At 54.6% G+C, this 200,228-nt stretch carries 182 protein-coding genes, 4 tRNA genes and 2 pseudogenes (1 of these 188 cut by a window edge); 87 read left to right on the top strand and 101 right to left on the bottom strand.

What is annotated here, in order from left to right; all coding sequences use genetic code 11:
• Positions 1-57: 57 nt before the first annotated feature.
• Positions 58-189 (top strand): annotated as a pseudogene (locus tag OGW17_RS03320) (hypothetical protein); the annotation flags it as partial.
• A gap of 199 nt (positions 190-388) precedes the next feature.
• Complete coding sequence (locus OGW17_RS03315; RefSeq protein ID WP_071257216.1) at positions 389-883, top strand: REP-associated tyrosine transposase; 495 nt, start codon at positions 389-391, stop codon at positions 881-883.
• 122 nt (positions 884-1,005) lie between these two features.
• On the opposite strand, the gene OGW17_RS03310 is transcribed toward OGW17_RS03315, so the two are convergent.
• Complete coding sequence (locus tag OGW17_RS03310) at positions 1,006-1,893, bottom strand: LysR family transcriptional regulator (protein ID WP_071257218.1); 888 nt, start codon at positions 1,891-1,893, stop codon at positions 1,006-1,008.
• A 103-nt stretch (positions 1,894-1,996) separates the two neighbouring features.
• Between OGW17_RS03310 and OGW17_RS03305 the strand changes: the two genes are divergently transcribed.
• Both OGW17_RS03305 and OGW17_RS03300 read left to right on the top strand, forming a co-directional pair.
• The gene (locus tag OGW17_RS03305; protein ID WP_012134591.1) at positions 1,997-2,407 is read left to right on the top strand and encodes a CidA/LrgA family protein; all 411 of its coding nucleotides are present in this window, start codon (positions 1,997-1,999) and stop codon (positions 2,405-2,407) included.
• Entirely contained in the window at positions 2,400-3,089 is a 690-nt protein-coding gene (locus OGW17_RS03300) for an LrgB family protein (protein WP_012134590.1), read from the top strand. Before OGW17_RS03305 ends, OGW17_RS03300 begins: the two co-directional genes overlap by 8 nt.
• Before the next feature lie 39 nt (positions 3,090-3,128).
• On the opposite strand, the gene actP is transcribed toward OGW17_RS03300, so the two are convergent.
• From actP to acs, 3 genes are all read right to left on the bottom strand, one after another.
• Positions 3,129-4,778 (bottom strand): cation/acetate symporter ActP, encoded by a 1,650-nt coding sequence (gene actP, locus OGW17_RS03295; RefSeq protein ID WP_012134589.1) that lies wholly within the window; start codon positions 4,776-4,778, stop codon positions 3,129-3,131.
• Positions 4,775-5,089 (bottom strand): DUF485 domain-containing protein, encoded by a 315-nt coding sequence (locus OGW17_RS03290; RefSeq protein WP_071257223.1) that lies wholly within the window; start codon positions 5,087-5,089, stop codon positions 4,775-4,777. Before OGW17_RS03290 ends, actP begins: the two co-directional genes overlap by 4 nt.
• A 136-nt stretch (positions 5,090-5,225) precedes the next feature.
• Positions 5,226-7,184, bottom strand: a complete 1,959-nt coding sequence (gene acs, locus OGW17_RS03285) for an acetate--CoA ligase (RefSeq protein ID WP_012134587.1) — start codon at positions 7,182-7,184, stop codon at positions 5,226-5,228.
• 435 nt (positions 7,185-7,619) lie between these two features.
• Between acs and nrfA the strand changes: the two genes are divergently transcribed.
• The 7 genes and pseudogenes from nrfA (at position 7,620) to gltP (ending at position 15,911) form a co-directional block, all read left to right on the top strand.
• Positions 7,620-9,056: an ammonia-forming nitrite reductase cytochrome c552 subunit gene (nrfA, locus tag OGW17_RS03280; protein WP_012134584.1), complete on the top strand. Its 1,437-nt coding sequence runs from the start codon at positions 7,620-7,622 to the stop codon at positions 9,054-9,056.
• A gap of 46 nt (positions 9,057-9,102) precedes the next feature.
• A complete protein-coding gene (gene nrfB / locus OGW17_RS03275; RefSeq protein WP_071257227.1) occupies positions 9,103-9,669 on the top strand; it encodes a cytochrome c nitrite reductase pentaheme subunit in 567 nt (188 codons plus the stop codon).
• Positions 9,666-10,337, top strand: coding sequence for a cytochrome c nitrite reductase Fe-S protein (gene nrfC / locus OGW17_RS03270; protein ID WP_012134582.1), 672 nt, complete (start codon positions 9,666-9,668; stop codon positions 10,335-10,337). Before nrfB ends, nrfC begins: the two co-directional genes overlap by 4 nt.
• Complete coding sequence (gene nrfD / locus OGW17_RS03265; RefSeq protein WP_012134581.1) at positions 10,334-11,290, top strand: cytochrome c nitrite reductase subunit NrfD; 957 nt, start codon at positions 10,334-10,336, stop codon at positions 11,288-11,290. Before nrfC ends, nrfD begins: the two co-directional genes overlap by 4 nt.
• A gap of 18 nt (positions 11,291-11,308) precedes the next feature.
• A pseudogene (gene nrfF, locus OGW17_RS03260) lies at positions 11,309-13,523 on the top strand (heme lyase NrfEFG subunit NrfF).
• Positions 13,520-14,251: a heme lyase NrfEFG subunit NrfG gene (nrfG, locus tag OGW17_RS03255; protein WP_081353146.1), complete on the top strand. Its 732-nt coding sequence runs from the start codon at positions 13,520-13,522 to the stop codon at positions 14,249-14,251. Before nrfF ends, nrfG begins: the two are co-directional and overlap by 4 nt.
• A 346-nt stretch (positions 14,252-14,597) precedes the next feature.
• Positions 14,598-15,911 (top strand): glutamate/aspartate:proton symporter GltP, encoded by a 1,314-nt coding sequence (gene gltP, locus OGW17_RS03250; protein WP_024130825.1) that lies wholly within the window; start codon positions 14,598-14,600, stop codon positions 15,909-15,911.
• 103 nt (positions 15,912-16,014) lie between these two features.
• Here gltP and yjcO read toward each other — a convergent pair whose 3' ends face one another.
• Together yjcO and fdhF are read right to left on the bottom strand one after the other, a co-directional pair.
• Entirely contained in the window at positions 16,015-16,704 is a 690-nt protein-coding gene (gene yjcO, locus OGW17_RS03245) for a Sel1 family TPR-like repeat protein YjcO (protein WP_012134575.1), read from the bottom strand.
• 182 nt (positions 16,705-16,886) lie between these two features.
• Positions 16,887-19,034 (bottom strand): formate dehydrogenase subunit alpha, encoded by a 2,148-nt coding sequence (fdhF, locus tag OGW17_RS03240; protein ID WP_081353147.1) that lies wholly within the window; start codon positions 19,032-19,034, stop codon positions 16,887-16,889.
• A 289-nt stretch (positions 19,035-19,323) separates the two neighbouring features.
• Here fdhF and OGW17_RS03235 point away from each other — a divergent pair, with 289 nt between their 5' ends.
• A complete protein-coding gene (locus OGW17_RS03235; protein WP_012134571.1) occupies positions 19,324-20,055 on the top strand; it encodes a response regulator transcription factor in 732 nt (243 codons plus the stop codon).
• Positions 20,056-20,140: 85 nt separating this feature from the next.
• Here OGW17_RS03235 and OGW17_RS03230 read toward each other — a convergent pair whose 3' ends face one another.
• The 6 genes from OGW17_RS03230 to OGW17_RS03205 form a co-directional block, all read right to left on the bottom strand.
• Positions 20,141-21,136, bottom strand: a complete 996-nt coding sequence (locus tag OGW17_RS03230) for a carbohydrate kinase family protein (RefSeq protein WP_110494792.1) — start codon at positions 21,134-21,136, stop codon at positions 20,141-20,143.
• Positions 21,133-21,993, bottom strand: a complete 861-nt coding sequence (locus OGW17_RS03225) for a ketose 1,6-bisphosphate aldolase (protein ID WP_071257242.1) — start codon at positions 21,991-21,993, stop codon at positions 21,133-21,135. The genes OGW17_RS03230 and OGW17_RS03225 overlap by 4 nt, the downstream gene beginning before the upstream one ends.
• A 14-nt stretch (positions 21,994-22,007) precedes the next feature.
• Positions 22,008-22,688 carry a D-lyxose/D-mannose isomerase gene (locus OGW17_RS03220; RefSeq protein ID WP_071257244.1) on the bottom strand — a complete coding sequence of 227 codons (681 nt, stop codon included), beginning with the start codon at positions 22,686-22,688 and terminating at the stop codon, positions 22,008-22,010.
• 125 nt (positions 22,689-22,813) lie between these two features.
• Entirely contained in the window at positions 22,814-23,755 is a 942-nt protein-coding gene (locus OGW17_RS03215; protein WP_012134567.1) for an ABC transporter substrate-binding protein, read from the bottom strand.
• A gap of 101 nt (positions 23,756-23,856) precedes the next feature.
• Positions 23,857-24,852, bottom strand: a complete 996-nt coding sequence (locus OGW17_RS03210; RefSeq protein WP_049011261.1) for an ABC transporter permease subunit — start codon at positions 24,850-24,852, stop codon at positions 23,857-23,859.
• The gene (locus tag OGW17_RS03205; protein ID WP_058668426.1) at positions 24,849-26,369 is read right to left on the bottom strand and encodes a sugar ABC transporter ATP-binding protein; all 1,521 of its coding nucleotides are present in this window, start codon (positions 26,367-26,369) and stop codon (positions 24,849-24,851) included. Before OGW17_RS03205 ends, OGW17_RS03210 begins: the two co-directional genes overlap by 4 nt.
• A gap of 114 nt (positions 26,370-26,483) precedes the next feature.
• Between OGW17_RS03205 and OGW17_RS03200 the strand changes: the two genes are divergently transcribed.
• Entirely contained in the window at positions 26,484-28,754 is a 2,271-nt protein-coding gene (locus tag OGW17_RS03200) for a hybrid sensor histidine kinase/response regulator (RefSeq protein WP_071257246.1), read from the top strand.
• A 14-nt stretch (positions 28,755-28,768) separates the two neighbouring features.
• On the opposite strand, the gene alsK is transcribed toward OGW17_RS03200, so the two are convergent.
• The 6 genes from alsK to OGW17_RS03170 all read right to left on the bottom strand — a co-directional run bounded on the left by alsK (position 28,769) and on the right by OGW17_RS03170 (position 34,970).
• On the bottom strand, positions 28,769-29,683 hold the full coding sequence (gene alsK, locus OGW17_RS03195; RefSeq protein WP_049011255.1) for an allose kinase: 915 nt from the start codon (positions 29,681-29,683) through the stop codon (positions 28,769-28,771).
• A complete protein-coding gene (alsE, locus tag OGW17_RS03190; protein WP_047459608.1) occupies positions 29,667-30,362 on the bottom strand; it encodes a D-allulose-6-phosphate 3-epimerase in 696 nt (231 codons plus the stop codon). Before alsE ends, alsK begins: the two co-directional genes overlap by 17 nt.
• A gap of 10 nt (positions 30,363-30,372) precedes the next feature.
• Entirely contained in the window at positions 30,373-31,353 is a 981-nt protein-coding gene (gene alsC / locus OGW17_RS03185; RefSeq protein WP_012134559.1) for a D-allose ABC transporter permease, read from the bottom strand.
• Positions 31,332-32,864, bottom strand: a complete 1,533-nt coding sequence (gene alsA, locus OGW17_RS03180; RefSeq protein WP_012134558.1) for a D-allose ABC transporter ATP-binding protein AlsA — start codon at positions 32,862-32,864, stop codon at positions 31,332-31,334. Before alsA ends, alsC begins: the two co-directional genes overlap by 22 nt.
• A gap of 226 nt (positions 32,865-33,090) precedes the next feature.
• The gene (gene alsB / locus OGW17_RS03175; protein ID WP_012134557.1) at positions 33,091-34,026 is read right to left on the bottom strand and encodes a D-allose transporter substrate-binding protein; all 936 of its coding nucleotides are present in this window, start codon (positions 34,024-34,026) and stop codon (positions 33,091-33,093) included.
• 53 nt (positions 34,027-34,079) lie between these two features.
• Positions 34,080-34,970, bottom strand: a complete 891-nt coding sequence (locus tag OGW17_RS03170; protein WP_012134556.1) for a MurR/RpiR family transcriptional regulator — start codon at positions 34,968-34,970, stop codon at positions 34,080-34,082.
• A gap of 359 nt (positions 34,971-35,329) precedes the next feature.
• Here OGW17_RS03170 and rpiB point away from each other — a divergent pair, with 359 nt between their 5' ends.
• The gene (gene rpiB / locus OGW17_RS03165) at positions 35,330-35,779 is read left to right on the top strand and encodes a bifunctional allose-6-phosphate isomerase/ribose-5-phosphate isomerase RpiB (protein ID WP_058668429.1); all 450 of its coding nucleotides are present in this window, start codon (positions 35,330-35,332) and stop codon (positions 35,777-35,779) included.
• 69 nt (positions 35,780-35,848) lie between these two features.
• Positions 35,849-36,181: a DDRRRQL repeat protein YjdP gene (gene yjdP, locus OGW17_RS03160; RefSeq protein WP_071257247.1), complete on the top strand. Its 333-nt coding sequence runs from the start codon at positions 35,849-35,851 to the stop codon at positions 36,179-36,181.
• Positions 36,182-36,236: 55 nt separating this feature from the next.
• On the opposite strand, the gene phnP is transcribed toward yjdP, so the two are convergent.
• The 16 genes from phnP to OGW17_RS03080 form a co-directional block, all read right to left on the bottom strand.
• Positions 36,237-36,995 (bottom strand): phosphonate metabolism protein PhnP, encoded by a 759-nt coding sequence (gene phnP / locus OGW17_RS03155; RefSeq protein ID WP_071257249.1) that lies wholly within the window; start codon positions 36,993-36,995, stop codon positions 36,237-36,239.
• 8 nt (positions 36,996-37,003) lie between these two features.
• Positions 37,004-37,438: an aminoalkylphosphonate N-acetyltransferase gene (gene phnO, locus OGW17_RS03150; RefSeq protein ID WP_012134549.1), complete on the bottom strand. Its 435-nt coding sequence runs from the start codon at positions 37,436-37,438 to the stop codon at positions 37,004-37,006.
• On the bottom strand, positions 37,425-37,979 hold the full coding sequence (phnN, locus tag OGW17_RS03145) for a ribose 1,5-bisphosphokinase (protein ID WP_071257251.1): 555 nt from the start codon (positions 37,977-37,979) through the stop codon (positions 37,425-37,427). The genes phnO and phnN overlap by 14 nt, the downstream gene beginning before the upstream one ends.
• Before the next feature lie 2 nt (positions 37,980-37,981).
• Entirely contained in the window at positions 37,982-39,118 is a 1,137-nt protein-coding gene (gene phnM, locus OGW17_RS03140; protein WP_012134547.1) for an alpha-D-ribose 1-methylphosphonate 5-triphosphate diphosphatase, read from the bottom strand.
• The gene (gene phnL, locus OGW17_RS03135; protein WP_047459594.1) at positions 39,115-39,795 is read right to left on the bottom strand and encodes a phosphonate C-P lyase system protein PhnL; all 681 of its coding nucleotides are present in this window, start codon (positions 39,793-39,795) and stop codon (positions 39,115-39,117) included. Before phnL ends, phnM begins: the two co-directional genes overlap by 4 nt.
• A 123-nt stretch (positions 39,796-39,918) precedes the next feature.
• On the bottom strand, positions 39,919-40,677 hold the full coding sequence (phnK, locus tag OGW17_RS03130) for a phosphonate C-P lyase system protein PhnK (RefSeq protein ID WP_047459591.1): 759 nt from the start codon (positions 40,675-40,677) through the stop codon (positions 39,919-39,921).
• Positions 40,674-41,465, bottom strand: a complete 792-nt coding sequence (gene phnJ / locus OGW17_RS03125) for an alpha-D-ribose 1-methylphosphonate 5-phosphate C-P-lyase PhnJ (RefSeq protein WP_233586378.1) — start codon at positions 41,463-41,465, stop codon at positions 40,674-40,676. The genes phnK and phnJ overlap by 4 nt, the downstream gene beginning before the upstream one ends.
• A gap of 46 nt (positions 41,466-41,511) precedes the next feature.
• Complete coding sequence (locus OGW17_RS03120; RefSeq protein WP_071257254.1) at positions 41,512-42,579, bottom strand: carbon-phosphorus lyase complex subunit; 1,068 nt, start codon at positions 42,577-42,579, stop codon at positions 41,512-41,514.
• Positions 42,579-43,163 carry a phosphonate C-P lyase system protein PhnH gene (gene phnH / locus OGW17_RS03115; protein ID WP_012134542.1) on the bottom strand — a complete coding sequence of 195 codons (585 nt, stop codon included), beginning with the start codon at positions 43,161-43,163 and terminating at the stop codon, positions 42,579-42,581. Before phnH ends, OGW17_RS03120 begins: the two co-directional genes overlap by 1 nt.
• Positions 43,160-43,612 carry a phosphonate C-P lyase system protein PhnG gene (gene phnG, locus OGW17_RS03110; protein ID WP_012134541.1) on the bottom strand — a complete coding sequence of 151 codons (453 nt, stop codon included), beginning with the start codon at positions 43,610-43,612 and terminating at the stop codon, positions 43,160-43,162. The genes phnH and phnG overlap by 4 nt, the downstream gene beginning before the upstream one ends.
• Positions 43,613-43,616: 4 nt before the next feature.
• Complete coding sequence (gene phnF / locus OGW17_RS03105) at positions 43,617-44,342, bottom strand: phosphonate metabolism transcriptional regulator PhnF (RefSeq protein WP_024130818.1); 726 nt, start codon at positions 44,340-44,342, stop codon at positions 43,617-43,619.
• Between the two features lie 20 nt (positions 44,343-44,362).
• Positions 44,363-45,142, bottom strand: coding sequence for a phosphonate ABC transporter, permease protein PhnE (phnE, locus tag OGW17_RS03100; protein WP_012134539.1), 780 nt, complete (start codon positions 45,140-45,142; stop codon positions 44,363-44,365).
• A 104-nt stretch (positions 45,143-45,246) separates the two neighbouring features.
• On the bottom strand, positions 45,247-46,263 hold the full coding sequence (gene phnD / locus OGW17_RS03095; RefSeq protein ID WP_024130817.1) for a phosphonate ABC transporter substrate-binding protein: 1,017 nt from the start codon (positions 46,261-46,263) through the stop codon (positions 45,247-45,249).
• Between the two features lie 23 nt (positions 46,264-46,286).
• Positions 46,287-47,075: a phosphonate ABC transporter ATP-binding protein gene (gene phnC / locus OGW17_RS03090; RefSeq protein WP_012134537.1), complete on the bottom strand. Its 789-nt coding sequence runs from the start codon at positions 47,073-47,075 to the stop codon at positions 46,287-46,289.
• Between the two features lie 132 nt (positions 47,076-47,207).
• Positions 47,208-47,654, bottom strand: coding sequence for a VOC family metalloprotein YjdN (gene yjdN / locus OGW17_RS03085; protein WP_047459584.1), 447 nt, complete (start codon positions 47,652-47,654; stop codon positions 47,208-47,210).
• A 120-nt stretch (positions 47,655-47,774) separates the two neighbouring features.
• A complete protein-coding gene (locus tag OGW17_RS03080; protein WP_003031835.1) occupies positions 47,775-48,110 on the bottom strand; it encodes a zinc ribbon domain-containing protein YjdM in 336 nt (111 codons plus the stop codon).
• A gap of 431 nt (positions 48,111-48,541) precedes the next feature.
• Between OGW17_RS03080 and crfC the strand changes: the two genes are divergently transcribed.
• Positions 48,542-50,896 (top strand): clamp-binding protein CrfC, encoded by a 2,355-nt coding sequence (gene crfC / locus OGW17_RS03075; RefSeq protein WP_071257256.1) that lies wholly within the window; start codon positions 48,542-48,544, stop codon positions 50,894-50,896.
• On the top strand, positions 50,893-51,786 hold the full coding sequence (locus tag OGW17_RS03070; protein ID WP_071257261.1) for a diguanylate cyclase regulator RdcB family protein: 894 nt from the start codon (positions 50,893-50,895) through the stop codon (positions 51,784-51,786). The genes crfC and OGW17_RS03070 overlap by 4 nt, the downstream gene beginning before the upstream one ends.
• Positions 51,787-51,803: 17 nt before the next feature.
• On the opposite strand, the gene kdgT is transcribed toward OGW17_RS03070, so the two are convergent.
• Complete coding sequence (gene kdgT, locus OGW17_RS03065) at positions 51,804-52,802, bottom strand: 2-keto-3-deoxygluconate transporter (RefSeq protein ID WP_071257264.1); 999 nt, start codon at positions 52,800-52,802, stop codon at positions 51,804-51,806.
• A 708-nt stretch (positions 52,803-53,510) separates the two neighbouring features.
• Between kdgT and proP the strand changes: the two genes are divergently transcribed.
• Both proP and pmrR read left to right on the top strand, forming a co-directional pair.
• A complete protein-coding gene (gene proP, locus OGW17_RS03060) occupies positions 53,511-55,013 on the top strand; it encodes a glycine betaine/L-proline transporter ProP (RefSeq protein ID WP_012134526.1) in 1,503 nt (500 codons plus the stop codon).
• A 178-nt stretch (positions 55,014-55,191) separates the two neighbouring features.
• On the top strand, positions 55,192-55,281 hold the full coding sequence (gene pmrR / locus OGW17_RS03055) for an LpxT activity modulator PmrR (RefSeq protein WP_052194426.1): 90 nt from the start codon (positions 55,192-55,194) through the stop codon (positions 55,279-55,281).
• Here the strand turns inward: pmrR and pmrB are convergent.
• The 15 genes from pmrB to uxuA all read right to left on the bottom strand — a co-directional run bounded on the left by pmrB (position 55,275) and on the right by uxuA (position 73,220).
• Complete coding sequence (gene pmrB, locus OGW17_RS03050; protein WP_024130816.1) at positions 55,275-56,360, bottom strand: two-component system sensor histidine kinase PmrB; 1,086 nt, start codon at positions 56,358-56,360, stop codon at positions 55,275-55,277. The two genes, pmrR and pmrB, sit on opposite strands and share 7 nt — an antisense overlap.
• Positions 56,361-57,029, bottom strand: coding sequence for a two-component system response regulator PmrA (gene pmrA, locus OGW17_RS03045; protein ID WP_012134524.1), 669 nt, complete (start codon positions 57,027-57,029; stop codon positions 56,361-56,363). It lies immediately after the preceding gene.
• The gene (eptA, locus tag OGW17_RS03040) at positions 57,026-58,669 is read right to left on the bottom strand and encodes a phosphoethanolamine transferase EptA (protein ID WP_071257267.1); all 1,644 of its coding nucleotides are present in this window, start codon (positions 58,667-58,669) and stop codon (positions 57,026-57,028) included. The genes pmrA and eptA overlap by 4 nt, the downstream gene beginning before the upstream one ends.
• Before the next feature lie 198 nt (positions 58,670-58,867).
• On the bottom strand, positions 58,868-60,514 hold the full coding sequence (gene fumA / locus OGW17_RS03035) for a class I fumarate hydratase FumA (protein WP_071257269.1): 1,647 nt from the start codon (positions 60,512-60,514) through the stop codon (positions 58,868-58,870).
• Between the two features lie 86 nt (positions 60,515-60,600).
• Entirely contained in the window at positions 60,601-61,941 is a 1,341-nt protein-coding gene (gene dcuB, locus OGW17_RS03030) for an anaerobic C4-dicarboxylate transporter DcuB (RefSeq protein ID WP_012134520.1), read from the bottom strand.
• 597 nt (positions 61,942-62,538) lie between these two features.
• Positions 62,539-63,258 (bottom strand): two-component system response regulator DcuR, encoded by a 720-nt coding sequence (dcuR, locus tag OGW17_RS03025; RefSeq protein ID WP_012134518.1) that lies wholly within the window; start codon positions 63,256-63,258, stop codon positions 62,539-62,541.
• Positions 63,255-64,886 (bottom strand): sensor histidine kinase, encoded by a 1,632-nt coding sequence (locus OGW17_RS03020; RefSeq protein ID WP_024130815.1) that lies wholly within the window; start codon positions 64,884-64,886, stop codon positions 63,255-63,257. The genes dcuR and OGW17_RS03020 overlap by 4 nt, the downstream gene beginning before the upstream one ends.
• Positions 64,887-64,995: 109 nt before the next feature.
• A complete protein-coding gene (locus tag OGW17_RS03015) occupies positions 64,996-65,949 on the bottom strand; it encodes a nickel/cobalt transporter (RefSeq protein ID WP_071257272.1) in 954 nt (317 codons plus the stop codon).
• Positions 65,950-66,054: 105 nt separating this feature from the next.
• On the bottom strand, positions 66,055-66,834 hold the full coding sequence (locus OGW17_RS03010; RefSeq protein ID WP_049011926.1) for a heme ABC transporter ATP-binding protein: 780 nt from the start codon (positions 66,832-66,834) through the stop codon (positions 66,055-66,057).
• Positions 66,827-67,819, bottom strand: a complete 993-nt coding sequence (locus tag OGW17_RS03005; RefSeq protein ID WP_071257274.1) for a FecCD family ABC transporter permease — start codon at positions 67,817-67,819, stop codon at positions 66,827-66,829. Before OGW17_RS03005 ends, OGW17_RS03010 begins: the two co-directional genes overlap by 8 nt.
• Positions 67,819-68,640 carry a heme/hemin ABC transporter substrate-binding protein gene (locus tag OGW17_RS03000; RefSeq protein ID WP_071257277.1) on the bottom strand — a complete coding sequence of 274 codons (822 nt, stop codon included), beginning with the start codon at positions 68,638-68,640 and terminating at the stop codon, positions 67,819-67,821. The genes OGW17_RS03005 and OGW17_RS03000 overlap by 1 nt, the downstream gene beginning before the upstream one ends.
• Positions 68,637-69,665 (bottom strand): hematinate-forming heme oxygenase ChuS, encoded by a 1,029-nt coding sequence (gene chuS, locus OGW17_RS02995; protein ID WP_071257280.1) that lies wholly within the window; start codon positions 69,663-69,665, stop codon positions 68,637-68,639. The genes OGW17_RS03000 and chuS overlap by 4 nt, the downstream gene beginning before the upstream one ends.
• 45 nt (positions 69,666-69,710) lie before the next feature.
• Positions 69,711-71,693, bottom strand: coding sequence for a TonB-dependent hemoglobin/transferrin/lactoferrin family receptor (locus OGW17_RS02990; RefSeq protein ID WP_012134511.1), 1,983 nt, complete (start codon positions 71,691-71,693; stop codon positions 69,711-69,713).
• A 75-nt stretch (positions 71,694-71,768) separates the two neighbouring features.
• The gene (gene hemP, locus OGW17_RS02985; protein ID WP_077956852.1) at positions 71,769-72,005 is read right to left on the bottom strand and encodes a hemin uptake protein HemP; all 237 of its coding nucleotides are present in this window, start codon (positions 72,003-72,005) and stop codon (positions 71,769-71,771) included.
• A gap of 150 nt (positions 72,006-72,155) precedes the next feature.
• Complete coding sequence (uxuA, locus tag OGW17_RS02980) at positions 72,156-73,220, bottom strand: mannonate dehydratase (RefSeq protein ID WP_012134508.1); 1,065 nt, start codon at positions 73,218-73,220, stop codon at positions 72,156-72,158.
• Positions 73,221-73,698: 478 nt separating this feature from the next.
• On the opposite strand from uxuA, the gene uxaC reads away from it, so the two are divergent.
• The 7 genes from uxaC to OGW17_RS02945 all read left to right on the top strand — a co-directional run bounded on the left by uxaC (position 73,699) and on the right by OGW17_RS02945 (position 82,924).
• Positions 73,699-75,108: a glucuronate isomerase gene (gene uxaC, locus OGW17_RS02975; protein WP_071257282.1), complete on the top strand. Its 1,410-nt coding sequence runs from the start codon at positions 73,699-73,701 to the stop codon at positions 75,106-75,108.
• 20 nt (positions 75,109-75,128) lie between these two features.
• Positions 75,129-76,673 (top strand): MFS transporter, encoded by a 1,545-nt coding sequence (locus tag OGW17_RS02970; RefSeq protein ID WP_047459551.1) that lies wholly within the window; start codon positions 75,129-75,131, stop codon positions 76,671-76,673.
• Positions 76,674-76,746: 73 nt separating this feature from the next.
• Positions 76,747-78,210, top strand: a complete 1,464-nt coding sequence (locus OGW17_RS02965; RefSeq protein WP_071257285.1) for a mannitol dehydrogenase family protein — start codon at positions 76,747-76,749, stop codon at positions 78,208-78,210.
• Between the two features lie 372 nt (positions 78,211-78,582).
• Entirely contained in the window at positions 78,583-79,626 is a 1,044-nt protein-coding gene (locus OGW17_RS02960) for a TRAP transporter substrate-binding protein (RefSeq protein WP_012134504.1), read from the top strand.
• Positions 79,627-79,702: 76 nt separating this feature from the next.
• Positions 79,703-81,577, top strand: a complete 1,875-nt coding sequence (locus OGW17_RS02955; protein WP_058668440.1) for a TRAP transporter large permease — start codon at positions 79,703-79,705, stop codon at positions 81,575-81,577.
• 117 nt (positions 81,578-81,694) lie between these two features.
• Positions 81,695-82,459: an SDR family NAD(P)-dependent oxidoreductase gene (locus OGW17_RS02950; protein WP_012134502.1), complete on the top strand. Its 765-nt coding sequence runs from the start codon at positions 81,695-81,697 to the stop codon at positions 82,457-82,459.
• Positions 82,460-82,504: 45 nt separating this feature from the next.
• Complete coding sequence (locus OGW17_RS02945; RefSeq protein WP_012134501.1) at positions 82,505-82,924, top strand: RbsD/FucU family protein; 420 nt, start codon at positions 82,505-82,507, stop codon at positions 82,922-82,924.
• Between the two features lie 38 nt (positions 82,925-82,962).
• Here the strand turns inward: OGW17_RS02945 and OGW17_RS02940 are convergent, their stop codons facing one another.
• Positions 82,963-84,030: a LacI family DNA-binding transcriptional regulator gene (locus OGW17_RS02940; RefSeq protein WP_323068200.1), complete on the bottom strand. Its 1,068-nt coding sequence runs from the start codon at positions 84,028-84,030 to the stop codon at positions 82,963-82,965.
• Between the two features lie 341 nt (positions 84,031-84,371).
• On the opposite strand from OGW17_RS02940, the gene OGW17_RS02935 reads away from it, so the two are divergent.
• Positions 84,372-86,579 carry a TonB-dependent receptor gene (locus OGW17_RS02935; RefSeq protein ID WP_071257291.1) on the top strand — a complete coding sequence of 736 codons (2,208 nt, stop codon included), beginning with the start codon at positions 84,372-84,374 and terminating at the stop codon, positions 86,577-86,579.
• A 183-nt stretch (positions 86,580-86,762) separates the two neighbouring features.
• On the opposite strand, the gene OGW17_RS02930 is transcribed toward OGW17_RS02935, so the two are convergent.
• Together OGW17_RS02930 and OGW17_RS02925 are read right to left on the bottom strand one after the other, a co-directional pair.
• Positions 86,763-87,539 (bottom strand): SGNH/GDSL hydrolase family protein, encoded by a 777-nt coding sequence (locus OGW17_RS02930; RefSeq protein ID WP_071257294.1) that lies wholly within the window; start codon positions 87,537-87,539, stop codon positions 86,763-86,765.
• Between the two features lie 10 nt (positions 87,540-87,549).
• Entirely contained in the window at positions 87,550-88,587 is a 1,038-nt protein-coding gene (locus tag OGW17_RS02925; RefSeq protein WP_071257297.1) for a porin, read from the bottom strand.
• A 414-nt stretch (positions 88,588-89,001) separates the two neighbouring features.
• Between OGW17_RS02925 and OGW17_RS02920 the strand changes: the two genes are divergently transcribed.
• Positions 89,002-90,372, top strand: coding sequence for a class-II fumarase/aspartase family protein (locus tag OGW17_RS02920; protein WP_012134493.1), 1,371 nt, complete (start codon positions 89,002-89,004; stop codon positions 90,370-90,372).
• Positions 90,373-90,409: 37 nt separating this feature from the next.
• On the opposite strand, the gene OGW17_RS02915 is transcribed toward OGW17_RS02920, so the two are convergent.
• Positions 90,410-91,303, bottom strand: a complete 894-nt coding sequence (locus OGW17_RS02915; RefSeq protein WP_049010346.1) for a MurR/RpiR family transcriptional regulator — start codon at positions 91,301-91,303, stop codon at positions 90,410-90,412.
• A gap of 347 nt (positions 91,304-91,650) precedes the next feature.
• Between OGW17_RS02915 and dcuC the strand changes: the two genes are divergently transcribed.
• The 3 genes from dcuC (at position 91,651) to OGW17_RS02900 (ending at position 96,994) form a co-directional block, all read left to right on the top strand.
• Complete coding sequence (gene dcuC / locus OGW17_RS02910; protein ID WP_047459531.1) at positions 91,651-93,018, top strand: C4-dicarboxylate transporter DcuC; 1,368 nt, start codon at positions 91,651-91,653, stop codon at positions 93,016-93,018.
• Between the two features lie 26 nt (positions 93,019-93,044).
• Entirely contained in the window at positions 93,045-94,739 is a 1,695-nt protein-coding gene (locus OGW17_RS02905; RefSeq protein ID WP_071257300.1) for an NAD-dependent malic enzyme, read from the top strand.
• 356 nt (positions 94,740-95,095) lie between these two features.
• Positions 95,096-96,994: a methyl-accepting chemotaxis protein gene (locus OGW17_RS02900; RefSeq protein WP_080750339.1), complete on the top strand. Its 1,899-nt coding sequence runs from the start codon at positions 95,096-95,098 to the stop codon at positions 96,992-96,994.
• A gap of 128 nt (positions 96,995-97,122) precedes the next feature.
• Here OGW17_RS02900 and OGW17_RS02895 read toward each other — a convergent pair whose 3' ends face one another.
• The 17 genes from OGW17_RS02895 to aspA form a co-directional block, all read right to left on the bottom strand.
• Positions 97,123-98,556, bottom strand: a complete 1,434-nt coding sequence (locus OGW17_RS02895; protein ID WP_071257302.1) for an EAL domain-containing protein — start codon at positions 98,554-98,556, stop codon at positions 97,123-97,125.
• Between the two features lie 28 nt (positions 98,557-98,584).
• A complete protein-coding gene (locus tag OGW17_RS02890) occupies positions 98,585-99,487 on the bottom strand; it encodes a fimbrial protein (RefSeq protein ID WP_286452139.1) in 903 nt (300 codons plus the stop codon).
• A gap of 16 nt (positions 99,488-99,503) precedes the next feature.
• On the bottom strand, positions 99,504-100,007 hold the full coding sequence (fimG, locus tag OGW17_RS02885) for a type 1 fimbrial minor subunit FimG (RefSeq protein WP_012134486.1): 504 nt from the start codon (positions 100,005-100,007) through the stop codon (positions 99,504-99,506).
• A gap of 12 nt (positions 100,008-100,019) precedes the next feature.
• Positions 100,020-100,550 carry a type 1 fimbrial adaptor subunit FimF gene (fimF, locus tag OGW17_RS02880; protein ID WP_049008429.1) on the bottom strand — a complete coding sequence of 177 codons (531 nt, stop codon included), beginning with the start codon at positions 100,548-100,550 and terminating at the stop codon, positions 100,020-100,022.
• A 10-nt stretch (positions 100,551-100,560) separates the two neighbouring features.
• Positions 100,561-103,185, bottom strand: a complete 2,625-nt coding sequence (locus OGW17_RS02875; RefSeq protein WP_071257305.1) for a fimbrial biogenesis usher protein — start codon at positions 103,183-103,185, stop codon at positions 100,561-100,563.
• Positions 103,186-103,267: 82 nt separating this feature from the next.
• A complete protein-coding gene (locus tag OGW17_RS02870; protein WP_175479740.1) occupies positions 103,268-103,972 on the bottom strand; it encodes a fimbria/pilus periplasmic chaperone in 705 nt (234 codons plus the stop codon).
• Positions 103,973-104,028: 56 nt separating this feature from the next.
• On the bottom strand, positions 104,029-104,568 hold the full coding sequence (fimI, locus tag OGW17_RS02865) for a type 1 fimbrial minor subunit FimI (protein ID WP_012134482.1): 540 nt from the start codon (positions 104,566-104,568) through the stop codon (positions 104,029-104,031).
• A gap of 72 nt (positions 104,569-104,640) precedes the next feature.
• Positions 104,641-105,189, bottom strand: a complete 549-nt coding sequence (gene fimA / locus OGW17_RS02860; protein WP_049008432.1) for a type 1 fimbrial major subunit FimA — start codon at positions 105,187-105,189, stop codon at positions 104,641-104,643.
• 473 nt (positions 105,190-105,662) lie between these two features.
• Entirely contained in the window at positions 105,663-106,301 is a 639-nt protein-coding gene (locus tag OGW17_RS02855) for a tyrosine-type DNA invertase (protein ID WP_012134479.1), read from the bottom strand.
• 404 nt (positions 106,302-106,705) lie between these two features.
• Positions 106,706-107,308: a tyrosine-type DNA invertase gene (locus OGW17_RS02850; RefSeq protein WP_012134478.1), complete on the bottom strand. Its 603-nt coding sequence runs from the start codon at positions 107,306-107,308 to the stop codon at positions 106,706-106,708.
• 672 nt (positions 107,309-107,980) lie between these two features.
• Positions 107,981-108,355 (bottom strand): CDI toxin immunity protein, encoded by a 375-nt coding sequence (locus tag OGW17_RS02845; RefSeq protein ID WP_071257308.1) that lies wholly within the window; start codon positions 108,353-108,355, stop codon positions 107,981-107,983.
• 516 nt (positions 108,356-108,871) lie between these two features.
• A tRNA-Phe gene (locus OGW17_RS02840) sits at positions 108,872-108,947 on the bottom strand.
• A 115-nt stretch (positions 108,948-109,062) separates the two neighbouring features.
• Entirely contained in the window at positions 109,063-109,638 is a 576-nt protein-coding gene (locus OGW17_RS02835) for a transcriptional regulator (RefSeq protein ID WP_024130805.1), read from the bottom strand.
• A gap of 36 nt (positions 109,639-109,674) precedes the next feature.
• Complete coding sequence (locus OGW17_RS02830) at positions 109,675-111,384, bottom strand: protein-disulfide reductase DsbD (RefSeq protein ID WP_114647565.1); 1,710 nt, start codon at positions 111,382-111,384, stop codon at positions 109,675-109,677.
• A complete protein-coding gene (gene cutA / locus OGW17_RS02825) occupies positions 111,360-111,707 on the bottom strand; it encodes a divalent cation tolerance protein CutA (RefSeq protein ID WP_012134473.1) in 348 nt (115 codons plus the stop codon). The genes OGW17_RS02830 and cutA overlap by 25 nt, the downstream gene beginning before the upstream one ends.
• A 121-nt stretch (positions 111,708-111,828) precedes the next feature.
• On the bottom strand, positions 111,829-113,130 hold the full coding sequence (gene dcuA / locus OGW17_RS02820) for an anaerobic C4-dicarboxylate transporter DcuA (RefSeq protein ID WP_012134471.1): 1,302 nt from the start codon (positions 113,128-113,130) through the stop codon (positions 111,829-111,831).
• A 114-nt stretch (positions 113,131-113,244) separates the two neighbouring features.
• Positions 113,245-114,681 carry an aspartate ammonia-lyase gene (gene aspA, locus OGW17_RS02815; RefSeq protein ID WP_024130804.1) on the bottom strand — a complete coding sequence of 479 codons (1,437 nt, stop codon included), beginning with the start codon at positions 114,679-114,681 and terminating at the stop codon, positions 113,245-113,247.
• Between the two features lie 338 nt (positions 114,682-115,019).
• On the opposite strand from aspA, the gene OGW17_RS02810 reads away from it, so the two are divergent.
• Positions 115,020-115,496 (top strand): FxsA family protein, encoded by a 477-nt coding sequence (locus tag OGW17_RS02810; RefSeq protein ID WP_071257314.1) that lies wholly within the window; start codon positions 115,020-115,022, stop codon positions 115,494-115,496.
• An 84-nt stretch (positions 115,497-115,580) separates the two neighbouring features.
• On the opposite strand, the gene yjeH is transcribed toward OGW17_RS02810, so the two are convergent.
• Positions 115,581-116,831, bottom strand: coding sequence for an L-methionine/branched-chain amino acid transporter (gene yjeH, locus OGW17_RS02805; RefSeq protein WP_071257317.1), 1,251 nt, complete (start codon positions 116,829-116,831; stop codon positions 115,581-115,583).
• A 275-nt stretch (positions 116,832-117,106) separates the two neighbouring features.
• Between yjeH and OGW17_RS02800 the strand changes: the two genes are divergently transcribed.
• From OGW17_RS02800 to OGW17_RS02790, 3 genes are all read left to right on the top strand, one after another.
• Positions 117,107-117,400: a co-chaperone GroES gene (locus tag OGW17_RS02800; RefSeq protein ID WP_000027827.1), complete on the top strand. Its 294-nt coding sequence runs from the start codon at positions 117,107-117,109 to the stop codon at positions 117,398-117,400.
• Positions 117,401-117,443: 43 nt separating this feature from the next.
• A complete protein-coding gene (groL, locus tag OGW17_RS02795) occupies positions 117,444-119,090 on the top strand; it encodes a chaperonin GroEL (protein ID WP_012134466.1) in 1,647 nt (548 codons plus the stop codon).
• Positions 119,091-119,349: 259 nt separating this feature from the next.
• On the top strand, positions 119,350-119,703 hold the full coding sequence (locus OGW17_RS02790; RefSeq protein ID WP_071257320.1) for a DUF4156 domain-containing protein: 354 nt from the start codon (positions 119,350-119,352) through the stop codon (positions 119,701-119,703).
• 179 nt (positions 119,704-119,882) lie between these two features.
• Here the strand turns inward: OGW17_RS02790 and OGW17_RS02785 are convergent, their stop codons facing one another.
• Together OGW17_RS02785 and epmB are read right to left on the bottom strand one after the other, a co-directional pair.
• On the bottom strand, positions 119,883-120,746 hold the full coding sequence (locus OGW17_RS02785; RefSeq protein WP_071257322.1) for a YjeJ family protein: 864 nt from the start codon (positions 120,744-120,746) through the stop codon (positions 119,883-119,885).
• Positions 120,747-120,929: 183 nt separating this feature from the next.
• The gene (gene epmB / locus OGW17_RS02780) at positions 120,930-121,958 is read right to left on the bottom strand and encodes an EF-P beta-lysylation protein EpmB (RefSeq protein WP_047459494.1); all 1,029 of its coding nucleotides are present in this window, start codon (positions 121,956-121,958) and stop codon (positions 120,930-120,932) included.
• A gap of 41 nt (positions 121,959-121,999) precedes the next feature.
• On the opposite strand from epmB, the gene efp reads away from it, so the two are divergent.
• The 3 genes from efp to ecnB all read left to right on the top strand — a co-directional run bounded on the left by efp (position 122,000) and on the right by ecnB (position 123,145).
• Positions 122,000-122,566, top strand: coding sequence for an elongation factor P (efp, locus tag OGW17_RS02775; protein WP_012134461.1), 567 nt, complete (start codon positions 122,000-122,002; stop codon positions 122,564-122,566).
• 189 nt (positions 122,567-122,755) lie between these two features.
• Positions 122,756-122,890 carry an entericidin A/B family lipoprotein gene (locus OGW17_RS02770; protein WP_049011509.1) on the top strand — a complete coding sequence of 45 codons (135 nt, stop codon included), beginning with the start codon at positions 122,756-122,758 and terminating at the stop codon, positions 122,888-122,890.
• A gap of 108 nt (positions 122,891-122,998) precedes the next feature.
• Positions 122,999-123,145 (top strand): lipoprotein toxin entericidin B, encoded by a 147-nt coding sequence (gene ecnB, locus OGW17_RS02765; protein WP_024130801.1) that lies wholly within the window; start codon positions 122,999-123,001, stop codon positions 123,143-123,145.
• 30 nt (positions 123,146-123,175) lie between these two features.
• On the opposite strand, the gene OGW17_RS02760 is transcribed toward ecnB, so the two are convergent.
• Entirely contained in the window at positions 123,176-123,775 is a 600-nt protein-coding gene (locus tag OGW17_RS02760; protein ID WP_049011510.1) for a LuxR C-terminal-related transcriptional regulator, read from the bottom strand.
• Between the two features lie 255 nt (positions 123,776-124,030).
• Between OGW17_RS02760 and sugE the strand changes: the two genes are divergently transcribed.
• Complete coding sequence (sugE, locus tag OGW17_RS02755) at positions 124,031-124,348, top strand: quaternary ammonium compound efflux SMR transporter SugE (protein ID WP_012134457.1); 318 nt, start codon at positions 124,031-124,033, stop codon at positions 124,346-124,348.
• Between the two features lie 16 nt (positions 124,349-124,364).
• Here sugE and OGW17_RS02750 read toward each other — a convergent pair whose 3' ends face one another.
• The 5 genes from OGW17_RS02750 to frdA form a co-directional block, all read right to left on the bottom strand.
• On the bottom strand, positions 124,365-124,898 hold the full coding sequence (locus OGW17_RS02750; RefSeq protein ID WP_047459488.1) for a lipocalin family protein: 534 nt from the start codon (positions 124,896-124,898) through the stop codon (positions 124,365-124,367).
• 109 nt (positions 124,899-125,007) lie between these two features.
• Entirely contained in the window at positions 125,008-125,367 is a 360-nt protein-coding gene (frdD, locus tag OGW17_RS02745) for a fumarate reductase subunit FrdD (protein WP_012134455.1), read from the bottom strand.
• Between the two features lie 10 nt (positions 125,368-125,377).
• A complete protein-coding gene (gene frdC / locus OGW17_RS02740; protein WP_012134454.1) occupies positions 125,378-125,773 on the bottom strand; it encodes a fumarate reductase subunit FrdC in 396 nt (131 codons plus the stop codon).
• A gap of 10 nt (positions 125,774-125,783) precedes the next feature.
• Entirely contained in the window at positions 125,784-126,518 is a 735-nt protein-coding gene (gene frdB, locus OGW17_RS02735; protein ID WP_012134453.1) for a fumarate reductase iron-sulfur protein, read from the bottom strand.
• Positions 126,518-128,302, bottom strand: a complete 1,785-nt coding sequence (gene frdA, locus OGW17_RS02730) for a fumarate reductase (quinol) flavoprotein subunit (protein WP_047459485.1) — start codon at positions 128,300-128,302, stop codon at positions 126,518-126,520. Before frdA ends, frdB begins: the two co-directional genes overlap by 1 nt.
• 324 nt (positions 128,303-128,626) lie before the next feature.
• On the opposite strand from frdA, the gene epmA reads away from it, so the two are divergent.
• Both epmA and yjeM read left to right on the top strand, forming a co-directional pair.
• A complete protein-coding gene (gene epmA / locus OGW17_RS02725) occupies positions 128,627-129,604 on the top strand; it encodes an elongation factor P--(R)-beta-lysine ligase (protein WP_012134451.1) in 978 nt (325 codons plus the stop codon).
• Between the two features lie 218 nt (positions 129,605-129,822).
• A complete protein-coding gene (yjeM, locus tag OGW17_RS02720) occupies positions 129,823-131,325 on the top strand; it encodes a glutamate/gamma-aminobutyrate family transporter YjeM (RefSeq protein WP_071257325.1) in 1,503 nt (500 codons plus the stop codon).
• 84 nt (positions 131,326-131,409) lie between these two features.
• Here yjeM and mscM read toward each other — a convergent pair whose 3' ends face one another.
• The 3 genes from mscM to rsgA form a co-directional block, all read right to left on the bottom strand.
• Positions 131,410-134,736 (bottom strand): miniconductance mechanosensitive channel MscM, encoded by a 3,327-nt coding sequence (gene mscM / locus OGW17_RS02715; RefSeq protein ID WP_071257327.1) that lies wholly within the window; start codon positions 134,734-134,736, stop codon positions 131,410-131,412.
• A 16-nt stretch (positions 134,737-134,752) separates the two neighbouring features.
• Positions 134,753-135,721: an archaetidylserine decarboxylase gene (gene asd, locus OGW17_RS02710; protein ID WP_071257330.1), complete on the bottom strand. Its 969-nt coding sequence runs from the start codon at positions 135,719-135,721 to the stop codon at positions 134,753-134,755.
• A 91-nt stretch (positions 135,722-135,812) separates the two neighbouring features.
• Entirely contained in the window at positions 135,813-136,865 is a 1,053-nt protein-coding gene (rsgA, locus tag OGW17_RS02705; RefSeq protein WP_058668459.1) for a small ribosomal subunit biogenesis GTPase RsgA, read from the bottom strand.
• A gap of 106 nt (positions 136,866-136,971) precedes the next feature.
• Between rsgA and orn the strand changes: the two genes are divergently transcribed.
• The 4 genes from orn (at position 136,972) to OGW17_RS02685 (ending at position 138,165) form a co-directional block, all read left to right on the top strand.
• Positions 136,972-137,517 (top strand): oligoribonuclease, encoded by a 546-nt coding sequence (gene orn, locus OGW17_RS02700; RefSeq protein WP_049011514.1) that lies wholly within the window; start codon positions 136,972-136,974, stop codon positions 137,515-137,517.
• Between the two features lie 277 nt (positions 137,518-137,794).
• A tRNA-Gly gene (locus OGW17_RS02695) sits at positions 137,795-137,870 on the top strand.
• Positions 137,871-137,938: 68 nt separating this feature from the next.
• A tRNA-Gly gene (locus OGW17_RS02690) sits at positions 137,939-138,014 on the top strand.
• A 75-nt stretch (positions 138,015-138,089) separates the two neighbouring features.
• A tRNA-Gly gene (locus OGW17_RS02685) sits at positions 138,090-138,165 on the top strand.
• A 269-nt stretch (positions 138,166-138,434) separates the two neighbouring features.
• Here the strand turns inward: OGW17_RS02685 and queG are convergent.
• Positions 138,435-139,574, bottom strand: coding sequence for a tRNA epoxyqueuosine(34) reductase QueG (gene queG / locus OGW17_RS02680; RefSeq protein WP_071257332.1), 1,140 nt, complete (start codon positions 139,572-139,574; stop codon positions 138,435-138,437).
• On the opposite strand from queG, the gene nnr reads away from it, so the two are divergent.
• The 15 genes from nnr (at position 139,573) to OGW17_RS02605 (ending at position 157,186) form a co-directional block, all read left to right on the top strand.
• Entirely contained in the window at positions 139,573-141,120 is a 1,548-nt protein-coding gene (gene nnr, locus OGW17_RS02675; RefSeq protein WP_071257334.1) for a bifunctional ADP-dependent NAD(P)H-hydrate dehydratase/NAD(P)H-hydrate epimerase, read from the top strand. The genes queG and nnr overlap by 2 nt on opposite strands.
• Complete coding sequence (tsaE, locus tag OGW17_RS02670; protein ID WP_012134443.1) at positions 141,092-141,553, top strand: tRNA (adenosine(37)-N6)-threonylcarbamoyltransferase complex ATPase subunit type 1 TsaE; 462 nt, start codon at positions 141,092-141,094, stop codon at positions 141,551-141,553. Before nnr ends, tsaE begins: the two co-directional genes overlap by 29 nt.
• Before the next feature lie 16 nt (positions 141,554-141,569).
• Positions 141,570-142,901, top strand: a complete 1,332-nt coding sequence (gene amiB, locus OGW17_RS02665; RefSeq protein ID WP_071257336.1) for an N-acetylmuramoyl-L-alanine amidase AmiB — start codon at positions 141,570-141,572, stop codon at positions 142,899-142,901.
• Positions 142,902-142,910: 9 nt separating this feature from the next.
• Complete coding sequence (gene mutL, locus OGW17_RS02660; RefSeq protein WP_058668462.1) at positions 142,911-144,770, top strand: DNA mismatch repair endonuclease MutL; 1,860 nt, start codon at positions 142,911-142,913, stop codon at positions 144,768-144,770.
• On the top strand, positions 144,763-145,713 hold the full coding sequence (gene miaA, locus OGW17_RS02655; protein WP_071257338.1) for a tRNA (adenosine(37)-N6)-dimethylallyltransferase MiaA: 951 nt from the start codon (positions 144,763-144,765) through the stop codon (positions 145,711-145,713). The genes mutL and miaA overlap by 8 nt, the downstream gene beginning before the upstream one ends.
• Positions 145,714-145,797: 84 nt before the next feature.
• Complete coding sequence (gene hfq / locus OGW17_RS02650; RefSeq protein ID WP_012134439.1) at positions 145,798-146,106, top strand: RNA chaperone Hfq; 309 nt, start codon at positions 145,798-145,800, stop codon at positions 146,104-146,106.
• 73 nt (positions 146,107-146,179) lie between these two features.
• Entirely contained in the window at positions 146,180-147,460 is a 1,281-nt protein-coding gene (gene hflX / locus OGW17_RS02645) for a ribosome rescue GTPase HflX (RefSeq protein WP_047459460.1), read from the top strand.
• A 92-nt stretch (positions 147,461-147,552) separates the two neighbouring features.
• Entirely contained in the window at positions 147,553-148,809 is a 1,257-nt protein-coding gene (hflK, locus tag OGW17_RS02640) for an FtsH protease activity modulator HflK (protein ID WP_047459458.1), read from the top strand.
• Positions 148,810-148,811: 2 nt separating this feature from the next.
• Complete coding sequence (gene hflC, locus OGW17_RS02635) at positions 148,812-149,816, top strand: protease modulator HflC (protein ID WP_012134436.1); 1,005 nt, start codon at positions 148,812-148,814, stop codon at positions 149,814-149,816.
• 82 nt (positions 149,817-149,898) lie between these two features.
• Positions 149,899-150,096, top strand: coding sequence for a DUF2065 domain-containing protein (locus OGW17_RS02630; protein WP_024130795.1), 198 nt, complete (start codon positions 149,899-149,901; stop codon positions 150,094-150,096).
• A gap of 102 nt (positions 150,097-150,198) precedes the next feature.
• Positions 150,199-151,497, top strand: a complete 1,299-nt coding sequence (gene purA / locus OGW17_RS02625; protein WP_071257340.1) for an adenylosuccinate synthase — start codon at positions 150,199-150,201, stop codon at positions 151,495-151,497.
• Positions 151,498-151,724: 227 nt separating this feature from the next.
• A complete protein-coding gene (nsrR, locus tag OGW17_RS02620; protein ID WP_024130794.1) occupies positions 151,725-152,150 on the top strand; it encodes a nitric oxide-sensing transcriptional repressor NsrR in 426 nt (141 codons plus the stop codon).
• Between the two features lie 38 nt (positions 152,151-152,188).
• Complete coding sequence (gene rnr, locus OGW17_RS02615; RefSeq protein WP_047459451.1) at positions 152,189-154,621, top strand: ribonuclease R; 2,433 nt, start codon at positions 152,189-152,191, stop codon at positions 154,619-154,621.
• Between the two features lie 93 nt (positions 154,622-154,714).
• Positions 154,715-155,446, top strand: coding sequence for a 23S rRNA (guanosine(2251)-2'-O)-methyltransferase RlmB (gene rlmB / locus OGW17_RS02610; RefSeq protein ID WP_012134428.1), 732 nt, complete (start codon positions 154,715-154,717; stop codon positions 155,444-155,446).
• Between the two features lie 117 nt (positions 155,447-155,563).
• Positions 155,564-157,186 (top strand): isovaleryl-CoA dehydrogenase, encoded by a 1,623-nt coding sequence (locus OGW17_RS02605; RefSeq protein ID WP_071257343.1) that lies wholly within the window; start codon positions 155,564-155,566, stop codon positions 157,184-157,186.
• Positions 157,187-157,271: 85 nt separating this feature from the next.
• Here the strand turns inward: OGW17_RS02605 and yjfN are convergent, their stop codons facing one another.
• Positions 157,272-157,547 carry a DUF1471 family protease activator YjfN gene (gene yjfN / locus OGW17_RS02600; RefSeq protein ID WP_012134425.1) on the bottom strand — a complete coding sequence of 92 codons (276 nt, stop codon included), beginning with the start codon at positions 157,545-157,547 and terminating at the stop codon, positions 157,272-157,274.
• A gap of 130 nt (positions 157,548-157,677) precedes the next feature.
• The gene (gene bsmA / locus OGW17_RS02595; protein WP_012134424.1) at positions 157,678-158,007 is read right to left on the bottom strand and encodes a biofilm peroxide resistance protein BsmA; all 330 of its coding nucleotides are present in this window, start codon (positions 158,005-158,007) and stop codon (positions 157,678-157,680) included.
• A gap of 178 nt (positions 158,008-158,185) precedes the next feature.
• Here bsmA and yjfP point away from each other — a divergent pair, with 178 nt between their 5' ends.
• Positions 158,186-158,935: an esterase gene (yjfP, locus tag OGW17_RS02590; RefSeq protein ID WP_071257345.1), complete on the top strand. Its 750-nt coding sequence runs from the start codon at positions 158,186-158,188 to the stop codon at positions 158,933-158,935.
• Here the strand turns inward: yjfP and ulaR are convergent.
• Together ulaR and ulaG are read right to left on the bottom strand one after the other, a co-directional pair.
• The gene (gene ulaR / locus OGW17_RS02585) at positions 158,932-159,687 is read right to left on the bottom strand and encodes an HTH-type transcriptional regulator UlaR (RefSeq protein ID WP_012134422.1); all 756 of its coding nucleotides are present in this window, start codon (positions 159,685-159,687) and stop codon (positions 158,932-158,934) included. The two genes, yjfP and ulaR, sit on opposite strands and share 4 nt — an antisense overlap.
• A gap of 106 nt (positions 159,688-159,793) precedes the next feature.
• On the bottom strand, positions 159,794-160,858 hold the full coding sequence (ulaG, locus tag OGW17_RS02580) for an L-ascorbate 6-phosphate lactonase (protein ID WP_024130791.1): 1,065 nt from the start codon (positions 160,856-160,858) through the stop codon (positions 159,794-159,796).
• A gap of 363 nt (positions 160,859-161,221) precedes the next feature.
• Between ulaG and ulaA the strand changes: the two genes are divergently transcribed.
• The 6 genes from ulaA to OGW17_RS02550 are packed head-to-tail and all read left to right on the top strand — an operon-like array spanning position 161,222 to position 165,631.
• A complete protein-coding gene (ulaA, locus tag OGW17_RS02575; RefSeq protein ID WP_071257347.1) occupies positions 161,222-162,619 on the top strand; it encodes a PTS ascorbate transporter subunit IIC in 1,398 nt (465 codons plus the stop codon).
• A 15-nt stretch (positions 162,620-162,634) separates the two neighbouring features.
• A complete protein-coding gene (gene ulaB / locus OGW17_RS02570) occupies positions 162,635-162,940 on the top strand; it encodes a PTS ascorbate transporter subunit IIB (protein ID WP_024130790.1) in 306 nt (101 codons plus the stop codon).
• Between the two features lie 9 nt (positions 162,941-162,949).
• Entirely contained in the window at positions 162,950-163,417 is a 468-nt protein-coding gene (gene ulaC / locus OGW17_RS02565) for a PTS ascorbate transporter subunit IIA (protein WP_012134416.1), read from the top strand.
• A 13-nt stretch (positions 163,418-163,430) separates the two neighbouring features.
• Positions 163,431-164,081 carry a 3-keto-L-gulonate-6-phosphate decarboxylase UlaD gene (gene ulaD / locus OGW17_RS02560; protein WP_024130789.1) on the top strand — a complete coding sequence of 217 codons (651 nt, stop codon included), beginning with the start codon at positions 163,431-163,433 and terminating at the stop codon, positions 164,079-164,081.
• A 9-nt stretch (positions 164,082-164,090) separates the two neighbouring features.
• On the top strand, positions 164,091-164,945 hold the full coding sequence (locus tag OGW17_RS02555) for an L-ribulose-5-phosphate 3-epimerase (protein ID WP_012134413.1): 855 nt from the start codon (positions 164,091-164,093) through the stop codon (positions 164,943-164,945).
• Positions 164,945-165,631, top strand: coding sequence for an L-ribulose-5-phosphate 4-epimerase (locus OGW17_RS02550; protein ID WP_012134412.1), 687 nt, complete (start codon positions 164,945-164,947; stop codon positions 165,629-165,631). The genes OGW17_RS02555 and OGW17_RS02550 overlap by 1 nt, the downstream gene beginning before the upstream one ends.
• Before the next feature lie 135 nt (positions 165,632-165,766).
• On the opposite strand, the gene yjfY is transcribed toward OGW17_RS02550, so the two are convergent.
• The gene (gene yjfY, locus OGW17_RS02545; RefSeq protein ID WP_024130788.1) at positions 165,767-166,042 is read right to left on the bottom strand and encodes a DUF1471 family protein YjfY; all 276 of its coding nucleotides are present in this window, start codon (positions 166,040-166,042) and stop codon (positions 165,767-165,769) included.
• Positions 166,043-166,375: 333 nt separating this feature from the next.
• Between yjfY and rpsF the strand changes: the two genes are divergently transcribed.
• The 5 genes from rpsF (at position 166,376) to OGW17_RS02520 (ending at position 168,883) form a co-directional block, all read left to right on the top strand.
• Positions 166,376-166,771 carry a 30S ribosomal protein S6 gene (gene rpsF, locus OGW17_RS02540; protein WP_012134408.1) on the top strand — a complete coding sequence of 132 codons (396 nt, stop codon included), beginning with the start codon at positions 166,376-166,378 and terminating at the stop codon, positions 166,769-166,771.
• A 6-nt stretch (positions 166,772-166,777) separates the two neighbouring features.
• A complete protein-coding gene (gene priB, locus OGW17_RS02535) occupies positions 166,778-167,092 on the top strand; it encodes a primosomal replication protein N (RefSeq protein ID WP_012134407.1) in 315 nt (104 codons plus the stop codon).
• Positions 167,093-167,096: 4 nt separating this feature from the next.
• On the top strand, positions 167,097-167,324 hold the full coding sequence (rpsR, locus tag OGW17_RS02530; RefSeq protein ID WP_000135199.1) for a 30S ribosomal protein S18: 228 nt from the start codon (positions 167,097-167,099) through the stop codon (positions 167,322-167,324).
• Positions 167,325-167,365: 41 nt separating this feature from the next.
• A complete protein-coding gene (gene rplI / locus OGW17_RS02525) occupies positions 167,366-167,815 on the top strand; it encodes a 50S ribosomal protein L9 (RefSeq protein ID WP_012134405.1) in 450 nt (149 codons plus the stop codon).
• Positions 167,816-167,953: 138 nt separating this feature from the next.
• On the top strand, positions 167,954-168,883 hold the full coding sequence (locus OGW17_RS02520; protein ID WP_049010943.1) for a DMT family transporter: 930 nt from the start codon (positions 167,954-167,956) through the stop codon (positions 168,881-168,883).
• A gap of 88 nt (positions 168,884-168,971) precedes the next feature.
• Here OGW17_RS02520 and OGW17_RS02515 read toward each other — a convergent pair whose 3' ends face one another.
• Positions 168,972-169,622, bottom strand: coding sequence for an OapA family protein (locus OGW17_RS02515; protein WP_012134403.1), 651 nt, complete (start codon positions 169,620-169,622; stop codon positions 168,972-168,974).
• A 219-nt stretch (positions 169,623-169,841) separates the two neighbouring features.
• Here OGW17_RS02515 and bamJ point away from each other — a divergent pair, with 219 nt between their 5' ends.
• Together bamJ and cycA are read left to right on the top strand one after the other, a co-directional pair.
• The gene (gene bamJ, locus OGW17_RS02510; RefSeq protein WP_024130787.1) at positions 169,842-170,462 is read left to right on the top strand and encodes a BamJ family beta-barrel-assembly machinery protein; all 621 of its coding nucleotides are present in this window, start codon (positions 169,842-169,844) and stop codon (positions 170,460-170,462) included.
• 309 nt (positions 170,463-170,771) lie between these two features.
• The gene (gene cycA, locus OGW17_RS02505) at positions 170,772-172,181 is read left to right on the top strand and encodes a D-serine/D-alanine/glycine transporter (RefSeq protein WP_012134401.1); all 1,410 of its coding nucleotides are present in this window, start codon (positions 170,772-170,774) and stop codon (positions 172,179-172,181) included.
• A gap of 79 nt (positions 172,182-172,260) precedes the next feature.
• Here cycA and ytfE read toward each other — a convergent pair whose 3' ends face one another.
• Complete coding sequence (gene ytfE / locus OGW17_RS02500) at positions 172,261-172,923, bottom strand: iron-sulfur cluster repair protein YtfE (RefSeq protein ID WP_012134400.1); 663 nt, start codon at positions 172,921-172,923, stop codon at positions 172,261-172,263.
• A gap of 245 nt (positions 172,924-173,168) precedes the next feature.
• Here ytfE and OGW17_RS02495 point away from each other — a divergent pair, with 245 nt between their 5' ends.
• On the top strand, positions 173,169-174,722 hold the full coding sequence (locus OGW17_RS02495; RefSeq protein ID WP_071257350.1) for a methyl-accepting chemotaxis protein: 1,554 nt from the start codon (positions 173,169-173,171) through the stop codon (positions 174,720-174,722).
• A 63-nt stretch (positions 174,723-174,785) separates the two neighbouring features.
• On the opposite strand, the gene OGW17_RS02490 is transcribed toward OGW17_RS02495, so the two are convergent.
• From OGW17_RS02490 to OGW17_RS02480, 3 genes are all read right to left on the bottom strand, one after another.
• On the bottom strand, positions 174,786-175,751 hold the full coding sequence (locus OGW17_RS02490; protein ID WP_047459435.1) for a DMT family transporter: 966 nt from the start codon (positions 175,749-175,751) through the stop codon (positions 174,786-174,788).
• 76 nt (positions 175,752-175,827) lie between these two features.
• A complete protein-coding gene (locus OGW17_RS02485; protein WP_047459432.1) occupies positions 175,828-176,652 on the bottom strand; it encodes an AraC family transcriptional regulator in 825 nt (274 codons plus the stop codon).
• An 81-nt stretch (positions 176,653-176,733) separates the two neighbouring features.
• The gene (locus OGW17_RS02480) at positions 176,734-177,582 is read right to left on the bottom strand and encodes an SDR family oxidoreductase (protein WP_071257353.1); all 849 of its coding nucleotides are present in this window, start codon (positions 177,580-177,582) and stop codon (positions 176,734-176,736) included.
• Positions 177,583-177,671: 89 nt separating this feature from the next.
• Here OGW17_RS02480 and OGW17_RS02475 point away from each other — a divergent pair, with 89 nt between their 5' ends.
• On the top strand, positions 177,672-178,052 hold the full coding sequence (locus tag OGW17_RS02475) for a winged helix-turn-helix transcriptional regulator (RefSeq protein WP_012134394.1): 381 nt from the start codon (positions 177,672-177,674) through the stop codon (positions 178,050-178,052).
• 88 nt (positions 178,053-178,140) lie between these two features.
• On the opposite strand, the gene OGW17_RS02470 is transcribed toward OGW17_RS02475, so the two are convergent.
• The gene (locus OGW17_RS02470; protein WP_071257356.1) at positions 178,141-180,084 is read right to left on the bottom strand and encodes a bifunctional 2',3'-cyclic-nucleotide 2'-phosphodiesterase/3'-nucleotidase; all 1,944 of its coding nucleotides are present in this window, start codon (positions 180,082-180,084) and stop codon (positions 178,141-178,143) included.
• Between the two features lie 190 nt (positions 180,085-180,274).
• On the opposite strand from OGW17_RS02470, the gene cysQ reads away from it, so the two are divergent.
• Positions 180,275-181,015, top strand: coding sequence for a 3'(2'),5'-bisphosphate nucleotidase CysQ (gene cysQ, locus OGW17_RS02465; RefSeq protein ID WP_047459424.1), 741 nt, complete (start codon positions 180,275-180,277; stop codon positions 181,013-181,015).
• Here cysQ and OGW17_RS02460 read toward each other — a convergent pair.
• The gene (locus tag OGW17_RS02460; protein WP_071257359.1) at positions 181,012-181,569 is read right to left on the bottom strand and encodes a YtfJ family protein; all 558 of its coding nucleotides are present in this window, start codon (positions 181,567-181,569) and stop codon (positions 181,012-181,014) included. The two genes, cysQ and OGW17_RS02460, sit on opposite strands and share 4 nt — an antisense overlap.
• Positions 181,570-181,894: 325 nt before the next feature.
• On the opposite strand from OGW17_RS02460, the gene OGW17_RS02455 reads away from it, so the two are divergent.
• A complete protein-coding gene (locus OGW17_RS02455) occupies positions 181,895-182,101 on the top strand; it encodes a DUF1107 domain-containing protein (RefSeq protein WP_004857160.1) in 207 nt (68 codons plus the stop codon).
• 81 nt (positions 182,102-182,182) lie between these two features.
• On the opposite strand, the gene paeA is transcribed toward OGW17_RS02455, so the two are convergent.
• Together paeA and msrA are read right to left on the bottom strand one after the other, a co-directional pair.
• Positions 182,183-183,526 carry a polyamine export protein PaeA gene (paeA, locus tag OGW17_RS02450; protein WP_012134390.1) on the bottom strand — a complete coding sequence of 448 codons (1,344 nt, stop codon included), beginning with the start codon at positions 183,524-183,526 and terminating at the stop codon, positions 182,183-182,185.
• A gap of 151 nt (positions 183,527-183,677) precedes the next feature.
• A complete protein-coding gene (gene msrA, locus OGW17_RS02445; RefSeq protein ID WP_024130782.1) occupies positions 183,678-184,316 on the bottom strand; it encodes a peptide-methionine (S)-S-oxide reductase MsrA in 639 nt (212 codons plus the stop codon).
• A 213-nt stretch (positions 184,317-184,529) separates the two neighbouring features.
• Between msrA and tamA the strand changes: the two genes are divergently transcribed.
• The 3 genes from tamA to OGW17_RS02430 are packed head-to-tail and all read left to right on the top strand — an operon-like array spanning position 184,530 to position 190,386.
• Positions 184,530-186,263 (top strand): autotransporter assembly complex protein TamA, encoded by a 1,734-nt coding sequence (tamA, locus tag OGW17_RS02440; RefSeq protein ID WP_012134388.1) that lies wholly within the window; start codon positions 184,530-184,532, stop codon positions 186,261-186,263.
• The gene (gene tamB, locus OGW17_RS02435; protein WP_071257361.1) at positions 186,260-190,039 is read left to right on the top strand and encodes an autotransporter assembly complex protein TamB; all 3,780 of its coding nucleotides are present in this window, start codon (positions 186,260-186,262) and stop codon (positions 190,037-190,039) included. Before tamA ends, tamB begins: the two co-directional genes overlap by 4 nt.
• A 2-nt stretch (positions 190,040-190,041) precedes the next feature.
• A complete protein-coding gene (locus OGW17_RS02430) occupies positions 190,042-190,386 on the top strand; it encodes a gamma-glutamylcyclotransferase family protein (protein ID WP_012134386.1) in 345 nt (114 codons plus the stop codon).
• Positions 190,387-190,567: 181 nt separating this feature from the next.
• Here the strand turns inward: OGW17_RS02430 and ppa are convergent, their stop codons facing one another.
• Positions 190,568-191,098, bottom strand: a complete 531-nt coding sequence (gene ppa, locus OGW17_RS02425; protein ID WP_012134382.1) for an inorganic diphosphatase — start codon at positions 191,096-191,098, stop codon at positions 190,568-190,570.
• 310 nt (positions 191,099-191,408) lie between these two features.
• On the opposite strand from ppa, the gene ytfQ reads away from it, so the two are divergent.
• The 5 genes from ytfQ to OGW17_RS02400 all read left to right on the top strand — a co-directional run bounded on the left by ytfQ (position 191,409) and on the right by OGW17_RS02400 (position 197,208).
• The gene (gene ytfQ / locus OGW17_RS02420) at positions 191,409-192,365 is read left to right on the top strand and encodes a galactofuranose ABC transporter substrate-binding protein YtfQ (protein ID WP_012134381.1); all 957 of its coding nucleotides are present in this window, start codon (positions 191,409-191,411) and stop codon (positions 192,363-192,365) included.
• Between the two features lie 122 nt (positions 192,366-192,487).
• Positions 192,488-193,990, top strand: a complete 1,503-nt coding sequence (ytfR, locus tag OGW17_RS02415; protein WP_058668471.1) for a galactofuranose ABC transporter, ATP-binding protein YtfR — start codon at positions 192,488-192,490, stop codon at positions 193,988-193,990.
• A 13-nt stretch (positions 193,991-194,003) separates the two neighbouring features.
• Positions 194,004-195,026 (top strand): galactofuranose ABC transporter, ATP-binding protein YtfT, encoded by a 1,023-nt coding sequence (gene ytfT / locus OGW17_RS02410; RefSeq protein ID WP_024130780.1) that lies wholly within the window; start codon positions 194,004-194,006, stop codon positions 195,024-195,026.
• Positions 195,013-196,014, top strand: coding sequence for a galactofuranose ABC transporter, permease protein YjfF (gene yjfF / locus OGW17_RS02405; RefSeq protein ID WP_024130779.1), 1,002 nt, complete (start codon positions 195,013-195,015; stop codon positions 196,012-196,014). The genes ytfT and yjfF overlap by 14 nt, the downstream gene beginning before the upstream one ends.
• Before the next feature lie 81 nt (positions 196,015-196,095).
• The gene (locus OGW17_RS02400; RefSeq protein ID WP_080750335.1) at positions 196,096-197,208 is read left to right on the top strand and encodes a methyl-accepting chemotaxis protein; all 1,113 of its coding nucleotides are present in this window, start codon (positions 196,096-196,098) and stop codon (positions 197,206-197,208) included.
• Positions 197,209-197,310: 102 nt separating this feature from the next.
• On the opposite strand, the gene fbp is transcribed toward OGW17_RS02400, so the two are convergent.
• A complete protein-coding gene (gene fbp, locus OGW17_RS02395) occupies positions 197,311-198,309 on the bottom strand; it encodes a class 1 fructose-bisphosphatase (protein ID WP_024130778.1) in 999 nt (332 codons plus the stop codon).
• Between the two features lie 175 nt (positions 198,310-198,484).
• On the opposite strand from fbp, the gene mpl reads away from it, so the two are divergent.
• On the top strand, positions 198,485-199,858 hold the full coding sequence (mpl, locus tag OGW17_RS02390) for a UDP-N-acetylmuramate:L-alanyl-gamma-D-glutamyl-meso-diaminopimelate ligase (RefSeq protein ID WP_024130777.1): 1,374 nt from the start codon (positions 198,485-198,487) through the stop codon (positions 199,856-199,858).
• A 326-nt stretch (positions 199,859-200,184) separates the two neighbouring features.
• On the opposite strand, the gene yjgA is transcribed toward mpl, so the two are convergent.
• Positions 200,185-200,228 carry the final stretch of a ribosome biogenesis factor YjgA gene (yjgA, locus tag OGW17_RS02385; RefSeq protein ID WP_012134373.1) on the bottom strand. 508 nt of this gene lie beyond the right edge of the window, so only the last 44 of its 552 coding nucleotides appear in the window; its start codon lies beyond the right edge, outside the window; the stop codon is at positions 200,185-200,187.

The raw sequence follows: 200,228 nt of genomic DNA, 5'->3' as shown, positions 1-200,228 counted from the left end.
CAACAATTTTGCGAGCCGTTTTCCTGAATTTACCTCTGCTCATTGTTGGCTTTCTCCTTTTCCCTCTACGCTCGGAGAAATGCAGAGTTGTACCACCTGCGCGCGACGCGTGAGATCAGTAACGAAACCCTGCAAAAACTGCTGCATGACCTGGATTTGCTGGAAGCATTGTTGATCGAAAATCAGTAAGCACCCGTATCGCCCGGTGGCGCTTCGCTTACCGGGCCTACAGGGGGTGGAAATTGCCCGGTGGCGCTTTGCTGGCCGGGCCTACAGGGGGCGATATTGCCTGGCGGCGCAACAATTTTGCGAGCCGTTTTCCTGAATTTACCTCTGCTCATTGTTGGCTTTCTCCTTTTCCCTCTACGCTCGGAGAAAAGGAGCCAACATGTCCAACTATCGTCGTTATTACATTAATGGTGGAACGTGGTTTTTCACCGTTAATCTTCAGGATCGTAAAAGCGGTCTTCTTACGTCCCATATCCATGCGCTTCGTCATGCCATCGCCAGCGTTAAACGGCGTAAACCTTTTCATATCAACGCCTGGGTTGTATTACCCGAACATATGCATTGTGTATGGACCCTCCCTGAAAACGAGCACGATTTCTCCTCTCGCTGGCGCGAAATAAAAAAACATTTCTCTAAATCGCTGGGTTTGCGTCAGGTCTGGCAACCTCGATTCTGGGAACACACGATTCGGGATGAATACGATTATCGCCAGCATGTTGATTATAGTTATATCAATCCGGTTAAACATGCCTGGGTTAAACAGGTAAAGGATTGGCCCTTTTCAACATTTCATCGCGATGTTCGCCACGGGATATACCCTGCGGATTGGGCGGGAGAGATTACCGGGCTTAATGTTGGTGAACGCGGTGATTAAATTGCCCGGTGGCGCTTTGCTTACCGGGCCTACAGGGGTGGAAATTGCCCGGTGGCGGGCCTACAAAATGCACTCCCGTAGGCCGGATAAGGCGCTTGCGCCGCCATCCGGCGAGCGAGGTATTATTCCTGCGTTAACCAGAACCCTTCACAACACGTCAACCACGCCCTGGCGCTGTGGGACAAATAAACGCCTTCGCGCCAGATCATGCCCAACTGCCAGCGTAAATCACTCTCCAGCGGGAGCCAGCGCAGGGTTTGTTTATCCAGCCGTTGGCAAATCGGTTCCGGCAAAATCGCAATTCCGACGCCGGCCTGTACCATAGCGGCCAGGAAATCCCACTGACCGCTGCGTACCGCAATACGCGGCTTCACATCATGCTGCTTAAAAAGCCGCATCAACTGGCGATTCAACGCAAAATCTTCGTTGTAGATAAGCAGAGGATGCTCCGCCAGCGCTTCGGGGGAAATCGACTCGCACGCCATCCACTTACCGGAACGCGGCACCAGCACGCATAGCGGGTGGCTGAACAGCGACAAGGTCGTCAGTCCGCTCTCTTCCTCCACCGGCAGCGCGGTCATCGCCACATCCAGCTCGCCGTTCATTACCGCCTGCTGTACCGTCAAACCGCCAAATTCTGCAATCTTCAGTTCCACACCCGGATAACGCTGGCGAAACAGGCTAATCGGCCCGGCCATCAGCATGCCGACCATCGGCGGGATGCCAAGCCGCAGCAGCCCTTTATTGAGATGGTTAATATCGCCCAGCTCCGCTTCCAACTGGCGAAATTCAGCAAGGATCGCCAGGCCGCGCTCGAACACCACGCGCCCGGTATCCGTCAGCAGCAGACGTCGCCCATCGCGGATCAGCAGCGTGCAATTAAGCTCATCTTCCAGATTCTTCAGCATCTTGCTGATGGTGGGCTGAGTGACAAATAACTTCTCCGCTGCGCGGGTGAAACTCTGCTGGCGCACCACCTCGACAAAATAACGCAGCGTTCTGATATCCATGATTATTCCTTAAGACTATGCCTGCAATGAGTTTAATTCATTTCAGTAGCGGACGGGCGCTCTCTATACTGGCGTTCCGTTTTATTTTTCAGGACATTCCCTCATGGCTGTGGCGATAAGCCGCGTTACGCCTGCTGTTATGCAACGACTCCAGATACCGGTTCAGGTACTGCTGTATGCAGGTTTATTTGTTTTTGCTCAATATCTTGTTTCATGGCTACATCTGCCGCTTCCCGCCAATCTGGTTGGGATGGCGCTGATGCTGGCGCTGATTGTCTGTCGGGTGATCCCGCTTAACTGGGTTCGTGCGGGCGCACGCTGGCTGTTGGCGGAGATGCTGTTGTTCTTTGTCCCCGCCGTAGTAGCGGTCGTTAACTATGCGCAACTGCTGTTGATGGACGGCTGGCGCATCTTCGCCGTGATTGCGATCAGCACGCTGATGGTGCTTGGCGCAACCGCATGGGTGGTGGATAACGTGTACCGCTATGAGATGAGCAGGGTAAACCGTGAGTAATTTTCAGCTAAGCGTACTGTGCCTGGTCATCACGCTGGGGATCTATTTCGTCAATAAGCGGCTGTACCGTCGCTTTCGTAAGCTGCCGTTGATGCCGCTGGTGCTCACGCCCGCGCTGTTGGTATTGATACTGGTGTTCGGCCATATCTCCTGGCAGAACTACATTGGCGAATCGCACTGGCTGCTGTGGTTGTTAGGTCCGGCGACCATCGCGTTTGCCGTTCCGGTTTACGATAATCTCGCCATCATTAAACGCCACTGGATGTCGCTGACGGCGGGCGTGGTAACGGCAACCGTGGTGGCGGTTACCAGTTCCGTCTGGCTGGCGCGCCTGTTTACGCTGCCGGATGAGATTCAGCGCAGCCTGGCCGTGCGTTCCGTCACCACGCCATTTGCGCTGGCGGCGGCAGAGCCGCTGGGCGGTCAGCCGGATTTAGTGGCGCTCTTTGTGGTGGTGACCGGCGTGTTCGGGATGGCGGTTGGCGATGCGCTGTTTTTGCGCCTGTCTATTCGTGAAGGAATGGCGAAAGGGGCCGGGTTTGGCGCGGCATCACATGGGGCCGGTACGGCGCGTTCGTATGAACTGGGTCAGCAGGAGGGCGTCGTCGCCAGTCTGGTGATGATGCTGTCCGGTGTGATGATGGTGCTGGCGGCGCCGCTGGTCGCAAAAGTGATGTTCTGATGTTGTCCTCCGACCCGTAGGCCGGAGGAGTGCGCTGAATTAATGCGCGCGGCCTTGCTCAACGCCGTACCCGGTCTGGGAACGGATGAACTGGGCGCGGAACTGCTCACGTTCGCGATTACCTTCCGCAGAATTATCGGTAGCGGAGAAGAACCAGATCCCAATAAAGGCAACGCTGATGGAGAACAGCGCCGGATACTCATACGGGAAGATGGCTTTTTCGTGGCCGAGGATTTGCACCCAAATCGTTGGGCCGAGAACCATCAGCACGACAGCCGTCACCAGACCTAACCAGCCGCCCATCATCGCGCCGCGCGTGGTCAGCTTCGACCAGTACATGGAGAGCAGGATGATTGGGAAGTTGCAGCTCGCCGCGATGGCAAACGCCAGGCCGACCATGAAGGCGATATTCTGGTTTTCAAACAGCACACCCAGAATGATGGCAATCACGCCCAGCACCAGTACGGTAATTTTCGATACCCGCAATTCTTCGCGTTCGGTCGCGCCTTTACGAAACACGTTCGCGTACAGGTCGTGAGATACCGCCGATGCGCCTGCCAGCGTCAGACCGGCCACGACCGCCAGGATCGTTGCGAAGGCTACCGCAGAGATAAAGCCGAGGAACAGGTTGCCGCCTACCGCGTTCGCCAGATGAACCGCCGCCATGTTGTTGCCGCCGATTAACGCGCCTGCGGCATCTTTATACTCCGGGTTCGCGCCGACCAGCATGATCGCGCCAAAGCCGATAATGAAGGTCAGGATGTAGAAATAACCCATAAAGCCAGTGGCGTAGAACACGCTCTTACGCGCTTCGCGGGCATCGCTGACGGTAAAGAAACGCATCAGAATGTGCGGTAAGCCTGCCGTACCGAACATCAGCCCCAGGCCTAATGACAGCGCGGAGATCGGGTCGTTGACCAGACCACCCGGGCTCATAATGGCTGAACCTTTCGGGTGTACCGCCATCGCTTCGGTGAACAGGTTGTTGAAGCTAAAGCCGACGTGCTTCATGACCATGAACGCCATAAAGCTGGCGCCGAACAGCAGCAGTACGGCTTTGATAATCTGTACCCATGTCGTTGCCAGCATGCCGCCGAACAGGACGTACATCATCATCAGAACGCCCACCAGCACCACCGCAATGTGGTAGTTCAGACCGAACAACAGCTCGATCAGTTTACCTGCCCCCACCATCTGGGCGATGAGGTAAAGCGCCACGACCACCAGCGAACCACAGGCAGACAGAATGCGGATCGGCCCCTGTTTCAGTCGGTAAGAGGCGACGTCGGCAAAGGTATAGCGACCCAGGTTACGCAAGCGCTCGGCGATCAGGAACAGAATGATAGGCCAGCCCACCAGGAAGCCAAGGGAGTAGATCAGCCCGTCGTAGCCGGAGGTGAACACCAGAGCGGAAATCCCGAGGAACGACGCGGCGGACATATAGTCGCCGGCGATCGCCAGCCCATTCTGGAAGCCGGTAATATTCCCGCCTGCCGTGTAATAGTCGCTGCGTGAACGAACGCGTTTAGAGGCCCAGTAGGTGATGCCGAGCGTAAACACCACGAAAATCAGGAACATGACGATTGCCTGCCAGTTGGTTGGCTGGCGTTCTACTGCACCGCTAATGGCATCCGCTGCGTTTGCAGCGAAGGGTAGTGTGGCGGCAAGCGCCGTCAGGACTCTCTTCATGATGCTTTAACCTCGTGCAGTACGGCTTTGTTAAGACGGTCGAATTCACCATTCGCCCGCCAGATGTAAATACCGGTCAGGATGAAGGAGATCAGAATGACGCCCACCCCAATTGGAATACCCCGGGTGACATTGGTGCCGGCGTGTAGCGGGGTGCCCAGCCAGCCCGGCGCGAAGGCGATCAGTAAAATAAAGCTGATATAAACCGCCAGCATGATGACCGACAGGATGGTGGCAAACCGTTGCCGTTTTTCGACTAACTCCCTGAAACGCGCACTGTCTTCTATCCGTTGATAAATATTGTCATTCATCACAGAGTCTCCAGAGATAAGGTAGGGGGATTTTTTTATTTTGCCGGATGGCGGCTGAAGCCTTATCGGGCCTACAAGCGATGTTGAACCTGTAGGCCCGATAAGCAGCGCGCCATCGGGCATTTCACGGTTAGGGTTATGAAGGCATTGCGATGGCCTGCTTCTCTTCGAGCAGTTTCTCGACCACGCCAGGATCGGCGAGAGTTGAGGTATCGCCCAGATTGCTGGTATCGCCCGCTGCGATTTTGCGCAAAATACGGCGCATGATTTTGCCGGAACGCGTTTTCGGCAGTGAGTCTGTCCAGTGCAGCACGTCCGGTGTTGCCAGCGGGCCAATTTCTTTACGTACCCAGTTGCGTACTTCGGTATACAGCTCCGGCGACGGATCTTCGCCGTGATTCAGCGTGACATAGGCGTAGATGGCCTGGCCTTTGATGTTGTGCGGAATACCGACCACCGCGGCTTCGGCAATCTTCGGATGCGACACCAGCGCGGATTCAATCTCCGCCGTGCCCAGACGATGGCCGGAAACGTTCAGTACGTCATCGACGCGCCCGGTGATCCAGTAGTAACCATCTTCATCACGACGCGCGCCGTCGCCGCTGAAATACATGTTTTTGAAGGTAGAGAAGTAGGTCTGCTCAAAACGCTCGTGATCGCCGAACAGGGTACGCGCCTGACCCGGCCAGGAGTCGGTAATCACCAGATTGCCTTCGGTCGCCCCTTCCTGCGGGTGGCCTTCGTTATCCACCAGCGCGGGCTGTACGCCAAAGAACGGACGCGTGGCGGAACCGGCTTTCAGTTCAGTCGCGCCGGGCAGCGGCGTGATCATGAATCCACCGGTTTCGGTCTGCCACCAGGTGTCCACTACCGGGCATTTTTCGTTACCGATCTTCTTCCAGTACCATTCCCACGCTTCCGGGTTGATTGGTTCGCCGACGGAACCGAGGATGCGCAGCGAAGAGCGATCGGTGCCTTCAATCGCCTTATCGCCTTCCGCCATCAGAGCGCGAATAGCGGTTGGGGCGGTGTAGAGAATAGTAACCTGGTGCTTATCCACCACCTGCGCCATCCGCGCTGGCGTCGGCCAGTTTGGCACGCCTTCAAACATCAGGGTGGTTGCGCCGCAGGCCAGCGGCCCATACAGCAGGTAGCTGTGCCCGGTCACCCAACCTACGTCTGCGGTGCACCAGTAGATATCGTCCGGGTGATAGTCAAAGACATACTTAAAGGTGGTGGCGGCATAGACCAGATAGCCGCCGGTGGTATGCAGCACGCCTTTTGGCTTGCCGGTTGAACCGGAGGTGTAGAGGATAAACAGTGGGTCTTCCGCATTCATCTCTTCCGGCTGATGGTCAGCGCTGGATTTCTCAATCACGTCGCTCCACCACAGATCGCGGCCTTCATGCCAGTCGACTTTCCCGCCAGTACGTTTTAAAACCACCACATGTTCAACGCTGTTCACATTCGGGTTTTTCAGCGCATCATCGACGTTCTTTTTCAGCGGGATGCCGCGTCCGGCACGCACACCTTCATCGGCGGTGATCACCAGACGTGAGCTGGAGTCGATGATTCGCCCGGCAACCGCTTCCGGCGAGAAGCCGCCGAAGATCACCGAATGCACCGCGCCAATGCGCGCGCAGGCCAGCATCGCCACCGCCGCCTCCGGCACCATCGGCATATAAATAGCCACGACGTCGCCTTTCTTAATGCCCAGCTCCAGCAGCGTATTGGCGAAACGACAAACATCGCGATGCAATTCGCGATATGAAATGTGTTTGCTCTGGGTGGCGTCATCGCCTTCCCAGATGATGGCGGTACGGTCGCCGTTTTCTTGCAGATGGCGGTCAAGGCAGTTTGCCGCCAGGTTCAGCGTGCCATCTTCATACCATTTAATCGACACGTTGCCGGGCGCAAAGGAGGTGTTCTTCACTTTTTTATACGGTGTAATCCAGTCGAGAATCTTTCCCTGTTCACCCCAAAAGGTATCTGGCTCGTTAATAGATTGTTGATATTTCGCCTCATACTGCTCCGGGTTTATCAGACAACGATCCGCAATGTTTGCGGGAATAGCGTGTTTATGTATTTGGCTCATGGCTTTTGTTCTCCTTGTAAGATGTTAATAATATGTCTCACAAAAGTTAAATGTAGGGGCTTTGGCAGTTTTGTTTAGTATTTGCGCGGCAGATCACGCAATAACGGAACTGTGCAAATAAACGGCAAAGTGATTTTTGAAGGAATCTCGCAAAAATGGATTAATACCCGCGATAACATGCAGTTACAGGCGAGTTGTTGAAAAAGTGATCCGCGTCGAATGCTAACGAAAGGAGTAGGTTTAAGGAGGGTGGTATAACTCTAAAGTGGTATTTTACATGCACTTACAATTGATTAAAGACAACATTTTTAATGTGGTTTTTTGTTACACATAGAGGGGAGCAATGTCATGACAGTATTCGTGCGGTTGCTGTTGTGGAAAAACAAAATAAAGAACCGCCATTGAAGGCAATGGCGCAATCTGGATGAGACCTCTATGGCAAGGACAATATTACGCGCACGCCGTTTCTTCAGCCTGATATTACCGTTTTTTTTCATTTCCTCTGTATACGCTGAACAAACGTCCGTTCCCGCAAAGACCGTCACCGTTGAAGCGAAGAATGAAACCTTCGCCCCTCAGCATCCCGATCAATATCTCTCATGGAAAGCGACGTCAGAACAGTCAACGCGTGAAGATGCGCTGGCAGAAGACCCACGTCTGGTGATCCTGTGGGCGGGATACCCCTTCTCGCGTGACTACAATAAGCCGCGCGGGCACGCTTATGCGGTTACCGATGTGCGTGAAACCCTGCGTACCGGCGCACCGAAAAATGCCGAAGATGGCCCATTGCCGATGGCCTGCTGGAGCTGTAAAAGCCCGGATGTGGCGCGTCTGATCCAGAAAGATGGCGAAGACGGCTACTTCCACGGTAAATGGGCGCGCGGCGGCCCGGAAATCGTCAATGCCCTGGGCTGCGCCGACTGCCATAACACCGCCTCAGACGATTTCGCCAAAGGCAAACCGGCGTTAACGCTCTCCCGTCCTTATGCCGAGCGCGCGATGGAAACCATCGGCAAACCGTTTGATAAAGCCAGTCGTTTTGACCAGCAATCTATGGTGTGCGGGCAGTGCCATGTGGAGTACTACTTTGACGGTAAAAACAAAGCCGTCAAATTCCCGTGGGATGAGGGAACAAAAGTCGAGGATATGGAGAAATATTACGACGCCATCGCCTTCTCTGACTGGACAAACCCGCTGTCGAAAACGCCAATGCTGAAAGCGCAGCACCCGGAATATGAAACCTGGAGCGTGGGCATTCACGGCAAGAACAACGTGACCTGTATTGATTGTCACATGCCGAAAGTGCAAAACGCCGAAGGCAAACTCTACACCGACCATAAGATTGGCAACCCGTTTGATAACTTCGCCCAGACCTGCGCCAACTGCCACACCCAGGATAAAGCCTCCCTGCAAAAAGTGGTTGCTGAGCGTAAACAGGCGATTCATGACCTGAAAATCAAGGTTGAAGATCAGTTAGTACACGCGCATTTCGAAGCGAAAGCCGCGTGGGATGCGGGCGCGACAGAAGCGGAAATGAAACCGATTCTGGACGATATCCGTCATGCGCAGTGGCGCTGGGATCTGGCGATTGCCTCGCACGGCATCCATATGCATGCCCCGGATGAAGGTCTGCGTATGCTGGGCGGCGCGATGGATAAAGCGGCGGATGCCCGTACCAAACTGGTGCGTCTGCTGGGCAGTAAAGGCATCACTCATGAAATCCCGCTGCCGGATATCTCCACCAAAGAGAAAGCCCAGAAAGCGATTGGTTTGAACATGCAGCAAATCAACGCCGAGAAGCAGGACTTCATCAAGACGGTGATTCCGCAATGGGAAGATCAGGCGCGTAAAAACGGTCTGTTAAGCCAATAACCCCACATTCCGCCTCGTAAGAGGCGGATAACTCAACGGAGTGAATATGAGCGTATTACGTTCGTTATTAACTGCTGGGGTGCTGGCGTCAGGTCTGTTCTGGAGCCTGTGTGGGATAACCGCTACCCCAACGCCGCAGGGCTCAGAGCAACGCTGGACGGTCACCCAGCAGCGTAATCCAGATGCTGCTTGTCTGGATTGCCACAAGCCGGATACCGAGGGTATGCACGGTAAGCACGCTTCTGTCGTTAACCCGAACAACAAGCTGCCGGTTACGTGCACCAACTGTCACGGTCAGCCATCGCCTAAACACCGCGAAGGGGTGAAAGATGTGATGCGCTTTAACGACCCGATGTATACGGTAGAGCAGCAGAACAGCGTCTGTATGTCCTGCCACCTGCCTGAGCAGCTGCAAAAAGCGTTCTGGCCGCATGATGTCCATGTGACCAAAGTGGCGTGCGCCAGCTGTCACTCGCTGCATCCACAGCAAGATACGATGCAGACGCTCAATGAGAAAGGACGGATTAAGATTTGCGTCGATTGCCACAGCGATCAGCGCACCAATCCGCACTTTAACCCGGCGTCCGTTCCCTTGCTTAAGGAGCATCCATGAGTTGCTCTCGTCGCCAGTTTATCACCCGCGTCGGCGCGCTGGTGGCGGTCAGCGGAACAGCAGGACGCGTGGTGGCGAAAACGTTGAATATCAACGGCGTGCGTTACGGCATGGTGCATGATGAGTCATTATGCATCGGCTGTACCGCCTGTATGGATGCCTGTCGGGAAGTGAACCAGGTGCCGGAGGGTGTGTCGCGTCTGACGATTATCCGCAGCGAGCCGCAGGGGACGTTTCCTGACGTGAAGTATCAATTCTTCCGTCATTCGTGCCAGCACTGCGACCATGCGCCCTGCGTTGACGTTTGCCCGACCGGGGCCTCATTCCGCGATGCCGCCAGCGGTATCGTTGATGTGAACCCGGATCTGTGCGTCGGCTGCCAGTATTGCATTGCGGCGTGTCCTTACCGCGTACGCTTTATCCATCCGGTCAGCAAGACGGCGGATAAGTGCGATTTCTGCCGGAAAACCAACCTGAAAGCGGGTAAGTTGCCCGCCTGCGTCGAGTCCTGCCCGACAAAGGCGCTGACGTTTGGCAACCTGGACGATCCCAACAGCGACATCTCTCGTCTGCTGCGGCAGAAAACCACCTACCGCTACAAGCTGGCGCTGGGTACGAAACCGAAGGTCTACCGCGTTCCCTTTAAATTTGGGGAGGTGAGCCAATGACGCACGCTTCTGCTTTCCATTTTGAATCGCTGGTGTGGGACTGGCCCATCGCCATCTATCTGTTTCTGATTGGTATTTCTGCCGGGTTAGTGACGCTGGCTATTTTGCTGCGCCGCATTCACCCGGAAGCGGGCGGGGCGGACAGCACGCTGCTGCGTACGACGCTGGTGGTGGGGCCGGGGGCAATTATTCTTGGTCTGCTGATCCTGATCTTTCACCTGACGCGTCCGTGGACCTTCTGGAAACTGATGTTCCACTACAGCTTCACGTCGGTGATGTCGATGGGCGTCATGCTGTTCCAGCTCTATATGGTGGTGCTGGTTCTGTGGCTGGCGAAAATCTTTGAAAAAGAGGTGCTTGCCCTGCAACAGCGCTGGTTGCCGCGTCTGGGGATGGTGCAAAAAGCGTTGACGTTGCTGACGCCGTTCCATCGCCTGCTTGAGACGGTAATGCTGGTGCTGGCGGTACTGCTGGGGGCGTATACCGGCTTCCTGCTGTCGGCGCTGAAGTCCTATCCGTTCCTTAATAATCCGATCCTGCCGGTGCTGTTCCTGTTCTCGGGGATCTCTTCCGGGGCGGCGGTGGCGCTGATTGCGATGGCCTTGCGTCATCGCAGCAATCCGCACAGCACTGAAGCGCATTTTGTGCATCGCATGGAAACGCCGGTCGTCTGGCTGGAAATCTTCCTGCTGGCGGCGTTCTTCGTTGGGCTGGCGTTGGGCGATGACGGTAAAATGCGCGCGCTGACTGCGGCGCTGGGCGGCGGATTCTGGACATGGTGGTTCTGGCTTGGCGTCGCGGGGCTGGGGCTGATTGTGCCAATGCTGCTGAAGCCCTGGGCGAATCGTGGTTCGACGTTTCACGGCGTGCTGGCGGTATGCGGCGCCAGCCTGACCGGTGTCCTGCTGCTGCGCTTTTTCATTCTTTATGCGGGACAGCTAACGGTCGCGTGAGCTTAGGCAGGGTGATCTCTGGACGTATTCCTTCCTGAAGCCGGTTTTCTGGCATTACTGCTGAGTCTTGGGGTCAACGTGTTGACCCCACTTGCCACGCTGGTGGGGTTGCGCCAGCGCTGGCAGGGCATCAGACGTCTGGCGATAATCGGCGTCCTGGCGCAATTCGCGCTGTTATTACTGGCGTTCGCTATTCTGGTTTTCTGTTTTCTTACCAGCGATTTTTCGGTTGTCTACGTTGCACAGCATAGCTACAGCCTGCTGCCGTGGGGATTAAAACTGGCGGCGGTGTGGGGCGGTCATGAAGGATCGCTGCTGTTGTGGGTGCTGTTCCTTTCCGGCTGGAGCGCGCTGTTCGCCTGGCGTTGCAAAGGCGAGCGCGATGCGCTCTTTCCGCTAACGCTCTGTATTCTGTCGATGATGACCGCCCTGCTGCTGCTGTTTGTCGTGGTCTGGTCGGACCCGTTTGTGCGTATCTTTCCGCCCGCGATTGAGGGGCGCGATCTCAATCCGATGCTGCAACACCTGGGGCTGATTCTCCATCCACCGCTGCTTTATCTGGGCTATGGCGGCCTGATGGTCGCAGCGGGCGTTGCGCTGGCGTCATTGCTGCGCGGCGGCTTTAGCGCGGCCACCGCCTGGGTCTGCTGGCGCTGGGCGCTCCCCGGCTGGTGCGCGCTGACGCTGGGCATCATTCTCGGGTCGTGGTGGGCGTACTGCGAACTGGGCTGGGGCGGCTGGTGGTTCTGGGACCCGGTGGAAAACGCTTCTTTATTACCCTGGCTTTCCGCCAGCGCGCTACTGCATAGCCTGTTCGTTTCCCGCCGGCGCGGCATCTTTCGCCACTGGTCTTTGCTGCTGGCGATTCTGACGCTGATTTTATCCCTGCTGGGCACGCTGATTGTGCGCTCCGGCATTCTGGTCTCTGTCCATGCCTTTGCGCTGGACAACGTGCGTGCGGTGCCGCTGTTCGCGCTGTTTACGCTCCTGAGCCTGGCCTCGCTCGGGTTGTACGCGTGGCGAGGCCAGCAAGTCCGCCAGAATGCGCGTTTTGGCAGTTGGTCGCGTGAGATGATGATTCTGGCCGCGCTGCTGCTTTTTAGCGCCGTGCTGCTGATTGTGCTTATCGGGACGCTCTATCCGATGATTTACGGCCTGTTCGGCTGGGGGCGACTCTCCGTCGGCGCGCCCTATTTTAATCGCGCCACGCTGCCGTTTGGGCTGCTGATGCTGTTAGTTATCGTACTGGCGACAATCAGAAGCCGGAAAGTGTCTGTGCGTTGTCAGCTTCCGGCGCTACTGGCGCACACCGGCGTATTGGTTGTCGCCGCCGGGATTATTTTCTCCAGCGGCAGTCGGCACGAAATCAGCCTTAATCTGCGCCCCGGAGAGCAGGTGGAACTGGCAGGCTACACGTTTCGTTTTGAACGTCTCGATCTGGAGGCGAAAGGCAATTACACCACTGAGAAAGCGCAGATCGCCATTGAGCAGGATAAACGGCACATCGGGCGCGTCACGCCAGAGCGGCGTTTTTACGCGGCGCGCCGTCAGCAGATGATGGAGCCGGGGATTCGCTGGAATCTGCTGCATGACTGGTATGCGGTGATGGGCGAAAAAACCGGGCAGGATCGCTATGCCATGCGCCTGTATGTCCAGACCGGCGTACGCTGGATCTGGGGCGGAGGGCTGTTGATGATTGCAGGCGCGGCGCTCAGCGGCTGGCGTGGGAGGAAGCGTGATGAGTAAATTAATCAACGCGTTGCCGGATGGCGGCGTACGGGGTGCGCAACACATTGTAGGCCAGATAAGCGCAGCGCCATCCGGCAGAATAGGTTTACTCTTGGCTATCATTTTGTTTTTCATCACCTTTGCAGCGCATGCCCAGGTTGTGGACACCTGGCGCTTTGAAAACGCGCAACAGCAGGAAAAATCACTATTTATTGCCAGCCAGCTGCGCTGCCCGCAGTGCCAGAATCAAAACTTGCTGGAATCCAACGCGCCGGTAGCGGTCAGTATGCGCCATCAGGTCTATACCATGGTGGCGGAAGGTAAAAGCGAAGAGGAAATCACCGCCTGGATGACCGAACGCTACGGTGAGTTCGTCCTCTACAACCCGGCGCTAACCGGGCAAACGTTGCTGCTATGGGCGCTGCCTTTCCTGCTGTTGCTGCTGGTGGGCGTGGCGCTGTGGCGAGTGATAGCGCGTCAGCGTAAAGAGGAGGGGCGTGAATGAGTCTGCATCAGGTGAGCGTACTGCTGCTGCGTCACAGCCAGCGCCAGGCGCAGCAGGCGCTGGCGGGTCAGGACACGGCGCAGCTACAACAGGAATTGCATCATGATTTGGCGGAGCCTGTGGCTTCGGACGCGCCGTCGCGCCCGCTGCCGGTGAAAGCGCTGCTGGCCGTTGCGATCGTCATGGTGATGGCTTGCGTCGGCGGCTATCTGGCGTCGTCAAAATGGCAGGCCGTTCGCCAGGAGCAGCAGCGTCTGGCCGATCCGCTGCGGGCGTTTACCGATGAACCGACGGCGGAAAAGCAGTTACTGACGTTGCAGGCGGCGATTCGCGCAAACCCACAGGACAGCGCGCAGTGGGCGACGCTGGGCGAGTACTACCTCTGGCGTAATGCCTATGACAATGCTCTGCTGGCGTATCAGCAGGCGCTGCGCCTGCGGGGAGAGAACGCGGAGCTCTATTCGGCGCTGGCGACGGTGCGCTATTACCAGTCCGGGCAGCATATGACGCCGGAAACGCGTGAAATGATCGATAAAGCGCTGGCGCTTGATGCTTCGGAAGTCACCGCGTTAATGCTGCTGGCCGCTGATGCGTTTATGCAGGCTGATTATGTGCAGGCCATCGCATTCTGGCAAAAATTACTGGATTTGAACTCGCCAAGGGTTAATCGCGTGCAACTCATTGACGCTATTAATATGGCGAAGTTGTTGCAGAATCGTCAGAAATAATTTTGTTTTTTTGTGATTTGTGTCGTTTTTGCTGTTTAAAAAGTAAGCGAATGAACGGTGGCGTTAAAATAATTCCAGAAAGGTATTATTCGTTTTTGAGGAAATAAAAATCTTTCCATAACAAATAGTTATTCATGATGATCGCGATAAACTCGCGTTATTATGCATAAAATCAGTTAGATGCCCTGTTCTGAAAGGGTTGCGCAGTATGCCATGCAAATGGTACTGATTATGCGCGTTAAAAAACTCCACAAACGAACGCAACACAATTCATACCCTTTCAGTATGTACTGTTCTCATCCTTTTTTGAATGCAGAACGGCGCTTCATTGAGGAAGTCTGTTGTTATGAAAAACTTGAAAATCAGCCTGGCCTGGCAGATTTTGCTGGCCATGGTGCTGGGTATTCTTCTGGGCAGTTATCTGCATTATCACAGCGACAGCCGCGAATGGCTGGTTGCCAACCTGCTGTCACCGGCGGGTGATATCTTTATCCATCTGATCAAAATGATCGTCGTTCCGATTGTTATTTCCACCCTGATTGTCGGTATTGCCGGTGTCGGCGATGCGAAACAGTTAGGACGTATCGGTGCCAAAACCATTATCTATTTCGAAGTGATCACGACCGTCGCCATTATCCTCGGTATTACACTGGCGAACGTGTTTCAACCCGGTTCCGGGATTGATATGTCGCAACTGGCGACCGTGGATATTTCGAAATACCAAAGCACGACGGCAGAAGTACAAAGCCATGCGCACGGTTTGATGGGCACGATTTTGTCACTGGTTCCGACCAATATTGTCGCGTCGATGGCGAAGGGCGACATGCTGCCGATTATCTTCTTCTCGGTGCTGTTTGGCCTGGGTCTGTCTTCCCTGCCTGCGACTCACCGTGAACCGCTGGTCACCGTGTTCCGCTCCATCTCAGAAACCATGTTTAAAGTGACCCACATGGTGATGCGTTACGCGCCGGTCGGGGTGTTTGCGCTGATCGCCGTGACCGTGGCGAACTTTGGTTTTGCGTCGCTGTGGCCGCTGGCGAAACTGGTGCTGCTGGTACACTTCGCGATTCTGTTCTTCGCGCTGGTGGTGTTGGGCATCGTGGCGCGTCTGTGCGGTCTGAGCGTCTGGATTCTGATTCGTATCCTGAAAGATGAACTGATTCTGGCTTACTCCACGGCCAGCTCTGAGAGCGTGCTGCCGCGCATTATCGAGAAGATGGAGGCCTATGGCGCTCCGGCGTCGATCACCAGCTTTGTGGTGCCGACCGGGTACTCCTTCAACCTTGATGGCTCAACGCTGTACCAGAGTATTGCGGCGATCTTTATCGCGCAGCTGTACGGTATCGACCTGTCGCTGTGGCAGGAAATCATACTGGTGCTGACGCTGATGGTCACCTCGAAAGGGATTGCGGGCGTGCCGGGCGTTTCCTTCGTGGTGCTGCTGGCGACGCTGGGTAGCGTGGGCATTCCGCTGGAAGGGCTGGCGTTTATCGCCGGTGTTGACCGTATCCTCGATATGGCGCGTACTGCGCTGAACGTGGTGGGTAATGCGCTGGCGGTGCTGGTTATCGCCAAGTGGGAACACAAGTTTGACCGTAAGAAAGCGCTGGCGTATGAGCGCGAAGTATTGGGCAAATTTGATAAGACCGCGAATCAGTAATTCATGACAGATTGCCGGATGGCGCTACGCTTATCCGGCCTACGGGAAGCTGTGGTCTGTAGGCCGGATAAGGCGCTTGCGCCGCCATCCGGCAATATTACATTCACCCGTTGGTTAACTTATCAAACTCTTCGCAGCCGGTATCAAACCCTTCCGTACAGCTCAGATTCAACCAGTGCAGCGCCTTCTGTTTATTCTTCTCAATAAAGCCCTGTTCGCCGTTTAAGAACAACATTCCGGCCCAGTATTCGGAGTAGCCGGTACGGGAAATGGCGGAACTGCGTTTGAAATACCAGGTCGCCTTATCGTCATCGGCAGGAATGCCCACGCCGTTGGCATAAATCAGCCCGAGCAGCATCTGCGCATCGGCGGCAGAATCGCTCTCCAGGTTTTCTGAGGCGTTTTGCAACAGTGAAATGGCTTTTGGATAGTCAGGCGTCCCCGCCTGGGTGTTGACCAGAATGCGCGCCAGAGTGATTTCTCCGGCTTTGCTGCCCGCTTGTGCCGCCTTTTCGGCCAGCGTTTTAGCCTGCGGATAATCCAGACTGACGGGGTTGGTGATTTTGATTTGCGCCAGCAATGCGCAGGCATCCGCATCACCGTTGTCTGCGGCTTTTTGCGCCCAGTATTCGGCCTTGCTGAGATCGCCGGAACTGAACCAGGTATCGGCAAGGAAATACTGTGCGCGTCGGTCTCCGCCCTCCGCCGCCTTCAGATACTGGCTGCCAGGCTCAGTATCGGTGGCATGGGCAAAGAATGTCATTAAGAACATCAATGCAAGAAGTGGTTTCATTTTGAGTTTTATTTAGGGTACGGAGTAGACAGTATAAAGAGATCGTATGGATAAAAAAACAGCCTCCGGCGGAGGCTGTTGCAAGGAAAATGTCTGATGGCGATGCTCACGCATCTTATCAGGCCGACAGTGGAAACAGGTCGTAGGCCGGATAAGGCATTCTCATGCCGCCATTCGGCAGATTACCCCATTGCGCTTTCGCGCAGACGGGTTTTCAACTTGCTGTATTCATCAATCACATACTGCTCGGCGGCGCGCTGATCGGCGATCGGCTCGACGCGCACGGCGCAGTACTTGTACTCCGGCGTTTTGGTAATCGGGCTTAAGTTCTCCGTCACCAGCTCGTTACAGGCGCCAATCCACCACTGGTAGGTCATGTAAATCGCCCCTTTGTTCGGACGATCGCTGACCTGCGCACGGGTGATAATTTTGCCTTTACGTGAATGAACCCAGACCAGCGCTTCATCTTCAATGCCCAGACGCACGGCGTCGGCCGTGTTGATTTGCGCATAGCCAGGCTCATCCGCCAGCGCCGCCAGCGCGGCACAGTTCCCTGTCATCGAGCGACACGAGTAGTGGCCGACTTCACGCACCGTAGACAGCACCATCGGGTACTCTTCGGTGAGTTTGTCGATCGGCGCGACCCAGTCGCAGGTGAAGAACTGCGCCAGACCGTTCGGGGTGTCGAATTTCTCTTTGAAGAGATAAGACGTCCCCTGATCGGCATCCGACGTGTCGCGGCAAGGCCACTGAATGAAGCCCAGTTCGCCCATCTTCTCGTAAGTCGCCCCGTAAAAATCCGGGCACAGATGACGCAACTCATCCCAGATCTCTTGGGTGTTGTTGTAGTGCATCGGGTAGCCCATACGGGTGGCGATTTCACTGATGATTTGCCAGTCCGTTTTCAGATCCCACTTCGGTTCAACGGCTTTAAAGAAGCGCTGGAAACCACGGTCAGCAGCGGTAAACACCCCTTCATGCTCGCCCCACGACGTAGACGGTAAAATAACATCCGCCGCCGACGCGGTTTTGGTCATAAAGATGTCCTGCACGATGACCAGTTCCAGGTCTTCAAACCCTTTGCGCACCGCAGAGAGTTCCGCATCGGTTTGCAGCGGATCTTCACCCATAATGTACGCCGCGCGAACTTCGCCATGCGCAGCACGGTGTGGCAGTTCGCTGATGCGATAGCCGGTATGCGCTGGCAGGCTTTCCACGCCCCAGGCTTTGGCGAATTTTTCGCGGTTAGCCGGGTCTTTCACGTACTGATAGCCCGGATAGGTATCCGGCAGCGCGCCCATGTCGCATGCGCCCTGAACGTTGTTCTGGCCGCGAACCGGGTTTACGCCCACGCTTGGCTTACCGAGGTTGCCGGTCAGCATGGCGAGACTGGTCAGCGAACGCACGGTTTCCACGCCCTGATAGAACTGGGTCACGCCCATGCCCCACAGGATTGCGGCGCTTTTCGCTTCGGCGTACATACGCGCCGCCTTGCGAATATCGTGCGCGCTCACGCCGGTGATATCCTCAACGGATTCCGGCGTGTAGCCTTCGACAATCTTACGGTACTCTTCAAAGCCTTCAGTACGGGAGGCGACGAACGCCTGGTCGTACAGATTTTCTTCAATAATGACATGACCCATAGCGTTGAGCAGCGCGATATTCGAGCCGTTTCTCAACGCGATGTGGATGTCGGCAATGCGCGCGGTTTCAATTTTACGCGGATCGCAGACGATAATTTTCGCGCCGTTGCGTTTAGCGTTAATCACATGATTCGCCACGATAGGGTGAGAATCCGCCGGGTTATACCCGAAGATGAACACTAAATCGGTGTTATCAATTTCGTTAATCGCATTACTCATTGCGCCGTTACCGACCGACTGGTGCAGACCTGCAACCGATGGGCCGTGTCAGACGCGAGCGCAGCAGTCAACGTTATTGGTACCAATAACGGCGCGCGCGAATTTTTGCATTACATAGTTGGTTTCGTTACCTGTGCCGCGAGACGAACCGGTCGTCTGGATGGCGTCCGGGCCATACTTCGCTTTGATGGCGCTCAGGCGATCGGCGACGTAGTTCAGCGCTTCATCCCAGGAAACGGATTCCAGTTTGCCGCCACGCTGGCGACGAATCATAGGGGTTTTCAGGCGCGGGGTCAGGATCTGGGTATCGTTAATAAAATCCCAGCCATAGTAGCCCTTCAGACACAGAGTACCCTGATTGGTTTTCCCCTGCGCCGCCTCTGCCCGGACGATTTTGCCGTTATCGACTACCAGGTTGATTTTGCAACCTGATGCGCAATACGGGCAAACCGTGACGACTTTTTTCATCGGTCTCGCTCCAGTTAATCAAATCGCGCATACGCGCTGTCGGCCTCATTATGCATCTTTTATGCCATGTTTTTATTGGGGTCTTTCCCTGATATTACGGGTAAAATTTGGTCAAAACCCTGACGAAAAACAGGCTGTCGTCAGTTTTGACGTGACGAACAGGAAAAGCGGTGACGGCCCGGCAGTGTGACCAGGGTTATGTTTCCTGCATCTCCTGCTGCGCAATATCTGTCACTCCGGGCAGAATCAATCACACTCATCTGTAGGGGATGTGAAATGGGGAAGGGTGATGAAACCAGCCATACTGGTCGTGGATGATGACGCGGCGGTCTGCGCATTGTTGCAGGATGTCCTGAACGAGCACGTTTTTGCGGTGACGGTCTGCCATACCGGGCAGGCTGCGCTGGCGTGCGTCGAAACCCAGCCGGAGATTGCGCTGGTGTTGCTGGATATGATGCTGCCCGACACGAACGGTTTGATGGTGTTGCAGCAGGTACAGAAGATCAGGCCTACGCTGCCGGTGGTGATGCTCACGGGGCTGGGGAGCGAGTCGGATGTGGTGGTCGGGCTGGAGATGGGCGCTGATGATTACATCAGCAAACCGTTTAACCCGCGCGTGGTGGTGGCGCGAATGAAAGCTGTACTCCGTCGGGTTGGCGTGCTGATCGCCGAAGGCGGAAGCGTGCAGACGTCCGGCCTCTCTTTCAATGGCTGGCATCTGGATACCGCGCGCTGTCAGTTGCACAATCCGCAGCAGCAGGCGGTGGATCTCACCCAGGGGGAATACAGTTTGCTGCTGGCGCTGGCGCAAAACGCCCGTCGGGTGCTCAGCCGTGAGCAGTTGCTGGAATTAACGCACAGCGACAGCGTTGAGGTGTTTGATCGCACCATTGACGTGTTGATTATGCGTCTGCGCCGCAAAATTGAAATCAATCCGCATCAGCCGACGTTGATCAAAACCCTGCGCGGCCTTGGGTATGTTTTTGCCGCCGATGTGCAGCACCACGATAAAGCCGCGTAATCAGGCGCAGTTGCCGGATGGCGGCGTAAACGCCTTATCCGGCCTACTGTAGGCCTGATAAGCGTAGCGCCATCAGGCAAACTGGCTACAAAAGCGTTCGCAACTCCTCAAGCGTTTTCGCGCCATCAATCGCATTGGCGCACAGCAGGCTGACCCGCGCGCAGGCGTGCGCCAGCTTAATGCTCTCGGCCAGCGGCCATGCTTCGTGGCAGCCATACAAAAAACCGGCGCAGAACGCATCTCCCGCGCCAACGCTACCGACAATCTCCCTCTGCTCCAGCTTTTGCGATGGTATCCAGACGCCAGGTTGATCCGGCGTTTCGCCCCAGGCGCCTTCCGGGCAATGAATCACCACCCGCTGGCGGACGCCTGCATCCAGCAATTCGCGGGCGGCTGCGGCGATGTGCGGAATATGCGGTTCGCCGTTGGGCTGGCGGATCTCCAGACCGCTGAACTCCCCGGCCTCCAGCTCGTTGATCACCAGATAATCCAGATGGCGTAGCGCGGGCAAAACCAGCGGCTGATAGCGCGGATCGCCTTTGCGGGACACCAGATCCAGCGAAGTCTCAAAGCCCTCCTCATGCATCTGCGCCATCAGCCGTGCGCTGCGGGTGCCGTAGTCATCATCCGGCATATCCAGACTGTCGAGCAGCAGCAGATAGCCCAGGTGGAAAATCTTCATCGAGGCATCAAGCTCATCGAACGCGGGCAGATCCAACAGACGGTTAGCGCCGGGGGAGTGGAAAAAGGTGCGCTGCCCGCTGGGATCGGTCATCACCTGCGACATCGACGTGGGGGCAAACGTGGTGCGCTGGACATGCTGGCGATTGACGTGATACTGCTCCAGCATCGCCATAATGTAGTCTCCGTCGGCGTCCTGGCCGATTAATCCCACAGCCTGCAACGGCAGTCCGGTGTGCATCTTTGCCAGCGTCAGCAGGACATTAAGCGGCGCGCCGCCCGTCGAACGTTCGCTATGGGTGATCTCCGCCAGCCAGCCGCGCTCCGGCCACTGTACGATTTGGTGCACATGGTCGACCAGCATATTGCCCGCCGCGATAATGCCTTTACGTTCCATCAGATCTGCCCCGCGCTGCCAAAAATGCGCATCTGTTCCGATACCGTATCGGTAATCGCTTCTTCAATGCCCAGCAGCAGTTCGGCGAACTCATCATACAGCGGCTGGCGGTTAGTCATCCGTGATTCCACCGCCGCCAGCGCAGCCTGCGACATACCGGTGTAGAAATTGATTTTGTGAATGCCCAGCGTAATGGCGCGACGAAAATCCTCATTGCTGATGCCGGAACCGCCGTGCAGCACCAGCGGCAGCGCCGTTTGTTGGCGAATGGCGTCCAGACGCGGGAAATCGAGTTTGGGCTCGCCTTTATATTTGCCGTGAGCGTTGCCGATGGCGACGGCCAGGGCATCAATACCGGTGCGGTCAACAAAATCGCGCGCCAGTTGCGGATCGGTAAACAGCGATTCGTCGGCATGACCATACAGCGCACCGCCCTCATCGCCGCCAACTGCGCCAAGTTCCGCCTCTACCGACACGCCAACGGCGTGGCACATCTTCACCACTTCCCGGGTCTGGCGGATGTTTTCCTCATACTCCAGCGTGGAACCATCAAACATTACCGAGCTGAAGCCCAGACGTAACGCCCGCACCACGGATTCAAAATGCAGCCCGTGGTCGAGGTTAAGCACCACCGGAATATCGTGTCGGGCGGCTTCGAATTTTACCGCTTCGACCAGTGAGTCCAGCGAAACATACTTAAAATGGACTTCGGCAATGTTAATGATAAACGGCGAGCGTTCCTGCCTGGCGGCGGCGAACAGCGCGCGTAAAAAATGGGAATCCAGAACGTTAAACGCCCCCAGCGCATAGCGATGCTTGCGGGCATGGTCGAGTCCATCGGCAAGAGAAATCAACGGCATAATGTGCTCCTTGTTCAGCAGAACAGGCGGTACTCGTTACACAACACCAGTTGCGCCGGTTCATCTTCTTCAATGTCGTTATAGCGGGCGATCGGCTGGAGAAAATGGTTGTCATGGTCATCGTCATTGACGGAAGAAACTTCGCCGACCAGCACGTCGCCAAACCCTTTTTCCGCCCAGAAGCTGTGATACAGGCCCGGCGTCAGGCAAATGCTTTCTCCTGGCGAAAGGCGCAGCTGGCTGCCTGCCGCATGGGTCTGTCGACAGCCGTCTATCACAATAGTGACGTCGGTATTGTCGGTCTGGTCCCGGGAGTCGGCGTTCCACAGCTCAACGATTAAATTACCGCCGCCGCGATTGATAATGTCTTCACGCTTGCGCCAGTGGAAATGCATCGGCGTAACCTGCGCGTCGCGCACATGCATGATTTTTTCCGCGTAGCATTTCTCATAAGGCATGCCTTTGGGCGAGCCGTTGCGCAGGGTAAACAGCGTCAGTCCCTGAGCGGCAAAATCTGTCCCGCCGAACGCGGTAACATCCCAGCCGAGCCTGAGATCGAATATTTCGCTCCAGGCGGCATCAAGCTGACGCCATTGCGATGGGGCAAAGCTGGCGAAAGGCGGCAGGTGGACGTCATGCATGGAAAAGAATTGCCGCGTGTGGCCGAGAATTTCGTTTATTTCGGAGCGTTTCATTGAAAGAATTCTCCTTATTGTGATGTAGCCTTGTAGGCCAGATAAGGCATTTTTGCCGCCATCCGGCATGAGTTTACTGCCTGATGGCGCTGCGCTTATCGGGCCTACGCAGAGGCCGCTTTCCGTTATTTCACCGTCCAGCCCTTGTAGCTGCCGATGTTGTTTTTATCGATCATCGTCACCGGAATCAGTACAGGTTCACCAGGCGCCGGTTTGCCCTGTAGAATGTCATAGCCGATCTCCACCGCTTTTGCCGCCATCACCTGCGGATCTTGTGCGGGGGTCGCCACAAACAGGGAATTTTCACGCTTCAGCGCCTCTTCGCCATCGGGCGAACCATCCACACCGACGATAAAGAACTCATTGCGCTGTGCCTGTTTCGCCGCCAGATCGGCGCCGATCGCCGTCGGATCGTTGATCGCAAATACGCCGTCGATCTTCGGATTCGCAGCCAGCAGGGCGGTCATCACTTCCAGCCCGCCTTCGCGACTGCCTTTGGCGTTCTGGTTCCAGGAGAGCACCTTGATATCCGGGTGGCGTTTGAACTCGGTCTGGCAGCCCTCGACACGGTTCTGCACGGCGGAAACCGGCGGCCCGTTGATGATCACCACATTGCCTTTACCTTTCAGACGATCGGTAATGTATTTACAGGCCATTTCGCCCGCCTGGGTGTTATCAGAGGTGATGGTGGCGTCTGCGCCTTCGGCAGCCACGTCAACCGCGACCACCACGATCCCGGCGTCTTTCGCCCGTTTCACCGCCGGGCCGATCCCTTTTGAATCTGCGGCGTTAAGGATGATCATATCCACCTTCGCGGCAATAAAGTTGTCGATCTGCGAAACCTGCTGACCCAGATCGTAGCCGCTGGAGACCAGCGTCACTTTTACGCCATCACCGGCCAGTTTGCGCGCTTCCAGCTCCGCCCCTTTTGTTATCTGCACGAAGAACGGGTTGGCAAGATCGCCCACCGTCACGCCGATGGATTTCAGTTCTTTGGCCTGTACAAACGGCGATGCGGCCAGTAACGCGCCAGCACAGAGCGCGGTCACTAATGGTTTCAAACGCATACTCTTTTCCTCACGTAGGGTATTGTTGTTATAAGCCTGATGACACTGCGCTTATCCGGCCTGCGAACGGGCAGGCCTGCGCCGCTATCCGGCAAGCTTGTCTATGCACTTTGATGGTGTCGGGTACGGTATTTGTCGATCAGCACCGCTATGATGATCACCGCCCCTTTGATCACCAGTTGCCAGAAGTAAGAGACGCCCATCAGCGTCATGCCGTTATTCAGGGTGGCGATGATCAGCGCGCCCACCAGCGTGCCGGTGATCGTGCCGATCCCGCCGACAAAACTGGTGCCGCCGAGGATCACCGCTGCGATGGCGTCCAGCTCATACCCCATGCCTAAGTTGCCGTTGGCGCTGTAGAGACGCGAGGCGCTCATTACTCCGCCCAGCCCCGACAGCAGGCCGCTCATGCCGTACACAAACAGCAGCACCAGCCACACTTTGATGCCGGTTAAACGCGCCGCCTGCATGTTGCCGCCCACGGCATAAATATGTACGCCCAGCGTGGTGCGGCGCAGAATGAACCAGCACAGCACGATCACCGCGAGGGCGATAACCACCAGCCACGGAATCGGGCCAAGATAGTTATTGCCAATCCACTCGAAGCTGATGTTGGAGTTGATCACCGTGGTGCCGTCTGCCAGCAGGTAGGCCGCGCCGCGCAGCGCCGTATAGGTGCCGAGCGTGACAATAAAGGGCGGCAGCCCGGCGAAGGCCACCAGCGCGCCGTTAACCAGCCCCAGCCCCAGGCCGAGCATCAGCGCCGCCGGAATCGACAGCATGGCGAACTCGGGTATCAGAGAGACCACCATCGCCGCCACGGCGGTGGTGCCGAGAATCGACCCCACGGAGAGGTCGATGCCGCCGGTCAGAATGATGAACGTCATCCCCGCCGCCAGCACGATGTTGATCGACGCCTGGCGGGTGATGTTCAGCAGGTTGCTTTCAGTGAAAAAGTTAGGTGCGATAAAGCCAAATACCGCCACGATCAGCACTAAAATCGGTAAAATACCGACCGTTTGCATCAGATCGCTCATCAACATCTTTTTTGCGGAGGCGGACTTCGCCACCTGCTGGGGAGTGGTTGGGTTATTCATGATTTCACCGCCTCAAGGTGGGAGTCGTTTACGCCGGTCGCCAGCCGCATGATGTTTTCCTGTGTAATGTCCTGGCTGTACAATTCCCCGGCAATGCTGCCTTCATGCATGACGTAGACGCGATCGCTCATGCCGACGATTTCCGGTAATTCACTGGAGATCATCAGGATCGCCACGCCCTTACGCGCCATTTCGTTCATGATGCGATAGATCTCGCTTTTCGCGCCGACATCCACACCGCGCGTCGGTTCGTCCAGAATCAGAATGCGCGGGCCGATGGCGACCCAGCGTGAGATCAGGAGCTTTTGCTGATTGCCGCCGGACAAACCTCCGGCGCGAACCTGAGCATGCGGCACGCGAATGTTGAGTAACTGAATGGCGTCATCGGAGATGCTTTGGGCTTTTTTACGGTTCAGCATCCCCCAGTTGGCGTCGCGCTCCAGCGTCGCCATCGTAATGTTCTCTGCCGCCGCCAGTTCTAAAAACAACCCTTGTTCTTTGCGGTTTTCGGTGAGGTAGCCAATACCGTGCTCAATGGCCTCACGCGGGGAGTGGATCACCACCGGCTCGCCATCCACCTCGATCATCCCGCCGGTGGCTTTACGCACGCCGAAAATCAGGTGCGCCAGTTCGGAACGCCCGGCGCCGACCAGCCCGGCCAGGCCGACGATTTCGCCGGAACGTACCAGCAGGCTGCACGGCTGCACTTTACCGCCGTCGGTAAGGTGATGAACGTTCAGGCGCGGTTTACCGAGCGGGATGTCGCGTTCTTTGTTGAACAGGTCGCTTAACGGACGCCCGACCATCATGCGCACCAGTTCGGACGCGTTGAGTTTGTCGCGGGTGAGGCTGCCCACGTACTGTCCGTCGCGCAGGACGCTGACGCGATCGGACAGCTCATACACCTCCGCCATGCGGTGGCTGATATAGATAACCGCCATCCCTTCATCGCGAAGGCGCATGATCAGCTCAAACAGACGGTGGGTTTCACGAGATGAGAGGGCGGCGGTAGGTTCATCCATCACCAGGATACGGCTGTTGCGATGCAGGGCGCGGGCGATCTCTACCTGCTGCTGTTCGGCGATGGTCAGCCGCATTACCCGATCGCTGGCTTTAAACTGCGCGCCGAGCCGGTCGATGACCTTTTGCGCCTGCAACACCATCTCTTTACGCTGCACGATGCCGCCGCGCGACAGTTCGCTGCCGAGGAAAATATTTTCGGCGACGGTAAGGTTAGGCGCAAGCTGCATCTCCTGATAAATCAGAGTAATGCCTGCGCTCAGGGCATCTTTCGGCCCACGAATATGAAAGGGCTGACCGTCGATCAGAATCTCGCCGCTGGTGGCGGTATATGCACCGGCGAGAATCTTCATCAGGGTGCTTTTACCGGCGCCGTTTTCGCCCATCAGCGCGTGGATTTCACCGGGGTATACCGTCAGATCGACCCCTTTCAGCGCGTAAAATTTGCCAAACGCTTTGGCAATATTGCGCATCTCCAGAACCGGTGTCCTGCTCATGGCGGATCTCCTGCGGGGTTAGCGATATCAGCACTCCATCACAGGAAAGTAAATGCAAAATGTCAGAAGCCGTTCATATTTGTCATATTGCGATTTTTCTTCATGGAGCGTGATATGCCGCAGCACAGACGTCACTTTTTCGCCAGTGCGCGCGGGCGACTGCTGTTTTTTAATCTGCTGGTAGTGGCGGTGACGCTGATGGTGAGCGGCGTGGCGGTGCTGGGTTTTCAGCATGCGAGTCAAATACAGGAGCAGGTGCAGCAGCAAACCGTCGATGACATGACCGGCAGTATGAACCTGGCGCGCGATACGGCGAACGTGGCGACGGCAGCGGTGCGGCTGTCGCAGGTGGTCGGCGCGCTGGAGTACAAGGGCGAAGCGGAGCGGTTGCAGGAGACTCAGCGGGCGCTCAGGCATTCACTCGAACAGCTGGCGACCGCTCCGCTGGCGCAGCAGGAACCGGGGCTGGTGGCCCGCATTATTCAACGCAGCAACGAGTTGCAGACCAGCGTGGCGGGCATGTTGCAGCGCGGGCAGCGGCGGCATCTGGAACGTAATACGCTGCTGAGTTCGCTGTATCAGAATCAGAGTTACCTGCGGCATCTGCAACAGCTTGATGCGGCGCAGGATGCGGCGTTGTTCAGTCAAATGGATCGCCTGATTAGCGCCGCCATCGAAACGCCGACGCCGCGCGCCGTCATTAAACAGCTGGATGGCGTGATGCGCGCCCTGCCTGAGCAACATGCCGATCCGCTGGTGAACGTGATTCTGTCTGACTTTAACCAGGAGTTACGCAAACTTGAACCGCTCTCAGCGGCGCTGGAGCAAAGCGACCTGGCCATCAGCTGGTACATGTTCCACATCAAAGCGCTGGTGGCGATTTTAAACAGCGACATCAATCAGTATGCGGCGCAGGTGGCGATCATCTCAGAACAGCGGGTGGCGCAAAGCCATCAGGAATTGCGCTCCGGCGCGTTGTTTATCATGACCTTCGCCCTGCTGGCGGTGGTGATTACCGGCTTTGCCGGGTGGTATATCTACCGCAACCTCGGTTCTAACCTGACGGCGATTTCGCGCGCCATGACCCGGCTGGCGCACGGCGAATCGGATGTCAGCGTCCCCGCCTTGCAGCGGCGGGACGAGCTGGGGGAACTGGCGCGCGCGTTTAACGTTTTTGCCCGCAATACGGCGTCGCTGGAGCGCACCTCCCGCCTGCTGAAAGAAAAGACCTCCCAGATGGAGATCGACCGAACGGAGCGTCAGGGGCTGGAAGAGGCGCTGCTGCACAGCCAGAAACTGAAAGCGGTAGGGCAACTGACGGGCGGGCTGGCGCATGATTTTAACAACCTGCTGGCGGTGATTATCGGCAGTCTGGAACTGGTCAGCCCCGACTCGCCGGATGCGCCGCGCATTACCCGCGCGCTGAAGGCCGCCGAGCGCGGGGCGCTGCTGACGCAACGCCTGCTGGCGTTCTCCCGTAAACAGTCGCTGCATCCGCACTCGGTGGAACTGAAAACGCTGCTGGAAAACCTGAGCGAACTGATGCGTCACTCGCTACCGGCCACGCTGACGCTGGAGATAGAAGCCCAGTCGCCCGCCTGGGCCGCGTGGATAGACGTCAGTCAACTGGAGAACGCGATCATCAACCTGGTGATGAACGCCCGCGATGCGATGGAAGGGCAGACAGGGACGATCAAAATCCGCACCTGGAACCAGCGGGTTACGCGCAGTGACGGACGTCGTCAGGATATGGTGGCGCTGGAGGTGATCGATCACGGTTGCGGTATGTCGCAGGAGGTGAAGGCGCAGGTGTTCGAGCCGTTCTTCACCACCAAACAGACCGGCAGCGGCAGCGGGCTTGGGTTATCGATGGTTTACGGCTTTGTGCGCCAGTCAGGCGGTCGTGTCGAAATTGAGAGCGCGCCGGGGCAGGGGACGACGGTCAGATTGCAGCTTCCCCGCGCCATCGCGCCTGCGGTGGCAAACCTGGAGCCGGTTGCGGTGCAAAGTACCGCCAGCGACGAGAAACTGGTGCTGGTACTGGAAGATGAGGCGGATGTTCGTCAGACGTTGTGCGAGCAACTGCATCTGCTGGGGTATCTGACGCTGGAGGCCGCCAACGGCGAGCAGGCGATGCAGATGCTGGCGTCATCCGGCGAGATTGATGTTCTTATCAGCGACTTAATGCTGCCAGGCAGCCTGAGCGGCGTGGAGGTGATCAACCATGCCCGCAAGCATTATCCCCGCCTGACGCTGCTGCTTATCAGCGGGCAGGATTTACGCCCGGCGCATAACCCCGCGCTACCGGATGTGGCGCTGCTGCGTAAACCATTTACCCGGGCGCAGCTCGCGCAGGCGCTGCGGGCGGCGCATGTGCAGGCCTGATAAGCGTCGCGATATCACCGCGACGACAGAAAACGGCAGCGCGCCAGCGTTGCCGCGCCCTGCGCACCGTTAAACGCGGAGGACGAGGCGGCAATAAAACGTACGGCCTGATACGGCAATGGTCGGCGCAGGTATTTTTGGATCAGGGTAATTAATTGTTCGCGCGGGAAAGCCTGCATATCCATCACGCCGCCGCCCAAAATCACCGCATCGGGATCGAACAGATTTATGCTGGTGGCAATTGCGCGGGCGGCGCTTTCCAGCAGCGCCTGGACGAATGGCGCTTCTCCGGCGTGGACAAACAGTGCGTCCAGCGCGAAATCCCGTGGCTGTTGTTCGTACCAGCGTTTCAGCGCCAGCCCGGAACAGACCGTTTCGAGGCAACCTGGATTGCCGCAGGCACAGGTCTGCGTCATGTCGCCCTGGGGAATGTGCCCCAGTTCGCCCGCCACGCCATGCGCTCCGGTCCAGGGCGCGCCGTTCATCCACACCGCGAAGCCCATTCCCGTGCCGAGGTAGGCGGCCAGCACCTGCTGCTGTGTGAGATGATTTTCCACGACGTCATACGACAGCTGTAAGTTAACGTCGCGGGAAAACGCGACCGGGCAGCCCAGCGCATCCTCCAGTTTTCCCGCGAGGTCATGCACTTCTTCAGGTTGCAGCGGCAAATTGGGTGTCGAAATGATGGTGCGGTTGTCTTTGCCGACCAGCGCCGGAAATCCCATCACCAGACCACGGCAGCGCGCTTCGTAGCGTGCAATCTGTTCGCTAATCATCTGCGCAATACCGGCCACCACGCCGGGCGCGATCACCTCCGCCGTACGCTGTTTCTCACAGTGCAGAGTCTCACCGCTTGCCGTTTGCAGGCAAAAACGGATATGGGTTGCCCCCATATCCACACCCGCCACAACGCTATGCTGTTTTTGCATGAGGCAGTACCTCGTTTTTCGCCGTCAGGATCTGCGCCGTCATCACTTGCCATGCGTCGTCGATATTCTCTGCGTGGTTAAACAGCCCGGAGGTGCCGACGATAAAGACATCCGCGCCTGCCGCCATCAATTTTTCGTAGGTGGCCTGATTGCAGGAACCATCCACTTCAATTTCGTAATGCAGCCCTTCACGCTCGCGCCAGGCTTTCAGCTCGGCGATTTTATCCAACATTTCCGGGATGAATGGTTGCCCGGCAAAGCCGGGATCGACGGTCATCACCGTCACTTTATCAGCCTTATGGATATAGTATTTCATCGCCTCAACCGGTGTTTCCGGGTTGAGAATCAGGCCCACTTTCATACCGTGGCGGCGGATTTCGTCAATCAGACGGAACGCCTGACCGTTGATGGTTTCCGGGTGCAGCGTGATGAAATCCGCACCGGCACGCGCCAGTTGACCAATATAGTCCTGCGGACGCGTCACCATCAGATGACAATCAAGAGGTTTGCTCGCCAGTTTCTTGACCTGGCTGACGAAGAAGGGGGACAGCGTCAGATTCGGCACAAAGTGGCCATCCATAATATCAATATGAAAATAGTCTGCATGGCTGTCGATAAATTCGATCTGTTCTTTAAACTTCAGCAGATCCATACACATTAAAGAGGGAGAGATTTTCATGATCCATTCCTTACTTACTGATAAGACGGTCAAGGGCGACAGCCGCGATAATTAATCCGCCCATCACCACCAGTTGGTAATAGGTTTGTACCTGCAAAATATTCAGACCGTTGTTGATGGTGCCGATGATTAAGCCGCCAATTACCACCGAGAAGATGCGCCCCTTGCCGCCGAAGAAGCTGGTGCCGCCAATGATGGCGCTGGCGATGGCGTAGGTTTCAAACCCCATTCCGGCTAAGGGTTCTGCGGCGCCGAGTCGCGCAGTAGAAACCACGCCAGCCAGTCCCGCGCAAATGCCGGAGATGATAAACACCACCAGGATGTGAAACTTCACGTCAATCCCGGAATAGAACGCCGAGTTTTTGTTGCCGCCGAGCGCGTAGATGTTGCGCCCAAGCCGCATCCGAGTAGTGAGGAACCAGAGGATCACCGCGACAATCAGCGAGAAGATGACCGGCACGGGAACACCTAACACGCTGGCGGCGAAGAAGTTCACGAAGTCGAATGAGAAGCCGTATACCGAGTTGGCGTCGGAAATCACCAGCGTGATACCACGGAAAATCGCGTTAGTACCAAGGGTGATAATGAACGGATGCAGGCCGGTCCAGTTCACCAGGCAGCCGTTAATCGCTCCCAGCGCACCGCCGACCAGCACGCCGCCAATCAGCGCCGCAAAGAACGGATCGACGCCTGCCAGCATCAGTTTGGCCGTCACCATCCCGGACAGCGCCAGAATCGCCCCGACGGACAGGTCGATACCGGCGACCAGGATGGCAAAAAATTCACCCATGCCGATCAGCACCGTTACCGAACTCTGAACAAAAATCTGGGTGATGTTGTTGGTGGTCAGAAAATATTCTGACGACAGCGAACCGAAGATGGCGACGATAATCGCCAGGATGAAGAAGGTGCCGTATTTATCCCAGAACAGCGCAAAGTTGAACGGTTTCTTCCCGTTCACGTCACCTTTTACTCTTGTGGTAATGCCCATGCCATAATCTCCTCTTCGCTCATGTCATCGCGATTGGTCAGGATTTGCGTCAGTCGTCCTTCGCAGAACACGGCGATGCGGTCGCAGACGGCGATAATTTCAGGAAGTTCAGATGACACCATCAGGATGACTTTTCCGTCGTCCGCCAGCTGGCGCATCACTTTATAAATTTCGGCTTTTGCACCGACGTCGATACCACGGGTCGGCTCGTCGAAAATGATCACCTCCGGGCTACAGCACAACCATTTGGAAATCAGCACCTTCTGCTGGTTTCCGCCGGAGAGTTCGGTGATGTTCTGGTTAACGGAATGACACTTCAGCGCCAGCAGTTCGCGCTGCGCTTCGGCGGTACGCTGCTCGTCGCCTTCGTGGAACAGGCCCATCGCCCCCTTAAAGCCGCCGCTTTTCAGGCTGCGGCCGATCGCCATGTTCTGGGCGATAGAGAAATTGGGGAAGAAGCCGTTATCCCGGCGGCTTTCGGTGATGTAAGCCATCCCTTTTTTCACCGCATCCAGGGGTGAGCGCGGGGAGATGGTTTTCCCGTTCAGACGGATCTCGCCGCTTGCGCGTTTATCGACGCCGAACAGGCAATCCATCAGCTCGGTGCGCCCGGAGCCGACCAGTCCGGCGAAGCCTAAAATTTCGCCCCGGCTGACGCTAAAGGAGATATCGCGAACCTTTTTCTTGTCGCGGCTGGTGACGTTTTTCACCTCGAATACCGTATCGCGCTCGATGTTGCCGGTGCTCTCTTTCATGGCGTTAAAGCGGTTTTGCAGTTCGCGGCCAACCATCAGGCGGACGATATCGTCGTTGCTGACGTCGCTCACCATCCCGCTGCAAACGCTGCTGCCGTCTTTCATCACCGTATAGCGGTCGCAGATGCGGCGAATTTCCGCCAGCTTATGCGAGATGTAGACGATGGCGGTGCCCTCTTTGCGTAGCTGGTTCATGATCAGAAACAGGTAGTCCACCTCTTTATTGGTGAGCGAGGAGGTGGGTTCGTCCATGATGATCACTTTGGCGTTGAGCATCAGCGTCTTGGCGATTTCCAGCATTTGCTTATGGCTGATGGATAAGTTCGCCACCTTTTCGTCTAAATCGACTTTTAAACCGACGCGCAGCAACATCATGGCGGCCCGTACGCGCATCTCTTTCCAGTCAATCATATTGACGCCACAGACTTTTTTCGTCAGATGACGACCAATATATAAATTCTCCAGCACGGTTAATTCATCAATCACGCTGAGTTCCTGATAAATAATGCCGATGCCGAGTTGTGCCGCTAATTTATGATCCAGCTTGTCGTAATTAACGTTATTAATCGTAATGGTGCCTTTGGTCGGTTCATGTATTCCCGACAGAACCTTCATCAACGTTGATTTACCGGCGCCATTTTCTCCTAATAATGCGTGTATTTCATAAGGATAAACCGTTAAATCAACCGATTTTAATGCGTGAACCGGACCAAAGGATTTGCCGATCCCCGCCATCGAGATATATGGCGTGACCATAATTAACCTCTTTTACACTTCATCCTTCAAGCTGTCTCTTTGTTGGCTACCTTCGCTCACCCCAGTCACTTACTTATGTAAGCTCCTGGGGATTTACTCAGTTGCCGCCTCGATGCATCTCGAATAATTTTGTGTAAGAAAAATATTGACTAAATCAGTGCCATTGCCTGATGGCGCTACGCTTATCAGGCCTACGTTCGCGTCGCCATCCGGCTTATTTACGGACTTACTTTGCGACCAGGATGGAATCGACCAGCTTAAATTCCGGCGCTTTATCCAGCGGGATCACGTTGCCTGATTTCGCGGCATCCACCATCAGCCTGAGCCCTGTCGCGCCGATATCCGCAGGGTTCTGAGCGATGGTCGCCGTCATCTGTCCGGCCTCCACCATTTTGCGGGCTTCCGGGATACCGTCTGTACCCACTACCAGCACTTTTCCGCTTTTCCCAGCGTTAGCCACGGCCTGGGCGACGCCCATCGCCATGGTGTCGTTAGCGCAATAAATCGCTTTGATATTCGGGTTGCGTTGCAGCACGTTGGTGGCAACGTCTAACGCTTTGATTCGGTCCCAGTCTGCGGGTTGGCTGGCGACCAACTTGATTTGGCTTGCCTTTTTGAAAGCCTCGGTTGCGCCATTGCGGCGCGCCTCGCCGGAGGCGTTACCGGCTTTACCTTCAATAATGGCGACTTCACCGCCCTCGGCGCCCAGTTTCTCAATAATGAACTCCGCGCCTTTGGCGCCCACGGCGACGTTATCGGTGGTGACAAACCCTTCGACGTTACCGCCCGCTTTTTTCAGGTTATCCATATCGATTTTTTCATCGAGATTGACCAGATAAATCCCTTTCTTCCACGCGCGGGCGACGGGCATCACCAGGTTTACTGAGGATAATGGCGCAAAGGCGATACCTTTGTAATTTTTATTGCTGAGATCTTCGAATAGCTGCAACTGAGACTGAAAGTCGCCTTCCGAAGGCGAGGCAAAAATATCGACGCTGACACCCAGCGTTTTTGCTTCATCTTCAATACCTTTTTTCATATCCACCCAGAATGGATTGGATAATGTTTTTAATACTACGGCATATTCGGCGGCGGCAAATGCGCTGGTGGACAACATTAAGCCCATAGCCGCACCGCTGAAATATTTCAGATATTTATTCATAGCAGTATTCTCAGTGTAGGGTGTTGCTCCCGAAAATGAGAGCAACGAGCATTTTATTTCAGCGCGCCTGGTGAAAAGAAATCAACAATTGCGCCAGTTTTTTGCATATTAATGGTTGCCTGTTCGATATTCAGTTGGGCGACGGAAACAAAAAATGCATCCAGTAGAGTGAGTTGTAATATGCGTGCGGAAGCATTGCGCCCTAATAACGGTGTTTCTGGTGCTGGCGAACAAATAATATAGTCAGCCAATTTGGCGATAGGTGAATGGTAGCTGTGGGTGATACAGATAATTTTGGCACCATTCTTTTTCGCCAGTTCAACTGCGGCTTTTACATCACTGGTGCGCCCGGAATGGGTCACTACCAACACGACATCGCCTTCTTTTAATAGCGATGCGGACATCATCATGATGTGCGCGTCCGGGTAAGTCTGGCAGCGCACGCCGATGCGTAAGAACTTATGCTGTACGTCTGCGCAGATGGCATTCGACCCGCCAGCGCCATACAAATCACGCTGCTTCGCTTGATAAAAGAAGCGTGCGGCGCGATGAATCTCATCCACGTTGACGATTGACTGACCTTCCATAATGGTGCGCAAGGTAATGTTGAATACCTTATTCACCACATCCTGCGGCGCTTCATCAAAGGCCAGTTCGGCAGGCAATACCTGCTCAGACTGAGAAAAATAGTCTTCCAGCGCGCTGCGTAAGTTGCGAAACCCGCTGAATCCCAGCAGTTTCGATACCTTAACAATCATGGCTTCAGATACCGCCAGCGCCTCTGCGACATCTTTAATGGCTGGCGCGCTACTGAGATTACCCGGCTTGAGTAACCACTCGACGATACGGCTCTCGTTCTCCGTCATGCCTTCCTGCTTCATGCGCAGGTAAGGCGCAAGCCCGATGCCGTTTGGAAGCCCTGAATCAAATTCTGACTGACTCATTACGTTCTCTTGTCCTTGAAATGAAGACGCCACTATATCACCACAGCAGGAACAGAAAAGATGCTGACAACTTCACAAAATAGTTAAATTTATAAAGTTTGTCATTTTGTGAATTTAATAACGTTGATAAAAATACGGAATGAAAATAAGTCAATATAAAACAATGAATTATAGTTTTGAGTTGTTCAGGCGCAGCCTGTGTAAGCATCAAGGTCGGGTATTTATCGCTCTTGCTTTGCCGAACGGAGGTGTGTAGAACAGGCCCATACAGCGTCTTTCTGTCGATTTATTGTTCTTTTAAATTCATTTAAATCACAAATATTTTTTATTCGTAAAGTTTGACTAGGGCGAGAATGAGTATGAAAAAGATTGCATTTGGCTGTGATCACGTTGGTTTTATCCTGAAACAGGATATTTTGACGCACTTAACCCAGCGCGGTATTACGGTGATTGATAAGGGAACCTGGTCGTCGGAGCGCACGGATTACCCGCATTATGCCAGCGAGGTGGCACAAGCCGTTGTCTCTGGCGAGGTTGATGGCGGTATTCTGGTGTGTGGCACCGGTGTGGGGATTTCGATAACGGCAAACAAGTTTGCCGGAGTCCGCGCCGTCGTTTGCAGCGAACCCTATTCGGCACAGCTTTCGCGCCAGCATAATGATACCAACGTGCTGGCTTTTGGCTCGCGGGTTGTTGGGCTGGAGCTGGCAAAAATGATCGTGGATGCCTGGCTGGATGCGGGGTTTGAAGGGGGTCGCCATCAAAAGCGCGTGGAGGCGATTATGGCGATAGAACAGCAGGGCAAATGAGATTCCTCCGCTACACGTCGAACAGGCCATTCGCTACCGTGAGGGGAAGATCTCTGCGAGGCTGGTTTTATGAAACGCTATTCTACGCTCATTGCTCTGAGCCTGTTGTCGCTGACGACGCTTCCTGCGCATGCCGATATTGTTGATGACACCATCGGTAATATTCAGCAGGCGATCAATGACGCGTATAAATCTGACAACGGGCGGGATTATGAGGATGACCGCCGTGATGAAGAGTGGCAGCGCCAGATGAGCGACGATCGCCGCAGACAATATGATGACAGACGCCGTCAGTTTGAAGATCGGCGTCGCCAGTTGGACGATCGCCAACGCCAGCTCGATCAAGAACGTCGTCAACTGGAAGATGAAGAGCGCAGAATGGAAGACGAGTACGATCGTTAACCGCGCGACAATCGTAGGCCGGATAAGGCGCAATGCGCCGCCATCCGGCGTAAGGCTACTCCAGCACAATCTCCATCCCGTCATATCCGGCTTCAATACCGCCCGGCAGGGAGTTATCCATCAGCCATACGTCGAACGAGTGGCTGATGTGGGTGAGAATGACCCGTGAGCAGTGAATCACCTCATTGAGCGCGATAACCGTGTTTACATCGCAGTGATTACGCGGCGCTTCCGCGCGTGGCGCGTGACTACAGTCGATGACGATCGTTTGCGGCTGGTTATTCAGCAGAAATTTTACTGTCTTATCCGGCAGCGCTGCGGTGTCCGACAGCCACGCGACGCGGCTGTGCGCAGATTCCAGCAGATAGCCAAACGTCAGTTTTGAATGGTTAAGCGGCAGCGGCGTTACCTGTAATCCCTGGAGATCGAAGACCACAAACGGTTCGACGATATGGCTGAAATCAAGGATGCCGGGATGTTTAAACAGATCGTCGCAGCCCTGTTCATCCGGCGGACCATAAACCGGAATCGCGGCGCCCACGCCCCAGCGCAGGGGGAACAGCCCCTGAACATGATCCATATGATAATGCGTGAGCAGAAACTGCTGAAAAGATCCGGCGGGCCAGCGATCGGTAAGATCGTGCAGGCCCGCATCAAGCAGCGTTACCGCGTCATTGAATTTGACGACGCCGCTACAGGGGCGGCGGCGATACTGCTCCTGTAAGCGTGCCCGACGGCAGGCGAGACAATCGCAGCCGTATGCTGGCACGCCCTGTGCGCCGCCGGTTCCTGTTAGCGTAATCGTCAGGCTCATTAGTCACCTCAAAGCGCTTTGGTAAAACGAAAATGGCTTTGCGCATACCCTTCACGCAGATAAAACCGGTGCGCATCATGGCGTTTCACGCTGGTGGAAAGCTCCGTCATCTCCGCGCCGGCCTGGCGGGCCTCTTCTTCCGCCCATGCCAGCAACCGGCTGCCGACTTTCAGACCTCGCGCCTGCGGCATCACCACCAGTTCCTGGATCTCCCCGATCCAGTTAGCGTGATGCAGGTGGTACTGCATATGCAGGCCGATCATCCCGACTACCTGCCCGTCGCGCAGCGCCAGCTGGTAGCGTATCGTGCGATCCTGCAAATTTGAGGCAAACCCGGCGCGAAAGGCCTGGCGATCGAACTCCGCTTGTTTCAGTTCGCAGATCAGTTGATACACCGCGTCGGTATCGTCCGGCGTGGCCCGGCGTAGTTCACAGACAGGCATGGCTTTTCTCCTGGCGGCCCATTAACGTTAATAAGGTATCGACTGACTGTAGCAAACTTCCGTCATTATTGAGGATATGACAGTTAAAAGGGGCGTAACGGGCCGCGCGCGCCAGGCGAGCGGCAATCTCGGTTTCGCTTTCACGCCCGCGCGCCTGTAGGCGCTGGCGCAAAATATCGGGAGAGACCTGCAAACAGATAGGCAACAGCGCTTTGCCGTAGCGGGTCTGCGCCTGCGGCAGATGGGCGCGTGAGCCGTTAACCACCACGTCAAAACCGGCGTGCAGCCACAGATCGATCTCCACGCCAACGCCATAGTACAGGCCATTAGCGTGCCAGCTCAGCGCCAGTAAATTTTGCCCTGCCCGAGTGAAAAACTCCTGCTCGCTCAGCGCAATATGGTTCTCGTTGCCCGCGTTAGCCGCACGCGTGATATAGCGGTGCGCAACCAGCAACTGCGTATGTTCCCGCTGGCGGAGCGCCGCCAGCAAACTGTCCTTACCGGAGCCGGACGGCCCCATCAGCCAGATCAGTTTTCCCATAGTCAGAACACCCTTTTACCCTGACGCCAGACGTGGTCGATATGAATGTGATCGCCTTTACGGTGCGCCAGCACCAGATCGGCGCGCCTGCCTTCGGCGATGATGCCGCGATCGTCGAGATTCAGCGCGCGCGCCGGGTTGCGTGTCACCAGGCGCATTGCCTGCGGCAGCGTAAATGTGTTGGCCTCGTCGTCCGCCACGCGGAATGCCGCGTCGAGCAGGCTGGCGGGGTAATAGTCGGAGGAGAGGATATCCAGCAACCCCAGTTCTGCCAGCTTATGCGCCGCCACGTTGCCGGAGTGCGAACCGCCGCGCACAATGTTGGGCGCGCCCATCAGTACGTTCATCCCATGCTTGCGTGACGCCTCTGCCGCCTCGAACGTGGTGGGAAATTCGGCGATCACGCTGCCAAGCTGATGCGATTCCAGCACATGATCGGGCGTTGCGTCATCGTGGCTCGCCAGCGCGAGATGACGTTCGCGGCACATCTGCGCGATGGCGGCGCGGTTCGGCTGCGACCAGCGCGCCGCAAGCTGAAGCTGTTCCTCTTCGTAGTGGGCCATCTGCTCATCATTGAGTGAATATTTGCCCTGATAGTATTCACGGTACTTCTCGCGGTTAGCGAACTGGCGCTGACCCGGCGAGTGATCCATCAGCGAGACCAGCGTTACCGGCTCGCGATCCACCAGCTTTTCGAACAGCGGCAGGGTGGTGTGATGGGGCAATTCACAGCGCAGATGCAGACGGTGTTCGGCGCGGTTAACGCCGCGTTTCTGCGTCTCTTCGACGGCATTGATCATCTTTTCCAGATTTTCCAGGCGATCGCCGCCGTCGCGGACATCGCCAATCGCAACGGCATCCAGCACGGTGGTGATACCGCTGGCGACCATCAGCGCGTCGTGGCTGCTCATGGCGGAATGAGCGGGCCAGTCCACCTTCGGGCGCGGGGTGAAGAATTTGTCGAGATTATCGGTATGCAGCTCAATTAAACCCGGCAGCAGCCAGCCGCCTTCGCCATCCAGCGCCTCGGGGTGACGGCTCTGACTTTCCGCAAAGGCGCGGATAATCCCATCCTGCATTTCCAGCGATCCCTGCACCACTTCGTCTTCCAGCACCAGCTTTACGTTGTTGATAATCATGATGTGGTTCCCATCAGATGCAAACGATCCGCTACGCGATCGCGTACGGTTTGATCGTGAAAAATGCCGACAATCGCCGCGCCGCGCGCTTTGGCTTCTTCAATCAGCGCGACCACGGCGGCGCTGTTTTTGGCGTCCAGCGAGGCGGTGGGTTCATCAAGCAGCAGGATCGGGTAATCGACGATAAACCCGCGCGCGATATTCACGCGCTGCTGCTCGCCGCCGGAAAAGGTGGAGGGAGCGAGATGCCATAGCCGTTCCGGGACGTTCAGGCGCGTCAGCAGATTCGCGGCTTTCGCGGCGCACGTTTCGCGGGCGACGCCCAGATCCAGCAGCGGCTGCATCACCACATCCAGCGCGGAGATCCGGGGGATCACGCGCAGAAACTGGCTCACCCAGCCGATCGTCGAGCGACGCACTTCCAGCACCTTGCGCGCCGGGGCCTGCACCAGATCGATCCACTCATCGCTATGACGAATGTGGATGTGCCCTTCGTCCGGCAGATAGTTGGCATATAGCGAGCGCAACAGCGTCGATTTACCGCTCCCGGAGTGGCCGTGCAGCACCACGCATTCACCGTTTTGTACCTCCAGAGAGGCGTTTTGCAGCACCGGCAGGCGCACGCCATTTTGCTGGTGCAACACAAAGGTTTTACTGACGTTTTCTACGCGAATCATTTTGGCCTCTTAATTCTGATTGCCGGATGGCGGCTTCGCCTTATCCGGCCTACAGGTGCGCTTTTTGTAGGCCGGGTAAGCAAAGCGCCACCCGGCAAAACAAAAAATCAGCAAAACAAAAAATCAGTTCTGCAATACCGACGACACCAGCAACTGGGTATAAGGGTGGTGTGGATCGTCGAGCACGCGGTCGGTTAATCCACTTTCCACCACCTGACCCTGCTTCATTACCAGCAGACGATCTGCTAACAGGCGCGCCACGCCCAAATCGTGGGTGACAATCACCACAGCCAGATCCAGTTCCACCACCAGGCCGCGCAGCAGGTCCAGCAGCTTTGCCTGTACGGAAACGTCCAGCCCGCCGGTGGGTTCGTCCATAAACACCAGCTTCGGGTGAGTGACCAGGTTGCGGGCGATCTGCAAACGCTGCTGCATCCCGCCGGAAAAAGTGGTCGGCAGGTCGTCGATGCGCGAGGCCGGAATTTCCACCTCCTCCAGCCAGCGCTTCGCCGTGGCGCGAATTTCACCATAGTGACGCGCGCCGGTGGCCATCAGGCGTTCGCCGATATTGCCGCCCGCCGAGACCTGGCGGCGCAGTCCGTCCATCGGATGCTGATGCACCACGCCCCATTCCGTGCGCAGCAGGCGGCGGCGGTCGGCTTCGCTCATGCCGTACAGCGAACGGTTCTGGTACAAAATGTCGCCGGACTGCGGCGTCAGGCGCGAGGAGATCGATTTCAGCAGGGTGGTTTTGCCGGAACCGGACTCCCCGACAATGCCCAGCACTTCACCAGGCCACAGGTCAAAAGAAACATCGCTGAAGCCTTTGCCCGGCGCGTAGAGATGGGTCAGGTTATTGACTGAAAGCAGCGGTTGCGTCATTTGCTGAGTGCCTCGCTCTGTTGGCGGCAATAATCGGTGTCGGAGCAGACAAACATCCGTTTGCCGGTGTCATCCAGCACCACTTCGTCGAGATAGCTGTGCGTCGAACCGCAGATGGCGCAGGGCTCATCCCAGGTTTGTACGGTGAACGGGTGATCGTCGAAATCGAGGCTTTCCACGTGGGTCCAGGGCGGCACGGCATAGATGCGTTTTTCGCGTCCCGCGCCGAACAGTTGCAGCGCGGGCATCATATTCATCTTCGGGTTGTCGAATTTCGGGATCGGCGACGGGTCCATGACGTAGCGGTCATTGACCTTCACCGGGTAGGCGTAGGTGGTGGCGATATGGCCGAAGCGGGCGATATCTTCGTACAGCTTCACCTGCATGACGCCGTACTCTTCCAGCGCGTGCATGGTGCGGGTTTCGGTTTCGCGCGGTTCGATAAAACGCAGCGGTTCAGGGATCGGCACCTGGAAGATAATGATCTGATCTTCGGTCAACGGCGTTTCCGGGATCCGGTGACGGGTCTGGATCAGCGTCGCGTCTTCGGTGCGTTCGGTGGTGTTCACGCCGGTTACGCGCTTAAAGAAGTTGCGGATCGACACGGCGTTGGTGGTGTCATCCGCCCCCTGGTCGATCACTTTCAGAATGTCCGGCTCGCCAATCACGCTGGCGGTAAGCTGAATGCCGCCCGTTCCCCAGCCGTAGGGCATCGGCATTTCACGCCCGCCGAACGGCACCTGATAACCGGGGATCGCCACCGCTTTTAAAATAGCGCGGCGGATCATGCGCTTGGTTTGCTCGTCGAGATAAGCAAAGTTGTAGCCGGAGAGGTTAGTCGTCACGGGCGGCCTCCTGTTGCAGGCGTTTGAGCAGTTCCAGTTCAGCCTGGAAATCGACGTAGTGGGGGAGTTTGAGGTGCGAAACAAAACCCGCCGCCTCGACGTTATCCGCATGCGCCAGCACGAACTCTTCGTCCTGCGCCGGTCCCGTGACCGTTTCATCGTATTCGGGTGCCTGTAGGGCTCTTTCCACCAGCGCCATCGCCATTGCTTTACGTTCGCTCATGCCAAACACCAGTCCGTAGCCGCGGGTAAAGTGCGGCGCGTCGTTTTCCGGTGCGACAAAACCGTTGACCATTTCGCATTCCGTCATCAGCAGTTCGCCGACGTTCACGGCAAATCCCAGCTCTTCCGGCACCGTTTCCAGCCCGACGTAGCCGCTGCGGATCTCACCGGCAAACGGGTGGTTGCGCCCGTAGCCGCGTTGCGTGGAATACGCCAGCGCCAGCAGATACCCTTCGTCGCCGCGCATCAGCTGTTGCAGGCGTGAGGAGCGCGAACAAGGGTAAACTGGCGGCGTGCGGGTGATGTCATCCGGCATGGCGCCGCTGTCTTCTTCACGCTTCGCCAGCCCCTGGTTCGCCAGCAGAGAAAAAACGTGCGGCGCGGCGTCCTGCATGGCGTCAGCGGTACGCAACGGCGGCGTTTCGCCGTTCGCCAGCAGGGTAAAATCGAGCAGGCGATGGGTGTAATCGTAGGTCGGCCCCAGCAACTGCCCGCCGGGAATATCCTTGTAGACGGCGGAGATACGGCGCTCTAAACGCATCTCTGCGGTGTTCAGCGGCTCACTGACCGCCAGCTTTGCCAGCGTAGTGCGGTACGCGCGCAGCAGGAAGATGGCTTCGATGTTATCGCCGCTGGCCTGTTTTAAGGCGAGCGCGGCCAGTTCACGGTCGGCGATGCCTCCTTCGGTCATCACGCGATCCACGGCCAGGTTCAACTGTTGCTCGATTTGCGCCACGCTCAGCTCGGCGAGGGTGTCGTCGCCCCGGCGTCGGTTTTCCTGCAACGCGTGGGCGTTGGCTATCGCCTTTTCGCCCCCTTTGACGGCTACGTACATCAGCACACCTCCACATGGGTGGTTCGCGGAATCGCCAGCAGTCGCTCGCCGCAGGTGAGGATGAGATCGACCCCCAGCGGGAACGGGTGCGGGCGCTCAGTCAGTTCATGGATGAGGCACTCCGGCAGCTGCGGGGCAATCATGCGTTCTTCGGCGATACCCGCCCCGGTCAGGCGCAGCATACGTCCACCGCTCAGGCTGGCGACCTGGACTATCAGGGTGGCGCTGGTTTCCGGCGCGACGGCGCTTCCGGCGGAAAGGGCGTTTAGCTGCTCGCTGCTGATGCGTTCATCGGCGACGGCAAAGGCGGCCTGCTGCGGCTGTTCAACCAGCGGCGCGCTGGTGTGAAAGCGCAGGTTCTGACTGGCAATGTCGTTGTTGATGGACGGCGCGAGCCATACCGGGGTGTCGCCGTCGACCAGAGTGAGCAATACGCTGGTGGTGGCCAGATTCAGCGGCTGCCAGCCGTGTTTCAGTTGATGCAGGGCGACAATCACCCCCGGCTCGCTCATCGCCTTCAGCAGGCGACGAAAACTCTGTTGCGCGTCCTGAACGGGCAGGGTAAAGGCGGTTTGTAGGGTCATGCGTTATCTCCGCGTACCAGCGTAAAGAAGTCGACCCGGCTGGCGTTTACTTCGGCGCGGCGAGCGGTAATGTGTGCGTCGCGTTCCGCCTCCAGCGGGGCAATTAAGGTTTCCATTAAGGTCTGGAAGTGAGTGTGCTCCTGCAACAGCGCGTCGATGACGGCGCACTGCTCGGCGTGGTGTTTGTTGCGCCCCAGCAGGTAGCTGTAGCCCAGCGTGCCGCTCTTAAGACGCACCACCGCACGGGTCAGCGTGGTATCTCCGGCGAAAAAGCGGTTGCCGGTGCCGCCCATGCGGGCCTGAATCTGCATCAGCCCGGTTTCCGGGGCGCGAATCAGTTCGTATTCCGGCGTGAGTTTCAGCGCCTGCATTTTCACGTTAAGCGCGTCGGCGTTGCTGTAAGCCAGCGCGCGCATCCAGCGCTGGCGAGTGGCGGTATCGAAGTGCATTCCGTCAGTGCTCCATAGTGAATTCGATCATGTCGGCGCGGGTCAGGCTGACGGAGTACTCCGTCGCGTTTTCCTCGCCGTCACGGTGGTTCAGCGTGCGCACGCACAGCAGCGGCGCCATATTGGGAATTTCCAGCACCTTGCTCTCTTTGGCCTGCGCACGGCGGGCGCTGATGCGCGTCTGGGTGCGCTGTAGCGCCAGACCGCACTGCTCGCGCAGGTAGTCATGCAGCGAACCGTGGTTAAAGCCCTGCAACAGCGGCCAGAGGGCGAGGTCGGAAAAGTAATGGTCGATCAGGCACAGGGCGATGCCATTTACCCGGCGCAGGGTGCGCAGGTGGATGACGTTATCGCCCTCTTTGACGCTCAGCGCATCGGCGATGTGGCTGGATGCCGGGCGCAGCACCGCCAGCAGTTTTTCGCTGGTGGGATGACTGCCTTGTTCCAGCAGATTCTGGCTAAAGCGCGCCTGGGCATTGAGCGGGTAATCGAACGGGCGCATCAGCACCAGTACGCCGACGCCCTGGCGACGCTGCACCCAACCGCGCTCCACGAGCTGGTCGATGGCGCGGCGCAGCGTGTGGCGGTTCACCTCATAGCGGGCGGCAAGCTGATGTTCCGCCGGAAGGTAATCGCCGCAGCGGTAATGCTGGCGAAGCTCCTGCTCAAGTCTCGCGGCAATCTCCTGATAGCGCGTTGGGTAACTGGTCGGATGTGTAGACAAGTGCATAGCCATCAATGCCTCGCTAATCAGATAAAGTGCTTACGCAAACGCTGGGAGAGGAAATCCAGCAGGCTGACGGTAATGATGATTAACACCATCAGGGCGCAGGTCTGCGGGAACTGAAAGCCGCGAATCGCTTCCCACAGCGTGACGCCGATGCCGCCTGCGCCCACCATGCCGACCACCGTGGCGGAGCGGACGTTGGACTCAAAACGGTACAGCGAGTAGGAGATGAGCAGCGGCATAACCTGCGGCAGCACGCCGTAGAGGATCTCTTCAATTTTGTTGGCGCCGGTGGCGCGAATGCCTTCAACCGGGCCGGGTTCAATGGCTTCCACCGCTTCAGAAAGCAGCTTAGAGAGCACGCCGGTGGTGTGGATAAACAGCGCCATTACCCCGGCAAACGGCCCGAGACCAACGGCGACCACGAACAGCATGGCGAAAACCATTTCGTTAATCGCGCGGCAGGCGTCCATCAGGCGACGCATCGGCTGGTAAATCCACCACGGCACGAGGTTATCGGCGCACATCAGGCCGCAGGGAATTGACAGAATGACCGCCAGCGCAGTGCCCCAGACGGCGATTTGCAGGGTGACGGCCATTTCGCCCAGATAGTGCTGCCACTGGCTGAAGTCCGGCGGGAAGAAGTCGGCGGCGAAGGTCGCCATGTTGCCGGAATCCTGAATTAGCGTGAGTGGGGCCATTTCGGCGCCCTTCCACGAAACGACCAGGACGGCGAGAAGGATGGCCCAGCTCAGGAGCGAGAACCAGCTACGCTTTGGCGGGGCGACGGTGATGCTTTGCATGTTTAGCTCCGTGCGTCGTTTATTGCCGGATGGCGGCGCAAGCGCCTTATCTGGCCTACAGAACATCGTAGGCCCGGTAAGCGAAGCGCCACCGGGCCTCAGGTTTACTGCACCGCTTTGGTGACGCTGGTCATCGCGCCCAGCGCGGCGGTCAGGCGGTCGAGATCGTCCAGCTGCGCTTTAATCGCGGAGGTTTTGCTGGTTTTTTCGCTCTCGTTCAGCCCTTTGTTGTCCTTCACGCCCTGCATTTCTTTAAACAGCGCCAGCTGGCGAATCGGCACCAGTTGCAGGTCGCTGGAGGGGCGGAATGGCGCCCAGCCCAGGCGTTCCAGCACGGTTTTCTCTTCCGCTGTTTTGCCGTAATTCATAAAGAAGTCGTACACCTTGTCCTTGGTGGTTTCGGAGAGATTTTTACGCCAGACGATCGGATCGCCCGGGATCAGCGGCGACTTCCAGACAACCTTCAGTGCTTTCAGCTTGTCTGGCGCGGAGGTTTTCAGTTTGTCGAGGTTTTCGGTGTTATTGGTTGCGACATCCACCTGCTTGTTGGCGACGGCCAGCGCGTTGGTTTCGTGGCTGGCGTTAACGGTGCGTTTGAAGTCGCTGGCGGAGATGCCGTTTTTGGCGAAGACGTAATAACCGGGGACGAGGAAGCCAGAGGTGGAGTTCGGATCGCCATTGCCGAAGGTGAGATCTTTACGTTTGGCGATCAGATCGTCCAGGTTATTGATCGGGCTGTCTTTGTTGACGATCAGCACGCTCCAGTAGCCCGGCGATCCATCTGCGGCGACGGTCTGGGCAAATACCTGACCGTTAGCGCGATCCACGGCTTCCATCGCCGAGAGGTTGCCGTACCAGGCGATATCCACTTTGTTGAAGCGCATTCCCTGAATGATGCCCGCATAGTCAGGCGCGAAGAAGGCGTTCACTTTGACGCCCAGTTTCTTTTCCATGTCCTTCAGGAACGGGTCCCACTGCGGCTTCAGGTTTTGCTGTGATTCGGTCGAAATAATGCCAAAGTTCAGTGCTTTTTCCTGTTCTTCCGCATGTGCCGGGCTTAACAAGGTGCTGATGCTGAACATGCTGGTGAACGCCAGCGCGGCAACGGCTTTGTAGCTCATTTCCATTCCTCATTGTGGGGATGTTAAGCAGCCTGCGCGTTCTGTTCGACGCGGTTCATGCTGCGGTAGAGATGGTCAAAACGATCGTTATCAAAGTGCTGGCTGCTGCCGTCATAGAACACATGCCCCTGACGCAGCGCCACAATGCGTTCGCAGTAGCGCAGGGCGTAATCCACCTGATGCAGCGTGACGACCACGGTGATGCCGTCGGTCTGGTTAATGTCGCGCAGGGTGTCCATCACAATGCGCGCCGACTCCGGGTCCAGCGAGGCGATCGGCTCATCGGCGAGGATCACTTTCGCCTGCTGCATCAATGCCCTGGCGATAGCAACGCGCTGCTGCTGTCCGCCGGAAAGCGTCGATACGCGCTGATGCGCGAAGTGCGCCATCCCGACGCGGGTCAGCGCCTGTAGTGCGCGCTGCTTCTGCGCCTGGGTGAACCAGCTAAAACAGGTACGCCAGAACGGCGTGCTGCCGAGCGCGCCAATCAGCACGTTCTCCAGTACGGTCAGACGGTTCACGAGGTTGAACTGCTGGAAGATGTAGCCGGTGTGAGCGCGGCTTTTGCGGATGTCCCGCGCCAGTTTGCCTTCACGCTGTACCGTGCGGCCCAGCAGCTCGACATGGCAGCCCGGCGCTTTATCTCCGGTAATCAAACCACTTAAGTGACGTAAAAGGGTGGATTTGCCGGAACCGGAAGGCCCAAGCAGAGCCACCATCTCACCGGAAGAGATGTTCAGATCAACCGCATGCAGCGCCTGATGCTGATTGAACGTTTTGGAGAGTTTCTCGACGCGAATAACCGTTTGCATGATGCGGCCTCCCTAAAAAAGTGGCCCCATCGTGGCGGATTAATGTGACGTTTTAGTTAAGGGATGGTTACTTGACGATGAAGAATTGAAGGGGCTTCGATGACAGCACGGGAGGGCGCGCCTCCCGTCGGTTTACTCTGTCGGCTGCGGCTGTTTTACCACATTGATCATCCACGGTACGCCATATTGATCGGTCACTTTCCCGAAACCGTGCGCCCAGAAGGTTTCCTGCCAGTCCATTTCGATTTGTCCCTGTGCGGCCAGGTTATCAAACCAGCGTTTCCCTTCGGCAACATCCTGCGTGTCGAGCACCAGCGTAAAGCCGGAGTAACTCGCGTTACCCGACGCGACGGCGTCGCTCATCATGATATCGCTGCCTGCAATGCGCACGTTGGCGTGGGCGATGGAGGTATCAGGGAATTGCATGCCTGACGGGCAACCGTCTTCGCTGCCCTGCTCTGGCGGGGGCATTTCACCAAAGGTGATTTTATAGAGGAGTTCCGCGCCTAACGTTTTGTGGTAGTACGCGATAGCGTCGGCACAGTGACCGGCAAAAGAGATGTAGGGACTTAACGGCATAATCGTGACCTCAGGTAAGAGAAGCCAGTTAAGTGTAGTTATCGTAGGCCCGGTAAGCGAAGCGCCACCGGGCAATAAATGCCAGATGGTGGCGTAAACGCCTTACCGGGCCTGGAAAAATCAGTTCTTTTTCACGAACTCAGATTTCAGCTTCATCGGGCCAAAGCCATCGATCTTGCAATCAATGTTGTGGTCGCCTTCAACCAGACGGATGTTCTTCACTTTGGTGCCAATTTTCAGCATGGAAGAACTGCCTTTTACTTTCAGATCCTTAACAACGGTCACGCTGTCGCCGTCTGCCAGCAGGTTGCCGTTGGCATCTTTTACGATCAGCTCGTCGCTGTCCTGTGCCGGTTCTGCGTCGTTCCATTCATGGGCGCATTCCGGGCAGATGAACATGCCGTTATCTTCGTAGGTATATTCGGAGTTGCATTGTGGGCAATGGGGTAATGACATGTCGATTTCCTCAAAAAAGTCAGCAGGGGCAAAAGCGCCCAAAAAATGGCAGATTGCCGAAAAAGGCCGCAATTATACACAAAATCCTTAACGTTGTCGGGACTACTCGCAATTTAAGGATACGACAACCTGTGGCTGAAGGTTGCCGCCAGGGTAAGAAAAATGTCATGACTATTTTTTTAAGGGAAATTGCTACGTTTTACTATTTAAGATAAGGTGAGAGGAACGACCAGACGCGTTATAAATCTTTATCCCTCTTACTTTTACACAGTAAGAGAGACAGGTGTGGTTGATAAAAATATCTCTAATATTAACAATAAGTTATTTTAATAAAATTATTTCCACACGTAATTATAAAAGCCGAAAAGCAAACAAATAAAATCATCCGGCTAAATAAAAGTAATAAAGTTTGCGTTAAGGAAAGATTTTCCATGTACACACAGACAATATATGAATTAAGCCAGGAAGCGGAAAGATTGTTGCTGCTTTCTCTGGAACATCTCCGGTTATTGCAACAACTGCCTGTGGCTTCGCTGGATGGCGTCGCTCAGGAAGATGGGGAAGGGAATGAAAATACCCGGCCTCAGCATGTTAGCGGGCGTGACGTGGAGGCTCAGCACGGCACGCTCAATAATGAGCTACGTAAAATAACGCGCCTGGAGATGGTGCTGGCGATTGTCGGGACGATGAAGGCTGGGAAGTCGACGACAATTAACGCCATTGTCGGAACCGAAGTCCTGCCCAACCGTAATCGGCCGATGACGGCGTTACCGACGCTGATTCGCCATACGCCAGGGCAGAAAGAGCCGGTGCTGCATTTTTCTCACGTCGCGCCGATTGATACGCTCATGCAAACGCTGCAACAGCGTATGCAGGCGTGCGATCGCCAGCATCTGACCCAGGTGCTGGAAATCGATAAAGACATGAATGCGCTGCTCCAGCGAATTGAAAAGGGCGTGGCTTTTGAGCGTCATTACCTGGGCGCGCAGCCCATCTTCCACTGTCTGAAAAGCCTGAACGATCTGGTGCGCTTGTCAAAAGCGCTGGGGGTCGATTTTCCTTTTGCGGCGTATGCCGCGATTGAACATATTCCGGTGATTGAGGTGGAGTTTGTGCATCTGGCGGGGCTGGAGAACTATCCGGGGCAACTGACGCTACTGGATACGCCCGGCCCTAATGAAGCCGGGCAGCCGCACCTGCAAAAGATGCTTAATGAACAGCTGGCGCGCGCTTCTGCCGTACTGGCGGTGATGGATTACACCCAACTGAAATCCATTTCGGATGAAGAGGTGCGCCAGGCCATTGCGGCGGTGGGGAAATCCGTGCCGCTGTACGCACTGGTGAATAAGTTCGATCAGAAAGACCGCAACAGCGACGATGAAGAACAGGTTCGCGCGCTGATTTCCGGCACGCTGATGAATGGCAGCATTACGCCCGGGCAAATTTTTCCGGTCTCTTCCATGTGGGGGTATCTGGCGAACCGTGCGCGTCACGAACTGCGGGTGCACGGGCGGTTGCCGGATCATCAGGAACAGCGCTGGGTGCAGGATTTTGCCGAGGCGGCGCTCGGCAGGCGCTGGCGGAGCGCCGATCTTGATGATATCGAACATATTCGTCATGCCGCCGATCTGCTGTGGGAAGATTCGCTATTTGAACAGCCCGTACAGCGGCTGATTCACGCCGCTTACGCCAACGCCTCACTGTATGCGCTCCGGTCGGCGTCGCATAAGTTATTGAATTACGCACAGCGCGCGCGTGAATATCTGGATTTTCGCTATCACGGGCTGACGGTGGCGCATGACGCGTTGCAGGTCAATATTTCCCGCGTCGAAGAAGATATGCGACAGCTTCAGGTGAGCCAGGATCGCGTGAGCGATGAGGTCGGCCATGAAGTTGAACGGATGATGGAGGCGGCAAACACGTTCCTGAGCCAGCAGCAGGCCGATATTTTGCACCGCATCGCGCCGCTTTTTCGCGAAGAGAGCGTAGTGGCGTGGCTGCCGCGCGATCCCCTTTCCCCTGAGCAGGAGGCGGTGGTCGAGGGCGAAACGCTGGTGCTGCATAACGAAAGGCAGGCGCAGGTCGTTTTAAGCAAAATGCGTGCGTCATGCGAAGCGGTATTACTGGCGGCGCAGGAGAATATTAGCCGCGATCTGGCGCTGCGCTTCGAACAGCTCGAATCGACGCTAAGCCGGGTGTTAAATGACGCGATGCGGCCAATTGAGGCGCGGGTAAAAGACGATCTGAGCCAGGCGGGGTTCCGGGCGCGAATCAGCTTCCCGACGTTTCATGCCAGTATGTTTAACTTCAATACTCAACCGTTGTTTAGCGAGGCGGTCGCTCAGGAGAACCCGCCGGAAGGCGCCGCGCCTCGCGCGGGCGGCGTGCGCGACACCTTTGCGCGCTGGCTGAATCAACCGAACTGGGGATGGAATGATTATGTGGAAGCCAGGACACGCTATGTCATTGATATAACGGCATTGCATAACACTCTGATCCAGCATGTCAGCCATTTCTTCCAACAAATTCATAAAGCTTTAGATGCCCAGGTCGATGTTTCTGTTACGGCAGGTATGGCGACCTTTTTTGCCGATTTTTCGTTGTGTCTGTCGGGATTGCAGGAGAGCTTGCGCGAGAGTCTGGTGACGCGCCAGCAACATGAACCGGTTGTGAACAGACTGAGCCAACAGTTACAGCACAGTATCTCCGCCACCCGGTGGATTCATGAAGATTCCCGCCTGTTACGTGATGATATCCAGACCCTTTTTGCAGCCGAGCACTCATGACGAACGTGTTACTGGAAGGCCCGGGACGGATGCTGGAATGCATCCACCCGAAGTTTATGGTCGATCTGGTTCAGGGAGAAGAGCCGAAGCGACCTGGCGGCAACCTGCAACAGCAGCAGCGTTTTCGCGAACGCCTGACGCAAGAAATTCTGAGCCAGACGCAGCTTCGCGCCTGGGTCATGGCGGGCGTATTCAATGAGCATCTGATGATGCGTCTTAAGCTGGTGGAAAAACTGGCGGGGATGCTCGATCCCGGCCATCTGGCGCTAACGCGCATTTCCCGGCAATTGACCCTTCTGCAACAGACGGAAAGCCCCAGAGGGCAAGCTATTCCTGGCATCACGCAGCAGTTAGCGGCGCTGAGCGACGGGTTTGCCCGGCGCAGCGAACATAAAGAGAAGGCGCTGACCCGGCGTGGATTGACGGTGCAGGCGGGCGAACACAGCGAGCAGATTTTTACCCGCTGGCGCGCCGGAGCCTATGACGGCTGGTCATTGCCGGGGCGCTGTTTTGTCGCGCTGGAGGAGTTGCGCTGGGGGCCGTTTGGCGATGCCTGTCGGTTGGGCAATATGGAAGTGGTCGCGATGCTGAAAGATAATTTGCGCGCGATGGCTACCGATTATCTGGCGCACAGTATTCACGCCGCGCCCACCACGCGTCATTATTACCATCAGTGGCTTCATTCGCCCGCCGTGGTCGGCGCGGGGGAGCACAATGACATGTTGAGCTGGATTGGCGACTGGTGCGATCCCGATAAACATCCGGTGTGCTGGTCAGTGACCCAGCGCTGGCAGACGGTGGCGTTGGGGATGCCAAGGCTGTGTTCGGCACAGCGCCTGGTGGATGCGATGATTGAGGAGATTTTTGCGCCGTCCCCTCTCGTGGGCTGAGAGGGGACGTATGACGTTTAGTGATGGAGGGATTCCGTTGGGTTTGCCTTCGCGTTGCCCGGCGCCGGGACGTTGCCGAAACGTTTTGCATACAGGGCGGTGATAATCGGAACCAGAATCGCCGTCACAATCACGCTGGCGGCAACCAGCGCCGTGGCGGACGCGGCGACGGGTTCAAACGCCGGGTTAATCTGCGCGATGATCACCGGGTTTGCTACCGCAGCGCCTGCCGCAGAGGAGGCCGCGACGCCCGCAGTGCCGTTACCGCCGCCAATGACGCGGTCTGCGATAATCAACGGGATTCCGGTAATAATGATAACCGCGACACCCAGCAGGATGCCCAGCAGGCCGGTATCGACAATCACGCTCAGGTTAATGGTGTTACCCAGCGCAAAGCCGAAGAACGGGATCAGCACTGGTGTGGCTTTGCTGAAGAATGCGCGCAGGTCGTGGTCCAGGTTGCCTAATGTGAAGCCAATCAGGAACGGCAGCACGGCGCCGACAAAGTGATGCGGTTCGAAAGAGGCGAGGCCTGCGGAACCCAGAATCACCATTGTCATCAGCGGGCCAGATTCCAGAGACATCAGGACGAATGCGCCGGACTCTTCTTTGGTGCCGTACTGGTTCATCAGGCTGGCGTACAGGCCGCCGTTGGTCATGTCCATTGCGGAGACGATCGCCAGTACGGACAAACCGGCGAAGAAGCCGGTTTGAATACCGGTATCCGGGATAAACGAGGCGGCAATCATCGCGACCACCCACGCCACGGCTATTTTAGTAATAACCAGCGTACCCGATTTACGTAATACCGTCCCGGTAGCGCGCAAATCAATCGAGGCGCCAATACAGAAGAACCAGACGGCCAGAATCGGCACGGTGCCGCTGATCATGCCTTTTGTAAATGAACCAAAATAGGCGCCGGTATCCGGGGCCAGGGTATTTAAAATTGCGCCGAGCAGCAGAGGGATCAACATCATCCCGCCAGGGATGCGTTCAATCGTGGCTTTAATTTTCATAAAAGTCCTCACATCTTGTCGCGCGGAACTAACGGACAAGTCGATAAATATTATTTGATTTCAATTTGTTATTTCACAAAGAGAACGGCGGGAAACCCTCTTTCTCCCTGCGTGATACATAATCGAATGTGGCATACGTCTGTTTGTCACAATCCTCAGGGATGTTGCGTCGGGTGTTATCTTGCATTCAGTGGAATATTGATTCAATCAAAATAAAACACTGTTTTAGTTATATTCATCACATATTTTGCGTAAAGGCCAGGGAACGCGATGATTATTAAAAATGCTGTAAATTGTTTGTGAAGAGTTATGGCGGATTTTTTGCTAGCAGCATAATAGTGACGGACGTGATATTTCGAAAAGAATAACGAAATCGCCTCTCATTTATTGTCAATAATGCGCTTTGCTGACAATGTAAAAATACAGATAAAAATGCCCTTATTTACGCTCGCTGACGAAACGGCAATATATGTGTGAAGTTGATCACAAATTTAAACACTGGTAGGGTAAAGAGGTCATTAACCGCCCAATCAGGCGTCAACAGGTTCGGTTGTACAGACCTTGACCAGTCAGTGTAAGTAAACCTGCTACGCTTGTTCTACGAGGAATTGTGCCCGCACGATTCCAACGCTCGACGGTGACGTTAGCGCTTTGTGCGCCAATGAATGCAGTATGTAGCGAGACAGGGCTTAGTCTACGAGGACAGCTATGCTGAAAAGGAAAAAAGTAAAACCGATTACGCTTCGCGATGTGACCATTATTGATGATGGTAAACTGCGTAAAGCGATTACCGCAGCCTCGCTGGGTAATGCGATGGAGTGGTTTGATTTTGGTGTTTATGGGTTTGTCGCCTACGCGTTAGGTAAAGTGTTTTTCCCGGGGGCTGACCCCAGCGTGCAGATGATTGCCGCACTTGCCACCTTCTCCGTTCCCTTCCTGATTCGACCGCTTGGCGGCTTATTCTTCGGTATGCTCGGCGATAAATATGGTCGCCAGAAGATTCTTGCCATCACGATTGTGATTATGTCGATCAGTACGTTCTGTATCGGGTTGATTCCCTCTTATGCCTCTATCGGCATCTGGGCGCCGATACTGTTGCTGCTGTGTAAGATGGCGCAGGGCTTCTCGGTCGGCGGCGAATATACCGGCGCGTCGATCTTTGTCGCCGAATACTCGCCAGACCGTAAACGCGGCTTTATGGGAAGCTGGCTGGACTTCGGCTCCATTGCGGGCTTCGTGCTGGGCGCGGGCGTGGTGGTGCTGATCTCCACCGTTGTCGGCGAGGAGAACTTCCTCGACTGGGGCTGGCGTATTCCGTTCTTCATCGCACTGCCGCTAGGGATCATTGGTCTTTATCTGCGCCATGCGCTGGAAGAGACCCCGGCCTTCCAGCAGCATGTGGATAAGCTGGAGCAGGGCGATCGTGAAGGTTTGCAGGAAGGGCCAAAAGTCTCCTTTAAAGAGATTGCAACCAAACACTGGCGCAGCCTGCTGGCGTGTATCGGCCTGGTGATTGCCACCAACGTGACCTACTACATGCTGCTCACCTATATGCCGAGCTACCTGTCGCATAACCTGCACTACTCGGAAGACCACGGCGTGCTGATTATTATCGCCATCATGATCGGGATGCTGTTTGTGCAGCCGGTGATGGGGCTGCTCAGTGACCGTTTCGGTCGCCGTCCGTTTGTGATTATGGGCAGTATCGCGCTGTTTGCGCTGGCTATTCCGGCCTTTATTCTGATCAACAGTAATATTATCGGCCTGATTTTTGCCGGTCTGCTGATGCTGGCGGTGATCCTGAACTGCTTTACCGGGGTGATGGCCTCTTCTCTGCCAGCGATGTTCCCGACGCACATCCGTTACAGCGCGCTGGCGGCGGCGTTTAATATCTCGGTGCTGATTGCGGGTCTGACGCCGACCCTGGCCGCCTGGCTGGTGGAAAGCTCGCAGAACCTGATGATGCCAGCCTATTACCTGATGGTGATTGCGGTCGTCGGTTTTATTACCGGTATTACCATGAAAGAGACCGCCAACCGTCCGCTGAAAGGGGCGACGCCAGCGGCCTCGGATATCCAGGAAGCGAAAGAAATCCTTGGCGAGCACTACGATAATATCGAGCAGAAAATCGAAGATATCGATCAGGAGATTGAGGAGTTGCAGGCTAAACGTTCGCGGTTAGTGCAGCAGCATCCGCGTATTGACGAGTAAGCTTTAGCGCACCGCCTGATGGCGCTGCGCTTATCAGGCCTACAGACGGCGCAACACCTTTGCCTGATGGCGCTACGCTTATCAGGCCTACAGACGGCGTTTATCAGGTCGACAAATCTTAATGTTCGCTTAATCTTCGTCAGGCATACTCTCCTCCAGACCATCGGAGGAGAGTGTGATGAAAACGCGAATGTATGAAAGTCTGACAACCCTGTTCAGTATGCTGATTGTCAGCAGTTTCCTGTATGTCTGGGTTACGACTTACTGATCTCTTTTCAACAGCACCCACGCGCGGGTTCCCGTCGTTCCCACACGGTTTTGCAAAAAGAATTGCCCGTGGTGCAACTGCGTGATGCGGGAGACAATGCTTAACCCCAGCCCGATACCGCCATAGCGGCTGTCCATGCGGACAAACGCTTCACTTAACTCCCCGCATTTACTTTCATCAATTCCCGGCCCTTCGTCTTCGACGGCCATCATCGCGTCGCTTTCCGCATTATTGAGGATAATGGTGATGGTTGACCCTTTCGGACTGTAGCGGTGCGCATTTTCCACAAGATTACGCAACAGCATACGCAGTAGCGTGGCATCGCCGCGCACGGTGGCGTCTGCTGTGCTTTCCGGCAGTTGCAGCGTCTGCTGGCGTGTTTCCAGCATGGTGTTCAGTTCATCGTAAGAGGGCAGGATCACGTCATCCAGCAGCTTCACCGACTGGTAATTACCGGATGAGAACGACTGCCCCACGCGTGCTAATTGCAGCAGCTGCGAGACGCTGTCCATCATTTGATCAAGACGCGCAATCAACGGCGTGACGTTAACATTGTGCGCTTTCGCCAGCAGTTCCAGATGCAGACGCACGCCCGCCAGCGGCGTGCGTAGCTCGTGGGCGACGTCGGCGGTGAACAGGCGTTCATTCTCCAGCGTCGTAGTCAGGCGAGTGACCAGTTGGTTAAGCGCCGAGACGACGGCTTCAATTTCAATCGTCGAGCTGTGAATGTCGATAGGCGTCAGGTTATCGGCCGTGCGGGCTTCCAGCTCTTTTTGCAGGTCGGCAAGCGGGCGGGTGATGCGCCGGACGGCCTGATAGCAGATCAGCAGCGTCAGGCTGACCATAAACACGGCGGGAACGATCAGGCTGGCGACCGCTTCGCGAACCTCATGCCTGATGTGCCGATCGTTATTCCTGTCCTCCAGCAGCGCCTGCTCGAAAAGCTCAATCTGCTCGGTGCTCTCGTGCCATAGCCAGAAGGTGCTGATCAGTTGCAGCACCAGCAGGATAGAGCCAATGGTCAGCATCAGACGCTGACGAAGGGTCATCGGTCTGTGCAGAAAACGCGTAAGGTTCACTTAGTTTTCCTCAACGGCAACCAGCATATAACCAAACCCGCGCACCGTGCGGATACGTGATTTCCCCACTTTGTCGCGCAGGTTGTGAATATGCACTTCCAGGGTATTGGTTGACGGTTCGTTGTCCCAGTTATAGATGTCGTTATACAAGATTTCACGGTGTACCGGGCTGCCTGCTTTGAGCATCAGCCGCGACAGCAGCGCATACTCTTTGGGCGTTAAGATAAGCTCTTGCCCGGCCAGCCACACCTGACGACGCCCCAGATTCAGCATCAGATTGCCGACGGTCAATTCGCTTTCACCCTGATTGTGATGACGACGCAGCAGCGCGCGAATACGCGCATGTAACTCCTCCAGCGCAAACGGCTTTACCAGATAATCATCCGCCCCGACATCCAGCCCGGTGATGCGGTCGTTGAGCGTGTCGCGGGCGGTGAGGATCAATACCGGAAGGGTGTATTTTTTCTGTCTTATTCGCGTCAGAAAATGCAGACCGTCCTCATCAGGCAACCCAAGATCCAGCACGACCAGGCTGTAATGCCCTGTTTCCAGACAGTGTTCCGCCGCCCGGGCGGTAGAAACGCCGTCGCAGGCGTAACCCTCCGTTTGTGCAGCGAGTATCAGTCCCTGTAATAACAGCGTATCGTCTTCAACAATCAGAATTTTCATTCAGTTAGCCTCCTGCAAGGTTGCAGAATATCGTCTGCGGCCTGGTAGTTCCTGGTCTGTACGCCCGTTAATCCGAGCATGGTTGAGAAAAGGTTGTCCTGCGAGAAATCCTCCTGGGCTGCCCGCTTTTGCAAACATGTCAGGTCTGTCCGGTAACGTTTCTGATAATCCTCCGAGAGCCAGAGGAGCATCGGGATATGCTTTTGCGCATCCGGCGCAATGGCGTATGGCAGCCCATGCAAATAGACGCCATTTTCTCCTAAAGATTCACCGTGGTCGGAAAGATAGACCAGGCTGGTGGTGAATTTATCCTGATGCGCTTTTAATATATTGATTGCCTTATCAACAATATAGTCCACGTACAGTACGGTATTATCGTAAGTATTCACTAACTGTTGCTGCGAACAGGTCTGAATTTCATTGGTGTCGCAGGTCGGGGTAAATTGCGCAAACTGCGGCGGATAACGGTGATAATAGGTCGGGCCGTGGCTGCCGATGGTGTGCAGCACAATGACGCCGTCGCCCTGGAGTTTATCGATGTATTCCTCCAGCCCGTGAAAGAGCACTTCGTCGTAACATTCGCCGTTAATGCACTGACCCGGCAATTTCAGCGCGGTCATATCCTGATGCGGCACGCGATCGCAGGCGCCTTTACAGCCGCCGTCGTTATCGTTCCACAGCACGCTAACTCCGGCTCGCTGAATGATGTCCAGCAACCCTTCCTGATGGTGCGCCAGCCCTTCGTTGTAGTGTTTACGCGGCATACCGGAAAACATGCAGGGAACCGAGATCGCCGTTGCGGTGCCGCAGGAGGTGGTGTGCGGGAAGTAGACCACATTATCCTGCGCCAGACGCGGATTGGTGTGCCGTGAATAGCCAGACAGCGAGAAGTTATCCCCACGCGAGGTTTCGCCGACGATCAGGATGGTCAGATTATGCCGTTTTTCTTTCAGCATCGCGGGGTTGCGATGCGCATCTTCGCCAATGCGTACCAAAGGCAGGTTGGCGAGTCGCTCATGTGAATACCACGACCAACTGGCGACCAGGCTGTTCGACGGGCTGAGAGACTTGATCAGCTCTTTGTTATTGCGAAAAAGCGAGGCGTAATCTTTGTAGAAGCAGGCGGCGACCAGCACGATCAGCAGAAGCGAAGCCAGCACGTTGAGGGCGCGATACGCGCCGCTGCGTAATGTCAGAGAGGTCGGTTTGATTTTGATGCTACAGGCGATTACCGCCGCCAGAAGGCCGCTTAATCCCAGCGTAAGCGCCATTTGCGGCGTGACCAGCGCGAACGTTTCTGCCGGTGTGGTATCCATCATGTTGGCGATCATGGAGCGGTCCATGACGATGCCGTAGGTCATGATGAAGTATTGCGCGGCGGCGCCCGTCAGAATAAAGAGGCAGGCCAGCGGGCGGTTAAGCCACAGGAACGACGCCAGCGTCAGTACGATATTGATGACGCTAAACGCGACAAGCGGCATGGATAAAAACACCAGCACGTTGTGCATTGAATCCAGCGGCAGGGCTTGCATCACCTGCTTGTAGAAAGCGATGTTCAGACAGACGGCGATGTAGAATGAAAGGAGTAACAGCCAGGTAATGTGTCCGAGGGTCGGTCTTTTTAAAACGCGCTTCAGCATTATGGTATGTCCATCAACTAAGTGCGCCGATCCTCGCAAAGCAACATTAAGCCAACCTTAAGTTTTTAAGGTTGTGGGGCGACCTGCGATCGTCGCCACAGGGCTGATAAACGTAGCGCCATCGGGGGGTAAACGGCGTATCCGCCATGCTGTAAATAAAGGGAAAAACGGCCCGATGAGATAACCGGGCCGGGCAGGTTATTTCGCGCAGTTCGCGCACTGTTTGCTGACAATCTGCTGGAAGAAATCGTTGCCTTTGTCATCCACCAGGATAAACGCCGGGAAGTCTTCCACTTCGATTTTCCAGATCGCTTCCATACCCAGTTCCGGGTACTCCACGCACTCCAGATGCTTGATACTCTGCTGCGCCAGCACCGCAGCCGGGCCGCCAATGCTGCCCAGATAGAAGCCGCCGTATTTGTGGCAGGCGTCGGTGACCTGCTGGCTACGGTTGCCTTTCGCCAGCATGATCATGCTGCCGCCGTGAGATTGCAGCAGATCAACGTAGGAGTCCATGCGTCCTGCGGTGGTTGGCCCCAGAGAGCCGGACGGGTAGCCTGCTGGCGTTTTCGCCGGGCCTGCGTAGTAGATGGGGTGATCTTTAATGTACTGCGGCAGACCTTCGCCGGATTCGATGCGCTCTTTCAGCTTCGCATGGGCGATATCGCGACCGACGATGATGGTGCCGCTCAGCGACAGGCGGGTTGATACCGGGTACTGTGAAAGCTGGGCGAGGATCTCTTTCATCGGCCGGTTGAGGTCAACTTTCACCACTTCGCCTTCACCGGCCTGACGCAGGGCTTCCGGGATGTACTGCGCGGGATTGTGTTCCAGTTTTTCGATCCAGATCCCTTCACGGTTGATTTTGGCTTTGATGTTGCGGTCAGCCGAGCAGGAGACGCCCATGCCGACCGGGCAGGACGCGCCGTGACGCGGCAGGCGGATTACCCGGATATCGTGCGCGAAGTATTTACCGCCAAACTGTGCGCCGAGGCCGAGCTTCTGCGCCTCTTCCAGCAGTTCCTGTTCCAGTTGAATATCGCGGAAGGCCTGGCCGTGTTCGTTACCTTCAGTCGGCAGACCGTCGTAATAATGCGCACTGGCCAGCTTCACGGTTTTCAGCGTGCTTTCCGCCGATGTCCCGCCAATCACAAACGCGATGTGGTACGGCGGGCAGGCTGCGGTGCCCAGGGTGCGCATTTTCTCAACGAGGAAGTTTTTCAGCTTGCCGGGCGTTAGCAGCGCTTTGGTTTCCTGATACAGATAGGTTTTGTTCGCCGAGCCGCCGCCTTTTGCCACGCAGAGGAACTTGTATTCGTCGCCATCAACCGTGTAGAGGTCGATTTGCGCGGGCAGGTTGGTGCCAGTGTTGACCTCTTTGTACATATCCAGCGCGGCGTTCTGCGAATAGCGCAGGTTGTCTTCGATATAGGTGTTGAACACGCCTTTGGAGAGCGCGGCTTCATCGCCGCCGCCCGTCCAGACGCGCTGGCCCTTTTTACCGACGATAATCGCCGTGCCGGTATCCTGGCAGGTCGGCAGAACGCCTTTAGCGGCAATTTCGGAGTTGCGTAAAAATTGCAGCGCGACGTACTTATCGTTTTCGCTGGCTTCGGGGTCATGGAGAATGGAGGCGACTTGTTGCTGGTGCTCCGGGCGGAGCATAAAGGAGGCATCGTGGAAGGCTTGCTGGGCCAGGAGCGTCAGGGCCTGTGGCTCAACCTTCAGTATCGACTCTCCTTCAAATTCGCCAACGCTAACGTGATCGGAGGTCAGGAGATAATACTCCGTTTTGTCTTCCCCCATCGGGAAAGGCGCCTGATATATAAATTCTTTATTCGACATATGCTTCCAGCCTTTTTAATTATCCTGAATTATTTGAATTGTATAGATGGCGTGCCGCGCGATAACGGGCGGCACGCAAGGTGCTGTTACAGGAACCCGTACATGGCGGCGAAGATCCAGCCAAATACACAGGAGACGCTTACGCCAATCAAACCGGGCAGAATAAAGCTGTGGTTAATGACGAAGCGACCAATGTGGGTGGTGCCGGAACGGTCGAACTGAATCGCGGCCAGATCGCTCGGGTAGGTCGGCAGAATGTAGTAGCCATAGCACGCTGGTGCTGACGCCACGATGTAAGCCGGGTCTACGCCGATAGCCAGTGCTAACGGAACGATCGCCGCCAGCGCCGCCGCCTGGGAGTTTACAAACTTGGAGACCAGCAGCAGAACAATCGCATAGGCCCACGGATACTCTTTCACCATTTCGCCCAGCACGCTTTCGATTTCAGTCATGTGCGCGCCGAACATGGTTTCCGCCATCCAGGCAATACCGTACACCGCCACAATCGCGATCATACCTGAACGGAAGACTTCATTTTTTGAGATAGAAGCAGGATTGGTTTTTGTCAGGATAATAATCAGCGCGCCGGTCAGCAGCATGAACATCTGAATGACCAGTACCATCGACAGCGGTTTGCCGCCGAAGACCGGACGCAGTTCAGAGAAGGCGCCTAACAGAGCGACAACGGCGATGGCCGACAGGAAGATCCACATGGCCAGCCAGTTGCTTTTCGGCAGTTTTTTATCCAGCAGCGTGGCAGTGTCGCCATACACGTAGTGGTAGTTTTCCGGGACGGAGATGAACTTCTGGAACTCTTCGTCTTTATCCAGATCTTTACCACGGAACCAGCTGAAAATACCGATAGCCAGGATACCCAGCAGGGTCGATGGAATGGTGATGGAGAGCAGGTCAAGGAATTCCAGATGCTTACCGTTAAAGGTGAAGTTACCCAACATCGCGACCAGCGAAACGACCGCCACAGAAACCGGGCTGGCGATGATCCCCATCTGCGCGCCGATAGAACTGGCTGCCATAGGACGTTCCGGGCGAATATTGTTCTTAATCGCGACGTCGTAGATGATGGGCAGAATGGTGTACACCACATGGCCCGTACCGCACAGGATGGTCAGCGTGCAGGTTACAAACGGGGCGACGATGGAGACGTATTTGGGGTTGCGACGCAGCAGCTTCTCGGCAATCTGCAACATCACATCCAGGCCGCCGGAGGCCTGTAGCGTGGCGGAGGCGGCGACCACGGCGATGATAACCAGCATAACGTCGACGGGCGGTTTACCCGGCTGGAGGTGGAAAACAAAGACCAGAATGACCAGACCGATACCGCCTAATAAACCCAGCGCGATACCGCCTTTTCTGGCGCCATAAAACAAACACACTAATATTATGATAAGTTGTATACTAAATAACATTTATCTACCCTCGCGATAAACCTGTTTAATTTTTGATAAATAGATCACAGTCATGTTCTGTTTTTTGTGAATTGTCCTCAGAGCCTGACGAATATTCGCTTTGTCTGTATTGATGATTAATCTCTAAACATGAAATAAGAATTTTTCAGTAAATCATGAGTCATTCTTGGCTTCTGTTTATGGCGTATTCAGAGAACGAAGCTCCCTGGCGATGGGCTGGTTAACAAAGAAGAGCAGGGCAGGTTGTGTGTTTTGTATTCTATGTCACTGAATTTCAGGAACATATCGTCTGCTCACAAAAATAGCGTTATTTTAATTTTTTTTATGTGTCCGGTGAATCCCAGACTACTCCTTTATAGTTAAAAATACACACTCTACGAGTCACATAATACTTAATTAACTTTTGTTACCGTTTTTGAAATTAAAAACAACGTGACGCTTCTGAATAATAAGCTGATGAATTAAAACATATTTGTGTTCATATTTGATCTGGCACAAATTCTCTATTTTTGAAGGTGTAACTTGTGCCTTTGTTATTTTTCATTATTGTAATAATTGTTACCTTTATATAACGCATAATGCGAAGCGGCTTCTTTTCTACTGGCAATATTGCTTAAGTAAAGAATAATGTTCGGCCTGAATACGATAACGGTAAACCGGTCTGCCGGTCACGCCATAATGGATGCTGGTAAACAGAATATGGCAATTGACCAGCCAGATAAGATATTTACGGCAGGAAACGCGGGAAATATTGACCTCATTCGCCAGCTCGTCAGTTGAAAATTCCTGGTCCTGGTGCGCATCGATCCACTGACACAGGGTGCGCAGCGTTTGCGGCGTCAGCCCTTTAGGCAGGCGTCGGGTATCCGGCTCATTGGATGCACTGCCGTGAATCAGCCGATCCAGCTCTGATTGTTCATAATACTGGTGCTTCTCCATCGCCGTTTTCTTTTGCAGCCAGCCGGTCAGCGCCTCTTCAAAGCGGGAAGCCTGAAACGGTTTGATCAAATAATCGACCACGCCGTAATGGAGCGAATCTTTGATGGTGGTGGCGTCGGCGGCGGAGGAGATAACGATGACGTCACATTTGCATCCGGCGCTGTGCAGGACGGGCAGCAGGTCCAGCCCGTTCTCCTTCTGCATGTAAATATCCAGTAAAATCAGATCAATATGGTTTTCGCCATCGAAGATAAACGCTTTTGCTTTCTCCAGCGTAGACGCGGTGCCGCAGCAGTGAAAGCCAGCGATCTGCGCAACATAGCGGCGGTTTAACTCTGCTACCATCGCATCGTCATCGACAATTAAAACATTGATCATATGCTGGTCCTCTCCCCGTCCCAGGGTATTTGAACAAAAAATTGTGTGAAGATCCCGGGTTCCGATTCGACGGTAATATTGCCGCCGATACTCTCAACTTGCTGTTTTACTATCGCCAGACCGACGCCACGCTCCGTTCCTTTTGACGAGACGCCTTTGTCAAAAATTTGCTCTATGCGTTCGGGGTCAATTCCCGGCCCGTCATCGTTGACTTCACAATGCAGCCAGCCATGCCGATAATGCAAGGATACGCTGATTTCACCGCCGGGTTGTTGACCTAGCGCCTCCAGCGCGTTTTCAATTAAATTGCCCAGAATGGTAATCAATACGGTGATTTGATCTTCATTACGGCTGTCCGGTAATCGACTTTCATTGCTAATCACCAGGCTGTGCCCTAAATCGGAGGTGCGATTAATCTTACTGAGCAAAAAGCCTGCGATAACGGGCGACTTTATTTTCCCCAACAGTGAGCCGATCTCTTCCTGATAGTTATTAGCCGTCTTAATAATATAATCTTCAAGCTGCTTATAACTCTTCAGATGCAATAATCCCAGAATGACATGTAATTTGTTCATAAATTCGTGGGATCGTTCACGGAGTGCATCCGCGTAGTTGACCATTCCGTCCAGACGCTGCATGAGCTGGCGGACTTCTGTTTTGTCCCTGAACGTGGAGATCGCGCCGATGATTTTTCCATTGCTGCGTACCGGAACGGTGTTGATAAGCAGCAGACGATCTTTAACGGTAATCTCTTCATCCCGGCGCGGCGTACCGTCGCGGAGCACGTCGTTCAGATTCACTACCTGCGACCAGGCGTGGCTAAGCGAGGATAAGTGCGCGTCATCCTGCGATTTGCGGTAATCGAGAAGTTCCTGCGCCGCCTGGTTGATTAACGTCACCTCGCCGCCGTCGTCAACGGCGACCACCCCCTCTTTGATGGATTGCAGCATCGCCTGGCGCTGCTCAAACAGCGTGGAAATTTCATACGGCTCCAGGCCGAACAGGATGCGTTTGAGCACCTTCACCAGCACGTAAGTGCCCAGCAGCCCCACCAGCGCGCCGAACAGAATCGACCAGATGATGCTCCAGCGGCTGTTGTTGATCTGCTCCGTTACTCTGCTGAGCTCAAGGCCAATCGCCACGACGCCGATCTGCTGATGATTGTCGTCATAAATGGGCGTGAAAACCCGCAGCGCTTTGGCAAGAAAACCGCGATTGATGGCGACGTTTTCATGCCCCTGTAGCGCCAGCAGGATGTCGTCGCCTTTAAACGGCTGGCCGATTCGCTGCGCTTCCGGGTGCGAATAGCGAATGCTCTTCATATCGGTAATCACGATAAATAACATATCGTTGCGTTTGCGAACCGCCTCGGCGATCGCCTGAATGCCGCTCTCTGTCGGCTTTTGCTTCATACGCTGGCGAATTTCCGGGGAGTCCGCCAGCGTACGGGCGACCGCCAGCGCTTTGTCTGCCAGCGCGTCGCGCGTCATGTGGCTGATCTGTGAGAAATAAATCAGATGGACGACGAGCAGCACGGAGAACAACACGGCGCTGACCATCAATATCACGGTCGTGCCGAGTTTCATCTGGCGTTTTCGTCCAGCGCGGCGTTGCAGAGAATGTTTCATCGCGATCCTGAGATTACACATTGTGTGGGTATTATCCCTGATGGGACGGGTAATTCAAAGGAGGTAGGGAAAGACAGGGGCATAAGCACGCTATCGCCCGGCAAACAGGTTAACACCCCGCCGCAATATAATCACCGTTCGCACTGATGGGGATCACCGTCAGAAACAGAATGAGGGCAAATAGTACCAGCGCCAGACCGCCGATGATGCGGATAACCGGCCCCAGCCAGCGCAGGGGGGCATGGTTCCCGGCAAACAGCGCCTGGGTCTGGTTGCGTGCGTAACGTACCGCCAGCGACAGCCCCATAATCGACAGCGCCGTGCCGAAGGACATGGTCATGACGGCGGCAATCCCCCAACTGACAATACCGAGCGCGTTGGAGAACAGTAAAATCATGATTGCCCCGCTACAGGGGCGGGCGCCTGTCGCCAGAATCACGCCGAGGCGTGTTTTCCAGTTGCCGTCGGTGAGTTCTGCGCCCACGCCGTGATGCCCGCAGCCACAGTGTTCGTCGTGGCTGTGCGGCAGAGAGAAACGCGAGAAAATGGGCCTTGGACGCAGGGTTTTTAGCGCCTGGTAGATGATAAATAGCCCGAACGCGCCAATCAGGACGGCGCTGATTTTCTCGACGTACCAGCGGCTGGTGCTGAGATCGCCGGCGGCCAGGTTGAAGCCGACCGCCAGAATAAACACGAACAGTATGGCGCTGACGCCCTGCATCAGGCTGCCAATAAAGGGCACGACCCGCGCGGCAAGCAGGCTCTCTTTCGTCGTGCTCAGCCAGGTGGTGACGATAAATTTCCCATGCCCTGGCCCAATCGCATGCAGTACGCCATAGAAGAACGCGCCGGTCAGCAGCCATAGCCCGCCGGTGTACTGGTGGTTATTGAGTTGCAGCAAATACATGACCAGATAGCGGTGCAGGGTGATCTGGGCGGCGAGACACCACTGGATAAACGCTTCCCAATGGCTGTGCACGGTGAAACCTGCCCACAGCAGCGTCAACATCAGGAGTCCTGCCAGCGGTAAACGCAGGGAGGGAAGCTGTTTTGGTGCGATCATGATTCCGCCTGGTAATGAGTTTTGCGGAAAGTATAGCCTGAGGAAAGCGATTCTCCGCAGAATTGTCAGCCGGATAAGGCGAAACCGTTATCCGGCATTTTCCGGTTAAGGCGCGAGGAAGATCTGCGGCCCGCCGCTTGTCGGGTGTGTTCCGACGTGGACTTCCGCGCCGTACCAGCGGGTTAGCGTACCGGCTTGCAGAACCTCGGCGGGTGCGCCTTCGGCAACGATGTTGCCGCCATGCAGCAACACGATTCGATCCGCCCACAGGGCCGCCAGGTTGAGATCGTGCAGCACGATGCAAACATGCAGATGGCCCTTACGGGTCAGCGTTTTCAGCAACCGCAGTAAATGCTGCTGGTGGAACAGATCCAGCGCGGAAGTGGGCTCATCAAGAAAAAGCCAGCCGCGTGGGGAGCCGTCGCACCATAGCTGCGCCAGCGCGCGCGCCAGCTGTACGCGCTGCTGTTCGCCGCCGGACAAGGAAGCGTAGCGTCTTCCCGCCAGCGGCAAACATTCCGTAAGCTGCATCACCTGATGAATCACCGCCGCTTCGGGCTGCTGCGTCCAGGGCATTCGCCCCATGCCGATTACGGCCTCAACGGGCCAGTCGAACCCCATTCGCGTTTGCTGAAGCATGACCGCGCGGTAGCGGGACAGTGTCTGCGCAGGCCATTGCTCAAGCGGTTTGCCGGCCAGCAGGCAACGCCCGTCTGCCGGAGTGAGATAACCGGTGAGCAGCCTTAACAGCGTCGATTTCCCGGCACCGTTGGGGCCAATTAATGCCAGCAGTTCTCCCTGGGTCAGGGAGAGCGAGATATCGCGAATAATTGTTCTGCCCGCAGCGGCGTAGCTGACGCTGTCAGCGAGAAAACGTTCAGCCATACTGACCTCCCCGGCGGAAAATAAGCCACAGGAACCACGGCGCACCCAGAATACTGGTCAGCAGCCCGACCGGCATTTCAGCCGGGGCAACCAGCGTTCGGGCGATGGTATCGGCAATCAGCAGCAGAAAGGCGCCCGCCAGCACGGAGCCGGGGATCACCGCACGATGGTCTGCCCCTAGCCACATCCGTATCAGATGCGGCACGACCAGACCGATAAAACCGATCACGCCGCTGACGGCGACAGCCGCCGCCACCAGCAACGCGCTACAGATCAGCAGGATTCGCTGAACAACCCGGACATCGACGCCCAGGTAATGCGCCTCTTCCTCTCCCAGTTGCAGCAGGTTAAGCGCGCCAGCAAGACGCCAGATGAGAAATACCGTTGGGATCATCAAAGAGGCGACCGCCAGCAGCGTTGACCACTGCGCCTGGCCAAGGCTGCCCATTCCCCATAGCGAGAGCTGGCGTAGCTGGGTGTCATTGCTGATCCACGACAACACGCCCACCGCCGCGCCGCATAGCGCATTAATGGCGATGCCGACCAGCAGCAGCCGGGAGAGCGAACTGTCCCGCTGTCGGCTGAGCAGGAAAATAACGACCGTTGCGATGAGCGCGCCAATGAATGCCGCCAGCATCGGCGCATACAGCATAATCAGGGGAGGCAGCGTGAGCGGAAGGACGACCCACAGCGCAACGGCTAACGCCGCGCCGCTGCTGATGCCGAGCAGTCCCGGATCGGCGAGGGGGTTGCGAAAGAGCCCCTGCATCACGCACCCGGCCAGCGCCAGCGAGCCGCCAATCACCAGCGCGAGCAGAACCCGGGGCAGACGAATGTTGAACCAGATCTGGCGTAACGCGTCGTCGCCGTCATGCCAGAGCAGGCTGAGCGGCAGGCGTAATGCGCCAAAACCGCTTGCCACGACCGTCACCACTGCCAGCATCAGCGCCAGCGTATACAGAGAAAACGTGATCCGCCGTGGCATCAGGGCAATGACTCCGCTTTCGCGCGTAGCTGCTGAATCGCCTGAGGCGTACGCACGCTAAAACCGAGCAGCGCCATATCATCGACCGCGAACACCTGCTTATTGCGCCCGGCAGGGGTCTGCGCCAGTCCAGGTAACTTCCAGAGATTCTCTTCGCCGCCCATCGCCGTTAATCCCTCATGGGGAATCACCACCAGATCGGGCTGGCTGGCGATCACGCCTTCCTGTGAGAGCGGCTGATAGCGGGAGACGCCCTGCATCGCATTTTGTAGCCCTGCCGCGCGAATGGCGGCATCCGCTCCCGTTTGCTGTCCGGCGGCCATCGCGCTCATTCCGCCGTGGTTAAGAATAAACAGCACCCGCTTATTGAGCGGCGTGGTCGGCAGCGCGGAGATCTCTTTATTCAGCGTCTGGCGCAGCGCCTCGCCTTCAGCCACCCGGTCGGTGGCGTTGGCGATGACCTGCACTTTCTCGTCGATGACGCGCAGGTCGTTGCGGCTCGGTACGGTAATGACCCGAACATGACTTTGCTCGACCTGTTTGAGTACCAGCGAGGGCTGAGCCTGGCTGCTTGCCAGCACAAGATCGGGACGCGTGGCGAGGATACCTTCGGCATTTAGCTGGCGCAGATACCCCACATCCGGCAGGGCAGTGGCCTCCGGCGGCCACTGGCTGGTGCTGTCGCGGGCGACCAGCGAAGACTGTGCGCCGAGTGCGTACACGATCTCGGTGACATCTCCGCCGAGCGCGACGATCTTATCCTGTTTCGCGGCAAGAACCGTCAGCGGCAGGGCGGCAATCAGGGCAAGCAGTTTTTTCATGCCGCCAGTCCTTTTGGCATCAGCGCCTCAATCTGTTTGCGCCACTGTGTCTGTTCTGGTTCGCCTTCCGTACGCTGACCGTAAAGCTGAGCGATTTGCGTGCCGTCATGCGCAAAGAGTTCCAGACTGGTGACGTGGCCATCTGCGGTAGGTTTGCGGGTTATCCAGGTCTCGGCAATCGTCTCTTCCAGCAGGTGCAGCGTAAACGTCGGGTTGAAAATATTCAGCCAGCCTTTCATCGGCACGACTTTTTCGACCACGCCGGTGAAAATTTGCACGCAGCCTCTGTTGCCGACGAACACCATGATTTCATTGCCGTCTTTAAGGGCGGCGTCGAGGAGCTGCGCCAGCGCGCCGTTTGGCACCTTGCAGGCCAGATCGTCAGCGACCCGTTCAAAAGCCTGCTGGCGGGTCAGGTTATGGCGCTTGAGCAGCGTGAAGAACTGGTGAACGTCGGTCATCGCGCGCCACTCTCTGTCGACGGTCATGGCATCGGCAGCCGTTTCGTTAACAGGGGTTTCAGCCGCTTTCAGCGCCAGCGGCGCATTCTCGGTCACGATAAAATGTTGCAGAAGCTCGTCCCAGGCGGCGGTGTCGGTGTTGTCCGTGGCATACACCTTCAGGAGCGCATCGCCCTGATGATCAAAGAACTGAATGCTCTGGCGCTCGCCACGGGCGGTCGCTTCCTTAATGTGGAACACGCTGGCCCATTGATTTAAAAATAAGCGCAGATCGAGCGCGCGTGGGTTCAGTACCAGCCCGGCGTGACCGCTCAGGTGTTGATTGGTGAATGCGCCGACCTGCTCGTGTACCGCATACTCGTTGCGGCAGATGCATTTTGTTTCGCCAACGGATTCCAGCGCCGCGAAAATTTCACGTGTGTCGCCGCGCAGCCGCCATGCGTCATGACCGACGCGGGCAAACGTCAGCTCCGCCTCGCTGATCCTCAGTAAACCAGCGATGTCACGCGCGTACTTACCAGGATGTTGTTCTTTTAGCTCAAGCCAGCGTGTGTAGTGGTTCATTGTCTCTTCCTTCCAGTGTTTGCCCCGGCGAACCGGGGCGGGTGATTACCATTGATAGCTCACGAAAATCTTGCCGTTGCGCCCGTCCTGCGGGATGCCCTGCGGCGACCAGTACTCTTTATCGAAGGCGTTACCCAACACCAGCGTGGTGGTCATGCCTTTCAGCGCCTGCTGTCCCTGGTAGCTAACGTAAAAGTCGTTGACGGCATAACCCGGCTGTTTGCTGTATTCGCTGCTGATATGCGTTGAGCGATCGGCAAACGTTCCTACCCAGCCAACGGAGAAGCCGCTCTGCGCGACGGGAATATTCAGCTTGCTGGTGACGGTATCCGGGTTAATGCTGGAGATATATTCTCCGGTATCCTTGTCTTTCCCACGGGTGCGGTTGTAGGCCACGTCGAGGCTGAACAGATCAGCGGTATATTTCGTCATCACATCCCAGCCCCAGATTTTGGCGTTCGGGACGTTGTAAGACATGGTGGTCGCGGCGGCGAAATCGACGGTCGTGGAGATGTAATCTTTTGCTTTGGTATCAAAGTAGCTGGCTTTGAACTCCAGCGCATCGTTGGACAGCATCAGATTGTCGAAACGCAGACCAAAACCGTACTCCTGCGTTTCGTTGGTTTCCGGGCGCAGGTTAGGGTTTGGCACCCAGTAGTTAGTGTAGAAGCTGCCAATGGAGAAGTGTTTTGCATCGTTATACATTTCACCCATTGTCGGCGCGCGGAATGCCTGGGCGTAAGAGCCAAACAGCATCAGCCAGTCCGTCGGGCTGACGGTTAACCCGGCGCGGGATGACCATTTATCGGCATCAACATCGTCATAGCCGTCGCTGCTGCCGCGGTAGTTGTCGTAACGCGTGCCGCCCAGCAGGGTGACGGGCAGGTCGCGAAGGGTGATTTCATCCTGCAACCAGCCGGAGCTGAAGTCGATTTTTGCTTCCGGGAAGCCGGTTGTCACGCCGCCGGGTTTTTGCTCCTGACGGTAATACTCTCCGCCATACGTCAGCAGGTGAGAGGCGAAAGCGTCGCTGAAGAGACGCGTGCGGTTTTCAACTTTTCCGCCTTTGGTGGTTTGTTTGCGAAATTCGCCCGTGTTATCGACGTTCTGGGCGTTGATGCGCGCTTCAGACCAGTACACTTTAGCATCGGCATTCAGCCAGTCGTTGCCCTGCGGCGCGATCCTGTAAGAGAGTTGCATGTCGCGCTGGATGGTCGAGCGATCCACAAGAGGGTTGCTGGTGGAGGCATCAATCGTTTGCGGGTTCTTCGGCTCTTGCGCGTCGTTGTTGTAGTAACGTAATGACCCACTCAGCGCCTGCGCATCGTTAATATACCAGGTGCCTTTTGCCAGCATGTTATTGATCGATTCATCATTTGGCGCCGTGGAGCCGTCGCCCTGACGCAGGTCGCCACGATCGCGGCTGGACCATGCCACCAGTCCATCAAGGTTATCGGTTCGGCCAAAGGCGCTGGCGCCCATTCCCAGACTGTGATCGCCGGTGCCGCCAGTGCCAAAGACGCGGAAACCGCTGTTCTGGCCTTCCTGAAGCAGATCTTTCGCATCGGCGGTTTCATAAGAGATCACGCCACCCAGCGCGCCGCTGCCGTACAGCAGTGCGGAAGGGCCGCGAACGATCTCAATACGTTTGATCAACGCCGGATCGAGGAAGGTGCTGTTGAGGTGCCCGGTATCGGTTCCCTGACGAACGCCGTCCACCAGAATCAGTACGCCGCGACGATCATAGCCACGCATACTGATATCCTGGCCGTTGGTTCGCCCGCTTCCGCTCAGGGTGATCCCTGGAACAGGACGCAGCAGATCGGCTGCCGAGCTGGCGGTCTGGTTTTCGGGATCGGACGTATCGATAACGCTCACCATCATGGGGGCTTCAAAGGTGCTGCGCGCATTACCGGTCGCAGTGACGGTGATATCGTCTGTGGTCGCGTAAGCCGCTCCTGGCAGGGTGCTAACGATTGCCAGCGCCAGCAGAGATGGGCGCAAAGAGGCAGATTGCAGGCGTAACATAACAACTCTCCATAAGGAAATTGAAAAGTGCTGGCTGCCTGGGGGGAGACCTGGGTGGCTGGCGAAATTGGTTATTTATTTAGTCAGGATCAGTTTCCCGGATTGCGTCTGGCGGAGCAGATAATGTTCACCCTTATGCTCAATCAGTACCCAGCCTTCTTCGCCGAGCAATACTTTGCTGTCTATCTGGCGTTTGGTGCCTGAAGGAGAAAGCGGAGCGTTGTTTTTTATTATTGCAGCCATAGTGTTATGCATAGCGGGCGCATCCGTTATGAAAATGATAATAAACATGATAACAAGAATGATTATCATCAAGATCAATTTTTGCATCAAGCGTTTTTTCGTAAAATAGCGTCTGGATCAACTTTGGTGAGAAAAGCGGTGATATTGAGGGGTACGGCAAGTAAAAACCCGCAAAATGGCGGGTTTTTTATCTCGTTACATCGTGATTCACAACGGACTTTATTTTTTCTCCAGCGCTTCCCAGAGACCTGACAGGTAAGTGACGCCGAGCGCGCGGTCGTAAAGACCATAGCCTGGGCGTCCCGTTTCTCCCCAGATAAAGCGACCGTGATCCGGGCGGATGTAGCCATCAAAGCCGTTATCGTGGAGCGCCTGCATTACGCGGTACATGTCCAGCGAACCGTACTGCGAAGGGTGGGCCGATTCGTAGAAGTCTTTATCTTTGATCAGCTTAATGTTGCGTACGTGCGCAAAATGGAGGCGTTTGCGACGCGTGAATTCAGCCAGGATTTCATAGACGTTATTTTCTGGATCTTCCGCGATCGAACCGGTACAGAGGGTGATGCCATTCGCCGGAGAGTCAACGGCATCGCAAATCATCGCCAGGTCGGCGTGGTTTTTGACCACGCGCGGAAGGCCGAAAATAGAATACGGCGGATCGTCCGGGTGAATGGCCATTTTCACGCCCACTTCTTCGCACACGGGAATAATCTCCCGGAGGAAATAAAACAGGTTTTCCCGCAGCTTGTCGTCATCCACTCCACTGTAGCGCGCGAATAATTCCTGCACTTTAGCCAGGCGCTCAGGTTCCCATCCCGGTAATGCGAAACCGTTGGAGTTATCCAGAACCTCTTTTACGACCTCTTCCAGCGTCTTATCAATGCCATGTTTTTCAAAGGCCATCGTCAGAGAACCGTCCGGCAGGACGTAGTTCATGTCCGTTTTCATCCAGTCGAAGACCGGCATGAAGTTATAACAGATGACCTTTATGCCAAAGCCCGCCAGGTTGCGGATCGTCTGCTTGTAATTCTCAATATAGCGATCGCGTTCCGGGGTGCCGATTTTGATGTCATCGTGGATATTGACGCTTTCGATGACTTCCATCTTCAGGCCCGCAGCGTGCGCCTGCTCAACCAGCGCCTTAATTTTTTCAACCGGCCACACTTCTCCAGGGGCGACATCATAGAGCGCCCCGACGACGCCTTCTACACCCGGCACCTGGCGAATGTATTCCAACGGGATTTTGTCTTCCTGTGGCCCAAACCAGCGCATTGTCATCTGCATTCTTTGTCCGCCTTTCTTATCTTATTGCGTATTTCGTATATTTAACTTCATACCATACTAGTATTGACTAGCATATTCAGTAATGACAATTTGATCAACCTTACCGTAGAAAAAAGATTAAATGCCGCCAGGAATATACATTTCCGTTAAGGGGAAGCTTTTACTGGAAAGCTTATTTCCGGTAAGTGTTTTAATTTTGTAAAATATAATGATCAGTTTGTTCTTATTTGTCGTTTATCGTGAAAATAACCGCTATAGCACAGGGATTAATACACGCCATTACGACTGAAAGTGATTTTTTTATTGAAAGTTGCATAACATGATTTAAGTCACAAATTTCTTAATTACACTTGTATGGTAGTAGACTTTAAATGGGCGGGAGGGGTAATGTCGGGGCTATTAAGTACCTGTCATACACCGATTTTAGCCTCAACCTGGGGACGTTTTAGCAAAAGCCATCCCCTTGTGCGGAGTAATTATGTCCATGATAAATCAAAGTTTTATTATAAATAACGAACCGGGTCAGCGGTTGTATTCTGAGCTGGCTAAGACGTTACCTATTATTGACTATCACTGCCATCTTGAAGCGAAAGCGATTTGGGAAAACAAACCTTTTGCCGATATTACCCAGCTTTGGCTGGAAGGGGACCATTATAAATGGCGGGCGATGCGCGCCAATGGCATACCCGAGCGGAAAATTACCGGCGACGCCTCTTCAGAGGAAAAATTTGAAGCGTGGGCGCAAACCGTTGAGGCCAGTTTTGGTAATCCGCTGTATCACTGGACTCATCTTGAACTGAAATATTATTTCGCGATTGAGGAAACGCTAAACAGTAAGAACTGGCGCACGATTATGGCGCAGTGTAATGAACAATTACGTCGCGATGATTTTTTACCGCAGGCGTTAATTACCCGTTCAAATGTTGAAGCGCTTTGCACAACCGATGGGCCGCTTGACGATCTGGAATATCATCAGCGACTGGCGGAAAAGCGTGATTTTTCAACGCTCGTGCTGCCGACCTTCCGTCCCGATGAACTGTTTGAAACGCATCCCGATCGCTTCCTGACGTTTGTTTCTCGCCTGTCGCAGAAAACCGGAAAAACCATTACCACTCTGAATGAGTTCCTCGCGGCGCTTGAAGCGCGCGTCGATTTTTTCCACAGCACGGGTTGCCGGGTGTCGGATCATGGGCCGCTGGCCGTTCGTTTTCGCCCGCTTGATGCTGCCGGGCAGGCCGCGCTGTTCCAGCGCCGACTGGCAGGTGATGCGCTGAGTGAAGATGAACTTCAGGCCTGGGATAGCCTTATTTTTGTCGCCTTAGCCAAAATGTACAAACAGCGCGACTGGGCAATGCAGATTCACTTTGGCGCGATTCGCAACAATAACACGCCAATGTTCGAAAAAATCGGCATTAACTGTGGCTTTGATTCCATTGGCGATCAGACGCACCTTGCGGAAAGCCTGAATGGTCTGCTGAACGCAATGGCGGAAAACAACGGTCTGCCGAAAACGATCCTCTATAACCTCAACGCCAGCTATAACGATGTGGTTGCCTCCACCATCGCTAATTTCCAGAGCGGTGAAGATGGCGTGAAATCCCCGCTGCAATTTGGCTCCGGCTGGTGGTTTAACGATACGCGACGCGGCATGGTGAATCAGCTCAATGCGCTTGCCGATCAGGGATTACTCTCTAACTTTATTGGTATGCTGACGGATTCCCGTAGCTTTGTCTCCTATACCCGACACGATTATTTCCGCCGAATCCTCTGTGATTTGATTGGCGGGTGGGTCGAAAGAGGGGAAGTGCCGGAGGACGATGCGATCCTCAATAACATGATTCGTGGCATCTGCGTGGATAACGCCCGCCGCTATTTCCGTTTTCGATAAGACTGATGCAGGAATAAACGATGACCCGTAAGAACAGAAAAGTCACCATTCCCGTCAGTATCGGCTACGGCCTGACGGATATCATGGGGGGCGGCGCATTTACCGTTATCGGTGCCTGGCTGCTTTTCTTCTATACCACCTTTGTTGGTCTGTCGCCGATTGAAGCGGCGTCTATTGTGGCGATCGCGCGTATTGTCGATGCGATCGTGAGCCTGTTTATGGGCAGCTTCACGGACCATTTCTATAAGCATTATTTGGGCAAGAAATTTGGCCGCCGCCGTTTCTTCCTGCTCATTGGCGCGCCACTCATGCTGGTTTACATCCTGTTATGGATGAACGGCATGAACTTCTGGTTCTATCTCGCTGTGTACCTGGCCTTTGAGATTATCGCCGCTATGGTGCTGATCCCGTGGGAAACGCTGCCGTCTGAGATGACCAAAGACTTCAATGACCGTACCAAACTGTCAACGTGCCGCATGTTCCTGTCGGCATCCGGGACGTTCCTTGCCACCTTTATTCCGGGCCTGCTGATCGGCTGGCTGGGTGAAAACAACGCGGATGCGTATCTGATCAACGGCGTTGTATTTGCCGTGCTGTTTACGGTCTGTGTGTTTATCTCCTGGAAAGTGACCTGGGAACGTGAACTGACGCCGGAAATGCTGGCGGAAATGGAAAAAGAACGTCAGCCGATGACCGCTGGCGAAAAACTGGCGGCGTTTGGCAACCTGTTCAAAGAGTATGCCTCAACGTTAAAAGTGCGCGCGTTCCGTAAACATCTGGCGATCTATCTCTTCTCCTTTACCGCCAAGGATGTCTACAACACCGTATTCGTCTTTTTCTGCGTCTACTGCCTGAATGTTTCATCCTCGCTGGCGGGAACATTGCTGTCGATGAGTATCGTCGGCTTGCCGGTCACGCTGGCGGCGGGCGTGGCGATTATTAAATATGGCCCTTCTCGCCTCTATGTCTTCTCCTACAGCCTGATGATGCTGTGCCTGGGCGGGTTCTTCCTGGTTTACCAGTTCCCGACCGACAACAAAATCGTATTGTTGGTGATTCTCGCCGGGGTTTACCAGGTCGGGCGCTGCATTCTGGAGTTCACGCCGTGGAACGTGTTCCCGTTCATCCCGGACATTGACGAAATGATCACCCGTCAGCGCCGTGAAGGGCTGTTTGCCGCCGTCATGACGTTCTCCCGTAAGACAACGGTAGCTATTGCGACCTTTGCCGTGGGCCTGCTTCTGCAAAGCGGCGGCTTCGTGAAAGGCAGCCAGACGCAGCCGCAGGAAGCGATCACGACCATTGCCATGCTGCTGTTCGTTGGTACGGCCGGGCTTCTGATCATTGCACTGTGGCAAGCGCTGACCTTCCATCTGAATAAGCGCACGCACAAAATTTTCGTGGACGAAATTGAACGTCTCAAAGCGGACGGTCTTAAACAGGATGTGACGCCGGAAGCCCGCCATATTGTGGAAGACCTGACGGGCTACAGCTATGACTCGCTCTGGTGTCAAAGCGCGCCTGAACGGGTAAAGCCCGCTGAACCCACCTCCATACTGAGCTGATACAGCCTGGCGGCAGCAAGGGCGCAATAGGCCTGCTGCCGCCAATCCCTCTTTTTATACAGTGAGTAGAAAGATGCAAAATAAGCTATTACACGCGAATGCCACCGTTCCGAACTGGGATCGCAACGCGCTGGTTCCGCGAATTGTTCACCTGGGATTCGGCGCGTTTCATCGTGCGCATCAGGCCGTTTATGCGGATATTCTGGCTGCGGAACACGGCAGCGACTGGGGATACACCGAAGTTAACCTGATTGGCGGCGAGCAGCAGATCGCCGATCTGAAAAATCAGGATCGCCTCTATACGGTGGCGGAAATGTCGGCCGATGCCTGGACCGCCCGCGTGGTTGGCGTAGTGAAGAACGCGCTGCATGCGCAGGTGGATGGCCTGGAAACGGTGCTGGCTGCCATGTGCGAGCCGCAGGTTGCCATTGTATCGTTGACGATCACGGAAAAAGGCTACTGCCACTCTCCGGCTACCGGCCAGTTGATGCTCGATCACCCGGCTATCGTTGCCGATCTGCAAAACCCTCAGCAGCCAAAATCAGCGCCGGGCGTTATTGTCGCCGCGCTGGCGCGCCGCAGAGCGGCGGGCCTCCCGGCGTTTACCGTAATGTCCTGCGACAATATGCCGGAAAACGGTCATGTTATGCGCAACGTAATATGCGCCTATGCGCAAGCCGTTGATGCCGGGCTGGCTGCCTGGATTGCGCAGAACGTGACGTTCCCCTCCACGATGGTGGATCGTATCGTCCCGGCGATGACGGCGGAAATGCTGGATAAGATTGAACAGCTTACTGGTGTGCGCGACCCGGCAGGCGTGGCCTGCGAGCCATTCCGCCAGTGGGTTATCGAGGATAACTTTGTCGCAGGCCGCCCGGAATGGGAAAAGGCCGGAGCCGAACTGGTGGCTGACGTGCTGCCGTTTGAAGAGATGAAGCTGCGTATGCTTAATGGCAGCCACTCTTTCCTCGCTTATCTGGGTTATCTTTCCGGCTATCAGCACATTAATGAGTGTATGGAAGATGAGCACTTCCGACACGCCGCGAGGGCGCTGATGCTGGAAGAGCAGGCGCCGACGCTGAACGTGACGGGGGTGGATCTCACCCGCTATGCCGATATGCTGATTGCGCGCTACAGCAACACGGGGCTGCGTCACCGTACCTGGCAGATTGCGATGGACGGCAGCCAGAAACTGCCGCAGCGCATGCTGGATTCCGTTCGCTGGCACCTGGTTCACCACCATCGTTTCGATCTGCTGGCGCTGGGCGTTGCGGGCTGGATGCGTTACGTCGGCGGGGTGGATGAACAGGGAAACCGTATTGACGTCAGCGATCCGCTGTTGCCGGTCTTGCAGAATGCGGTGATGCAGAGCGCGGAAGGCGAGGCGCGGGTAAAAGCGCTGCTGGGTGTGGAGGCCATTTTCGGGAACGAATTACCGCATGAGCCGCTGTTTGTGGCGCAGGTAACGCAGGCTTACCTGTCGCTGCTGGAAAACGGCGCGAAAGCGACGGTTGCCCGCTATATCTCTGAACGGTAAAGCGTAAAGGAGTGCCGCCAGATAACGACGGCACTCCTGCGTTGACTGACGCCCCCCATTCACCAACCCTTTTTCTCTTTTTTCTCTCCCGTCGCTTTCTTCTGCGCTAAACAGTGACTAAACAGCGATGATGTCGTTTTAACGATGTAACGCACCTGCGCGAATTAGCGATGTCCGCCACAAAATTCACATATCACTCCCACTGATGAAAGGAAGCGACTTGCTTTTGTACAGGGAGGCGGATAGTTTCTGTAACGTTACACTAAAACGTTACAGAAGAAACATACAGCAGTTTTTCTCATTTACTCTCCTGGCGATTTAGCGGTGCCAGACGGCGTTATCGCTACCCTAATGGTATGTGGAAGGACAATCATGATGGAAATAAAACAGCTTCGTTCGACCAGACGTTTTTTAGCTTTAGCTTGCTTAAGTACCGCGCTGATAGCGGGCAGTGTGGTGACTTCTTTTGCTCAGGCAGCGCTTAATTTTCGCGTTTACTCCTCGCTGCCCGGGGATGATTCCTCCGCGCACTATATCTGGTTTACCCGTTTTCAGGAGAACCTGAACAAAAACGAAAAATTGAAAGGGCAAATTAAGCTCAACTATTTCGCCAACGGGATGTTAGGAAAAGAGGCCGATGCCACGCAGCAGGTACGCATTGGCGCAATCAATATGATGATCTCCGGCACCTCGATTTGGGCCACGCTGGTGCCTGAAATCGGCGTTCTGGATCTGGGGTATCTGTTTAAAGATTACGACCAGGTTGGCAAAACGCTGGACGGAAAAGCGGGCGAGCAGCTTTCTGCGTTAATGCTGAATAAAGCCAACGTTATGGTGCTGGGTTATGGCTATAACTTAGGCGCGCGTAATGTGTATACCAAAAAGGCCATTGAAAAACCTGAAGATTTAAAGAATCTGAAAATCCGCGTTCTGCCGGTGCCTAACTTTATCGCCACGCTGAATCATATGGGCGCGGTGGCGATTCCGATGCCGGGCGGCGAGGTCTATTCCAGTCTGCAAATGGGCGTTATCGATGGCGTTGAACATGATGCGCCGACCATCTACTCCAGCAAATATTATGAAATTATCAAGAATGGCACCCTGACCCGCCATAGCTTTAACCCGCTGATGATCGCCATGAATAAGAAGAGCTTCGAGCAAATTCCAGAAGCGCTGCGGGCCGATGTCCTTGCGGCGGCGCAGGAAGCCACAGAGTACGAGCGCCAGCAGGCAAGCCAGAAAGAGCAGGAAGCGATTAAAAACCTGGAAGCCAAAGGGGTGACATTCCGCGAGACCGATCGCGCGTACTTTGCGCAGCAGGTGCAGCCGGTCTGGAAGGCATTCCTCGATCAATATCCTGATATGAAACCGATTGTTGATGAGATTACCGCCGCGGCGCCAGGCGATAAGTCGTAATACGTGAGCCGCCGATTCAGCCGGTTTTGGGGTGGGTCGGCGGTATCACCCGGTAAGCCCATGAAAGGAGTCCAACATGGCAGATATCTCTATGAAAGCAAAGGATGAAAATGCTTTGCTGATGCTGTTAGGCCGACTGAGCAGAGGCTTAACGACCTTAACATCCTGGGCCGGGGCACTGGTGCTGTTTATCAACGTACTGGTGGTATTCGCATCCGTTATCTGGCGCTACGCATTGCATTCACCGATTCACTGGGCGGAAGAGGTGGCGCGTGCGCTGATGATTGCCCTCGTCTTTTTTGGCGTGGCCACGTCCACAGGCAGAGGCGGGCATATTGGCGTCGATCTGTTCCTGCGTTTTTTGCCCGAGCAGGTGCGCCCTTATGTTATCCACGCCAGTCGTTGGGTGCTGTTTCTGGTGTCGGTGGGGCTGGTGATTTCCAGTTATGACCTGGTGCAGGCCGCGCGGGTACAAACGACCGAGACCGGCCTGCCGCAGACGATTTACGTTATCCCGGTGTTGATCGGTTCCGTGGTAATGATGGTGGCCGCACTGGAACATGCGCTGCATGAACGCGCGCGGGTTGTTCTGCTCAGCGGCGGCGGAATCCTGGTGCTGGCGGCGCTGGGGTATCTGAAACTCTCGCTGATGGCCGATCCGGCCAGCGCGGCGGCGGGACTGATGCTGATCTGTTTTGCGCTGGGTATCCTGGCCGGTGTGCCTATCGCGTTTACGCTGGGCATGTCCGCAATGGTGTTCTTTATTTGCGATCCGTCGTTACCGTTTGTCTTTTTCTCTCAGCAGGTTGCCGCCGGGGTAGACCACTTCGTTCTGCTGGCGATTCCGTTCTTTTTACTTGCCGGGGCGGCAATGGAAATCAACGGGATGTCAACGCGTCTGGTTGAGCTGATTGTGCGCGGGATGGGGCGCTTTCGCGGCGGGTTAAACATGACGACCGTGCTGTCGATGGCCTTCTTCTCCGGGATTTCCGGTTCCAAACTGGCGGATGTCGCTGCGGTGGGCGGTGTCTTGATGCCTGCGGTGCGTCGCGCTAAGCAGGACAGCGAAGAGGCCGCAGGGGTGTTCGCCGCATCGGCGGTGATGGCGGAGACCATTCCTCCGTGCGTAAACCTGATCGTCATGGGGTTTGTGGCGAATATCTCCATCGGCGCGCTGTTTATCGCCGGCCTGGTTCCCGCCGTCTGCCTGCTGATACTGCTGATGATCGCGGCCAATCGTTTCGGCGGAAAAATTAACGTTAGCGAGGCTTACCCGGTTTTACGCCCGCGTGCGCAGCTCTACCTTGGCGCCGCCGTGGGGCTGGTCATGATCTTTATGATTGGCCGTGGGGTGATGATGGGGATTGCCACCTCGACAGAAATCTCCGCCTTTGCGGTGATTTACGCCATCGTTGTCGGTCGCCTGGCGTTTCGCGAGCTGACGCTGAAAGCGACGGTAAAAATGTTTATTGATATCGCGGCCATGTCCGGCGTACTGCTGTTCATCGTCGCCTGCGCGACCAGCCTTTCTTATGCGCTGACGATACAGATGATTCCGCAGCAAATCGCTGAACTGCTGGTGGGGATTGGGATGGAGCAGGGCGCCTGGCTGTTCCTGCTGTTGACCATTGTGATTCTGATTATCTTTGGCGCGGTTCTGGAAGGTGCGCCAGCGTTGATCATTTTCGCCCCTATCCTGGTGCCAATCGCCATTCAGCTTGGGTTTAACCCGCTGCATTTCGGTATTGTCATGATTCTGGCGATGGGCTTTGGCTTATTTTCACCGCCGATTGGATTAGGGCTGTATACCACCTGCGCCATCTGCGGCGTGGAGATGAAACATGTTATTCGGCCAATGGCGAAATATCTGGCGGTTGTTTTCGTCGGCATCATCATTGTGGCGATGGCACCGCCATTAACCACCTGGTTGCCTGGACTGGCAGGCTACTGATTATTCATTACGGATATTCGCCACGCTCAGTGGCGGGGATGTCCGCGCGCTGAAAATAGCAGTAACGCGACAGGTTATCGCCTGGCGATGTTTAAATCTGAATAAGTGGAGTATGAAATGGGATCATTAGTGGGTAAAAAAGTTTTTATTACCGGTGCGGAACAGGGTATTGGTAAAGAAACGGCCAGAAAATTAATTGAGGCCGGATGTGATATCTATATTCATTATTTCAGTGGCGAAGAAGGCCCACGAGAATTAATGGCCATTGCGGAGCAAAAGGGAGGCCGGGCGGCTTGCGGTTATGCTGATTTAACGAATGAGGAAGATGCCGCGCGGTGCGTTGCACAGGGCGCGGCGTTTCTTGGCGGCATTGATATTCTGGTGAATAACGTCGGTGGAATTATCGCCCGAAAATGGCTCGGCGAGATCGAACCACAGTTCTGGCGTACCGTTATTGACGTGAATATGACCACGATGCTCAATGTCACCCAGCAGGCGTTACCCTGGCTGAAAGCCTCGCCAGATGGGGCGAGCATTGTGAATCTGGCGTCATTAGCCGGTCGTTCCGGCGGCCATGCGGGCTCTCTGGTTTATTCCACCACGAAAGGCGCCGTCTTGACCTGGACACGCTCACTTGCCGCCGAACTGGGCGAATCTGGCATTCGGGTGAACGCCGTGGCCCCAGGATTGATTCTGGGCACCCGTTTTCATAATCAGCATACGACGCAGGCGTCTGCCGACCAGACGATTCAGGCTATTCCTTTGGGGCGCGCCGGTACGCCTGAAGATGTCGCCCGGGTAATCTGTTTCCTCGCCTCTGAATATGATGGTTTCGTCTCCGGCGCGACGATTGATATTAATGGCGGTATTTATCGGGCGTAAAAGCGGGCGGGTTGTAAAACCCGCCTGATTTAAAAGGGACTCTTTATGATAAAGTCAGATATTATTCATCCTGATTTATTACAGGCATTGGCGCAGTGCGGTCATAAAGCCAATATTCTGATCGCGGATGCGAATTACTCTTTCCTGACCAACTCGTCACCGCAGGCACGTATTATCTGGCTTAACTTTTCTCCCGGCTTAATTGGCAGCGTGATGATTCTGGAGAAAATTCTTGGCTATATTAACGTAGAGAAAGCGACGTTAATGACGAGCCCGGCTGAATTTGATAACACGATTGAGCGTGAATACCGTGGTCTGCTTTCAGAAATGACGGAACTTGCTCATGTTGAGCGAAATGCGTTTTACGCGCTGGCGAAATCATCGGATACGCTGCTGGTGATTGCGTCAGGCGAAACCCGCCGTTTTGCCAATATTCTCCTCACCGTCGGCCCGACATTACTCTGAGAAGACGAGAAGAACGCGACGTTCTTCTCGCGTTATTCTCATCGTATATTTTCCGCTTCCCGCACCGATTGTCGGCATACCAGGGAAGGGGGAAACAAAAATTCGTCGGGAGGGATTACCGGAGTCTCTATTCGGGCGATCAGGCGCTCAACCATCACGTCCGCCATCTCCGTGAGCGGCGGCATAATAGAGGTCAGGCCGGGGTAAACCAGGCCAGAGAGTGAAATATTGTCGATACCGACGAGAGAGATCTCTTCCGGCACGCGGATGCGGGCTTCGTGCAAACCACTCATCAAACCAATGCCAAGCGCATCGTTAATGGCGACGATGCCGTCAGGACGAAGGGATTGCTGGCAGAGGGTTTGCGCCAGAGAACGGCCCAGTTCGGTCATTTCCGTATCTCCGTAGGCGGCCATCGCTTTTCCTTCGATGATCATCCCTTCACGATACATGTTGTGCTGGCGTACCGCGCTGAGAAAGCCTTCTATTTTATGCGCGCGGCTGGGGGTCATCCCTGCGACGGTCGCAAACGCGAGGCGGCGACACCCGCGCGCGATAAGATGCTCTGCCGCCATTCGGCCCGCCTCAACGTTATCCATTGAAACGCTGTCCAGCGCGAAACCGCCAGAGTCAACGCTTGCGGGCATACGGCCATCGTAGTTCACCATTATCATGCCCTGCGCCGCCGCGCGGGCGAAATGCGGCTTTTCGATATCACAGGCGGCCACAATAATCCCGCGAACGCCATGAGCAAACATATCTTCCAGAAACGCTTCTTCTTCTTCGATTTGGCGATAGGTGTTGCCGATCAGCACGCGGTAGAGGTGTTTTTTGGCGGCCAGATCCACTTCACGCGCCAGTGCCGCAAAGCTGGGGTTCACGATGGATGGCACCAGTAACCCGATCATTTTTGCCTGCCCCGTTTTGAGTTGCTGGGCGACCCGGTTGGGGAAATAGTTGAGCGTTTGCATGCTTTGCTGAATGCGCGCCAGCGTTTCCGGGCGCATTTGATCGGCGCGGCCGTTAAGCACATTGGACACCGTGCTGACGGAAACGCCCGCATGCTTTGCGACATCTCGAATGTTTGCCATACATCTCCTTTGCAGCAATCGGTGAATGGCGGCTCATTCAGTATCGCCATCTGGATAGCAGAGTATAAACTACAACGGTTTAGTGTAACGTTACAGCTAATCGTGTCAATGCCATAAATCCCGTAACCGTTGTTCACACAATGAAAAATCTAAATAACATTGATAATGAGTTTCACTCTCATTATCATGTTGGCTGTGCGGGTTTCGGTGATTATTCTTCGTATCAAGGATGGACACAGAACATATATATGGAAAACCCTTCCCATACATAAAACGAGCATTTTTGTTCGGGTTTCATTCAATAAAACCCCATTTTAAAGGGTTTTTTTCGTGTCCTTGTATTCATGAGATTAATGATGAAAAGCAGCGCAAAAAATAATTATTCTCTGCAAAAATCCTTGCTGGCATTCGCGATTGGTGCCGCCGCTCACGGTGTTTACGCAGCAGAAGACACTACCGGGAAAGAAGATACGATGGTCGTTGAGGCCAAATCCGCAAACAGTGGTTTTAAAGCCGGTGGCGACGCGCAGGTGCCCGCGTTCCTGGAGGGGCAGGTTGCCCACGGAGGACGACTGGGGGTTCTGGGCGAACAAAAAGCGATGGATGTGCCGTTTAACGTTATCGGTTACACCTCAAAACTGGTGGAAGACCAGCAGGCGAAGACCATCGGCGAGGTGCTGAAAAACGACGCCGCAGTACAGCCCGTACAGGGATACGGGAACTTCTCAGAAAACTATCGTATTCGCGGCTTTGAGCTGGCGGGGGATGACGTGACCTGGGGCGGTCTGGCTGGCGTGCTGCCGCGTCAGGTCGTGGATGCTTCGCTGTTTGAGCGCGTGGAAGTGTTTAAAGGCGCCAGTTCTTTCGTGAACGGCGCAGCAAGTTCCGGCGTGGGCGGTATGGTCAACATGGAGCCGAAACATGCTGATGACCTGCCGCTGACGCGCCTGGGAGTGGATTACACCTCTTCAACTCAGGTAGGCGCCACGCTGGATGCCGGTCGTCGTTTTGGCGATAACAATCAGTTTGGCGCGCGAGTAAACATTCTGCATCGTGAAGGCGAAACCGCCGTTGATAACGAGAAAAAGCGCACGACGCTGGCCGCCCTCGGGCTGGATTATCGCGGCGATAAACTGCGCTCCTCGCTGGATGTCGCCGCCCAGAAAAAGACGTTCCACGGCGGGACGATGGGAATTAACTTAAGCGGCGTCGATTTCGTGCCGGATGTACCGAACAACACGGATAACTACAGCCAGAAGTGGGGCTACAGTGATATCACTAACCAGTTCGGTATGGCGCGCGCTGAATACGACATCCTGAATAACTGGACGGTCTACGGCGGCGCCGGGGCGCAACATGCGCATGAAACCGGGATTTATACCGCGCCAAAATTACTGGACAGATCGGGTGATGCTGTCGTCAATGTGCTGTATACCAACCGTATTATTGACGCGTTCAGCAGTATGGCGGGTATTCGCGGCGAATTTGATACCTGGTCGGTCAGCCATAAGGTGAACCTGGGCTATTCGGCGGTGATCAAACGCGATAAAACGGCATGGCGTATGAACTGGGCCAACCCTGGCTCCATGACCAATATCTATGACAACCATGACGTGCCGATGCCGCAGTGGGATCTCGCCGGCGGCAACTATCACGATCCGCTGACAACCTCCCGAAACCGTACTCAGGGTTATCTCCTCAGCGATACGCTGGGATTCTTTGATGACCAGGTGCTGCTGACCGTCGCCGCGCGTAATCAGAAAGTGGTGGTGCGTAACTACAGCAATGCGACCGGTGAAGAAGACACTGCTTCTCGCTATACGGAAAGTCGATGGATGCCGACCTACGGTATCGTATATAAGCCGTGGGACACGGTGTCACTGTATGCCAACCACACCGAGGCATTACAGCCGGGTGAAAACATTACCGATCAGGAGTCGCCGGATTACGGTAAAAGCATCGGTATTCTGCACTCTAAGCAAAATGAAGTGGGCGTGAAAATTGATTTCGGCACCGTCGGCGGTAGCCTGGCGCTGTTTGAGATTAAGAAACCGTCCGTGATTAAGAACGAGACGACGCAGGAATATTCGACCGATGGCGAGCAGCGTAACCGGGGTGTGGAAGTTAACCTGTTTGGTGAGCCGGTTTACGGTCTGCGTCTGAACAGCAGTGCGACCTGGTTACAGCCGAAACTGACCAAAACGCAGGATGGCGTCAACCAGGGGAATGATGCTTCCGGTACTCCACGTTTCACCGCCGTTCTCGGTGCTGAATATGATATCCGGCAGGTTGATGGGCTGACCGCTACCGCGCGACTGAATCACACCGGCTCGCAGTATGACGGCGCCGCCAATGAGAAGAAGCTGGACAGTTACACCACGCTTAACCTCGGCGTTCGTTACCGGATGCGCGTAAACCAGGAGCAGAATGAGATGGTATGGCGTTTAGGGGTGGATAACGTCACCAACGAGCAATACTGGTCTGGCGTATCCGACTACGATGGCGTGTATGTGTTCCGTGGCGAACCGCGTACCCTGAAACTGTCTGTTAATTACGACTTCTGAGTTAAAAACGGGCAGGGATGCCCGGTAGTAATGCCGGATGACGGCTTCGCCTTATCCGGCCTACGGTACTACGGTGTGGTGCGGGTAATGCCGGATGGTGGCTTCGCCTTATCCGGCCTACGGTATTACGGTGTGGTGAGATTGTAGGCCCGATAAGCTTGCGCCATCGGGCAACCGAACCGGCTATGATGATTTCTGAAACTCGCTGACGGTTTCCCACGCAATCTGCTGCAATGCTTTTGCGGTGGCTGGGGTCATATCCGTGTCTACGGGCAGCGCTCCGCCCACTGGCGACTGGTTATACAGCGTGGCAAAGAACACACAGGCGGCTAAATAGGTTCCTGCGATGGAAGGGTGTACGCCATCGTGGTAATAAAGATTAATTTCCGGGTGTGATTTACGCGCTTTTTCAAAAGCCAGGCCGACCGGCGCGACATAGCCGCCAGTTTTCTGCGCAATGGAAACATAGGCGTCAGCAAGTTTCTGTATATCTTCTGGTTGATCCCGCTTTGCCCAGGTCATGAAGTACACGACTTTTGAACCTGCCTGATGCGCCATATCCGCCATTTTTGTCGCGGATTCGATGAAATTCTGCCGGGTGCTCTCTTTCTGTGAGATCGTCTCCGTGGAGTTGCCTTGCAAGATGACAACGTCCCATTTTTGCAATGTATTCTGATAGGCGAGATTATGAATTTGCCAGCCTAAATGACCGCTTGAGATGGTGATCCCCCGATATTTATACCCTTTCGCGTGATTCGGCAGTAAAGAGCGCGTCAGATCTCGCAACCGGGTATTAATATTGTTGTTATAGAACGTAAAAGAGTTGCCATACAGCGCGACAATTTTATTATCCCCCTCTATTTTTGCATAGGGTGAGGGCGCTAATAGCGCATCAGCATGCACACATAAACTGCCAAATAAAAAAGTTGATGCAAGGGATAACTGCATTATTCTTTTCATAAATCACCTGTCAGAAGTCATAGCGGAGTCCAACGATGAGCGCGTCATCATTGACTTTTTGGTTTTTATTGGCGAAGGCTTTATCGTAAGTAAATGATAACCAGGTATCATCGGCTAATGTTATTTGTGTTTCGACACGCCAGTCCTCTTTTTCATAGACGGATTTATCTTTCTCATCCAGGAAACTGTAACCGGTAAGGAATTTAAATTTACCGTATTTCCAGGACAGTAATGAATCCATGCCTTTAAAGTCATTGTCGTTTTTATTATCGCGCGCAATGGATGTGCGTAATGCGGTGACGGCGGCTTCAACGTTCTTATAGCTGAGCTGCAAGCCTGCCATGATCTGGTCGTTTTGATTCCGGCCATCGGTGGTTTTTACGCCATCCTGGCGTTTATAACGGCTGGCGGCAATCGCCGGTGTGAGTCTGAAATCCCCCAGTCTGAGCGTGTTTCTGTAACTGGCCATTGCGCCATAATCCAGGGCTTCATTACTGCTGCCATTGCCCGCGACCCACGCCAGCTGTATCTCATTGCCTGCAAATTTAGCATTCCATTGTACGGTGCCGTCCTGGCGGTTGAACTGGTAGGAGTCATCAATGGTGGTGATGCCGTAGCTGTAAATATTCGGCGTAAAGTTTTTATATTTATCAGTCATTTTCATGACCTGATACAACGGGTTTTTGGTCCTGCCGACAATCAGTTCGCCCCAGGTTTTATTGGACAAACCAATATAGGAGTAGCGCGCTTTTAAATCGCTATCCCCGGTATTGCTGTCGTTTTTTTCGGTTCGCACCTGCCATTCCAGACGGCCCACGATCTTTGTCTCGGGGATAAAATCCAAATCCCGGGTGAGGTAAATCCCCAGACGGCCACCCAGATTCGTTCGCGTTTCGCTTCCGGCATAAGAGTTTTCTCCGCTGGCAATTTTACCTTCTACACGGCCATAAATATCCAGCGTATTTCCATCTTTATTATAGATACTCATCGCATATGAGGAGGTTGTCATCCCCGCCAGTAGAATGAGTGAAATAATTTTTATTTTCATAGCATCCCCAGAAAACAATAGTTAGCTTATTTGTCTGTTCGAGTGAGCGGTTTATCGCAGGGGGGATTGTTCTGGAAAAAAGGAAAGTCATGATATGGGAATTATTTTTTCTCATTACAAAATGTGATTTTTAGCGCATAACGATGTCCTGTTTTATCGTGTTGCTAAATTTAATGGTGATTATTTGCGAAAAGTTAAAGCAAAGCGAAATACGCGTTGCACTAACAAGGCAACTCATTGTGATAGCTATCTCATTTTTGTGTTTTTCGGGTGTTAAAAAGGGAAAACAAAATTCTCATGACGTATTTTATGAATGGGAATTTTATTTTCCCCTGTTAATCAGTTGGCCGATCCCGCAAGATTCATTCACGACCTTTTATATTAAGATGCTTTATATTGCCGGAGAGTCGCAGTATGTACGGTAAGCAAACAACAGTATTTGATTCTGACCTCTATTCATCGCTCTTTACCGAGAGTCGGATGCGGGAAATCTGGTCTGACGACAATCTGCTTCGCTGCTGGTTGACGTTTGAAGCAACGGTAGCGCGCGTGCAAAGCGAGCTGGGCATTATTCCTGAACAGGCGGCGATTGAAATCGAGCAGGCATGTCAGAACATCGAGATAAACTGGCCTGCCTTAGCCCAGGGAACGCAAACGGTGGGCATGGCGATTAAGCCCTTGATCGACCAGATTTCGGCTGCTGGCTCTCCGTTGGTTAGCCGCTATCTCCACTGGGGATGCACCACCCAGGATCTTCTGGACTCCGGCGTGGCGATGCGATTACAGCAGACGCTGCAACGGGTATATCAGCAACTGATTGAGGTAGGGGAAGAGATGAAGGGCATGGCCTTAAAGCATGCCCGCACCGTTATGGTTGCGCGCACCAATTCGGTTGATGCCTCCGCCACGACCTGGGGGCTGCATGTCTCCGGCTATCTGGCGGAGGTGAATCGGCATCTGAACCGGCTGCAACAGCTCTATCCCCGGGCGATTACGGGTCTGTTTGGCGGCGCGGTGGGGAATCTTGCCTCCGTCGGTTCTCAGGGAATGGCGACGCGTGAGCGGTTGATGCGGGCGCTGGGGCTAAACGTTCCCTGTGGTATAAACAATGCCAGCCAGGATGCAATTGTTGAAGTGGTTCAATGCTTTGCGCTGATTCACGGTACACTCTGCCGCCTGGCGAATGACGTGGAAACCCTGGGACGCACCCCCATCGCGGAAGTGCTTGAAGGCGAGGGCGGTGGGGGCTCCAGCACCATGCCGCACAAGGCTAATCCGCGCGCCAGCAATATGATTCAGACGCTGGCGAGGATGGGCTGGATGTACGCCTCCGGCGCGCCTGCGATGTTGGATCAGCAGGATGTGCGCGCGGCGTCGATGAGAGTATTGAACTGGACGATTCTACCCGAGGCGTCGAACGCCTTATCGGTCAGTCTTAGCCGGGCCAAAAAGCTGCTTTCCCACCTTATTGTGAATGAAGACAGAATGCGCGCTAATTTTGACTGCTCGAAATCTTTCATTATGTCGGAATCGATTACGATGAGTCTGGCGAACAAAATAGGGCGAGAACCCGCTTATAATTTAGTTAAAGCGCTGCTCAGTCAGGCGAATGGTGAGCAAAGTCTTATCGACATTGTCCACGCCAGCCCGGAAATTCGGGCGTCGTTATCCGCAGAAGAAATTGCCGATGCCTGCGAGCCGTTGTCTTATATTGGTTGCAACGATGCGCTGATTGCCGAGACCCTCGCGCGGTTTGATGAAATGAAAGTTATCGATATTGCGTAGCGCTTTATGTCGGGAGCGTCCCTCCCGACTCTGCTGGTCAGGTATTATGTGAAGAAGCGGAAAATGTCTCAAAGAAGAGAAACAACTCTTCCAGTTGGGCAAAGTTGCCTTCATTGTCACTCTTCTCATAAGCCAGATGCAGAATCAGTTCGATAAAAAAGAAACCGAGAATTCGGCTTTGAAAAATGGACTCCACGTCGCTTGGCAGTACAAACTGAAGATCGCAGAATTTACCGTAAGGATTAGCATCAGAATTGGTGATCAGCACGACGGTCGCATTTTTCTTTCTGAACCATTTCGCGATATTGAGTGCGACCCGGTTAAAGCGATAGTAGGAGAATACGATCAGAACATCATCTGGTTCGATGTTTATCAGGCACTTGGGCAGCTCGCTGATGTCGGTAGGCAGAAGAGTGATGTTGCTGCGAAAGTACTTTAACAACGTACAAAAATGCAGCGCCATCGCGTGGGAGGAGGAAGGGCCGACCACATAAATATGGCGCTGGCTGTTGAGTACCAGTTCGATGAATTTATTCAGGCTATCGATGCTGATAGTCTGTTTAAAACCATTAAATAATGAAGTGACTTTATTATTAAAGGTATCAACAATCTGTTCTGTTTTGGTGGTGTTTTTAGGTCGCTGGCGACTGTTTTTCTCAAAAGGCGCGGCGATTTTGTTTTTTGACAGCGTGGTATCCAGCGCTCTTCTGAAAGCTGCATAGCCAGTAAAACCAACTTTATTCAGAAAGCGCCCGATGGTTGCTTTGCTCACGGCGGCATTCTGGGAAAGATCGACAATCCCATGATAAGGTAATTCGCTGAAGTGTTTATTAATATAGTCATTAAGCCGACATTCAGACTCGGTCAGGTCACCAATATTTTGGGTGAGTGAATTATACTCATCCAGACTTAATGTGTTTTTTCTGTACATGTGCAGTACCCGGTGACGTTTTATATTGAGATTGTTATATGAAAAGATACCTCTGCCGTCAATCATTCCGTGGCTGGCAATTTAGTAAAACGTCTTATTTTCTGCGGGATCGCGCCCCATGTAGATAAGATGCGATCTTACTCACAAAAAAATATGGGAAAAGCCCTTTCCCATATTTTATAGCACGGTGGTTTATTACGATTAAATCGACAGTACAATTATTTAATACCGTGAACTGACGGACATATTCTCATGGCAATATGTATGAGCAGGTTTTTAGCTGTTGGTGAAAACGCTGCTTGCATAAGGCTGACATCTCTGATTTGTATGGTATAGGGATTGTTGTTATGACTGCATTTATTATAGCAATAGTGATAACAGTAATTGCCGCGTGGTTAATTGTGAAAAATTACCAGCCGCAAACTGTGTTATTATTCGCGGGGCTGGCGTTATTAACAGTTACCGTTCTGTTTTACCCAGAGAATAGTATTCTTTATGGTAAAGCAAAATCTACCGGGTCAACCTGGCTGGATATCTTCAGTTTTGCAAAAGAGTCTTTGACCACGCAAATCGCGGGTATCGGCTTAATTATTATGGCTGCGGGGGGATTCGCCAGTTATATGGATCACATCAAAGCCTCGAATGCGATGGTGAATATGTGTATTCGTCCCTTGCAGGTCATTAAAGCGCCTTATCTTATTCTTGCGCTGGGCTACATTTGCGCGCAGCTTCTGCATGTGGCGATCTCCAGCGCTGCCGGGCTGGCGATGTTATTACTGGTGACGTTCTTTCCCGTTCTGGTGCGGCTGGGCGTCAGTAAAGCGTCCGCTGCCGCGATGATCGGCCTGTGCGCGTTTATGGATCTTGGCCCGGCGGTTGGAACGGCGAATCTTGCGGCCAAACATGCCGGAATGGAAAGCGCGATTTACTTTGCGCACTATCAGATGCCGGTGGCGGTTGTGGTTATGCTGGCCGTCGCGGTGGTGATTTTCTTTACCGCCAAATATTTCGATAAAAAAGATGGGTTTGTTCCGGGGACGGAAGAGGTTGCCGAAGCGGAAGAGGAAGGACGCAAAGTGCCCGCCATTTATGCGCTGCTGCCTGTATTGCCCGTCATTCTGGTTCTGGTTTTCAGCCCGCTGGCGATCGCATCCATCAAAATTGACGTTGTGACGGCGATGATCCTCGGGGCGGTGGTCGCTTTTTTCTTCGAGCTGTTCACCACGCGTGATTTCCGCGCCTGTTGCAAAGGGTTGCAGGTATTTTTCAAAGGAATGGGAAGCATGTTTACCAGTATCGTTTCTTTACTGGTCTGTGCGGATATCTATGCCCAGGGGCTACAGAAAATCGGCGCAGTGGACTATCTCCTTCAGTCTGTACAAAGCGCTGGTCTGGGCTTTACCAGTATGACGCTGGTGATGACGGCGCTGGTAGGCGTTACTGCGGTATTAACCGGTTCTGGCGTGGCGGCATTCTTCTCCTTTTCCGGGCTGGCGCCCTCTATCGCGGCGAAGTTTGGTGAAAGCGCGGTCAATATGATTCTGCCTATGCAACTGATGGCGGGAATGGGGCGCTCTATTTCTCCGGTTGCAGGCATCATTATCGCCGTGAGCAAAGCGGGCGAATGCTCACCGTTTATGATCGTCAGAAGAACGCTGCTCCCGGCGCTGGCGGGGATTGCCGCGATGTTGATTGCCAACTATGTGCTGATTTAACGCTTTCTTATTACCGGATTTAACTCATGGACAGCAACGTGACACACGATGTTTTATACGTCCCGTTTACGGGGAAACTGTTACTGGAATCGCCGTTATTGAATAAGGGGAGCAGTTTTACTCAGCAAGAGCGGAATGATTTTAATCTTAATGGATTGCTGCCCTGCGCTATCGAAAATATTGATGAGCAAGCGGAACGCGCTTACCAACAATATCTGGAGGCGGAGTCTGATAACGCGCGGCATATTTATTTGCGTAATATCCAGGATACGAATGAGACGCTATTTTATTACCTGCTGAAAAAACATCTCCCGGAAATGCTGCCGATTGTTTATACCCCGGTTGTTGGCGCGGCCTGTGAAAAGTTTTCCGGGATTTATCGTCGCGCCAGAGGGGTCTTTATTTCGTGGCCCGATCGCGAACGAATTGACGATATTCTGCATGATATCCCGAGACACGATATCAAAGTGATTGTGGTGACGGACGGGGAACGCATTCTGGGACTGGGCGATCAGGGCGTTGGGGGAATGGGGATACCGATTGGCAAACTGTCGCTGTATACCGTTTGCGGCGGGGTAAATCCGGCGCATACGTTGCCCGTTATGCTGGATGTCGGGACAAACAATCCGCGATTATTAGACGATCCCCGCTATATGGGCTGGCGGCATCCGCGCATCACCGGTGAAGACTACTTTGCGTTTATCGGTATGTTCATCGCTGCGGTGAAACGTCGCTGGCCGGATGTATTGCTGCAATTTGAGGACTTTGCCCAGCATACTGCGGTTCCTTTGCTGCATCGTTATCGTGATGAGCTGTGCTGTTTTAATGATGATATTCAGGGAACGGCGTCGGTCGCGCTGGCGACAATTTTAGCGGCCTGCCGCGCCAGCCAGCGTGATTTTAATCAGCAGACGATGGTCATCGTTGGCGCAGGGGCGGCGGGTTGCGGCATTGCCCGCCATATCATCGCCTGCCGGGTGGCCGAAGGTATGGACGCCGCAGAGGCCAGCAAAACGATTTTCATGGTGGATCGCGACGGCCTGGTGATGACCACCGCCTCGTCGCTGGCTGATTTTCAGGTTCCGCTGGCGCAGCCTCCTGAAATGCTATCTGGATGGGCATACGCTGGCGCGACGCCGTCCTTGCTGGAGGTCATTCATAACGCGAAACCTGGCGTGATGTTGGGCGTTTCAGGGCAGGCGGGGCTGTTCACTGAAGAGGTGGTGCGTACGATGTATCGCCACTGCGAACGCCCGATTATTATGCCGTTGTCTAACCCGACCTCCAGAATGGAGGCCCGGCCGCAGGACCTTGTCCGCTGGACTGATGGACAGGCGATTATCGCAACGGGAAGCCCTTGTGAGCCGGTAGATTTTGCCGGACGTACGATACCGGTATCGCAGTGTAATAACGTGTATATCTTTCCTGCCATTGGTCTTGGCGCGATTGCCAGCGGCGCCAGGAGGATCACGGAAACGATGCTGATGGCGGCGAGCCGCGCGCTTGCCGACGCCTCGCCTTCGGTGCGTCATCATGGCGGAGGATTGCTGCCGGAAATCAACATGATATGCGACGTAACCCGCCGTATTGCCTTTGAAGTGGGGAAGGCGGCGCAGCTGTCTGGCGTAGCGGATGCGCTGGATGATGCTGTGCTAACACAGCGCATTACGGCGCATTTTTGGCTACCGCACTATCGTCCTTATAAACGCCGTGCTATCTAGTTTTTGGCTATGAATGCCCCGCTTCGGCAGTCGCGCCGGAGCGGGGCCGGGCGTATTAATAAAAAATACAAGGCGATAAAAAATAAAGGTAAGGAATAAAACTGACATCATAAGTTGAAAAATAAAACTTCATTAGCCTGCGATGCATTGCGCGGATTGTGCAACTTCATGATATGTATTTAATTATTTTTGAAAGCGGATGTGCGGCCTTATACAAGGTCAGATGGACGACGGTTAATTAAAATGCTGTTTTTATTTTATGTGGGGAAAACCTTATTCAGAGCGATCGAAATAAGTAAAGAATTGCGGATAAATGTCGTTATAACACTTATCCAAACCGATCGAGACCCTACCCCATGATGTGGAAAACAACTCAAGCCCGAGTGACACTCCTGCTTATAAGTTTTTTTGTTATATTACTGTTGGTTACGTTTGTTGTTATCAAACAATTTGTCTCTCCGCAGATTATTGCAACGGAAACCAGAAATATAAGAGCCACGGTCGAGCTGCAAAGTGACGCGATAAAAGAGCAAATGAACCGCGTTAAAGCGCAGCAGCGCACGATCACCGAACTGGTTTCCGGGCTTCAGAGCGATCAAATTGACGCGCTCTTGCCGCTGTTTGTGAACCAGTATGGCGATCTGAACGTTTTTGGCGGCGGCATCTGGCCATTACCCGGGCTGCGCGAGCCGGGCCGCGACAAATTCAGCACTTTTTATGCGCGCGATGCCGGTGGCGTGCTCCAGCTTAATACGGTCTGGAACCAGCCGGAGTCAGAAAAATACTGGGAACAGCCGTGGTATAAAGACGGTATGGCTGCGCCAAAAGGTGAGTGTGCATGGGCCAAAGCCTACCAGGATTCGGCCAGCCCGCAGCCGAGAACCAACTGCGCGATGACAATCTGGAAAGAGGGAAAGGCCTGGGGTGTCGCCACTATCGATGTGACGTTGGGCTTTTTTAACCAACTGGCAAAAGAGATGGGGAAGGCGGTCGAGGGAACCGTATTAATTGTTGAGTCTGATGGCAAAATTGTTGGGAACGGCGCGCCGACTCAAGGCAATACCGCATTGATGAATGTGCGCGATTTGAATATTCCGTCAGCTTTACCGCTGCTCAATCTGCTGAGCCAGGGGCAAAAAGCGGAATATGAGGGCGGCTATGACGGCGAAGACGGCGCCCATTCGCTGTTTGTTTTGTCGATAGAAGGCAGCCCGTGGTATCTGGTGATTGATACGCCCAGCAGCAACCTGGTGCGCCAGTCTAATGCGATACTGACAACACTCACGCTCGTACAGACGGTGATCGGCCTTATCATTGTTCTTGTCCTGATGCTGATTGTGCGCAACATTTTCAGGAATGTGACGCTGCTGAACAGGAACATAGAGGCGCTATCCGGCGGCGGCGCCGATCTCACGCAACGGCTTGTGGAAAGCAAAAGCCCGGAATTTAATGCCATCATCAATAACTTTAATAAATTCATCGCGTTCCTTCAGGATTTGATGCAGCAGGTTGGGCACAGCTCCTCGGCAATTTCTTCCGCTTCGCGGCAGATCGCCGGAGGCAACCTGGATCTCTCCTCCCGTACGGAAGAACAGTCCGCTTCCATTGTTGAAACGGCGGCGTCGATGGAGCAACTCACCAGCACCGTACGGCAAAATGCGGAGAATGCGTTGCAGGCGAACAGGCTGGCGACACAGGCTTCCGACGCGGCGAAGGCGGGAGCTTCAGTGGTCAATGACGTGGTTGCCACAATGAGCAACATCAATGATTCATCCTCAAAAGTGGTGGAAATCATCAGCGTAATTGATGGCATCGCGTTCCAGACCAATATTCTGGCGCTGAACGCGGCGGTTGAAGCGGCGCGGGCCGGTGAGAATGGCCGTGGTTTTGCCGTCGTTGCCGGTGAGGTGCGTTCTCTTGCGCAGCGAAGCGCCCAGTCCGCGCAGGAAATTAAGAAGCTCATTGAAGAATCGGTCAGCAGTATTGAGCAAGGTAGCGGTCTGGTTCGCCAGGCGGGTACGACAATGGACGGCTTAATGGAGAAGGTTGAAGACGTGAGCGTTTTAATCTCTGAGATCAGTTCCTCAAGCGATGAGCAAAGTCGCGGAATTGAGCAGATTAATATCGCCATTACTCAGCTTGATAGCGCGACCCAGCAGAATGCGGCGCTGGTAGAAGAGGTTGCCGCAGCGGCCCAGTCAATGGAATCGCAAACCGAGATGCTTGAAAAAGTGGTCGGCAGCTTCAAACTCTGAAAAGCGGTATAACGAAACGCGCAGCATGATGGGGTTAGCCCTTCGCCGGACCGTGGAACACGTCGGTCTCAGAAAAGTTATCCCCTGTCATGCGGCGCTCTATGAAACCAGTAAGGCGCAGCGTACGTTCAGCGAGGTGCGGGATGTTTCGGTAAAAATTGCTGGATTATCTCCGGCAGACGATCGTGAGTGATGGGCGGCGAGAAAAGATAGCCCTGAAAGCGGTCAACTCCCAGCGCTTTCAACTGATTGAATTTCTCCAGACTATCGACGCCTTCGGCAATACAGCGGCTCTGCGTCAACTGGCAGTAATAGAGCAGACTCTTTATCAGCGCCAGTGCATGTGGATCGCGTTGAAAATCATTCACGATACTCATATCCAGCTTGTAGCCGCTAAAGCGGATTGTCCTGACGGGAAACATTACGCTGCTGTGTGAAAAGCAGTCATCGAGGAAGATGCGAAAGCCTTGCCGTTGGATTTTGTCCATATTTTCTGCTGTTCTTCCTTGCTGATGCAGATCGACCGTTTCTGCAAATTCCAGCACTAATCTACCCGACCATTGCGGCTGCTGTAGCTGCTGGCGCGCCGTTTCCATCATCCGCAGCAGGTTTTCGTGGTTGGCGATGCAGGGTGGAATATTTATTGAGAACCAGAACTTACCCTGGTGTTGGTTAATGTTCTGGATTGCTATTTGTAGCACAAAGGCCGTGAGCAGAAGCCAGGCGTATTCGGCGTGGATCTGCGGCAGAAATTCGCCGGGAAGCAATACGTTGTCGCCTCTTCTCCAGCGGGAAAGGATTTCAACCCCCTGCAACCGCAGGTGGCCGTCGGTTATGGGTTGAAATACCGGGAATACCTGTTGACTATGAATGGCATGGATAAATTCGCGCTCAAAGGGAGATAGCGCGGCGATGAGCTGCTTGTTGTGAGTCTTGCTCTGGCTTCCAGGAAAGCGGGTAATCAGATGCGGGTGAGACGCCACCATCTTTTTTAGTCCTGACGTTCTTTGATTATAAAGTGTTTTCTGGCTCACACCGCGGATCTTCGCCTGTGTGTTGATGCTGTACCCGTACAGAAGAGAGAGGGTGGCGCTCAATTCCGTTTTACTTAACCCCGCTGCCGGTTTGCCCTGTATCTGCGCGTCTAAAAAGGACAATTGCTGGAGTTTCGGGTATTGCAGGAAGTCACCCTGTAGCAGCGCTGCCAGTTGTTCCCCAGGAAGGTCGGAGGCGACCGCCCGGACGGCGGTAAGTTGCCGTTTATCAGGAACATGGTAGAGCAGCGTTTGCCATAGCCAGGCGGATGGACTACGGCTAAGGATCAGCATGGGCAGCGGTGTTTCTGCCTCAGCAAGCAGGAAGGCGGCTTCCTTAAGAATAAACAGCAGCCAGTAAGGATCGTCAGGGAGAAAAACGACAATCCTTCCGACCTCGGATGTTAGCTGTAGCGAAAGGCGCTCCTGCGTCTGGTGTTGCAGCAGCACCGGTCGCCGTTGACCGCAGGTCATCATTCTGGCGAGTCCTTCCGCCGCCATTGAACAGGGAGACAGGATATAGTCCACCCTTGTTTTCTCCAGCGGGGAGGGAGGGTTACTGGTAAACAAATGTCACCCCGATGATCGACTGGACGTTGCCCGCCGTGACCTGGCCGCTGGTGCGCGCGTAGGTCGCGGTTAAGCCAAGATTTACCGGCGATGTGCCGACCGTGCCCAGTGCTACGGTGTTGTTAGCGGGAACAACACTACCGTATCGGGTCATCTGAACGCCGATACCCTGCGCCGCTGAGGAGGACGCGGTGTTGCTGAAGATAGAGTTGGCGGCATCGACGGTCGTACCTGAAAGGTAATAGCCGAGGTTCTGGTTTTGCGCACAGTGGACAGTGACCGGCACGGCCATTGAGCCGGGATAGTCTGGAAGCGTCACGGTGACATCACGCGCTGATACGTCGCATCCCCCAGTAGGGACAACAACATTATTGTTGGCGTAAATATTCCAGATGAAATTATTCGGGTTTCCGTCGCTGGCCACTTTATGCATATTCAATTGCGCGATGAGTTCGCCAGAGTTGATGACGACGCCTCCCGCTGCTCCGGTCGCGGTCATATACATGCGCAGCGGCAATCCGCGATAATCCGTATGAGTGATGGTATAGACGGATGAATTACCGTTCATCGGCAAAGGATACGTATTCCCCGCCCAGTAAACGCTCCCCGTAAACGCCGCAAGCGCGCCACCGAAGGCGGAACCGCTGGTTAAATTGATGTAGTCAATGATAGAGCCGCCGGAGGAGTCGTTTTTACAGGAAACTGAAGAGGATAAATCTACGACCAGGTTTTGACCCACTCCAACAGATGGCGTCAGGTTTACATAGACATTCGCTGACCCTGAGGTCATGGTCTGCCCGGTATCATTGACTTTACAGGTGAATGCCGCAGCATCCAGCGACCAACCCATCAGCAGCAGCGTGGTGAATAGCGCGATGATTTTTTTCATGACAAACTCTCCTGACTCAGGCGTAGGTATAGGTGACGCTAATCACCGCCTGAATAGTTCCCTGGGTGGCACCGCCGTTGACCGTTAACGCTCTGACCTGTAACGGAAAGCGGGTGGACTGCGTTGAGTCATCCACCTGAACGGATTTCGTGGCGCCATTGTTTAACGTGGTGCCTGCGTCATCCTGCAATTCGAGCTGAATATTGCCGGCGGTCCCCTGGTTTTTGTAATAACCGGTGCTGTCTGCGGTTCCGCTAAAGGTTGCGATGACCCGGGAGGTGCCGATCGGACAGTTAGTGAGTTCCAGCGCGGTACTGTGCCAGGCGGAAGCCGAACCTGCGGTTACCAGGCTGAAGGTATACAGGTCGCCGAGGTCAACGGCGGCATTGGTGGTAGACACCGTGCACGGCTTCGCCACCACCTTCCCGTTGACGGTAATCGTGATATCAGCGGCCTGAAGCCCTGAAGAAGCCGCTGTCAGTACGCTTGCCAGAAGCCACCCTACATAGTTGCGTTTCATCTCAGCCTCCGGTTACTGAAATTCAAGCGTGAATGTTGCTGTGGCATTGACGTGCCCGGCGGTGACCGGAATCTGCGTAGCCATCAGGCGTGCATAAAAGTTGAGGATGTTGGTCTGCCCAGGCGTGAGCGTGGTCCACGCGATGGATGATGACGCGGCGTTGAGTGGCAGCATCGTCTGTTGGTTATTGAGGATCTGCACGCCCATGCCTGCGGCTGCCGAGGCACCGCTATCGATCTTCAATAGGCTGGTGTTGCTGCCATCCTCCGTGCCGGTAAAGCCGACTTTGACTGCCGTAACCGAGTTACCGCAGGGAGAGAGGACAATACGGAATGGGACGAGCGGGGTTGTCGCCCCCACCGCATTAAACTGTTTGGCAGCGTTATTCATCAGGTCAACGGTAAAATCTTTTGACTCTCCCGCGACAGCGCAGGCATTGTCGCGGACGTAGCCGCTAATCGTAATCGTGCTGTCGGCGGCGAAGACATTGACGCAGGCCAGCGTCAGCACAGCGCCGAGGAAATACAGTGGTTTTTTCATCATCATTCCTTCCTTAACGGCACTCTGCAAAGAGCTGGCTCAGCACATGTTTCTGGCTCTCTTCCGGCAGGCGATACCGGGCCATGCAGTTAGCCCCCGGGCCTTCGCCCCATTTCACCTGAACGCTTCCCGCCAGCGGCATGCCGCTCAGGTAGACCTGGCCGTTATCTGCCACGATGCTGCCGCTCTGGTTATCGCCGGAAGTGACCATAGCGCCGAATGGCACGGGTTTGCCGTTGTGCGTCAGCGTCATCAGGATTTTTACCCCGACGTGGGCTTTAAATTCGGCGCGGACGATGGCGCCGTGGGTCGGCACGACGCTGACCACCGCATCATCGAGATCGACGTTATCCGCCAGGGTGTTGGTATCCAGCGCGACGCGGTTTTCCCTGTACTCAGTGGCGTACGGCATGACGGCATAACCGCGCCAGTCGGTACGTACGCCGGTCTGGTTCTCGACTTTCACGTCTCCGGCGCCAGGCGCTTTAATCAGCACTACCGTGTCATTTAATGGCTGGCTTAAGGTGATGCCGTTGGCATGGGCGAGTACACCGCCGCTCATCCCGTAGTACAGCTGTTTAAATCCATCGCTGTGGCTGTAGCCCACGTTAGCGTTGCCGTAGCCGCCGCGATAGTTCATCGCCGCGTAGCCGGTTCCGCCATTGTTGCCTTCGCCACCGCTGGCATAACCGGTTTGCATGCTGTAGCTCAGGTTATTGTCTTCCAGCAGCGTGCCGTAAAGACCGGCCAGGTTAGTCATCCGGCCATCCAGGTCGTGCGACATGCTGTAGCTGGCGCTTGCGTGCCGCCAGACGGATTTGCTGTCGGAACGCAGCCAGTGGCTGAACGGAATATTGACGTTGAACGCTAACATCTGGTCGCGGCCCTGTTGCCAGGCGTTTTTGGTCAGGCTGTAGCTCAGCGTCCAGTTGATATCGTCAACGGCGGCATTTAACCCCAGCTGTAGCTGTTCGTCGGCCTTGTTGGTTGACCAGTAAGTTTGACGGCTGCCATTCACATACAGTGTGGCAGTGCGTCCCAACTGCTGCGTTATGCTCATCTGAACCTTGCCCCGCTTGTTATAAGCAAGGTTGTAGTAGTCGGTGAATTTGGGTTTGACCTGAATCACGCCATCCTGGGTTTCAACATCATAGCCACTCATCCTGCGGTAAGTGGTGTCGGCAAAGCTGTAATAGCCCTGGGTGGAATAACGGTATCCCACCAGTTGGACGTTGGTGCCGGTCTCATAGAGCGACTTGTTATAAAGGAAGCGTATCGATTGCCCCTGGTGAGAGCTGTCGTCAGGCAGGGTGGCGTTGGCCTGAGTTGCATCCAGCGAAACCGCGCCGAACTCGCCCATGTTCTTACCGACCCCTAAATTGAAGGCGCGATAGTTGTCGGCCAGTTGGGTGCCGCCATACAGCGTCCAGCCTGCCGGGAGCCCGTGCAGGAGGGTGCTCTGGAAGAACTTTGGTTTTTCCTGCTGGTCGTTGCCGCTGCGGTATTCACCAGCGGTCACTGCATAACGGGTGTGCCCTTCACGCTGTAACATTGGCACCGTAGACCACGGCACGCTGAAGACCTGGCTGGTGCCATCGGCCTCTTTGATGGTGACCTGGAGATCGCCGCCGTTGCCTGCGGCGTAGAGATCGTTAATTGTGAAGGGGCCCGGCGGCACCGTGCTCTGGTAGATTTCATAGCCGTTTTGTTTGATAGAGACCTGCGCCGTGCCGCGCGCAATGCCGTGGATGACCGGCGCAAAGCCTTTCTGGCTATCCGGCAGCATATTGTCGTCAGAGGCTAACTGGGCGCCACGGAAGTTAATCCCGTCGAAGATATCGCCGTTGGTGTAGCTGTCGCCAAGCGTCAGGCGGGCGCGCAGGGGGGTAATATCGCGCTCCAGCCAGCTGTTCACATGCTGCCACTTATTCTCATTACTGGACGCGTTACCGCCACTGCTGTAGCTCCAGATGGTGTTATCACGCAGACGCCAGGCGCCAAGGTTGAGGCCGCTTTGCAGGTTTAAATACGCGTAATTGCTGCTGTCGCTGGCATCGTTATGTACGTTGTTGCCGGTAAAGTTATAGTTCAGCAAACCGGCGTTAATCCCGTCATCCCAGAGTTCCGGTGGAATATAACCGCGCGCGCGATTGCCCATGAAAGCCTGCGGGACACTCAGGTACAGGCGCTGTTGGCTGACATCGAAGCGGGTGGTGGCATCTTTGACTATTTCCGTCAACGGTACGCAGGCGTCGGACGCCAGCGTATCCATACCGGTGATGGCCGACGTGCTGACCCCCATGCCAGCGAGCTGGCTACGGGTCAGGCACGGTTCCAGTCGATGACCGTTTGCGCCAGCGTTAAACGTGACGTCGCGGGTAGTTATAAAGCCATCGTTCAGATAGATATCCACGCGATAGGCGCCAGGCGGCACCTCTTGCCCGTTTTCAAATCCAGAGAGATCCGCAACGGCCGAGGGATCGTCGGCCAGGAAACGGGGGTTAAAATAGAGATCTGCCCGCGCGAAACCCGCGAGGCAAAGCGCCAATGGTATCTGCGCAAGGACAAAAATAGAGAATGCTTTGCGCCGGGCGCGTTGGGAACCCAAACGGTCCAGTCCGTATTTGAGATGTGACATAGTCCCTCCGGTCCGAAGTCGCCCGGCTGTCAGTTCTTAATTGTAATGTGCGGGGGAGTCCTGTTGGTGGACGGCCCCTGTGTTAACGCAGAACGCCCTTCATTTGCGGGGTCAGTGCGCCATAGTCATTAATCGTCCGGTAGGTAATGTTGCTACCGGCATCAGGTGGCAACTTGACCGAGGTTTTACCCATTGGCGGCACCAGCGCATTTTCCAGCACGCGCGTACCGGCATTGAGTTCGGTCACCGTCAGGTAATACGGCGTCGGGTTGTTGAGCGTCAGCGATGAACCGTTACGGTTAAAGGTCAGTTTTTCCGCCGCCTGATCCGGTGGCAGAGCCAGTTTCGTTGGGCGGTAGTAGAGTTTGATGCGGCTGATAATCGCCAGTTGTAAGGTGTTATCGCTGAGCTTTGATTTATCCATCGAAGGAATGGCTTTTACGTTTACCCAGAACAGGCTTTCCCGGTCCTGCGGTAACTGGTTGTTCGTGGCATCAATAATGCGCAAGGTATTCTCTTTCTTACCTTGCATCGCAAACAGCGGAGGGGTGATGACAAAACGACCATCTTTGCCGCCATCGGCGTTTTCAACCCATGACTGAATCAGATAGGTACTGTTATTGTCGTTATTGGTCACCGCCAGCTGAACCTGTTTTTGTCCAGCCGGATAGATAACCCGGGTTGCGCCCAGCGCCACGCCTGCTTCAGCGCTGATGGAAAAACCGCTTGCGGCGAGCATCAAAAAGCCCGCCAGTAAGCCGCGTGTCATCTCCAGTGTTTTTTTCACATTTTCCCCTTTCGTACTCACCGTTGTTTCCTGTTTCCGGCATGCCTGCTGGCTAATTACTGATAGGTCAGAGAGAACCAGATTTGAGCATTGGCGGCTCCCCCGGTGACCTGCTTCCCGGTCGCCCGATACTTCGCCACGAAATGAAGCGTGGTGGGGCCGCTATACAACTGCGTCCAGGCGCCCGGCGGGCTGTTGAGTGGAATCAATTGATTGTCTTTATCAAATAAAGCGATGCCTACGCCGGTTGCTATTCCCGGCCCTTCGCCAACTGAAAGCACCTCCGGGTTTTTGCCGTCGGCAACTCCGCGAAATGACACGCCTACGCGCTGACTCACGGCAGTGCTGCAATCCTGTAGATGAATATCGAATGGCACGGGGTTGGCATCTTCCCCTGACGAATGAAACCGATTACTGCTGATCTGCCCCATATTGACCGTCATCTGTTGATCTCCTGCTTCAACGCGGCAGGATTCGGCAATAATGACCCCCTGGAAACGCATGTTTCCCCCGGGCAACGTCACGTTCCAGTGATTGCCAGCCAGTGCCAGCGACGGAAACAGAAATATCAGCAGACCTGATTTCACTCCTTGCATCGTTATCACCCCTGTCCTGTTATGGATAACGGGCCATCCTGGCCCGGAATGCTTCCCTGTCAGACGTTTGAATTACTGGTATTGCACTTTGAAGGTTGCGTCTGCGTTCGCAGTACCGGCAGTTGCTGCGCCAGTTGCGTAGTAACGAGCCTGGAAAGGAATGATGTTAGTGCCGTCATTCAGCGTGGTAGCGCTGCTGAAGGTCGCGCCATCCAGCTCCAGAGCGGTGCCAGTTTTGTCGAGGATCTGTACGCCGACGTTAGTCGCGCCGCCTGATGCGGAACCCTGTAGCGCCAGAACGGTAGGGTTGGCGCCATCAACAGCAGTACCTGTGAACGCAACGGAAGCCTGGGTCGCAACGGTCGTGTCGCAATCATCCAGTTGAATGTTGAAACCCACAGCGGAGCTGGTGTTGCCTTCAGCAGCGAGTTTGGCGGAGCGAACCTGGCCTAACTGAACTGTCTGATCGATAGAACCGGCATCAACTGCACAAGCGGCGTTAACGATTTCCCCTTTAAAATGCACGGTGCCGCCGTTTACCGTGGTGGTGTCGGCCAGGGCTGCTGTGGAGCTCAGGGACAGTGCTGACAGAACAACGATTGCCAGTGTTTTGATTTTCATGCGGTTTTCCTTTAAACAATGTCGATATTACGAACCGAAACTGGCAGTCGTTGTACCTTCCTGGCATTTCAGGTTTAAGCCGAATAGTTCGACTGCCGATCTTGCGCAGTTTTTACCCAACTGATGAGTCAATTGGGACCATTTTGACTCGTCGCAATAAATTTCTTAATTTCGTTTTTTTATGCGTTGTTCTGGAATTTAATTCTTATTTTTTGGTTTTCTATAGATGAATATATCTGAGGTGTTCGTGAGTTATATCAACAAGACAAGTGGAAAGCAGAACTCGACGTGCGGAGAAAAGGTGCGGAAAAAAGGTGAGGATGTATGAAACGTAAAAAAATGTGAGTAAAAAAACAATTTTAAATCAGTTGGATATTTTTTTTTCGCAAAAAAAATGGACTTACAGGTTGCAGAAAATTACAAAATTCCTCTACGATATAGACAGTTTGGTCCCAATTGACTTGTTCAATGTCTTATTTTTCCTTAGTTATCAATGAACTATATAGTTCATCATTTTTGATCTTCTGTTTTAGTAGCTTTTCCTCTAGCGGATTTACCCTTTCCCATAATCCTGCAAACCGGGCGGCATTACTGGCTGTATAACGTACGGTGTGGCGAATATTTCGGTGACCAAGGTAATCCTGGATTAGACGTGTATCTGTACCTCTTTCAGCAAGTTCATAACCACATGCATGTCGCAGCATATGCGGATGTGTGGTGGTGCTGGTTCCGGCCTTTTGGCCAGCAGAACGTATTATACGGTATGCCTGCTGGCGGGAAAGTTGTGAGCCTTTACGGGAAATAAACACCGCGTTTATTTTCTGCGCTCCCTTCCAACTCGCACGAACCCGGCTCCAGCATTCAATGGCTTCACACTCGTCCGGCATGAGGGGATGAATAGTAGAAAAACCATTTTTCAGTCGGCGGATGTTGATCCGACCTTCATAAAGATCAAAATCCCGGTAATGCAGGTTCAGTAGTTCACTTATACGCATTCCATGACGAAAGGCCAGTAGGATAAGGCAATAATCTCGCTCTCCTGTCTGGCCATGACGTACGGCTTTCATCATGGCCTGAACTTCTCTGGCAGTAAGAAAACGGCGTCGGTTCATAATATTTCTCCTGGTATCAGAATGATAAAGAGTCAGCTCCAGTGATACGAATAACTGATAGCTAAAGCTAGGGATGTATTATTAATTGCACATATTGACCACTATCCCATTTTATTCTATGAAGCTCACAAAGCCCCATGTCAGTGGGCGACTTCATTCTAAAGATTTCATCAGACATCACAAGAAGACTATTCCGTATATTCTCAGAGGGGAAAAACGTATTCAGCGGGGGAATAACTATTCAGACCATGTCAGAGGTGTCAATTATACTGGCCAGAAAAAATAACACAGGATATAGTGTAGAAACATAAAATAGATAACCATACAGCTAATGCGACTATTACAGTGCCATCCATGGCACATAGCTTTATTCAGACTTATTTACTGTCTATATTTTTCTTTCCTTACAGTCTGCTACAGACATCTCTGTTTTTTGTTTTATTCCAGATGCCATAAAAACGCCCAGCGTTACTGGCAGTATACCAGACAGTATGACGAATATTACGATGGCCAAGGTAATCCTGAATCAAGCGGGTATCTATCCCCATATTTGCCAGAGCAAATCCACAGGAATGGCGAAGCATATGCGGGTGGGCACAAATTGCAAGTTTTGCTTTCTTCCCGGCTCTGGCGATTATCTGATAAAACTGCTGTCTTGAAAGGGGATTGCCTTTACGTGATAAAAATAACCATTCAGTTTCTGAATGTTGGCTTGTAAGGCGAATTTTCAGCCAGGACTTTATCGAACGAATTTCCTCTTCAAGTAAGGGATGGGTAGTTGAGAATCCTTTTTTTAATCGGTAAATATGTATACATTTATCCTTAAGGTCAATATCTGAGATACGCAGACGACATATTTCGCTTGCCCTTAACCCATGAATAAAACACAGCAAAACCAGACAGCGATTACGCACTGCATAGGTTCCTGTACTAACAGCATTAAGAATTAAATTGATTTCATTTTGTGTCATAAACCTGCGTTTCTCTAGTCCATTATTATTTTTCATATCACCTGTTATCCTTTATTTTGCCGACATTCCGCTTATACCTGACTCTCTTCTAATGGATTAAAATCTGCCGAATAATAGCTTTTTCTTCAGGAAATAACCAGGTGTAGTTAAAAATAATGATATGTTCTTAAATTTATGTAGAGTCACAAATGAATAATTAGTCATATGCAGAACTAATTTGTTTTTTGATCTCGTAGATGAATTACATATCCGTAATGACGGGACTATCGCTGTAGTTATCATATAGTAATATGATAAATTTAACTTAAGGATAATTGAATGGCGAAAAGATAAGGTGAATGAACCACATAAGATTCTACATAAATATATTATTCTCAATGGACTGATTTTTTCGGCGTGTGCGGTGTATTGTTATTTCAAGGGGCTATTCCACTCTTTCACACAGTTCATTTTTACCGGGGGTGCAGGTTTTCTTTAGTTTGTATATGTCTTTCAATCTTTCTCGCTGTGATATCTACCATTAAGTCAGAACGGTTTGCTGCGGTGCGAAGCCTGTATACACTCTTCATATGTATTAGCTCAGACTTGATCTGGCTTTGTCACAATACAGAGTTTAATCTAATCTGACAGGCAGCTCTGTGCCAGGAGGAGACGTTGCTAACAACAGTCTGAGTTGATCAACGGGGAGCAGGTCAGTATTTCTGCTCATCACTTTCGCAGACCCAACCGTATAAAATTATGAGGGAATAAAGGCGTAATCATTATCTTATCGTTAAAAATAAATAGGTTAGGTGATATGGCGATGACATCGTAGATATTATCGACAATGAGTTGTAGATGGGTTCTGAACACGGGCACATCGGCATCATCCGCTATGACAAATACAGTTTCATTGCCTAAGCCGCTCCCATTAAACATATCATGAGTGAGTTCATAATCGCTGAAATCCATTTCTGACCATATGAGATTACCGCTATGCCATGGATATTGATGAAAAATATCCATTACCATACTCAAATCATCCCCTTCCACAACATCAAAATCTGCCTTGAGCAACTCCTTACATTCCTCAAACAATGTCATGTCCACTCCCTTTGTGGCTGTATATTTTTATCATAACCTCCCTGGAGGATTGTCTAAAGGAATTATGAACTTCCGCTCCTCGCTCAGAGCGGACACTCAGGTTTAATAATGCAATACGTTCAGCTCAAGTAGTATTACTACTGATAAATCATTTTATGGTGGGGGATTCTGGTAATGGTAAGAAGTGAAAGGGAAAGAAGTGTATGTTGCGGGTGGACGGACTTGTGAAGATCCCCATATGACTAGTGGAGGGCGTATGTTGTCAGATTCCCCCGTTTCCCCCGTGCTTTTGCATCATTATGAACAGTTAGAAATGAAAAGAACCGTAGCTGACCGTAGAAAGACCGTAGCTGGAAGTAAGAGATAGGCTTGTCAGAGGGTATATATGTCTTTAAATGCAACGAACATCTAAGAAAATGGCGAGAAATCCAGCAAGCAATGTCCTGCAATGACCAGAAATCTACCGGAACGCCAGAAAGCAAAAAAACCAGCCCGTAGGCTGGTTTCTTTAAATGGTGGTGCCCGGACTCGGAATCGAACCAAGGACACGGGGATTTTCAATCCCCTGCTCTACCGACTGAGCTATCCGGGCAACGGGGCGCATTAAACCGTAAAGGGGCGCAGGCGTCAACGGCTTTCCATGAAAAAAATGACAAAAGACAGCTGACTGCCTGCTTTTCACGCAAAAAGCGCAAAATTGGCTCTAATTACGTCAACGCGCCGCCCTGACGGCAGCGGGCAAAGCGCAGTATATCCTCCGCCAGACGGTGAGCGGTATCCACATCAGCCTGGCTGCGATTGACCAGCATTCGGCTGAGGCAACCTTCCAGCACCAGTTCCATCTGTTTCGCCACCATCGCCGGGTCGTCAATTTCGAGCGTTGTCAGCAATTCGTGGGTGAAGTCATGCGCCGCCCGTTTTTGCTGATCGGCCAGTTGGTGAATAGGGTGGGCAGGATCGGGATAAAACGTACAGGCAGCAATGAACAGACAACCGGGGTAGCGATTGTTGCTCACGCACTCCGAAAGCGCGTTATAGCGCGCCAGCAGTTTTTGTTCTGCGGTAAGGGTTTCATCAAGCAAAAGCTGGCGACGCCAGATGTCTACCTGTTGACTCAGATAACGCAGGGCGTCGTACAGAATAGCCTCTTTATCGGGCCAGAAGCGCTGTAACTCATCAAGCGGATAATCAATGCGTTCTGCCACCATTTCAAGCGTGGTGTTTGCTATCCCTTGAACCTCAAGTAATTTCAGGGCTTCTCCCAGGACATCTTCACGTTGCACGGTATTCTCCTCCGTCTTTCCCACAGAAAGTGTCGCTCACGGTTGGCGATCGCGCAAATGTGCGCTAAAGGTCGTCGCATCCATAAAGCCCGTCACTCGTGCATTCGGGTGCTCATGGCCTTGCGCATCAAAAAACAGGATTGTCGGTAAACCCAGTACATTCAGGTGTCTGAGTAAGGCGACATCCTGCGCATTGTTAGCGGTGACATTAGCCTGTAGCAGCACGGTGTCGCCCAGCGTCTGCTGAACCTGCGGATCGCTGAAGGTGTACTTCTCAAACTCTTTACAGGCGACGCACCAGTCGGCGTAGAGATCCAGCATTACCGGCTTTCCTTTTGCTTCTGCCAGCGCCTGATTTAACGCATCGACTGTCGTAATCGGCTTGAAGTTCAGGTGCGCCTGCGTCTGGACGGTTGTTGCGCCAAACGCCCAGTCCTGTAACGGGCGTACGCTGACCAGCGCCGCCGCCAGCAGGATGATTTGCACAATGCGCATCCCGCCGCGTCTGGCGTGCAGGCTGGTAATAAACGCCCAGCCGAAGAAGGCGACGCCCAGCAGCGACCACAGACGCAGCCCCCACTCGTCGCCGATTACCCGTTCCAGCAAAAAGACCGGCAGCGCGAGGATCACAAAGCCAAAAGCGGTTTTGACGTGTTCCATCCACGGGCCGCTTTTCGGTAGCAGACGGTTGCCAAACACGGTGACCAGAATCAGCGGCAGCCCCATGCCCAGCGCGTAGAGATACAGCGTTCCACCGCCAAGCCACATGTTCCCGCTCTGGGCGATGTACAGCAAAATGGCGCTCAGCGGCGCGGTGGTGCATGGCGAGCAGATAAGCCCGGCAATCGCACCCATGACAAATACGCCGCCAGGAGAGCCGCCCTGCTGACGGTTACTCATCAACGTGAGGCGAGTTTGCAGTGAAGAAGGCAGCTGTAGCGTGAACAGTCCGAACATTGACAGCGCCAGCAGCGTGAAGACCAGCGCAAGGCCGATTAGCACATAAGGGTGCTGGAGCGCCGCCTGGAACTGTAGCCCGGCAGCGGCCACAACCAGCCCCAGCGCGGTGTAGGTAAGCGCCATACCCTGTACGTAGATAAAGGTCAGCAGCAGCGCGCGTCCGGTTGAGAGGCGTTGTTTACCGCCGAGCACAATGCCGGAAATCAGCGGATACATCGGCAGGACGCAGGGCGTAAAGGCGATCCCGATGCCAATCAGCAATGCCCACAGCGCGGAGAAAGGCAGCCGGGCGGCAGGTTGCGGCGTCTCTTCCGTTTGCGCTGCGACCGGCGACGGCGTGGATTTAGCCACCGTGCTGGCGCTCACTTCGCTTAACGGCACGGTTTTGGTTTCCGGTGGATAGCAGAAGCCTGCGTCAGCACAGCCCTGATACGTCACGGTTAACGTCGCGCCGGATGCGGCCTGGTTAACGATGAGCGGAATGTTTAAGCGCTTGCGGTAGATTTCGCTTTTGCCATAAAACTCATCTTCATGCCAGACGCCCGCCGGGAGCTGGATTTCGGCCATTTCGGCCTGAGAGGGGGTGATGCTTATCTGTTTGCGGTAAAGATAGTAGCCGTCTTTCACCTGCCAGGAGAGGTTCAGGTCATGTTGATTCTGCTGAAAATCAAAGGAAAAAGCCTGGTCAGCAGGGACAAACTGCGAGCGACCTGGTGCGTCAAATAATCCGGCGAAGGCGGATGTGCTACACAGCAGCAGGATCAGCGTAAAGATGCGTTGAGCCATGAGAGGTAATCAGTGTCTCCGTGAGTGACGGGTAAAACCAGAAGTTCAGGCGTTTGATACGGGTGGTGAGACTTCAGGCATTCAAGAAGCGCTTGCTGGTGCGAAACGGTGGTTTTTAAAATCATCTGCACTTCGTATTCCTGCTCCAGTTTGCCCTCCCAGTAATACAAGGATGTCGCGCCCGGCAGTAACGTGGCGCAGGCGGCCAGTTTTTCCGCCAGCACCTTAGCGGCCAGATCCTGGGCTGTTGCTTCATCCGGCGCGGTACAGAGCACCACGACGGCCTCGGGGATGGAGATATCCTGACTATTATCATCAAGCATAAACACCTCGAAAGAACAGAAAGAGCAGCAAGAGTGTGGTCACTATACAACGGAAGGCGGCGGGATGTTAGTCAAAGCGGAGGTAAGAAAGCGGGGCGCATATACGCCCCGCGAGGAGAACTTACAGCATGACGCTGCCCAGCAGGAAGCCGAAGCAAACGGCAAGGGCAACACCCAGCGTACCTGGGATAAAGAACGGGTGGTTAAAGACGAATTTACCGATACGGGTTGTACCGGTGTCATCCATCTGAACCGCAGCAACCAGCGTTGGGTAGGTCGGCAGAATGAACAGGCCGGAAACCGCAGCGAAAGACGCGACAGCGGTCAGCGGAGAGACGTTCAGCGCCAGCGCCATTGGCATCAACGCTTTCGCTGTGGCTGCCTGAGAGTACAGCAGAGCGGAAGCAAAGAAGAAGATGACGGCCAGCAGCCACGGATGGCCCTGAATCACGCTACCCGCAGTGTCTTTGATCCAGTCGATGTTGTGAGAAACGAAAGTATCGCCCAACCATGCTACGCCCAGAATACAGATACAGGCGCTCATACCCGCTTTAAAGGTACTGGAGTTCAGGATGGAGTCCGTTTCGACACGGCAGACGATGGTCGTCAGCGTCGCGACGCTCAGCATGATGATCAGAATCGCGTTGGTGGTGTTCATCAGCGGTGTTGCGACCAGGCCGAGGCTTGGACTGTTGACGATGGCATAAACCACGACGCAGACAACGCCCAGCAGGAACAGCCAGACCGAGGTTTTTGCCATCGGTTTGATTTCAATTTGCTTTTCGCCGCGCAGCTCGATCAGCCCTTCTTCCAGACGTTTGCGGTAAACCGGGTCGTCAGAAAGTTTAGAGTTAAACAGCATTGTGACCAGGAAGGACATCACCAGTACCGCCAGCAGAGTGGACGGAATCACCACGGACAACAGGTGAATATAGCTGATGCCATGACCTTCCATGACGGAAGACATGTACACAACCGCCGCAGAGATAGGCGATGCGGTGATCGCAATCTGTGCGGAAACCACCGCGGTGGAGAGCGGACGGCAAGGTTTGATGCCTTGCTCCTTCGCCACTTCAGCGATAACCGGCAGGGTTGCCAGAGAGATGTTGCCAGTACCGGCAAAGATAGTCAGGAAATAAGTGACGATCGGTGCAAGGATCGTGATGTATTTCGGGTTCTTGCGCAGCAGTTTTTCCGTCTGGTTAACCAGATAGTCCAGACCGCCCGCAACCTGCATTGCGGAGATGGCAGCGATAACCGCCATGATGATGGAAATAACATCGAACGGGATATTCCCTGGTTTAACGCCGATGGCTGCAAGAACCAGAACGCCAAGCCCACCTGCAAATCCAATACCGATGCCCCCAAGTCTGGCACCCAAAAAGATTGCCAGCAAAACGATGATAAGTTCTAAAACTATCATATTAGCCTTCCTTGTTGTTTAACAAGTTGATATTAAATTGTTGTTATTTGGTAACTTATGACAAGAAAAAAGGCACGTCATCTGACGTGCCTCCTGTGTTACTACCCTGTACGATTACTGTTCGCTTTCATCAGTATAACGTTTTGCTTTGTAAGCCGGGTGCATCAGGTTCTGTGCGGAGAAAATATCGTCCAGCTCTGCTTCAGTCAACAGGCCGCGCTCCAGCACCACTTCACGGACGCTCTTACCGGTCTCGGCGCAAATCTTACCAACGATGTCGCCGTTGTGGTGGCCGATGAACGGGTTGAGGTAGGTGACGATGCCGATGGAGTTATAAACGTATCCTTCGCACACTTCTTTGTTTGCGGTAATGCCGTTAATGCATTTTTCCAGCAGGTTGTAGCAGGCATTGCTCAGAATGTGGATAGATTCGAACATCGCCTGGCCGATAACCGGCTCCATTACATTCAGCTGCAACTGGCCTGCTTCGGCTGCCATCGTTACGGTGGTGTCGTTACCGATGACTTTGAAGCATACCTGGTTAACAACTTCCGGTACTACCGGGTTTACTTTCGCTGGCATGATAGAAGAGCCCGCCTGTAGTTCCGGCAGGTTGATCTCGTTCAGACCCGCGCGTGGGCCTGAGGAGAGCAAACGCAGGTCGTTACAGATTTTGGACATCTTCACAGCCAGGCGTTTCAGCGCGCTGTGTACCATGACATAAGCGCCGCAGTCGGACGTTGCTTCAATCAGGTCTTCTGCCGGTACGCAGGCAAAGCCAGTGACTTCAGCCAGTTTCTGCACCGCCAGCGGAGAGTATTCTTTCGGGGTGTTCAGGCCAGTACCGATTGCCGTCGCGCCGAGGTTAACTTCCAGCAGCAGCTCAGCAGTACGTTCAATGCTTTTCACTTCTTCTTTCAGCAGTACGCTGAAAGCGCGGAATTCCTGGCCGAGGGTCATCGGTACAGCATCCTGCAACTGGGTACGACCCATTTTCAGGATGTCCTGGAACTCAACGGCTTTACGCTCGAAGCCTTCACGCAACTGATTGATTGCATCAATGAGTTTGACGATAGACGCGTAAACGGCAACACGGAAACCGGTCGGATAGGCGTCGTTGGTGGACTGACATTTATTCACATGGTCGTTCGGGTTCAGGTACTGATATTCACCTTTCTGATGACCCATCAGTTCCAGCCCGATATTGGCCAGCACTTCGTTGGTGTTCATGTTGACGGAAGTACCTGCACCGCCCTGGTAAACGTCTACCGGGAACTGGTCCATGCATTTGCCGTTATTCAGGACTTCATCACATGCGGCAATGATGGCGTTGGCCACACTTTTAGGGATGGTTTGCAGCTCTTTGTTGGCCAGGGCCGCTGCCTTTTTCACCATTACCATACCGCGTACAAATTCAGGGATATCGCTGATTTTGTTATTGCTAATGTAGAAGTTTTCAATCGCTCTCAGAGTGTGAACACCATAGTAGGCATCCGCTGGAACTTCCCTGGTACCCAACAAATCTTCTTCGATACGAATGTTGTTTAACATGTGAACCTTCTTTTTCAAGCTGCCAATAATTACATAAACACACAGGATATATGTGGTTTCGAATGTTTCCTGACCGACGATTATCCCCTGCATCGGTCTGATACTCGAGATCATATTCTGCTTCAGGATTTCTACCGTAACCTGGATCACTTAAAGTGTGGGAAGTTACCCCTTATTTATTATTTTGTGAAATAGGTCACCGCTTTGGGATTACCACTAAAAATAAGTGTACAAACAGCTTGAAATTTTGCTAACCGTCTCAACATCTGACGCATGCGAATCGCGCACCCATATCAGACAGACGTGATGAAAACGGCTGTCATTTACAGGAGAGTCCTTTGCGCTGGATACCGTTTATTGCCATCTTTCTCTATGTTTACATTGAGATTTCTATTTTTATCCAGGTCGCCCATGTGCTGGGCGTCCTGATGACGCTGATCCTGGTGATTTTCACCTCGGTCATTGGTATGTCGCTGGTGCGAAACCAGGGTTTCAAGAACTTTTTGTTGATGCAGCAGAAAATGGCGGCTGGCGAAAGTCCGGCGGCGGAGATGATCAAGAGCGTGTCGCTGATCATCGCGGGCCTGCTGCTGGTGCTGCCCGGCTTCTTCACCGACTTCCTGGGGCTGCTTCTTTTATTGCCGCCCGTGCAGAAACACCTGACCATGAAGTTGCTGCCGCATTTGCGTTTTTCCCGTATGCCTGGCGGCGGTTTTAGCGCCGGAACGGGCGGCGGCGAGACGTTTGACGGTGAGTTTCAGCGTAAAGAGGACGAGCGTGACCGTTTAGATCATAAAGACGACCGCAAGGATTAAATCAAACGTTGAACCGTAGGCCGGATAAACCGCTTCAGCGGCGCCATCCGGCATAAATGCCCGGTGGCGCTATGCTTACCGGGCCTACAACTGCTGACGCTTAGCCAACCTGCGGGGTAAAAACAGCCACAGCGCCGTCAGCATAATCAGCGCGTACAGACACTTCCATCCCACCATTGCCAGCAATAACAGACACAGCAGAGCGCCAGTCACCGCCAGCGCGCGATAGCGTCCTGCCAGCAACCGACACCCGGCCAGCATACACAGCAAGTAGATCATAATGAAAATGCCGTTGGCATAGACGATCAGCGCGTCGAGATTGATCTCAAGGATGTAAATGCACAATGTGCTGAGTACGCAACAGCCCAGTACGGCGTTCAGCGCATTGCGGGGAACGCGGCGGGCAGAAAGGCGCGCCAGATAATGGTCTGGCCTGTCCTGCGCCTGTGACCAGACAAGGCGGGCGAAACTCTGGATATAGATATTCAGGCTGGCGAAGCAGGCCAGATAACCAATAATGCAGGCGACCCACAGCGCCTGTACGCCAAACAATCGCACGACGATGTCAGGGAGCGACGCTGCCGCCGCCATTTGCGCGCCGTAGGCGTCAAAATGCAGAACCGCCACCGTACACGCCCAATAAACGGAGCCGGCCAGCAGCAGGCCGATCATCAGCGCGCGCGGGAAATCGCGTTCAGGGTTTTTAAATTCCGATGCCAGATGGGCGAACGCTTCAAGGCCGACAAAGCACCAGAACATAACCGACAGCGCGGCGAACAGGGCGGGCAGCTCAATATCCGCAGGGGCAGGGAACGGAATTTTGTTCGGCTTGAGATCGCCCGCCCACCAGATGGCGACAATCAGCGCCACAATCAGCCCGGCAATGATCGTTTGCAGGTTGGCGCTGGAGCTGGCGCCGCGAGAGCCAATGAACCACACCAGCGCCAGCGTGCCGAATTCCGCCAGTAAAAGCTGCCAGCCGTGCCAGCCAAACATCGCCTGACCGAATCCGGCGGCGATATGCAGCGCCGCCGGCAGGCCGACGGGGATGACCGACAGGAACAGCCATCCGGTGACGCGCGCCATTCGCGAACCAAACGCCATCCCGACAAAATGCGCCACGCCGCCCGCACTGGGGAAATGACGCCCCAGGATGGCAAAGACAATCGCCACAGGAAAGACTAAAACGATGAGCGCAGGCCAGGCCCACAGGCTGTTATTGCCCGCCACCAGCGCGGCCAGCGCCGGGACGGCAAAGACGCCGGTTCCTAACAGTGATGTCGACAACAGGCCCACGCCCTGAGCCAGTCCCAGCTCTTGTTTTAGTCCACTCATGAGTCACTATCCGGTTACGCCCAATTTTTGGGCAACTGCGCAGATTTTCGATGGTAACACAATCGGATTTACTTATGACGGGCCGCCTTAAATCGTTATGAAATGTGAGGTGAGCTACCGTTTTCGCGCGATTTTCTGCTGATAAGAATTTTTTTTCATCTGCCCCCTTGAAGGGGCAAAAACCCATCCCCATCTCTCTGGTCACTAGCCGGGAAACCGTTCACGGGCCGGCGTCACCCATAACTGATAAAGACTTTCTCAAAGGAGAGCTATCAATGAGTATTCGTCCGTTACATGATCGTGTGATCGTCAAACGTAAAGAAGTTGAATCCAAATCTGCTGGCGGCATTGTTCTGACCGGTTCCGCAGCGGGTAAATCAACGCGTGGCGAAATCATCGCTGTCGGTAAGGGTCGCATCCTGGATAACGGTACTGTGCAGCCGCTGGACGTTAAGGTTGGCGACATCGTTATTTTCAACGATGGCTATGGTGTGAAATCTGAGAAGATCGACAATGAAGAAGTGTTGATCATGTCTGAAAGCGACATTCTGGCAATTGTTGAAGCGTAATCCGCGAACGACACTGAACATACGAATTTAAGGGAAAGAGAAAATGGCAGCTAAAGACGTAAAATTCGGTAACGACGCTCGTGTGAAAATGCTGCGCGGCGTAAACGTACTGGCAGACGCAGTGAAAGTGACCCTCGGTCCGAAAGGCCGTAACGTGGTTCTGGATAAATCTTTCGGTGCGCCGACCATCACTAAAGATGGTGTTTCCGTAGCGCGTGAAATCGAGCTGGAAGACAAGTTCGAAAACATGGGCGCGCAGATGGTGAAAGAAGTTGCCTCTAAAGCGAACGACGCGGCAGGCGACGGCACCACCACCGCGACCGTACTGGCTCAGTCCATCATCACTGAAGGTCTGAAAGCCGTTGCTGCGGGCATGAACCCGATGGATCTGAAACGTGGTATCGACAAAGCAGTTGCTGCTGCGGTTGAAGAACTGAAAACCCTGTCCGTACCGTGCTCTGATTCTAAAGCCATTGCTCAGGTTGGTACTATCTCCGCTAACTCCGACGAAACCGTAGGTAAACTGATCGCTGAAGCGATGGACAAAGTCGGTAAAGAAGGCGTGATCACCGTTGAAGACGGTACTGGTTTGCAGGATGAGCTGGACGTGGTTGAAGGTATGCAGTTCGACCGTGGCTACCTGTCTCCTTACTTCATCAACAAGCCGGAAACTGGCGCAGTAGAACTGGAAAGCCCGTTCATCCTGCTGGCTGATAAGAAAATCTCTAACATCCGCGAAATGCTGCCGGTTCTGGAAGCCGTTGCGAAAGCAGGCAAACCGCTGCTGATCATCGCTGAAGATGTGGAAGGTGAAGCGCTGGCTACGCTGGTGGTTAACACCATGCGCGGCATCGTGAAAGTGGCGGCGGTTAAAGCGCCGGGCTTCGGTGATCGTCGTAAAGCAATGCTGCAAGATATCGCAACCCTGACCGGTGGTACCGTCATCTCTGAAGAGATCGGTATGGAGCTGGAAAAATCTACCCTGGAAGACCTGGGTCAGGCAAAACGCGTTGTGATCAACAAAGACACCACCACCATCATTGATGGCGTGGGTGAAGAGTCTGCGATCCAGGGCCGTGTCACTCAGATCCGTCAGCAGATCGAAGAAGCCACTTCCGATTACGACCGTGAAAAACTGCAAGAGCGCGTAGCGAAACTGGCAGGCGGTGTTGCGGTTATCAAAGTTGGCGCTGCGACCGAAGTTGAAATGAAAGAGAAAAAAGCACGCGTTGAAGATGCCCTGCACGCGACCCGTGCTGCGGTTGAAGAAGGCGTGGTTGCTGGTGGTGGTGTTGCGCTGATTCGCGTCGCGTCTAAAATTGCGGAACTCAAAGGCCAGAACGAAGACCAGAACGTGGGTATCAAAGTTGCGCTGCGCGCAATGGAATCCCCGCTGCGTCAGATCGTGCTGAACTGCGGCGAAGAACCGTCTGTTGTGGCTAACACCGTTAAAAGCGGCGACGGCAACTACGGTTACAACGCAGCAACCGAAGAATACGGCAACATGATCGATATGGGTATCCTGGACCCGACCAAAGTAACCCGTTCTGCTTTGCAGTACGCGGCATCCGTGGCTGGTCTGATGATCACTACCGAGTGCATGGTAACTGACCTGCCGAAAGGCGATGCTCCTGACTTAGGCGCAGCCGGTGGCATGGGCGGTATGGGTGGAATGGGCGGCATGATGTAATTGCCCACACCCTGCATCCTTCAGGCCGCAGAGGCGTTGGCTGCGTTTGCTAACCCCAGTCACTTACTTGAGTAAGCTTCTGGGGATTAACAAACTGGCCGCCTCCCTGCAACCAGAATGATTTGGGTGCTCATCTCCCAGAATTTAGAAACCCCCGGGCAGAAATGTTCGGGGGTTTTTCTTTTGGTCATCTTTTTAGTATAAGATTCAGACATGGACGACGTGAGTGGCGTCCAGCTCATTGATTATGGGGAATAACATGCACGTAAAATATTTAGCAGGGATCGTCGGTGCTGCGCTGCTGATGGCGGGTTGTAGCTCCAGCAACCAACTGACCACTGCCGGGCAAAGTGTGCGTTTTGTGGAAGACAAGCCTGGCGCAGAGTGCCAGTTGATCGGCACTGCGACCGGTAAGCAAAGCAACTGGCTTTCTGGTCAGCACGGTGAAGAGGGCGGCTCTATGCGTGGTGCAGCGAACGACCTGCGTAACCAGGCTGCGGCAATGGGCGGAAATGTGATTTATGGCGTCAGCAGCCCAACGCAGGGAATGTTGTCCAGCTTTGTCCCGACCGCCAGTGAAATGAACGGTCAGGTTTATAAGTGCCCTAACTGATTACACTTCATTCTTCAACCTGCCTCTTTGTTGGCTGCGCTGTGAAACCCCAGTCACATAGTTATCTGTGCTGCTGGGGATTTCTTTGCTTGCCGCTGCGATGCAGGTTGAATGATTTTGTGTAATACAGTGGGTCTATACAGGCGCATGTGGTCGTAGGCCGGATAAGCGCAGCGCCATCAGGCGTTTTTCGCTTTCTCAACCGACTGAACGCGTAAATGATGCAACGCGCGCAGGCACTGCTCCTGAGTGAGTTTGTGCGTCTTATCAGCGGTTAGCGTTCTGACAAACACCTGGCACGGTTTCCCGGCCAGCTTCTTCAGCCGTGGGCTGAAATCAAGCAGTCGGCGTGAAATGGCCTCTGCCTCTTTGCTGCCAGAAGGGGTGCGGTTTTTCACCACGGCGCCGCTAAAATGTGTTTTACCTGTCTCATCGGTATAACGATAGAGCACCGCCAGATAATGGCTGAAGAGATTGTGCTTCCATTCAGGTTGCGCGTAGGCGTCATATTCCAGATTACCGTTATCCAGACAGTCGGCATCATATAATGGCAGAAAATCCAGTAGTGATGTAATACGCAGCACCAGCTCACGCATACCGGCATTATCTATAGCGCGAATAATTGCGCGCACCAGAACGTCAATCTGTAATTCATTAATCATCAGCTCGCATGTTTTACCGTCATGCAGCGTAAAAGAAAGCATGACGTTTTCGCTCTGGTCGTCTACCAGCGTTAATGTATTCACCCGGCGATTAATATCTGCGTTTTTGAGTTCCTCTTCCTGAATGGCCGGAATGCTCTCAAGCATTTTTTTACTGACTCTATCCCGTGCTTTTTCATATTGTTGGCGAGCGTTGGGGGACAGATGATGCTTCTGGTGCAGCCTGCTTTCCAGAGCGATCAGCAGATCTCTTAATTCCAGTGCCGTCAGGAAAAACAACGACTCCTTATTCCTCGGTTCTTTTATTTTTAATGCCAGCGCAATAAACTCATTCGCTTTGCGAATAACGCCCGTATTAACGCCTTTGATACTCATCGCCATAAAGGTTCTCCCTAACCAATTATTAATCAGGTAACTTAATTTGAATCAATATATAATTTTGAAATATATTCAGTGTGTTATGTTATTAAAATAACATAATATGGAAAGCGTCGCGCTATATGAACGGATTCAAATAAGCGATTTTAAGGGCGAGTGTCCGAAACCGGACACTCGTTTGAACAATTATTGCTGGCGTAACTGCAAATCTAATGGTGTTTTGCTCGGCTCCCCGCCAATTTCACGCGCCAGTCTGGGCACCATATAACCGGATACCCGCGTCAGCAGTTCACGCATAATTCGCCGCGCTTCATCGTCGCTCACCATGAAATGCGCCGCGCCCTGAACTTTATCCAGCACATGCAGGTAGTAGGGCATGACGCCGGCGTCAAACAGCGCATTGCTGAGGTTTGCCAGCGTTTGCGCGTTATCGTTCACCCCGCGTAGCAGTACGCTCTGGTTGAGCAGGGTAACGCCCGCGTTGCGCAGCGTCGTCATGGCCTGACGGAACGTGTCGTCAATTTCGTTGGCGTGGTTGATGTGGTTCACCAGCAGAATTTGCAGAGAAGAGCGCGCAAAGCGGGCTGCCAGCCCATCCGTAATGCGCGCGGGGATCACGATCGGCAAACGACTGTGGATACGTAGCCGTTTGATGTGCGGGATCGTTTCCAGTTGCGTAAGCAACCAGTCCAGTTCGTGATCTTTCGCCATCAAAGGATCGCCGCCGGAGAAGATGATCTCATCCAGCTCAGGGTGTGCGGCGATGTAGTCCAGCGCGACCTGCCAGTTGCGTTTGTTGCCCTGATTATCCGCATACGGGAAGTGGCGACGGAAGCAGTAGCGGCAATTTACCGCGCATCCGCCTTTCACCAGCAGCAACGCACGGTTGCGGTATTTGTGCAGTAATCCGGGCACGACGCTGTGCTGCTCTTCCAGCGGGTCGGTGGAAAAACCGGGGGCGGTTACGAATTCGTCCTGCGAGGTAAGTACCTGACGCAGAAGCGGATCGTTGGGATTGCCTTTCTCCATACGCGCGATGAAAGATCGCGGTACGCGCAGGGCGAACAGGCGTTTGGCGTCGCGTCCGGCCAACAGTTTTTCATCTGCGTCTATATTCAAAAGATGCAGTAGTTCATCGGGATTGGTCACAACATCGGCAAGTTGCGCTAACCAATCTTCTCTGGATGGGGTATTTAGGGTTACAATATGCGCCATTTTGTGGCTTAGCTACCAGTTAACAATTTTCAGAGGGCCTTATGGCAACGTACTATAGCAACGATTTTCGTGCTGGTCTTAAAATCATGTTGGACGGCGAACCTTATGCGGTTGAAGCCAGTGAATTCGTTAAACCGGGTAAAGGCCAGGCATTCGCACGCGTTAAACTGCGCCGCCTGCTGACCGGCACTCGTGTAGAGAAAACCTTCAAATCCACCGACTCTGCTGAAGGTGCTGATGTTGTCGATATGAACCTGACTTACCTGTACAACGACGGTGAGTTCTGGCACTTCATGAACAACGAAACGTTCGAACAACTGTCTGCTGACGCCAAAGCGATCGGCGACAGCGCGAAATGGCTGCTGGATCAGGCTGAGTGCATCGTGACCCTGTGGAACGGCCAGCCGATCACCGTGACCCCGCCGAACTTTGTTGAGCTGGAAATTGTAGATACCGATCCAGGCCTGAAAGGCGATACCGCAGGTACTGGCGGCAAACCGGCTACGCTGTCTACTGGCGCAGTGGTTAAAGTTCCGCTGTTCGTCCAGATTGGCGAAGTGATCAAAGTGGATACGCGCTCTGGCGAATACGTATCCCGCGTTAAATAAGACGCTGATATTAAGATTGATGACAACGTCTGAAATGCCCGATGGCGCAAGTTTATCGGGCCTACGGCGACTGCGTGACGCATGGGTATTAACGCCATCCGGTAAAACAGACGTGGAGTTTGTCAGCAATTTGCTAAGTTGAATTTATGGTGCGGCATTGAGCTGCGCCATACCTTTTCCAGGGCAGGAATGATGAAACGTCTTATCAGTCTTGTAGCACTCATCCTTTTCACCGGCGTGTTGCTGACGGGGTGTAATACCGCGCGTGGCTTTGGTGAAGACATCAAACATCTCGGCAATTCTATCTCTCACGCTGCCAGCTAATTATTTCCAGGTGTCTTAAAAAATCGTCGAACGCCCGTCACATTGCGGGATCTTGTCTATGCTTAAGTGGCTATACACAAACAACATTGGCTAGAAAAGGAAGACGTTATGGTTAAGAAAACAATTGCAGCGATCTTTTCTGTTTTGGTGCTTTCTTCCGTGCTAACTGCGTGTAATACAACACGCGGCGTTGGGCAGGATATCTCTGAAGGCGGCAGCGCCATTTCAGGCGCCGCGACCAGAGCCCAGCAATAAATGTGAACGGTACGGCGTGGCGTCGTACCGTTAATTGATTTGCTCCGGTAAGGATAAAAACGGCGAGTAGCGATTATCCATATGCAATTTCATGCGGATATTGCGTTTGTAGGTGTAGACCGTTTTGCCGTGAATACCGAGCGCAGCCGCGATTGCGTTGTTTCCCGCACCTTCCATCCACATTGTCAGCACCTTTTCCTCCTGCGGCGTAAGCAGCGGCGTGGCGGTTTTTGGCGTGTCAGTAACGGACTGGGCAAGCAGCACGTCCTGAATATTCCGCGATAGTTCATGCAGCGTGGCCTGTTTCGACACTACGGCATGAACCTGATACAGCGGGTCGCTATCGGCCTGGTACTGTCCGCCGCCTGATTGCAGCAAAATTAAAGGCGTGGCTCCGCAGGCCATCAGGAGCGGCGCTGCTGGCTTAAAAGAGTGGCTGTAGTTGAAAAAACTATATAAGTCAGCGATAACCAGATGAGGTTTCCACTGGGAAATATGCTCTTTTGCCAGTAGCAGGTTATTCAACCCTGATACCAGGAACGAAGAATCAAATAAGCCAGAATGATTAAGCCAGGCCTCTATCCCCGTGCGGGTGAAATGGCAGCGGTCAATCACTAAAATTTTTAACATAAACTTTCCGCATCCAGAAGTAGGCGATGGCTTCCTGACCTCAGAAAGCGTCTCATCATAGAGAAGTCCGATGAGCGTCGAATGCGTGAACTGCGCTGCGAATTGCGCCCAATTCATGCTTTTGCGACGGTGGAAAATAAAAGGGTTGAATTTGATTTTTTCGCAGGCAAAAATGCTTTCTCACACCTCTGCTTTGCAGGACGACCTGCAAATGTATCTTTCACCGGGGACGGCCCCATTTTTCTGGAGCCAGATATGTCCTGGATAATTTTGTTCATTGCGGGTCTGCTTGAAGTCGTTTGGGCGGTCGGCCTGAAATATACCCACGGATTCAGTCGCCTGACGCCCAGCGTCATTACCATTGCGGCGATGATTGTCAGTATGGCGCTGTTGTCATGGGCGATGAAAACCCTGCCGGTTGGCACGGCATACGCGGTCTGGACGGGCATCGGCGCGGTAGGGGCTGCCATCACCGGCATTTTGCTGCTTGGCGAATCCGCCAGTCCTGCGCGTCTGGCGAGCCTTGCGCTGATCGTAGCGGGGATTATTGGGCTGAAGCTCAGCGCTCACTAATCCTCCGGGAAAAGCGTTAAGCGCCGGGTTGTTTTACCCAGATTAATTTACTGACATCAAACCCTTCCCGGGTCGCGACGGCCAGCATCTGCTGCTTCATCTCTTCGGAGAGCGTCGGCGTGCGTGAGAGTATCCACAGGTAGTCGCGATCCGGGCCGCACACCAGCGCATGGCGGTACTCTCTGTCGATCGCAATGACGTTATACCCGCCGTAGAAAGGGCCGAAGAACGATACTTTCAGCGCGGCGCGGCTGGGGTCGCCCGTAAACCAGGCTTTCCCTTCTGTTTTCTGCCACATGCCCCTGTCCGGGTTGTAGCCTTTGTTGAGGACGTTCAGGCCACCGTCGTCCCGCAGACTGTAGGTTGTCGTCACTTTTTCAAGACCACTTTCGAAGCGGTGATCGAAACGCGCGATTTCATACCAGGTGCCCATGTAGCGTCTGGCATCAAAGTCAGTGACAACGGTAACGCCCCTGGGCGGGACAGGCGTGCTACACGCGACGACCAGAAACGCAGCGGTAACGGCGGCAACGACAGGCAGCAGGCGCATGGGATTTTCCTTAGCGGTTTTTTCTAAGTGTAGAACCTGGCGGGAAAAATAAGGGAGAAGGGGAAATAAAAAAGCGCCCTCTTATCGCGCAGATAAGAGGGCGTATGGCTTAGATTGTGAGGATACCGATTGCCGTAACAACGGTCAGAATCGCCGCCAGACCGTAGAATACCCATTTGCCGCTTGGCACATGGATTTTCAGGTCATGCATCGCATGGTGCATACGGTGTAAACCGCACCACAGCGGCAGGACGATCATCAGGAACAGGAACGCGCGGCCAATGAAGCTCTGGGCGAACGCCAGTACGCGTTCATAGCTCAGCGCATCGCCCGGGAAAAGTCCCAGCGGCAGCAGAATACCCACCAACAGAACCATTACCGGCGCAATAATCGCGCCCCACATACCACCTGCACCGAACAGGCCCCAGAATACGGGTTCGTCAGAGCGTTTTGGATTTGGATTAATCATCCCGGACTCCTTACCAGTACAGGGCAACATACAGTATGACTACGGTGACAACCGCAGTAACAACCCAGAGACCTTTAATGATCGGCTCTGGCCCCATTTTTTCGTCTTTAACAATGATGTTGGCGGCTTTTGGCGCCAGCTCGAACCAGGTTTTGGTGTGCAGCAAGGCTGCCGCCAGGGCGATCAGGTTTAAGATCACCACTACCGGGTTTTGCAGGAAGCCAACGAAGCCCATCCAGGATTCCGCGCCATGTTTGAGGGCAAACAGGCCGAAAATCAGTTCAATGCTGAACCAGACTGCCGGAACCGCCGTGCCTTCGCGCAGCATGTAAAAGCGATAAAACGGCAGTTTTTTCCACCAGGTGGACGTCATTGGCCGCACATAGGCTTTGCGTTTAGTCGTCATGTTGCACTCCTTAGCGTGGTTTCAGGGTGGCGATAAGAAAGTCTTTCGAACTTTCCACTTTACCCTGCTGAATGGCCGCAGCCGGATCGACGTGTTTCGGACAGACTTCGGAGCAGTAGCCCACGAAGGTACAGGTCCATACGCCGTTCTGACCGTTTAACTGCGCCATACGCTCCTTCTTACCGTGGTCGCGGCTGTCTTCGTTATAACGATGCGCCAGCGTGATCGCCGCCGGGCCGATGAACTCAGGGTTCAGGCCGAATTGCGGGCACGCGGCGTAGCACAGACCACAGTTGATGCAACCGGAGAACTGGTGATACTTCGCCATCTGCGCCGGGGTCTGGGTATTTGGCCCCTGATCCGGCGTACGCGGGTTGCCGATGATGTACGGTTTGATCGCTTCCAGGCTCTCGATAAAGTGCGTCATATCGACGACCAGATCGCGTTCGATCGGGAAGTTCCCCAGGGCTTCAACCTTCATACCCTTGGTGTAATCACGCAGGAAGGTTTTGCACGCCAGTTTTGGCACGTTGTTAACCATCATGCCGCAAGAGCCGCAGATCGCCATACGGCAGGACCAGCGGTAGCTCAGGTCTGGCGCCAGGTTATCTTTGATGTAGCCTAACGCATCCAGCAGCGACGTCGCTTCATCGTAAGGCACTTCGTAGAAAGCACTGTGCGGCGCGGTGTCGGTTTCCGGGTTATAGCGCACCACCTCAATTTTCAGGTTTTTCATCTCAGACATTACGCCTTCTCCTTCTTATCGGCGGCTTCCGCTTCAGCGCCATACACACGTTTTGCCGGTGGCAGAGTGGTGATTTTCACGTCGCTGTATTCCAGGCGAGTTGTGCCATCAGCATCGCGGAAGGCGAGGGTATGTTTGAGGAAGTTGACGTCGTCACGCTCGGTGCAGCCTTCGTCCAGACGCTGGTGAGCGCCGCGTGATTCTTTACGTGCCAGCGCGGAGTGCGCCATACATTCCGCTACGTTCAGACCATGACCCAGCTCGATGGTGTACAGCAGGTCGGTGTTGAATACGCTGGAGGTGTCGGTGATACGAACACGCTTGAAACGTTCCTGCAACTCCGCCAGCTTATCCACGGTTTTCTGCATGAGTTCCGGCGTACGGTAGATACCGCAACCTTCTTCCATCGACAGGCCCATTTCATCGCGGATTTTCGCCCAGTTCTCGTTGCCTTCCTGGTTAACGAGGTCTTTCAGACGTTGTTCAACGCCCGCAACCTGCGCATCAAGCGCGGCGTCGTTAGCCGTGCCTGCGGTTGAGGCGCGTTCCATTGCTTGTTCGCCCGCCAGACGGCCAAAGACCACCAGTTCCGCCAGAGAGTTAGAACCCAGACGGTTAGCGCCGTGCAGACCCACAGAGGAGCACTCGCCAACGGCAAACAGACCTTTAATGCGGGTTTCGCAATTCTGATCGGTTTCGATGCCGCCCATGGTGTAGTGCGCGGTCGGACGAACCGGAATCGGCTCTTTAACCGGATCGACGCCCACGTAGGCTTTCGCCAGTTCGCAGATGAACGGTAAACGTTCGAGCAGTTTTTTCTCGCCCAGATGGCGCAAGTCGAGGTAAACCACATCGCCACGCGGCGTGGAAATGGTGTTGCCTTTGCGCCATTCGTGCCAGAACGCCTGAGACACTTTGTCGCGCGGCCCCAGTTCCATGTATTTGTTTTTCGGCTCGCCAAGCGGCGTTTCCGGGCCCATGCCGTAATCCTGCAAATAGCGGTAGCCATTTTTGTTGACCAGAATACCGCCTTCACCACGGCAGCCTTCGGTCATCAGGATACCGGAACCCGGCAGACCGGTCGGGTGATACTGAACGAATTCCATATCACGCAGCGGTACGCCGTGGCCCAGCGCCATGCCCATACCGTCGCCGGTCACGATGCCGCCGTTGGTGTTGTAGCGATACACGCGGCCTGCGCCGCCGGTAGCCATCACCACCGCGTTGGCGCGGATCTGCACAAGCGTGCCTTCCATCATGTTCATGGCCACGAGGCCACGGGCATGACCGTCATCGACCAGGATATCCAGGACGAAGTGTTCATCAAAGCGTTGGATTTGTGGGAACTGCAAAGAGGTCTGGAACAGGGTATGCAGCATATGGAAGCCGGTTTTATCTGCGGCAAACCAGGTACGCTCAATTTTCATACCGCCGAAACGACGTACGTTGACGCTGCCGTCCGGGCGACGGCTCCACGGGCAACCCCATTGCTCAAGTTGCGTCATTTCAGTTGGACAATGGTGGACAAAGTAATCCACGACATCCTGTTCACACAGCCAGTCTCCGCCCGCTACCGTATCGTGAAAATGGTAGTCAAAGCTGTCATGATCCTGGGCGACAGCGGCTGAACCCCCTTCGGCAGCAACGGTGTGGCTGCGCATCGGGTACACTTTTGAGATCAGTGCGATTTTAGCGTTAGGATTCGCCTGCGCGGCAGCTATTGCAGCACGTAATCCCGCGCCACCGGCGCCTATAATGGCAAGATCGGCTTGAAAGGTTTGCACGACATTCCTCCAGATTGTTGTTATTTCGTCCCCGTACACCATCAGATTGAACTCCTGATTGATGCGGGTTGCGAACGCGTTTCCACTGCTCCTTTATAGGTACAACAGTATAGTCTTACGGATGTGAGGGAAATTTGACGTGTTCGATTTTTTTAGCGCATCAATGGGTCGATTTATCATTGATTCTGATTAATTTAATTACTAAACCACCTGGCTTCACTTTTTTTACTTTTCCGGCGGAGCGCATTATTCCCGCACAAAATTTGTTTCACTGGCGTGTTACGAGTAGACTTCGTGCCCTTGTCTTAAATCGGAGAAAGTACCATGAGCGAAACGGCAACCTGGCAGCCGAGCGCGTCCATTCCTAACCTGTTAAAACGTGCAGCAATTATGACGGAGATCCGTCGTTTCTTTGCCGATCGTGGAGTGCTGGAGGTTGAGACGCCCTGCATGAGCCAGGCGACGGTAACGGACATTCATCTGTTCCCGTTCGAAACGCGTTTCGTCGGCCCAGGCCACTCTCAGGGCATGAACCTCTATCTGATGACCAGCCCGGAATACCACATGAAACGCCTGCTGGTGGCGGGATGCGGCCCGGTTTTCCAGCTGTGCCGTAGCTTTCGCAACGAAGAGATGGGGCGTCATCACAACCCGGAATTCACCATGCTGGAGTGGTATCGTCCCCACTACGACATGTACCGTTTGATGAACGAAGTGGACGACCTGCTGCAACAGGTGCTGGAATGTCAACCTGCGGAGAGTCTTTCTTACCAGCAGGTGTTTCAGCGCCATCTGGAGATTGATCCGCTGTCTGCGGATAAAACTCAACTGCGTGAAGCGGCGGCGAAGCTGGATTTAAGCAATATCGCGGATACCGAAGAAGATCGCGATACGCTGCTGCAACTGCTGTTTACTATGGGCGTGGAACCGCACATTGGCAAAGAGAAGCCGACGTTTGTGTACCATTTTCCGGCAAGCCAGGCATCGCTGGCGCAAATCAGCACTGAAGACCATCGGGTGGCTGAACGCTTCGAGGTTTACTTCAAAGGTATTGAGCTGGCGAATGGTTTCCACGAACTGACGGATGCGCGCGAGCAGCAGCAACGCTTCGAGCAGGATAACCGTAAGCGCGCCGCGCGAGGCTTACCGCAGCAGCCTATCGATAACAATCTGCTGGAGGCGCTGAAGGTGGGGATGCCTGACTGTTCCGGCGTGGCGCTGGGCGTGGATCGTCTGGTGATGCTGGCGCTGGGGGCGGAAAGCCTCGCTGAGGTTATCGCTTTTACCGTTGATCGGGCATAAATCCGAAAACCCCTCTTTTGCGAAACAAAATGGCGCAATGAGCGCCATTTTGTAGCACATTTTTTCAATTCCCCTCTTATAGCCACAATATAAGTCTGGATGTTTGATACCATTCAGGTATCAATTCTGTGTTGATTTTTATTGCTGACCTCTGCAAGGGGGCAGTGCAAACCGGTGAGCGCCGTTTAGCCAACGTGCCCAGAGTAAGGGATGGTTTCATGAACCAGACAATAAAGAAGATGAGCCTGGCTGGCCTCATCCTGATGATATTTACGTCCGTTTTTGGTTTTGCCAATAGCCCGTCGGCGTTTTATTTAATGGGGTATAGCGCGATCCCGTGGTATATCTTTTCTGCATTATTATTCTTTATTCCATTTGCCTTAATGATGGCTGAAATGGGTTCTGCTTATCGAAAAGAAGAGGGCGGAATCTATTCGTGGATGAATAATAGCGTTGGCCCGCGTTATGCGTTTATCGGCACTTTTATGTGGTTCTCCTCCTATGTTATCTGGATGGTGAGCACTGCGGCGAAAGTCTGGGTGCCTTTCTCTACGTTCTTGTTTGGTGCAGATATGACGCAGCACTGGCGGATCGCCGGGCTTGAACCGACGCAGGTTGTTGGTCTGCTCGCCGTCGGCTGGATGATTCTGGTGACCTGTATCGCATCAAAGGGAATTAATAAAATTGCGCGTATTACGGCAGTAGGGGGGATTGCCGTGATGTGTCTTAATTTGGTTTTGTTGTTAGTGAGTGTCGCTATTTTGTTATTAAATGGTGGGCATTTTGCGGAAAATATTAATTTTGTCTCCTCGCCCAATCCCGGATATCAATCCGGCCTGGCCATGCTCTCATTTGTTGTTTTCGCTATTTTTGCCTACGGCGGAATTGAAGCGGTAGGCGGCCTGGTGGATAAAACAGAAAAGCCGGAAAAAAACTTTGCGAAAGGAATTGTTTTTGCGGCAATGGTTATTTCCGTTGGTTATTCGCTGGCGATATTTTTATGGGGCGTTAGCACCAACTGGCAACAGGTATTAAGTAATGGCTCCGTTAACCTAGGAAATATCACCTATATTCTGATGAAAAGCCTGGGGATGACGTTGGGTAACGCGCTGCATCTGTCGCCGGAAGCGGCAATGGCGACCGGCGTCTGGTTTGCGCGTATCACTGGCCTCTCCATGTTCCTTGCCTATACCGGCGCGTTCTTTACGCTGAGCTACTCGCCATTGAAGGCCATTATCCAGGGAACGCCAAAAGCGCTGTGGCCTGCGCCGATGACGACGCTGAACGCGGCAGGTATGCCAGCCACCGCAATGTGGATGCAGTGTCTGCTGGTGAGTCTGTTTATTCTGCTGGTCTCTTTTGGCGGTGATACCGCGTCGGCGTTCTACAACAAACTGACGCTGATGGCGAACGTGTCGATGACGTTGCCGTACCTGTTCCTCGCGCTGGCCTTCCCGTTCTTTAAGTCTCGCGAAGGCCTGGAACGGCCATTTGTGATCTTCAAAACCCATGTTTCTACGATGCTGGCAACGGGCGTGGTCGTGCTGGTGGTGACGTTTGCGAATGTGTTTACCATCATTCAGCCGGTGATTGAAGCCGGGGACTGGAATAGCGCGCTGTGGATGACCGGCGGCCCGATATTCTTCTCGCTGTTAGCGATGGCGATTTATCAGAACTACAGCCGCCGGATGGCAAACCAGCCCCAGTGGGCGGTGGAGTAATCTTTTTGCCGTTACCCGGCCTACGCGTTCATTGCTGTTCTGTAGGCCGGGTAAGGCGAAGCCGCCATCCGGCATTATTACGGCTTACAAACTTCCCACCGGGCGACTTTTCCTGGCGGCGGATGTCAGCGTTCTTCCAGTCTGCCTGCCATTCAGGCTTTCCAGGCGCATCTGGAACGGCGGGAATGGCATATCAATACCGTGCTCATGGAAGCCCGCCAGAATCAACTGGTGGATTTCGTGGCGCAACGGCATACGGTGCCCCATCTCTGCGGCATAGATACGCAGTTCGAAGATCTGAATCCCCTGTTGCAGGTCAACCAGGAATACTTCCGGCGCCGGGTTGTCGATCACCAGTGAACAGCGGTGCGCCGCAGTCAGCAGAATTTGCGTCACCTCTTCGCTATTAGCGTCTGACGGCGCCGGGATGGTCAGCACCACACGCGTTACCGAATCCGACAGCGACCAGTTGATAAACTGCTCGGTGATGAACGCTTTGTTCGGCACGATAATCTCTTTACGGTCCCAGTCGCTGATGGTGGTGGCGCGGGTGTTGATTTTGGTCACGCTGCCGGTAAGGTCGCGAATGGTCACCGTATCGCCAATACGAATCGGCTTTTCGAACAGGATGATTAAGCCGGAAATAAAGTTGGCGAAGATCTCCTGTAAACCAAAGCCCAGACCGACACCGAGCGCGGCGACCAGCCATTGTAACTTCGACCATTCAATGCCAATCATCGAGAAACCGACCAGCCCGCCAATCAGCATCAACAGATACTTGGTGATGGTGGTGATGGCGTAGCCGGTGCCGGGCGTCAGATCCAGATGCTGCAAGAGCGCCAGCTCCAGCAGTGCGGGCAGGTTACGCACCAGTTGCGTGGTGATGATAAACACCAGGATCGCAATCAACACCGCGCCCAGCGTAATCGGCTCCAGACTTTCAACCCCTTGCACCGTGGAGGTGACATCCCACAGCGAGATATTCTCCAGGAAGCCAAAGGCGGAATGGATTTCCGACCACAGCACAATGACCGACAGCAGGGCGATAAGCATCAGGATAGAACGTACCAGGCGCAGCGACTGGGCGCTGATGGCGTCGAGATCCACTTCGCTTTCATCCACTTCGACGGCCCCTTCGAGGCTGGTGGAGTGGGCGGGTTCTTCTTCACCGCGCGCACGTTGCGCCAGCATTTCGGCCCGGCGATGCTTAGCGCGATCGAACGCCAGACGGCGACGCTGAATCAGCATCCAGCGGCGAATGACGTGATAGATAACCAGCAGCAGGAACCAGATGGCAACGGAGGTCTCCAGTCGTGCCAGCAGCGCCTGCGCGGTGGCCAGATAGCCGACAGCGGCCGCAAGGATCGCAATGAGCGGCGCGCCCATCAGCAGGTTCCAGAGCATACTGTTGACCATATTGTCGCCGCTGCCCTCTTTATCGAGGTACAGCGGGATACCGGCGCGCTTCAGGCTCAGCGTGACAATCGCGAGCGCGCCGCAGATCAGGATGAAGCAGAGACGCCCCAGCGACGCGGAGAACTCCCGATCGTTAAGATTATCAAACATAATCAGCGCCATAATGAGCGGGACAATCAGACCGATGCTCATCAGGTAATAGCGCATGGCGCGCGCGACACGGTTTCGGGGCCAGCCAAAATGCGCCACAAACAGACCGTTAGGGCGGGCAAAGGTGGCGCAAATCATGACGACCCACAGCAGCGGAACCGTTGCTGTCACCCCGTCGCCGATGGCGACGGCCAGAGGATAAGGCCATGCCTCCTGCAACCCATAGCCCAGCGTGGCCCACAGTACGGGCAGCGGGGAGGCGACCAGAATCGACCAGAACACGGTGCGCAGCGTCAGCCAGAAGTGATCCTGCGTGACTTTCCCGACGCGGGAGGATGAACGCTCCAGAAAACGGGTGAAATGTTTGCGCGAATAGAGACTAAAACCAACCAGCACCAGCGCGCCAAACAGCGGCAGCAACGTCTCCTTGCTGGTAAGCATCATGATGCTGGCTTTGCCGAGCTGATTGAACGTATCCAGTGAGATCAGTCGACGCAGATCCTGAACGAGGCTGATAGGCCACGAGAGCGACATCGGACTCACGTCAGACGTCCAGAACAGGTAACGGTGAGTGGCTTCGTTGACCTCTTTCAGCGCGTCTTCCAGTTGACTATTGGACACTTTCAGCTTGGTGAGTTCGAGGATCAGCGTATCACCGCCCTGCAACAGTGAATTCAGCAGCTCGCGTTGGGTACGCAGTTGGGCGTCAAGAATGCGGCTCTGCTCAGAGGTCAGCGTTTGACCGTCGGCCTGGCGAATCTGACGTAGTTGCGGTTGTTTGTTGAGCAGGTCTTCGTAGCGCATACGGTGTACGCGCAGTTGCGCCATTTCGGTATCTAACTGCTGCGGCTTGGGCATTTCCGGGAGACGCGATACCTGCGCGCGCAGGGCTTCCCCCAGCATATTCGATACGCCTAACCACTGCGACTGTTCCCGCAGGGTGTTCAGGGCCTGACGAACCTGTAGCGTCTGGCTGGTGGCCTGGCGTTGCTGTGAGGCCACCAGATCCATGCGTTGCGCCTGCTGGTTAAGCGCCTGCGACAGCTCGCGGTTCACCTTGAACTGTTCGATAATGCCCGGCGGCAGGTCAGCGCTGTTTTCCGCCAGCAGTTCGGTGCTTTCCAGCGCTCGCTCTGCTTCTCGTTGGCGCTGGCTGTTTAATTGATTGCGTAATGCCTGCAACCAGGCATCCAGCTGTTGGCTCTGTTTTTCCGCCAGTTCGGAGCGCATTCGCGCCAGTTCCTGACGGTTATTCGCCGAAAGCTGCGCCAGTTCCAGCTCATCAACCTGCGCTTTGAGTCTGGCGGATTCGGCCTGCATACTCAGATTTTGCGCCTGGTTGAGCGGGGAGTTGCCGCTGGCGGTGCCGATGCGCCGCTCAATCTCATTTAACTGGCGACGGGCATCCGTTTGCTGTTGTGGAAGCTGGCTTAACGAATCGGCGATTTCACGAGCGCGCTCTCGCTCCTGCTGGGCCTGACGGCTTTTATCCAGCAACTGGCTGCTGACCTGGAGGATCTCCTGGCTTAGCGCATCGGTGGACATGCCTGGCGGCACGCTGCGCGGTTCATCGCGCAAGTTATTGAGCTGTGCGCGTAGCGTCGCGGACAGCTTAGGGAAATTGTCGATAACCTGCTGATATTGTTCGGCGCGCTCAAGAGAACCTTTTCGTTCCTCAAGCGCGTTCAGCGCGGACTGGAGGGCCTCTACGGCCTCTGGCTGAGCGGGTTTTGCCGCTTTAGCCTGCTCCAGTTCCTGGGCAATCAGTTTGGCGTCGGGGGCCGTCGCAGCGTACGCCCCCAGGCTGAGGCACCAGGCCATCAGAAAAGTGATAATCAGGCGCACAGCAGCGATCCTTTATTTAACTTTCGTCTTTCTTGTCGTCAACCAGCGGGCTGGCGTCGTGTTCGGCGTTGATCTCTTCTTCCGGCAGCGGCGTGGGTTCCGCTTCAGGGGGCACGAAGAGTTCGGTAGAAACGGCCAGCGGCTGACCGATTTTGGTCACTGACAGGCTTTGCAGCTGTTCAGCCAGCGTGACTTTACCCGGCGCAAACAGGTTGATCACGGTTGAACCCAGTTTGAAACGGCCCATCTCCTGACCTTTCAACAGCGCCACAGACCCTTCGCTTTCCCCTTCCGGCCATGTCCAGCGTTTGATCACGCCTTCACGCGGCGGCGTAATGGTTCCCGCCCAGACGGTTTCGATGCTGCCGACAATGGTCGCCCCGACCAGAATTTGCGCCATTGGGCCAAACTCCGTGTCAAACAGGCAGATCACGCGTTCGTTACGGGCAAACAGGTTTGGCACGTTCTGCGCGGTCAGGTGATTCACCGAGAACAGATCGCCCGGTACGTAGATCATCTCGCGCAGGATACCGTTGCACGGCATGTGTACGCGGTGGTAGTCGCGCGGAGAGAGGTAGGTGGTGACAAACGAACCGTTGCGGAACAGGTCCGCCATCAGGTAGTTACCTGCCAGCAGCGCTTCCAGGCTGTAGTTGTGACCTTTCGCTTGCAGGATTTTATCTTCTTCGATTTTACCTGACTGGCTGATCACGCCGTCAGCCGGCATTACCAGTACGTTTGGATCGGTATTCACCGGACGGACGTCGTCACGCAGCGGACGAACAAAGAAATCGTTAAAGGTGCGATAGCTGGCGGTATCCGGCTTCTGCGCCTCTTTCATATCGACCTTGTAGTATTTCACGAACAGATCGATAACCAGTTTGGTCAGCCAGCCCGCTCGTTTTCTCGCGCCCCAGCCCGCCAGGCGAGTGAGCCATAGTTTCGGCAGAATGTATTGTAGCGAAAGTTTAAATGAGTTTAACAAGGTAGCCTCCAGGCCATTGTTGTTCCTGAACCGGCATTGACGCCGGCATCCTGAAAAAAGGGGACGATTCTAGCGATGCTTAGCGTAGTTGTCAGTCGTCCATATCAGAAAAGTTTTTACGTGTTTTTACCTGTGCCATGCTTTCCAGAATGCGGTGATAATTTTCGAAACGGGTTTCTGCAATTTTACCGTCTTCTACCGCTTCACGGATGGCGCAACCTGGGTCGGTATCATGCTTGCAGTCGCGATATTTGCAATGGCCCAGGTAGTCATGAAATTCGACAAATCCGTGGGTGATTTGTTCCGGTTCGAGATGCCAGAGGCCAAATTCGCGTACCCCAGGGGAGTCAATCACATCGCCGCCGTGCGGGAAGTGATACAGGCGCGCGGCGGTCGTGGTGTGCTGCCCCAGACCGGAGTTATCCGACACATCATTGGTGAGAATCGCTTCCTGTAGGCCCAGAAGGGCGTTCAACAGGCTCGATTTTCCAACGCCAGACTGCCCGGCAAAGATGCTGATACGGCCGGTTAGCGCCTCTTCTAATGGTTTGAGGCCATCTTGCGTATGGCTGGATACCATCAACACGCGATAGCCGATGCCGCGATAGATATCCATCTGCTCGTTAACGAAGTCCATCCCTTCGTCATCCAGCAGATCGATTTTATTGAGCACGATAATCGGTTCAACCTGCAACGTTTCGCAGGCCACCAGATAGCGGTCGATAATATTGAGCGACAGCTCCGGCAAAATGGCGGAGACAATGACGATTTGGTTGATATTGGCGGCAATAGGCTTCACGCCGTCGTAGAAATCCGGGCGCGTTAGCACGGAGGTGCGTTCGTGTACGGCTTCGACGATCCCTTTGACGTTGACGCCTTCAGCCGCCGCTTTACCCGGACGCCAGACGACGCGATCGCCGGTGACCAGCGAACGGATCGTGCGACGGATGTTGCAGCGGTGAATCTCGCCATTGGCAGATTCTACGTCGGCATGCATGCCAAAGCGGCTGATGACGATACCTTCAGCGGTCTCGCCGAACAGGTTGTCATCGAAGTCTGCCTTCTCCGTGGACGTTTTTAGACGACGCTGATGATTGGCTTTCACGCGGCGCTGTTGGCCTTTGGAGAGTTTATTTTTACTCAATCGTACTGGCTCCTGGTCGCCCGCAATGGGCAAAACATCTATGATACACGCTATTTTAGATGAATATAGTCACACTGACTGTGACCTCTGAAGGGTGGAAAATAGCATGAGTGCCAATGAAAACAACCTCATTTGGATAGATCTTGAGATGACCGGCCTGGATCCCGAGCGCGATCGCATTATTGAGATCGCGACGCTGGTGACCGATGCCAACCTGAATATCCTGGCGGAAGGGCCGACGATTGCGGTGCATCAGTCTGCTGAACAGCTGGCGTTAATGGATGACTGGAACGTGCGTACCCATACCGGAAGTGGTCTGGTGGATCGGGTAAAAGCCAGCACGTTTGACGATCGCGCCGCAGAACTGGCGACCATTGAATTTTTAAAAGAGTGGGTTCCGGCAGGTAAATCACCGATTTGTGGCAACAGCATCGGCCAGGATCGCCGTTTTCTGTTTAAGTACATGCCTGAACTGGAAGCCTATTTCCACTATCGCTATCTGGATGTGAGTACGCTGAAAGAGCTGGCGCGTCGCTGGAAGCCGGAAATCCTTGCCGGTTTTACCAAGCAGGGGACGCACCAGGCAATGGATGATATTCGCGAGTCGGTGGCGGAGCTGGCTTATTACCGCGAGAATTTTATTAAGCTGTAAACGGCGTATTTGCCGGATGGCGAAGCGAAGCGTCTTATCCGGCTTACGATTTGCCTGCCGGGTGTGCTTGCGGCGGGGTGAATTTGGCGCTAAATTGTACGCTTTGCTGATAAATTCAACACTCAGAACGAAAACGGAAAAAATTGCGTTTTAGGGGGTTGCAGCAGAAAGGATTTCTCGTATAATGCGCCTCCCGTAACGACGCAGAAATGCGAATTACGACAGCAACAAATTTAATCACAGAATTTCAGATAACAGTCTGAAAAACGAAGATTAAGCGGGAATAGCTCAGTTGGTAGAGCACGACCTTGCCAAGGTCGGGGTCGCGAGTTCGAGTCTCGTTTCCCGCTCCAAAATTTGAAAGCAACACCAGATACCCAATCGCAGGATTTCAGGCAACGGTCTGAAAGACGAAGATTAAGCGGGAATAGCTCAGTTGGTAGAGCACGACCTTGCCAAGGTCGGGGTCGCGAGTTCGAGTCTCGTTTCCCGCTCCAAAATTTGAAAGTATCAGCAGATACGCACCACCCAATCGCAGGATTTCAGGCAGCGGCCTGGAAGACGAAGATTAAGCGGGAATAGCTCAGTTGGTAGAGCACGACCTTGCCAAGGTCGGGGTCGCGAGTTCGAGTCTCGTTTCCCGCTCCAAATTCTTATCTCCATAAAATTATCCACAGCGTATTTTCACGTTGGGGACCTTTTATTTTGCCTCTGAAACACTCTTGTAAACAGACTTATCCACAGGTCCAGGCATTATTCCTGGAATACAAAAAACTTCGCCTGGTGAATAGTAACTTTGTAACTTATTGAAATTGATAAATTAATTATCATTTCGAAATGTTAATGCGATCACTTGACGATTTTTTCCCTCTTGAATCGCAATGTCTTTTTATTTTTATACACAAGCTGTGGATGACTCAGGCGTCGCGCGGCAGCCCCTTTTCAATGACCCTGACCAGGCGTTGTTTCTTCGGTAATTGCACCTCCACCACGCAGGCATTTCGCTTCTCAATTTGCTGCGCAATCGCCCATTCTATGTGTTCATCGAGAAGTGGGTGCTCACCCCGGCGACTTTCCAGGGCGGTAATCACGGCGTTATCCCAGGGCGCATTGCCTAACGCGACGGCAATATTTCGCAGCCAGCGTAAGTGACCAATGCGGCGAATCGCCGATCCTTCCGTAACTTTTAAAAACCAGGCTTCGCTCCAGCCAAACAGTTCAATCAGCTCTGGCGCGTGAAGATGCTTGCGGGGACTGAAATCTTCTTCATCGGTCAGTTGCGAGTAGCGGTTCCACGGGCAGATAAGCTGACAATCGTCGCAGCCGTAAATCCGGTTGCCCATTAATGGCCGAAGCGCTTCTGGTATCGCCCCCTCCAGCTCAATCGTGAGATAGGAGATGCAGCGGCGCGCATCCACCGTGTAGGGCTCGACGATTGCGCCGGTCGGGCAGATGGTCAGACAGGCAACGCATTTCCCGCAGCCTTCTTCAACTGGCGTATCAATGGGGAGAGGCAAATCAATTAACAATTCCCCCAGGAAAAAGAACGAACCGGCTTCGCGGCTAAGGATTAGTGAGTGCTTACCTGTCCAGCCAAGCCCGGCTTTTTCAGCCAGCGGACGTTCCAGAATGGGCGCAGAATCGACAAACGGTCTAAAATTCAGCGAAACGCAGTGCTGCTGAATCCTCTCGCCGAGTTTTTTGAGACGGTTACGTAACAGCTTATGGTAGTCACGACCCAGCGCATAACGGCTGACGTAGCCCAGAGAGGGATTTTTTAGGGTACTGGCGAAAGCGGCATTGGCAGGCAGATAATTCATGCGCACACTGATGACGCGCAGCGTGCCGGGCAATAATTCGTGAGGACGGGCGCGCATCATTCCGTGGCGAGCCATCCAGTCCATTTCGCCGTGGTATTGTTTATCCAGCCATGCCTGTAATTTGGGTTCGCTGGCGCTGAGATCGGTATCGGTAATACCGACCTGCTGAAAGCCCAGTTCCAGCCCCCACTGTTTAATATTTTGCGCTAACTGATTGAGATCGAGGGGCTCTGACATGACGGACCATACAATGAAGAAAAACCCCGCAAGTATACCACACTCCATCTGGCCCGCCGATGAGATCAAACGGGCGGAACGCGAGGCGGCGGACAGCTTAGGGCTGACGCTGTATGAGCTGATGCTGCGGGCGGGGGAAGCCGCATTTCAGGTTGCACGTGACGCATACCCCGATTCACGGCGCTGGCTGGTGCTTTGCGGTCACGGTAATAATGGCGGCGACGGCTACGTGGTGGCGAGGCTGGCGAAAGCCGCAGGTATTGAGGTGACGCTACTGGCGCAGGAGAGCGATAAGCCGCTTCCTGAAGAGGCGGCGCAGGCGCGCGAGGCGTGGCTCAATGCCGGGGGCGTCATTCATGCGTCGGATATCATCTGGCCGGATCATATTGATGTGATTATTGACGCCCTGCTGGGGACCGGCCTGACGCAGGCTCCGCGCACCTCCCTCTCTACGCTTATTGAACGAGCGAACAGCCATCCAGCGCCGGTGGTGGCTATTGATATCCCTTCCGGTTTGCTGGCGCAAACGGGCGCCACGCCTGGAGCGGTGATGAATGCCGCGCATACCGTTACCTTCGTTGCGCTGAAACCCGGTTTACTGACGGGCAAAGCGCGGGATGTCGTGGGAGCGCTGCACTTTGACGCGCTGGGGCTGGAAAGCTGGCTGGCAGGACAAGAGGTTCGTATCCAGCGCTTTGCGGCTTCGCAACTTTCCCACTGGCTGACGCCACGCCGCCCGACGTCGCATAAAGGCGATCATGGTCGGCTGGTCATTATTGGCGGCGACCACGGGACGGCGGGAGCGATACGTATGACCGGCGAAGCGGCGCTGCGTGCCGGAGCGGGATTAGTGCGGGTGCTGACGCGCAGCGAAAATATCGCGCCGTTGCTGACCGCCCGTCCCGAACTGATGGTGCATGAACTGACGCCTCAATCTCTTGATGACAGTCTGCAATGGGCGGACGTGGTGGTGATAGGCCCCGGGCTCGGACAGCAGGAATGGGGTAAAAAAGCGCTACAGAAAGCTGAGAATTTTCGCAAACCGATGCTCTGGGATGCGGATGCGCTGAACCTGCTGGCAATCAATCCCGATAAACGTCACAATCGCGTGATCACGCCGCATCCGGGGGAAGCCGCGCGGCTACTGGGTTGTTCTGTCGCAGAAATTGAAAGTGATCGCTTACTTTCAGCACGTCGTCTGGTAAAACGGTATGGTGGCGTGGCGGTGCTGAAAGGTGCGGGAACGGTCGTCGCCGCCCAATCGCATGCGTTGGGCATTATTGATGCCGGTAACGCCGGGATGGCCAGCGGTGGAATGGGCGATGTGCTTTCCGGCATTATTGGCGCATTGCTTGGACAGAAGTTTTCCCCGTATGATGCAGCGTGTGCGGGATGTGTTGCCCACGGTGCGGCGGCGGATGTTTTAGCGGCGCGTTATGGCGCCCGTGGCATGCTGGCAACCGATCTCTTTTCTACGCTACAGCGTATTGTTAACCCTGATGTGATTGACGTAAACCATGATGAATCGAGTAATTCCGCTACCTGACGAGCAGGCGACTTTAGACCTGGGACTACGCGTAGCGAAAGCCTGTGACGGTGCGACCGTCATCTATTTGTACGGCGACCTGGGGGCGGGGAAAACCACCTTCAGCCGGGGATTTCTACAGGCGTTGGGCCACAAAGGTAATGTGAAAAGCCCGACCTACACGCTGGTTGAACCCTATACGCTCGATAACTTAATGGTGTATCACTTCGATTTATACCGACTTGCGGACCCTGAGGAGCTGGAATTTATGGGGATCCGTGATTATTTTGCCAACGATGCCATTTGCCTGGTGGAATGGCCGCAACAAGGTAAAGGTGTACTGCCTGACCCGGATGTCGAAATACACATAGATTACCAGGCGCAAGGTCGTGAGGCGCGCATTAGTGCTGTCTCCTCATCAGGTGATTTGTTGCTGGCGCGTTTGGCCGGTTAACCTTAAGGGTGGCGGGATGATTTATCGCATCAGAAATTGGGTGGTGGCAACTCTGGTCCTGCTGTGCGCGCAGGCGGGGGCCGCCAGCCTCTCCGATATTCAGGTATCTAACGGCGATCGGCAGGCGCGGATTACGTTCAGTTTTATCGGCGATCCTGATTACGCGTTTTCGCAAGAAGGTAAACGTACCGTCGCGCTGGATATCAAACAGACCGGCGTGATTCAGGGACTGCCGTTGCAGTTTAGCGGCAACAACCTGGTAAAAGCGATTCGCTCCGGTACGGCGAAAGACGCGCAGTCGCTGCGGTTGGTTGTCGATCTGACGGAGAACGGTAAAACCGAGGCCGTGAAACGACAGAACGGCGGTAACTATACCGTGGTCTTTACCATCAACGCCGATACGCCTCCGCCGCCACCTCCACCGCCTGTCGTCGCAAAACGCGTTGAGACGCCGGTGGTCGCTCCGCGTCCGACTGAACCTGCGCGAAATCCGTTTAAAACAAACCAGGATCGCGCTACCGCTGTCACCAGCAGCAATACGGTAACGCGCCCGGCAGCGCGGGCGACATCCAGTAACGGCGACAAAGTGGTGATTGCCATTGATGCCGGTCACGGCGGACAAGACCCCGGCGCTATTGGCCCCGGCGGGACGCGGGAGAAAAACGTGACGATTGCTATCGCCCGTAAGCTGCGCACGCTGTTGAATAACGATCCGATGTTCAAAGGCGTATTGACCCGCGACGGGGATTATTTCATCTCCGTGATGGGGCGCTCCGACGTGGCGCGTAAGCAGAACGCCAATTTCCTCGTCTCCATTCATGCGGATGCCGCGCCAAACCGTAACGCGACGGGCGCCTCGGTATGGGTGCTGTCAAACCGTCGCGCCAACAGCGAAATGGCGAACTGGCTGGAAGAACATGAGAAGCAGTCTGAGCTACTGGGCGGCGCGGGCGATGTGCTGGCGAACAGTCAGGCTGACCCCTACTTAAGCCAGGCGGTGCTGGATTTGCAATTCGGTCATTCCCAGCGCGTAGGGTATGATGTGGCGACAAACATGTTAGGTCAGTTGCAGCGCATTGGTTCGTTGCATAAGCGTCGCCCTGAACACGCCAGCCTCGGCGTGTTGCGTTCCCCGGATATCCCCTCGGTGCTGGTTGAAACGGGCTTTATCAGCAACAGCGGCGAAGAACGTTTGCTGGCAAGCGATGCTTATCAGCAGCAGCTGGCAGAGGCGATTTACCAAGGGTTGCGTAACTACTTCCAGGCGCATCCGGTGCAATCCGGGCCGCAGAGCGCTCCGGCGCAAACGGCCAGCGCGGTGTCGCCGGGCGAGTCGTTGATTAACTAAGGATTTTACATGCCGATTCAGGTTCTACCGCCGCAACTGGCGAACCAAATTGCCGCAGGTGAGGTGGTAGAGCGACCTGCGTCGGTTGTGAAAGAGCTGGTGGAAAACAGCCTTGATGCAGGGGCGACGCGGATCGATATTGATATCGAACGCGGCGGCGCAAAGCTTATTCGTATTCGCGATAATGGCTGCGGAATTAAAAAAGACGAGCTGGCGCTGGCGCTGGCTCGCCATGCCACCAGTAAAATCGCCTCGCTTGACGATCTCGAAGCGATTATCAGCCTCGGATTTCGTGGCGAAGCGCTGGCAAGTATCAGCTCGGTTTCGCGTTTAACCCTCACGTCACGTACCGCGGAACAGGCGGAAGCCTGGCAGGCCTATGCCGAAGGGCGTGATATGGACGTGACGGTAAAACCGGCGGCGCATCCGGTCGGCACCACGCTGGAGGTGCTGGACTTGTTCTACAACACGCCGGCACGGCGCAAGTTTATGCGCACCGAGAAAACCGAGTTCAACCACATTGACGAAATTATCCGCCGCATTGCGCTGGCGCGCTTCGACGTCACCCTTAATTTGTCGCACAACGGTAAAATGGTGCGCCAGTACCGTGCGGTTGCGCAGGACGGGCAGAAGGAACGTCGATTAGGCGCGATTTGCGGCGCACCGTTTCTGGAACAGGCGCTGGCGATTGAATGGCAGCACGGCGATCTGACGCTGCGCGGCTGGGTGGCCGACCCCCACCATACCACGGCGGCGCTGGCGGAAATCCAGTACTGCTACGTGAACGGCCGCATGATGCGCGACCGGTTAATCAATCATGCGATTCGTCAGGCCTGTGAAGACAAACTGGGCGGCGATCGGCAACCGGCATTTGTGCTGTATCTGGAGATTGACCCGCATCAGGTGGATGTGAACGTGCATCCGGCGAAACATGAGGTGCGTTTCCACCAGTCGCGGCTGGTGCATGATTTCATCTATCAGGGCGTATTGAGCGTGCTACAGCAGCAGCTTGATGCGCCGTTGTCGCTGGCGGAAGAAGATCCTGCGCCGCGTCATATCCCGGAAAACCGCGTGGCGGCCGGGCGTAATCATTTCGCTGAACCGGCCTCTGCGCGGGAACCCGCCGCGCCGCGCTATTCCACGTCGTCAGGGGCAACCGGCGGACGTCAGCCTGCTGCCAGTTGGCCGCATGCCCAGCCGGGCTACCAGAAACAGCAGGGCGAAGTGTACCGCCAGCTGTTACAGACGCCCGCTCCGCGACAACCGGCGCTTGCACCGGAAGCAGAAACGGCAGCGCCGTCGCTGGCAGGGCATAGCCAGAGTTTCGGTCGCGTGCTGACCATTGTCGGCGCGGATTGCGCATTGCTTGAGCGTGACGGCAATATCCACCTGCTGGCGCTGCCCGTGGCGGAACGCTGGCTGCGTCAGGCCCAACTGACGCCGGGGCAGACGCCGGTCTGCGCCCAGCCGTTGTTGATTCCGCTGCGCTTAAAAGTGTCGGCGGAGGAGAAATCCGCGCTGGAAAAAGCGCAAACACCACTGACGGATCTGGGGATTGAATTCCAGTCAGATGCGCAGCATGTGACCATTCGTGCAGTGCCTTTACCCTTACGCCAACAAAATTTACAAATCTTGATTCCTGAACTGATAGGCTACCTCGCGCAGCAGTCAGCGTTTGACGCGGGCAATATTGCACAATGGATTGCGCGGAATTTGATGAGTGAACATCCGCAGTGGACGATGGCGCAGGCCATTACGCTGTTGGCTGATGTAGAGCGGTTATGTCCGCAGCTCGTGAAGGCGCCGCCGGGTGGTCTGTTACAACCTGTTGATTTACATTCGGTGATGAACGCCCTGAAACATGAGTGATGTAAGTAAGGTGAGCCTGCCAAAGGCGATTTTTTTGATGGGGCCGACGGCCTCCGGCAAGACAGCGTTAGCAATTGAATTGCGTAAAGTTTTGCCTGTAGAGTTGATAAGCGTTGATTCCGCCCTTATTTATCGGGGGATGGACATCGGTACGGCGAAGCCGACAGCTTCAGAGTTAAAGGCCGCTCCGCACCGATTGCTGGATATTCTCGATCCGGCGCAAGCGTACTCAGCAGCGGATTTTCGTCGCGATGCGTTAGCGGAAATGGCGGAGATTACTGCGGCGGGGCGTATTCCGCTGTTAGTGGGCGGCACCATGTTGTATTTCAAGGCGTTGCTGGAGGGACTTTCGCCCTTACCGTCGGCGGAACCCGAAATCAGAGCCCGAATTGAGCAACAGGCGGCAGAGCAGGGATGGGATGCGTTGCACCGACAGCTTCAGGATATTGATCCGGTCGCTGCCGCACGGATTCATCCAAATGATCCGCAAAGACTTTCCCGGGCACTGGAAGTTTTTTTCATTTCGGGTAAAACTTTAACGGAACTGACGCAAACGTCAGGAGACGCTCTACCGTATCAGGTGCATCAGTTCGCCATCGCCCCGGCGAGCCGTGAACTGCTCCATCAGCGAATTGAGCAGCGTTTTCATCAGATGTTGGCTTCAGGTTTTGAAGCAGAAGTTCGGGCGCTTTTTGCCCGTGGAGATTTGCATACGGACTTGCCTTCCATTCGTTGTGTGGGATACCGCCAGATGTGGTCATACATTGAAGGCGAAATTTCATATGATGAAATGGTTTATAGAGGTGTTTGCGCCACGAGGCAGTTGGCGAAGCGTCAGGTAACCTGGTTGCGTGGTTGGGAAGGAGTACGCTGGCTTGACAGTGAAAAGCCTGACCAGGCGCGAAACGAAGTATTGCAGGTTGTTGGTGCTATCGCGAACTGAATGTGTACAATTGAGACGTATCGTGCGCAATTTTTCAGAATCGAAAGGTTCAAAGTACAAATAAGCATATAAGGAAAAGAGAGAATGGCTAAGGGGCAATCTTTACAAGATCCGTTCCTGAACGCACTGCGTCGGGAACGTGTTCCAGTTTCTATTTATTTGGTGAATGGTATTAAGCTGCAAGGTCAAATCGAGTCTTTTGATCAATTCGTGATCCTGTTGAAAAACACGGTCAGCCAGATGGTTTACAAGCACGCGATTTCTACTGTTGTCCCGTCTCGCCCGGTTTCTCATCACAGTAACAATGCCGGTGGCGGCACCAGCAGTAACTACCATCACGGTAGCAGCGCGCAGGGTACTTCTGCGCAACAGGACAGCGAAGAAACCGAATAAGGTTTTGGCTGTTTTACACACGGGGAGCCAGGGAACCTGCGTTCCCCGCTGATATATATCGAGGGGTTGACGCTTGTTTGACCGTTATGATGCCGGTGAGCAGGCGGTACTGGTACACATCTATTTTTCGCAAGACAAAGATATGGAAGACCTCCAGGAGTTTGAGTCTCTGGTCTCTTCCGCCGGTGTCGAAGCAATGCAGGTGATTACCGGTAGCCGTAAAGCACCGCACCCGAAGTACTTTGTAGGTGAAGGTAAGGCAGTTGAAATTGCGGAAGCCGTGAAAGCGTCTAACGCTGCGGTCGTGCTTTTCGATCATGCTTTAAGCCCGGCCCAGGAGCGTAACCTGGAACGTTTGTGTGAATGTCGCGTGATCGACAGAACCGGTCTTATTTTAGATATTTTTGCTCAGCGTGCACGTACCCACGAAGGTAAGTTGCAGGTTGAACTGGCGCAACTGCGTCATCTGGCCACGCGTCTGGTTCGTGGCTGGACCCACCTTGAAAGGCAGAAAGGCGGGATTGGTTTGCGCGGTCCGGGTGAAACCCAGCTCGAAACCGACCGTCGTTTGCTGCGTAATCGTATTGTACAAATACAGTCGCGCCTGGAGAAAGTTGAGAAGCAACGTGAGCAGGGGCGGCAGTCGCGTATAAAAGCGGATGTCCCGACGGTCTCGCTGGTGGGATATACCAACGCCGGTAAATCCACCCTTTTCAATCAGATTACTGAAGCCAGGGTGTATGCCGCAGACCAACTGTTTGCGACCCTAGACCCGACGCTGCGCCGTATCGATGTCGCAGATGTGGGGGAAACCGTACTGGCGGATACCGTAGGGTTTATCCGTCATTTACCACACGATCTGGTGGCGGCGTTTAAAGCGACCTTGCAGGAAACCCGGCAGGCCACGCTCTTGTTACACGTTGTTGATGCCGCTGATGTGCGCGTACAGGAAAACATCGACGCAGTGGATACGGTTCTCGAAGAGATCGACGCTCACGAGATCCCAACCCTGATGGTGATGAACAAGATCGATATGCTGGACGATTTTGAACCGCGTATCGACAGGGATGAAGAGAACAAACCAATCCGTGTCTGGCTTTCCGCGCAAACAGGGGTTGGGATACCACAGCTTTTTCAGGCTTTGACGGAGCGGCTTTCCGGCGAGGTGGCGCAGCATACGTTGCGTTTGCCGCCGCAGGAAGGGCGTCTGAGAAGCCGGTTTTACCAACTTCAGGCAATAGAAAAAGAGTGGATGGAGGAGGACGGCAGCGTAAGTTTGCAGGTTCGCATGCCGATTGTCGACTGGCGTCGCCTCTGTAAACAAGAACCGGCGTTGATCGACTATGTGATCTAATGGCGGCTCGTCTGGAGCATGGAGTAATTTCGCCTTATCCCTCTCGTCGAAAGACAACGGGGATCACCGCATAACAAATATGGAGCACAAACATGGCGTGGAATCAGCCCGGTAATAACGGACAAGACCGCGACCCGTGGGGAAGCAGCAAACCTGGCGGCAACTCTGAGGGAAATGGAAACAAAGGTGGTCGCGATCAGGGGCCACCTGATCTTGATGATATCTTCCGCAAACTGAGTAAAAAGCTCGGTGGTCTGGGTGGCGGTAAAGGTACAGGCTCTGGCGGTGGTAGTTCATCGCAGGGGCCGCGCCCGCATATCGGAGGTCGTGTCGTTACCATCGCAGCGGCAGCGATCGTCATTATCTGGGCTGCCAGCGGTTTCTACACCATCAAAGAAGCGGAACGCGGCGTGGTGACACGCTTCGGTAAATTCAGCCACCTGGTTGAGCCGGGTCTGAACTGGAAGCCGACGTTTATCGATGAAGTCACTCCGGTAAACGTGGAAGCGGTTCGCGAACTGGCGGCGTCCGGTGTGATGCTGACTTCTGATGAAAACGTTGTGCGCGTTGAGATGAACGTGCAGTACCGTGTGACCGATCCGCAGCGTTATCTGTTCAGCGTGACCAGCGCGGATGACAGTCTGCGTCAGGCGACCGACAGCGCCCTGCGTGGGGTTATCGGTAAATACACGATGGACCGCATTCTGACGGAAGGTCGTACCGTTATTCGTAGCGATACCCAGCGTGAACTGGAAGAGACCATTCGTCCGTACAACATGGGTATTACCCTGCTGGACGTCAACTTCCAGGCAGCGCGTCCGCCGGAAGAGGTAAAAGCGGCGTTTGACGATGCTATCGCGGCGCGTGAGAACGAACAGCAATACATCCGTGAAGCGGAAGCGTACACCAACGAAGTTCAGCCGCGTGCGAACGGTCAGGCGCAGCGTATTCTTGAAGAAGCGCGTGCATACAGAACCCAAACCATCCTGGAAGCGCAGGGTGAAGTGGCTCGCTTCGCTAAAATTCTGCCGGAATATAAAGCCGCACCAGAGATTACTCGCGAGCGTCTGTATATCGAGACGATGGAAAAAGTGTTGAGCCATACGCGTAAAGTTCTGGTCAACGACAAAGGTGGCAATCTGATGGTTCTGCCATTGGATCAGATGCTGAAAGGCGCTAACGCGCCTGCGGCAAAAGACAGCACGGCTAACAATCTGCTGCGTCTGCCGCCGGCCTCATCGTCCAGCACGAGCGGAGCAAGCAATACCTCGTCCACCAGTCAGGGCGATATTATGGACCAACGCCGCGCTAACGCGCAGCGTAACGACTACCAGCGTCAGGGGGAATAACGATGCGTAAGTCAGTTATTGCGATTATCATCATCGTGCTGGTAGTGCTGTACATGTCTGTCTTTGTTGTCAAAGAAGGCGAGCGCGGAATTACGCTGCGTTTCGGTAAAGTTCTGCGTGACGATGAAAACAAACCGCTGGTTTATGAGCCGGGCCTGCACTTTAAGATCCCGTTCATTGAGTCGGTGAAAACGCTTGATGCGCGTATCCAGACGATGGACAACCAGGCCGATCGCTTTGTAACCAAAGAGAAAAAAGACCTGATCGTTGACTCCTACATCAAATGGCGCATCAGCGATTTCAGCCGTTACTACCTGGCGACAGGCGGCGGCGATGTTTCTCAGGCCGAAGTGCTGCTGAAACGTAAGTTCTCTGACCGTTTGCGCTCTGAGATTGGTCGTCTGGATGTGAAAGACATCGTGACCGATTCCCGTGGCCGTTTAACGCTGGAAGTGCGTGACGCGCTGAACTCCGGTTCTGCGGGAACGGAAGATGAAGTGGCGACTCCGGCGGCGGATAGCGCGATTGCCGAAGCGGCTGAACGCGTTGCGGCAGAAACCAATGGCAAAGTGCCGGTGATCAACCCGAACAGTATGGCGGCGTTAGGTATCGAAGTGGTGGATGTGCGTATCAAGCAGATCAACCTGCCGACCGAGGTATCCGAGGCGATTTACAACCGTATGCGCGCCGAGCGTGAAGCGGTAGCCCGTCGTCACCGTTCACAGGGTCAGGAAGAAGCGGAGAAACTGCGCGCGACCGCCGACTATGAAGTGACCAGAACGCTGGCGGAAGCCGAGCGTCAGGGCCGCATTTCGCGTGGTGAAGGTGATGCCGAAGCCGCGAAACTGTTTGCCGATGCCTTCAGTCAGGACCCGGACTTCTACGCCTTTATCCGTAGCCTGCGTGCTTACGAGAAGAGCTTCGAAGGCAATCAGGACGTGATGATCATGAGCCCGGACAGCGATTTCTTCCGTTACATGAAGACACCGAATACGGCAACACGTTAAAATCGTATCAACGGTTTTAGATGAACAAAACCACCGGCATCCTCAGGGAGGCGGTGGTTTTCTTTTTATATAAGGACGATGGATGAATTCAACTATCTGGCTGGCGCTTGCCCTCGTTTTGGTGCTGGAAGGTTTAGGCCCGATGCTGTATCCCCGCGCCTGGAAGAAAATGATCTCTGCCATGACGCAACTGCCGGAAAATGTTTTACGTCGTTTTGGCGGCGGTCTTGTGGTTGCCGGAGTTGTTGTCTACTACATGTTGAGGAAAACGATTGGCTGATCAAAAAGTAGTCGTATTTGCCGATCTTGGCATGCAAAAAGTGCTGTATATCTGAAAAAGCGATGGTAGAATCCATTTTTAAGCAAACGGTGATTTTGAAAAATGGGTAACAACGTCGTCGTACTGGGCACCCAATGGGGTGACGAAGGTAAAGGAAAGATCGTCGATCTTCTGACTGAACGGGCTAAATATGTTGTACGCTACCAGGGCGGTCACAACGCAGGCCATACTCTCGTAATCAACGGTGAAAAAACCGTCCTCCATCTTATTCCATCAGGTATTCTTCGTGAGAATGTTACCAGCATCATCGGTAACGGCGTTGTGCTGTCTCCGGCTGCGCTGATGAAAGAGATGAAAGGACTGGAAGACCGTGGTATCCCTGTCCGTGAGCGCCTGCTGCTGTCTGAAGCCTGTCCGCTGATCCTTGATTATCACGTTGCGCTGGATAACGCGCGTGAGAAAGCGCGTGGCGCGAAAGCGATCGGCACCACCGGTCGTGGTATCGGCCCGGCTTATGAAGACAAAGTGGCTCGTCGCGGTCTGCGCGTTGGCGATCTGTTCGATAAAGCTACCTTCGCTGTAAAACTGAAAGAAGTGATGGAATATCACAACTTCCAGCTGGTGAACTTCTACAAAGAGGAAGCTGTTGACTACCAGAAAGTGCTGGATGATGTGATGGCAATTGCCGACATCCTGACCTCTATGGTTGTTGATGTTTCCGATCTGCTGGACCAGGCGCGTAAGCGTGGCGATTTCGTCATGTTCGAAGGCGCGCAGGGTACGCTGCTGGATATCGACCACGGTACTTATCCGTACGTTACCTCCTCTAACACCACTGCGGGTGGTGTAGCGACCGGTTCTGGCCTGGGGCCGCGTTATGTGGACTACGTTCTGGGTATCATCAAAGCTTACTCCACTCGCGTGGGTGCGGGTCCGTTCCCGACTGAGCTGTTTGATGACACCGGCGAGTTCCTGTGCAAGCAGGGTAACGAATACGGCGCCACCACCGGTCGTCGTCGTCGTACCGGCTGGCTGGACTCCGTTGCTGTGCGCCGTGCGGTGCAGATCAACTCCCTGTCTGGCTTCTGCCTGACCAAACTGGACGTGCTGGACGGCCTGGAAGAGGTGAAAATCTGCGTGGCTTACCGTATGCCGGATGGCCGTGAAGTAACCACCACACCGCTGGCAGCGGATGACTGGGAAGGCATCGAGCCGATCTACGAAACCATGCCGGGTTGGTCTGAGTCCACCTTTGGCGTGAAGGATCGCAGCGGCCTGCCGCAGGCGGCGCTGAACTACATCAAACGTATCGAAGAACTGACCGGCGTGCCGATTGATATTATTTCTACCGGCCCGGACCGTACTGAAACGATGATTCTGCGTGACCCGTTTGACGCATAATTTGGGGTCATGGCGCAGTGCCTGATGGTGCTGCGCTTATCAGACCTGTTCACACTGTAGGCCGGATAAGGCGCTTTTCGCCGCCATCCGGCTTAATACAGCGTAAGATCCTCGCTTTTTTCCTTCCCGAACTGAAATAAATTAGCGACCTGGCTGGTGGCTGGTTTATCATCAATGTAATTAATACAACCTGGTTTATCCCGTTTTCCCCTTTTCCTGAGGTTGATGTGCAGTTAACGAGTTTCACCGATTACGGATTACGTGCGCTAATCTATATGGCGTCGCTACCCGAAGGACGTATGACCAGTATTTCTGAGGTGACAGAAGTCTACGGCGTGTCCCGTAATCATATGGTCAAAATAATCAATCAACTTAGCCGGGCGGGCTTCGTTACTGCTATTCGAGGAAAAAATGGCGGTATCCGCCTGGGTAAACCGGCTAATGTTATTGTTATCGGTGATGTGGTTCGTGAGCTGGAACCTTTATCTCTGGTAAATTGCAGCAGCGAATTTTGCCACATTACTCCTGCCTGCCGACTCAAGCAGGCACTTTCGAAGGCCGTGCAAAGTTTTCTCAAGGAACTGGATAACTACACGCTTGCCGATTTGGTTGAAGAGAATCAACCGCTTTATAAATTATTGCTGGTGGAGTGACGAAAATCTTCATCAGAGCTGACAACGGAGGAACCGCCATGTCACAAGATCCTTTCCTGGAACGTGAAGCTGAAAAATACGCTAACCCTATCCCGAGCCGGGAATTTATCCTCGAACATTTAACAAAACGTGAAAAACCAGCCAACCGCGATGAATTGGCTGTGGAACTGAATATTGAAGGTGAAGAGCAGCAGGAAGCCCTGCGCCGCCGTCTGCGCGCGATGGAACGCGACGGACAGCTGGTCTTTACCCGCCGCCAGTGCTATGCGCTGCCGGAACGCCTCGACCTGCTGAAAGGTACCGTTATCGGCCACCGTGATGGCTACGGCTTTTTGCGTGTCGAAGGACGTAAAGATGACCTGTATCTCTCCAGTGAGCAGATGAAAACCTGCATTCATGGCGATCAGGTACTGGCGCAGCCGCTGGGGGCCGATCGTAAAGGCCGCCGCGAAGCGCGTATCGTGCGCGTTCTGGTGCCGAAAACCAGCCAGATTGTCGGTCGTTACTTTACCGATGCGGGCGTGGGCTTTGTGGTGCCGGACGATAGCCGTCTGAGCTTCGACATCCTGATCCCGCCTGAAGAGGTGATGGGCGCGCGCATGGGCTTTGTGGTGGTGGTGGAACTCACCCAGCGCCCGACCCGCCGCACTAAAGCAGTCGGTAAAATCGTTGAGGTTCTCGGCGATAACATGGGCACTGGCATGGCTGTCGATATGGCGCTGCGCACCCATGAAATTCCTTATATCTGGCCGCAGGCGGTAGAACAGCAGATCGCCGGCCTGAAAGAAGAGGTGCCGGAAGAGGCGAAAGCAGGCCGTGTGGATCTGCGCGACTTACCGCTGGTGACGATTGATGGCGAAGACGCCCGTGACTTTGACGATGCGGTTTACTGTGAGAAGAAACGCGGTGGCGGCTGGCGCCTGTGGGTGGCTATCGCTGACGTAAGTTATTACGTGCGTCCGCCAACGCCGCTGGATCGCGAAGCGCGCAACCGTGGGACGTCGGTCTATTTCCCGTCGCAGGTTGTGCCGATGCTGCCGGAAGTGCTCTCCAATGGCCTGTGCTCGCTGAACCCGCAGGTTGACCGCCTGTGTATGGTCTGCGAAATGACCGTTTCATCAAAAGGGCGTTTAACCGGCTATAAATTCTACGAAGCGGTGATGAGTTCCCATGCGCGCCTGACGTATACCAAAGTCTGGCATATGCTACAGGGCGACCAGGACCTGCGTGAGCAGTATGCGCCGCTGGTCAGGCACATCGAAGAGCTGCATAACCTCTACAAAGTGCTGGATAACGCCCGCGAAGAGCGTGGCGGCATCTCATTTGAAAGCGAAGAAGCGAAGTTTATCTTCAATGCTGAACGTCGCATTGAACGTATCGAGCAGACGCAGCGTAATGACGCGCACAAGCTGATCGAAGAATGCATGATTCTGGCGAATATCTCGGCGGCGCGATTCGTTGAGAAAGCCAAAGAGCCTGCGCTGTTCCGTATCCACGACAAGCCGAGCACCGAGGCGATAACCTCCTTCCGTTCCGTTCTGGCGGAGCTGGGGCTGGAATTGCCGGGCGGCAATAAGCCGGAACCGCGTGATTATGCGGAGCTGCTGGAGTCGATTGCCGACAGGCCTGACGCGGAAATGCTGCAAACTATGCTGCTGCGCTCAATGAAACAGGCAATTTACGATCCAGAAAACCGTGGCCACTTTGGTCTGGCATTGCAGTCTTACGCGCACTTTACCTCACCGATCCGCCGTTATCCTGACCTGTCGCTGCACCGCGCCATTAAGTATCTGCTGGCGCATGAGCAAGGGCATAAGGGCAACACGACGGAAACGGGCGGCTACCACTATTCGATGGAAGAGATGCTGCAACTGGGCCAGCACTGTTCTATGACCGAGCGCCGTGCTGACGAAGCCACGCGCGACGTCTCTGACTGGCTGAAGTGTGACTTCATGCTGGATCAGGTGGGGAACGTCTTTAAAGGGGTGATTTCCAGCGTAACCGGGTTCGGCTTCTTTGTTCGTCTGGATGAGCTGTTTATTGATGGTCTGGTACACGTCTCTTCGCTGGACAACGATTACTACCGTTTCGATCAGGTAGGGCAGCGTCTGATGGGGGAATCCAGCGGCCAGACCTACCGTCTGGGCGACCGCGTGGAAGTCCGCGTCGAAGCGGTCAATATGGATGAGCGTAAAATTGACTTTAGCCTGATCTCCAGCGAACGCGCCCCGCGCAACGTCGGTAAAACCGCGCGTGAGAAAGCGAAAAGAGGCGAAACGGCTAAAAATGCCGGTAAGCGTCGTCAGGTGGGCAAAAAGGTGAATTTCGAACCGGATAGCGCCTTCCGCGGCGAGAAAGCGAAAGGTAAGGCGAAGAAAGAGAAGAAAGCCAAAAATCCATCGGCAAAGACGCAGAAAATCGCTGCCGCGACAAAAGCGAAGCGCGCGGCGAAGAAAAAGTCAGCTGAGTAATTTCCCCCTCTCCCCCTGCGTGGAGAGGGCGTTTGTACTGTAGACCGGGCTGGCATCGCGCCGCCCGGCAAAATTGATCAATGAGAACCATCAATGAGTGAAATGATTTACGGCATCCACGCGGTGCAGGCTCTGCTGGAACGTGCGCCAGAGCGCTTTCAGGACGTCTTTATTCTGAAAGGGCGGGAAGATAAACGCCTGCTGCCGCTGATCCATGCGCTGGAAGCGCAGGGCGTGGTGATCCAACTGGCGAACCGCCAGTATCTTGATGAAAAAAGCGAGGGTGCGGTACATCAGGGGATCATTGCGCGCGTGAAGCCGGGACGCCAGTATCAGGAAAACGATCTTCCTGATCTGATCGCGAAGTTCGACAATCCCTTCCTGCTGATCCTCGACGGCGTGACCGATCCGCATAACCTCGGCGCCTGTCTGCGTAGCGCAGACGCCGCTGGCGTACATGCGGTCATTGTGCCGAAAGATCGTTCTGCACAGCTTAATGCAACGGCGAAAAAGGTGGCCTGCGGCGCAGCCGAAAGCGTACCGCTGATCCGTGTGACCAACCTGGCGCGTACCATGCGTCTGTTGCAGGAAGAGAATATCTGGATTGTCGGTACGGCGGGCGAAGCTGACCATACGCTGTTCCAGAGCAAAATGACCGGCCGGATGGCGCTGGTGATGGGCGCTGAAGGCGAAGGGATGCGTCGTCTGACCCGCGAGCACTGTGATGAGCTGATCAGCATTCCGATGGCGGGCAGCGTGTCGTCACTGAACGTCTCCGTCGCGACCGGGATCTGCCTGTTTGAAGCGGTGCGACAGCGCAGCTAAGCGCTTTTGACTGATGAAGCCATCCCTCGGGATGGCTTTTTTGTGACCATTATCCCAGGCGCGTCCCCCGCAGGCTGACCATACTTAATGCGACTGCCATTGACGGAGGGAAACACAATGCACTGGCAAACGCATACCGTTTTTAACCAACCGGTACCGCTCAACAACAGCAATTTATTCCTGTCTGATGGCGCGCTTTGCGAGGCGGTCGCCCGTGAAGGCGCGGGCTGGGACAGCGATCTTCTCGCCAGCATCGGTCAACAACTGGGCACTGCGGAGTCGCTGGAGCTGGGGCGGCTGGCGAACGCCTTTCCACCTGAACTGCTGCGTTACGATCCACAAGGGCAGCGGCTGGACGATGTCCGTTTTCATCCCGCCTGGCATCTGCTGATGCAGGGCCTGTGCGCTAACCGTGTGCATAACCTGGCCTGGGAAGAGAACGCCAGACAGGGGGCATTTGTCGCGCGGGCTGCGCGTTTTATGCTGCATGCGCAGGTGGAAGCGGGTACGTTGTGTCCAGTTACGATGACTTTTGCCGCCACGCCGCTGCTGCTACAGATGCTGCCATCCCCCTTCCACGACTGGTTAACGCCGTTACGCAGCGATCGCTATGATTCACACCTCCTGCCCGGTGGGCAAAAACGCGGCCTGCTGATTGGCATGGGCATGACGGAAAAGCAGGGCGGCTCCGATGTGCTGAGTAACACCACCCGGGCAGAGCGACTGGACGACGGCGCCTGGCGCCTGGTGGGGCACAAATGGTTTTTCTCCGTGCCGCAAAGCGACGCGCACCTGGTGCTGGCGCAGACGAAAGGCGGATTATCCTGCTTTTTTGTCCCGCGTTTTTTGCCTGACGGGCAGCGAAACGGCGTTCGCCTTGAGCGGTTGAAAGACAAACTGGGCAACCGCTCTAATGCCAGTTGCGAGGTTGAGTTTCAGGATGCGGTAGGCTGGCTACTGGGTGAGGAAGGCGAGGGGATTCGTCACATACTGAAGATGGGAGGGATGACCCGCTTTGATTGCGCGCTGGGCAGTCATAGTATGATGCGCCGGGCGTTTTCCGTGGCGATTTACCACGCGCATCAGCGGCAGGTGTTCGGCAAATCTTTGATTGATCAGCCCATGATGCGGCAGGTTTTAAGTCGTATGGCGCTCCAGCTTGAAGGCCAGACGGCGCTGCTGTTTCGTCTGGCTCGTGCGTGGGATCGTCGTGGCGACCCGAAAGAAGCGCTCCGGGCGCGTTTGTTCACGCCAGCCGCGAAGTTTGCTATTTGCAAAAGCGGCATTCCCTTTGTTGCCGAGGCGATGGAAGTGCTCGGTGGCGTTGGCTATTGCGAGGAGAGCGAGCTGCCGCGCCTGTATCGTGAGATGCCGGTCAACAGCATCTGGGAAGGGTCGGGAAACGTCATGTGTCTGGACGTGCTGCGGGTGCTGAGTAAACAGACCGGCGTCTATGAGCTGCTCAACGAGGCTTTTGCGGAGGTCAAAGGGCAGGATCGGCATTATGATCGGGCGGTACGTCAGCTGCAACAGCGCTTGCGCAAACCCGATGAAGCGCAGGGACGGGAGATAACGCAGCAGCTGTTCCTGCTCGGTTGCGGGGCGCAAATGCTGCGCTATGCTTCTCCGCCGTTGGCACAGGCCTGGTGCCAAATGATGCTGGATACGCGCGGCGTGTTACGCCTGTCTGAACAGGTGCAAAATGATCTGTTGCTGCGGGCAACGGGGGGATTGCGATAACGACTTGCCTGATGGCGGCGCGAGCGCGTCTTATCATGCCTGCGATCGATGCAGGCCAGATAAGTTTACGCCATCAGGCAATCTGTTACGCATAAAGTATGGCTTGTACGCGCCAGTTATCGGGCTGCTGTTCTTCGTACATCTGGATAATCCGATACCACGAAGCGCCCTGCTCATCGGCTTTTAACGCAATGATACGTTCCACATCCTGCTGATTTCCCGAAATATTACTCACGGATATCAGACCAATTTCATTCAGGCCCGTTACGCAGTCCGCGCTGGCGAATTCGGCAGACTGCGCCGTCGTACTCACCAGGCCGGCAGAAAGCAGCAGTGAGGATAAGGCAAGAGATCGTTTCATCGTCAGCTCCTTTTACGTGACCCCGCATTCAACAGGGCATTCCATTGCGGTCATCCCATGATTTCATTGTGCACAGGTAAACGCATAGAGGCGCAAAGCAATGTAAAGCTGACTAAATTTCAACCTTCCGCTATTTACGATACAGGATGGCTTGCGAATACCATTGGCCTGTTACGATGGTTTCATCAACCAATAAAATAACGTAATAATCTGCTTTAGCGGCGGCGGCTTTCGCTCTGATCTCTGCCACAGCATCGTCAGGAGAACCCCGAACCATTGAGCTTACCGTTCCCAGGCGCTGCAACCCTTGTGTCTGGTCACGGCGAATTTCCTGAGGATGGTCAGCGACTGGCGGTGCTGGTTGCGGCGTCCCTTGCAATACGCTACAGGCGCTTAAAAACAGTACCAGCATCAATGGGGCGAACCGGCGCATAACTCTATCTCGTTTACTGATAGCCATAGTGTAGTGCCTTATTAATTTCCTTTAGGGGGAATGTTCCCAAATTGTTATCTCTCACGCGATTTTCGAATGAAAATAGGGTGAAAGCGTAATCCACTTCTCAACATTATGAATCATTGCCGTACTCATTAACTTGAGTTATGTATTTCTCCGTGGCATATCAGAGAAAGGGGGATATATGATAAAAATAGAAACACGGTACCTGGCAGGACATTCCATACTCCACGCGTTTCCTGACGGTAAACGTGACACGCCTCTTCCATGTATTATTTTTTACCACGGTTTTACCTCTTCCAGCCTGGTCTATAGCTACTTTGCTGTTGCCCTGGCGCAGGCCGGGTTCCGGGTTATCATGCCGGATGCGCCCGAGCATGGCGCGCGGTTTAGCGGTGATACGCAGGGGCGAATGACCCAATTCTGGCAGATTCTGCGGCAAAACATGCAGGAATTCGCTGCGTTACGTGCGGCAGTTCAACAGGAAAACTGGGTGCTGGAAGAACGTCTGGCCGTGGGGGGCGCATCAATGGGCGGTATGACGGCGCTGGGGATCATGGCCCGCCACCCGGAGGTAAAATGCGTCGCCAGCCTGATGGGGTCGGGTTATTTCACCCGACTGGCGCATACGCTTTTTCCGCCATTAATTCCTGAGACGCCTGAGCAACAGCGAGAATTTGACGACATCATTGCTCCCCTGGCTGAGTGGGAGGTGGCGCATCAGTTGCCAAAACTGGCCGACCGGCCGCTGCTGCTATGGCATGGACAGGAAGATGACGTCGTCCCTGCGGTGGAAACGTTCCGCTTACAACAGGCGCTGATTCAGGCGAACAGGGATCAGAACCTGACCTGTCTGTGGGAAGCAGGCGTACGCCACCGTATTACGCCAGAGGCGCTGGCGGCAACGGTGTCGTTTTTCCGCCAGCATCTTTAAACGCGCAGAATGCTAACGCCTTGCGCTTCAAGCTGTTGCAGAATGTCAGGGTTAGCATTTTTGCCCGTAATCAGCGTGTCTATTTGATCGGCGCGGCTGAACAACATGCCTGCGCGCTCGCCGATCTTGCTGCTATCCACCAGCACCACCAGCTTTCCGACCACGCTGAGCATTTTCTGCTCGGCCATAGCGGTGAGCATATCGGTTTTATACAGACCGTCTGCGGTCAGGCCTTTGCCGCTGGTAAACATCCAGTGCCCGGCATACAGGCTGTTTTCGCTGCCCTGGGGACTAAGCGTGATGGACTGGCTCTTGTTGTACTGACCTCCCATGATGATCACGCTTTCATGTTCCTGATCGATCAGATAGTTCGCCAGCGGGAGATAGTTGGTGATGATCTGCACCGGCTTACCGCATATTTCTCTGCCCAGCAGAAAGGCGGTCGATCCACAGTTGATCACCACGCTTTCCCCAGGATTCACCAGTTGCGCTGCCGCTTTAGCAATGCGCACTTTTTCATCGTGGTTCTGCGCCTGATGCAGATTCATCGGCGTCCAGCGCGGACGTTGCTGAGCGATCGCTTCGGCGCCATTACGCACTTTTTTGAGCTTTCCGCTCTCATCGAGCTTGTTGATATCCCGACGCGCCGTGGCCGGGGAGATCCCCAGACGTTCGATCACATTCTCGACGGTAACAAAGCCCAATTGCGCCAGCATATCCAGCAATATTTGATGTCTTTGTGCTTCAGTCATGAGCTATTCCGATACGAATTGATTTTAAAAGATGATATTTGAAATAGCCTGAAAATACTAAAGTAAATATAGAAAAATGCCGGGAAAACCCGGCATCGGAGAACAATTACAGGAAGGATTTGAACGGTAAATCCGGTTCCATCGTGAAGCAGTCATCAAAACCACGCGGGTAGTGATATTCAAAGTTGTCTTTATCCAGTGGCCAGGTGAACTTACCGCCAACCTGCCAGATAAACGGCTTGAAGCCATACTTCAGGCGATCTTTTTTCATTTCCCACAGAACGCGGATTTCCTGCGGATCGGCCTGGAAGTTCGACCAGATATCATGGTGGAACGGAATCACAACTTTCGTGTTCAGCGCTTCCGCCATACGCAGCATGTCGGCGCTGGTCATCTTGTCGGTGATGCCACGCGGGTTCTCGCCATAGGAGCCGAGCGCCACGTCGATCTGATGCTCATTGCCGTGCTTCGCATAGTAGTTGGAGTAGTGGGAGTCGCCGCTGTGATACAGCGTACCGCCCGGCGTTTTGAACAGGTAGTTCACCGCGCGCGCGTCCATGCCGTCCGGCAGTACGCCCGCCGCCTTTTGATCGGCCGGAAGCGTGATGAGCGCAGTACGATCAAACGCATCAAGCGCATGAATTTCGATGTCTTTCACTTTCACAACATCGCCCGGTTTGACCACGATGCAGCGCTCTTTCGGCACACCCCAGCCAATCCACAGGTCAACGCAGGTTTGCGGCCCGATGAAAGGCACATCGTCAGCGCAGTTTTGCATCACCGCTGCGGCGACGTTGACGTCGATATGATCGTTATGATCGTGAGTGGCCAGCACAGCATCGATCTGGCGAATCGCGAAAGGATCGAGAACAAACGGCGTGGTGCGCAGGTTCGGCTGCAATTTCTTCACCCCTGCCATGCGCTGCATCTGATGGCCCGTTTTCATCAACGGATTGCCGTGGCTTTGTTTGCCGGTGCCGCACCAGAAATCAACGCATACGTTGGTGCCGCCTTCTGATTTCAGCCAGATGCCGGTGCAACCGAGCCACCACATAGCAAATGTGCCGGGCGCGACCTGTTCCTGTTCGATCTCTTCATTCAGCCAGCTTCCCCACTCAGGAAAGGTGCTCAGGATCCATGATTCACGCGTGATACTTTTCACTTTACTCATCGCATTTACCTTCATGTTTGTTCAAATTGAATCAGTGTGTGATTGGTTTTGATTAATCCTGACATTATTTTTTCAAGATGGCAACGGCATATTTTTGCTTGTGAAGGGCGGTCTGGAAGTAAAGGAGAACGTAATGAAGGGCGTATAACTATTGAAATTAAATATATCTATTTGATTAAAATGAGTTTTATTGATGACTGGTTAACGTCGGGTTAATCCTTTTCTGAAGTGTGGGAATTATTTGCGTGGTGCGTCACAATTAATCAAATTCAATCTTGTTGTGATTACTTTTGAAAATTAGAGTGGTGACACAACAACCTGAGCGTACGCAGAGCTCAGCAACTTCGTCTACTGGAGATCGTTATGGAGATCCTCTACAACATCTTTACCGTTTTCTTTAACCAGGTTATGACCAATGCTCCGCTGCTACTGGGTATTGTCACCTGTCTGGGCTATATCCTCCTACGCAAAAGTGTCAGCGTTATTATCAAAGGTACGATAAAAACCATTATTGGTTTCATGTTATTACAGGCAGGGTCCGGCATCCTGACCAGTACCTTTAAGCCCGTCGTGGCGAAGATGTCTGAGGTGTATGGCATCAACGGCGCGATTTCTGATACTTACGCCTCCATGATGGCGACGATCGAGCGCATGGGCGACGCCTACAGTTGGGTCGGGTATGCCGTGCTGTTAGCGCTGGCATTGAATATCGGCTACGTGCTGCTGCGCCGGATAACCGGGATTCGCACCATCATGCTTACCGGACATATCATGTTCCAGCAGGCGGGGCTGATCGCGGTGTTCTTCTACATCTTCGGTTATCCGATGTGGACCACCATTATCTGCACGGCGATTCTGGTGTCCCTGTATTGGGGGATCACCTCCAATATGATGTATAAGCCGACGCAGGAAGTCACAGACGGCTGTGGTTTCTCCATTGGTCACCAGCAACAGTTTGCCGCATGGCTGGCGTATAAAGTCGCGCCATATCTCGGTAAAAAAGAAGAGAGCGTTGAAGATCTCAAACTGCCCGGCTGGCTGAATATCTTCCACGACAATATCGTCTCCACGGCAATTGTCATGACCATCTTCTTCGGCGCGATCCTGCTCTCTTTTGGCCTGGATGTGGTTCAGGCGATGGCGGGTAAAACGCACTGGTCTATCTATATCCTGCAAACCGGCTTCCAGTTCGCCGTCGCTATTTTCATCATCACGCAGGGCGTGCGCATGTTTGTCGCCGAACTGTCCGAAGCATTTAACGGTATCTCTCAGCGTCTGATCCCCGGTGCTGTGCTGGCGATTGACTGTGCGGCGATTTATAGCTTCGCGCCGAACGCGGTGGTCTGGGGCTTTATGTGGGGCACGATTGGTCAGCTGATCGCCGTTGGTATTCTGGTAGGTTGCGGCTCCTCCATTCTGATCATCCCTGGCTTTATCCCAATGTTCTTCTCTAACGCCACGATTGGCGTGTTCGCTAACCACTTTGGCGGCTGGCGCGCGGCGCTCAAGATTTGCCTGGTTATGGGCATGATCGAAATCTTTGGCTGCGTCTGGGCGGTGAAACTGACCGGTATGAGCGCCTGGATGGGAATGGCGGACTGGTCGATTCTGGCGCCTCCGATGATGCAAGGCTTCGTCAGCATCGGGCTGATGTTTATGAGCGTCATGATACTGATTTCACTGGCTTATATGTTCTTCGCAGGGCGCACATTGCGCGCTGAAGAAGATGCAGAAAAACAACTGGCAGAACACTCTGCTTAATAAGGAGTTCCGATTATGACCGTACGTATTCTGGCTGTTTGTGGTTGTGGGCAAGGCAGTTCAATGATCATGAAAATGAAAGTTGACCAGTTTCTGACGCAGCAGGGCGTTGCGCACACGGTAAATAGTTGCGCGGTGGGTGAGTACAAAAGTGAGCTGAACGGTGCGGACATCATTATTGCCTCGACGCACGTCGCCAGCGAAATCACCGTTTCCGGTAATAAATATGTGGTGGGTGTGCGCAATATGCTTTCCGCCGCTGATTTTGGTCCGAAACTGATGGAAGTGATCAAAGAGCACTTTCCGAACGACCTGAAATAAGGACGCAGCATGAAATTACGTGATTCGCTGGCGGAGAATAAGTCCATTCGCCTGAATGCAGAAGCGAGCACCTGGCAGGAGGCGGTGAAAATCGGCGTAGACCTGCTGGTGGAAGCAGATGTTGTGGAGCCGCGTTACTACCAGGCCATTCTTGATGGCGTAGAGCGTTTTGGTCCGTATTTTGTGATTGCGCCAGGCCTGGCGATGCCGCATGGCCGCCCGGAAGAGGGCGTCAAAAAAACCGGCTTCGCGCTGGTGACGCTGAAAACGCCGATGGTCTTCAACCACGAAGATAATGACCCGGTCGATATCCTCATCACGCTGGCGGCAGTGGATGCCCGCGCGCATCAGGAAGACGGCATCATGCAAATCGTCAACCTGTTTGAAGATGAAGCCAACTTTGACCGTTTACGCGCCTGCCGTACCGAGCAGGATGTGCTGGATTTAATTGATAACGCCACTGCGGCGGCAGTTTAAGTAAGGAATAGAAATGTCATTACCTATGTTGCAAGTTGCGCTGGATAACCAGACGCTGTCCCACGCTTACGAAACGACCCGCCTGATCGCGGAAGAAGTCGATATTATCGAAGTTGGCACCATCCTGTGCGTGGGTGAAGGCGTACGTGCGGTACGCGATCTGAAAGCGCTCTATCCGCATAAGATCGTGCTGGCTGACGCCAAAATTGCGGACGCGGGGAAAATTCTTTCTCGTATGTGCTTTGAAGCCAACGCGGATTGGGTGACGGTTATCTGCTGCGCGGATATCAACACCGCCAAAGGCGCGCTGGAAGTGGCGCAAGAGTTTAACGGTGATGTGCAGATTGAACTGACCGGCTACTGGACCTGGGAGCAAGCGCAGGAGTGGCGCGATGCGGGGATTCAGCAGGTGGTTTATCACCGTAGCCGTGATGCCCAGGCCGCTGGCGTGGCCTGGGGCGAAGCGGATATCAGCGCGATCAAACGTCTCTCTGATATGGGCTTTAAAGTGACTGTGACCGGCGGCTTGGCGCTGGAAGACCTGCCGCTGTTTAAGGGCATTCCAATCCATGTCTTTATTGCTGGTCGCAGCATTCGCGACGCCGCCTCTCCGGTTGAAGCTGCGCGTCAGTTCAAACGTTCTATCGCCCAGTTGTGGGGATAAGGAGCGGATATGCTGTCTAAACAGACTCCGCTTGGCATCTACGAAAAAGCGCTCCCCGCCGGGGAGTGCTGGTTGGATCGCCTGCGGCTGGCGAAAGAACTGGGCTTCGATTTCGTTGAAATGTCTGTCGATGAAACCGATGCCCGCCTGGCGCGCCTCGACTGGAACCGTGAGCAGCGCCTGGCGCTGGTGAGCGCTATCGCGGAGACCGGCGTGCGGGTGCCGTCCATGTGCCTGAGCGCGCATCGTCGCTTTCCGTTGGGCAGCGAAGATGATGCTGTACGTGCGCAAGGGCTGGAGATCATGCGTAAAGCCATTCAGTTTGCGCAGGATATCGGTATTCGCGTCATCCAGCTTGCGGGTTACGACGTGTACTATCAGGAGGCCAACAATGAAACGCGCCGTCGTTTTCGTGATGGGCTGAAAGAGAGCGTCGAGATGGCAAGCCGTGCTCAGGTCACGCTGGCGATGGAGATCATGGATTACCCTCTGATGAACTCCATCAGCAAAGCGCTGGGTTATGCGCACTATCTTAATAACCCGTGGTTCCAGCTTTATCCTGATATTGGCAATCTGTCAGCCTGGGATAACGATGTGCAGATGGAGTTGCAGGCTGGAATGGGGCATATCGTCGCGGTTCATGTCAAAGATACGAAGCCAGGCGTGTTCAAGAACGTGCCGTTCGGTGAAGGTGTCGTCGATTTTGAACGCTGTTTCGCCACGCTCAAGCAGAGTGGGTATTGCGGGCCATACCTGATTGAGATGTGGAGTGAAACGTCGGACGATCCGGCGCGTGAGGTGGCGAAAGCGCGTGATTGGGTGAAAGCGCGTATGGCCAGCGCCGGTCTGGTGGAGACAGCATAATGCAAAAACTCAGGCAGCACGTTTTTGAAGCCAATATGGATTTGCCGCGTTATGGCCTGGTGACTTTCACCTGGGGCAACGTCAGCGCGATCGACAGAGAGCGCGGGCTGGTGGTCATTAAGCCTAGCGGGGTGGCTTATGAAACCATGAAAGCGGACGATATGGTGGTGGTGGATCTCCAGGGCAATGTGGTGGAAGGGCAGTGGCGGCCTTCTTCCGATACCGCCACGCATCTGGCGCTGTACCGTCGTTACCCTTCGCTGGGCGGCATCGTGCACACGCACTCTACGCATGCCACGGCGTGGGCGCAGGCAGGGCTGGCGATCCCGGCGCTGGGCACAACCCATGCGGACTACTTCTTTGGCGATATCCCCTGTACCAGGGCGTTAACCGAAGAAGAAGTGCAGGGTGAATATGAGCTGAACACCGGCCATGTGATTATCGAAACGCTGGGTGACGGTCAGCCGCTGCATACGCCTGGCGTCGTGGTGTATCAGCACGGGCCGTTTGCCTGGGGCAAAGATGCGCATGACGCCGTGCATAATGCGGTGGTGATGGAAGAGGTCGCGCGGATGGCATGGATTGCTCGCGGTATCAATCCGGCGCTCAGCCCGATCGACGATTATTTAATGAATAAACATTTTATGCGTAAGCATGGGCCTGACGCCTATTACGGACAAAAGTAAGACACGTGCCCTGGAATCATTACTTCCTTCGGGATGTTACCGGCCTGATTCCGGGGCCGCTTTTGCCGTAAAAAAAGCCCCCGGTGAAGGGGGCAAGTCAAACTATGGCAATGTTCTCGTTGGTTTTTCCTGGTGCTAGCGATAAATATCCGCGCTGGCGCGCATGTTGCCGTTACTTCCCGGTTCCCGGGTCAGGATGGCGTGGTAGTACGTTGCGCCTCGCGCATCTGTCTCTTCATTCAATGCCTGATCTGCTTCACTTTCAGTGGCGAAGTTATGGTTTATATAAATCACGCCTAAGCTCTGCACATCATCCATATTTCGTGCCTGGTGATTATCGATTTTGATGGCTGCCATCGCGTTTGCACTGAGCAAAAGCGCAGCCAGAAGGGTCATAACACGCGCTCGCATACTGTACCTCCTCGACTGCTGTGTCTGGTTAGCAATATCTCCTGTAAGTGAATTGCTTCTGATTTAATTTTAATCGCTACCAGCGAAGTCGATAGCGACCATTTCTGATGCAGTTGTTCAAAAAATTGGCGCGATGCCATGTGATTAATTTTAAATCACATGGTTAACCTGTCTTTGCGCTTCGTGTGAATTTTTGCGCAATCAACTTGTGTTTCCTCATGGGCGCAAGTATTATGACGCGTCATTTTTCAGCCGACCTTTAACACGTTCCTTGCCTCCCCGGGATTCGGCTGACCCAGACAGGAGGCTGAATAATCCGTAAGGAGCAATTCGATGCGTCATTACGAAATCGTTTTTATGGTCCATCCTGACCAGAGCGAACAGGTTCCGGGCATGATCGAGCGCTACACTGGTGCAATCACTGGTGCAGAAGGCAAGATCCACCGTCTGGAAGACTGGGGCCGCCGTCAGCTGGCTTACCCGATCAACAAACTGCACAAAGCTCACTACGTTCTGCTGAACGTTGAAGCGCCGCAGGAAGTGATCGATGAGCTGGAAACTAACTTCCGCTTCAACGATGCCGTTATCCGTAGCATGGTAATGCGTACTAAGCACGCTGTTACCGAAGCATCTCCGATGGTTAAAGCGAAAGACGAGCGCCGTGAGCGTCGCGATGATTTCGCAAACGAAACCGCAGATGATGCAGATGCTGGGGATTCTGAAGAGTAATTTCTGATGACCAACCGTCTGGCGTTGTCCGGCACCGTGTGCAGGATGCCCCTTCGAAAGGTCAGTCCATCAGGAATTCCGCACTGCCAGTTCGTGCTTGAGCATCGTTCTGTGCAGGAGGAAGCCGGGTTTCACCGGCAGGCGTGGTGTCAAATGCCCGTTATTGTTAGCGGACACGAAAACCAGGCCATTACTCACAGTATAACGGTCGGCAGCCGCATAACCGTTCAGGGGTTCATCTCTTGCCACAAGGCAAAGAACGGTCTGAGCAAAATGGTTCTGCATGCCGAGCAGATTGAATTGATAGATTCTGGAGACTAGCCATATGGCACGTTATTTCCGTCGTCGCAAGTTCTGCCGTTTCACCGCGGAAGGCGTTCAAGAGATCGACTATAAAGATATCGCTACGCTGAAAAACTACATCACCGAAAGCGGTAAGATTGTCCCAAGCCGTATCACCGGTACCCGTGCAAAATACCAGCGTCAGCTGGCTCGCGCTATCAAACGCGCTCGCTACCTGTCCCTGCTGCCGTACACTGATCGTCATCAGTAATCGGCCACGGTCCATTAATACGACTTTGAGAGGATAAGGTAATGCAAGTTATTCTGCTTGATAAAGTAGCAAACCTGGGTAGCCTGGGTGATCAGGTTAACGTTAAAGCGGGCTACGCTCGTAACTTCCTGGTACCACAGGGTAAAGCTGTTCCTGCTACCAAGAAAAACGTTGAGTTCTTCGAAGCACGTCGCGCTGAACTGGAAGCTAAACTGGCTGACGTTCTGGCTGCTGCAAATGCACGCGCAGAGAAAATCAACGCTCTGGAAACCGTAACCATCGCGTCCAAAGCTGGCGACGAAGGTAAACTGTTCGGTTCCATCGGTACTCGCGACATCGCTGACGCTGTAACAGCAGCAGGCGTTGAAGTGGCTAAGAGCGAAGTTCGTCTGCCGAACGGCGTTCTGCGTACCACTGGTGAGCACGAAGTGAACTTCCAGGTTCACAGCGAAGTATTCGCTAAACTGACTGTAAACGTAGTAGCTGAATAAGTTTTATTCTTCTATCGCGTAAAAACGCCGGCCTTGCGCTGGCGTTTTGCTTTTCTGCCCCCCTGTTTTTCGCACTGGCTATTCTTTACCCTTTTCGGGATAATAAAAAATAAAACATTATTTCAAAGTGGTGATGGAATGGAGATAACCCACCAGCAGCCCCTGTTCGCGCGTAAAAACGTTGTCTATCTGGGGGCGGCATTTTGTTGTCTGTTATGGGGAAGCGCCTACCCGGCGATAAAAAGCGGGTACGAGATCTTTCAGATTGCGACAGATGATATCCCGTCAAAAATTGTCTTTGCCGGATACCGTTTCTTGTTCGCGGGGTTATTGCTGCTGTTGCTGGCGATGGCGCAGCGTAAACCGATCGGCCGCTTAAGCCCGCGCCAGTTTGGTCAACTGACCCTGCTGGGGCTGACGCAAACCTCGCTGCAATATATCTTTTTCTATATCGGTCTGGCGTTCACCACGGGCGTGAAAGGATCGATCATGAATGCCACAGGCACTTTTTTTAGCGTGCTGCTGGCGCACTTCATCTACCAGAACGACAAACTGAGCTACAACAAAACCCTCGGCTGTATTCTTGGCTTTGCCGGGGTGATGGTGGTGAACTTCAACAGCGGGCTGATGGATTTCAGCTTTAGCCTGTTGGGTGATGGCTCCGTGGTGCTGGCTGCTTTTATTCTTTCTGCCGCGACCCTTTACGGTAAACGTATTTCGCAGACGGTTGACCCAACGGTGATGACGGGCTATCAGCTTGGCATCGGCGGCCTGGCGCTGGTGATTGGCGGCTATGCCTTCGGCGGCTCGCTCTCCGTGCACGGCCTCGCTTCTGTGGCGATTCTGGGCTATCTGACGCTGCTCTCGTCTGTTGCTTTTGCGCTGTGGAGTATTTTGCTCAAGTACAACCGCGTCGGGATGATTGCGCCGTTTAACTTCCTGATTCCGGTTTCCGGTGCGGTGCTGTCGGCGATTTTCCTCGGCGAAAATATTTTTGAATTGAAATATGCGGTTGCGCTGGTGCTGGTGTGTTCGGGGATCTGGTGGGTGAACAAGGTGAAGCGGTAACGCCTGATGGCGCTACCGCTTATCAGGCCTGCAATCGCGGGTGCCGTAGGCCGGATAGGGCGACGCCGCCATCCGGCAATTTGCGCGCTTAACGGGCGCGAATAAAGCTGCCGTTTGGCTGACGGGTAAACAGAACCTGTTGGTCATTACCGGTATCGATGGTCAATCCTGTCACCACGCCATTCGCATTCTGGCGGATCTGCACCATCTGGCCATCTTTCAGATTGCTCAGCGGCTTGCCTGCGCCTTCAACCTGCGCCATCGCGTAAACGTCCGTTGGCGGCAGGCCGTGGTCACGGAACAACTGCGCCAGCGTTTTACCTGACTCCACGCGATAGGAGCGCCACTGCTGGTCAATTCCCCCGTTCTGCTGGAAAGGCTGTGTTTGCGGCTGGGATTGCTGCGTCTGCGGCGGCTCTTCCGGTTGACCTTCCTGGATGGGTTCCGGCGCTACGGGGGCGACCTGTCCCGGATCGTTTTGCGGGGCGACCAGTTGCGCCTGAAGTTCGGCTTCCGTCGGCGGTTGCGACTGTGACTGGATATCTGTCTGGACATTACGCGTGACGACGGGCGTATCGCGGGTATCATTCGAGGGAAGCAGAAAACCGACCACCAGCACGATAGCGGCAATAATAATGCCACGGCGATGCATAGGCGGCAGCGGGTCCATGATGCGAAAATTGTCCGGTGCATGCCAGATTTTCGCCAGGGTTGGTTTTAGTTCAAAGCGCCCGGGCATGGCTTTCCTCCTGCTCCGCGTCTCGTTCCTCAATCATAGAGTATAGATGCCTAACGCTATGATGTTCGTAGTTATACCCGCTTTCGTGACATCAGCATGGGTTATTCTTATTGTTTCTTTTTCCCCGCGATTTGTCATCTCTTCCCGAGACAAAGTTTTACCGGAAGAGACGTGGCTGTTATGCTGCCCGCTACTTTACCTCCGATGAAAGGAAATATGATGGCAACCCCGACTTTTGACACTATCGAAGCGCAAGCAAGCTATGGCATTGGTTTACAGGTAGGGCAGCAGCTGAGCGAATCCGGTCTGGAAGGTCTGTTGCCTGAAGCGCTGGTGGCAGGTATCGCTGATGCGCTGGAAGGCAAACACCCGGCAGTGCCTGTTGATGTGGTGCATCGCGCGCTGCGTGAAATTCACGAACGTGCGGATGCCGTACGTCGCGAACGTTTCCAGGCAATGGCGGCAGATGGCGTCAAATATCTGGAAGAAAACCGTGAGAAAGAGGGTGTGAACAGCACCGAATCCGGTCTGCAATTCCGCGTGATCACCCAGGGTGAAGGCGCGATTCCGGCGCGTACTGACCGTGTACGCGTACACTACACCGGCAAACTGATCGACGGCACCGTCTTTGACAGCTCCGTTGCGCGCGGCGAACCGGCTGAATTCCCGGTGAACGGCGTGATCCCAGGCTGGATTGAAGCGCTGACCCTGATGCCGGTTGGTTCCAAATGGGAACTGACTATCCCTCAGGAACTGGCCTACGGCGAGCGTGGCGCGGGCGCGTCCATTCCTCCGTTCAGCACTCTGGTGTTTGACGTAGAACTGCTGGAAATCCTGTAAGCAGTGACTTCTGTTCCCCTCTTTGTTGGGGGGAACAGAAAATATGCAAGAAAACCGTAAGTTAGCCAGATGTCGATATTTTATCTTGCAAATGTAGCCATTGCGTGTATTTTTGTGAGCTAATTCGCGTTGCCAGAGTGATATGACACTCACTTTAAACATATAATTAACATTATATCTAAATCTTAGTATTCATCCCGCCGATTCTTACCTAATATCGATGAGTCCTGATAACAGGATCGTCGTATCATATGACGCACTAAAGGCCGCAGAGCCTGCACAACACAGACAGGTACAGGAAGAAAAAACATGGTAGATCAGGTAAAAGTCGTTGCCGACGAACAGGCACCGGCTGAACAGTCGCTACGGCGCAATCTCACAAACCGTCATATTCAGCTTATTGCGATTGGCGGCGCCATCGGCACCGGCTTATTTATGGGCTCCGGTAAAACGATCAGCCTCGCCGGGCCGTCGATCATTTTCGTTTATATGATCATCGGTTTTATGCTCTTTTTCGTCATGCGGGCAATGGGTGAATTGCTGCTCTCGAATCTGGAATATAAATCCTTCAGTGATTTCGCTTCCGACCTGCTCGGGCCGTGGGCGGGATATTTCACCGGCTGGACTTACTGGTTCTGCTGGGTAGTCACCGGGATGGCGGACGTCGTTGCGATTACCGCCTATGCGCAGTTTTGGTTCCCCGGCCTTTCTGACTGGGTCGCCTCGCTGGCGGTCGTTGTTCTGCTGCTGAGCCTTAACCTTGCGACCGTGAAAATGTTCGGCGAGATGGAGTTCTGGTTCGCGATGATCAAGATTGTCGCCATCGTGGCGCTGATCGTCGTTGGTCTGGTGATGGTTATGATGCACTTCAAATCACCGACCGGGGTTGAAGCGTCGTTTACTCATCTGTGGAATGATGGCGGCTGGTTCCCGAAAGGGATCAGCGGCTTCTTTGCGGGCTTCCAGATAGCGGTATTCGCGTTCGTGGGGATTGAACTGGTGGGCACCACCGCCGCAGAGACCAAAGACCCGGAGAAATCCCTGCCGCGCGCGATTAACTCAATCCCGATTCGTATCATCATGTTCTACGTTTTTGCGCTGATCATCATTATGTCGGTCACGCCGTGGAGCTCGGTAGTACCAACCAAGAGCCCGTTTGTTGAGCTGTTTGTACTGGTAGGACTGCCGGCCGCCGCCAGCCTGATTAACTTCGTGGTGCTGACGTCTGCGGCCTCTTCCGCCAACAGCGGCGTGTTCTCTACCAGCCGTATGCTGTTTGGTCTGGCGCAAGAGGGTGTGGCGCCGAAAGCGTTCGCTAAATTGTCTAAGCGCGCGGTACCGGCGAAAGGGCTGACCTTCTCCTGTATCTGTCTGCTGGGCGGCGTGGTGATGCTGTACATCAATCCGAGCGTGATTGGCGCGTTCACCATGATCACGACGGTGTCGGCTATTCTGTTCATGTTTGTCTGGACCATCATTCTCTGCTCGTACCTGGTGTACCGTAAGCAGCGTCCGCACCTGCATGAAAAGTCCATCTATAAGATGCCGCTTGGTAAGCTGATGTGCTGGGTGTGTATGGCGTTTTTCGTCTTTGTGCTGGTATTGCTGACGCTGGAAGATGATACCCGTCAGGCGCTGATCGTCACGCCGCTGTGGTTTATTGCGCTGGGGCTGGGCTGGCTGTTTATCGGTAAGAAACGTATGGCAGGAGTGCGTTAATCTTGATGCCCGGTGGCGCAAAGCTTACCGGGCCTACGGATTGTAGGCCGGATAAGCGTTAGCGCCATCCGGCAACACATCATTCCCCGGCCAGTGCGCGCGGGAACAAGACGTTGTTTTCCAGACTGATGTGTTCCATCAGATCGTCAATCATTTCATTAATGCCGTTGTACATCGCTTTCCAGGTGGTGCAGGCTTCTGGCGGCGGCGTGACGTTGTTGGTGGTGTGTTTGATCACTTCCAGCAATTCGCCAGCGTCATCGTGTTCGCTTTCCATGACGCTAATCGGGCCCATTGCCTGGCTTCCCATGCCTTGTTTGATCATCGGGAACAGGATCTGCTCTTCTTTCATCATGTGGCTGGAAAGTTCCTGATGCAGCATAGTCAGGTATTTCGCCAGACCTTTCGGTACGCTGGGTTTGTCTGCGTGAACGCGTTCCACTTTGGTGGCTTGCAGGATCAGCTCCGGCAGTTGCTCGCGGTGTCTGTCGTGGTAGCGCACGATAATGTGGTCGATAATTTCGGCCAACGGCGCGGTACGCCAGTCCTTCTCAATCGGTTGTTCAGCCAACTGTGCCAGTTCTGCTTCAATGGCTTCTACATCCAGCTCTTTACGTGCAGCAGCGCGCGCGAGCGTCTGCTTACCACCGCAGCAGTAATCCATATCGTACTTACGAAACAGCGCCGAGGCGCGAGGAATAGAGAGCGCCAGTTCACCTAAAGGTTGATCGCGAAAAGACATAGCCGTTACCTCATTCTCAATAATATAAGATGTATTTTAAATGCATCTTTAAGCCGAAGATATAACCCTTTCGGGTCAGAATAAAATGTGATGACCATCACAAAAAAATGTTTGTGCCTTAACGTGCTGAATCTTATTGAAAAGGGCAGGAATACGCGCGGCAAGTCGCCGGGCAAAATTAAATATGCTGGCGGCACTGCCGATAGTTAGACCTCTGACAATACCTGCATAGTAAAAGGCAACAAATGTTCAAACGAATCAAAGTTATAACCTTACTGATTATCGTGTTACTCACCCTCGGCGCGATGCAGCTTATTTCGGCGGGCGTTTTTATCAGCGCGCTTAATAACGATAAGCAAAATTTTACCGTATCGCAGCGTTCCAGCCAGAACGTCGCGGAGTTTACCGATGCCTGGATCAGCCTGAACCAGGCGCGCGTCACGCTTAACCGCGGCATGTTGCGCCTGCAAAGTAGCATGGCCAATGAGATCAACGGCGGTCAGCTAAATGAACTGGTGAAGACGGCGAATGCCCTGCTGGCTGATGCGCAGCGTCATTACGATAAATACTACGCGCTGCCAGAAACGCCGGGGCTGGATGAACACCTGGCCGACCGTCTGGAAGAGCAGTACGGCATCTACTCCGCGACGCTGGCGAAAATGAATACCTTCCTTGCCGCAGGACAACTGGAAGAGATGTTCAAACAGAATGCGGAACAAAAACAGACGGCGATGCAGGACGTGTACCTGGAATGGCGTGCCGCGCAGGCCGAACTGACGAACGCGGGCATTCAACAAAATGAACAGGACTACCAGCGCATTCTGTGGATTCTGGCGGCCGTTATGCTGGCGGTTGTCGCGGTGATTGTGATTAGCTGGCTGGCAATGCAGCGTGTCTTACTTAAACCGTTGCATGATGTTATGGAACATATCCGCCATATTGCGGCAGGCGACCTGACGCGCAATATCCATACCGAAGGCAGTAATGAAATGGCGCTGCTGGCGCATAACGTACATGAGATGCAGCAGGCGCTGGCGAACACGGTCAGCGTGGTACGTGAAGGCGCTGACACGATCTATACCGGTGCGGGTGAAATTGCGACAGGCAGTAGCGATCTCTCTTCGCGTACTGAACAGCAGGCCGCATCGCTGGAAGAGACTGCCGCCAGTATGGAACAACTCACCGCAACCGTGAGACAGAACGCCGACAACGCACGTCAGGCGTCCAGCCTGGCAAAAAATGCCTCTGAGACGGCGCAGAAAGGCGGCAACGTAGTGGACGGCGTTGTGCGCACGATGGATGAAATTGCCACCAGCTCCAGCAAAATCGCGCAGATCACCAGCGTTATCGACGGTATCGCATTCCAGACCAATATCCTGGCGCTGAACGCGGCGGTGGAAGCCGCTCGCGCGGGCGAACAGGGCCGTGGCTTTGCGGTGGTCGCTGGCGAGGTGCGCACGCTGGCGCAGCGTAGCGCGCAGGCGGCGAAAGAGATCAAAACGCTGATTGATGACTCCGGTAATCGGGTCAGCGCGGGTTCCGCGCTGGTGCATGAAGCGGGGGAAACGATGGCGGAAATTGTCAGTGCGGTAACGCGTGTGACCGACATCATGGGGGAGATTGCCTCTGCATCTGATGAACAAAGTCGCGGCATTGACCAGGTTGGCCTGGCGGTGGCGGAGATGGATCGCGTGACGCAGCAGAACGCCGCGCTGGTGGAAGAGTCGGCGACTGCCGCCGTTGCGCTTGAAGAGCAGGCGGCACGTCTGACCCAGACGGTAGCGGTGTTTAAAGTTTAACCTCTGCTCCGGCCTACAGGATAATATCTTGTAGGCCGGATTAACGCAGCGCCATCCGGCACATTATGATTGTGAAACCACGACGACGCCGGGTTTCTGCGGCCTGGCTCTGACGGCTATCACCACCCCAACAATCAGCAGCGCAATGCCGCTTACCGTCAGCAGCGGTGGAAATTCCTGGCGCAGTATAAAGGTGTACAACAGGCCAGCCAGCGTTTCGAACACGATCAAGGGCCCCAGAATCACCGTCGGCAGCTTTTGACTGGCGACGTTCCAGCATAGCGCCCCCACCCATGAACAGAGCACGGCAATGGCGACCATCAGGGCGACAAAGACATCAGGCCGGGGGCCAAAGGGGAGAGGAAAGCCGGGCATCTGCTTACCCAACCAGATGCAGGCCGCAACATAACCCAGCAGCGAAACGGGAAGCGTCACTAGCGCCTGTGCTGTTGCCCACATCATCGGATGTTTATCCGGGTTTTCCCGCAGCCAGCGGGCATTACGCAACGCGTACCATGCCCAGCACACAACGGAAACCAGCGCCAGCGCGATACCTGAACCGTAGCGCCAGCCGCTAAACTCCGGCAGCCCCTGATTCAGCTCCGCAATATTGACGCACAGCAGGCCAACGCCGATGAGCGCCAGCGCAGGCGCCAGACGCCGCCAGGATAACTTACCATCTCGCTGGCTGTAGAGCAGGTTGGCAAACACCGGGATCACCACCGGCAACGTGCCGATGATCATGGTAGAAACAGGGGCTCCCGTGCGCTGGATAGCGCTCGCCAGGCAGACGTAATAGATCAGATTGCCCATCATCGTCAGCGCGAGTGCGGTTATCCAGTCTTTGCGCGTCAACTGGCGCAGGCGCGCACGCCCCAGCCACGCCAGGGGCACAGCAATTAACCCCAGCGCCAGATAGCGCCCCATCGACTGCAATACCGCCGGATACTCCGGTACGATCAACGGTCCGACAAAAATCAGTCCCCACATTAACCCTGCCAGCAGGGCATACAACACGCCGCTAATCATCGTTGATATCCACATCGTTTCACATTGCGAAAAGTGTAGGCAGGAGAAATGCGCCAGTATTGTATGAGATTGCGCATTAGCGCGGATAAACCTGTTTTTGATAGCGCACTGGCGTAATGCCGTAGCGATGGGTAAAGGCGCGCGTGAGATGAGATTGATCGGTTAGCCCGGTGGCGGCCGCCACATCCGCTGCGGGCATCCCGAGTGTGAGAAACGCCTTTGCCCGCCACAGACGGATCGCCATCAGCATTTGGTGCGGCGTAACGTGGAAATGAGCCTTGAACTGACGCTGAAAATGCCAGGGGCTTAATGAGGCGACCCGCGCCAGTTCGTCAAGCGTGACCGGATGCATGTAGTTGTCGTGCAGGTAGTCCCGCACGCGCTCAAAGCGATGCCCGCCTTCCCGCACTTCCGGCGCATGGCGCGCCAGCGGCTGGAAGGTGTCGATCAGATCGAGCAGCAGCCCTTTTTGCGCCAGCGGATCGTCGGTATGCCACAGGCCGTGGATCAGCGTGCAGATCTGGCGTGAGCGCAGCGGATCGTGGCGCGTGACCTCATGAAACCACCAGTGACGAACCCCGGTCACCTCTTCCAGCAGATCGGGATCGAGATAAATCATCCGATAGCGCCAGCCGTCGGCGGTTTCCGCTTCGCCGGTATGCAGCTCATCGGGATTCATGGTGACAACGGAGTGAACGGGAGCAACGTACTGCGTGCCGCGATAGCGAAAGCGTTCGGCACCGGCTTCAATTGCGCCGATACCGAAGGCTTCGTGGGTGTGAGGCTCGAAAGCGTAACGCGAGATATGCGCATGATACAGCTCAACCCCCGGCACCTGCGCCAGATGGCGAAAGCGGGCGCTGTCTTTCTCATCGCTAAACTGTTCGGGTACGCCTTGCACGTTGTCTCTCCCTGAAAGCCATCTGTTCATTATCAGAGATGGCCAGCAGGGATGCCACAACAATTAACCTGTTTTTAACACTTACAGGATGCTTTTGACACTTTCCGCCAGCGAGGTTGTCGGGCGACCGATCAGTGCGCTCAGAGTATGGCTGTCGTCAAACAGGCCGCCTTTTGCGGCGCCCGCGTCAGAATCAGCCAGCATATCCGCCAGACCCGCTGGCAGGCCCACGCCTTTCAGCGCGGCGGCGAAATCGGCTTCACTCAGGTTCTGATAGACAACCTTTTGCCCGCTCTGTTTTGCCAGTTCGGCGGCTAACTGGCTCAGCGTCCAGCCTTCGTCGCCTGCCAGTTCATACACTTTACCGGCATGGCCTTCTTCGCTGATGACGCGAGCGGCTGCGGCAGCGTAATCGGCACGGGTTGCAGAGGTGATTTTGCCTTCTCCGGCCGCGCCGATAAAGACGCCGTGTTCCAGGGCCGCTGGCGCGCTCGCCAGGTAATTTTCGGTGTACCAGCCGTTGCGCAGCAGGGCGTAAGGAATGCCTGAATCCGCCAGCATTTTTTCGGTTTCCACATGTTCAACATGCAGGCCCAGCGGGGAACGGTCTGCGTGCAACAGGCTGGTATAGGCAATGAATTTCACGTTTGCGGCTATTGCCGCGTTAATCACGTTGCGGTGCTGAGCGGCACGTTGCCCGACTTCGCTTGATGAGATCAGCAGCAATCTGTCGATGCCCTGCAACGCTGCCGTGAACGCGGCTTCGTCGCTGTAGTCCGCCTGGCGTACGGTAACGCCCAGTCGGGTTAGCGCGTCAGCTTTCGCGGGGTTACGGACAATCGCCGCAATCTGGCTGGCAGGAACGGTTTTCAGTAAGGTATCGATAACGTGTTGGCCCAGTTGGCCGGTTGCGCCGGTAATTGCAATCATGGGGGATCTCCCTGTGTTCGTCTTGTGTTTCATTAAGCTAGCACTTAAACTTACTTTTAGTAAGTACGTACAAAAAGGTAAGTGTAAAGATGACGAACCCGACGCTTTCTCAGCAGCTTCGCGATGGCAATTTGTTTGCCGAGCAGTGTCCTTCTCGCGAGGTGTTAAAGCATGTCACCAGCCGCTGGGGCGTATTAATTCTCGTGGCGCTGCGTGATGGAACGCACCGCTTCAGCGATTTACGCCGCAAGATGGGCGGCGTGAGTGAAAAAATGCTGGCGCAGTCATTGCAGGCGCTGGAGCAGGATGGATTTATTCATCGGGTGTCGTACCCGGTGGTGCCGCCGCATGTGGAGTACAGTCTGACGACGCTGGGTGAACAGGTGAGTGAGAAGGTCGCCGCGCTGGCAGACTGGATCGAACTCAATTTGCCGCAGGTGCTGGCACAGCGGAAAGAGCGAGCGGCATAACGGCTTGCCGGATGGCGCTGCGCTTATCCGGCCTACGGCGTGTCGATCGCGTAGGCCGGGTAAGGCGAAGCCGCCACCCGGCGTGGTTTTACTTACTCAAATCCAGCTGATAAATCGCAAAACCGATATCATCGGTAGCGACTTTATTCATCGGATATTGTCCCTTATCTTTGATAAACGCGGCAGCCTTGTCGGACGGCGAGGTTTCGAAGCGGATATCCAGTTTCGTGTCGCTGTGAACTGGCGCCAGACGCCAGTTGTTGTCCGCCGCCGGGTGGATTTCCCCCGCACGCTTCGACTCCGCGCCAATCCACGCCGCCAGTACGGAGCGGTTCTCATCCGGTGATGCAAAAGCGATGTGGCTGTCGCCCGTACCGGCAAATTTGCCGCCGTAGGCGCGATAGTTATTGGTCGCGACCAGGAACATAGCGTTCGGATCGACAGGCTTGCCGTTGAAGGTCAGATTTTTAATACGTTCCGCTTGCGGATTCACCGTCTGGCATTCGCCGTCGTAGCGCGCAGGCTGCGACACATCAATCTGATACTCCACGCCGTCAATCACATCAAAGTTATAGGTGCGAAAACCGTCCCAGTTGATCAATGACTGCGGTTTACTGCTGTGGACATCAATCTGATTGAACTGCCCGGCGGAACATTCCAGCCACTCTTTTACCTCTTTGCCGCTGGCTTTTACGACGACCAGCGTGTTCGGATAGAGGTAAAGATCGGCGGCGTTGCGGAAGGTAAGCTGACCTTTTTCCACTTCAACAAAGCTGGCAGGATCGTTTTTACGTCCACCGACTTTAAACGGCGCAGCGGCAGAGAGCACCGGCAGTTTCGCCAGATCCGGGTCGCCCTGAATAAAGTGTTCGACATACGCTTTCTGCGCGTTGTTCACCACCTGCACGGTAGGATCGTCCTGCACCAGCGCCAGGTAGCTGTACATGTTATCGGCGGACTTACCGATCGGTTTGCTAACGAACTCGCGGGTGGCATCGTGGTCGGCTTTCAGGATACCCACCAGTTTTTTATCTTCTGCGGCCAGCGATTTTTTCGCGGCGGCATCGTAAATGGGCCGCGCTTCGGCTTTCGCATCGGTCACCTGCCATTTGCCGCTGTCGTTGTTGAGCACCAGATCCACCACGCCCAGATGATCGCCCCACATACCCGGCATGACCGCCGGTACCCCGTTAAGCGTACCTTTTGCGATATCCGCGCCGTTGATATCGGCAAAATCTTTGGAAGGGAAGACTGCGTGCGCATGGCCGAACATGATGGCGTCAACGCCGGGGACTTCGCTCAGGTAATACACGGAGTTTTCCGCCATCGTCTGGTACGGATCGGCAGAAAGCCCGGAGTGGGCAATCACCACCACAACGTCGGCGCCGTTGGCCCGCATCTCCGGCACATACTGACGAGCGGTTTCGGTAATGTCGTTGACGGTGACTTTGCCGCTCAGGTTGGCTTTATCCCAGGTCATAATCTGCGGAGGGACAAAACCGATATAGCCAATTTTCAGCGTCTGCGTGTTGCCCTCTTTATCGACCACGTCAGTCTCTTTGATCAGATAAGGCGTAAACAGCGGCTTTTTGGTCTTAACGTCGATGATATTGGCATTCACGTAAGGGAACTTCGCGCCCGCCAGCGCCTTATGCAGATAGTCCAGACCGTAGTTAAATTCATGGTTACCGAGGTTGCCGACCGCATAATCCAGCGTATTCAACGCCTTGTAGACAGGGTGAATATCACCGGCTTTCAGCCCCTTTGCCGCCATGTAATCGCCCAGCGGACTCCCCTGAATAAGATCGCCGTTATCGACCAGCACGCTATTTTTGACTTCATTTCTGGCGGCGTTAATTAAACTTGCTGTGCGTACCAGTCCGAATTTTTCGGTCGCTGTATCTTTGTAATAATCGAAATCCATCATGTTGCTATGCAAATCAGTGGTTTCCATAATCCGAAGATCGACGGTCGCCGCATTCACGCTGGCGGCGATCAGCGTGGCCAGGAGCGTTGCGCTAAACTTAATCATCAGGGGCATCCTTTTTTAGATCTGAAGCACAAAAGAAAATGTATATAAGTCTTGTTGCTTACAGAACTGTGAATCATGACATGAATTCAGCCATTAAAACCGCAATCGCTATCACAGATGGCGGATTCATTTACGATGGGGTATAAGTAAAACAAAGAGTTAAACGCCACTGCCATAAACGAGGTGGAGAATGCTAGAACATGTATGCCAGCTTGCACGGAATGCGGGCGATGCCATTATGCAGGTCTACGATGGAATCAAACCGATTGAAATCACCAACAAGCAGGATGATTCTCCGGTTACTGCGGCGGATATTGCCGCCCACGCGGTGATACTGGAAGGGTTACAGGCGCTGACGCCGGATATCCCGGTTTTGTCGGAAGAAGATCCGCCCTCCTGGGATGTGCGCCAGCACTGGCAGCGCTACTGGCTGGTTGACCCGTTAGACGGCACCAAAGAGTTCATCAAACGTAACGGCGAGTTTACCGTCAATATTGCGCTGATTGATAAAGGTAAACCGGTTCTGGGCGTGGTCTACGCGCCCGTCATGAAAGTGATGTACAGCGCTGCGGAAGGAAAAGCCTGGAAAGAAGAGTGCGGCGTACGTAAACGGATTCAGGTGCGCGACGCGCGACCGCCGCTGGTGGTGATTAGCCGCTCCCATGCCGACAACGAGCTGCAAGAGTACCTGCAACAGCTGGGCGAGCATCAGACGACCTCCATCGGCTCATCGCTGAAGTTTTGTCTGGTGGCGGAAGGGCAGGCGCAGCTGTATCCGCGCTTTGGGCCGACCTGCGTCTGGGACACTGCCGCAGGCCATGCCGTTGCCGCTGCGGCCGGGGCGCACGTTCACAACTGGCAGGGGAAACCCCTGGACTATACCCCGCGTGAATCGTTCCTTAACCCCGGCTTCCGGGTCTCTATCTATTAATTATTCAGCAACTTATGCAGCAGGGCGATCACCTGCTGCACCTCTGCCGGGCTTAACCCGCCGTCTTTGGCATACTGAATACGCCCGTCTTTATCGAGCACCACAATGGCGGAGCTCTCTTCTTCAAGCTGCCATGCCTTACGCGCCACGCCATTGCTGTCGACAATAAATTGTGACCACGGATAAAGTTTTTTATTGCTCTCGATGCTGCTGCGCACAAACATGCTGGTGCCCGGAATCGCGTCGTCGGTGTTGACGATAGTGGTCGTCTGGTAGCGGTCATGCGGGAGATTCGCGGATTTAATCGCTTCTATCAGCGCGGCGTTTTTCTCTTTCGCTGCCGTTCGTCCGGCGATGTGCTGCAACACCCGAACTTTCCCGGGGAGCTGCGCGCTATTCCAGCTTTTGTAGCTAAACTTGTTGTTATCAAGAATCAGTTCGCCGCGATCGGCGATCCCAATCGGTGATACGCGCTGATGGGTTTCAAAGTTATGCGCGGAGGCCATCATCGGCAGTAACAGGCACGACAGCGCCAGCAGTTTACGTAAGGTCATGGGGTTTCCTTCTTTATTTTTTGCAGGTGATCCGACCACTTGGGTCTGAGGTTTAATCATATGTGCGAATGATGCTTTTTCCCGCAAGCGTGATGCCAGTTTGCGGACGGGCGCACAAATCCTGCGAAAAATGAAGACTTATACTGAAGACAGCGAATCGGTGAATAGATAATTCTGAATAACTGTAATGAAAAGGTAAATAAACTTATACACACTGGAAACATCGTAGAGATAGTCTATAGTCATATGGCATTAAAATTTGCGCCTTAGAACAGCTGGGCCGAATGTGGCACCGCAAAGGCGTAACGCTCAGCAGGAGATAACAATGAAAATTTTCCAACGGTACAACCCGCTACAGGTGGCGAAGTACGTGAAGATCCTGTTCCGTGGACGGTTATATATCAAGGACGTTGGCGCTTTTGAGTTTGATAAGGGCAAGATTCTTATCCCAAAAGTGAAGGATAAGCAGCATTTGTCTGTGATGTCCGAAGTTAACCGTCAGGTTCTGCGTCTGCAAACTGAGATGGCTTAACCAAAGTGCTATGCAGTAGTTTAAAGTAGTATAAAAAAACGGCTCCCAATGGGAGCCGTTGATGTTTCCAGGGCCGGGCATTTATGCCGGGCCTTCTTCTTTCTCTTTGCTATCCGGCAGTTTAGGGACCAGGATGCTGGTTTTGGTGTCGAGGCGCGTTACCAGTAGCTGATCGATACGGTAGTTGTCGATATCCACCACCTCAAATTTATAACCCGAGAACTTCACCGAGTCGGTGCGTTTCGGGATTTTACGCAGCATAAACATCATAAAGCCGCCGATGGTCTCGTAGTTGCCGGACTGCGGGAACTCGTCGATATCCAGCACGCGCATGACGTCGTCAATCGGCGTTCCGCCGTCGATCAGCCAGGAGTTTTCATCGCGCGCCACGATTTGTTCTTCCAGACCCTGGCCGACCAGGTCGCCCATCAGCGTGGTCATCACGTCGTTCAGCGTGATAATCCCGACCACCAGCGCGTATTCGTTCATGATCACCGCGAAGTCTTCCCCCGCCGTCTTAAAGCTTTCCAGCGCTTCAGAGAGGGTCAGGGTGTCCGGCACGATTAATGTGTTGCGGATCTGCACGCCGCTGTTAAGCGCCATACTCTGGTTTGCCAGAACGCGGTTGAGCAGATCTTTAGAATCAACGTAGCCGATGATGTGGTCGATATCTTCATTACACACCAGGAATTTTGAGTGCGGATGCTCCGCGACTTTATTTTTCAGGCTTTGCTCATCTTCGTGCAGATCGAACCAGATGATGTTTTCACGCGATGTCATGGAAGACGGCACGGTACGTGATTCCAGCTCAAACACGTTTTCAATCAGCTCGTGTTCCTGCTTACGCAGCACGCCAGCAAGCGCCCCGGCTTCCACGACGGCGTAAATATCGTCCGAGGTGATATCGTCTTTACGCACCATCGGGATTTTAAACAGGCGGAAAATGCTGTTTGCCAGGCCGTTGAAGAACCACACTAAGGGGCGGAAAACGAACAGGCAGAAGCGCATCGGGTTGATGATACGCAAAGCCACGGCTTCTGGCGCAATCATACCGATGCGTTTCGGGGTTAAATCGGCGAACAGGATGAACATACCGGTAACTAACGAGAAGGAGAGCACGAAGCTTAACTGCTCGGAGAGTTCTGGCGACATATAGTTCGAGAACAACGAATGAAAGGCCGGAGAGAATGCGGCATCGCCGACGATACCGCCCAGAATGGCGACAGCGTTAAGGCCAATTTGCACCACGGTAAAAAACGTCCCGGGGTTTTCCTGCATTTTCAGGATGCGTTGCGCATTGATGTTGCCTTCATCAGCCAGCAACTTGAGTTTTATCTTTCGTGAAGCGGCAAGCGAGATCTCGGATATCGAGAAGAACGCACTCACAGCGATCAGGCAGAGTATAATTAAAATACTGTTTAACATATCTTATCCGACCGTTCAGGTCAGATCCTCGGAAGGGGAAGTTGATAAATCCGTGTGATATACACATTGAAAACCGGCCCGAAGGATGTGGGCCGGTAATTTCAGTCGCTAGTATAGCGTAAGGAACTGTAAAGCCGCCAGAGGCGCTGAATTAACCTTGCGGCGGTAAGCACACGCCGATCCCGCCAATGCCGCAATAGCCATACGGATTCTTGTGCAGATACTGCTGGTGATCGTCCTCGGCATAGTAAAACGGGGTGGCGGTGTTGATCTCGGTGGTGATGTGGCGATCGTCGTTTGCCGCAGTCATCGCGCTCTGGAAACGCGCCAGGCTGGCATGTGCGGCGGCGTTCTGCTCTGGCGTTAACGGATAAATCGCCGAGCGGTACTGCGTTCCGTGATCGTTGCCCTGCTGCATACCTTGCGCCGGATCGTGATTTTCCCAGAAGACCTGCAACAATTGTTCATAGCTGATAACCTGCGGATCGTAGACGACGCGTACCGCTTCGGCGTGGCCGGTTTGCCCGGAGCAGACTTCCCGATAGGTTGGGTTTGGCGTATAGCCGCCGGTGTATCCCGCTGCGGTGCTGTAAACGCCGGGTAATTGCCAGAACAAACGCTCGACGCCCCAGAAGCAACCCATGGCGAAGAGGGCAATTTCCATCCCTTCGGGCACGTTTGTCATTGAGTGTCCGTTTACCGCATGTAAAGTTGCCACTGGCATCGGGGTATTGCGTCCAGGTAGGGCATCTGCTTGTGAAACAAGATGCTTTTTATCAAATAAACTCATGGGCCATTCTCCCGAAATCAGTAATTGGGGTTAAGGTTGTAACGAGACGCGTCTTTGCACACAATAGTTACAGTGAATGCGTCTAGAGTAAACATAAGAAATATTTGGGTTGTCGTCTGTTTTTCAATCCCGGTTGTTGGGTTTTTGTTAAGCCGTGGAGCGGCATTGTGATTTCCTTCCAGGGGTGGGAATAAGGGATATTCAGGAGAAAACGTGCCATATATCCGTCAGTTATGCTGGGTTAGCTTACTGTGCTTAAGCGGTTCTGCCGTAGCCGCAAACGTCCGTTTACAGGTCGAGGGGTTATCGGGCGAGCTGGAAAAAAACGTTCGTGCGCAGTTGTCTACGATTCAAAGTGATGAAGTGACGCCGGACCGGCGTTTTCGCGCGCGCGTTGATGATGCCATCCGCGAAGGATTAAAAGCGCTGGGCTACTACGAGCCGACCATTGATTTTGAGCTGCGCCCGCCGCCGGAGAAGGGGCGTCAGGTCTTGCTCGCCAAAGTGACGCCAGGCGAACCGGTTCGCATCGGCGGAACAGAAGTGATTTTACGCGGCGGCGCGCGTACCGACAGGGATTATCTGGATTTGCTGAAAACGCGTCCGGCCATCGGAACCGTGCTGAATCATGGCGACTATGACGGCTTCAAAAAGTCATTAACCAGCGTGGCGCTACGTAAAGGCTATTTCGACAGTGAATTTAATAAAAGCCAGTTAGGCGTGTCGCTCGATCGTCATCAGGCGTTCTGGGACATCGATTACAACAGCGGCGAGCGCTATCGCTTTGGCCAGGTCACTTTCGAAGGTTCGCAGATTCGCGACGAGTATCTGCAAAACCTGATCCCGTTCAAAGAGGGAGATTACTACCAGTCGAAAGACCTGGCGGAACTGAACCGCCGTCTGTCGGCCACCGGCTGGTTTAACTCGGTCGTCGTCGCGCCTGAATTTGATAAAGCGCGCGAAACCAAAGTATTGCCGCTGCACGGCGTCATGTCTCCACGTACTGAAAACACCATTGAAACGGGCGTCGGCTACTCTACCGACGTCGGGCCGCGTGTGAAGGCGACGTGGAAAAAACCGTGGATGAACTCCTACGGCCACAGCCTGACCACCAGCGCCAGTATCTCCGCCCCGGAGCAGCAGGTCGATTTCAGCTATAAAATGCCGCTCTTAAAGAACCCGCTGGAACAATACTATCTGGTTCAGGGGGGGATTAAGCGCACCGATCTCAACGACACCGAAGCGGACTCCTCCACGCTTGCCGTTTCCCGCTACTGGGACCTTTCCAGCGGCTGGCAGCGCGCCATCAATCTGCGCTGGAGCCTCGACCACTTTACGCAGGGTAACGTCACCAACACCACCATGCTGCTCTATCCGGGCGTGATGATCAGCCGTACCCGATCGCGCGGCGGCCTGATGCCGACGTGGGGGGATTCCCAGCGTTATTCCATCGATTACTCGAACACCGCCTGGGGTTCGGACGTGGATTTCTCGGTATTTCAGGCGCAAAACGTCTGGATTCGCTCGCTGTACGATCGCCATCGCTTCGTGATGCGCGGCAATCTGGGTTGGATTGAGACCGGCGATTTCGACAAAGTGCCGCCGGATTTGCGTTTCTTCGCCGGTGGCGATCGCAGTATTCGCGGTTATAAATACAAATCTATCTCGCCGGAAGACAGCGACGGCAACCTGAAAGGGGCGTCGAAGCTGGTGACGGGCTCGCTGGAATACCAGTACAACGTGACCGGAAAATGGTGGGGGGCGATGTTCGTCGACAGCGGCGAAGCCGTCAGCGATATCCGTAAGAGCGACTTTAAAACCGGCGCCGGGGTTGGCGTGCGTTGGCAGTCTCCGGTCGGGCCGATCAAGCTCGATTTTGCCGTGCCGGTTGGTGACAAAGACGAACACGGTTTACAGTTTTACATCGGTCTGGGGCCTGAATTATGAGTTTATGGAAGAAAATAAGCCTCGGCGTACTGATTTTTATTCTGCTGCTGCTGGGAACCGTGGCGTTCCTGGTGGGCACCACGACGGGGCTGCATCTGGTCTTTAACGCGGCGAACCGCTGGGTGCCGGGGCTGGAGATAGGTCAGGTAACTGGCGGCTGGCGTGACCTGTCGCTGAAAAATATTCGTTACGATCAGCCCGGCGTGGCGGTGAATGCCGGTGAAATCCACCTGGCGGTGAAACTCGGCTGCCTGTGGGACAGCAGCCTGTGTGTTAACGATCTGTCGTTGAAGGACATCAACGTCGCCATCGACAGCAAAAAAATGCCGCCTTCCGAACCGGTGGAGGAAGAAGAGGACAGCGGGCCGCTGAATCTTTCCACGCCGTATCCCATCACGCTTTCGCGCGTGGCGCTCAGCAATATCAATCTCAAAATTGATGATACGACCGTCTCGGTGATGGATTTCACCTCCGGCCTTAACTGGCAGGAGAAAACCCTGACTCTGAAGCCAACTTCGCTACAGGGACTGCTAATCGCGTTGCCAAAAGTGGCGGAAGTGGCGCAGGAAGAGGTGGTTGAACCGAAGATTGACCATCCCCAGCCGGATGAGAAGCCGCTTGGCGAGACGCTGAAAGATCTGTTCTCAAAGCCCGTGTTGCCGGAGATGGCCGATGTGAATCTGCCGCTCAACCTTAATATTGAGGAGTTTAAGGGCGAACAACTGCGCGTGACGGGCGATACTGACCTGACGGTGCGCAACATGCTGCTGAAAGTCAGCAGCATCGACGGCAATATGAAACTGGATGCGCTGGATATCGACGCCAACCAGGGCACCGTCAATGCGACCGGAACGGCGCAGTTGACCAACTCGTGGCCGGTGGATATCACCCTCAACAGCACGCTGAATATCGATCCGCTGAAAGGCGAAAAGGTGAAGCTGAAGGTAGGCGGCGCGCTGCGTGAACAGCTGGAGATCGGCATTAACCTCTCCGGGCCGGTGGATATGGATCTGCGCGCCCAGACGCGCCTCGCCGAGGCTGGGTTGCCGCTGAACGTCGAAGTGGCAAGCCGCCAGGTTTACTGGCCGTTTACCGGCGACAAGCAGTTCCAGGCCGACGATATCAAACTCAAACTTACCGGCAAGATGACCGACTACACGTTGTCGATGCGCACGGCGGTGAAAGGGCAGGACATTCCGCCCGCCACCATTACCCTGGATGCGAAAGGCAACGAACAGCAGATCAATCTCGATAAGCTCACCGTGGCGGCGCTGGAAGGGAAAACCGAGCTGAAAGCGCTGGTCGACTGGCAGCAGGCGATCAGCTGGCGCGGCGAACTGACGCTGGACGGCATCAACACGGCGAAAGAGATCCCGGACTGGCCTTCTACGCTTAATGGCCTGATCAAAACCCGGGGAAGCCTCTATGGCGGCAGCTGGCAGATGGATGTGCCTGAGCTGAAACTGACCGGTAACGTGAAGCAGAACAAGGTCAATGTTAACGGCTCTCTGAAGGGTAACAGCTACATGCAGTGGATCATTCCGGGTCTGCATCTGGAGCTGGGACGCAATAGCGCCGATGTGAAAGGCGAACTGGGCATTAAGGATCTCAATCTCGACGCCACGATTGATGCGCCGAATCTGGATAACGCGCTGCCGGGGCTGGGCGGTACCGCCAAAGGGCTGGTGAAGGTTCGTGGTACGGTCGATGCGCCGCAGCTGCTGGCGGATATCAACGCGCGCGGATTACGCTGGCAGGAGCTGTCGGTGGCGCAGGTGCGTGTGGAAGGGGACATCAAATCCACCGACCAGATCGCCGGGAATCTTGACGTTCGCGTTGAGCGGATTACGCAGCCGGACGTCAATATCAACCTCGTCACCCTGAATGCCAAAGGCAGCGAAAAGCAGCATGAACTGCAACTGCGGATTCAGGGCGAGCCGGTCTCCGGGCAGCTTGCGCTTGCGGGTAGTTTTGACCGTAAAGAAGCGCGCTGGAAAGGCACGCTCAGCAATACGCGCTTCCAGACGCCGGTGGGGCCGTGGTCGCTGACGCGCGCCATTGCGCTGGATTACCGTAACCAGGAACAGAAAATCAGCATCGGGCCGCACTGCTGGACGAACCCGAATGCGGAGCTGTGCGTACCGCAAACAATCGATGCCGGGGCAGAAGGACGGGCGGTGGTGAATCTCAACCGTTTCGATCTGGCGATGCTGAAGCCGTTTATGCCGGATGCCACGCAGGCCAGCGGCGTCTTTAGCGGGAAAGCGGATGTCGCGTGGGACACCACCAAAGAGGGGCTGCCGCAAGGGCAGGTCACGCTGTCGGGTCGTAACGTGAAGGTAACGCAACGGGTCAATGACGCGCCGTTACCGGTGGCTTTCGACACGCTGAACCTGAATGCCGATCTGCACAATAACCGGGCGCAGTTAGGCTGGATGATCCGTCTGACCAATAACGGCCAGTTCGACGGGCAGGTACAGATAACCGACCCGCAAGGGCGGCGTAATATTGGCGGTAACGTCAATATCCGCAACTTCAACCTGGCGATGGTCAACCCTGTCTTCTCGCGCGGCGAAAAAGCGGCGGGCATGTTGAACGCAAACCTGCGTCTGGGGGGCGACGTGCAAAGCCCACAGATGTTTGGTCAGCTACAGCTGAGCGGCCTGGATGTGGATGGCAACTTTATGCCGTTTGATATGCAGCCAAGCCAACTGGCGATGAATTTCAACGGTACGCGCTCAACTCTGCAAGGCGTGGTGCGCACGCAGCAGGGGCAAATTAATCTGAGCGGCGACGCCGACTGGAGCCAGATAGATAACTGGCGCGCCCGCGTGGCGGCGAAAGGCAGCCGCGTGCGTATCACCGTGCCGCCGATGGTGCGGCTGGATGTTTCCCCGGATGTGGTCTTTGAGGCGACGCCGAGCCTGTTCACGCTGGATGGACGTGTGGATGTGCCGTGGGCGCGTATCGTGGTGCATGAACTGCCGGAAAGCGCGGTAGGCGTCTCCAGCGATGAAGTCATGCTCAATAACGATCTACAGCCTGAAAATCCGCAGAGCGCGTCGATTCCGATCAACAGCAACCTGATTGTCCACGTAGGGAACAACGTCCGCATGGATGCGTTTGGCCTGAAAGCGCGTCTGACCGGCGACCTGAAAGTTGCGCAGGATAAACAGGGACTGGGGCTTAACGGGCAGATCAATATTCCTGACGGGCGCTTCCATGCGTATGGTCAGGATCTGATCGTGCGTAAGGGGGAACTGCTGTTCTCTGGCCCGCCGGATCAGCCACTGCTCAACATCGAGGCGATTCGTAATCCTGAATCGACGGAGAACGACGTCATTGCCGGGGTGCGCGTGACCGGCACCGCAGATGAGCCGAAAGCGGAAATCTTCTCCGACCCGGCGATGTCCCAGCAGGAGGCGCTATCTTACCTGCTGCGCGGCCAGGGGCTGGAGAGCGATCAGAGCGACAGTGCGGCGATGACCTCAATGCTTGTTGGTCTGGGGGTTGCACAAAGTGGTCAGGTTGTGGGTAAAATCGGGGAGACATTTGGCGTAAGCAATCTGGCGCTGGACACGCAAGGGGTGGGCGACTCATCCCAGGTTGTGGTCAGCGGATATGTGCTGCCAGGTCTGCAAGTGAAATATGGTGTGGGTATATTTGACTCTTTGGCGACGCTCACGTTACGTTATCGCCTGATGCCTAAGCTATATCTGGAAGCAGTGTCTGGCGTAGATCAGGCACTTGATTTGCTCTATCAGTTCGAGTTTTAGCAATGCGAATATTTGTTTACGGCAGTTTACGACGCAAACAGGGCAACAGCCACTGGATGACCAACGCCCAGTTGCTGGGCGATTACAGTATCGATAACTACCAGTTGTATAGCCTGGGCCACTATCCAGGCGCAGTTCCGGGAAACGGATCGGTACACGGTGAAGTTTATCGTATTGATAACGCCACGCTGGCCGAACTTGATGCCTTGCGCACCAGGGGCGGCGAATATGCACGCCAGTTAATCCAGACACCGTACGGAAGCGCATGGATGTATGTGTACCAACGTCCGGTCGAAGGGTTAACGCTGATTGAAAGCGGTAACTGGTTAGACAGAGACCAGTGCTGATAAAAAAACACGCCACCTTCGGGTGGCGTTGTTTTATGTGGTGCCATAATCATGCTGCGGATGCTTGATGGCGCTGCGTCCTTCACCACCGCCACTGGAGGTGGCTTAGGATGGATAAAAAAAAGACCCTCAATAAATGAGGATCTCCAATAGTGACGTTGGCCTTAACGCGAAAACGAACTTATTTCTTCGCTGCGCGCTCGAAGGAAGCAACGATTTCAGCTTTAGCCGCTTCAGCGTTGTCCCAGCCGTCAACTTTCACCCATTTGCCTTTTTCGAGGTCTTTGTAGTGCTCGAAGAAGTGCGTGATCTGCGCTTTCAGCAGTTCCGGCAGGTCGTTCACGTCGTTGATGTGATCGTATTCTTTGCTCAGTTTGGTGTGCGGTACGGCAACCAGCTTCGCATCTTCACCGGATTCGTCGGTCATTTTCAGAACGCCAACCGGACGGCAACGGATCACAGCACCCGGTTGCAGCGGATACGGCGTCGGGACCAGAACATCTACCGGATCGCCATCCAGAGACAGGGTGTTGTTGATGTAGCCGTAGTTGCACGGATAGAACATCGCGGTGGACATGAAGCGGTCAACGAACAGTGCGCCGCTCTCTTTGTCAACTTCGTATTTGATCGGATCTGCGTTAGCCGGGATCTCAATAACAACGTAGATATCTTCCGGCAGATCTTTACCCGCAGGGACGTTGAGTAAGCTCATGTCTGTTTCCTTTAAATATATATGGCAAACAAGTGGCGAGTATTATAGCCAACTCGCGCTGAAAGTCTCCGCTTGTTTTCGTCTTCTTTCCCCTCCGGCTGCGATTTTCAGACGGTTTACGTGACAGGAAAATCCATAACAACAGCTGCTTTTTTCATAGGCGAATGAAAGCGATTACAAAGTTGTGATTAACCTTTTATTTACTTTTTTGAAGTGTGATGTAACGCAATCCGTTACATCACCTATTGTCTATAGTTTTCCTCGCGAATGCTTTTCACCCAACAATAACCTGGGCTACGAGGACATCATTATGTGGAAGCGCTTACTTTTAGTCACAGCAGTTTCGGCAGCCATGTCGTCTATGGCAATGGCCGCCCCCTTAACCGTAGGATTTTCGCAGGTCGGCTCTGAGTCCGGCTGGCGCGCCGCCGAAACCAACGTGGCGAAGAGCGAGGCCGAAAAACGCGGCATCACGCTGAAAATTGCCGACGGTCAGCAAAAACAGGAAAACCAGATTAAAGCCGTACGCTCATTTGTCGCTCAGGGCGTGGACGCCATCTTTATTGCGCCAGTGGTCGCGACAGGCTGGGAACCGGTCTTAAAAGAAGCCAAAGATGCGGAAATTCCGGTCTTTCTGCTCGACCGCTCCATTGATGTTAAAGACAAATCGCTCTATATGACCACCGTCACCGCCGACAACGTGCTGGAAGGCAGATTGATCGGCGACTGGCTGGTAAAAGAGGTGGATGGCAAGCCGTGTAACGTTGTTGAGCTGCAAGGCACCGTTGGGGCCAGCGTGGCGATCGACCGTAAGAAAGGGTTTGCCGAAGCCATCGCCAAAGCGCCAAACATCAAAATCATCCGCTCTCAGTCTGGCGACTTTACCCGTAGTAAAGGGAAAGAGGTGATGGAGAGCTTTATCAAAGCGGAAAACAACGGCAAAAACATCTGCATGGTTTACGCCCATAACGACGACATGGTGATCGGCGCGATCCAGGCGATTAAAGAAGCGGGTCTGAAGCCGGGCAAAGATATTCTGACGGGCTCTATCGACGGCGTGCCGGATATCTATAAAGCGATGATTGATGGCGAAGCCAATGCCAGCGTTGAACTGACGCCGAACATGGCCGGGCCCGCTTTCGATGCGCTGGAGAAATACAAAAAAGACGGCACGATGCCTGAGAAGCTGACCATCACCAAATCGACGCTGTACCTGCCTGACACCGCAAAAGAAGAGTTAGAGAAGAAGAAAAACATGGGCTACTGATTTTGCTGTTGGTCTTCTGTAGGCCGGATAAGGCGTTACGCCGCCATCCGGCATTTATTGCCTGATGGCGCTGCGCTTATCGGGCCTACGGAAAGGCCGTGCTTTCGAACCGGAGGAATGCCATGACCATCGACCAAAATCAGGAAATCCTCCGTACCGAGGGACTCAGTAAATTCTTTCCCGGCGTTAAGGCGCTGGATAACGTCGATTTTAGCCTGCGCCGGGGCGAAATCATGGCGCTGCTCGGGGAAAACGGGGCGGGAAAATCAACGCTGATTAAAGCATTAACCGGCGTATACCATGCCGATCGCGGCACTATCTGGCTGGAAGGTCAGGCGATTTCACCGAAGAATACCGCGCATGCCCAGCAACTGGGGATCGGAACCGTCTACCAGGAGGTTAACCTTCTGCCCAATATGTCGGTGGCGGATAACCTGTTTATCGGTCGTGAGCCCCGGCGTTTTGGCCTGCTGCGGCGCAAAGAAATGGAGAAACGCGCTACAGAATTGATGGCCTCTTACGGCTTTTCGCTGGATGTGCGTGAGCCGCTCAACCGCTTTTCCGTTGCAATGCAGCAGATTGTCGCTATCTGCCGGGCCATCGATCTCTCCGCGAAAGTCCTGATCCTCGACGAACCCACCGCCAGCCTCGACACCCAGGAAGTTGAGATGCTGTTTGGCCTGATGCGCCATCTGCGCGATCGCGGCGTCAGCCTGATCTTTGTTACGCACTTTCTCGATCAGGTTTATCAGGTGAGCGATCGGATCACCGTGTTACGCAACGGCAGCTTTGTCGGCTGCCGCGAAACCCGCGAGCTTCCACAGATCGAACTGGTGAAAATGATGCTGGGGCGCGAACTGGAGACCCATGCGCTACAGCGGGCGGGGCGCACCTTGCTGAGCGATAAACCGGTGGCTGCCTTTAAAGATTATGGCAGGAAGGGCACCATCTCGCCGTTCAGCCTGGAAGTCCGCCCCGGCGAGATCGTCGGTCTGGCAGGGCTGTTGGGATCGGGGCGTACCGAAACCGCAGAGGTGATCTTCGGCATCAAACCGGCCGACAGCGGCAGTGCGATGATCAAAGGTAAGCCGCAAACCCTGCGATCGCCGCATCAGGCTTCATGCCTTGGGATCGGCTTTTGCCCGGAAGACAGGAAAACGGACGGCATTATTGCCGCCGCATCGGTACGGGAAAATATCATTCTGGCGCTACAGGCGCAGCGAGGCTGGCTGCGGCCGATTTCCCGCAGAGAACAGCAGGAGATTGCCGAGCGTTTTATCCGCCAGTTGGGTATTCGTACCCCCAGTGCGGAACAGCCGATTGAATTTCTCTCCGGCGGCAATCAGCAAAAAGTGTTGCTGTCGCGCTGGTTGCTGACCAAACCGCAGTTCCTGATTCTGGATGAACCGACACGCGGCATCGACGTTGGGGCGCATGCGGAGATCATCCGCCTGATCGAAACGCTGTGTGCGGACGGGCTGGCGCTGCTGGTCATCTCCTCTGAACTGGAGGAACTGGTGGGCTATGCCGATCGGGTGATCATCATGCGCGATCGTAAACAGGTGGCGGAGATCCCGCTGGCGGAACTGTCCGTTCCGGCGATCATGAACGCCATTGCGGCGTAAGGAGAATAGTGTGATGCCTCAGTCTCTCCCGCAAACCACACCGCCGAAGCGACGTTTTCGCTGGCCGACAGGTATGCCGCAGATCGTGGCATTGCTGCTGGTGCTGTTGGTGGACAGCCTGGTGGCGCCGCATTTCTGGCAGGTGATTTTGCAGGACGGCCGCCTGTTCGGCAGCCCGATTGACATTCTTAACCGCGCGGCTCCCGTTGCGCTGCTGGCGATTGGGATGACGCTGGTGATCGCCACTGGCGGTATCGATCTCTCCGTCGGGGCGGTAATGGCGATTGCCGGGGCGACCACTGCCGCCATGACGGTGGCCGGGCACAGCTTACCGGTGGTGCTGCTCGCGGCGCTGGGAACAGGCGTACTGGCGGGCTTGTGGAATGGTATTCTGGTGGCGATCCTTAAAATTCAGCCGTTTGTCGCCACGCTCATTCTGATGGTGGCTGGACGTGGCGTGGCGCAACTCATCACCTCCGGGCAGATCGTCACCTTTAACTCACCCAACTTATCGTGGTTCGGCAGCGGTTCGCTGCTGCTGTTTCCGACGCCCGTGATTATCGCGCTGCTTACCCTGGTGGTGTTCTGGCTGCTGACCCGTAAAACGGCGCTGGGGATGTTCATTGAAGCGGTGGGGATCAACATTCGGGCGGCGAAAAATGCCGGGGTGAACACCCGCATTATCGTCATGCTCACCTATGTTCTGAGCGGCCTGTGTGCGGCGATTGCGGGCATCATCATCACGGCGGATATTCGCGGCGCGGACGCCAACAACGCCGGACTCTGGCTGGAGCTGGACGCTATTCTGGCCGTGGTTATTGGCGGCGGCTCGCTGATGGGCGGGCGCTTTAACCTGCTGCTGTCGGTCGTGGGCGCATTGATTATCCAGGGGATGAATACCGGCATCCTGCTGTCAGGCTTTCCGCCGGAGATGAACCAGGTCGTCAAAGCCATCGTGGTGTTATGTGTGCTGATTGTGCAGTCGCAGCGCTTTATCAGTCTGATAAAAGGAGTGCGTGGTCGTGATAAAACGTAACTTACCGTTGATGATCACCCTCGGGGTTTTTGTGCTGGGCTACCTCTATTGCCTGACGCAGTTCCCCGGTTTCGCCTCAACCCGGGTTATCTGCAACATCCTGACCGATAACGCTTTCCTCGGGATTATCGCGGTTGGCATGACCTTCGTGATCCTCTCCGGCGGCATCGATCTGTCCGTGGGATCGGTGATCGCGTTTACCGGCGTTTTTCTGGCGAAGGCCATTGGCTACTGGGGGATCTCGCCGCTGCTGGCCTTCCCGCTGGTACTGGCGATGGGCTGTGCGTTCGGGGCATTTATGGGGCTGCTGATTGATGCGCTGAAGATTCCGGCGTTTATCATTACGCTGGCGGGGATGTTCTTCCTGCGTGGCGTCAGTTATCTGGTGTCTGAGGAGTCGATCCCGATTAACCACCCGATTTACGATACGCTCTCCAGCCTGGCGTGGAAAATCCCCGGCGGCGGGCGTCTGAGCGCAATGGGGCTGCTGATGCTGGCGGTGGTGGTGATCGGTATTTTCCTCGCCCACCGTACGCGGTTTGGTAATCAGGTTTACGCCATTGGCGGAAATGCGGCGTCGGCGAACCTGATGGGGATTTCGACGCGCAGCACCACCATCCGTATTTATATGCTCTCCACCGGGCTTGCGACGCTGGCGGGTATTGTTTTCTCCATTTATACCCAGGCCGGTTATGCGCTGGCGGGCGTTGGCGTTGAGCTGGATGCCATCGCATCGGTGGTGATTGGCGGTACGTTGCTGAGCGGGGGCGTGGGGACGGTGTTAGGTACGCTGTTCGGCGTGGCGATCCAGGGGCTGATCCAGACCTATATTAACTTCGATGGCACGCTGAGTTCCTGGTGGACGAAGATCGCTATCGGGATTTTGTTGTTTATTTTTATTGCCTTGCAGCGTGGTCTGACGGTGCTGTGGGAGAATCGCCAGAGCTCTCCGGTTACGCGTGTCAACACAGCCGCAACACCGAAGTAACATATTGAATTTCCTGAAACGTATAAACTTTTTCCGGTTGTAGTCGATAGATTCTATATCCCTACAACCGGAAAGATAACGATGCCAAAATCCCTCTCTATTCGTACAAGTTTACTGGTTTTACTGTCTTTACTTACCCTGCTCCTGTTGCTGACGGGCGGTATGGGGCTCTACGCCTCCACCCGTATTATCACTTCCTGGGTCTATTATGGGGTGATGACGGGGGCGACGCTGGCCGCCATCGGCCTGCTGGCGCTGGTATGGCTGATGTTGCGTAATAAGCTCCTGAAACCTCTTGATAATGTTGTTGAGCAACTGGAGCGTCTGGCGACAGGGGATTTATCGCCGACGGTAAGCCGTTTTGCCAGCTCTGAATTTAACCGTCTGAATACCGCCCTTGAAGAGATGCGTGCGGCGCTGAGTGAATCCGTGGTACGCGTTCGTGACGCCAGCACGCAAATTGATACCGGCAGCCGTGAACTGACGGCGGGCAACCTGCATCTGGCGCAACGCACGGAGTCTACGGCCACCTCGCTGGAACAGACAGCCGCCAGCATGGAAGAGCTGACTGCGACGGTGAAACTGAACGCTGAAAATGCCGATCAGGCGCACCAACTGGCGAAATCAGTCTCGGACACCGCCGATCGCGGCAGCGAGATGGTGTGCTATGTCATTGAGAAAATGCGTGATATTTCCGGTAGCTCTGACCGTATCGCCGATATTCTCGGCGTAATTGACGGCATCGCTTTCCAGACCAATATTCTGGCGCTGAATGCCTCCGTTGAAGCGGCGCGCGCCGGTGAACAGGGGCGCGGTTTTGCGGTGGTTGCCGGTGAGGTGCGTAATCTCGCCAGCCGCAGCGCCGATGCCGCGAAAGAGATCCGCGCGCTCATCAGCGACTCGCAAACGCATGTCGGAGAGGGCAGCGATCTGGCGATGCAGGCCGGTGAAACGATGGATGAGATTGCGACAGAAGTGATGCGCATGACCAAACTGATGCGTGAGATTGCCAGTGCTTCTCAGGAACAGAGCCGGGGCATTGAGCAGGTGAATATCGCGGTCAGTCAGATGGATGAAACCGCACAGCAGAACGCGGCGCTGGTACAGCAATCTTCCGCAGCCACCCGTTCGCTGGAAGAGCAGTCCCATGCGCTGCTGGAGGCGATGGCCGTATTTAAGCTACAGGCAGCGTAACCGAACGTAGGCCGGATAAGGCGAAGCCGCCACCAGGCAATAAATTGCCGGATGGCAACGCTGCGCGTTTTATCCGGCCTACATCCGTGCGATTAATGATAATTATGCGTCCGGGAACTCGCGGATGAAGCGTTCTACGTCTTCCACCATATGATCGGTGCCGACGAAGAACGGACGGCGCTGGTGCAGGCTTTCCGGCGTAATATCCAGAATGCGCTCTTTACCGTCGCTCGCTTTGCCGCCCGCCTGCTCAGCCAGGAAGGCCATCGGGTTGCATTCGTACAGCAGACGCAGTTTCCCTTCCGGGTGGCTGGCGGTGCTCGGGTAGAGGTAGATCCCGCCTTTCAGCAGGTTGCGGTGGAAATCCGCCACCAGGGAGCCAATATAGCGCGAGGTGTACGGGCGATTCGTGGACTTGTCCTCTTCCTGGCAGAACTTAATGTACTTCTTCACGCCATTCGGGAATTTGATGTAGTTGCCTTCGTTAATGGAGTAGGTGTTGCCCTTCTCCGGGAAGCGCATACGCTCCTGGCACAGGCAGAAAACGCCCAGCGACGGATCGTAGGTGAAGGCGTGTACGCCGCAGCCGGTGGTGTAAACCAGCATGGTTGAAGAGCCGTAGACCACATAACCCGCAGCCACCTGCTTGTTGCCCGGTTGCAGGAAATCTTCTTCCGTCACCGGCGTGCCGACAGGCGTTACGCGGCGGTAGATAGAGAAAATAGTACCGACAGAGACGTTAACATCGATGTTGGACGAGCCATCCAGTGGGTCCATCAGCACCACGTATTTCGCGTGTTCGCAGCCTTCAAAGACGACAATTTCATCTTCTTCTTCAGAGGCGATGCCCGCCACAATATCGCGCGCCTTCAGTGCAGCTTTCAGTTTTTCGTTCGCGAACAGGTCGAGTTTCTGCTGAACCTCGCCCTGCACGTTCTCAGCACCGCTGGCACCCAGGATATCGACCAGACCGGCCTTGTTGATATCGCGGTGGATGATCTTGGCGCCCAGCTTTATTGCCGACAACAAAGCAGTGAGTTCACCGGTAGCATGAGAGAACTCGTGCTGCTTTTCGACAATAAATTCACCTAACGTTTTCATAACACTTTCCCTGCAATTGATATGGAGTAAAGCGACCGTAACAATCTTAACAAATATTTCAGCGGCCGCGCTCAGGTGAATCGCGCCAGCAAAGTACGGAATATCCTGAAATGCGTTTCTCACTTGCCTGACATGTGCGTAAAATGGCCCCCAGATTAAAAAAGGGTAGTGACGTATGCGCATTCATATTTTGGGAATTTGTGGCACTTTCATGGGCGGTCTGGCGATGCTGGCGCGCTCGCTCGGTCATGAAGTAACGGGTTCGGACGCCAATGTGTATCCGCCGATGAGCACCCTGCTTGAGAAGCAGGGCATTGATTTAATTCAGGGTTACGACGCCAGCCAGCTCGACCCACAGCCAGACCTGGTGATCATCGGCAACGCTATGACCCGTGGAAATCCGTGTGTTGAAGCGGTGCTGGAAAAGAACATTCCGTATATGTCCGGCCCGCAGTGGCTGCATGACTTTGTTCTGCGCGATCGCTGGGTGCTGGCCGTAGCCGGTACGCACGGTAAAACCACCACGGCAGGCATGGCGACCTGGATTCTGGAAGCCTGCGGTTATCAGCCGGGCTTTGTGATTGGCGGCGTTCCGGGTAATTTCGACGTTTCTGCCCGTCTGGGGGAAAGTCACTTCTTCGTCATTGAGGCGGATGAGTACGACTGCGCGTTCTTCGATAAGCGTTCCAAGTTTGTGCACTACTGCCCGCGCACGCTGATCCTCAACAACCTTGAGTTCGACCATGCGGACATCTTTGACGATCTGAAAGCGATTCAGAAGCAGTTCCACCACCTGGTGCGCATCGTGCCGGGGCAAGGGCGCATTATTTTCCCGGAACACGACATCAACCTGAAGCAGACGATCGCGATGGGCTGCTGGAGCGAGCAGGAGCTGGTGGGCGAGCAGGGGCACTGGCAGGCGAAGAAACTGAACGCGGATGCATCCGTTTGGGAAGTGTGGCTGGACGGTGAAAAAGCCGGTGAAGTGAAGTGGTCGCTGGTCGGTGAACACAATATGAATAACGGGCTGATGGCGATTGCCGCCGCTCGTCATGTTGGCGTGATGCCTGCGGATGCGGCTAACGCGTTGGGATCGTTCATCAACGCCCGTCGTCGTCTGGAGCTGCGCGGTGAAGCCAACGGTGTGACGGTGTATGACGATTTCGCTCACCACCCGACGGCGATTCTGGCGACGCTTGCGGCGTTGCGCAGTAAAGTGGGCGGTACGGCACGTATTCTTGCGGTGCTGGAACCGCGCTCCAACACCATGAAGATGGGTCTTTGCAAAGACGATCTGGCTCCGTCGTTAGGGCGTGCGGATGAAGTGTTCTTGTTGCAACCGCAGCATATTCCGTGGCAGGTGGCGGAAGTCGCGGATGCCTGTGTTCAGCCTGCGCACTGGAGCGGAGATGTGGACGCGCTGGCCGACATGGTGGTGAAAACCGCGCAGCCTGGCGATCATATTCTGGTGATGAGCAACGGCGGGTTCGGCGGCATCCATCAAAAACTGTTGGATGGCCTGGCGAAAAAGGCAGAGGCTGCGGAGTAATCATATGCCCGGTGGCGCTGCGCTTACCGGGCCTACAAACTGTAGGCCGGATAGGACACATTGCGTCGCCATCCGGCAATACCAAATGCACCAGGCTGTAGGCCGGATAAGACGCGTTGCGTCGCCATCCGGCAATACCAAATACACCAGGCTGTGTAGGCCGGATAAGACGCGTTGCGTCGCCATCCGGCAATACCAAATACACCAGGCTGTGTAGGCCGGATAAGACGCGTTGCGTCGCCATCCGGCAAATACCAAATACACCAGGCTGTAGGCCGGATAAGACGTTTTGCGTCGCCATCCGGCACACTTAACTCACGTACGCATTACTCTTCGTTTTCCGCCAGCTCACGCAGATACTGGAAGATCT

Origin of the sequence: Citrobacter sp. CK181 (genome assembly GCF_030333595.1) — a bacterium.
GTDB classification, from domain to species: domain Bacteria; phylum Pseudomonadota; class Gammaproteobacteria; order Enterobacterales; family Enterobacteriaceae; genus Citrobacter_B; species Citrobacter_B koseri.
This window is presented reverse-complemented; position numbering and strand designations above follow the sequence as displayed.

Bases quoted from the DNA above. Each gene is read 5' to 3' on its own strand.
- OGW17_RS03315 (WP_071257216.1), top strand. From the start codon at position 389: ATGTCCAACTATCGTCGTTATTACATTAATGGTGGAACGTGGTTTTTC.
- OGW17_RS03310 (WP_071257218.1), bottom strand. From the start codon at position 1,893: ATGGATATCAGAACGCTGCGTTATTTTGTCGAGGTGGTGCGCCAGCAG.
- OGW17_RS03305 (WP_012134591.1), top strand. From the start codon at position 1,997: ATGGCTGTGGCGATAAGCCGCGTTACGCCTGCTGTTATGCAACGACTC.
- actP (WP_012134589.1), bottom strand. From the start codon at position 4,778: ATGAAGAGAGTCCTGACGGCGCTTGCCGCCACACTACCCTTCGCTGCA.
- OGW17_RS03290 (WP_071257223.1), bottom strand. From the start codon at position 5,089: ATGAATGACAATATTTATCAACGGATAGAAGACAGTGCGCGTTTCAGG.
- acs (WP_012134587.1), bottom strand. From the start codon at position 7,184: ATGAGCCAAATACATAAACACGCTATTCCCGCAAACATTGCGGATCGT.
- nrfA (WP_012134584.1), top strand. From the start codon at position 7,620: ATGGCAAGGACAATATTACGCGCACGCCGTTTCTTCAGCCTGATATTA.
- nrfB (WP_071257227.1), top strand. From the start codon at position 9,103: ATGAGCGTATTACGTTCGTTATTAACTGCTGGGGTGCTGGCGTCAGGT.
- nrfC (WP_012134582.1), top strand. From the start codon at position 9,666: ATGAGTTGCTCTCGTCGCCAGTTTATCACCCGCGTCGGCGCGCTGGTG.
- nrfD (WP_012134581.1), top strand. From the start codon at position 10,334: ATGACGCACGCTTCTGCTTTCCATTTTGAATCGCTGGTGTGGGACTGG.
- nrfG (WP_081353146.1), top strand. From the start codon at position 13,520: ATGAGTCTGCATCAGGTGAGCGTACTGCTGCTGCGTCACAGCCAGCGC.
- gltP (WP_024130825.1), top strand. From the start codon at position 14,598: ATGAAAAACTTGAAAATCAGCCTGGCCTGGCAGATTTTGCTGGCCATG.
- yjcO (WP_012134575.1), bottom strand. From the start codon at position 16,704: ATGAAACCACTTCTTGCATTGATGTTCTTAATGACATTCTTTGCCCAT.
- OGW17_RS03235 (WP_012134571.1), top strand. From the start codon at position 19,324: ATGAAACCAGCCATACTGGTCGTGGATGATGACGCGGCGGTCTGCGCA.
- OGW17_RS03225 (WP_071257242.1), bottom strand. From the start codon at position 21,993: ATGCCGTTGATTTCTCTTGCCGATGGACTCGACCATGCCCGCAAGCAT.
- OGW17_RS03220 (WP_071257244.1), bottom strand. From the start codon at position 22,688: ATGAAACGCTCCGAAATAAACGAAATTCTCGGCCACACGCGGCAATTC.
- OGW17_RS03215 (WP_012134567.1), bottom strand. From the start codon at position 23,755: ATGCGTTTGAAACCATTAGTGACCGCGCTCTGTGCTGGCGCGTTACTG.
- OGW17_RS03210 (WP_049011261.1), bottom strand. From the start codon at position 24,852: ATGAATAACCCAACCACTCCCCAGCAGGTGGCGAAGTCCGCCTCCGCA.
- OGW17_RS03205 (WP_058668426.1), bottom strand. From the start codon at position 26,369: ATGAGCAGGACACCGGTTCTGGAGATGCGCAATATTGCCAAAGCGTTT.
- OGW17_RS03200 (WP_071257246.1), top strand. From the start codon at position 26,484: ATGCCGCAGCACAGACGTCACTTTTTCGCCAGTGCGCGCGGGCGACTG.
- alsK (WP_049011255.1), bottom strand. From the start codon at position 29,683: ATGCAAAAACAGCATAGCGTTGTGGCGGGTGTGGATATGGGGGCAACC.
- alsE (WP_047459608.1), bottom strand. From the start codon at position 30,362: ATGAAAATCTCTCCCTCTTTAATGTGTATGGATCTGCTGAAGTTTAAA.
- alsC (WP_012134559.1), bottom strand. From the start codon at position 31,353: ATGGGCATTACCACAAGAGTAAAAGGTGACGTGAACGGGAAGAAACCG.
- alsA (WP_012134558.1), bottom strand. From the start codon at position 32,864: ATGGTCACGCCATATATCTCGATGGCGGGGATCGGCAAATCCTTTGGT.
- alsB (WP_012134557.1), bottom strand. From the start codon at position 34,026: ATGAATAAATATCTGAAATATTTCAGCGGTGCGGCTATGGGCTTAATG.
- OGW17_RS03170 (WP_012134556.1), bottom strand. From the start codon at position 34,970: ATGAGTCAGTCAGAATTTGATTCAGGGCTTCCAAACGGCATCGGGCTT.
- rpiB (WP_058668429.1), top strand. From the start codon at position 35,330: ATGAAAAAGATTGCATTTGGCTGTGATCACGTTGGTTTTATCCTGAAA.
- yjdP (WP_071257247.1), top strand. From the start codon at position 35,849: ATGAAACGCTATTCTACGCTCATTGCTCTGAGCCTGTTGTCGCTGACG.
- phnP (WP_071257249.1), bottom strand. From the start codon at position 36,995: ATGAGCCTGACGATTACGCTAACAGGAACCGGCGGCGCACAGGGCGTG.
- phnO (WP_012134549.1), bottom strand. From the start codon at position 37,438: ATGCCTGTCTGTGAACTACGCCGGGCCACGCCGGACGATACCGACGCG.
- phnN (WP_071257251.1), bottom strand. From the start codon at position 37,979: ATGGGAAAACTGATCTGGCTGATGGGGCCGTCCGGCTCCGGTAAGGAC.
- phnM (WP_012134547.1), bottom strand. From the start codon at position 39,118: ATGATTATCAACAACGTAAAGCTGGTGCTGGAAGACGAAGTGGTGCAG.
- phnL (WP_047459594.1), bottom strand. From the start codon at position 39,795: ATGATTCGCGTAGAAAACGTCAGTAAAACCTTTGTGTTGCACCAGCAA.
- phnK (WP_047459591.1), bottom strand. From the start codon at position 40,677: ATGACGCAACCGCTGCTTTCAGTCAATAACCTGACCCATCTCTACGCG.
- phnJ (WP_233586378.1), bottom strand. From the start codon at position 41,465: ATGATCCGCCGCGCTATTTTAAAAGCGGTGGCGATCCCCGGTTATCAG.
- OGW17_RS03120 (WP_071257254.1), bottom strand. From the start codon at position 42,579: ATGTACGTAGCCGTCAAAGGGGGCGAAAAGGCGATAGCCAACGCCCAC.
- phnH (WP_012134542.1), bottom strand. From the start codon at position 43,163: ATGACCCTACAAACCGCCTTTACCCTGCCCGTTCAGGACGCGCAACAG.
- phnG (WP_012134541.1), bottom strand. From the start codon at position 43,612: ATGCACTTCGATACCGCCACTCGCCAGCGCTGGATGCGCGCGCTGGCT.
- phnF (WP_024130818.1), bottom strand. From the start codon at position 44,342: ATGCACTTGTCTACACATCCGACCAGTTACCCAACGCGCTATCAGGAG.
- phnE (WP_012134539.1), bottom strand. From the start codon at position 45,142: ATGCAAAGCATCACCGTCGCCCCGCCAAAGCGTAGCTGGTTCTCGCTC.
- phnD (WP_024130817.1), bottom strand. From the start codon at position 46,263: ATGAGCTACAAAGCCGTTGCCGCGCTGGCGTTCACCAGCATGTTCAGC.
- phnC (WP_012134537.1), bottom strand. From the start codon at position 47,075: ATGCAAACGGTTATTCGCGTCGAGAAACTCTCCAAAACGTTCAATCAG.
- yjdN (WP_047459584.1), bottom strand. From the start codon at position 47,654: ATGCCGTTAAGTCCCTACATCTCTTTTGCCGGTCACTGTGCCGACGCT.
- OGW17_RS03080 (WP_003031835.1), bottom strand. From the start codon at position 48,110: ATGTCATTACCCCATTGCCCACAATGCAACTCCGAATATACCTACGAA.
- crfC (WP_071257256.1), top strand. From the start codon at position 48,542: ATGTACACACAGACAATATATGAATTAAGCCAGGAAGCGGAAAGATTG.
- OGW17_RS03070 (WP_071257261.1), top strand. From the start codon at position 50,893: ATGACGAACGTGTTACTGGAAGGCCCGGGACGGATGCTGGAATGCATC.
- kdgT (WP_071257264.1), bottom strand. From the start codon at position 52,802: ATGAAAATTAAAGCCACGATTGAACGCATCCCTGGCGGGATGATGTTG.
- proP (WP_012134526.1), top strand. From the start codon at position 53,511: ATGCTGAAAAGGAAAAAAGTAAAACCGATTACGCTTCGCGATGTGACC.
- pmrR (WP_052194426.1), top strand. From the start codon at position 55,192: ATGAAAACGCGAATGTATGAAAGTCTGACAACCCTGTTCAGTATGCTG.
- pmrA (WP_012134524.1), bottom strand. From the start codon at position 57,029: ATGAAAATTCTGATTGTTGAAGACGATACGCTGTTATTACAGGGACTG.
- eptA (WP_071257267.1), bottom strand. From the start codon at position 58,669: ATGCTGAAGCGCGTTTTAAAAAGACCGACCCTCGGACACATTACCTGG.
- fumA (WP_071257269.1), bottom strand. From the start codon at position 60,514: ATGTCGAATAAAGAATTTATATATCAGGCGCCTTTCCCGATGGGGGAA.
- dcuB (WP_012134520.1), bottom strand. From the start codon at position 61,941: ATGTTATTTAGTATACAACTTATCATAATATTAGTGTGTTTGTTTTAT.
- dcuR (WP_012134518.1), bottom strand. From the start codon at position 63,258: ATGATCAATGTTTTAATTGTCGATGACGATGCGATGGTAGCAGAGTTA.
- OGW17_RS03020 (WP_024130815.1), bottom strand. From the start codon at position 64,886: ATGAAACATTCTCTGCAACGCCGCGCTGGACGAAAACGCCAGATGAAA.
- OGW17_RS03015 (WP_071257272.1), bottom strand. From the start codon at position 65,949: ATGATCGCACCAAAACAGCTTCCCTCCCTGCGTTTACCGCTGGCAGGA.
- OGW17_RS03010 (WP_049011926.1), bottom strand. From the start codon at position 66,834: ATGGCTGAACGTTTTCTCGCTGACAGCGTCAGCTACGCCGCTGCGGGC.
- OGW17_RS03005 (WP_071257274.1), bottom strand. From the start codon at position 67,819: ATGCCACGGCGGATCACGTTTTCTCTGTATACGCTGGCGCTGATGCTG.
- OGW17_RS03000 (WP_071257277.1), bottom strand. From the start codon at position 68,640: ATGAAAAAACTGCTTGCCCTGATTGCCGCCCTGCCGCTGACGGTTCTT.
- chuS (WP_071257280.1), bottom strand. From the start codon at position 69,665: ATGAACCACTACACACGCTGGCTTGAGCTAAAAGAACAACATCCTGGT.
- OGW17_RS02990 (WP_012134511.1), bottom strand. From the start codon at position 71,693: ATGTTACGCCTGCAATCTGCCTCTTTGCGCCCATCTCTGCTGGCGCTG.
- hemP (WP_077956852.1), bottom strand. From the start codon at position 72,005: ATGATAATCATTCTTGTTATCATGTTTATTATCATTTTCATAACGGAT.
- uxuA (WP_012134508.1), bottom strand. From the start codon at position 73,220: ATGCAGATGACAATGCGCTGGTTTGGGCCACAGGAAGACAAAATCCCG.
- uxaC (WP_071257282.1), top strand. From the start codon at position 73,699: ATGTCCATGATAAATCAAAGTTTTATTATAAATAACGAACCGGGTCAG.
- OGW17_RS02970 (WP_047459551.1), top strand. From the start codon at position 75,129: ATGACCCGTAAGAACAGAAAAGTCACCATTCCCGTCAGTATCGGCTAC.
- OGW17_RS02965 (WP_071257285.1), top strand. From the start codon at position 76,747: ATGCAAAATAAGCTATTACACGCGAATGCCACCGTTCCGAACTGGGAT.
- OGW17_RS02960 (WP_012134504.1), top strand. From the start codon at position 78,583: ATGATGGAAATAAAACAGCTTCGTTCGACCAGACGTTTTTTAGCTTTA.
- OGW17_RS02955 (WP_058668440.1), top strand. From the start codon at position 79,703: ATGGCAGATATCTCTATGAAAGCAAAGGATGAAAATGCTTTGCTGATG.
- OGW17_RS02950 (WP_012134502.1), top strand. From the start codon at position 81,695: ATGGGATCATTAGTGGGTAAAAAAGTTTTTATTACCGGTGCGGAACAG.
- OGW17_RS02945 (WP_012134501.1), top strand. From the start codon at position 82,505: ATGATAAAGTCAGATATTATTCATCCTGATTTATTACAGGCATTGGCG.
- OGW17_RS02935 (WP_071257291.1), top strand. From the start codon at position 84,372: ATGAAAAGCAGCGCAAAAAATAATTATTCTCTGCAAAAATCCTTGCTG.
- OGW17_RS02930 (WP_071257294.1), bottom strand. From the start codon at position 87,539: ATGAAAAGAATAATGCAGTTATCCCTTGCATCAACTTTTTTATTTGGC.
- OGW17_RS02925 (WP_071257297.1), bottom strand. From the start codon at position 88,587: ATGAAAATAAAAATTATTTCACTCATTCTACTGGCGGGGATGACAACC.
- OGW17_RS02920 (WP_012134493.1), top strand. From the start codon at position 89,002: ATGTACGGTAAGCAAACAACAGTATTTGATTCTGACCTCTATTCATCG.
- OGW17_RS02915 (WP_049010346.1), bottom strand. From the start codon at position 91,303: ATGTACAGAAAAAACACATTAAGTCTGGATGAGTATAATTCACTCACC.
- dcuC (WP_047459531.1), top strand. From the start codon at position 91,651: ATGACTGCATTTATTATAGCAATAGTGATAACAGTAATTGCCGCGTGG.
- OGW17_RS02905 (WP_071257300.1), top strand. From the start codon at position 93,045: ATGGACAGCAACGTGACACACGATGTTTTATACGTCCCGTTTACGGGG.
- OGW17_RS02900 (WP_080750339.1), top strand. From the start codon at position 95,096: ATGATGTGGAAAACAACTCAAGCCCGAGTGACACTCCTGCTTATAAGT.
- OGW17_RS02890 (WP_286452139.1), bottom strand. From the start codon at position 99,487: ATGAAAAAAATCATCGCGCTATTCACCACGCTGCTGCTGATGGGTTGG.
- fimG (WP_012134486.1), bottom strand. From the start codon at position 100,007: ATGAAACGCAACTATGTAGGGTGGCTTCTGGCAAGCGTACTGACAGCG.
- fimF (WP_049008429.1), bottom strand. From the start codon at position 100,550: ATGATGAAAAAACCACTGTATTTCCTCGGCGCTGTGCTGACGCTGGCC.
- OGW17_RS02875 (WP_071257305.1), bottom strand. From the start codon at position 103,185: ATGTCACATCTCAAATACGGACTGGACCGTTTGGGTTCCCAACGCGCC.
- fimI (WP_012134482.1), bottom strand. From the start codon at position 104,568: ATGCAAGGAGTGAAATCAGGTCTGCTGATATTTCTGTTTCCGTCGCTG.
- fimA (WP_049008432.1), bottom strand. From the start codon at position 105,189: ATGAAAATCAAAACACTGGCAATCGTTGTTCTGTCAGCACTGTCCCTG.
- OGW17_RS02855 (WP_012134479.1), bottom strand. From the start codon at position 106,301: ATGAACCGACGCCGTTTTCTTACTGCCAGAGAAGTTCAGGCCATGATG.
- OGW17_RS02850 (WP_012134478.1), bottom strand. From the start codon at position 107,308: ATGAAAAATAATAATGGACTAGAGAAACGCAGGTTTATGACACAAAAT.
- OGW17_RS02845 (WP_071257308.1), bottom strand. From the start codon at position 108,355: ATGACATTGTTTGAGGAATGTAAGGAGTTGCTCAAGGCAGATTTTGAT.
- OGW17_RS02830 (WP_114647565.1), bottom strand. From the start codon at position 111,384: ATGGCTCAACGCATCTTTACGCTGATCCTGCTGCTGTGTAGCACATCC.
- cutA (WP_012134473.1), bottom strand. From the start codon at position 111,707: ATGCTTGATGATAATAGTCAGGATATCTCCATCCCCGAGGCCGTCGTG.
- dcuA (WP_012134471.1), bottom strand. From the start codon at position 113,130: ATGATAGTTTTAGAACTTATCATCGTTTTGCTGGCAATCTTTTTGGGT.
- aspA (WP_024130804.1), bottom strand. From the start codon at position 114,681: ATGTTAAACAACATTCGTATCGAAGAAGATTTGTTGGGTACCAGGGAA.
- yjeH (WP_071257317.1), bottom strand. From the start codon at position 116,831: ATGAGTGGACTAAAACAAGAGCTGGGACTGGCTCAGGGCGTGGGCCTG.
- OGW17_RS02800 (WP_000027827.1), top strand. From the start codon at position 117,107: ATGAGTATTCGTCCGTTACATGATCGTGTGATCGTCAAACGTAAAGAA.
- groL (WP_012134466.1), top strand. From the start codon at position 117,444: ATGGCAGCTAAAGACGTAAAATTCGGTAACGACGCTCGTGTGAAAATG.
- OGW17_RS02790 (WP_071257320.1), top strand. From the start codon at position 119,350: ATGCACGTAAAATATTTAGCAGGGATCGTCGGTGCTGCGCTGCTGATG.
- OGW17_RS02785 (WP_071257322.1), bottom strand. From the start codon at position 120,746: ATGGCGATGAGTATCAAAGGCGTTAATACGGGCGTTATTCGCAAAGCG.
- epmB (WP_047459494.1), bottom strand. From the start codon at position 121,958: ATGGCGCATATTGTAACCCTAAATACCCCATCCAGAGAAGATTGGTTA.
- efp (WP_012134461.1), top strand. From the start codon at position 122,000: ATGGCAACGTACTATAGCAACGATTTTCGTGCTGGTCTTAAAATCATG.
- OGW17_RS02770 (WP_049011509.1), top strand. From the start codon at position 122,756: ATGATGAAACGTCTTATCAGTCTTGTAGCACTCATCCTTTTCACCGGC.
- ecnB (WP_024130801.1), top strand. From the start codon at position 122,999: ATGGTTAAGAAAACAATTGCAGCGATCTTTTCTGTTTTGGTGCTTTCT.
- OGW17_RS02760 (WP_049011510.1), bottom strand. From the start codon at position 123,775: ATGTTAAAAATTTTAGTGATTGACCGCTGCCATTTCACCCGCACGGGG.
- sugE (WP_012134457.1), top strand. From the start codon at position 124,031: ATGTCCTGGATAATTTTGTTCATTGCGGGTCTGCTTGAAGTCGTTTGG.
- OGW17_RS02750 (WP_047459488.1), bottom strand. From the start codon at position 124,898: ATGCGCCTGCTGCCTGTCGTTGCCGCCGTTACCGCTGCGTTTCTGGTC.
- frdD (WP_012134455.1), bottom strand. From the start codon at position 125,367: ATGATTAATCCAAATCCAAAACGCTCTGACGAACCCGTATTCTGGGGC.
- frdC (WP_012134454.1), bottom strand. From the start codon at position 125,773: ATGACGACTAAACGCAAAGCCTATGTGCGGCCAATGACGTCCACCTGG.
- frdB (WP_012134453.1), bottom strand. From the start codon at position 126,518: ATGTCTGAGATGAAAAACCTGAAAATTGAGGTGGTGCGCTATAACCCG.
- epmA (WP_012134451.1), top strand. From the start codon at position 128,627: ATGAGCGAAACGGCAACCTGGCAGCCGAGCGCGTCCATTCCTAACCTG.
- yjeM (WP_071257325.1), top strand. From the start codon at position 129,823: ATGAACCAGACAATAAAGAAGATGAGCCTGGCTGGCCTCATCCTGATG.
- orn (WP_049011514.1), top strand. From the start codon at position 136,972: ATGAGTGCCAATGAAAACAACCTCATTTGGATAGATCTTGAGATGACC.
- nnr (WP_071257334.1), top strand. From the start codon at position 139,573: ATGACGGACCATACAATGAAGAAAAACCCCGCAAGTATACCACACTCC.
- queG (WP_071257332.1), bottom strand. From the start codon at position 139,574: ATGTCAGAGCCCCTCGATCTCAATCAGTTAGCGCAAAATATTAAACAG.
- tsaE (WP_012134443.1), top strand. From the start codon at position 141,092: ATGATGAATCGAGTAATTCCGCTACCTGACGAGCAGGCGACTTTAGAC.
- amiB (WP_071257336.1), top strand. From the start codon at position 141,570: ATGATTTATCGCATCAGAAATTGGGTGGTGGCAACTCTGGTCCTGCTG.
- mutL (WP_058668462.1), top strand. From the start codon at position 142,911: ATGCCGATTCAGGTTCTACCGCCGCAACTGGCGAACCAAATTGCCGCA.
- miaA (WP_071257338.1), top strand. From the start codon at position 144,763: ATGAGTGATGTAAGTAAGGTGAGCCTGCCAAAGGCGATTTTTTTGATG.
- hfq (WP_012134439.1), top strand. From the start codon at position 145,798: ATGGCTAAGGGGCAATCTTTACAAGATCCGTTCCTGAACGCACTGCGT.
- hflK (WP_047459458.1), top strand. From the start codon at position 147,553: ATGGCGTGGAATCAGCCCGGTAATAACGGACAAGACCGCGACCCGTGG.
- hflC (WP_012134436.1), top strand. From the start codon at position 148,812: ATGCGTAAGTCAGTTATTGCGATTATCATCATCGTGCTGGTAGTGCTG.
- OGW17_RS02630 (WP_024130795.1), top strand. From the start codon at position 149,899: ATGAATTCAACTATCTGGCTGGCGCTTGCCCTCGTTTTGGTGCTGGAA.
- purA (WP_071257340.1), top strand. From the start codon at position 150,199: ATGGGTAACAACGTCGTCGTACTGGGCACCCAATGGGGTGACGAAGGT.
- rnr (WP_047459451.1), top strand. From the start codon at position 152,189: ATGTCACAAGATCCTTTCCTGGAACGTGAAGCTGAAAAATACGCTAAC.
- rlmB (WP_012134428.1), top strand. From the start codon at position 154,715: ATGAGTGAAATGATTTACGGCATCCACGCGGTGCAGGCTCTGCTGGAA.
- OGW17_RS02605 (WP_071257343.1), top strand. From the start codon at position 155,564: ATGCACTGGCAAACGCATACCGTTTTTAACCAACCGGTACCGCTCAAC.
- yjfN (WP_012134425.1), bottom strand. From the start codon at position 157,547: ATGAAACGATCTCTTGCCTTATCCTCACTGCTGCTTTCTGCCGGCCTG.
- bsmA (WP_012134424.1), bottom strand. From the start codon at position 158,007: ATGGCTATCAGTAAACGAGATAGAGTTATGCGCCGGTTCGCCCCATTG.
- yjfP (WP_071257345.1), top strand. From the start codon at position 158,186: ATGATAAAAATAGAAACACGGTACCTGGCAGGACATTCCATACTCCAC.
- ulaR (WP_012134422.1), bottom strand. From the start codon at position 159,687: ATGACTGAAGCACAAAGACATCAAATATTGCTGGATATGCTGGCGCAA.
- ulaG (WP_024130791.1), bottom strand. From the start codon at position 160,858: ATGAGTAAAGTGAAAAGTATCACGCGTGAATCATGGATCCTGAGCACC.
- ulaA (WP_071257347.1), top strand. From the start codon at position 161,222: ATGGAGATCCTCTACAACATCTTTACCGTTTTCTTTAACCAGGTTATG.
- ulaB (WP_024130790.1), top strand. From the start codon at position 162,635: ATGACCGTACGTATTCTGGCTGTTTGTGGTTGTGGGCAAGGCAGTTCA.
- ulaC (WP_012134416.1), top strand. From the start codon at position 162,950: ATGAAATTACGTGATTCGCTGGCGGAGAATAAGTCCATTCGCCTGAAT.
- ulaD (WP_024130789.1), top strand. From the start codon at position 163,431: ATGTCATTACCTATGTTGCAAGTTGCGCTGGATAACCAGACGCTGTCC.
- OGW17_RS02555 (WP_012134413.1), top strand. From the start codon at position 164,091: ATGCTGTCTAAACAGACTCCGCTTGGCATCTACGAAAAAGCGCTCCCC.
- OGW17_RS02550 (WP_012134412.1), top strand. From the start codon at position 164,945: ATGCAAAAACTCAGGCAGCACGTTTTTGAAGCCAATATGGATTTGCCG.
- yjfY (WP_024130788.1), bottom strand. From the start codon at position 166,042: ATGCGAGCGCGTGTTATGACCCTTCTGGCTGCGCTTTTGCTCAGTGCA.
- rpsF (WP_012134408.1), top strand. From the start codon at position 166,376: ATGCGTCATTACGAAATCGTTTTTATGGTCCATCCTGACCAGAGCGAA.
- priB (WP_012134407.1), top strand. From the start codon at position 166,778: ATGACCAACCGTCTGGCGTTGTCCGGCACCGTGTGCAGGATGCCCCTT.
- rpsR (WP_000135199.1), top strand. From the start codon at position 167,097: ATGGCACGTTATTTCCGTCGTCGCAAGTTCTGCCGTTTCACCGCGGAA.
- rplI (WP_012134405.1), top strand. From the start codon at position 167,366: ATGCAAGTTATTCTGCTTGATAAAGTAGCAAACCTGGGTAGCCTGGGT.
- OGW17_RS02520 (WP_049010943.1), top strand. From the start codon at position 167,954: ATGGAGATAACCCACCAGCAGCCCCTGTTCGCGCGTAAAAACGTTGTC.
- OGW17_RS02515 (WP_012134403.1), bottom strand. From the start codon at position 169,622: ATGCCCGGGCGCTTTGAACTAAAACCAACCCTGGCGAAAATCTGGCAT.
- bamJ (WP_024130787.1), top strand. From the start codon at position 169,842: ATGGCAACCCCGACTTTTGACACTATCGAAGCGCAAGCAAGCTATGGC.
- cycA (WP_012134401.1), top strand. From the start codon at position 170,772: ATGGTAGATCAGGTAAAAGTCGTTGCCGACGAACAGGCACCGGCTGAA.
- ytfE (WP_012134400.1), bottom strand. From the start codon at position 172,923: ATGTCTTTTCGCGATCAACCTTTAGGTGAACTGGCGCTCTCTATTCCT.
- OGW17_RS02495 (WP_071257350.1), top strand. From the start codon at position 173,169: ATGTTCAAACGAATCAAAGTTATAACCTTACTGATTATCGTGTTACTC.
- OGW17_RS02490 (WP_047459435.1), bottom strand. From the start codon at position 175,751: ATGATTAGCGGCGTGTTGTATGCCCTGCTGGCAGGGTTAATGTGGGGA.
- OGW17_RS02480 (WP_071257353.1), bottom strand. From the start codon at position 177,582: ATGATTGCAATTACCGGCGCAACCGGCCAACTGGGCCAACACGTTATC.
- OGW17_RS02475 (WP_012134394.1), top strand. From the start codon at position 177,672: ATGACGAACCCGACGCTTTCTCAGCAGCTTCGCGATGGCAATTTGTTT.
- OGW17_RS02470 (WP_071257356.1), bottom strand. From the start codon at position 180,084: ATGATTAAGTTTAGCGCAACGCTCCTGGCCACGCTGATCGCCGCCAGC.
- cysQ (WP_047459424.1), top strand. From the start codon at position 180,275: ATGCTAGAACATGTATGCCAGCTTGCACGGAATGCGGGCGATGCCATT.
- OGW17_RS02460 (WP_071257359.1), bottom strand. From the start codon at position 181,569: ATGACCTTACGTAAACTGCTGGCGCTGTCGTGCCTGTTACTGCCGATG.
- OGW17_RS02455 (WP_004857160.1), top strand. From the start codon at position 181,895: ATGAAAATTTTCCAACGGTACAACCCGCTACAGGTGGCGAAGTACGTG.
- paeA (WP_012134390.1), bottom strand. From the start codon at position 183,526: ATGTTAAACAGTATTTTAATTATACTCTGCCTGATCGCTGTGAGTGCG.
- msrA (WP_024130782.1), bottom strand. From the start codon at position 184,316: ATGAGTTTATTTGATAAAAAGCATCTTGTTTCACAAGCAGATGCCCTA.
- tamB (WP_071257361.1), top strand. From the start codon at position 186,260: ATGAGTTTATGGAAGAAAATAAGCCTCGGCGTACTGATTTTTATTCTG.
- OGW17_RS02430 (WP_012134386.1), top strand. From the start codon at position 190,042: ATGCGAATATTTGTTTACGGCAGTTTACGACGCAAACAGGGCAACAGC.
- ppa (WP_012134382.1), bottom strand. From the start codon at position 191,098: ATGAGCTTACTCAACGTCCCTGCGGGTAAAGATCTGCCGGAAGATATC.
- ytfQ (WP_012134381.1), top strand. From the start codon at position 191,409: ATGTGGAAGCGCTTACTTTTAGTCACAGCAGTTTCGGCAGCCATGTCG.
- ytfR (WP_058668471.1), top strand. From the start codon at position 192,488: ATGACCATCGACCAAAATCAGGAAATCCTCCGTACCGAGGGACTCAGT.
- ytfT (WP_024130780.1), top strand. From the start codon at position 194,004: ATGCCTCAGTCTCTCCCGCAAACCACACCGCCGAAGCGACGTTTTCGC.
- OGW17_RS02400 (WP_080750335.1), top strand. From the start codon at position 196,096: ATGCCAAAATCCCTCTCTATTCGTACAAGTTTACTGGTTTTACTGTCT.
- fbp (WP_024130778.1), bottom strand. From the start codon at position 198,309: ATGAAAACGTTAGGTGAATTTATTGTCGAAAAGCAGCACGAGTTCTCT.
- mpl (WP_024130777.1), top strand. From the start codon at position 198,485: ATGCGCATTCATATTTTGGGAATTTGTGGCACTTTCATGGGCGGTCTG.